Annotated in this window: 181 protein-coding genes, 2 tRNA genes, 3 rRNA genes and 2 riboswitches (1 of these 188 cut by a window edge); of the genes, 71 read left to right on the top strand and 115 right to left on the bottom strand. The window is 44.6% G+C overall.

The features are described 5' to 3' along the window. Window positions 1–59: 59 nt before the first annotated feature. Window positions 60–1,250, bottom strand: coding sequence for a PepSY-associated TM helix domain-containing protein (locus PATL_RS05835; RefSeq protein ID WP_041713423.1), 1,191 nt, complete (start codon window positions 1,248–1,250; stop codon window positions 60–62). An 89-nt stretch (window positions 1,251–1,339) separates the two neighbouring features. Then, window positions 1,340–3,475: a TonB-dependent siderophore receptor gene (locus PATL_RS05830; protein ID WP_011574003.1), complete on the bottom strand. Its 2,136-nt coding sequence runs from the start codon at window positions 3,473–3,475 to the stop codon at window positions 1,340–1,342. A gap of 269 nt (window positions 3,476–3,744) precedes the next feature. Further along, window positions 3,745–3,889: riboswitch (cobalamin riboswitch) on the top strand. A gap of 112 nt (window positions 3,890–4,001) precedes the next feature. Between PATL_RS05830 and PATL_RS05825 the strand changes: the two genes are divergently transcribed. The 12 genes from PATL_RS05825 (at window position 4,002) to cobD (ending at window position 15,835) form a co-directional block, all read left to right on the top strand. Next, window positions 4,002–4,913, top strand: coding sequence for an ABC transporter ATP-binding protein (locus tag PATL_RS05825; protein WP_011574002.1), 912 nt, complete (start codon window positions 4,002–4,004; stop codon window positions 4,911–4,913). Continuing rightward, window positions 4,910–5,932, top strand: coding sequence for a FecCD family ABC transporter permease (locus PATL_RS05820; RefSeq protein ID WP_011574001.1), 1,023 nt, complete (start codon window positions 4,910–4,912; stop codon window positions 5,930–5,932). Before PATL_RS05825 ends, PATL_RS05820 begins: the two co-directional genes overlap by 4 nt. A gap of 121 nt (window positions 5,933–6,053) precedes the next feature. Beyond that, the gene (gene cobT / locus PATL_RS05815) at window positions 6,054–7,304 is read left to right on the top strand and encodes a nicotinate-nucleotide--dimethylbenzimidazole phosphoribosyltransferase (RefSeq protein WP_232283291.1); all 1,251 of its coding nucleotides are present in this window, start codon (window positions 6,054–6,056) and stop codon (window positions 7,302–7,304) included. Window positions 7,305–7,339: 35 nt separating this feature from the next. Next, on the top strand, window positions 7,340–8,149 hold the full coding sequence (locus PATL_RS05810) for an adenosylcobinamide-GDP ribazoletransferase (RefSeq protein ID WP_011573999.1): 810 nt from the start codon (window positions 7,340–7,342) through the stop codon (window positions 8,147–8,149). A gap of 85 nt (window positions 8,150–8,234) precedes the next feature. Then, window positions 8,235–8,789: a bifunctional adenosylcobinamide kinase/adenosylcobinamide-phosphate guanylyltransferase gene (gene cobU, locus PATL_RS05805; RefSeq protein WP_011573998.1), complete on the top strand. Its 555-nt coding sequence runs from the start codon at window positions 8,235–8,237 to the stop codon at window positions 8,787–8,789. Then, window positions 8,786–9,538, top strand: coding sequence for an alpha-ribazole phosphatase family protein (gene cobC / locus PATL_RS05800; protein ID WP_232283290.1), 753 nt, complete (start codon window positions 8,786–8,788; stop codon window positions 9,536–9,538). The genes cobU and cobC overlap by 4 nt, the downstream gene beginning before the upstream one ends. Before the next feature lie 71 nt (window positions 9,539–9,609). Further along, window positions 9,610–11,139 carry a cobyric acid synthase gene (locus PATL_RS05795; protein WP_041714264.1) on the top strand — a complete coding sequence of 510 codons (1,530 nt, stop codon included), beginning with the start codon at window positions 9,610–9,612 and terminating at the stop codon, window positions 11,137–11,139. 4 nt (window positions 11,140–11,143) lie between these two features. Beyond that, complete coding sequence (gene cobO, locus PATL_RS05790; RefSeq protein WP_011573995.1) at window positions 11,144–11,776, top strand: cob(I)yrinic acid a,c-diamide adenosyltransferase; 633 nt, start codon at window positions 11,144–11,146, stop codon at window positions 11,774–11,776. Then, entirely contained in the window at window positions 11,776–12,825 is a 1,050-nt protein-coding gene (locus PATL_RS05785) for a cobalamin-binding protein (protein WP_011573994.1), read from the top strand. The genes cobO and PATL_RS05785 overlap by 1 nt, the downstream gene beginning before the upstream one ends. A 14-nt stretch (window positions 12,826–12,839) precedes the next feature. Continuing rightward, entirely contained in the window at window positions 12,840–13,565 is a 726-nt protein-coding gene (locus PATL_RS05780) for a histidine phosphatase family protein (protein WP_011573993.1), read from the top strand. Next, complete coding sequence (locus PATL_RS05775; RefSeq protein WP_157043396.1) at window positions 13,531–14,643, top strand: cobalamin biosynthesis protein CobD/CbiB; 1,113 nt, start codon at window positions 13,531–13,533, stop codon at window positions 14,641–14,643. Before PATL_RS05780 ends, PATL_RS05775 begins: the two co-directional genes overlap by 35 nt. Window positions 14,644–14,656: 13 nt before the next feature. Continuing rightward, window positions 14,657–15,835, top strand: coding sequence for a threonine-phosphate decarboxylase CobD (gene cobD / locus PATL_RS05770; RefSeq protein WP_081429924.1), 1,179 nt, complete (start codon window positions 14,657–14,659; stop codon window positions 15,833–15,835). Between the two features lie 9 nt (window positions 15,836–15,844). Here cobD and PATL_RS05765 read toward each other — a convergent pair whose 3' ends face one another. Next, window positions 15,845–16,741, bottom strand: coding sequence for a LysR family transcriptional regulator (locus PATL_RS05765; RefSeq protein ID WP_011573990.1), 897 nt, complete (start codon window positions 16,739–16,741; stop codon window positions 15,845–15,847). A 177-nt stretch (window positions 16,742–16,918) separates the two neighbouring features. Between PATL_RS05765 and PATL_RS05760 the strand changes: the two genes are divergently transcribed. From PATL_RS05760 to PATL_RS05730, 7 genes are all read left to right on the top strand, one after another. Beyond that, the gene (locus PATL_RS05760; RefSeq protein ID WP_011573989.1) at window positions 16,919–17,539 is read left to right on the top strand and encodes a glutathione S-transferase family protein; all 621 of its coding nucleotides are present in this window, start codon (window positions 16,919–16,921) and stop codon (window positions 17,537–17,539) included. Between the two features lie 93 nt (window positions 17,540–17,632). Continuing rightward, window positions 17,633–19,768 carry a pyridoxamine 5'-phosphate oxidase family protein gene (locus tag PATL_RS05755; RefSeq protein ID WP_011573988.1) on the top strand — a complete coding sequence of 712 codons (2,136 nt, stop codon included), beginning with the start codon at window positions 17,633–17,635 and terminating at the stop codon, window positions 19,766–19,768. A 108-nt stretch (window positions 19,769–19,876) separates the two neighbouring features. Then, entirely contained in the window at window positions 19,877–20,344 is a 468-nt protein-coding gene (locus PATL_RS05750) for a DUF1348 family protein (RefSeq protein ID WP_011573987.1), read from the top strand. Between the two features lie 361 nt (window positions 20,345–20,705). After that, complete coding sequence (hppD, locus tag PATL_RS05745) at window positions 20,706–21,782, top strand: 4-hydroxyphenylpyruvate dioxygenase (protein WP_011573986.1); 1,077 nt, start codon at window positions 20,706–20,708, stop codon at window positions 21,780–21,782. Window positions 21,783–21,855: 73 nt separating this feature from the next. After that, a complete protein-coding gene (locus PATL_RS05740; RefSeq protein ID WP_011573985.1) occupies window positions 21,856–22,386 on the top strand; it encodes a VOC family protein in 531 nt (176 codons plus the stop codon). Window positions 22,387–22,451: 65 nt separating this feature from the next. Further along, window positions 22,452–23,765 (top strand): fumarylacetoacetase, encoded by a 1,314-nt coding sequence (gene fahA, locus PATL_RS05735; RefSeq protein WP_011573984.1) that lies wholly within the window; start codon window positions 22,452–22,454, stop codon window positions 23,763–23,765. A gap of 332 nt (window positions 23,766–24,097) precedes the next feature. Next, window positions 24,098–24,553: a MarR family winged helix-turn-helix transcriptional regulator gene (locus PATL_RS05730; protein ID WP_011573983.1), complete on the top strand. Its 456-nt coding sequence runs from the start codon at window positions 24,098–24,100 to the stop codon at window positions 24,551–24,553. Window positions 24,554–24,627: 74 nt separating this feature from the next. Here PATL_RS05730 and PATL_RS05725 read toward each other — a convergent pair whose 3' ends face one another. The 6 genes from PATL_RS05725 to PATL_RS05695 form a co-directional block, all read right to left on the bottom strand. Further along, on the bottom strand, window positions 24,628–25,638 hold the full coding sequence (locus PATL_RS05725; protein ID WP_011573982.1) for a LysR family transcriptional regulator: 1,011 nt from the start codon (window positions 25,636–25,638) through the stop codon (window positions 24,628–24,630). Between the two features lie 249 nt (window positions 25,639–25,887). Next, window positions 25,888–26,211: a DUF4387 domain-containing protein gene (locus PATL_RS05720; RefSeq protein ID WP_011573981.1), complete on the bottom strand. Its 324-nt coding sequence runs from the start codon at window positions 26,209–26,211 to the stop codon at window positions 25,888–25,890. A 20-nt stretch (window positions 26,212–26,231) separates the two neighbouring features. After that, on the bottom strand, window positions 26,232–27,590 hold the full coding sequence (locus PATL_RS05715; RefSeq protein WP_011573980.1) for an acyclic terpene utilization AtuA family protein: 1,359 nt from the start codon (window positions 27,588–27,590) through the stop codon (window positions 26,232–26,234). A gap of 16 nt (window positions 27,591–27,606) precedes the next feature. After that, window positions 27,607–28,947 carry a 2-hydroxycarboxylate transporter family protein gene (locus PATL_RS05710; protein ID WP_041713419.1) on the bottom strand — a complete coding sequence of 447 codons (1,341 nt, stop codon included), beginning with the start codon at window positions 28,945–28,947 and terminating at the stop codon, window positions 27,607–27,609. 173 nt (window positions 28,948–29,120) lie between these two features. Next, complete coding sequence (locus PATL_RS05705) at window positions 29,121–31,940, bottom strand: TonB-dependent receptor domain-containing protein (RefSeq protein ID WP_011573978.1); 2,820 nt, start codon at window positions 31,938–31,940, stop codon at window positions 29,121–29,123. Window positions 31,941–32,455: 515 nt separating this feature from the next. After that, on the bottom strand, window positions 32,456–33,910 hold the full coding sequence (locus PATL_RS05695; protein WP_011573977.1) for a S28 family serine protease: 1,455 nt from the start codon (window positions 33,908–33,910) through the stop codon (window positions 32,456–32,458). Between the two features lie 708 nt (window positions 33,911–34,618). Here PATL_RS05695 and mdeB point away from each other — a divergent pair. Continuing rightward, on the top strand, window positions 34,619–37,318 hold the full coding sequence (gene mdeB / locus PATL_RS05690) for an alpha-ketoglutarate dehydrogenase (RefSeq protein WP_011573976.1): 2,700 nt from the start codon (window positions 34,619–34,621) through the stop codon (window positions 37,316–37,318). A 2-nt stretch (window positions 37,319–37,320) separates the two neighbouring features. Continuing rightward, window positions 37,321–38,718 (top strand): dihydrolipoyllysine-residue acetyltransferase, encoded by a 1,398-nt coding sequence (locus tag PATL_RS05685; RefSeq protein ID WP_011573975.1) that lies wholly within the window; start codon window positions 37,321–37,323, stop codon window positions 38,716–38,718. 87 nt (window positions 38,719–38,805) lie between these two features. On the opposite strand, the gene PATL_RS05680 is transcribed toward PATL_RS05685, so the two are convergent. Continuing rightward, window positions 38,806–39,825: an AraC family transcriptional regulator gene (locus PATL_RS05680; protein WP_011573974.1), complete on the bottom strand. Its 1,020-nt coding sequence runs from the start codon at window positions 39,823–39,825 to the stop codon at window positions 38,806–38,808. A 172-nt stretch (window positions 39,826–39,997) separates the two neighbouring features. On the opposite strand from PATL_RS05680, the gene PATL_RS05675 reads away from it, so the two are divergent. The 3 genes from PATL_RS05675 to PATL_RS05665 all read left to right on the top strand — a co-directional run bounded on the left by PATL_RS05675 (window position 39,998) and on the right by PATL_RS05665 (window position 45,367). Further along, the gene (locus PATL_RS05675) at window positions 39,998–41,305 is read left to right on the top strand and encodes a DsbA family protein (protein WP_011573973.1); all 1,308 of its coding nucleotides are present in this window, start codon (window positions 39,998–40,000) and stop codon (window positions 41,303–41,305) included. Between the two features lie 282 nt (window positions 41,306–41,587). Further along, entirely contained in the window at window positions 41,588–42,571 is a 984-nt protein-coding gene (locus PATL_RS05670; RefSeq protein WP_011573972.1) for a hypothetical protein, read from the top strand. Between the two features lie 559 nt (window positions 42,572–43,130). Next, window positions 43,131–43,309, top strand: a riboswitch (cobalamin riboswitch). Between the two features lie 180 nt (window positions 43,310–43,489). After that, window positions 43,490–45,367, top strand: coding sequence for a TonB-dependent receptor plug domain-containing protein (locus tag PATL_RS05665; RefSeq protein ID WP_011573971.1), 1,878 nt, complete (start codon window positions 43,490–43,492; stop codon window positions 45,365–45,367). A 176-nt stretch (window positions 45,368–45,543) separates the two neighbouring features. Here PATL_RS05665 and PATL_RS05660 read toward each other — a convergent pair whose 3' ends face one another. From PATL_RS05660 to PATL_RS05650, 3 genes are all read right to left on the bottom strand, one after another. Beyond that, window positions 45,544–47,007: a carbon starvation CstA family protein gene (locus PATL_RS05660; RefSeq protein WP_011573970.1), complete on the bottom strand. Its 1,464-nt coding sequence runs from the start codon at window positions 47,005–47,007 to the stop codon at window positions 45,544–45,546. Window positions 47,008–47,297: 290 nt separating this feature from the next. Next, a complete protein-coding gene (locus PATL_RS05655; RefSeq protein ID WP_011573969.1) occupies window positions 47,298–47,891 on the bottom strand; it encodes an ankyrin repeat domain-containing protein in 594 nt (197 codons plus the stop codon). Between the two features lie 184 nt (window positions 47,892–48,075). Next, complete coding sequence (locus PATL_RS05650) at window positions 48,076–49,686, bottom strand: catalase (protein ID WP_011573968.1); 1,611 nt, start codon at window positions 49,684–49,686, stop codon at window positions 48,076–48,078. 598 nt (window positions 49,687–50,284) lie between these two features. Here PATL_RS05650 and PATL_RS05645 point away from each other — a divergent pair. From PATL_RS05645 to PATL_RS05630, 4 genes are all read left to right on the top strand, one after another. After that, entirely contained in the window at window positions 50,285–51,559 is a 1,275-nt protein-coding gene (locus tag PATL_RS05645) for an ectonucleotide pyrophosphatase/phosphodiesterase (protein WP_011573967.1), read from the top strand. 114 nt (window positions 51,560–51,673) lie between these two features. After that, window positions 51,674–53,086: a hypothetical protein gene (locus tag PATL_RS05640; protein ID WP_011573966.1), complete on the top strand. Its 1,413-nt coding sequence runs from the start codon at window positions 51,674–51,676 to the stop codon at window positions 53,084–53,086. Window positions 53,087–53,235: 149 nt separating this feature from the next. Beyond that, window positions 53,236–54,603, top strand: coding sequence for an oxygen-independent coproporphyrinogen III oxidase (gene hemN, locus PATL_RS05635; protein WP_011573965.1), 1,368 nt, complete (start codon window positions 53,236–53,238; stop codon window positions 54,601–54,603). 81 nt (window positions 54,604–54,684) lie between these two features. Continuing rightward, complete coding sequence (locus PATL_RS05630; RefSeq protein WP_011573964.1) at window positions 54,685–55,104, top strand: hypothetical protein; 420 nt, start codon at window positions 54,685–54,687, stop codon at window positions 55,102–55,104. Between the two features lie 204 nt (window positions 55,105–55,308). On the opposite strand, the gene PATL_RS05625 is transcribed toward PATL_RS05630, so the two are convergent. The 5 genes from PATL_RS05625 to PATL_RS05605 all read right to left on the bottom strand — a co-directional run bounded on the left by PATL_RS05625 (window position 55,309) and on the right by PATL_RS05605 (window position 63,342). After that, window positions 55,309–57,711: a zinc-dependent metalloprotease gene (locus PATL_RS05625; RefSeq protein ID WP_011573963.1), complete on the bottom strand. Its 2,403-nt coding sequence runs from the start codon at window positions 57,709–57,711 to the stop codon at window positions 55,309–55,311. Between the two features lie 347 nt (window positions 57,712–58,058). Further along, window positions 58,059–59,537 (bottom strand): hypothetical protein, encoded by a 1,479-nt coding sequence (locus PATL_RS05620; protein ID WP_011573962.1) that lies wholly within the window; start codon window positions 59,535–59,537, stop codon window positions 58,059–58,061. Window positions 59,538–59,968: 431 nt separating this feature from the next. Continuing rightward, entirely contained in the window at window positions 59,969–60,793 is an 825-nt protein-coding gene (locus tag PATL_RS05615) for a polysaccharide pyruvyl transferase family protein (protein WP_011573961.1), read from the bottom strand. A 437-nt stretch (window positions 60,794–61,230) separates the two neighbouring features. Next, entirely contained in the window at window positions 61,231–62,145 is a 915-nt protein-coding gene (locus tag PATL_RS05610; protein ID WP_011573960.1) for a sulfotransferase domain-containing protein, read from the bottom strand. A 279-nt stretch (window positions 62,146–62,424) separates the two neighbouring features. Then, window positions 62,425–63,342 carry a hypothetical protein gene (locus tag PATL_RS05605; RefSeq protein ID WP_011573959.1) on the bottom strand — a complete coding sequence of 306 codons (918 nt, stop codon included), beginning with the start codon at window positions 63,340–63,342 and terminating at the stop codon, window positions 62,425–62,427. Between the two features lie 766 nt (window positions 63,343–64,108). Between PATL_RS05605 and PATL_RS05600 the strand changes: the two genes are divergently transcribed. Together PATL_RS05600 and PATL_RS05595 are read left to right on the top strand one after the other, a co-directional pair. Beyond that, complete coding sequence (locus PATL_RS05600; protein WP_041713412.1) at window positions 64,109–64,741, top strand: sulfotransferase family protein; 633 nt, start codon at window positions 64,109–64,111, stop codon at window positions 64,739–64,741. Between the two features lie 99 nt (window positions 64,742–64,840). Beyond that, the gene (locus PATL_RS05595) at window positions 64,841–66,685 is read left to right on the top strand and encodes an acyltransferase family protein (protein ID WP_011573957.1); all 1,845 of its coding nucleotides are present in this window, start codon (window positions 64,841–64,843) and stop codon (window positions 66,683–66,685) included. Between the two features lie 260 nt (window positions 66,686–66,945). Here PATL_RS05595 and PATL_RS22185 read toward each other — a convergent pair whose 3' ends face one another. Then, on the bottom strand, window positions 66,946–68,091 hold the full coding sequence (locus PATL_RS22185; RefSeq protein ID WP_011573956.1) for an acyltransferase family protein: 1,146 nt from the start codon (window positions 68,089–68,091) through the stop codon (window positions 66,946–66,948). A gap of 47 nt (window positions 68,092–68,138) precedes the next feature. Beyond that, window positions 68,139–68,963 (bottom strand): polysaccharide pyruvyl transferase family protein, encoded by an 825-nt coding sequence (locus tag PATL_RS05585; protein WP_011573955.1) that lies wholly within the window; start codon window positions 68,961–68,963, stop codon window positions 68,139–68,141. A 741-nt stretch (window positions 68,964–69,704) separates the two neighbouring features. Here PATL_RS05585 and PATL_RS05580 point away from each other — a divergent pair. Further along, window positions 69,705–70,700, top strand: coding sequence for an acyltransferase family protein (locus tag PATL_RS05580; RefSeq protein ID WP_011573954.1), 996 nt, complete (start codon window positions 69,705–69,707; stop codon window positions 70,698–70,700). Between the two features lie 164 nt (window positions 70,701–70,864). Here PATL_RS05580 and PATL_RS05575 read toward each other — a convergent pair whose 3' ends face one another. From PATL_RS05575 to PATL_RS05550, 6 genes are all read right to left on the bottom strand, one after another. Then, window positions 70,865–71,812: a glycosyltransferase family 2 protein gene (locus PATL_RS05575; RefSeq protein ID WP_011573953.1), complete on the bottom strand. Its 948-nt coding sequence runs from the start codon at window positions 71,810–71,812 to the stop codon at window positions 70,865–70,867. Continuing rightward, window positions 71,809–73,098: an O-antigen ligase family protein gene (locus PATL_RS05570; protein WP_011573952.1), complete on the bottom strand. Its 1,290-nt coding sequence runs from the start codon at window positions 73,096–73,098 to the stop codon at window positions 71,809–71,811. Before PATL_RS05570 ends, PATL_RS05575 begins: the two co-directional genes overlap by 4 nt. A gap of 14 nt (window positions 73,099–73,112) precedes the next feature. After that, complete coding sequence (locus PATL_RS05565; protein ID WP_011573951.1) at window positions 73,113–74,240, bottom strand: glycosyltransferase; 1,128 nt, start codon at window positions 74,238–74,240, stop codon at window positions 73,113–73,115. A gap of 3 nt (window positions 74,241–74,243) precedes the next feature. Then, window positions 74,244–75,335: a glycosyltransferase gene (locus PATL_RS05560; RefSeq protein WP_011573950.1), complete on the bottom strand. Its 1,092-nt coding sequence runs from the start codon at window positions 75,333–75,335 to the stop codon at window positions 74,244–74,246. Window positions 75,336–75,344: 9 nt separating this feature from the next. Continuing rightward, window positions 75,345–76,112: a WecB/TagA/CpsF family glycosyltransferase gene (locus PATL_RS05555; protein WP_041713410.1), complete on the bottom strand. Its 768-nt coding sequence runs from the start codon at window positions 76,110–76,112 to the stop codon at window positions 75,345–75,347. A gap of 306 nt (window positions 76,113–76,418) precedes the next feature. Further along, a complete protein-coding gene (locus PATL_RS05550; protein ID WP_011573948.1) occupies window positions 76,419–77,411 on the bottom strand; it encodes an NAD-dependent epimerase in 993 nt (330 codons plus the stop codon). A 693-nt stretch (window positions 77,412–78,104) separates the two neighbouring features. Here PATL_RS05550 and PATL_RS05545 point away from each other — a divergent pair. Continuing rightward, window positions 78,105–79,076: a hypothetical protein gene (locus PATL_RS05545; RefSeq protein ID WP_011573947.1), complete on the top strand. Its 972-nt coding sequence runs from the start codon at window positions 78,105–78,107 to the stop codon at window positions 79,074–79,076. A 53-nt stretch (window positions 79,077–79,129) separates the two neighbouring features. After that, window positions 79,130–80,200 carry a glycosyltransferase gene (locus PATL_RS05540; RefSeq protein ID WP_011573946.1) on the top strand — a complete coding sequence of 357 codons (1,071 nt, stop codon included), beginning with the start codon at window positions 79,130–79,132 and terminating at the stop codon, window positions 80,198–80,200. Between the two features lie 93 nt (window positions 80,201–80,293). Here PATL_RS05540 and PATL_RS05535 read toward each other — a convergent pair whose 3' ends face one another. Next, a complete protein-coding gene (locus PATL_RS05535) occupies window positions 80,294–82,201 on the bottom strand; it encodes an acyltransferase family protein (protein WP_011573945.1) in 1,908 nt (635 codons plus the stop codon). A gap of 515 nt (window positions 82,202–82,716) precedes the next feature. Here PATL_RS05535 and PATL_RS05530 point away from each other — a divergent pair. After that, the gene (locus tag PATL_RS05530) at window positions 82,717–84,171 is read left to right on the top strand and encodes an oligosaccharide flippase family protein (protein ID WP_011573944.1); all 1,455 of its coding nucleotides are present in this window, start codon (window positions 82,717–82,719) and stop codon (window positions 84,169–84,171) included. 183 nt (window positions 84,172–84,354) lie between these two features. Here PATL_RS05530 and PATL_RS05525 read toward each other — a convergent pair whose 3' ends face one another. Together PATL_RS05525 and PATL_RS05520 are read right to left on the bottom strand one after the other, a co-directional pair. Beyond that, a complete protein-coding gene (locus PATL_RS05525) occupies window positions 84,355–84,990 on the bottom strand; it encodes a hypothetical protein (protein ID WP_011573943.1) in 636 nt (211 codons plus the stop codon). A gap of 170 nt (window positions 84,991–85,160) precedes the next feature. After that, window positions 85,161–87,722: a right-handed parallel beta-helix repeat-containing protein gene (locus PATL_RS05520; RefSeq protein WP_011573942.1), complete on the bottom strand. Its 2,562-nt coding sequence runs from the start codon at window positions 87,720–87,722 to the stop codon at window positions 85,161–85,163. A 470-nt stretch (window positions 87,723–88,192) separates the two neighbouring features. Here PATL_RS05520 and PATL_RS05515 point away from each other — a divergent pair, with 470 nt between their 5' ends. From PATL_RS05515 to PATL_RS05495, 5 genes are all read left to right on the top strand, one after another. Further along, a complete protein-coding gene (locus PATL_RS05515; protein ID WP_011573941.1) occupies window positions 88,193–88,840 on the top strand; it encodes a transglutaminase-like cysteine peptidase in 648 nt (215 codons plus the stop codon). Window positions 88,841–88,861: 21 nt separating this feature from the next. Beyond that, complete coding sequence (locus PATL_RS05510; protein ID WP_011573940.1) at window positions 88,862–90,853, top strand: bifunctional diguanylate cyclase/phosphodiesterase; 1,992 nt, start codon at window positions 88,862–88,864, stop codon at window positions 90,851–90,853. A 239-nt stretch (window positions 90,854–91,092) separates the two neighbouring features. Beyond that, window positions 91,093–91,737 (top strand): hypothetical protein, encoded by a 645-nt coding sequence (locus tag PATL_RS05505; protein ID WP_011573939.1) that lies wholly within the window; start codon window positions 91,093–91,095, stop codon window positions 91,735–91,737. Between the two features lie 112 nt (window positions 91,738–91,849). After that, on the top strand, window positions 91,850–93,253 hold the full coding sequence (locus tag PATL_RS05500) for an O-antigen ligase family protein (protein WP_041713403.1): 1,404 nt from the start codon (window positions 91,850–91,852) through the stop codon (window positions 93,251–93,253). Continuing rightward, on the top strand, window positions 93,250–93,654 hold the full coding sequence (locus PATL_RS05495) for a hypothetical protein (protein ID WP_011573937.1): 405 nt from the start codon (window positions 93,250–93,252) through the stop codon (window positions 93,652–93,654). Before PATL_RS05500 ends, PATL_RS05495 begins: the two co-directional genes overlap by 4 nt. 56 nt (window positions 93,655–93,710) lie before the next feature. Here PATL_RS05495 and PATL_RS05490 read toward each other — a convergent pair whose 3' ends face one another. Genes PATL_RS05490 through PATL_RS05470 form a run of 5 tightly spaced genes read right to left on the bottom strand, consistent with a single transcriptional unit; the run spans window position 93,711 to window position 99,199 of the window. Further along, window positions 93,711–94,454, bottom strand: a complete 744-nt coding sequence (locus tag PATL_RS05490; protein ID WP_011573936.1) for a VpsP family polysaccharide biosynthesis protein — start codon at window positions 94,452–94,454, stop codon at window positions 93,711–93,713. Then, complete coding sequence (locus PATL_RS05485; protein WP_011573935.1) at window positions 94,445–95,173, bottom strand: tyrosine-protein phosphatase; 729 nt, start codon at window positions 95,171–95,173, stop codon at window positions 94,445–94,447. Before PATL_RS05485 ends, PATL_RS05490 begins: the two co-directional genes overlap by 10 nt. After that, the gene (locus tag PATL_RS05480) at window positions 95,170–97,437 is read right to left on the bottom strand and encodes a GumC family protein (protein WP_011573934.1); all 2,268 of its coding nucleotides are present in this window, start codon (window positions 97,435–97,437) and stop codon (window positions 95,170–95,172) included. Before PATL_RS05480 ends, PATL_RS05485 begins: the two co-directional genes overlap by 4 nt. A 17-nt stretch (window positions 97,438–97,454) precedes the next feature. Next, window positions 97,455–97,991 (bottom strand): polysaccharide biosynthesis/export family protein, encoded by a 537-nt coding sequence (locus PATL_RS05475; RefSeq protein WP_011573933.1) that lies wholly within the window; start codon window positions 97,989–97,991, stop codon window positions 97,455–97,457. 23 nt (window positions 97,992–98,014) lie between these two features. Then, window positions 98,015–99,199, bottom strand: a complete 1,185-nt coding sequence (locus PATL_RS05470) for an outer membrane beta-barrel protein (protein WP_041713400.1) — start codon at window positions 99,197–99,199, stop codon at window positions 98,015–98,017. A gap of 880 nt (window positions 99,200–100,079) precedes the next feature. Here PATL_RS05470 and PATL_RS05465 point away from each other — a divergent pair. Then, the gene (locus PATL_RS05465) at window positions 100,080–101,489 is read left to right on the top strand and encodes an undecaprenyl-phosphate glucose phosphotransferase (protein ID WP_011573931.1); all 1,410 of its coding nucleotides are present in this window, start codon (window positions 100,080–100,082) and stop codon (window positions 101,487–101,489) included. A 146-nt stretch (window positions 101,490–101,635) separates the two neighbouring features. Here the strand turns inward: PATL_RS05465 and PATL_RS05460 are convergent, their stop codons facing one another. The 10 genes from PATL_RS05460 to PATL_RS05415 form a co-directional block, all read right to left on the bottom strand. Continuing rightward, the gene (locus tag PATL_RS05460) at window positions 101,636–104,374 is read right to left on the bottom strand and encodes a glycosyl hydrolase family 8 (RefSeq protein WP_011573930.1); all 2,739 of its coding nucleotides are present in this window, start codon (window positions 104,372–104,374) and stop codon (window positions 101,636–101,638) included. After that, window positions 104,371–104,961: a hypothetical protein gene (locus tag PATL_RS05455; protein WP_011573929.1), complete on the bottom strand. Its 591-nt coding sequence runs from the start codon at window positions 104,959–104,961 to the stop codon at window positions 104,371–104,373. The genes PATL_RS05460 and PATL_RS05455 overlap by 4 nt, the downstream gene beginning before the upstream one ends. Before the next feature lie 502 nt (window positions 104,962–105,463). Then, window positions 105,464–107,071: an alkyl hydroperoxide reductase subunit F gene (ahpF, locus tag PATL_RS05450; protein WP_011573928.1), complete on the bottom strand. Its 1,608-nt coding sequence runs from the start codon at window positions 107,069–107,071 to the stop codon at window positions 105,464–105,466. Between the two features lie 119 nt (window positions 107,072–107,190). Further along, window positions 107,191–107,760: an alkyl hydroperoxide reductase subunit C gene (gene ahpC / locus PATL_RS05445; protein WP_011573927.1), complete on the bottom strand. Its 570-nt coding sequence runs from the start codon at window positions 107,758–107,760 to the stop codon at window positions 107,191–107,193. Between the two features lie 304 nt (window positions 107,761–108,064). Next, the gene (locus PATL_RS05440; protein ID WP_011573926.1) at window positions 108,065–109,408 is read right to left on the bottom strand and encodes a tetratricopeptide repeat protein; all 1,344 of its coding nucleotides are present in this window, start codon (window positions 109,406–109,408) and stop codon (window positions 108,065–108,067) included. Between the two features lie 11 nt (window positions 109,409–109,419). Next, window positions 109,420–110,028 (bottom strand): energy transducer TonB, encoded by a 609-nt coding sequence (locus PATL_RS05435; RefSeq protein WP_006991294.1) that lies wholly within the window; start codon window positions 110,026–110,028, stop codon window positions 109,420–109,422. Between the two features lie 3 nt (window positions 110,029–110,031). Beyond that, a complete protein-coding gene (locus PATL_RS05430; RefSeq protein ID WP_006991295.1) occupies window positions 110,032–110,439 on the bottom strand; it encodes an ExbD/TolR family protein in 408 nt (135 codons plus the stop codon). Between the two features lie 30 nt (window positions 110,440–110,469). Then, window positions 110,470–110,991, bottom strand: a complete 522-nt coding sequence (locus PATL_RS05425) for a MotA/TolQ/ExbB proton channel family protein (protein ID WP_006991296.1) — start codon at window positions 110,989–110,991, stop codon at window positions 110,470–110,472. An 11-nt stretch (window positions 110,992–111,002) separates the two neighbouring features. After that, complete coding sequence (locus tag PATL_RS05420; RefSeq protein WP_041713397.1) at window positions 111,003–112,406, bottom strand: MotA/TolQ/ExbB proton channel family protein; 1,404 nt, start codon at window positions 112,404–112,406, stop codon at window positions 111,003–111,005. A gap of 13 nt (window positions 112,407–112,419) precedes the next feature. Continuing rightward, window positions 112,420–113,190 carry a DUF3450 domain-containing protein gene (locus PATL_RS05415; RefSeq protein WP_011573924.1) on the bottom strand — a complete coding sequence of 257 codons (771 nt, stop codon included), beginning with the start codon at window positions 113,188–113,190 and terminating at the stop codon, window positions 112,420–112,422. A gap of 525 nt (window positions 113,191–113,715) precedes the next feature. Between PATL_RS05415 and PATL_RS05410 the strand changes: the two genes are divergently transcribed. Then, window positions 113,716–116,049: a TonB-dependent receptor gene (locus PATL_RS05410; RefSeq protein ID WP_011573923.1), complete on the top strand. Its 2,334-nt coding sequence runs from the start codon at window positions 113,716–113,718 to the stop codon at window positions 116,047–116,049. A 93-nt stretch (window positions 116,050–116,142) separates the two neighbouring features. On the opposite strand, the gene PATL_RS05405 is transcribed toward PATL_RS05410, so the two are convergent. Continuing rightward, window positions 116,143–118,044 carry a cytochrome c/FTR1 family iron permease gene (locus PATL_RS05405; protein WP_049765935.1) on the bottom strand — a complete coding sequence of 634 codons (1,902 nt, stop codon included), beginning with the start codon at window positions 118,042–118,044 and terminating at the stop codon, window positions 116,143–116,145. 320 nt (window positions 118,045–118,364) lie between these two features. Between PATL_RS05405 and PATL_RS05400 the strand changes: the two genes are divergently transcribed. Then, window positions 118,365–119,072 carry an alpha/beta fold hydrolase gene (locus tag PATL_RS05400; RefSeq protein WP_011573921.1) on the top strand — a complete coding sequence of 236 codons (708 nt, stop codon included), beginning with the start codon at window positions 118,365–118,367 and terminating at the stop codon, window positions 119,070–119,072. A 54-nt stretch (window positions 119,073–119,126) separates the two neighbouring features. Here PATL_RS05400 and PATL_RS05395 read toward each other — a convergent pair whose 3' ends face one another. From PATL_RS05395 to phoB, 4 genes are all read right to left on the bottom strand, one after another. Then, window positions 119,127–121,793 (bottom strand): TonB-dependent receptor domain-containing protein, encoded by a 2,667-nt coding sequence (locus PATL_RS05395; protein WP_011573920.1) that lies wholly within the window; start codon window positions 121,791–121,793, stop codon window positions 119,127–119,129. Between the two features lie 67 nt (window positions 121,794–121,860). Next, window positions 121,861–123,462 (bottom strand): hypothetical protein, encoded by a 1,602-nt coding sequence (locus PATL_RS05390; protein ID WP_011573919.1) that lies wholly within the window; start codon window positions 123,460–123,462, stop codon window positions 121,861–121,863. Window positions 123,463–123,698: 236 nt separating this feature from the next. Continuing rightward, the gene (gene phoR / locus PATL_RS05385) at window positions 123,699–125,009 is read right to left on the bottom strand and encodes a phosphate regulon sensor histidine kinase PhoR (RefSeq protein WP_011573918.1); all 1,311 of its coding nucleotides are present in this window, start codon (window positions 125,007–125,009) and stop codon (window positions 123,699–123,701) included. Between the two features lie 61 nt (window positions 125,010–125,070). Continuing rightward, on the bottom strand, window positions 125,071–125,760 hold the full coding sequence (phoB, locus tag PATL_RS05380) for a phosphate regulon transcriptional regulator PhoB (protein ID WP_006991307.1): 690 nt from the start codon (window positions 125,758–125,760) through the stop codon (window positions 125,071–125,073). Window positions 125,761–126,017: 257 nt separating this feature from the next. On the opposite strand from phoB, the gene PATL_RS05375 reads away from it, so the two are divergent. After that, complete coding sequence (locus PATL_RS05375) at window positions 126,018–127,745, top strand: sensor histidine kinase (protein WP_041713394.1); 1,728 nt, start codon at window positions 126,018–126,020, stop codon at window positions 127,743–127,745. Between the two features lie 99 nt (window positions 127,746–127,844). Beyond that, window positions 127,845–128,750: a recombination-associated protein RdgC gene (rdgC, locus tag PATL_RS05370; protein ID WP_006991309.1), complete on the top strand. Its 906-nt coding sequence runs from the start codon at window positions 127,845–127,847 to the stop codon at window positions 128,748–128,750. 75 nt (window positions 128,751–128,825) lie between these two features. Here rdgC and PATL_RS05365 read toward each other — a convergent pair whose 3' ends face one another. After that, window positions 128,826–129,662: an HDOD domain-containing protein gene (locus PATL_RS05365; RefSeq protein ID WP_011573916.1), complete on the bottom strand. Its 837-nt coding sequence runs from the start codon at window positions 129,660–129,662 to the stop codon at window positions 128,826–128,828. Window positions 129,663–129,927: 265 nt separating this feature from the next. On the opposite strand from PATL_RS05365, the gene PATL_RS05360 reads away from it, so the two are divergent. Beyond that, window positions 129,928–131,616 carry a dipeptidyl-peptidase 3 family protein gene (locus tag PATL_RS05360; protein ID WP_011573915.1) on the top strand — a complete coding sequence of 563 codons (1,689 nt, stop codon included), beginning with the start codon at window positions 129,928–129,930 and terminating at the stop codon, window positions 131,614–131,616. Between the two features lie 40 nt (window positions 131,617–131,656). Continuing rightward, window positions 131,657–133,657: a putative bifunctional diguanylate cyclase/phosphodiesterase gene (locus tag PATL_RS05355; protein WP_011573914.1), complete on the top strand. Its 2,001-nt coding sequence runs from the start codon at window positions 131,657–131,659 to the stop codon at window positions 133,655–133,657. 104 nt (window positions 133,658–133,761) lie between these two features. Here the strand turns inward: PATL_RS05355 and PATL_RS05350 are convergent, their stop codons facing one another. From PATL_RS05350 to folB, 4 genes are read right to left on the bottom strand one after another with little or no spacing between them, the layout of a single operon-like run. Next, window positions 133,762–134,127, bottom strand: coding sequence for a histidine triad nucleotide-binding protein (locus PATL_RS05350; protein ID WP_011573913.1), 366 nt, complete (start codon window positions 134,125–134,127; stop codon window positions 133,762–133,764). Between the two features lie 24 nt (window positions 134,128–134,151). Next, complete coding sequence (locus PATL_RS05345; RefSeq protein ID WP_011573912.1) at window positions 134,152–134,952, bottom strand: undecaprenyl-diphosphate phosphatase; 801 nt, start codon at window positions 134,950–134,952, stop codon at window positions 134,152–134,154. Further along, window positions 134,949–135,467 carry a 2-amino-4-hydroxy-6-hydroxymethyldihydropteridine diphosphokinase gene (gene folK / locus PATL_RS05340; RefSeq protein ID WP_011573911.1) on the bottom strand — a complete coding sequence of 173 codons (519 nt, stop codon included), beginning with the start codon at window positions 135,465–135,467 and terminating at the stop codon, window positions 134,949–134,951. Before folK ends, PATL_RS05345 begins: the two co-directional genes overlap by 4 nt. After that, complete coding sequence (gene folB, locus PATL_RS05335) at window positions 135,464–135,823, bottom strand: dihydroneopterin aldolase (protein ID WP_011573910.1); 360 nt, start codon at window positions 135,821–135,823, stop codon at window positions 135,464–135,466. Before folB ends, folK begins: the two co-directional genes overlap by 4 nt. 76 nt (window positions 135,824–135,899) lie before the next feature. Here folB and plsY point away from each other — a divergent pair, with 76 nt between their 5' ends. Next, on the top strand, window positions 135,900–136,502 hold the full coding sequence (plsY, locus tag PATL_RS05330; protein ID WP_011573909.1) for a glycerol-3-phosphate 1-O-acyltransferase PlsY: 603 nt from the start codon (window positions 135,900–135,902) through the stop codon (window positions 136,500–136,502). Window positions 136,503–136,581: 79 nt separating this feature from the next. Here plsY and tsaD read toward each other — a convergent pair whose 3' ends face one another. Continuing rightward, window positions 136,582–137,595 carry a tRNA (adenosine(37)-N6)-threonylcarbamoyltransferase complex transferase subunit TsaD gene (gene tsaD, locus PATL_RS05325; RefSeq protein WP_011573908.1) on the bottom strand — a complete coding sequence of 338 codons (1,014 nt, stop codon included), beginning with the start codon at window positions 137,593–137,595 and terminating at the stop codon, window positions 136,582–136,584. A gap of 218 nt (window positions 137,596–137,813) precedes the next feature. Between tsaD and rpsU the strand changes: the two genes are divergently transcribed. The 4 genes from rpsU to rpoD all read left to right on the top strand — a co-directional run bounded on the left by rpsU (window position 137,814) and on the right by rpoD (window position 142,465). Beyond that, window positions 137,814–138,029: a 30S ribosomal protein S21 gene (gene rpsU, locus PATL_RS05320; protein ID WP_006991319.1), complete on the top strand. Its 216-nt coding sequence runs from the start codon at window positions 137,814–137,816 to the stop codon at window positions 138,027–138,029. 84 nt (window positions 138,030–138,113) lie between these two features. Continuing rightward, window positions 138,114–138,557: a GatB/YqeY domain-containing protein gene (locus tag PATL_RS05315; protein ID WP_011573907.1), complete on the top strand. Its 444-nt coding sequence runs from the start codon at window positions 138,114–138,116 to the stop codon at window positions 138,555–138,557. 154 nt (window positions 138,558–138,711) lie between these two features. After that, window positions 138,712–140,478 carry a DNA primase gene (dnaG, locus tag PATL_RS05310; protein WP_011573906.1) on the top strand — a complete coding sequence of 589 codons (1,767 nt, stop codon included), beginning with the start codon at window positions 138,712–138,714 and terminating at the stop codon, window positions 140,476–140,478. 145 nt (window positions 140,479–140,623) lie between these two features. Continuing rightward, complete coding sequence (gene rpoD, locus PATL_RS05305) at window positions 140,624–142,465, top strand: RNA polymerase sigma factor RpoD (protein ID WP_011573905.1); 1,842 nt, start codon at window positions 140,624–140,626, stop codon at window positions 142,463–142,465. Between the two features lie 279 nt (window positions 142,466–142,744). Here the strand turns inward: rpoD and PATL_RS05300 are convergent, their stop codons facing one another. The 8 genes from PATL_RS05300 to PATL_RS05265 form a co-directional block, all read right to left on the bottom strand. Beyond that, window positions 142,745–145,855 carry an efflux RND transporter permease subunit gene (locus PATL_RS05300; protein ID WP_011573904.1) on the bottom strand — a complete coding sequence of 1,037 codons (3,111 nt, stop codon included), beginning with the start codon at window positions 145,853–145,855 and terminating at the stop codon, window positions 142,745–142,747. A gap of 5 nt (window positions 145,856–145,860) precedes the next feature. Then, window positions 145,861–146,925: an efflux RND transporter periplasmic adaptor subunit gene (locus tag PATL_RS05295; RefSeq protein WP_011573903.1), complete on the bottom strand. Its 1,065-nt coding sequence runs from the start codon at window positions 146,923–146,925 to the stop codon at window positions 145,861–145,863. A gap of 374 nt (window positions 146,926–147,299) precedes the next feature. Then, the gene (locus PATL_RS05290; RefSeq protein WP_011573902.1) at window positions 147,300–151,724 is read right to left on the bottom strand and encodes a S8 family serine peptidase; all 4,425 of its coding nucleotides are present in this window, start codon (window positions 151,722–151,724) and stop codon (window positions 147,300–147,302) included. 421 nt (window positions 151,725–152,145) lie between these two features. Beyond that, entirely contained in the window at window positions 152,146–152,697 is a 552-nt protein-coding gene (locus PATL_RS05285) for a cohesin domain-containing protein (protein ID WP_011573901.1), read from the bottom strand. Between the two features lie 37 nt (window positions 152,698–152,734). Further along, window positions 152,735–157,246, bottom strand: coding sequence for an ExeM/NucH family extracellular endonuclease (locus PATL_RS05280; protein ID WP_011573900.1), 4,512 nt, complete (start codon window positions 157,244–157,246; stop codon window positions 152,735–152,737). A 449-nt stretch (window positions 157,247–157,695) separates the two neighbouring features. Beyond that, window positions 157,696–158,433: a choice-of-anchor H family protein gene (locus PATL_RS05275; protein ID WP_011573899.1), complete on the bottom strand. Its 738-nt coding sequence runs from the start codon at window positions 158,431–158,433 to the stop codon at window positions 157,696–157,698. A 121-nt stretch (window positions 158,434–158,554) separates the two neighbouring features. Continuing rightward, window positions 158,555–158,908 carry a ribonuclease E inhibitor RraB gene (rraB, locus tag PATL_RS05270; RefSeq protein WP_011573898.1) on the bottom strand — a complete coding sequence of 118 codons (354 nt, stop codon included), beginning with the start codon at window positions 158,906–158,908 and terminating at the stop codon, window positions 158,555–158,557. 32 nt (window positions 158,909–158,940) lie between these two features. Then, complete coding sequence (locus PATL_RS05265; protein ID WP_011573897.1) at window positions 158,941–159,660, bottom strand: 1-acylglycerol-3-phosphate O-acyltransferase; 720 nt, start codon at window positions 159,658–159,660, stop codon at window positions 158,941–158,943. 185 nt (window positions 159,661–159,845) lie between these two features. On the opposite strand from PATL_RS05265, the gene PATL_RS05260 reads away from it, so the two are divergent. Continuing rightward, window positions 159,846–160,985 (top strand): HD-GYP domain-containing protein, encoded by a 1,140-nt coding sequence (locus tag PATL_RS05260; protein ID WP_011573896.1) that lies wholly within the window; start codon window positions 159,846–159,848, stop codon window positions 160,983–160,985. 66 nt (window positions 160,986–161,051) lie between these two features. On the opposite strand, the gene glnG is transcribed toward PATL_RS05260, so the two are convergent. The 4 genes from glnG to glnA form a co-directional block, all read right to left on the bottom strand. Further along, complete coding sequence (glnG, locus tag PATL_RS05255; protein WP_011573895.1) at window positions 161,052–162,458, bottom strand: nitrogen regulation protein NR(I); 1,407 nt, start codon at window positions 162,456–162,458, stop codon at window positions 161,052–161,054. Next, on the bottom strand, window positions 162,455–163,534 hold the full coding sequence (glnL, locus tag PATL_RS05250; protein ID WP_011573894.1) for a nitrogen regulation protein NR(II): 1,080 nt from the start codon (window positions 163,532–163,534) through the stop codon (window positions 162,455–162,457). Before glnL ends, glnG begins: the two co-directional genes overlap by 4 nt. An 83-nt stretch (window positions 163,535–163,617) precedes the next feature. After that, window positions 163,618–164,142: a DUF4124 domain-containing protein gene (locus PATL_RS05245; RefSeq protein ID WP_232283289.1), complete on the bottom strand. Its 525-nt coding sequence runs from the start codon at window positions 164,140–164,142 to the stop codon at window positions 163,618–163,620. Window positions 164,143–164,341: 199 nt separating this feature from the next. Continuing rightward, window positions 164,342–165,751, bottom strand: a complete 1,410-nt coding sequence (gene glnA, locus PATL_RS05240; RefSeq protein WP_011573892.1) for a glutamate--ammonia ligase — start codon at window positions 165,749–165,751, stop codon at window positions 164,342–164,344. Between the two features lie 375 nt (window positions 165,752–166,126). On the opposite strand from glnA, the gene typA reads away from it, so the two are divergent. Then, a complete protein-coding gene (gene typA, locus PATL_RS05235) occupies window positions 166,127–167,962 on the top strand; it encodes a translational GTPase TypA (RefSeq protein WP_041713387.1) in 1,836 nt (611 codons plus the stop codon). Window positions 167,963–168,028: 66 nt separating this feature from the next. Here the strand turns inward: typA and PATL_RS05230 are convergent, their stop codons facing one another. From PATL_RS05230 to hutC, 4 genes are all read right to left on the bottom strand, one after another. Beyond that, complete coding sequence (locus PATL_RS05230; RefSeq protein ID WP_011573890.1) at window positions 168,029–168,811, bottom strand: peptidylprolyl isomerase; 783 nt, start codon at window positions 168,809–168,811, stop codon at window positions 168,029–168,031. A 96-nt stretch (window positions 168,812–168,907) separates the two neighbouring features. After that, window positions 168,908–170,437 carry a histidine ammonia-lyase gene (gene hutH, locus PATL_RS05225; RefSeq protein ID WP_011573889.1) on the bottom strand — a complete coding sequence of 510 codons (1,530 nt, stop codon included), beginning with the start codon at window positions 170,435–170,437 and terminating at the stop codon, window positions 168,908–168,910. A 2-nt stretch (window positions 170,438–170,439) separates the two neighbouring features. Next, the gene (hutU, locus tag PATL_RS05220; protein WP_011573888.1) at window positions 170,440–172,140 is read right to left on the bottom strand and encodes a urocanate hydratase; all 1,701 of its coding nucleotides are present in this window, start codon (window positions 172,138–172,140) and stop codon (window positions 170,440–170,442) included. Beyond that, entirely contained in the window at window positions 172,124–172,858 is a 735-nt protein-coding gene (hutC, locus tag PATL_RS05215) for a histidine utilization repressor (protein ID WP_011573887.1), read from the bottom strand. Before hutC ends, hutU begins: the two co-directional genes overlap by 17 nt. 96 nt (window positions 172,859–172,954) lie before the next feature. On the opposite strand from hutC, the gene hutI reads away from it, so the two are divergent. Both hutI and hutG read left to right on the top strand, forming a co-directional pair. Then, on the top strand, window positions 172,955–174,178 hold the full coding sequence (hutI, locus tag PATL_RS05210) for an imidazolonepropionase (RefSeq protein ID WP_011573886.1): 1,224 nt from the start codon (window positions 172,955–172,957) through the stop codon (window positions 174,176–174,178). A gap of 1 nt (window position 174,179) precedes the next feature. Next, a complete protein-coding gene (gene hutG, locus PATL_RS05205) occupies window positions 174,180–175,142 on the top strand; it encodes a formimidoylglutamase (RefSeq protein WP_041713384.1) in 963 nt (320 codons plus the stop codon). 70 nt (window positions 175,143–175,212) lie between these two features. Here hutG and PATL_RS05200 read toward each other — a convergent pair whose 3' ends face one another. The 6 genes from PATL_RS05200 to PATL_RS05175 all read right to left on the bottom strand — a co-directional run bounded on the left by PATL_RS05200 (window position 175,213) and on the right by PATL_RS05175 (window position 181,823). Continuing rightward, window positions 175,213–175,869, bottom strand: a complete 657-nt coding sequence (locus PATL_RS05200) for a nitroreductase family protein (RefSeq protein WP_011573884.1) — start codon at window positions 175,867–175,869, stop codon at window positions 175,213–175,215. A gap of 605 nt (window positions 175,870–176,474) precedes the next feature. Beyond that, window positions 176,475–176,590, bottom strand: a 5S ribosomal RNA gene (rrf, locus tag PATL_RS05195). Between the two features lie 162 nt (window positions 176,591–176,752). Then, window positions 176,753–179,637: ribosomal RNA gene (locus PATL_RS05190) — 23S ribosomal RNA — on the bottom strand. 379 nt (window positions 179,638–180,016) lie between these two features. Then, window positions 180,017–180,093: transfer RNA gene (locus PATL_RS05185), tRNA-Ile, on the bottom strand. 18 nt (window positions 180,094–180,111) lie between these two features. After that, window positions 180,112–180,187 (bottom strand) — tRNA-Ala (locus PATL_RS05180). Between the two features lie 103 nt (window positions 180,188–180,290). Beyond that, window positions 180,291–181,823: ribosomal RNA gene (locus PATL_RS05175) — 16S ribosomal RNA — on the bottom strand. The 16S, 23S and 5S rRNA genes sit together here with 2 tRNA genes alongside, the layout of an rRNA operon. A gap of 553 nt (window positions 181,824–182,376) precedes the next feature. On the opposite strand from PATL_RS05175, the gene PATL_RS05170 reads away from it, so the two are divergent. After that, window positions 182,377–183,150 carry a hypothetical protein gene (locus PATL_RS05170; RefSeq protein ID WP_011573883.1) on the top strand — a complete coding sequence of 258 codons (774 nt, stop codon included), beginning with the start codon at window positions 182,377–182,379 and terminating at the stop codon, window positions 183,148–183,150. 390 nt (window positions 183,151–183,540) lie between these two features. Here the strand turns inward: PATL_RS05170 and rplQ are convergent, their stop codons facing one another. From rplQ to PATL_RS05080, 19 genes are all read right to left on the bottom strand, one after another. Then, complete coding sequence (gene rplQ / locus PATL_RS05165) at window positions 183,541–183,942, bottom strand: 50S ribosomal protein L17 (protein ID WP_006990557.1); 402 nt, start codon at window positions 183,940–183,942, stop codon at window positions 183,541–183,543. Window positions 183,943–183,979: 37 nt separating this feature from the next. Beyond that, a complete protein-coding gene (gene rpoA / locus PATL_RS05160; protein WP_006990558.1) occupies window positions 183,980–184,969 on the bottom strand; it encodes a DNA-directed RNA polymerase subunit alpha in 990 nt (329 codons plus the stop codon). 22 nt (window positions 184,970–184,991) lie between these two features. Then, entirely contained in the window at window positions 184,992–185,612 is a 621-nt protein-coding gene (rpsD, locus tag PATL_RS05155; RefSeq protein ID WP_006990559.1) for a 30S ribosomal protein S4, read from the bottom strand. A 24-nt stretch (window positions 185,613–185,636) separates the two neighbouring features. After that, entirely contained in the window at window positions 185,637–186,029 is a 393-nt protein-coding gene (rpsK, locus tag PATL_RS05150) for a 30S ribosomal protein S11 (protein WP_006990560.1), read from the bottom strand. A 12-nt stretch (window positions 186,030–186,041) separates the two neighbouring features. After that, window positions 186,042–186,398, bottom strand: a complete 357-nt coding sequence (gene rpsM / locus PATL_RS05145) for a 30S ribosomal protein S13 (protein WP_006990561.1) — start codon at window positions 186,396–186,398, stop codon at window positions 186,042–186,044. Window positions 186,399–186,523: 125 nt separating this feature from the next. Next, the gene (rpmJ, locus tag PATL_RS22360) at window positions 186,524–186,640 is read right to left on the bottom strand and encodes a 50S ribosomal protein L36 (RefSeq protein ID WP_007104309.1); all 117 of its coding nucleotides are present in this window, start codon (window positions 186,638–186,640) and stop codon (window positions 186,524–186,526) included. 24 nt (window positions 186,641–186,664) lie between these two features. Further along, entirely contained in the window at window positions 186,665–187,984 is a 1,320-nt protein-coding gene (gene secY / locus PATL_RS05140; RefSeq protein ID WP_006990562.1) for a preprotein translocase subunit SecY, read from the bottom strand. Window positions 187,985–187,989: 5 nt separating this feature from the next. Further along, window positions 187,990–188,424 carry a 50S ribosomal protein L15 gene (gene rplO, locus PATL_RS05135; protein ID WP_006990563.1) on the bottom strand — a complete coding sequence of 145 codons (435 nt, stop codon included), beginning with the start codon at window positions 188,422–188,424 and terminating at the stop codon, window positions 187,990–187,992. A gap of 3 nt (window positions 188,425–188,427) precedes the next feature. After that, the gene (gene rpmD / locus PATL_RS05130; RefSeq protein WP_006990564.1) at window positions 188,428–188,610 is read right to left on the bottom strand and encodes a 50S ribosomal protein L30; all 183 of its coding nucleotides are present in this window, start codon (window positions 188,608–188,610) and stop codon (window positions 188,428–188,430) included. 6 nt (window positions 188,611–188,616) lie between these two features. Next, complete coding sequence (gene rpsE / locus PATL_RS05125; RefSeq protein WP_006990565.1) at window positions 188,617–189,120, bottom strand: 30S ribosomal protein S5; 504 nt, start codon at window positions 189,118–189,120, stop codon at window positions 188,617–188,619. Between the two features lie 9 nt (window positions 189,121–189,129). Beyond that, entirely contained in the window at window positions 189,130–189,483 is a 354-nt protein-coding gene (gene rplR / locus PATL_RS05120) for a 50S ribosomal protein L18 (protein WP_006990566.1), read from the bottom strand. 12 nt (window positions 189,484–189,495) lie between these two features. Beyond that, window positions 189,496–190,029, bottom strand: a complete 534-nt coding sequence (gene rplF, locus PATL_RS05115) for a 50S ribosomal protein L6 (protein WP_006990567.1) — start codon at window positions 190,027–190,029, stop codon at window positions 189,496–189,498. Between the two features lie 10 nt (window positions 190,030–190,039). Then, window positions 190,040–190,432: a 30S ribosomal protein S8 gene (rpsH, locus tag PATL_RS05110; RefSeq protein ID WP_006990568.1), complete on the bottom strand. Its 393-nt coding sequence runs from the start codon at window positions 190,430–190,432 to the stop codon at window positions 190,040–190,042. A 12-nt stretch (window positions 190,433–190,444) separates the two neighbouring features. Further along, a complete protein-coding gene (gene rpsN / locus PATL_RS05105) occupies window positions 190,445–190,750 on the bottom strand; it encodes a 30S ribosomal protein S14 (RefSeq protein WP_006990569.1) in 306 nt (101 codons plus the stop codon). 10 nt (window positions 190,751–190,760) lie between these two features. Further along, window positions 190,761–191,300: a 50S ribosomal protein L5 gene (gene rplE / locus PATL_RS05100; protein ID WP_006990570.1), complete on the bottom strand. Its 540-nt coding sequence runs from the start codon at window positions 191,298–191,300 to the stop codon at window positions 190,761–190,763. 15 nt (window positions 191,301–191,315) lie between these two features. Further along, window positions 191,316–191,630: a 50S ribosomal protein L24 gene (gene rplX, locus PATL_RS05095; protein WP_006990571.1), complete on the bottom strand. Its 315-nt coding sequence runs from the start codon at window positions 191,628–191,630 to the stop codon at window positions 191,316–191,318. Window positions 191,631–191,642: 12 nt separating this feature from the next. Next, a complete protein-coding gene (gene rplN / locus PATL_RS05090) occupies window positions 191,643–192,008 on the bottom strand; it encodes a 50S ribosomal protein L14 (protein ID WP_006990572.1) in 366 nt (121 codons plus the stop codon). 533 nt (window positions 192,009–192,541) lie between these two features. Beyond that, window positions 192,542–194,182, bottom strand: coding sequence for an AMP-binding protein (locus tag PATL_RS05085; RefSeq protein ID WP_011573881.1), 1,641 nt, complete (start codon window positions 194,180–194,182; stop codon window positions 192,542–192,544). Window positions 194,183–194,344: 162 nt separating this feature from the next. Further along, a complete protein-coding gene (locus PATL_RS05080) occupies window positions 194,345–195,238 on the bottom strand; it encodes a LysR substrate-binding domain-containing protein (RefSeq protein ID WP_011573880.1) in 894 nt (297 codons plus the stop codon). Between the two features lie 109 nt (window positions 195,239–195,347). On the opposite strand from PATL_RS05080, the gene PATL_RS05075 reads away from it, so the two are divergent. Continuing rightward, window positions 195,348–195,680, top strand: coding sequence for a hypothetical protein (locus PATL_RS05075; protein WP_041713375.1), 333 nt, complete (start codon window positions 195,348–195,350; stop codon window positions 195,678–195,680). Between the two features lie 181 nt (window positions 195,681–195,861). On the opposite strand, the gene rlmB is transcribed toward PATL_RS05075, so the two are convergent. From rlmB to PATL_RS05055, 4 genes are all read right to left on the bottom strand, one after another. After that, complete coding sequence (rlmB, locus tag PATL_RS05070) at window positions 195,862–196,602, bottom strand: 23S rRNA (guanosine(2251)-2'-O)-methyltransferase RlmB (RefSeq protein ID WP_011573878.1); 741 nt, start codon at window positions 196,600–196,602, stop codon at window positions 195,862–195,864. 2 nt (window positions 196,603–196,604) lie between these two features. Then, on the bottom strand, window positions 196,605–199,037 hold the full coding sequence (rnr, locus tag PATL_RS05065; protein WP_011573877.1) for a ribonuclease R: 2,433 nt from the start codon (window positions 199,035–199,037) through the stop codon (window positions 196,605–196,607). Window positions 199,038–199,176: 139 nt separating this feature from the next. Further along, window positions 199,177–199,830 carry a tetratricopeptide repeat protein gene (locus PATL_RS05060; protein WP_041713372.1) on the bottom strand — a complete coding sequence of 218 codons (654 nt, stop codon included), beginning with the start codon at window positions 199,828–199,830 and terminating at the stop codon, window positions 199,177–199,179. Between the two features lie 115 nt (window positions 199,831–199,945). Then, window positions 199,946–200,179 (bottom strand): TIGR02647 family protein, encoded by a 234-nt coding sequence (locus PATL_RS05055; protein ID WP_011573875.1) that lies wholly within the window; start codon window positions 200,177–200,179, stop codon window positions 199,946–199,948. 512 nt (window positions 200,180–200,691) lie between these two features. On the opposite strand from PATL_RS05055, the gene fre reads away from it, so the two are divergent. After that, the gene (gene fre / locus PATL_RS05050) at window positions 200,692–201,405 is read left to right on the top strand and encodes an NAD(P)H-flavin reductase (RefSeq protein ID WP_011573874.1); all 714 of its coding nucleotides are present in this window, start codon (window positions 200,692–200,694) and stop codon (window positions 201,403–201,405) included. A gap of 91 nt (window positions 201,406–201,496) precedes the next feature. On the opposite strand, the gene trmL is transcribed toward fre, so the two are convergent. From trmL to PATL_RS05030, 4 genes are all read right to left on the bottom strand, one after another. Then, window positions 201,497–201,961, bottom strand: a complete 465-nt coding sequence (gene trmL / locus PATL_RS05045) for a tRNA (uridine(34)/cytosine(34)/5-carboxymethylaminomethyluridine(34)-2'-O)-methyltransferase TrmL (protein WP_011573873.1) — start codon at window positions 201,959–201,961, stop codon at window positions 201,497–201,499. 65 nt (window positions 201,962–202,026) lie between these two features. Continuing rightward, window positions 202,027–203,004 carry an alpha/beta fold hydrolase gene (locus tag PATL_RS05040; RefSeq protein WP_041713369.1) on the bottom strand — a complete coding sequence of 326 codons (978 nt, stop codon included), beginning with the start codon at window positions 203,002–203,004 and terminating at the stop codon, window positions 202,027–202,029. Between the two features lie 132 nt (window positions 203,005–203,136). Beyond that, the gene (locus PATL_RS05035) at window positions 203,137–204,540 is read right to left on the bottom strand and encodes an ATP-binding protein (protein ID WP_011573871.1); all 1,404 of its coding nucleotides are present in this window, start codon (window positions 204,538–204,540) and stop codon (window positions 203,137–203,139) included. Further along, window positions 204,537–205,244, bottom strand: a complete 708-nt coding sequence (locus tag PATL_RS05030) for a response regulator transcription factor (protein ID WP_011573870.1) — start codon at window positions 205,242–205,244, stop codon at window positions 204,537–204,539. Before PATL_RS05030 ends, PATL_RS05035 begins: the two co-directional genes overlap by 4 nt. A gap of 176 nt (window positions 205,245–205,420) precedes the next feature. On the opposite strand from PATL_RS05030, the gene PATL_RS05025 reads away from it, so the two are divergent. After that, window positions 205,421–206,269, top strand: coding sequence for a Spy/CpxP family protein refolding chaperone (locus tag PATL_RS05025; RefSeq protein ID WP_011573869.1), 849 nt, complete (start codon window positions 205,421–205,423; stop codon window positions 206,267–206,269). Between the two features lie 150 nt (window positions 206,270–206,419). Here PATL_RS05025 and PATL_RS05020 read toward each other — a convergent pair whose 3' ends face one another. From PATL_RS05020 to argE, 3 genes are all read right to left on the bottom strand, one after another. Beyond that, complete coding sequence (locus PATL_RS05020; protein ID WP_011573868.1) at window positions 206,420–206,827, bottom strand: methylglyoxal synthase; 408 nt, start codon at window positions 206,825–206,827, stop codon at window positions 206,420–206,422. A gap of 62 nt (window positions 206,828–206,889) precedes the next feature. Then, window positions 206,890–208,053: a Kelch repeat-containing protein gene (locus PATL_RS05015; protein WP_232283288.1), complete on the bottom strand. Its 1,164-nt coding sequence runs from the start codon at window positions 208,051–208,053 to the stop codon at window positions 206,890–206,892. Continuing rightward, the gene (argE, locus tag PATL_RS05010) at window positions 208,053–209,198 is read right to left on the bottom strand and encodes an acetylornithine deacetylase (protein WP_011573866.1); all 1,146 of its coding nucleotides are present in this window, start codon (window positions 209,196–209,198) and stop codon (window positions 208,053–208,055) included. The genes PATL_RS05015 and argE overlap by 1 nt, the downstream gene beginning before the upstream one ends. Window positions 209,199–209,538: 340 nt before the next feature. Between argE and argC the strand changes: the two genes are divergently transcribed. The 8 genes from argC (at window position 209,539) to PATL_RS04970 (ending at window position 217,149) form a co-directional block, all read left to right on the top strand. After that, on the top strand, window positions 209,539–210,567 hold the full coding sequence (gene argC / locus PATL_RS05005; RefSeq protein ID WP_011573865.1) for an N-acetyl-gamma-glutamyl-phosphate reductase: 1,029 nt from the start codon (window positions 209,539–209,541) through the stop codon (window positions 210,565–210,567). Further along, entirely contained in the window at window positions 210,564–211,337 is a 774-nt protein-coding gene (gene argB, locus PATL_RS05000; protein WP_011573864.1) for an acetylglutamate kinase, read from the top strand. Before argC ends, argB begins: the two co-directional genes overlap by 4 nt. Before the next feature lie 9 nt (window positions 211,338–211,346). After that, complete coding sequence (locus PATL_RS04995; protein ID WP_011573863.1) at window positions 211,347–212,264, top strand: ornithine carbamoyltransferase; 918 nt, start codon at window positions 211,347–211,349, stop codon at window positions 212,262–212,264. A gap of 35 nt (window positions 212,265–212,299) precedes the next feature. Next, the gene (locus PATL_RS04990) at window positions 212,300–213,538 is read left to right on the top strand and encodes an argininosuccinate synthase (protein ID WP_011573862.1); all 1,239 of its coding nucleotides are present in this window, start codon (window positions 212,300–212,302) and stop codon (window positions 213,536–213,538) included. Then, the gene (gene argH / locus PATL_RS04985) at window positions 213,538–214,914 is read left to right on the top strand and encodes an argininosuccinate lyase (protein ID WP_011573861.1); all 1,377 of its coding nucleotides are present in this window, start codon (window positions 213,538–213,540) and stop codon (window positions 214,912–214,914) included. Before PATL_RS04990 ends, argH begins: the two co-directional genes overlap by 1 nt. 23 nt (window positions 214,915–214,937) lie before the next feature. Then, entirely contained in the window at window positions 214,938–216,248 is a 1,311-nt protein-coding gene (gene argA / locus PATL_RS04980) for an amino-acid N-acetyltransferase (RefSeq protein WP_011573860.1), read from the top strand. 77 nt (window positions 216,249–216,325) lie between these two features. Continuing rightward, window positions 216,326–216,676: a HopJ type III effector protein gene (locus tag PATL_RS04975; protein WP_011573859.1), complete on the top strand. Its 351-nt coding sequence runs from the start codon at window positions 216,326–216,328 to the stop codon at window positions 216,674–216,676. Between the two features lie 65 nt (window positions 216,677–216,741). After that, window positions 216,742–217,149, top strand: coding sequence for a YkgJ family cysteine cluster protein (locus PATL_RS04970; protein WP_011573858.1), 408 nt, complete (start codon window positions 216,742–216,744; stop codon window positions 217,147–217,149). A gap of 69 nt (window positions 217,150–217,218) precedes the next feature. On the opposite strand, the gene PATL_RS04965 is transcribed toward PATL_RS04970, so the two are convergent. From PATL_RS04965 to zwf, 5 genes are read right to left on the bottom strand one after another with little or no spacing between them, the layout of a single operon-like run. Continuing rightward, entirely contained in the window at window positions 217,219–217,866 is a 648-nt protein-coding gene (locus tag PATL_RS04965) for a bifunctional 4-hydroxy-2-oxoglutarate aldolase/2-dehydro-3-deoxy-phosphogluconate aldolase (RefSeq protein ID WP_006990598.1), read from the bottom strand. A gap of 5 nt (window positions 217,867–217,871) precedes the next feature. After that, entirely contained in the window at window positions 217,872–218,825 is a 954-nt protein-coding gene (locus PATL_RS04960; RefSeq protein WP_011573857.1) for a glucokinase, read from the bottom strand. A 2-nt stretch (window positions 218,826–218,827) separates the two neighbouring features. Next, entirely contained in the window at window positions 218,828–220,651 is a 1,824-nt protein-coding gene (edd, locus tag PATL_RS04955) for a phosphogluconate dehydratase (protein ID WP_011573856.1), read from the bottom strand. Between the two features lie 9 nt (window positions 220,652–220,660). Then, on the bottom strand, window positions 220,661–221,353 hold the full coding sequence (gene pgl, locus PATL_RS04950; RefSeq protein ID WP_011573855.1) for a 6-phosphogluconolactonase: 693 nt from the start codon (window positions 221,351–221,353) through the stop codon (window positions 220,661–220,663). A gap of 1 nt (window position 221,354) precedes the next feature. Continuing rightward, window positions 221,355–222,845: a glucose-6-phosphate dehydrogenase gene (zwf, locus tag PATL_RS04945; protein WP_011573854.1), complete on the bottom strand. Its 1,491-nt coding sequence runs from the start codon at window positions 222,843–222,845 to the stop codon at window positions 221,355–221,357. 275 nt (window positions 222,846–223,120) lie between these two features. Here zwf and PATL_RS04940 point away from each other — a divergent pair, with 275 nt between their 5' ends. Both PATL_RS04940 and pyk read left to right on the top strand, forming a co-directional pair. Next, window positions 223,121–223,975 carry a MurR/RpiR family transcriptional regulator gene (locus PATL_RS04940; RefSeq protein WP_006990603.1) on the top strand — a complete coding sequence of 285 codons (855 nt, stop codon included), beginning with the start codon at window positions 223,121–223,123 and terminating at the stop codon, window positions 223,973–223,975. 339 nt (window positions 223,976–224,314) lie between these two features. Then, entirely contained in the window at window positions 224,315–225,751 is a 1,437-nt protein-coding gene (pyk, locus tag PATL_RS04935) for a pyruvate kinase (RefSeq protein ID WP_041713364.1), read from the top strand. Between the two features lie 77 nt (window positions 225,752–225,828). Here the strand turns inward: pyk and PATL_RS22630 are convergent, their stop codons facing one another. Continuing rightward, window positions 225,829–225,981, bottom strand: a complete 153-nt coding sequence (locus PATL_RS22630; RefSeq protein ID WP_157043394.1) for a hypothetical protein — start codon at window positions 225,979–225,981, stop codon at window positions 225,829–225,831. A 226-nt stretch (window positions 225,982–226,207) separates the two neighbouring features. On the opposite strand from PATL_RS22630, the gene PATL_RS04930 reads away from it, so the two are divergent. Next, window positions 226,208–228,817 carry a TonB-dependent receptor plug domain-containing protein gene (locus PATL_RS04930; RefSeq protein WP_011573852.1) on the top strand — a complete coding sequence of 870 codons (2,610 nt, stop codon included), beginning with the start codon at window positions 226,208–226,210 and terminating at the stop codon, window positions 228,815–228,817. Between the two features lie 225 nt (window positions 228,818–229,042). Continuing rightward, window positions 229,043–230,218, top strand: coding sequence for a saccharopine dehydrogenase family protein (locus tag PATL_RS04925; RefSeq protein ID WP_041713360.1), 1,176 nt, complete (start codon window positions 229,043–229,045; stop codon window positions 230,216–230,218). An 87-nt stretch (window positions 230,219–230,305) separates the two neighbouring features. On the opposite strand, the gene PATL_RS04920 is transcribed toward PATL_RS04925, so the two are convergent. Beyond that, the gene (locus tag PATL_RS04920; protein ID WP_006990608.1) at window positions 230,306–230,554 is read right to left on the bottom strand and encodes an EF-hand domain-containing protein; all 249 of its coding nucleotides are present in this window, start codon (window positions 230,552–230,554) and stop codon (window positions 230,306–230,308) included. 92 nt (window positions 230,555–230,646) lie between these two features. After that, on the bottom strand, window positions 230,647–230,686 hold the 3' portion of the coding sequence (locus PATL_RS04915) for a rhodanese-related sulfurtransferase (protein WP_011573850.1). 971 nt of this gene lie beyond the right edge of the window; 40 of the gene's 1,011 nt are visible here — the last part of the coding sequence; the start codon falls outside the window, past its right edge — the gene reads right to left on this strand; its stop codon occupies window positions 230,647–230,649.

The raw sequence follows: 230,686 nt of genomic DNA, 5'->3' as shown, positions 1-230,686 counted from the left end.
AAACGGAGCGCATTAGATACTCCGTTTTTATGCGTTTAGCCGTTCATCCGCGCTGCAGTTTATAAAAAAGTAAAAGCGCCGTAACCGACACTGGCCATTACGCCTATCGCCGACACCCAGCCCAGCGCTTTCATTTGACTCCCTGCCCGGCGCCAAATACGTCGCCTTGGTTTTGTTTCATGCCGGGAAATACGCGCCACACGCATACCGTACATATAGGTACCCGTAACGGTGAGGCCCGTTAAAAAAATACCGAAAATAAAATACAAAAACTTGCTAAACATACCGCCCCATTGCCCAAAATGCAGTGGGTCAGCAGCTTCTGAAATACGATTGTGCAAGGTTAAGCTAACTCCGTCATGTTGTTGAATGAGTTGCCCGTTTACAGGTTCAAAACTGACAAAGTTCGCTCTTGGGCGAACAAGTATTGCATCTGCTTGGCCTTGTATTTCCAAAGCATCAGCTGATTTTTGCGGGAAGTTAATCCTGGTAATAGACAGCGCTGGAAATTTTTCATGGGCTTGCGCTAACATTAACGCTAGGTGTTCAGTGTCTGGCATGAGCGAATTTGCTATAGACTTTGCGCCGCTGGCGGTTAACCGCTCTGGGCTAGGGGCACCTGCCCCCCAGCGTTCAGCTAAATACCAGCAGCCAGTCACACTAATGATCAGCAAAAACCATAAGCTCCATACACCCACTAAACGGTGTAAATCTACCCAGCGTGTTTGGCGGTGCTGCCAGCGCGGCGCACGAAAAAAGTGCTTCCACCATCCTTTATAGATATACAAACTCGACACTAACATCGCCAGCATCACCACTGCGAATAGGCTCACTACCGTGATGCCTAACGTGAGCGGCAACATCAAGTGGCGATGCAACATGCGAAAGAAACGCTGCCAGTTTTGCCAGCGCCCATCTCCAAGGTATTCCCCCGTGGTAGGATGAAAAAACAAGCGGTGGCGCTGTTCATCTCCATCAAGGTAAATAACTTCGGCGCTATACCAAGGGTGCAAAGGCGCTTGAATTGAGCGTAGTGTGCTAGCGGGGACTTCTTGCTGAGCACGGGCGTACACCGCTTGCCAGTTCATACCCTCAACACTTGACGGTGTAACTCGCATGGCGGGGTTGCTTAGCCAGTCCATTTCGTTTGAGAGCACAGCCAACGTGCCGCTCAACACAATGAAGCACAACATAATGGCCAGTTTCACACCTAGCCAACTGTGAACGCTGAACCAAGTTGCTCTATTCAATTTTCCTACTCAAGTCACTTTGCTCTGGTTGCTTTACGCCATTTTTTACTCTAATGCCCGTGCTAGCTCAGCTCTCGCCCCAATCTAGATTAAAAACTGTATTTCAACTGAGCAATCACTTCTCTAGGTTGCCCTGGGAAATGGCCATTACGTTCGCTGAAACCGCTCACGGCATATTCTTTATCAAACAAATTATTCACGTTTACGCTAAGGAGTATATTGTCCCACTTGGTAGTCCAACTCGCGTCAAATACAGTAAATGCCTTGACCTTTTGGGCGTCAGAGCTGATTTGCTCACTGACGTAATTAACGCCCAATGCAATTGACGAATTGATGCTATGTATAGCGTAACGCCCCCATAAACCAGCTTGCTGTCGCGGCGCATTTACAAAGCGATCCCCTGCCCCAAAGGTGTTGCTTGAACTGCCGTCAACCACTATGGTGTCATTGTATGCATAGTTGGCAGTGATGCTCAGCTCATCCGTAATATCCCCCACAAGCGTAAACTCAGCGCCGTCACTTTCCACGTTGCCAAAGTTTATCAAGGCTGATTCAGTGTCCTCATTCTCGCCTTCAATAAAATTAGGGTTACTGGCGATCAAATTCTCTTTGTTGATGTGATACACCGCCAAGGTGGTCAGAATGCTACCGCCTAACCATTCATTTTTCACACCGACTTCAATTGAGTCCCCAGTAACAGGCTCAAGATCTGTCACACTCGCATCAGCTTGGTCTGTGGCATCTACAGGATTAAAACTTTCAGAGTAATTCGCATAAAATGACATATCTTCAAGTGGTTTAAAGCTAATCCCAGCACGATAAGAAACATCTTGATCGCCATACTCAAAGGCGCTTTGTTTATCACGCTCTTCAAAGTGATCAAACCGCGCCCCTAACATCAGCGTCCACTTGTCGCCCAGTTGCAGCATGTCTTGCACGTACAAGCCTTGGCGATTACGCCTGATGCCATCGCGATTTTGATCCGTCAGGTTGTAGCTATCCGGGTCGGTTTCACCATAATTAAGGTTGAATATATTCAGGTTACCCACGCCATCGGCTTCGTAGCGGGCGCGCAGATACTCGTAATCAGTGTCTATGTAATGCCAATCACCACCAAACAATAATTGGTGCTGCATGCCAGCAACACTAAAATCATAAACAAAATCAGTGGTTAAGCTAATTTCATCATTGGCTCTGTATTGATCCCGATATTCTCGGCGAATGGTTTCATCATCAATGTTTGCTTCACTGTCGCCGTTAACATCAACCCAACTGCGCGATTCGTGATAGGCCTGATCACGCTCATTAGTCATCAAGCGTAAGGTTGAATTCACGCTAAACGCATCACTAAATACGTGCTCAAGTTCAGACTGCACAACCCAAGCTTCAAGATCTTGGTAATCACTTTTTTCATTGGCGTTGTAGGTGCGATCAACCAAAAAATTACCGTTATCGTCCACCGGCACGCCTCGCAGTCTGTGCCCACCAAGATTCTGCACTATGTAATCAAAAGTGGTGGTTAATCGGGTATCGTCACTGAAATCATGTAATAGCCCCCCAGCAAGTTCGATGTTTTCCATATCAGCATTGTTACGAAAGCTATCTTGGGCTTCATAAAAGCCGCCCAAACGATATGCTGTGGTGTCGGTTAATGCTCCCGTCGCTTCCCCTGAAATACCGTGCAAGTCGAAGTTACCTAACGTCAGATTAATTTCTGCGCTTTCATTGAAGGTTGGCTTTTTGGTCACATAGTTGATCATGCCACCGGGCTCGCCACCACCATACAGTGCAGCAGCTGGGCCTTTTAGCACCTCAACCCGATCAACATTAAATAAATCAGGCACGCTGAATCCTGAATAAGGATCACCTCTTACACCATCATAAAAAACATTGCCATCATCGCGAAAACCGCGAAATGTCACCCCTGAATAACTGTATTCACTGACCCCAGCGATAGAGCGATATAAATCGGTGATATCTCGCGCCGCTTGGTCAGAAATCAGCTGAGCGGTAAGCACTTGCGCTGACATGGGTATATCAAGTAAATCGGCATCAGTCTTAGTGCCTAACTTCGTGCGGGTGTCTAAATAAAACTGCTGTGCTCGCCCAGTCACTTCTAAATGCTCAATGTCATCGCTGGGTTGCTGAGCTAAAACACCAGAGCTTAATCCTAAAGCGGTGATACCGGATAAAAAACAACCAAGTGAAGCTGCATTACGAGCCATGAAATAAACATCCTACTAATATAAGGGCCGGAAAGGCGCACACCATACAGTTAATGAGAATGATTTTCAATTACAAGTATGGCCTGGTAATGTAAGATCTTGATCAATTGGCCAAATTCGCGCATTTACTGGCAGTCAATTCTTCAGGATAGGAGTCACCGCATTCACCAGGTAGGTATTTTACCCACTGACATTTACCGCTCGTAGATGGTCAATTTACTTGCTATATTGCGCGCCATATATAGGTTTTATGCTGTGTTTATTTCGGATTTAACGAATATGACGAAGGCGTAAATTAAATGGGAATCTGGTGTGATACCAGAACTGTACCCGCAACTGTAAACAAGCCACGTGTCGAGGATAATCGCTCGAGTGCTTGTAAGTCAGATACCAGCCTTATTCACCCTTTAATTATTTTCACGCGGGAATACGTGAATAACAGATTGTCCTTTTAGTATGTGATACTGAGCGCACTGTGTATTCCCCCTTTAGATCGTATTTTGATCGATATGACAATACAGGTGCCATGCCAAATTCAGCTAACCTACAGGCGAAACAGCTCTCCTACCAGATAGCGCACAAAAGTATTTTGTCTGACATTAATCTCTCCCTTGAGCGCGGCAAAGTGCTGGGTGTGCTCGGCCCTAATGGTGCCGGTAAAACCAGCTTGCTAAAGATGTTATCCGGCCAAACAGCCAGTAAAAACCAAGTGGATTGGTGCGGCAAAGCACTTGAAGAATACAGCCCACTCGAACGCGCTCGGCAAATTGCTGTGGTCAATCAATTAAATGAAAGTGTATTCGCTTTGAGCTTGCAACAAATTGTGCGCATGGGTTGGCTACCCCATAAAACGTTGTTGTCTCGGGAAACCGAGCAAGATCACCAACACCTCGCGGCATCAATCGCCAAGGTAGGCCTTAGCGATAAAACGCATCAAACGTTTAGCTCACTGTCAGGAGGTGAGCAACAACGGGGATTGATCGCCCGGGCATTAGTCCAAAAAGCGGCGCTCATTGTGTTAGATGAGCCCGTCAATCACCTAGATATTTATTATCAACACCAAGTACTTAAGTTACTGCGCACCCTCGCCCATCAGCAACAAATGACCGTAGTGATGAGTTTGCATGATATTAATTTAGCCGCCAGTTACTGCGATCACTTATGTTTACTAAATGACGGCAAGATGATCGCACAAGGGCCAGTTGAGAGTGTGCTAAAAGCGACAACGTTAGAGCACGTTTTTAACATTCCTTGTCGTATTCGCCGCGATGAAGTGACCGAAAATCTACGGGTAGACTTTTACCCTCCCGATGAACAAGAGCGCCCTTCTCTGCCTGAGGTAACACAACAGTCAAAAGTGCATTCAAGCGAAGCGAGTAACAAATCACATAAAGAAGCACACAAAGAAGTAAGCGATAAGAAGGGCAAATTGAAATGACTAACCGCTGGTCGTTGCTATTTGTACTTGCGGTACTCTCGCCCATTATCGGCATATTTTTTGGTGCTGCAGACTTGCCTGCATCTGAACTGTATCACTGCATAGTTGACCAGTGTAGCACTGACGTTAACGCGCTAATATTTTGGGAGATTCGCTTACCTAGAGTGCTCGTGGGCTTTTTAGTTGGCGCAGGCCTTGCTGTTGCCGGGGCCACATTGCAAAACATTACCCGCAACGGATTGGCTGATCCTTACCTATTCGGTGTGGTATCTGGCGCAGGGCTCGGAGCGAGTATCGCAACACTGTTGTTTGACAGTCAAATAGGCGAAACCTTAACGATATTCGGTATGTTGCCTGATGTGCCTTTTTCAATCGCACTGCCGGTCGCCGCCTTTTTAGGCGCAGTATTTGCCGTTACCTTAGTCCAAGCGCTGGCCGCAACATCTTTTGGAGGGCGCGGCGAGCACATGCTGTTAGCCGGTGTGGCGGTGTCATTTATGCTCAGTGCTCTGAGTCACTTTTTACTGTTTTTAGGCGACCCTTTCGCTGCAAACAAAGTTATTTTCTGGTTAATGGGCAGTCTTGCTCGCACTGAAATGTGGTACGCCTGGATCATGCTACCCGTGGTTATGGGCAGCGTGGTACTGCTGTTACTTTTCGGTCGGCGCTTAGATGCCCTCTTGCTAGGCGACGAAAATGCCAAAACCCTAGGCATTAACGTCACCGCTCTTCGCTTAATGGCTTTAGGTATTTGCGCTGCACTAACCGCGTGCATTGTGGCTTACTGCGGCGGCATTGGGTTCGTTGGCTTACTTATCCCCCATATTGTGCGACGCTGGGTTGGGGTGACGAGCCGCGCTTTAATTTTAGGCTGTGTACTCATCGGCGGCAGTTTTATGGTGCTAGTTGATATCGTTGCCCGCTCGGCCCTTTCAGACCAAGAAATCCCTATCGGCATTATCACTTCAGCCATCGGCAGCGTGTTTTTCTTACTCGCTATTCGTCAGCGACAGGCATGAAAACAATGCATAGTCCAAATAGTGCAAATAGAGAAAATCGGGGCAATCAAGAAAATAGAGAAAATGGCGCTCGAGAAATAAATATTAAGAACCCAACCAAATCACGATTGGAACAACACATATGTTAGATCCTGAAGTAACTGCAGCGCCAGCATCTGTAGACTCAGAGAAAGCACCCTCACGCTCAATGCAAGAAGCGATAAAGCCAGTTCACAAGACATCAAGGAAGGCACAAAAAATGTCAGAACAACAACACTCATTATCTTCATCCGTATTCGATCAGTCTCACTGGCAAATATCCCCCGTCGATACCAGTAACCTCAGCGATATAGATGAGCGAATTAACAATAAAACTAAACCCTTAGGGGCCCTAGGCCAGCTTGAAGATCTCGCTCGCCAGCTTGCTCAAATACAACAAAGCCTCTCGCAAACAGGCAGCCGTATTGACACCCGAATCGTCATAAATAAGCCAGTTATGCTGGTATTTGCCGCCGATCACGGCATTGCCGCCAATGGCATCAGTATTGCCCCATCTGACGTCACCCAGCAAATGGTGAGCAATTTTCTCAATGGTGGCGCGGCAATCAACTGCTTTAGCACCACGCTAGGCTGGCAGATGAAAGTCGTCGATGCCGGTATGCTCAGCCCAGTGAGCGGCAATGCCCGTCTGTCAGCAAGCAATATGTTGATTGAACAGCAAATAGGCCAAGGTACGGCGGATTTTTCAAAACAAGCTGCGATGACACCAGCCCAAGCAGAGCAAGCGCTGACGATGGGCGCAAACGTTGCTGCACAGCATATTGCCCAAGGCAGCAATGTGCTGGCATTTGGCGAAATGGGCATTGGCAATACCAGTAGTGCATCAGCCTTGTTATCCCTCATTTGCGGGTTGAGCCCACAGCACACAACAGGCAAAGGCACAGGCATAACGGATGAACAATTAACGAAAAAAATTCAGCTCATCGAAGATGCTTTAGAGCGAGTCAATAAAGCCCACGGCACAAAGGCCTTTACCCCTAAAACCGCACTGATGGAAGTAGGTGGTTTTGAAATCGCACAAATTGTGGGTGCCATACTCGAAACCGCTAAAGCCGGTAAAAGCATCTTAGTGGATGGATTCATTGTCAGTGTAGCAGCGCTGATTGCCGTGCGTATTGCGCCGCGCGCACGGGATTATATGCTATTTGCCCACTGTTCAGCAGAATATGCCCACCAGCAAGTGTTGGCTCAATTAGACGCTCGGCCGCTATTGTCTTTAGGCTTGCGCCTTGGCGAGGGCACTGGTGCAGCGCTGGCTTTACCCTTGCTGCAAGCAGCAGCCAGTTTCTACAATGATATGGCCACATTTGAGAGCGCTGGCGTGACGGTATAAATGACTAGCACCACGTTAGCGAAATAAAGACGAACATGACTCGATTTTTAAACTATCAGTTCAATTTAATACTATTAGCAGTGAGTTTTTTCACCCGCTTACCTGTGCCGACTGCAATTGATTACAGCCCACAAAAATTGCACCAAGCGGGACGATATTTCCCATTAGTTGGCTGGCTGCTGGCTGCTTTATTAAGCGCATTTTACTGCTTCATGCTGCCCTATTTAGGACGAGAACCGACAGTATGCTTGCTTATTATATTTAGTTTAATGCTAACGGGTGCAATACATGAAGATGGCCTAGCAGATACGGCCGACGGTTTTTGGGGGGGTCAGAGTATCACGCGCAAGTTGACCATCATGAAAGACAGCCAAATTGGCACATACGGCACGTGCGCACTGATTTGTGCGCTATTGAGCAAGTTTATACTGCTGAGCTCGCTAGCCGCGGATCAGCACCTACTGCTGGCCCTAGCCATTGCCTACCCTTTGTCTCGCGGGTTGGCTATTTCGCATGTGCAACACCTCGCCTATGCACGCAAAAATAGTGATAACAGTAAAAGTGACTCGTTAGCACAGCCTATGCAACCTCGGGTGTTACTTTGGCTGCTCGCCTCAAGTGTACCTGCGGTACTATGGTTACCACTATCCAGTGCAATACTCGTCATAGTCAGTGCATGTGTGCTGCGCTTTGCCCTTAAACATTGGTTTAAAAAGCACATTGATGGCTATACAGGGGACTGCTTAGGCTTTGCTCAACAAACCCAAGAGTTACTCATCTATCTTCTGTTGATTATCACGTTACCTAAAACAGTGAATGAGCAGACCATAGGCTTTCTTTTATGAACGTCCTATTGATAAAAACAGTCTTAAACTTGCCCCTCAAACGTCGCGTTGAGTCATTACAAATATTTTGTTGGAGAGCTGAACAATGCTGCATTTAATTATTGGCGGTGCTCGCTCTGGCAAATCAAACTTTGCGTTGCAACAAGCCCTCGCTCTAAGCCAACAATCCGGCAAAAATGTCACCTTTGTCGCTACCGCCACCGCGACAGACACAGAAATGAGCAAGCGTATTATGCGCCATCAACAGGAGCGCCCAGCACATTGGGCGTTAGCTGAAGTGCCTCTGAATTTAACTGAGTACATCGAGCTCTATTCAGATAAGGGCGTTACAACTGATAGCGATCAGCCGATACTGCTCATCGACTGTTTAACCCTTTGGCTCAACAACCAGCTTTACCATCAACCACAACAAGATTTCAGCATCCTATTTCAAGGCTTCACCCAAGCCCTTCGCGCCAGTGAATCAAGTATAATTATGGTGGCAAATGAAGTTGGCTTGGGCGTTATCCCCATGGGGGAAGTCACTCGAGAGTTTGTTGATCAAGCGGGTTGGTTGAATCAAGCTGTGGCAAGTATTGCAGATCACGTCACCTTTGTTGCCGCAGGGTTACCCATGGCATTAAAGAGTCCTCAAAAATGAGTAGCAAACCTGTGAAAGATAGCGCAGCGAATGATAACGCGGTGAATCATGTCGCTGTGAATAACAATACTGGCGATAGCCCTGCACTGAGCAGCCGTTCAGTGGGTAGCCATCAACTTGACCATGGCGCAGCAACCACGTTCAATTTGCTGCGCCATGGTCAAGTTGATGGCCCTAGCGCACTTTATGGCAAGACCGACATTCCCCTTAGTGAACAAGGTTTACACGCTATGCAAGCGCAAATGCAAAAAACGTCAAAAGTGGATGTCATCATTTCATCCCCTCGGCTGCGTTGCCTGCATTTTGCCAAGGCATTCGCTGAATTTTTATCCGTACCACTGGTGATTGAAGACGACCTTCAAGAGTGTGATTTTGGTTTGTATGACGGTATCCCCTTTGATGATTTAAGCGAGCAATGGCTTGAGCTAAATGCGTTTTGGCAAGAGCCTATGCATAACACCTTACCAAACGCCGAATCCTTAGAACGTTTTCATCAACGGGTAGTAAATTGTTGGCAGCGTTTAACCACTAAGCACCAAGGGCAAAACTGCTTAGTGGTTAGCCATGGCGGCGTGATACGCCAAATTTTAGCTGATGTGTTATCTGCAAATTGGCAACAGGGTGATTGGTACGCCAAGTTGCAAATTGGCTATGCCAGCCTAACGCGTATCGCTATCGCAGAGTACGAGCAAGCGGTTCCTGTGGTGAACTTTATCGCCAAACCAGCGTTTAACGAGAACGCACTATGACCTCTAAATGCATGACCTATAAAAGCATGATCGTTAAAAGCACAGCCTTTGAAAGCACAGCCGCTAAAAGCATGAGCGCTAAAAGCGCGACCATCATGATCCAAGGCACTACGTCAGATGCAGGTAAAAGCATGCTCGTGGCAGGGTTTTGTCGCTGCCTGAAAAACAGCGGCGTTCGGGTGGCTCCCTTTAAGCCACAAAATATGGCCCTCAATAGCGCTGTTACTAAAGGTGGCGGTGAAATAGGCCGTGCGCAAGCGGTACAAGCACAAGCGGCCGGCGTTGAGCCCAGCGTCCACATGAACCCAGTGTTACTCAAGCCAAGCTCAGATACCGGCGCACAGGTGATCATTCAGGGTAAAGCGGTGTCAGACATGCAAGCCAAGAAATACCATGACTACAAAAAAGTCGCTATGCAAGCCGTCCTCAGTTCCCATCAATGCTTAACGCAAGAGTACGACGTGATTGTGGTAGAAGGCGCAGGCAGCCCAGCGGAGATTAATTTACGCAAAGGCGACATCGCCAATATGGGCTTTGCCGAAGCGGTTGATTGCCCAGTGATCATAGTGGCAGATATCGATCGCGGCGGCGTATTCGCGCAACTTGTTGGTACATTAGATTTACTGTCAGAATCTGAACAAAACCGCGTGGTCGGCTTTGTCATTAACAAGTTTCGTGGTGACATCAAACTACTCGAGTCAGGTTTAACCTGGTTAGAAGACCGAACGAAAAAACCGGTGTTAGGTGTACTGCCCTATATTCACAACTTACAATTGGCCGCTGAAGACGCTATTCAAGCAGAACAGAATTTAGATGAAACAAACATACGAATACACATATGTGTTCCTGTGTTTAAACGCATCAGTAATCACACCGATTTCGATATGCTGCGCGTACACCCCCAAGTAAAACTGACCTTTGTGGCCCAAGGCCGCCCTATTCCAGCCTGTGATTTGATCATATTACCGGGTAGCAAGAATGTGCGTGCCGACCTAGCATTGCTAAAAAAGATGCGATGGGACGCAGGCTTACAACGTCACCTACGCTACTCCGGTAAAGTATTAGGTATTTGCGGTGGCTATCAAATGTTGGGCCAAAGTATTTCGGATCCCAGCGGCGTTGAAGATACGCCAGGCACCAGCGAAGGCTTAGGTTATTTGCCTATCACCACGCAATTACAAGCACAAAAACAACTTACCCAAAGTCACGGAGACTTATTAATCCATGAAAATGGCAGCGCACCTATTCGAGGCTACGAAATTCACATAGGCACTAGCGTGCGAGCTGATAATGCCAAGCCGATGATCTTATTAAACAACGGCGAGTATGAAGGCTGTATCAGTGAAGACAACCAAGTTGCGGGTAGTTATTTACACGGCCTGTTCGATTCACCACAGGCTTTGCAGCATATACTTGCTTGGGCAGGTGCCAATACAGAACTCGCCGAGGATTACGGGGCGCAACAAGAGCGCGAAATAGAGCGCTTAGCTCAGGTGTGCCAAGGGCATCTCAACTGGGATGCCATTCACACCATTATCGAACAACAATTTACCGCGCCGTCTTTTTCCAGCGCGGCCACCCACAGCAAAGAGGGAGCATAAACTTATGTCTGACACCCCATCAAACGACAATAAAGACGAAAAAAAAGACGAAAACCATCGCCATAAAGCACGTATGCAGCAGCAAAAAGCCAAAGTGGACGAGCGTATCGCCAACGCGCAAGTCGAAAAAGGTGTATTGATTGTCATCACAGGTAATGGCAAAGGTAAGTCTACCTCGGGTTTTGGCACAGTCGCCCGAGCAGTCGGTCATGGCTTAAAAGCTTGTGTCGTACAATACGTAAAAGGCACTTGGCCCTGCGGCGAGCGTGATTTATTAGAAAAACTAGGCGTGGAGTTTCACGTTATGGGCACGGGGTTCACTTGGGAAACCCAAGACAAGGAAACCGACAAAGCCGCAGCACAAAAAGCTTGGGAATTTAGCAAAACATGCTTGCAAGACCCAAGCATCGATTTGCTGCTACTCGATGAAATCACCTACATGTTGACCTACAAATACATCGATTTGGATGACGTATTAGCCGCTCTGGAAAATCGCCCTGCCAATCAGCATGTGGTAATAACGGGCCGCGCCTGTCACCGGGCGGTTATCGAATTAGCCGACACCGTCAGCGAAGTACGCCCTATCAAGCATGCATTTGAAGCAGGTATTAAGGCGCAAAAGGGAATTGATTGGTAATGACACCGACAAAGCAAAATAGGCTCGTTTGTCTGTTAACCTGTATTGTCGTGCTAGCGTTCAATGCATCAAGCGTTTCTGCCCAATATGAAACAACTAAAAGTGAACGTGCCGATGCTAATACCGCTGTTGATGATGTGCCTGGCAATGAGGTAAATAATGCGGCCAGCAACCCAAGCAATAGAGCGCAATCTGAAATATCAGAAGCTGACGCTATCTTTGATGAAATAAGTCAGCTTAGCAAAGATAAACGGCAGAAATTGCGCATTATTGCGTTAGCGCCACATATCGTCGAATCGCTTTTTGAAGTAGGTGCGGGCCAGCAAATTATCGCCACAACCGCCCATGCAGATTACCCAGAAGCGGCCAAAGACATTCTACAAATTGGTAACTACGCCCGCCTACAAATCGAAAAGATCGTACAGCTGCAGCCTGACGTAGTGATTGCTTGGAAAACCGGTAATCCGGGAGATGATTTAGCACGGCTGAAGCAGTACAAAATTAAGGTTATATATTCAAACCCTAGGACCTTGTCACAGGTCGGTGACGAACTTCTCATGCTAGGTCAGGTTACGGGGCGCGAAGACGTTGCCGAACAGGCCGCTTCACAATATACGGCGCAGCTCGACAGGCTCAAAGCGCGCTATGCCAAAAAGCCCCCTATGCGCACCTTTTATGAGCTTTGGTCTAGGCCACTGCGCACCGTGGCAAACAATGCATGGCCGCAACAACAATTAGCCCTTTGTGGTGCCAAAAACCCGTTTGCCAACGCCAGCGATGACTATCCGTCTGTCGGTTTAGAGCAAGTGCTAGTGGCGTTGCCACAAGTCATTATTCAACCCACGCAGCACGCCTCCGATACGCCTGACGCTTTGAATTGGGCCCAGTGGCAACACATTCCAGCAGCCAAGAACGGTTTTATCTTTCACCCCAATGCTGACAAAGTACACCGCATGACCAGCCGCATGTTGGATGAAGTGGCACTGATGTGCGAACAAATCGATAAGGCCCGTCAGTTTTACCAGACTGATACGCCGTTACCCCATTAACCGAGTTTGCATACGTGATCTCTATTACCGCTGCTCACCCTGATACGGTCCATTTTTACCTTTGCCGTCATGGGCAGAGTGAATTTAACGCCAAGGGGTTATTACAAGGGCACTTAGACAGCCCGTTAACCGCAAAGGGAATAGCGCAAGCACGAGCCTTGGCGTTGAAAGCCAAGCATTGGAAAATCAACCATATCGTTAGTTCGCATCTTGGCCGCGCTCAGCAAACGGCGGACATTTGCGCCCAAGCACTTAACAATGGCGCACAAGGCTCATTGCGCCTCGAGCCACAAAACTTTGCAGATTTAGCAGAACGCCATTTAGGCGATTGGCAAGGCAAACCCATAAAGCAATTACCGGAATTCCATGCATTTAATCAGCTGTGCTACCAACAAACGCACATCACTCCGCCGAACAGCCTAGAGCCAGATAATAGCCTTGAGCCAGAAAACAGCCTTGAGCGAACGGACAGCCGTGACCTTAATAACAACCTAAAGCAGAGTGAAAGCACAGCCACGGTTCGCGAGCGAATGCAAAAAGCGCTCGTCTGTATCGCGTATTCCAAAGCACTAAACAGCAAGCCATCACAAGCGCAACACAATGTGCTCGTTATCAGCCATGGCGACGCTATTGCCTGCTTAATGAGCTTATTTAGGCCGCCTATGTTGCTCCCAAACACCCAAGGCATATTGCTTAGCTATCAAAATGACACGCTGGAATGGGGCGGCTTGCTTGACTGAGCTCAGCGCTTGGGTGGCGACCATGCTATCTTTTTCAAGCTTGGCTGTAATAGGCGCGCAAATGCTGTTCGCCTTGCTGCTTGATAAAGTATTAGGTGAGCCTAAACGCTTTCATCCCCTTGTGGGGTTTGGGCATTTAGCAAATCGCTTAGAGGCTAAAGCTAACGCTCAACTATTCACTGCACAGCAAACATCCCTAGTAAAAACACGCTTCAAAGGTGCTCTGTGTTGGCTCATACTTGTCCTGCCTCTACCAATGACGTTATGGGTGCTCAACTATGGCGTCATGCAATATGCCATGAGCAACGACGCTGTATTGCTAGCGGGCTGCATGTTCTTATTAAACGCCTCGATATTGTATTTAGCTATTGGCATGCAAAGCCTCAAAGAGCACGCCATGCAGATATACCAGCCATTAGCAGAAGGAGATTTAGCCCAAGCGCGGCATTTCACCAGCTATATGGTTAGCCGAGATACTACCGAGTTAACGCCAAACAACATGAGCCGCGCCGCAGTAGAATCTGTGCTAGAAAATGGTCATGACGGCGTGATAGCCAGCTTGTTTTATTTTGCCATCGGCGGCGCTCCACTGGCGGTTCTTCATCGTCTTAGCAATACCCTTGATGCTATGTGGGGCTATAAATCACCGCGCTTTTTGCACTTTGGTTGGTGGGCCGCCCGAACGGACGACCATCTTGGTTGGTTAAGCGCTTATTGCACCTCCCTACTGTATGTATTGGCCGCTCCGGCACCTATTCGTTTCACACATTTAGCACGCGCATGGCAGCAAGCTAAGGGCTACAAGAGCAAAAACGGCGGTCGCTGTATGGCCACTGGCGCCGGTGCGCTTGGCTTCACAATTGGGGGAGCATCACAATATCAAGGCAACACAGTACATAGCCCAATATTAGGCAGTGGAGAGCGCGTTACCTTGACCGACATACCGCGCAGTATTCGCCTGGTGCAGCGCAGTGCCTGGCTATTTTCAAGTGCCATTTTGCTTTGTGGTTTATTGGGGTTGATAGGGCTAATCGCACTATGCGGCTTTTACGGCCTCAGTACCGGCATCATTTTCTAAAGGATTTATTTTTATGGATAAAAATACAACGGCTGTAACCCGTGCTCCAACACAGGTCAATCAAACAGGTGATGGGGCAACCGATATACTAAAAAGTGCGCCAAGCGATGCGACACACGTTGATGCAGAACAGCCATTAATGCACGGCGGGCAATTAAGCACCATGGCCCAGCGTTACCACATAGAGGAAAAAGACTGGCTTGATTTATCCACCGGCATTGCGCCTATCGCTTATCCTGTTGGCATAATTCCCACCGCCTGCTGGCAACGTTTACCACAAAATAACGAAGGGCTATTACACGCCGCACGTGGCTACTATCAAACCCACCATTTGCTGCCAACACCTGGCAGCCAAAGCATCATTCAAATGCTACCGCAACTTTGCCGCGCCCGAGGCTTTGCTAGCAGCAGGGTATGGCTGCCAAAAGTAGGCTATCAAGAACATCGCAAAGCATGGCAAAAAGACCAGTATCAAACTCTCGATTACACTGACGTTACTGAGTTAGGCCAAATAGGGCACAAGGATATTGTGCTATTGATCAATCCAAATAATCCTACGGGTGAACATTATCCAAAGGCGTACGTCGACCAATTACACAAAGACATTCATGCCAAACAAGGGCTTCTGATCATTGACGAAGCCTTTATGGATGCAACACCGGAAGAATCCATGGTGCAAGCATTTAGGCGACTTAATAGCGCAACTCCGCAGCAGGCAGGCACTAAGCACCAAGACTACAGCGACGCCTTGATTATATTACGCTCAGTGGGCAAGTTTTTCGGGTTAGCAGGTATCCGCTTAGGGTTCGTACTGGCAAATGAAACTTGGCTTAATGCAATGGCCTTATCATTAGGCCCTTGGGCGGTAAGCGGCCCCGCGCTTTTCGTTGGCGAACAGGCACTAGCAGATAAACGCTGGCAAGAAGAACAAAGGGTTGTACTCTGGCGTTTAAGTAGCGCATTACAAAGCACATTGAAACAACTATTCACACAACCTGTGCATGGCACGTTGCTATTCAAAACGGTTCACACACCCAACGCCCCCGCAATTTTTGACGCTTTATGCCAGCAAGGGATTTACGTGCGCTTATGCGACGAAAAAGACGCCCTACGATTTGGTATTGCGAACGAACAGGGCCTGATAAGGTTAAAAGACGCATTACACACATCGCCGATTCAGCGACTCTTGTAAGTGACTTTATCAAAAGCACTGCTGTTGGCTAAACATGCTCGCTAAATGATCAAGCAATGCTCTAATGCGTGCCGGCAGATGCCGGTTTGATGCATACACCGCACTCAACGTCAGTTGGTTCGCTTCGAATTCCTCAAACAATATCTGCAAGCTCCCCTCTTTTACGTAAGGTTCAGTGACATAAATTGGCCCCATGCCTATGCCCAGCCCCTGCGCCGCCATCTGCGTAACAGCCCGAGGAGAGTTTGACGCAAACACCCCATGCACATTCACATTAAACGTCAGGCCATTTTCTTTGAATTTCCAATTTAGCGGATCCACTTGTGACTTTTGCAATAAGCAGTGATGAGTGGCTAAGGCATTCGGATGACTTGGTGCACCTTTTTGCGCTAAATACTCGGGGGAAGCAAATACCACAACGCGCATATTCATCAACTTTTTGGCAATAAGAGTCGAGTCCTGTAGATCGCCAAAGCGAATTGCCACGTCTACCCCTTCATCGATAATGGCCACCCGCTGATCTGACAAACTAAGCTCTACGCTGATATCAGGGTGTTGTTTTAAAAATGGCGCTAGGGCGTCCACCAACTTAGTGCTACCAAACGCGGTGGGTGCCGTTAGTCTTATAGTACCTGAAAGTGCAGATTGACGATGTTGGATCACATCTTCTAATTCATCAAATTGCTCCAACAGGGGCACACATCGCTCGAAATAAGCCCGCCCGGTCTCAGTCAATGTGACACTACGAGTAGTACGATGAAACAACAAGGCATCGTGTTTTTTTTCCAACTGGCCAATATATTTGCTTGCCAATTTTGTGCTAATACCCAGCTGTTTTGCGCCACTTGTAAACGATTTTTGCCGTGCCACTGCAATAAAAGTACGCATACCTTCTAGTGTGTCCATCGACTTCGCCCGTTTGATATCTGAATTTTCGCGATTCAATTGAGAACATATTGTACATAGTAATTCTACAAATCAACATATTGTTCATAGAAAAGAGCGCGTCTATTATTTGTTCAACACGACGACACTGAACAGCTTTAGGTTCAGCGCTTTAATTAATCACCAGAGGACATCTTTATGGACAATCCCATTAAAATTTATTCATTCCCGTTATCAGGCCACGCCCAACGCGTAGAGCTTTTCGCAAATATCGCCGGCATTGCCCACGAAGTGATCAATGTGGACTTAGCCGGTGGCGAGCACAAACAAGCCGCCTTTTTGACACTCAACCCAGCAGGTCAAGTTCCTGTGGTGCAAGATGGCGAAGCCGTTATTAGCGATTCAAATGCGATCTTGGTTTATTTGGCACGCAAGTACGCGCCTGACTACATACCTACCGATGCGGTGCTCGAAGCGCAAGTACAACAGTTTTTGTCATTAGCCGCAGGTGAAATAGCGTTTGGCCCATGTAATGCCCGCTTAATTACCGTGTTTAATGCCCCCCTTGATGCTGATTTTGCTATCGCCACGGCAAACAAAGTACTAGGGAAGCTAGAAGCGCATTTAGAGGGCAGAGAATTTTTGGTCGGTGATAGCCCGAGCATCGCTGACATCGCTATTTACACTTACACAGCGCATGCGCCAGAGGGCAATGTGTCCTTGGCCAATTTCCCAAATGTTCGTCGCTTTTTAGCAAATGTAGAAGCGCTAAATGGGTTTAAACCCATGACAACCACAAAGGCAGGTCTTGTTGCCTAACGTTTAGCGTTTTTTGTTTATCTTTTGGCTGGGTAGTGCATCCAGCCATATCACTTGAATGTAGCAAATTAAATTACCTGTACTGGAGTATTCATGAAACTTACCCACACTCATACCCCATTTCACAACGGTGAGCGTCAGTTACAAGCCAGTGTAGGTGCTCTTGAGCAGATGGACGACATTGGCCGTCGCGCAATCCGTGCATACATGCCAGAGCAGCATAGGCAGTTTTTCCAGCAACTGCCGTTTATGATCCTAGGCAGTACGACAAATGAAGGGCAGCTTTGGGCGTCTATTTTGCCTGGAAAGCCAGGCTTCGTGCAGTCCCCCTTCCCTACAAAACTTACGGTAAATACGCCTATTCTAACAGGAGACCCACTAGCATCCGCCGTCAAGCAAGGGGCTCGCTTGGGTCTACTTGGGTTGGAAATGCCTACGCGGCGACGCAACCGGGTAAATGCCACCGTTACTGGGGTTTCAAATCATCAGCTTGAATTAGACGTTGAGCAATCTTTTGGCAATTGCCCGCAATATATTCAAACCCGAGAAATTCAATTTGTCCGCTCACCAGATGCCCCTATTCAGGCACCTGTTATTGAGGAATTTACTGAACTGAGTGCCTCATTAACAGCTTTTATTGGTCAAGCAGATACGTTTTTTGTCGCCAGTTCGGCAGGGCAAAATCCTCAACACACAGTGAGCAATGGAGAACCTACGCGCAGTACTATGGGGGTTGATGTCTCGCACCGTGGTGGCATGCCTGGCTTTATAAAAGTACAAGGTAATACCTTGACGATCCCAGATTATGCAGGGAATAACTTTTTCAACACCTTAGGCAACTTTGTTATCAACCCCAAAGCAGGCTTACTCTTCGTCGATTTCACGACAGGCGATGTTTTTATGTTGACCGGTGAAGTCACACTGCTTGCTAGTGACTCCCCTTTGATCGAAGGCTTTCAAGGGGCACTACGCGGCTGGCAATTTACGTTAATCCGCGGCATAACCTTAAAAGCGGCCTTACCGTTTCGGGCAGCCTTTGAAAGCTACTCTGCTAACGCAAAAGCAACTGGCACTTGGGCACAAGCAGAAGCGATAATAAAAGCACAAGCACAACGTAACCAGTGGCGCCCATTTATCGTCACTAAAATAGAAGACGAAAGCAGTACAATTCGCTCATTCTACTTATGCCCAAGTGACAATGTACCTGTATTGCCCTCTTCCCCAGGCCAACATCTCACCTTGCGTATAAAACAGCCCAACACTGACAAGTGGCTCGTGCGCAATTACACCGTATCCAGCGCCCCGACAGGCAATTATTATCGCATTTCGGTCAAGCGTGAATGCCATGGCCAGGTATCAAGCGCGCTACATGCCAACGTACGCGTGGGCAGTGAAATATACATAAAAGCGCCGAGCGGACACTTTTTTATCGACAACAAACAACGGCGCTCTGCTGTTTTGATAGGGGCTGGCGTCGGTATAACCCCTATGTTATCTATGGCAAATGATGCCCTTGGTGAAGGGTTACGCAGTCGTTATGTTCGCCCGATGGCCGTAATTCAAGCGGCTAAAGATAGACACCAGCGGGGGTTCTACCAAGAGCTCTCTGATATTGCTAATCGCAGTGCTGGGCGTATTCAGTATTACTCTGTGTTAAGTGATATTGACGCTGGCAAGCCGCCTAAACCAGTGCCATCTATAGACTACACAACTCAAGGGCGGATAAACCACACCTTATTACTCGGCGTACTCAATACAATGGGCACTGCGAATAGCAACGATGCAACATCACTATTCGACAAAGACTTTTATCTTTGTGGCCCCCAAGGCTTTATGCAAAGCATATACGACGTATTAATTGAACTTGGCGTACAAGATAAAGACATTCATGCTGAAGCGTTCGGACCATCATCTTTAGTGCGCCAAACAGTAGATCTCCGTGCTCGCGCGGAGCAAGAAGCTGAATCGGCTTTAATAATATTTGCCCAATCTGGTATTGAACAAAGCTGGAACAGGGGTGACAAGTCCCTACTTGAAGTTGCCGAAAGTAGCGGGCTAACGCCAGAATACAGTTGTCGCAATGGCCAATGCGGATCATGTGCAGCAAAGCTACTAAGTGGTAGCGTAACGTATCGCAATAACCCTAGTGCCCACGTCGACGAGTCAGAAATATTACTTTGTTGTGCTGTCCCCGCTAAAGATAGCCAAACCATCGCGCTGGCCTTGTAAATAAAGCAAAAAATTCAGTTTCAATAAAAACGTTTTTTAGTAAATAACCTGAGTTCTGGTTAAATAGTTCCATCATGCAATATTAATCGACCTAAAGAGGATGTAAACATGAGTACACGCCCACCGTTACCCCCGTTCAATGAGCAAAGCGCCATGGAAAAAGTTCGTTTAGCTGAAGATGGCTGGAACAGCCGAAACCCTGCAAAGGTATCACTGGCGTATACAGTCGATACCAAATGGCGCAATCGCAGCACCTTTGTGAACAACCGCGAAGAAGCTGCCGCTTTTTTAAAAGCAAAATGGGATAAAGAACTAGAATATCGCCTCATTAAAGAATTGTGGGCCTACACAGAAAACCGTATTGCTGTGCGTTATGCCTACGAGTGGCACGACGACAGTGGCAACTGGTTCCGATCGTATGGTAATGAGAACTGGGAGTTTGACGAAAATGGCTTAATGCAAAATCGTTTCGCTTGCATCAACGACTTACCCATCAAAGAATCAGAGCGTAAATTCCACTGGCCGCAAGGTCGCCGCCCTGATGATCACCCAAGCTTATCTGAACTTGGGCTATAATTTAAAAAGTAAACATAGCTAGCGTTAATCTACAATTTAGCGCTACTCAAGAGCTTCTCACTACGCGTACTGCTTCCTTTACAGTGTAAAGGACTACTTACAAATATCAGTTTTGTGGGTTGCCAAATGGGTGATTGTTGCCCATTTGCGTTTTAGCCACACTAGGCTCGTTTTCACTTCCTCATACAAAACATAATAATAACAATAGGTTAACAAAAAATATTTTTTGCCTGTCGCACTATTCCGACCGGGAGGAGGTCCTATTTATCTAATTCCCCCTCGTTTTTGACTTTGTTTATGGAACGGAATAGCCTACATGAAATAGTAACATTTGTTACCAAATTAATGTGAGGACGTGAAGATGACAGATCTGTTTGAAAATCCGATGGGACTTGATGGTTTCGAGTTCGTTGAATTTACCGCACCGGAAAAAGGCATATTAGAGCCTGCGTTTTTAGCTATGGGGTTCACCTTAGTCGCTAAGCATAAGTCTAAAAGTGTCGAACTTTGGAGACAAGGTGACATTAACTTGATCACCAATTATGAAAAGAACAGTCATGCATATCACTATGCAAAAGAACACGGGCCTTCAGCTTGCGGGCTAGCGTTTCGCGTTAAAAACGCTCAATTTGCTTATTCTGAAGCGATTAGAAAAGGGGCTCAAGCGGTAGACATTCCCACTGCACCAATGGAGCTACGTTTACCAGCAATAAAAGGTATTGGCGGCGCCACCCTTTATTTAATTGACCGTTATGCGCAAGGTCAGACGATCTATGACATCGATTTTAACTGGCTTGAGGGCGTAGACCGAAACCCAGAAGGGTGCGGTTTCCACACTCTTGACCACCTTACCCACAATGTTTATCGCGGCAGAATGGATCATTGGGCCCGATACTATCAAGACCTATTTAATTTTCGTGAAATCCGCTATTTCGACATCAAAGGCGAATACACAGGTTTATTATCAAAAGCGATGACCGCACCAGATGGAAAAATTCGTATTCCATTAAATGAGGAAGCTGCCGGAGGCGGAGGTCAAATTGAAGAGTTTTTGATGCAATACAATGGCGAAGGCATACAGCACATCGCATTTTCGTGTGACGATTTATATAGCTGCTGGGATCGGTTAAAAAAATCAGGGGTTAAATTCATGACCGCCCCCCCAGAAACCTACTACGAAATGCTAGCTGAACGCTTACCTGGTCATGGTGAGCCTGTTGATGAATTGCAATCAAGAGGTATTCTGTTAGATGGCACAACTCAAAACGGCGATCCTAGGCTCTTATTGCAGATATTCTCAGAAACTACCCTTGGCCCAGTCTTTTTCGAATTCATTCAACGTAAACAAGATGACGGGTTTGGTGAAGGTAATTTCAAAGCATTATTTGAATCCATAGAGCGCGATCAACTCGAACGCGGCGTGTTGGCAAACAGCTAATCACATCGGTTAAGAAGCAGCTCTGTGTTATGACAAAGCAAGTCAAATGATTTACTAAGAGGAAGGTATACATATGGTAAAGGTAGCAGGAGTTCATCATGTCGCTTATCGATGTATAGACGCAAAAGAGACGGCTCAATGGTACAAAGACATACTGGGCATGAACTTGGTATTGTCCATTGCGGAAAACGAAGTTCCGTCTACGAAAGAGCCCGATCCGTACATGCATATTTTTCTAAATGCCGGTAATGAAAATGTTTTAGCATTCTTCGAGATCCCTAACTCACCTGACATGGGGCGAGACGAAAATACGCCAATTTGGGTCCAGCACCTTGCTCTAAAAGTAGCCAGTGTTGACGAATTGCTCGCAGCCAAAGTGCATATTGAAAGCCAGGGTGTTGAAGTGTTAGGGCCGATAGATCATACAATTTTCAAATCCATTTACTTCTTTGATCCTAACGGTCATCGTATGGAGCTTGCCGCTAATACGGGTACGCCAGAACAATACAAAATGTTAAACAACGTGGCCCAATTAATGGTTGATGAATGGTCAGAAACCAAAGTCGCACCCAATCATGCCGCATGGCTTCATGAAGATAAATAACGTTGGCTAGCAAGTGCGCAAAATACTGATTTAGTCGTTAAACCTGATCTAATGGATATATTCTTATGACCTTATTAAACGAAACCCATGATATTAAATTGACCAGCTGGGTAAGCTCGGCTAACCGAGACGGTGACTTTCCTATTCAGAATTTGCCTTTTGCCACGTTTCGCCGAAAAAATAGCGACGAACGCGTTCGAGGCGGTGTCGCTATTGGTAAATACGTCATTGATATGGCTGCACTCGCTCAAGCAAGCAATTTTACCGGCCTTGCACTAAAAGCAGCTAAAGCCGCCGCCCAAACGAGCTTGAACGAATTAATGGACATGGGTAAAGAAGCGAACTCCGCTTTGCGCCTAGCGCTGTCTCGCGCACTTCGCACCGAGGCCCGTGAACAAGAATGGTTGCGCGACTGCTTAATTTTACAAAGCGATATTGAGTATGCAATGCCTTGCACAATCGGTGATTACACTGATTTTTATACTTCAATTCACCATGCTACTGCTGTTGGTTCGCTTTTTCGCCCAGACAACCCCTTGCTACCAAACTACAAATGGGTACCGATTGGCTATCACGGCAGATCTTCCACCATTGATATTTCAGGGCAAGCGTTTCCGCGTCCTGTTGGCCAAATCAAAGCGCCTGATGCAGAAGCCCCCGTATTAGCGCCCTGTAAACGACTTGATTATGAAGTAGAGATGGGTATTTTCGTCGGCCAAAGCACCACCTTGGGCGAGCGAATCGATATCTCGTGCGCAGAAGATCACGTTTTCGGTTTATGCTTATTCAACGACTGGTCAGCACGCGATATTCAAGCCTGGGAGTACCAACCACTGGGGCCATTTCTCGCCAAAAACTTTGCATCTACCATTTCCCCATGGATTGTCACCATAGAGGCATTAGCCCCCTACCGAACCCAATTTGAACGCCCTGAAAGCGATCCGCAACCACTGCCGTACTTAAGCAGTAGCGAAAACGACATGCGAGGGGGATTAAACATTCATTTAGAGTGCCTGATTCAAACTGAAAAAATGCGTAACAACGATGAAGATCCATACAAGATAAGTGATAGTAATTTTAAGTACTCTTATTGGACGATTGCTCAGCTTGTTGCTCATCACAGTGTAAACGGCTGCACCATGAGAGCAGGAGACCTACTTGGGTCAGGTACACAGTCAGGGCCTGAGCACGAGCAGGCTGGCTCAATGCTAGAGCTATCTAGGGGCGGTAAGGAAGCATTCAAGCTGGGCAATGGGGAAAAGCGTACGTTTTTAGAAGACGGCGACAGCGTAATCATGCGTGGCTATTGCCAGAAAGACGGCGCAGCCCGTATCGGCTTTGGTGAAGTACAAGGCACTGTGCTGCCGGCAAGTCTTTAAGGTTTTGTAGCATCAGTGTGATATTAAAGCTGTCTTGTTAAAAACGAGTACTTGTGCCGTAAAGCAGCCCGAAATAGCAAAAGGTAATGTTATGAACGTAACGTTGCCTTTTCATAACATTTCGCATCACGTTCGTGTAAATAGGTAAATAATAGACTTGTTATAACATGGCGGCTGTTGGCCGAAACGTAGTAATCGTCAGCCCTTGCACCAAAGCAATTTGGTCTATAACCAGCAACCAATTTAGCCATAACGTGCAGATGTTTAGCAGTGGAGATGTGGCATATCAGGTGGTAATGTGAAGTCCCTACATGACTAATCTGTATTTTTAAATGCCCAAAGACGACGACATATTATTAGATTTAAATCAGTTTTTTCCGTATCAGCTGTCGATATTGGCGCAGCAAGTCACTGAATTTATAGCTAAAATATATGAAAAACACGGCTTAACGAGAACCGACTGGCGCGTGCTCGCTGCGGTTGGCTTTCATGGTGAAATATCCGCTCGAGACATATGCAAGTTCACACGATTAGAAAAGATGCCAGTGAGTCGTGCTATTGCAAAACTGATTCGAGCAGGCTTATTGCTACAACATCCGGGCTCCTTGGACCGGCGCACAAATGTGCTTAATCTAACGTCTGAGGGAGCGAAGGTGCATCAACACATTATTCCTTTGGTGAAGGCCCAGGAAGAACGTTTACTCGAGGGATTATCTACACAAGAGCGAGAACAATTGAAAGCGCTAACAGTCAAGCTAGGCCAACAATTAGAAGTGGCCACTAAATAAATATTGTCAAAACAGCTTACGCGTATCGACTAGTCTGCACCAGTCACCCCAAGTCTAGCGCTCAGTGAACTCAACTACACAACATCGTGAACCAATGCAGAACGTAGCACCTCACCTACCAGCTCTTTTACTAATCTAGTCGTATCAGAGACCTCTAAATCATTGGCATAACACAGCACGATATCACGCTCTATACGATAACCCTGTAATGGATGCAGGCGTAAGCTTGGCCGCCGTGTAAACAACTCAGCGAAAGATGATGGCAGCACCACGATACACTGCCCAGATAGCACCAGATCAATCATGATCTCAGTATTGTTGGTGTAGCCATAGTGGGAAATATTGAGGTCGTGTTTCTGTGCTAACCAATCAATGATGCCTGATATGCCATGATCTTCTGAAAACAAACACAGCGGCGCCGTTTCGAGAATTTCAACCGGCAACTCTTGCAAAATAACTTGTTCTTGGCCGCCGGAGGTTGTTGCGCTATCCACATCACTTGGCAAGCAGATTAAGAACCGCTCAACGGCAATTTCTTCCACCAAAGAAGAGCCGAGGCTCAAGTTCTCAGCACGATGCACTACAGTGCGATCGCTTGTACTTAACTCGATAGCTGAACTGGTAATATAAAAATCGAGCTCAGCTGCCACGACAGACTGCTGTAGCGCTGTGCCACCTAAAGCTTGAATGGATGGTATTAGCTTGGGAAATCGATGCTTTAAACTCATCATCAAATTCGCCCCAATGGAGTTGGCAAGGCTATTAGCACAACCTATGGTAAACGAGCCTGACACGTGCTTTGAACTCGATTTGAGTTCTGCCACCGCATGTGAAAAATACTTAAGAATAGATTTTGCATGCACCAAAAACTGTTCACCGGCCTCAGTGACCTGCATTCCTTTTGGTGTTCGGACAAATAAATCAGCCCCCAAAATGTGTTCTAGCTGCTGTAACTGCGTGCTTAACGCAGGTTGCGCCGTATAAAGCAACTTAGCAGCTTTAGTAATACTGCCCGCTTCCGCAACCGCAACTACCGTGCGCAAATGCTTAAATTCTATGCCCGTGCGTGAATATTTTAAGTCCATAACACTCTGTACTAAACGACTTGAGGAAGGTCATTGTATATGGCTAAGTTAACATTACAAACCGTAAAGCATAGCTTTTGGCTACAGCCTACAAAGACAAGCAATGGGGTACTTCGCGCTTTGCAAATACAGTCAGAAAAATTGTATTTCAGCTTTATGAACAAACTAGCGCGAGTCTCTTACAACAGGTGTACGCCTTGCAAAGCAAGGCCACCCTCTATCATTTCCATCAACATACCCAAACTCAAATTAATTCCAAGGGATTTCAATATCGAATAATGGCGCATGTTGCTGTGCACCATACACATCAGAATCTCCTACACTGCCTGAAGAAACAGGCCTGGGAAAAGATACTTTAATCGCCTCAGCGGGATCAAATTCGATGATGGAAATATCCTCCTCATCGATACGGTAAAGCTGCGAAATAAGACGCTTATTGATAAGCCCCGTGCTTTTCGCTTTCAAGTAATCCTCTTTGCCGTAGAAAAAAATATCAAGGGTAAGATAAAACGGACCCGCATTTTTACTTCTGAGAAACTTGGCCAACTGACCAAGTGTTTTAGTTTTTGTCATAGCAAGTGAACTCCTAATCGTTACAGGTCTGAGATAGTTATAGGGAATTGGCTCACACCTTCATCCACGTTGAGGAGATGATATATATTGAACTCATACACTTCCCCCATGTTGAAATTCGATGGTGAATACAGAAACGCTAAGTTACCAGAAATCTGTTTTCGCCCTTCATAGGGGTAATGAAGGAGTATTTTGTGAAAAAAGGAACACACGGCATAGGCAATTTCCTGAGTCGTTGCCACGGCTTCACCTACCAAACCGATTTCGTGACCTACAAAGTCAACATTAGGCTCACGTTCCCTCATGACGGCGTTTTTGCCATAGGTATGGAATATTAATTGGTAGTCTTCATCCATCTTATAAGGGAGCTGTTTAACCATTTCATTTTTGGCTTGCTCGATGATGCTATCCACAGATTTAATGAAAATAGGATCTTTGATGCCCGCAATAAACACCGCTCTGTGGCCTACTTTCTTAGCGCCTTCTAACTTCAACGTATACTGCTTCGCAGGGATAAATTTAGTCTTTGCAATACGCACTGTACGATCTGTTTCTTGCACGAATGTCGTTTCAGATAAATCGATCATGCCGCCAGGAAACACCAACTGTACAGGGTTAGTGTTTTCATAAAAGGTATGTGCAGCAACCGACTTAACCGTCGCTTTTCTGTTTTTATTAAGCGGCTCTATGGTAAATGAATCATCTCTAACGGTCGCTAAAATGGCATCTGCGCCAGCGGCAGGCTCTGCGGCCATGGCCCCACACTCTAAAATTTGCCCCATGTGATATGCTAATCCAGGATCAAATCCCTTATAGATTGGCAGAGCAGCGAAAATGGCTGGATCATAAGCTCGTCCGGCGATAATAACGTCTGCGCCCAATTTCAACGCTTCAATCAAAGGTTCAACTCCCATTTGAGCAACAATGTGCTCAGACTTGTCAATCTCTTGGGCGCTTAGTTCTGTTCTATCTTCAAAGCGTTGAATTTTATCTTCGGTGACACATTTCTTGAGAAAATCCTTTTCGAAATCAGCCTCAATTTTAGCTAATTTAAAGTGGTAGTTATTCTCTTCTGCGATCTCCTCAATAATACGAATTGTCTCATTGAGCACCGAGAGGCACCCCGGTCCACCAGCGGAGCCAATTATTAAAGGAATATCAAGTCTTTGCTGGGCTTCAAGGTAGATTTCTAAATCCTTCCTCTGAGGCCCCCAGCCGAGAATAGTTTGTCCCGTTCCAAGATAATACGGACCGGGATCCGTTGAGCCTGCATCAACGCCAATGGCATCGGGCATTCTCCTCAATCCTTCTTCGAAAGATTCAGTTGGGCATCCAAAACCTAAAGCTGCTGAAGGACACAGTATTTTAATTTCTTTCATTTTAAATCCAATTAAATCAAGTGAATAGTTTAAAAAAGTAGCTGGCAAGAACCAACATGAGAGCTCCGCCGATACGAGAAGATATTTGCGCATAGGGGTATAAACTTAAACGTCGTGCAGCACTTAAGACCTGTAAATCACCTGCTCCACCGGCGTTTGCCATACAAAGTCCCCCGGCAAGGGCCCCCTCGATCGGATAACACTTAACAAAGTGGGCAACGACTCCCGCGCCAATTGCGGCGCCCAAAACGATGGAAACAATGATAAAAAGACTTCCGGGGTCAAAGAGTTGAGCAATCACCTCAAAGTCTGCAGACAACCCAAAGGCTGCCAAAATGGTGACCAAAAAAGCTTTAATGCACCATTGTGATAACAAAAGCAGCGCAGTTTTCATCGAGTCACTGACGACGCCAGTCAGGTTCATCACAACAGCAATCACAGTGACCCAAGCAAATAAGTGCATCAGTCCTACTGTCGCCGAAAGCACGACGCCAACAAGCAACAAACTGACAACCAAGACTGTCGCTGCATGAGTATTTACGTCTGTCGGCTGTGCCGACTTGAGTTCATCATCAACATCTTCTTGTCCCTTTACTAACTGCCCCTTCCCACTTAGAAAAGTTAACTTATTACCCAGCATATTGAGTGATGATGCTGTGATAATCGCGACGATATTACCTAGCGTCAGTACGCCGATTGCATAATTGAAGTAATCTGCGGCGCTGTTCCCTGTCGCTTCGGCATACACTTCAGACATAGGAATAGCACCGGCGCCTGTTCCACCTCCCATAATCGGTAAAAAGTACATTATCAATACGCGCTCTGTAGGCACACCTGCCATCATTCCGGCAAGAACCCCGAATATGGCAGCAAGCGACAACCCACCTAAAATGATAGGGGCGTAAGACATCAAAGCCGCTTTTAATACCTCTGTCTTGACACTGATAATGCTGCTGATAAGTAATGCAGCGAGAACAAAGTACAAAAAACGGTTTTCAATAATGAAAGATTGGACATACTTAATATCTCCCGTATTAATGGCTCCTGAGTTAGCCGTTAGTGCCGCACCGAAATAAGCGACCACTAGCCCGCCACCCAATACCGATTTCAACAGCTTCACCCGTTCTCCCAGTGCATAAAAAAACAAACCTATCGTCCATAACACTGCAAACGCGCCCACCACACCAACCGTTTTCAACTCGTCAAGTTGAAGTATCGCCACTGACGTTATCGCTATCAGTACGAAGAGCCCCATCGGTATACCTTGAAGGTCAAACGATTTACTCGTATCGAAAAGTGTATTCATCACAGTTCTCTTGTTGTTTGACGTTTCCACGTCAGCGCGCTTTGTTTGCATATTCTTCTCTCAAAAAACAGGTTTATAGACCCGTAGTGTAACAGTGAGCTGAATCGAACTTTTTTGAACATCCAACACAAACAGACTTAGCGACAGAGCCGCTTGATGTAGGCTCGCCCCGCACCATAATGCTCAAGGCGCCGGCTAATCCAAGCGCCTGCGGGTCATTGAGATCAAAACTCAACACGCGCCCCAATACGTATAGTTCGTCCAATTGTGTCGTATAAAGCGCCATTGGTAGGTAGATCTAATGGTGACGTACCTTGAAGCGAAACAACCACCGGAGGGTCTCGATCGAATACGTTATCGACTACAGCGAATACCTTTAAGGTGCCCGAGGATAAATCGAATTTCTGGGAGATATTCAAATCGAGATAAGTGCGTGACGGCACGTCGTTGCCCTGCAAGTAATTACTGGCAAAGTCGCTCTCTACTTTAGCTTCACCAATGAAGCGCAATGTGGCGCCAATATTTGTTCCGCCATGTGTTTCATAACCAATGTTGCCAATTCCGCGCCAATCTGGGGCACCTGAATCAGCTCCACCAGCATTGTTGCCAACCTCTCCCTTGCGACTAACAAAGTTGAGCGTTCCTGGTACGCCTATAGAAAGCTTGGTAACGTGGGTAGCGAAAGCGCGCATTTTTAACTCGCCCTCCCCTAGCTCCATGGTGTAAGCGAATTCCATGTCAACGCCGGTCATTTGCTCGGCTTGAAAGTTAAATGGTAGTTTCGATATCTGGGTGACAAGACCGTCACTATTGCGCGCGACATAGGCGCAGTATTCTGTTTGGCCTTCAAAGCAATTGTCGAGAATATTTTGCGATGAAATATCGCCAATCGCATCGTTTATATCTATATCGAAATAATCTACAGACATGCTAAAACCTGGCAACCAATCTGGGGCATATGAACCTCCCACAGTCAAAGTGTCAGCTTCTTCGGGGCGAAGATCTGGGTTACCGCCTGAACGCTCTAAATACTGGGTAGATTCACCGTCTCTGAATGGGTCATTCACTGCTGAGGCTCTAACGAGTCCCCCACTGAATAAATCGTTGATGTTTGGCGCACGAATATCGCTAGAACGTGTTACGCGAAAACGAAGCTCATCAATAGGAGAGTAGATAACCCCTGCCTTCCACGTTCTAACTGAGCCACTATTGCTATAATCGGTCCAGCGAATAGCAGAGTTGATGTCTATTGTTCCATAGTCCATATCATCCAGAACCGGTAAGCCAAGTTCTAAATATCCCTCTTTGACATTTACCTTGCCTGAGAAGGGTTTGAAATTCCCCACAAAAAATTCATTGTTCATAGATTGCTCATCAGCATCCCCTGAGCCGGACTCTTTGCGATAATCAGCGCCAAAAGCCGCAGTCAGCGGCCCAGCCCAAAGATCTGCAACAACACCCGTCATGCTCGCTGACCAAACGTGTTGCTTTAATTTTTGGTTAGACACGGCAGTGCCAGTAAGGTAGGCCTTTACATCATCAGCAACAGGTTGATTGCCAAATACATTGTAAGGTAAACAACCATTGCCTGAATCGCTTAGCGATGATCGGCATACGACGTTACCAGCATCATCGGTAACGGCATCAGCAGCCAAAATAAAACGCGATACGATTGGGTTATTTTGGGCGCGAACATTAATATCGACATCCCCATACTGATAATAAGCGCTCCACGACCAATCACCGCTTAGTTCGCCGTCAACTCCCACAAGGTAACGTTGAATTTCCCTTTCACCAACCGGTTCAGCCACACCAAGGTTCACACCTAATTTGCCGAGTACGAAAGTACTTTCACCGGCATCGCTTAGTCTTTGCGCAGTCACAGCGTCAAGATACGGGTTATCATTCTGCACCACTTGATTTGCAAAGCGGAATAACGGTAACGTTTCTTGACGAACGGTGGATTTACCGTAAGACGCTTCACCATAAATGGTCGTGTTTTCAGTCAGATCGTAAGTGGCGTGCATAAAACCGCTGTATCGCTCTAACGGTGCAATAAGTTGTTGCAACGCAATAGGGTTATAGGCGTCTGGGCTGACTGCGATAAACCCGTTTCCTGTGGGCGCGCCGAAATCGAAGGGAACAGGGTTACCATTGTCGTCAAATTGCGTACCACGCAGAGGAGTGTTGATGATTAAGCCCCCTGGTGTTGCTAGGCCCAATCCACTGTCTACAATAATGCGCTCATGCTCTGCGCCACCTTGGGTGTAATTTGGATTCGGGACAATACTTTTGCTTTTAGCCCAGTCTCGTTCACTCGCAAAAGCGGCCTTGTTTTCAGCGTATTCAATGTTACCTACCACGTGACCTCGACCGTTGGCAAAACTGGTCCCTCCAGCAATTGAGCCGGACTTACTCTCTGCATCACCTTCAGATGAACTGCCGCCTTGAATATGCGCTTTTACACCTGTGTATTTTGTATCAAGTACTAAGTTTACGACGCCAGCTACTGCGTCAGCCCCATATGCTGCAGAAGCCCCACCGGTTACGATATCTACGCGTTTAACCAATGCACTTGGCAACAGACTTAAATCAACGGAGCCCGTAGGTACCCCAGGAACAACGCGGCGACCGTCAAGTAAAACCAGTGTTCGGTTTGTTCCAAGGTTACGTAGATTCAGTAAATTTGCGCCTTGTAAACCTGAGCTAGACGTAAAACCAATAGAACGGGGCGTGCTTGAGTTTTGTAATTGTGGCAAATCATTAATAAAGTCTGCGATATTGGTTTTGCCACCAGCTTCAATTTCATCACTTGAAAGAACTGTGACGGGAGTTGGAGCCATAGACCCATCTTGACGCAATCGTGAACCTGTTATGACAACCTGTTCAATATCAGATGCGTCTGCTTGCTTTTCTTGCTTGGTCAATTCACTTGTTTCTTGCTGGGCATGTGTGAATGACGGAAAACATGACAGAAGCACTATTCCTGGTACTAAACTACTAAACATATTATTTTTAAGGCGGAACTGCTTATGGACGCTCATATTTTTTCCTCTTTAAAGAATATTCCGTGGTTAGTCGAATCCAACATTTCTCTACACATAGTGGAGACTCCGTATATCGGTGATCTGTCACAAGCGATGCATCTCATGACGTTTGTTAGCATTTATTAAATTGAGAAGCATATTGCGTGCTTTAAGATGCTTTTCACTGTACGTCATGCGTTGTTCTTAATTTTAATCTTCGCTCAGCAACGATTGTTACAATGACGTTAAGTGGATGTTAAGGAACTAAAGATGCTATTGCTAATATCAAATATCGATGCGCTATCGATTAAACTTATGGCTCAATTTATACACCTTAAGGTGCGGGTAAATTACCGCTTAAAAAACATTGAAATTTGCTCACAGGGCCTGTTGTATAAGGATTCAACCTTTACTTTCTTTCTAAAAACAGTCTGTAGATACGTGAATTAAATACGCTAAAATGGAAGAAGCTAAGCACGCTCTAACGCACTTAGCTGAGAGTAAAATCAGGGTACATATTGCATATGTGTTTACTATTTTGGAGCGCCTATAAAATCTTTCGCCGTAGGAACCCACACACGATTGTATTTCTTCACACCGCTATAATTATAGAATTGCGTCTCACCGTCTGAGTCTAACCTTTTGCCTAAGGCATTAAGAGAATCAGGTGATGTACTGGGCCACTCCCCTGTTTTAATCCGCTGTTCAACGGTATCAATAGCCGCAGCAACCTCCGCCACGCTATAGGTACAATGCCCCGCTCGATTAACATAAGCGCTGCGAAACAACTCTGAATAACCGTTTTCAGCCACTAAAGATTCATACCCTTTGACCATGCTCGGGTACACTAACAAATCACCATTATCATGCAGACGTAACAAAGGTACTTTTGGCTTTCCTACATGTGTTCGCCCCGGAGCGCTCCACCAACGTATCGCTTCGGGATCGGCCGCGACTCTAGTAGATGAATTCACCTGATTAAGCTCGTCAATTAAATTCAATCCAGCTTTTTCATAAAGCGCTTCAACAGCCTTTTGATAAGATGGATTACCATTTTTGAAGAACGCTCGATAGTCGATACCGGTATTCCAGCGTAACTGCCCCGGTGCCGCGCGTTCAAGCATAGTGTGACCAAAAGTACGCTCAGAAGGCAGCACCAAAGATACGGTTTGATACATACTTTCTTGCAACGCATCCACATCGTTAACCTCGGGTTCCGGCATACTAGCTTGCGCATTTAGACCAAACGTCCCCCCCCAACCAGGCCATTGACCGATAGTGACGGCCAGCGCAATACGTGCGCGACCTTCAGGCGTTTTTTGGGCGTTTTCTATGGCTTCACGCCAAGCTGCACCAATTTCTTTGATCTCATCCCCATGCAATGGAAGGTTCACTATGGGCAACTCTGGAGCGATCAAAGATTTCAAAACAAAGAAGCCATCAAGTGAAGAATTCGTAAACCAAGGACTCGTTGGCGCACCAGCTGAAATGGCGCCATCGATACGATCTGGATGAATTTCAGCCATGCCTGTTGCCACATTACCACCGCCAGAACAACCGTACTGAATTGTCCGTTGTGGTTTACCAAATTTTTCTGCGAAAATGTCCAGTACTGAGACCAAATCATGTATCTCATGAGCAGGATCGTAATGTTCAAGTCGCTCAGGACGACGCAGCGTTCCCGAAAAAGCATAACCTCGCTCAAGTAGCTTCAGATACTTCGGTGATTCGGCCGCGTGATAATAATCAAGATCACTTATCAAAGTGCCGTTCCAATTTTCAGGTACCCGAATACGATACTCTGTCCCTCTGATTGCAATGGTGTCTTTAATGTCTATGTATTTTAATTTTGACGGCGTCATGCTGGTTGACTCTGGAGCTTGTGGAAAATTCCAATAATGTGCAGGCTCTTTTTGTTCTTCGGCTCGAGCCGATACCGTAAGGCTTACTCCAAGAGAAACGACAACAGCCCCGAGCAACTGCAACATTGAGCACCTATGACCCCGACAGCTCACTAGATAACCAGTTATCTTCGAAAGTTGTGAATACAGATAAGTGGTACGCATAGGTATTGATCCGATCATTTTCATTTTAATACTATCCTCGAGAATTCAACGTTTAAACGAGTTGAATATACAACCCCAAATTTGTCATCGTTGCTTTGCCTGATGTGACAGCCCACGTGATTAGTTATATCAGTGCCCTGATCTCATAATCAAAAAGACAAAATAATAATCACAGCCGGGGTCAAAACCCCAACCTCATTTAACAATAAATAAATATTAATTTAACAACCAATAGCAATATTTAATACCGCATTAGAATTTCCTATTTGCTAACTCCCCCTGCAACAAGCATCTTTTGAAACACATTAAACCTCCCCTCTAGGCGAGGCGACACAATGAATTTTGCCTGCTAAATGCAGCCTTCAATACCTTTGCAAAGCCACTACCAACGAGTTTGAGCAACGCTTGGAAGTGATTGAATGTTACAAATATTGAAACAGCCCCATCATGAATAACGCAGGTAGGCTGATTAAAGTGCAAAACCAGTTTTATGGGTATGGCCTACCCCAAGACAACCAGTAAAAGTGAGTCTTAAACAGCCGAAACAACGCGCTACCCCTCAAACCCAGAGGAACTCAGGTACGTTTTAACAATAAAAACTTTGTAGTAATCCCATCGAGAGGAATAAAAATGAATCACTATATCAATACGTATTTACGTGATGCGGTTAATGATGAAGATGCCCAAGAACTAGCTGAGTGGTGCGAGGCACTGCAAGCGCTAGTCGCTCACGCTGGCCCTGAACGCACACGCACAATACTGGATGTGATCACAAAAATTGCTCGCGACCCAGGTATCGGCTGGCAACCCGTACACGGCACTCCCTATGTGAATACCGTCACCGTAGATCAACAGCCTGCCTACCCAGGTGATCTCGCTATCGAAGAAAAACTAGTATCGATTATGCGCTGGAACGCCCTTGCAATGGTGATACGCGCCAACAAGGCTTATGGTGAATTAGGCGGTCACATTTCCAGCTATGCCAGCGCCGCTGATTTATTCGAAGTTGGATTCAATCACTTTTTCCATGCTGATGGCGATGACATCAATGGTGATTTAGTCTTTTACCAGCCGCACTCCGCGCCGGGCGTTTATGCACGCGCATTTTTAGAAGGGCGCCTGAGCGAAAATGATTTACTCCATTATCGCCAAGAAGTCACTGCGTCGAGCGCTGGCGCGCAAGGTCTATGCAGTTACCCGCATCCATGGTTAATGCCAGATTTTTGGCAGTTTCCTACTGGTTCAATGGGGCTAGGGCCTATCAGTTCCATTTATCAAGCCCGCTTTATGCGTTATTTGCAGCACCGCGGTTTGAAGGATAATTCTCAGCGCAAAGTATGGGGGGTGTTCGGCGACGGGGAAATGGATGAGCCAGAGAGCATGTCTGCGCTAACCATGGCGGCGCGTGAAGGATTAGATAACCTCGTATGGGTAGTCAATTGCAACCTACAAAGGTTAGACGGCCCAGTTAGAGGCAATAGCCGTATCATCGATGAGCTAGAAGCACTGTTTAGTGGCGCAGGTTGGAACACAGTCAAACTAGTTTGGGGCTCTGACTGGGATGGACTATTCGCCCGAGATACTCAAGGTGCGTTAGTACGCGCATTTGCTGATACCGTTGATGGCCAATTTCAGACATTTGCCGCCAAAGACGGGCGCTTTAATCGAGACAGCTTTTTTGGCCAAAACGAGGCCCTGAAAAACCTTGTTCAAGGGCTTACAGATGAACAAATCGACCAACTTAAGCGCGGCGGGCACGATCTGGTAAAAATTTACGCTGCTTATCACGCTGCAGCCCAGCACAAAGGTCGCCCCACTGTCATTCTTGCCCAAACCAAAAAAGGCTTCGGTATGGGCGAAGCTGGACAAGGAAAAATGACAACGCACCAACAGAAAAAATTAGACAAAGACGCCCTTCTCGATTTCCGTGACCGTTTTCAACTCCCTCTCGATGATGAGCAAGCTGCATCCCTTTCATTCTATAGGCCTGATGAAGACAGCGAAGAGATGCGTTACTTACGGAAAAAGCGTGAAAATTTAGGGGGGTACATGCCAAAACGTGCTAATCACGCTGACGTGGTTGAGGTACCTGATTTATCTAAATTCGGTGGCTTTGCCCTAAACGCCGACAACAAAGAAATGTCTACCACGATGGCCTTTGTGCGCATGATGACGAATTTGCTTAAAGACAAAAAGTTGGGCCCAAGAGTGGTACCAATAGTCGCTGATGAAGCCCGCACGTTCGGCATGGCGAATCTATTTAAACAGGTCGGTATCTATTCCCGCGTGGGTCAAAGCTACGAGCCTGAAGACATAGGCTCAATCCTCAGTTACCGAGAAGCATTAGACGGTCAGATACTGGAAGAAGGAATCAACGAAGCCGGGGCCATCAGTTCATGGACTGCGGCGGCCACCAGCTACTCAGCCCATGGCGTCAGCATGTTGCCATTTTACATCTACTACTCCATGTTTGGCTTTCAACGAATAGGAGACCTGATTTGGGCAGCCGCCGATCAGCGCGCGCGTGGCTTTCTATTGGGCGCAACCGCCGGTAAAACAACACTAAGTGGTGAGGGATTACAACATCAAGACGGCCACAGCCATCTCATTGCTTCAACCGTTCCCAATTGCCGCGCCTACGATCCCGCATTTGCTTGTGAGCTCGCAGTGATCATCGATCATGGCGCAAGGCGTATGTTAGAAGAGCAACAAGACGAGTTTTACTACATCACTGTAATGAACGAAAACTACGCGCAACCTTCGCTCCCTGAAGGCGTTGAGAGCCATATTATTAAAGGTATGTACCATTACGACACCAGCCATGTGAATAAAGCAGTTGCAAAAGTGCGCCTGCTTGGTTCAGGCACTATTTTGCTCGAGGCTATCGCAGCAGCTGAAGTTTTAGCGAATGACTGGAATATTGAATCTGAAATTTGGAGTGTTACTAGCTATACCGAATTAGCCAGAGATGCTCGAGAAATAGAGCGTCATAACAGATTACATCCCAATTCAGCGCAACGTTCGAGCCACTTAACAAGCTGTTTGGGAGGGAGTGATCCTGTTATTGCCGTTTCCGATTATGTACGTGCCGTACCGCAACTAATCGCATCTTACCTTCAACCTCGCTTTACGGTGCTAGGCACAGATGGTTTTGGCCGCAGCGACACACGAACAGCTTTGCGTGATTTCTTCGAAATCGACCGCTATCACGTGTGTCTAGCGGCGCTGACCTCCTTAGCTGACCAAGGTGCTATCGAACGAGATATTTGTCGCCAAGCGATTGAGCGCTACGGTATAAATTCAGACGCAATAGCGTCATGGGAGTGCTGATAATGAATGCACCAGTAAAACATATTTCGCAAGAAGTTCTAGTACCCGATATTGGCGGCGGCACAGACGTTGAAATCATAGAAATATCAGTCGAAGTGGGTTACAACATTGAGGTAAATGACGCGCTGATAATACTTGAAACCGACAAGGCAACGATGGAGGTTCCCTCGCCGATCGCAGGAATCATCACGCGTATATTTGTTGCCCAAGGAGACAAAGTCAGTGAAGGAAGTGTTATTCTTGAAATTGAGGCTGCTCCAGAAGCCCCCATTCAAACTGATAGCGCAGAAGGCAATACCGAAGCTAGCATCGAGGAAGAATTACGTTCCGAGGAAGTTGGCATTGAAGAAGAAGTAAGTGCTAATAAAGACGATTCCCCAGGGTCAGTTTCACCTCGCAGCAACGAAACCACCAAGGACGTTCATTTTCATACTTCTGCGTCAACTACGAATGCCATGGGGATAAGCGCGGTAGATAAAGATAGCATCGCATACGCCTCCCCTTCAGTGAGGAAACTAGCACATCAATTAGACATCAACCTCAATAACGTCACCGGGAGTGGCCCCAAAGGTCGCATTACTAAAGAAGACACCCACGCCTATGTGAAATCGTTAATGCAAGAGGATCGTAACAGTGGTGATACACAAATTGCCGCTGGAGGTCCGCTGAAAGATATGTTGGCATGGCCCCAAGTCGATTTTGCTAAGTTTGGTCCCATTCAACGCCAACCGATTTCTCGGATCCGCAAAATAAGCGCCGCAAATTTACATCGCAATTGGGTCAGTATTCCTCATGTGACTAATCATGAAGATGCAGATATAACTGACCTTGACGCATTTCGCGTTGAGCTCAATCAGCAACAGGAAAAATCAGGGATAAAGGTCACCATGGTTGCCCTTTTGATAAAGGTTGTCACCGCTGCCTTGAAAAAATTCCCTGAATTTAACGCCAGTCTCGACGGTGATGACATCATATTGAAAGATTATTTTCATATTGGCTTTGCAGCTGATACGCCAAACGGTCTCGTCGTACCGGTACTGCGAGATGCCGATAAGAAAGGGATTTTACAGGTCGCCAAAGAAGTGAGTGAACTGGCGGCAAAAGCCAGAGACAGTAAGCTAAGCGCTAATGATATGAGTGGTGGATGTATCTCTATATCTTCATTAGGAGGAATAGGCGGTACGTATTTCACCCCTATTATTAACGCGCCTGAAGTAGCTATTTTAGGAGTAGCAAAGGCGCGAACTGAACTCAAGTGGAACGGCAAAGAAGCGATACCAAGATTGATCCTTCCCATGAGTCTAAGTTGGGATCATAGAGCCTTAGACGGTGCTCAAGCTGGACGTTTCAATGCCTATATAGCTTCTCTGCTTGCTGACATCAGGCGAATAATGCTCTAACTTGCTAATGCTTATTATGGGTTAGTCAAATTACAAATATGGTTAAGGTAATTGCTGGACGTCAATTACCTTAACAATTTGTCCACACTAAAAAAGGTTATAGCGATTGCGGTATTGGCTGGCAGAAAGGGTTGTCCAGCGTTTAAATGCTCGAGCAAAACTGGGCGCATTTATGTAGCCTAAACGCTGGGAAATCGTTTCAATGGGCAAAGTAGTACTACTCAAATACTCCATAGCAATGCGTCTACGTATTACGTCTAACTCTTTTTGATATGTCGTTCCGAGACTTTGTAGCTCCCTGCGCAACGTACGTGGTGATGTGGCGAGTGCCTTAGCCGCTTCCTCGAGTTTAGGAAACTGATCTGGTTGACGCAAAATAACGTGTGATAATCGTGTAATTAACCCTTCTTGCTGGCTGATTTTTGCAAGCATGTTCTGGCACAGTTGTTTGATCACTATCTGGGTTTTGATATCAACACTGCCCAAAGGTGCACTAAGATGTATCGCATCAAAATGTACACTGTGTTGCGCTTGGTTAAATTTGAATGCTAGGGGGCTTAATTGCGCGTCCCAATCATCCGGTTTTACATAAGTAACCGTGGCGTATTGTACAATGTCATCGCCTGCTAACAGTTTAATAATATTACGAATTGTGACTAAAGCCGCTTCACACATAAACGCGCGGATGGTGTCGTAATTTAAGACTTCAAACACCTCTAAGATTGCCTTTTCGCCACTGACGTTTAACGTTAACTTGAGCAGTGGCCCGCGTAACTTAAAGTAATCCACAATGACCTGCAATGCTTCACGCAAACTTGCACTGCTCGATGCAGCGTAACCAAGTAAACCGAGGTCAGTAAGTTTTAGGTGTTTGCCGAATGCGAGCCCTAAACGAGGGTTTTGCGTAACGTTGATACAGCGGGTAATAAACGCTTTGTGCTGGTTAAACGTGACGTTCACTTCGCCTCGTTCAAATTCTTTCTCAGTGAAAGGTAAGTCTACGAGTAACGCATCTGCTTGATAGCCTTCGCTTAGCAACCAACGGAAAAGTGCACTGGGGAAGTAAGTCGGCACCGCAGGCTCCGTGGCACCAAATGTGTCGCGCATATAGTTAACCTCCAACGAGTGAGAACAAAGCTTACCACAGGTCAGCGCTTTGGCCACATATGCTAAGCAAGTGGCCAATTAGGCTATTCCACTGATCTCTTGTCTCCCTAGAATGGGACAACAATATTTTACCTACTGCACTTACAGTCATTAGACCCATAGAGATATAACAATGCTAAAAAAACACCTTATGCGCTATATGACCAAAGCCATCTCAAGCGATGTACTGCTTAATATTAAGCGCTCTGTCGCAGAAAGTAAGCGAGCAATAACACTTAGAAAACATACACTTGAAATTTTTGTCAGTATAACTGATCCCTACAGCTATTTACTTCTTCAAGTATTACCTGAAATCAAAGTACGCTATGGCGTTCAAATCAGGCTGTTCACCGTACACGATAAACAACAAGAGATGTTTCCCGATTTAGAAAAATGGCAGAGCAATAGTTTACTTGATTGCACTAGGCTCGCTGCTTTATACGAGCTAGAGTTTCCGCCATTAGCATCTTACCGCCCTAAAGCTGAGTTCGAACTCGCCCAGTATTGGGGAGCGATGCTGGAAGCTGAGCATAGCGATACAGCAGTAGAGGATATGCGGGGAATTTTTCAACAATACTGGCAAGACATTCCCTGTCCACTCGTTACTAAAAACCGGAATGAAAATATTTCGATGCCACTAACGCTGTTTAAGACAATTGCAGATAATGAGGGGTATCTTGCCGAACAAGGGCACTATTTACCTGGCACAATCAAATATGCAGGTGAATGGTATTGGGCGATAGATCGGCTTGTTCACCTTGAAAAGCGTCTAAACTCATTGCTCTTTGCACCTAGTTCGCAAGAGATAAAATACGACCGCCAGACGAAAATCTCTTTGACTTCCCCGTTGAAGTTAAAGGCTATTGCAGATCCAGTCATTCTGTATTTTTCAGCTCGTAGTCCCTATTCCTATTTAGGCCTAGAGTTAGCGATAAAATTGTGCCAACAGTATGCTTGCGAACTGATCGTAAAACCTGTGTTACCCATGATGATGCGCGGCATGAACGTACCACAAACCAAGAAGATGTATATTTTTCATGACACGAAACGCGAAGCTAAGAAACAGGGCATCCCTTACGGTTTTGTGGCCGATCCCTTGGGCAAAGCCGTTGAAAACTGCTATTCACTATTTGCTATGGCCAAGGCCCAAGGCAAAGAGATAACCTACCTGCTCGAATTCGCTCGCGCCGTGAACAGCCAAGGCATACTGGCTGACAACGAAAAAGGTATGCGCATCATCGCACAGCGCAGTGGCCTTGAGTGGGAAGAGGCGAAAAAAGAACTTCGTAGCCAGTCGTGGCGTAAAGACGTTGAAGCCAATATGGATGAACTTAACGCATTAGGTTTATGGGGCGTTCCCTGTTTTCGATTTCAGGATACTGTCACTTGGGGTCAGGATCGCCTCTGGGTCATCGATCAAGCGATACAGGCCAATACCTGACCCTAAATGCGGGCCTAAAGTGTGGACTAGAGTATGTAGCCAGCCGAGAAAATTCACGCGATAGCGATTGGCTTAAGCCGCAGACATCACAACCTCATAAGATTTTTATTTTATCATGACACCCATGCTAATTTTACCTAGCTCATATCTTATCGTGACACCCACGTTAATCTGATCTAGCTCAGGTTAAAAACACTATGCTGACATCCATGATAAAACCCTTCACGTTTCAAAAACTGAACTAAAATCATTAAGTATCTTATTCATCATGGTGTACGCATTGTGCCTCAACCTAGAAAAAACCAAATCAGCCTAATTGATACCCCCTATTACCACTGCATTTCGCGATGTGTTCGGCGCTCTTACCTATGTGGTATTGATAAATACTCTGGTCAAAGTTACGAGCACCGTCGAGGTTGGGTTGAGGATCGTTTACTATTTTTGTCGACCGTATTTTCCATCAGCATTTGTGCATACGCAGTAATGAGTAATCACACACATATAGTGCTACACGTAGATGATTCAGCAGCGAATGATTGGAAAATTGACGAGGTATTACGCCGCTATCACAAAATACATAAGGGCACCTTACTCACGCAGAAGTACGTCTGTGGTGATAAACTCACTCCAGGTGAGCTGATTACCTTTGATGAAACTGTTGAGCTATATCGAAAGCGTTTGTACGACATCAGTTGGTTTATGCGTGATATCAATGAATATATTGCCAGAGAGGCGAATAAAGAGGACTGTTGCACTGGTCGATTTTGGGAAGGGCGATTTAAATCTCAAGCATTGTTAGATGAAAGTGCACTGTTAGCATGTATGGCCTATGTTGACTTAAACCCCGTTCGAGCTAAAGTTGAAAAAACGCCTAAAACCTCAAAATACACCAGTATAAAAAAACGACTGCAAGCTTTTAATAATAAGCAACAACAACCAAAAAATTTGATGCCCTTTATAGGCAATCCGAAACAAAACTCCCCTAAGGGCGTCAGCTATTCACTTGAAAACTATTGCGACCTAGTACAAACCACCAGCCGCAGTATTATTGATGACAAAGCCGATCATATCGAAAAATACCAAAGCCCAATTTTACAACAGTTAGGCTTAGATTCAGCGCAATGGTTAATTTTAGTGACTGAGTTCGAAAAGCACTTCTTTTGTGCTGCAGGTGCAGAGCTGATAATGAACACCTTCAAACGGCATACCCATCATCAACGTATTAGAGGTATGGGAAAAGCCAGAGAGTTACTTAAACGAGCGTAACTTTAACCATTAAAATCTGCGAAAATCCTCTCGGTTATACATTTTCGCAAGCGCTTTAAGCCGTAAATTCATGCCATCCTTCATTTTTACTCACAAGACGCAAAAATCAGATAAATAAAAGTAACGTATACCCATTAGTCTCTTTTATAACGAAAGCACTCGCCTACCTTGAGCCTGAGCTACTTTCACCAAATCATATCATCGGTGTGACAGTAACGGTCTTAGGTCTTAGGTCTTAGGTCTTAGGTCTTAGGTCTTAGGTCTTAGGTCTTAGGTCTTAGGTTTTAGGTTTTAGCATGAAGTCAACGAGATAACACCGGTGGTGCGGCGACATCAAAGGCTTGGGTTTGAAGCTGGGCGGCTGTTTACTTAGACAATTTATCATGGGTGTCATGATATTGGTTTTATCGGTTCTCACCGTGCATCATCGTGGGTGTCACAATATTAGTCGTTATCATGGGTGTCATGTTATTGGTTGATGGTGAGACGCGATACTACTGTGTATCAACTGCTGGGGTTGCGGCCTTATTCATTGACTTTGTAGCCCAGTGTTTGTATCGTCTCGCCCGCTATTCTAGGTGCCTGTTGGTTGTGAGCCATTTCAACTGAACAGGGTAAACGGGAAGTATGGTGTCACCAGACAAACATGGCTGTCTAGGTTAACCCATCGCTGCCCCCGCAACGGTAAGCATCCTTTGAGATGTCAGCCCGACACCGGCCTATGAACTAGTTATTTACGAATGAAGCGGAGGGCTTCATTAGAATGCACCTATCAAATTAACTTGTTGGTGGCTTTAGTTTTGACGCTATCTTATCCTTTTTAAACGTCATTTCACTGCATATCGCCGCAAGATTATAATAATTCACGCATTTTACCCCTCCTTCGATCGTTAACTTTTTTCAGATTGAGGAACACACATGCAACACCGCCCATTGGCTATCGCCATCTCTCTCGCGTTGGCTGTAAGCCCAGCTATCGCACAAACTACTGATGCTCAGGCAGCTAATTCAACAGACGTTGCTAGCAAAACCGACCGCCCGCTTGAACGTATGGTTGTAGTGTCAAGCCGGGTAGCTATGCCCATTCGTGAAATCGCTACGTCTGTATCAATTATGACCCGGGATGAAATTGAAACCCGTGGTTATATCAATTTAGCAGATGTGCTACGCACCCAGCCCTCAGTGACTGTGACAGGCAGTGGTAGCGTAGGCTCAGCCACCAGCTTACGTATTCGCGGTGAAGAAGGTTACCGCACGTTGGTACGTATTGATGGCGTTGATGTTTCTGACCCAACCGGCACTCAAGTCGGCCCTAAATTCGGGCAAATACAAAGTAGCAACATCAACCGTGTTGAAATACTCCGTGGTAGCCAAGGCTTGGTGTATGGCGCCGATGCTGGCGGGGTGATTAATATTGAAACCGCTAACGGTGTAGGCGCGCCCTCTGGTCACGTTTCAGCAGAATATGGGCGCTATAACGCGACCAATTTGGCGGCTGATGTAGGAGGTTCAAGAGATAAATTCGACTACTATGTTGCCGCATCTGATTTCTCAACCGATGGTTTTAACTCACTCATTGCTGACAATGAAACCCCAGACGCTGACGGATATGACAACACCACCCTTCATGCCCGGTTAGGTTATCAAGCCAGCGACAGTCTGAAACTTGGTTTTGTCGCTCGTAGTACCGATGCTGATGGCAAGTTTGATAATTGTGGCTTTGGTGAAACGGCCACCAATAACTGTACTAATGATTTCGAACAAACCAATGTTCGCGCCACGGCCAACTATGCACATGGAGCATCGAAGCATGAGTTTGCGCTGTCAAAAATGTTTATTGAGCGCAACAATTACACGCAAGGCGTGTTCAGTTTTGGCGCCAAGGGCTATACAGAAAGAGCGGAGTATTTAGGTAACACGGAACTGAATCAAGACTCTAGCTTAATTTACGGTATTGACTGGGAAAAAGAAGCCATTACCAGTACCGATGACGCGCGAATTCAGCGAGGTTATTATCTTGAATACCAAAGTGAAGTACTGAAAGACTTTTTCATTACCGCAGGTGTGCGCCATGACGACAACGAAGATTTCGGCGAGCACACGAGCTATCGGTTAAGCAGTGCTTATATTTGGACAATCGGTGAGAACGAACTCAAACTGCGCGGGGCCTACGGTACCGGTTTTAGAGCGCCAAGCTTATACGAAATCGGCTATAACGCTGGGCCTTTTGCTAGGGCACCAGCCACTGATACTGCATTAAAAGAAGAGACCACCAAAGGCTATGAGGTTGGCCTAACCTACTCTTTGGCCTCTGGCTCACAGTTTGAAGCCACTTACTTTGATCAAAAGATAGAAGACAGCATTTACTTTGATCTCGCCGCTTTTTCGGGTTACTTACAAGACTTAGGCGAAAGCTCGTCCAAGGGTATCGAGCTCATTGCAGACGTGCTTGTTACCGATACTATTGGTGTCACCGCTAATTATACCTACAACGATACTGAAGATACCGCTGGTGACCAGCGCCGCCGTCGCCCCCGTAACTCAGGTAGCGTCAGCGTGTATTACGACAATAACACGTGGAAGTTAGCCGCTAGCCTGCGCTCATCTCATGATTCGGTCGATGGCGTAGCACTCAAAGGCTATGAAGTGATGGATATCAGCGCACGTTATACGGTTAATCAAAATTTAAGCCTGTCAGCGCGCGTAGAAAATGCCTTTGATGCGAACTACCAAGATATTGCAGCTTATAACACCTCAGGTGCGGCGGGTTACATTGGTGCTCAGTACCAGTTTTAATCGCTGAATATTGAAAAGCATTTACGTTTTATCTAACTCAAAAGGGATGCCGCGGCATCCCTTTTTTAAGGGTTAATCTTGTCCAAATCAGCCTCAGCTTCCCATAAAAAAAGCTAACCGTTTCGGGTTAGCTTTGTTAATCAGTCATTGTTAGTTAAAGCCTATGTACGAGGCAGTTAAGCCGCAACCTGTTTATGTTTATTATGTGCTAGCACTAACAAAATCAAACCAATCACCACCACAACTGCACCGATTGGCCTGCCTAAATCTGGTGATAAGTTAAAGCCGATAGCCGCAGTCATAATATAAGAAATGGTAACGCCAGTGGTGATCACAGCTGGAATACTCGCAATCCAATGGAAGGTGCCTCTGTCAAACAAGTACTTGGTCGCTAACCACAACACGCTGGTTGAAAGCAACATATTGGAAAACGCGAAGTAACGCCAAATCACCGTGAAGTCTAACTTTGTCATAAAATAGGCAATGGTCAAAATAGGCAGTGCTAGCAACAAGCGGTTACGGATACTTTGGGGAATGTTAAACGCGTCAACCACCGTCAAACGAAGCGAGCGAAACGCTGTATCACCAGAAGTGATCGGGAACACCGCGACCGCAACAATAGCCATGATTCCGCCAAATACACCTAAGTAACTATTGGCTACATGATTAACGACCAAACCTGGTCCGCCTGTATCAAGCATAGCTTTGAGACCAGCGTATCCTTCGGGGAAGGCCGCGATACCTGCTAGAGCCCAAACACAGGCCACTATACCTTCACACACCATGGCGCCATAATAAACTGGACGCACGTACTTTTCGTTAGTTAAACAACGGGCAATAATAGGGGCTTGGGTAGAGTGAAAACCGCTGATCGCACCACAGGTGATAGTAACGAATAACAGGGGCCAAGTCGGCAACCCATCAGGATTAGGAGCTAAGAAATCATGGGCATGATCCGCTTCGAAGTATGCCCAGAAATCGCCGGTAACCGGCAGGTGCGGCGCATCAATAAGTAGGGCCACGGCAATCATACTGGTCATTACAATCATCAATAAACCAAAGATTGGGTAAAACTTAGTGATAATTTTATCGATAGGTAACAAGGTCGCTAAAAAGTAGTAACCCAAAATCACTAATACCCAGAAGGTATTGTCCGCCAATATGGTCCCTTGAAACGAGTCTAAGTTACTTAATAGACCCGCCGGACTCATGATAAACACCACCCCCACAAAAAATAAGAGCATAGCGGTAAATATCAACATGAATCCCTTAAAGACCACATTGTAATAGTGCCCAGCAATCTCAGGCAGACTCTTGCCATCTTCTTTGATGCTCATCACACCTGAGAAATAATCATGCACAGCGCCGCCTAACACATTACCAATCACAATCCACACTAATGCGACCGGACCGTATAAAGCACCTAATATCGGCCCGAAGATAGGCCCAACACCGGCGATGTTCAAAAACTGAATCAGAAACGCACGTACCGGGTGAATAGGCACATAATCCACGCCTTCGCTAAAGCGAGTTTGTGGCGTGGCAACCGTGGGGTCGATCCCTGCTTGTTTTTCAACAAAGGGGCTATAAAACTTATAACCGAGGATCAAGATAGTGATACAAATAAAAAAAATGATCATAACAGCGCGTATCTCTGTTCAAAGTGATTCCAATTAGAGCGCGCCCAGCGCACCCCGCTTTTCATTCCATGAAGTTGTTTCATTGATTAACAGAACGTTAATTTGAGCGCGAGATAATAACAAAGTCCGGTAAAACAAAACATGATAAACGAGACTATTTCAGACGTTGATCACAAGAAAATGTAACTAAGTTGCATTTATGCCTAACTATTAAGCACACATATAAACTGGTAAGACCTATATTTACAGCGAGTGAGTATACACAGGGCTTACAGCGCTGTTCGACAGGTTTAGTTTGCTGTTCTTTTTTCCATCAACGCCTCAGCCAATTCATAATTACCTTGGCTTAACGCTATATCCACCAAGCTATTGCCTGAACTGTCTTTGGCCGTTAAATTGGCTCCCGCTTCGGTTAACGCTGAGATAATATCCGTGCGATTGAAAAGCGTAGCAAACATAGCGGCGGTTTGGCCGTTGCTATTGGCTTGATCAATATCGCAATCAGCGCTAATAAGTGCCTTTATCGCTCCGAAATTCCCCTTGAAGATAGCGCCCATCAAAGCGGTGTTTCCTGAGTTGTCTTCTTGACAAGCATTTACATCAGCATGAGCTAACAAATATTCTACCGCATCGGTTTTGCCATGATAGGCCGATAGAATAAGCGCGGTGTAGCCTTTTTGGTCTGCAACATTTGGGCTTAGCCCGGCAGTGTAATACGCACGTAAAGTGGGGATATCACCTTGCCGTGCTGCATCAAAGTAAACCGTTTGTAGGTGTGTGCCATCAACAGGCTGTGCTTGGCCCGCAAAGGCTAATGTTGACGCTAATATCAAAAAGCAGCATGTCATTAAAATTTTTAGTGGTAATTGGATGATGCGATTCATGCCTTAGTCCTCTTATGCTTGCTAAAACATAATGTTAAGAAAAAAATTGGCGTGCCGGGTGTTCTACTCTTAACACGCCATTATTACTGATTTTACCTGAGCCTTGCTTTTACACATCGCATCTTGCTCGAGCGCATATTTGTGATGACATGCAAACAGCGGCTAGATGCTAGATGTGAACTGCTTACAACTCAGCCTTGTATGAAATACGGCTGAAATCATCAGCGACTTTCTTGGCACGCTTTTCAAGTGCAGCTTGGTTGTCCATCAATTGCTTGGCGGTCGCTTTCACTTTGCTTATTGGTGCACTGGCTAATTTAGCCACGCCTGTTCCGTAATGTTTGTCAGCGTTGTACATATATGCACTGATAATCACGCGGATTTCTTCTTCAGGAACACCCGCTAAGGTTGTGCCTAAGTTTTCAATCAAGTGCTGCTGCTCGACTTTGCTAAATGAACGGAATTTCTCACCGGCTTGGGCAAAGTTACGCTGTTTGTAGAACGGCGCTTGTTGAGTCGTTCCCGACAAAGGCGTTTGGGCATATTTGTACTGGTTGTCGTCATCTAATGCTACGCGGCGACTTGGTTGATAATTCACATCACGTGTGCTGTTGGTGGTGCGCAATTTACCGTGTTGCTCGTGGTTATTGATCGCAGCATTACGTGGTGCATTAATCGGAATTCGGTATGCGTTTACGCCGATTCTGTAACGCTGCGTATCAGCATAAGAGAATAAACGACCTTGTAGCATTCTGTCTTCAGATGGCTCAATACCGGGTATCAAGTTACTTGGTGCAAACGCGGCTTGTTCTGTTTCTTCAAAAAAGTTATCAGGCACACGGTTAAGGGTTAACTTGCCGATTTTCTTGGCTGGTATAAGCGATTCAGGCCAGATTTTAGTGGTATCTAACGGATTAAAGTCGAAGTCATCAAGTTGCTGGGGCTCCATCGTTTGTAAGTACAGATCCCAAGAAGCGGTTTCGCCTTTTTCGCCAATACGGGTGTAAATATCCGTCGTCATCGGCTGAAAGTCTTTACCTTGCATTTCTTGCGCTTCTTGGGCCGTAAAGTTCTTCTGACCTTGCTTGGTTTTCCACGTTAGTTTGAAATATTTCACTTGGCCTTTGGCATTCACAAATTTAAAGGCATGAACACTTGAGCCATCCATATTCAGGTAGCTCTTTGGCGTACCCATGTCTGAAAACAAATGCGTTAGCATGTGAGTGGACTCAGGCACATGAGAGAAAAAGTCGAACAAACGTGCTGCGCTTTGTTTGTTCGTCACGGGTGACGGCTTAAGGCTGTGCACCATATCTGGGAATTTGATTGCATCACGAATAAAGAAAATCGGGAAGTTGTTACCGACTAAATCCCAGTTACCTTGCTCGGTGTAAAACTTGACTGCGAATCCACGAGGGTCGCGCAAGGTTTCAGGAGATTGATGACCATGGATAACCGCAGAGAAACGCACAAATACGTCTGTTTTCTTGTTTTCGCTTTGAAACGGTGCTGCAACCGTTATGTCTGACAGGTCAACGTAGTTTTCATAGTAGCCGTGAACGCCGGTGCCACGGGCATGCACTACGCGCTCTGGTGTGCGCTCTCTGTCAAACGCAGCTAATTTTTCAATTAAATGGCTGTCTTGCAATAACACTGGGCCCCATGGTCCAGCTGTTTGTGAATTTTGGTTATCGCCCACTGGCGCACCATTTTGGCGAGTCAGCGTTTCTGCGCTGGACATGGTAGCAACGCTAAAAAGCGTAGCCGCAATAAGAAGTGAAGCTTTTATTTTCATTTTAGTTCTCCGAGGAAATCTTAAGTATCCCAAGCGCCTTTGTGTGTTCGGTACTTAATCAACTTTTATTATTTTTATAACCAGAAGACGACGCCTTAAAGGGCAAGTACTTCTGGTTACGTGAGTTGAAAGCAAGCCGCTATCTGTTGTTGCGAACTACTTTTAACGGCCTATTTCTGGGCTGGACTGAAGTATGCTGAGAAAGGGAAAATCAATAAAATGATTAAACAAGATTGTGGCAATCTAGAAATACGATGAAAGGAAAGTACGGTGGCGTGCTAGCAAGATTACTAATACTGCCCCAGTGCATTTTAGGCGCAGCTAATTTAAGCAGCCGTTAATTTATGCAGCACTTAATTCAAGGTGCAGTTAATTGAAAGTGCCATGCCTTTAAAAATTCGGCGTACTTTTGCTACACCGCGTTCCATTCAAGCGAGCAAGGTATACATTGCCATGAAAAGTTCATACACCTTTGTGTAGTCGTCAGCATTTATTCGCTATAGTGAGCCCTCAAAATGAGGCTATTAAGCGTGTTATTAGTTAGCTTGTGAAAATACCTGTTTTAACAACTTTCAGTTACCACTTTGTAGGAAATTGTATGCCCCTTTCTCGCTGGTTAATCGCTCTGGTTTCACTGACACTGAGTAGTTTTGTCCATGCTCAAGCAGCCAAGCCTTATGTCATCATGGTGGGTGTTGATGGTTTGCGCCCTGCTAGCGTTACCCAAAAAAACATGCCGAACTTATACGCCCTTGGGCAGCAAGGCGTCACTGCAAAAAGCATGACGCCAGCGATGCCAACGAAGACCTTTGTCAATTTTTATTCTATCGCCACCGGGCTGCACCCAAAGCATCATGGGATAGTATCTAACTACCCGTTTGACAGGCCGCTCAATCGTAAATTTTCGCGCAATACGGATGCAACAGACCCTTACTGGTGGGGAGGAGAGCCCATTTGGATCACCGCTGAAAAGCAGGGGATGAAGGCTGCCACGTATTTTTGGGTCGGTTCAGAAGTGGATATTAATGAAATCAGCCCTTCTTATCGAAAGACCTACAATCAAAACAAGGATTACGCTGAGCGAGTTACTGAAGTGTTGCAATGGTTGTCGCTTCCCGAAGCGCAACGACCACATCTTGTTACCTTGTATTTTTCCGCAGTGGACAGCGCGGCTCACGATTTCGGCGTCAATTCTACAGAAGAAATAAGTGCACTTGCACGCATTGACCAACATATTGGAGAGTTGCTCGCTGGGCTGCAGAAACTAAAGGGTTATCAAGACATAAATGTGGTGGTGGTTTCCGATCACGGCATGATTGACTTGAGCTCTGAACGAGTCATCAACCTAGACACTTTGGTAAATTGGTCAGATTTTGTCGTTTCAGACTGGCCTAAAGACACTTCCTCCGTATTTTCCCCCTTTTTGAACTTATATGGTGAACGTTCGCACGTAGACAGTGCATATCAAGCACTAACGATGAACCACATTGCGCATCTACGCGTGATAAAGCGCCCTGCACTCGCACAAAAATATCAGTTCAATCATCCTCAACGCGGCCCTGATCTGATGCTGTTAGCAGACCCTGGCTGGAGTATTTATGCCAGTCAAGATAAAAGCCAACCGAATGCATCGACATTAACACACACCGCAACCCATGGTTATGATAACCAAGCACCAGAAATGGCAGCGACCTTTATTGCCAACGGCCCAGCTTTTGCTAAACAGACGACTTCCAATCGTTTCGATAACATCGAAGTGTATAACTTAATTGCTTGTGCGCTGGGCATAAAACCCGCCCAAAACGACGGCAAGATGTCGAATGTTCGACACATTTTAAGTGCCGAGAAACAATCATGCTTGGCAGAACGCTGAGTTAGCTTAGGCTAAAAACGCTAACACCTTACGCAATAAGGGTTTTATTGCGTATAATGGCAACTAACAAACCAATCACCATGTTGGTACATCCCCTACAATTTTGGAGAGACCATGGACAAACAGACCAGTTCGCGAAATACCAGCGCCAAAGCATTACGCCTAAACCTAGACGAGAAAAAGTACGGCACGATCGTAGAAATTGGCGCAGGCCAAGAAGTCGCGAGGCAGTTTTTCTTAGCGGGTGCGGCGGCGGGTACCATCGCTAAAACCATGTCTGCTTATGATATGAAGTTCTCTGATGCTATTTACGGCGTACAAGAAGACAGACGTTACGTAAGTAAAGCGCGAGTCAAGGCGATGATGGAACAGGAGTTCGAGCTGGTACTTGACCGCGTCGGCGATACCCGTTCTCGCTCGTCTCGTTATTTTGCCTACGCCGCCACTGTTGCGGCAAAGAGTTTCAATCGTGCGAATGAATGCCATGCTTGGTGTGGTGTTCGCGTACAAATGTATCCTGGTGCTGAACCATCTGATATCACGGTTCACGTGCGCATGCTTGACGATAACGCGGAAGCCCAGCAGCAAGCGTTAGGTGTAATCGGTGTAAACCTCATTTATGCTGCTTACTACTATTTTGAGAATCCGAAAAAAATTATCGACTCGTTAACGGATAACATCAAAGCCAATCGAATCGAAATAGACTCAATTGAATTCAAGGGCCCCTACTTTGAAGATGTTGATAACCGCGCGAAAAACATTCATCTGATCAGAAGCTGGAAGACCCGTGCCATCATGTTTAAACCTGATGGTACCGTGGCGGTTCCTGCTGAAATGCTATACAAAAAGAACGTACTGACCATTCGTGGTTCGTTTAGGCCAGTCACCAAACTGAATGTAGACATGATAGAGCAAGGGCAACTGGCTTTTGGCAAGCTACCCGGGGTAGAAAAAGGCAATACGGTTGCTATTGCCGAAATCACCCTGAACGACAGCCGAGGAAATGACGCAAAAGTCCCCTCTAAAGACATTATCGCCAGAGTGCAATTGCTCAACTCTTTGGGTTACAACGTGATGGTTTCGGATTACACCCGTTACTTCTCGCTACGTGCTTATTTCAGGCAATATACCAAGTTACAGATTGGTATAGTGGTGGGTATGATCAACATCAAACAAATTTTCGACGAGGAATCTTACCGCGGGGTTGAAGGCGGAATTCTAGAGGGCTTTGGTAAGTTATTCCCGGATAACACCCGACTATTTGTTTACCCTGAACTGGATAGCGAAGGTGAATTAAACGACTTTACTTCGGTAAAAGTACCTGATCATCTGCGCTTTTTGTATCGCCACTTATTAGAAAATAACTTTATTCAGGGCATCGATTGCAGCGACCCGAACTTGTTCAAGATATTCTCCCGAGACGTACTTAAACAGGTGACCAAAGGTAGAGGTGAGTGGGAAAATGCCCTGCCTGAAGGCGCGGTCGAAGAAATTATGAAAAATAACTTTTTTGGATTTAAAGGCTAAATTCTAACTCCCGCCTATCAATAGACCACAAGGCTGACTCATATTTCAGCCTTGTGGTTTATTGTTCTAGATCAATTTTGATTTCTGTACGTTATTTATACTGCGCTTGTTACCCCTTATTTCACTGAGTTAACTTGCGAGCACACTTCATGCACCCATCTGTTACGTTAGATCCCGCTTTACTTGAAAAATATCCACTTCGTGGACCGCGATATACGTCTTATCCGACAGCGCCAAACTTCACCCCCTTATTCAAGCAAGCCGATTTCTTAAACGCTGCAGAGCAAAGTGATAACAAAAACCTCTCTTTATATGTACACATCCCGTTTTGCCATTATCTTTGCTACTACTGTGGCTGCAATAAAATTGTGACCCAGTTACAGACCAAAGCAAATGTGTACCTTAAGCATCTAATTGAAGAAATAAAGCAGCAAGCCAAGCACTTTGGGGCGAAAGCGGTTACTCACTTACACTTCGGCGGCGGAACACCCAATTTTCTAACTGACGATCAGTTACTGCAACTGATGAACGAGCTCAAAACGCATTTTTATTTCACCACTGACGCACAAATAAGTATCGAGATAGACCCAAGAGATATGACCGTTGGGCGTATTGATGCCATGGCAGACATGGGATTCAACCGTTTGAGTATCGGTTTACAAGATACAGATCCTAAAGTACAAAAAGCGATCAATAGGGTGCAGTCGACGGAACTCATAGCGTCTTTGGTGGCTCGTGCCAAAGAGCGTCACTTTCGTTCAGTCAACTTAGATCTTATTTACGGCCTGCCTTTTCAAACCCCTGAAAGTTTTGCCAATACATTAGAGGCCGTACATGCGATGCAAGTGGAGCGTGTGTCACTGTTTAGCTATGCCCACTTACCAGAGCGTTTTGCTGCACAGCGAAAATTGTCAGTAGACGCCCTACCGGACACAGAGCAAAAGCTCGCGTTAATGCATCTAGCTGTGGATAAACTTACCCAATTTGGATATCAATTCATCGGCATAGATCACTTTGCGTTACCGAATGATGAATTAGCGCTAGCCCAACAAAACAACAGCTTAATGCGTAACTTCCAAGGCTATACCACGGGGCAAAATACCGACCTGCTAGGGTTAGGAGTATCTGCAATTAGCGCCGTGGGCGAGAGCTACAGCCAGAACCAAAAAGGACTTGCTGATTACTACTACGCCATCGAACACCAGAAATCCGCCCTTGAGAAAGGATTGAAACTCAGCAAGGACGACCGTATTCGACGCCGAGTGATTAGCGACATTATGTGTAATTCCATGGTTGATAAAACCGCTATCTCTGTGTGCTTTGATATAGATTTTGATGAGTACTTTGCTAGCGAATTGCGTGGATTAACTATGTTTATTCAAGATGGTTTGATGCTAAATTTACCCCACGCACTTTACGTTCAGCCCAAAGCCCAACTCTTGTTACGCAGCATTTGCATGGCATTTGATGCCTATCTGGGGCTCGATACACAGCAGAAGTTTTCAGCGACGATATAGTAAAATACTACGCTATGTGATCAAGGAAGATCTGTGTTATACCTAAGGTGTATTTTGAGTTAAATCAAAGGAATAGACTCGATGGTCAACAGAAGTTTTCCTATTCATGGAAGTTTGTATATATGCGTAGAACTAGAGTTAATGATTATTCGTGCTCGCGGCCCAGCTAACACTGAAATGGTGTTGCAATACCAGCGCGAAATAAATCAATACAGAGAGCAGTTATGTGACAAACCATGGACCAGTTTGACTGTACTGAGTGGTGAGCCCTTATTGCCACCTGAAGCGGCAGGGATGATGGTTGAATCAATCAAGCAAGCTGAGCATATGAACCTTGTGGCCACAGCAATTGTGTTTGATGATGTACAATACAAATCTATAGCAGAGCAGTTTTGGGAAAGCATATATCAACGTACTTCCTTAAAATACGCATTTTTTGACGATGAAACATCCGCTAAAAAATGGCTGAAAGAAGAATTAAACGCAGCCCAGTCACAGTAGAACGTGCGTTTTTAGCTTTTTAAGTAAATCACCATAATGCATATGTCGTTGACGCTTTAGAAGTCATCGACAACGCAAATCCTTTTCACCTTGCCTTACTTGCAGTGATCAATCTCTCCTTTTTAACTTGAGAACGAATGACTTGAGTACGAATGACTTGAGCATAAGCTATTAAGCGCACTTAATAGCTTATTGCGAGAGGTGTTAAATGGGTGAGCCTGGTGGCAAAGGCTTGGGTTCGAAATGTGTTGGCCATTTTCCAGTTTGCCAAAACTGATTAAGCTGTTCCGCTAACACGCGGTTTTGCCCACGCTTTTTCAAGCTGCCTAACCACTGGGTTAAATCGCGCAGTTGTAATTCAATCGCGCTTGCCACTTCCGGTGCTAATTCAGGCGAAGCTAACAATTTGACTAAACCATCGAGCACCACATAATTGATCCGCTGTGCAAGTTGGTTAGCGCTGTCTTGTTTTAAGCTGCGTGCCAACAAAGTGGAGATAACACTATGAACGCTCGGGGCTTCTTTATTCAGACTATGTTGCTGCGCCAATCGATTTAAACGCTGAGGTTGCAGTAACAAGGACAAGCTGTAATTTGCCGCGGACTCCCCAGCCGATACCGGGTCGAACGTTAGCCCAGTACGACCTTTAAAGCTCTCGCGGTTGCGTGATTCACCATAGGCTTTAGGCGGGATTAATTTTACGATATGTTCAGGCACACTCAAAAAGGCAGGTTGCATGGTATCCAAAATCGCATTCAATGCTGCTTGTTGCGCTTTATCGTCAACCGGCTTCGCGCCTTTAGCATTATTATAATCCCCCTTACTTTCATACTCATATTCCACCCCGCCAATCAGTTTTGCCGCTGCATCTAACTGATAACGATGAAGTAAATATATTGGTACAAAACGCTCTTCTAATGAAGATAACGTATCGCCAGTAGGAATGCTGTTAATACCGAACTGCTGCATTGCAACGCTGCGAACATCGCTAATTCGCTTTAACTCAGCCGCGGCATCTTCACCATTATCCCATAAACTGCCTGATGGGTTAGCCGCGTGTAAAGGCCGAGCATCGGGATCGGATTGATAACGCATGCCACTGGCACGTGCTTGTGTCACCAATTCGTTTAAGCCTGTCGTTTCATCTTGAGTATTGACATAGGTTTGGTAGCCATAGGCAATCACGTAGTCATCCCATTTACCCATGCCTGTCGCGTAAGCACCTTCTAAACTGATTCTGTCGTTTTTTACGGTGATAAGCGGATGCGGATAATCCATTACTGACTCACGGCCATACTCGCTGGCAGCGAAATTATGGGAAATACCTAAGGTGTGCCCCACTTCATGGGCAGACAATTGACGAATACGCGCCAGCGCCATCTCTTGTTGCGCTTGCGTGTCAGTAACGCCTTCCGCTTTAGTGAAGGGGCTGGTTAAGCCAAGAGCGATTAAATAATCTTGGCGAACTCGCAACGAACCAAGCGTTACGTGGCCTTTGATGATTTCCCCCGTGCGAGGGTCAACCACTGAGCTGCCGTAAGACCAACCGCGAGTCGCTCTGTGCACCCATTGGATCACGTTGTAGCGCACATCCATTGGGTCAGCACCTTTTGGTAGCACCTTCACTTGAAACGCATCTTTGTAGCCAATTTTACTAAAGGCTTGGTTCCACCAGCGCGCACCGTCAAGTAATGCACCTAAAACGGGTTCAGGAATACCTGGGTCGAGGTAGTACACGATAGGCTCAACCGCTTCACTGGTTTTAGCCTTGGGGTTTTTCTTACTTAGGCGATGGCGAGGAATAAACTGCGTCGTCATGCTTCGATCAAGCGGCGCTGAATAGTCCTGATAACCCAACGCCCAATACCCTGAAAACGGGACAAACTTGCGTGGTTGGTACTTATTGTCAGGTAAGCGAACAAGCGAGTGGTGCAAATGCACCGAAATACTCTTTGGCGCAGGCGTCACTTGTTTTACATACTCCCCGGGCTGGCTACCAGCAAACGTCACCAGTGATTCAAGCTCGGTATTATCCACAAAGGCTTTGCTGCGCGCTAAATATACACCGCTTCGGGTAGCATCAGGGCTATAGCTGCCCTGCTTGGTCGTATTTAAACGATCGCTAATCTGGTGAATATCAGACAGTAGAAAATCCGTGTAATCCACCAGCACAATCTTTTCGTTAGAGGCGACAACAGGTAATCCTACTAATACAGAGTCAGCGAACGCTTCATCGATACTGGCCTGTTCAGCGGGATTAGCTGATGTCGCTCGATACGCTGTATTTAGTTGTTTGAGCATCACTTTGTTACCAAAGCGTTGAAACTCGACCAAGCGCGTCTTGCCTAACTGACCACGATCAAGGCCGATATCGTTCGAGCCAATACCTTGGGGCATGCTGCTTTGAAATAAGAACGGCTGCGACAGCTTATCGATGCGTAAATAGACTTTGTCGTTCTCGCCGTCGTAATAAAAATCAAAAAAGCCAGCTTTGTGCTCCATCCCATCGGTGAATTCAGCAATACTCTGTGCGTTCGCCGCGCCAGCCATTAAACACATTAGCGCGCTCAATAAAAAAACAACGCCCCTTCCCCTTAATAACAGCATCTGCGCTCCTTTTAGCATGAACATGAATATAATTATTGGTTTGATTTTATAGATATTCTTGGCAATACATTAGCGAGTTTTTACTTTTATCAAAAGCGTCATGAGAGAAATGCGTGCAGATTTATTAAAAGTAAGTCGTAAAGCCTTGCGATGAGTCCACACACTCAACACTCGCTTCTGCATAGAAGATAAGTATCTTGGCTCTAAAAGATGGCTAAATTTTATATCAGAACGCGTACCGCATTTCGCTCTTAGCTAGCAAATCCGTTAGCTACTACCTTAAAAGTGAGATTTTGAACGCGATCCATGGCGCTGATTCAGCACATGGGAGGGCTTAAAAATGGATGCTAGACCAGACCAACCGCCTTTTTGATACGCCAAGGGAGCGGCCATTTGCCGAACCCTAATTCCTGTAAGTAATCCGCCAAGTCATAATTAAATTTAAACTCAAGTAAACTGGGGTTTAGCACCTCAATTGTTTTAGTGATGAGCGCATAAGGTGATTTACGATAACTGACATCAGTCGATAATCCTGCTTCCAAATATGCTCTGCAGTTCATTGGAGACAGTTGATCCATCACCGCCTCAGAAAACGCCATACCACAAGCCGCCCAAACACCTAAACGATGTTCCCAGTAAAACAGGTCCAATATATTTACAGGTAAGTCATCAGGTAAGCTGTCGAGCCAATGCTTACATCCTTTTATCGCAATCGGGTTACTACCGAACCCCGAGCGCTGCGCTAAAAATTCAGGTGTAAGACGATCAGGATGCACGCCATCTTCGTAGTAATAGCAACGTGTCACTTCGGAAATCAAACCAAGAAGATGCGTTTTATCGTTTATTGTATTTTTAACCGCTAGCGTCGCTTGTAACGATGGGTCATAACGCATTCCGCCAACATTGATTTGCAACTGCTTATTTAATTCATCATTCTGCTTTGCCGTTGCGGCAGATTTCACGGAAGATTGCACAAAATGATGTTTAAGTTTGTACTTATTTTTTAGCTTAATCGGTATCGACTGATCGTGTTTAGGTGAATCCGTCCTTTTCACTGTGAAAAACTCGCATTGCTCCCAAATATTCATCGCACTGGCTAAAATAAGCCGAGAATCATACCCTCCGGTTAGATTCAGAACACAGCTGTTTCGTGCCGCTGCAGCTTCGGTAGCCCCCTTTACCAAATGAGCCATTTTCTCCGCAGCCGCCTCTACCGTCAGTGGCTCAAGCTGACCATTCGGCCAATAGCGCTCAGCAGCTAGCTCGTGCAAGTCAAGGTAATGATTGGGTAATAACTGATGTAAATCGCGATACGGCAATGCATAAATTGGCCAGCTGCCAGAGTGGGTAAAAGACTCAAATTCGTTTTGTAATTCAGTATCTTTGACCACGATTTCCAATGAATTCAATAAACTAGGGTGTGTACAAATGAAGCGATCGCCGGTTACAGATGTATGGTAAAAAACCGACTTTTGCCCCGCAGCATCGTGGTAAACACGGCTACACCCATTTATTGTGGCAATCAAAGCCCACCGCCCACTCAAAGAGTTCAAAGCTAGCTCTAAGTCAGCAAAACTATCGCACTCATCAGCGAAACGTTGAATTACGTCTTCGTTACACGCATTTACATGAACGGGATCAAGAAAGTCCCCCATCGCAATGTATTGTTGATGTTCTCTGATAATTTGAGTCACATTCAACTTTGGGTGAGCATAAAAGAAATAGTTCGAACTGAGCGTAGTTTTAATCCAATTGTCGAGAAACGGATTTAAAACCGGTGTAGATGAAAGTAAAAATTGCTTAGAAAATCGCAGCTGGGTAGACATATTTCAATCCTTGAAACGATAACGCGAATCAAGATTGTTAATTAAATGTAAACAAAAAGCAATGTGGATCTTGAAAGATCAAATTGAATCAAAGCACTCGCGTTAAATCGATTAGTCAGTTGAACCGTCGCAGTGAACGTGTAATCGATACAGACCAATGGCGAGTAAAGTAAATCTCGGCTTATACCAAAACGGAAGAGGAGGTCTAAAGAATGGAAGAAGCTGGTGACTCACCAGAGTAACAGCTCATTATCAACTAACGCTTGATTTACATTATTGCGTACCAGGCGGGTTTGCACGTGACTGAAAATAACTAACCGCACGTAGCTCTGCTTCGTTTTAGAGCGCAAACCATTTCGTGGCATTCCTTTGCCTCTAAATACCTAGCGCTCTAAATTATGAACTCTTATTTACGCAAAAAGCACCGTAGTTTACTGCGCCCATAAATCAAACGGGAACGCTTTAACAAGCGCATTTTGACGCTCTTTTAAGCTCGGAATAGGCTGTGAAACAAGAGATTTGGCTTCCTCAATATTGCTTACCTTATGATAAGAGTCTCTGCCTGTACCAAAATAATAGTCGTCATACTTAAATTGAGTTTCGCCGCTCCCTGAATCAAGAAAAATAGCATTTCTACCATACGCTTCAGCTAAAACTACGCCATGCAGACTCGAGCTAATAACAGTCTTTCCTTTGAGAATGGCTTTGATAAATTCGCCTGGATACATTCGAGGTGAAACGAGTATGTCTTCATATCCCTTGTAAAAACCCATATCATCATTTAACTGTGGCACGATCACAAAATCCTGTGAAGGTCCATCTGGGCACATTAGCTGCTCAGGGTAAAAAAGCGGGGACAAAATCGCTGGATCGCCATAAATTTCAGGACACGATATCCCCTTACTTATTAGATAATCTCTTGTTAATGGGCCTCGAATCGCTCTAACGTCTAGAGTATTGAATCGATGAGTACTCTCCGGAACTTTACCGTTTCTACCTGTCCCCCAAATGACATCATTGTCTACTGCAAAATGAAGTACCGAACCAATGGACAGTAGCTTGCTAGAATGAACTAATTTGTCCAATACAAATCGGTTCTTCAAGTGCAACATCTGCTGCACAGTATCTAAAGCTAAATAATCCCCAATGTTTGGCTCTTTTGATTTCGGTTGCCAATAATAAGCAAGAAGTTGCGCTTTTGACTCTACTTCAGCTTGGTAAAACCTTTCACTCTTACGCTTTTTAAAAAACTTCAACTACTTTCCCCCAATATAAAAAGCACTTTGCACACAAATATAGCCCAAGTGAGTATTTAATTTACCATTATAACGTTAAAAGCCACGAACATTATCGAAACAATTAAAGCAATTCCCTCATAACATTTATTATTGATAGTGAAAGCTCGTACTTGCAGCGAGTAAATCGATAACAAATACCAGACTTTCTAAATTTGGCCCAGCGGCCTAGGGTCAAAGAGTATGTTACTACTATTGCATTAAATTACCTTCAAGCGAATAACATCTCCACATACTCTAAAACACTTCGATAGAATTGAAAAATCACTGTTTTGTATCCACACTATACACCTCGGATACGACAAACGTGCTTATCATCATAACGAGTGAGTACTTAACAATTTTAAATTCACGACTCTTCTAATTGAGTAAAACGCTGTGTTAAAGGTTTATTAGCGTTAAATTAGCCAATCACTGGGATCGCGATAAAAGGTTAACGACGTTTCTAAAAACCCCTCCCGCAATGCGTTTAATTGCTCAGGCGTGAGCTTACTTTTCCACTTCTGAGCTGTTAGTTTTGAATTTCTCGCGGTTTGGAAGCCACTACTTAGATCATCTTTGGAATAACAATATTGCTCGATAATTGAATCAAAATTTTCTGGTACGTCAACGCCACAATCAATAAAAATGTTAGAAAACTGCTGCTTAGGGTCATCCACTAAGTCTTCATATTTAATGATCTTTGCATTTGGATAGTGATTCACCACGTCGACAGCTTCTGCCAAGAACGTGCCATATAACTGACCGAAACGCCCCCAGACATCAAGCTCAGACTGTCCATCTAATAATTCACTGTGCCTTTGCAACCACCCTCTTTCCTGAAAACTCAATGCCACCGCAGCAGGGTGGCGCAATAGTAAAAATAAGAAAGGGTGATAATGTTTACAGTAAAAACTGGCTGCTGCTGGGTTTACCTCTTTGAGCAGCAATTTTTGCTTGTTGTTCTTTAAAAAAGGCACGAAATCCCACTTGTTATGAATTACGCCTCTGTGGTATCGAGGTAGGCCAGCGAACGCCTCGTCAGCGAGCTTTTTGTATATATCAAAATCCGGATGGTCTTTTTCAGCGGTAAATACAGCCTGTTCGCCCCCTAACCGTTTTAAATAGGGTTGCGTAATTGGCTCCCTGAGGTACGCGAGCTGCGGTGATGTGGCCAGCACCTCACCGGCCCAGGAGGAGCCGCTTCTGGGGTAAGACAAGAGTAAAATAGAGGGTGAAGCAAAACGCTTAGGTATGATGCTGTTTAATAGTCGCAAACAGTAAAGGCTAGAAACATCCAAAGCTTTACCGCGATATCGATTTAAAATCCCCACAATATTCCTTTAAAAATAACTACATGCACAATAATGCAATGAAAACGGAGTCGTTCACAATAAGTTTGACACATGATTCTACTTTGATTTACATACGTTTGTGCAGGTTAAATGGCATCTACCCCACATGTCTAACGTTTCTTATCGCGGTAAAGGACTTTTTCTCACAGATCAGTTTTTGTGTGAATAAGGCGAGTATCTTATAGCAAAAATGGCTTATGCGGGAATAGCTGCATGGGTAAATCTAACATCTTTCAAAGCGATTACTATTACGGTCGACTATGTCTTCTTCAATCGACCGGCTAGTAGTAATAACCCTATCAATATGGCCCCTAGCTTAGGGGGCTCATTCACAGCCAATGCACTTGATGAAAATTGAAAAAGTGAATCGTTATATTCGTCAAACTGCGGGAAACCATAATCAGCGAATGCAATATTGTCAGAATAAGGACAGCTATAAGGCTCACAAGCTGTAGCACCACCTTGCAGACTCGCCACGCCATCAGTTAACACATCAACACTGTAAACAAGATTAAATTGTTCATTTGGTTCAAATACGCCCAGTGGTAGCTCAAACCATTGAGTGCCCCAGCGATATGAATGCATTTCAACATCAAAAACGCCAAGCACAGCACCATCAGTGACAACGCCTACGCCGTTACTATCTGAGCGTACTTCAGCCATGCTTGACCAAATCAACTCGTCGTTTAAGGTAATTCGCGCATTGTAGCTGGAGACTGTAAAGTCTTCACCAATGCAGGGTAATACGCTATTACTCTCAAAAAACAGATTTTCTGGGTCAGCACAATACGCTTGTAAGTAGCCAGATAAAGGACTAAAACGCAAGGCGAATTGCTGCACGATGGATGAACTATTTTCTAACTGATAACCTATTGTGGCACTTCCACTAGCAACACTCGCCGCATACTTACGCATCGATAATAAAGCAGTTCCTCTTTTATTACCTTCCACATAACTACTAGCATAAACGCTGGTGTCATAGATGTTCGATATTGTATAGGTAGAAGCAAAGTACGACCCTGAATCGAACATGCGCCAACCGTTATCTGGTTTAGGGTAACTGAGGGTATATGCTTCAGCAGTGAGTGCTGTGCTGATAATAGTTGCTGTTGCGCTTTGACAAAAACTGACCGAAATATAAAACAGAACAATACGTTTAAACGTCAGCATGATCATTGGCTTCTTCCTTAAAATCGAGTGTTGAACAAAATGAGATCCGCAGATTTCATTAAAATATATACCCCAATACACATGTTGTCAGCAGGAGATGAAATATACATTGCCTATGGGATCCCACACTAATATGACCATGCAGGTGTCAGTGTTATACCCAGCATAATCTGATGCATGGCACTATGTGTATTGTTTAGTTGTTTGAGGTGCGACATTCGAATAGCGAATACCCCTGTGCACCATTCTATTTTTTACTCCCCCTTCTATTAGCGAAAAATGAGTAATATTCCGCTCAGCATCCAAATAGCAGTCTTTGCTTTATCAATAATAAGTATGTAAAAGAAGACAGTAATCTACGCATTGGTAGTCATGTTGGAACGCCTAAACGACCTATTAGCCTAACCAACAACAAATTTCCACACTATCCCTGCACTATTCCTTCACTATCCCTGCATCGACACCAGAGATGGCCGCAATCGCTGTAATAAACAGTATATTAACATTCTGGTAAGTGGTTCGTCCCTGCTTGGCTTATACCTTGCTTACCTTTTAAGGTGTATATGTTAATAAAACGATAAGACGACATAGTTGAGTCCAGAATGTGCCGTACAAGTAGACATTTCGTAAAGGTCTGTCTCAACATCAACCCAGACTCTCTCATAATACTTTCTGCCGACCCTAGGTAGTGCATTTGTTCACTGGATTGGTGCTTTAGGCGCTGTATTTTAAAAGCAACCTAGAAAGCCGCAACTTTATGGAATTGATGAATATGGATAAAAAGATATTTTGTGTAGGTTTAAACAAAACAGGAACGTCTTCGCTACACCAGGCCTTTACCATGCTCGACATAAAGAGCGTGCATTATAAAGGAGTTGAGAAAACCGACATTAAAGAAATTATTCAGACCAACTATCTTGCGGGCAACAACATACTTAAAGGAATAGAGCATTACGAAGCCTATTCAGATTGGGATTTGGGGCCCTCTACGATCGATATCGTAAAAGAGTTTGATAAACAATATCCTAACAGTAAGTTTATATTAAATATCAGAGACATGGAGGGTTGGCTTGACAGTAGAGAGAAGCATGTAAAAAGGAACCAAGAGAGAAAAAGAAAGGAGCCAGATGCTGATATCAATTGGCTAACGATAGACAGAGAAGCTTGGGCAACTCAGTTTAAACGTCACTATGACGGCGTGACTAGTCACTTCAAAGGTAGAGAAAACCAACTATTAGCCTTTGATGTCACCCAAGGTGATGGTTGGGAGAAATTATGTCCCTTTCTTGAATTACCTATTCCCCGCGCCATATTTCCTAAAGAAAATATGGCGGCGCATAAAAATTCACTTTATTGGAAAGGACGACGAAAATTAAAAAGAATATTAGATCACATTGTCAGATAAAATAGCAGTGAAGCAAGCTAGCCGAGAGTTGTCGACAGAGCTTGGTGGTTTCAGGCCCCTAGATACAAATTTCACCTATTTAGTTAACGTTAAGAGTCTATGAAGTTCAGGGAAGATATAAACGCGTTGCGGGCGATCGCCGTTATAGCCGTAGTCATTTTCCATTTCAACCACGCTTGGTTGCCAGGGGGATTTGCTGGAGTCGACGTATTCTTTGTTATATCAGGCTTTCTGATGACAATGATAATCGTTAAAGGCGTAGAGCGGAAAACGTTTTCAATAATAGGTTTTTATCAAGCGAGAGTAAGGCGGATTATTCCGGCCTTGGCGTTTCTTTGCTTTGTTCTCATGGTCTTAGGCTATTTTTTACTTTCTCCTATCGATTACCTTAATATGGGTAAACACACCACAGCAAGTTTAACGTTCACATCAAATTTCGTTTACTGGAAAGAGTCTAACTACTTTGATGCTTCATCAATTGAAAAGTGGCTGTTACATACGTGGAGTCTGTCTGTAGAGTGGCAGTTTTACTTAATGTATCCGGTGGTTTTGGTAATACTGAGTAAATTTTTAAATTTGAAGCAGCTTAAACTACTGCTGGTTGCCACTACACTCTTAGCGCTGCTTCTCTCTATTTACGTCACATTAAACACTAGCAGTGCAGCCTACTTCTTATTACCGACTAGAGCGTGGCAGATGCTTGCTGGAGGGCTAGTCTTTTTGTACCCCATCGCTTTGGGGCCAACAACCAAACGCCTTGGCTTGAGCACTGGCTTACTATTAATCGTTTCATCATTTTTCCTATTCTCAGCGGAAACACCTTGGCCTGGCTATGCATCTTTGCTGCCTATATTAGGAGCTTGTTTAGTCTTAATTTCTAACAATGGCGGATCGCTTATCGTTGATAACAGACTTTGCCACATGCTAGGTAAATGGTCTTACTCCATTTACTTGTGGCACTGGCCCATCATAGTCGCAGGTTTTTACTTCTCTCTAGGTGAGAATTGGTGGATGGTGGGCTTACCGCTTTCAATCCTTCTAGGCGCTTTAAGCTTTGTCTTTATTGAATCAAAATCATTGGCTGATTATGGTTTACACAAAATGAAGTATCTACTGAAACCATTGCCCGCAGCCTCACTTCTTGCTGTGTTCGGCCTTGTGGTTTTTCTGACAAATGGCTTAATAAATCGACTTGCCGAACCAGAGAGAACTCTCGTTGCATCGGCAATCACGGCGAAAAGTGATTGGAGCTACCCCAAAGCGAATAAAGTTATAGGGCCTCTCAAAATCAGATTCATTCGCGGAAAAACCGATAGGAATATCTTAGTTTTAGGCTCAAGCCATTCTGAACAGTTATACCCGTATGTGGAGGGGCTAAACTCTGATTACAATGTTTATTTCTTAACAAATGGCGGGTGCCTTGCAACGCCCTCGATGAAACACCCCAAATGGAACTGCGACAATTTACAGAACTATCAGCTTCTTTTAGATAAGGTCAAATTCGATAGAATCGTGACTACTTTTTTTAATTTTGACGTGTATTTATCAAACATCGAAACGAAAAGGAAAGAACAGTTAGCGCTTAGAACCAAAGAATACGACGTCTTTCTTGCTCAGCTAAAAGCCGCCGCTAAGGAAGTGTATTTGATTTTAGGAGAGCCAAGGGGAGAAGAGTTTAATCCGCAGGCTGTCATTCGACATGGATTAAAAGCCTTTATGACAGAAGAAGAAACACGAAATACTTACGCAATTCACCACGAAGCCCTAAGCCTTTTCACCGAGCTCGGTGATATTGAAATAATAGACCCCATCGCGCACTTGTGTAATGAAGGTATTTGCAGCACCAGTGATGACTCCCGAGGCTTCTACTATAAAGATAATAATCATATGCGGCCTTGGTATGCCATTGAAAAATTGACGTATTTGGATCACATCTTCCTATAAATTACTGAGTTTCTGTCACTCTCACGTTGTATCGCAATAGAAGAATTTCAGATGTAGATTTAGCGAACATCCTACTACTCGTCACCTATTGAAAAAGCAGCCGTAAATAAGGCAAGAGCAGTAGCACTCAGCACTCAGCACAAAAATTTAGAATGCGCAGCGATTAAAAAAGCAAATAAGGCGACGGCCGAATACATGCCGTCGCGCCGAGTGTATATGCATCGTATCTAGAAAAATCTGATGCTGTCAGTCCAGAACACTCAATTAGTTTTTGAAACAACTTTATCAGCTGAAAGCACACCAAGCCCCTTGCCCACTTTAATGAAATATTTTTCTACGTAAGAGTAGATGAGAAATGAGACTCCAATAGTTATAGGGAATGATAAGCCAATTACTAACGATGCGTACAGCACATGAGAGCTGATAGGCATAACGACCATGAAGAACCAACCCACACAGTAGAGCGATATCATATGGAAACAGTAAATTGAATAAGATATTTTTCCCAAGAATAATATTGGTCGACAATTATTAATACGTTTCACCATATTCAGAAGTACGTTCTTCGTGATAACAGTTTCTGACACAATGGTTATCCACCAAATAAGCGGTGGAATCATAGCCAATTTACTACCAATCTTGATTTGGAATACAATTGTGAGGAGTACTAAAATACTAAATTTAATCAGGTATTCTTTTTTCGAGTATATTCCGTCTCTAAAAGATTTAAAAAATCTAAACGTCAATATCCCCGAAATAAACAGCGATATATTAGCAAAGATAAAGGATCGATGTCCCATTACCCAAGCTAGTTCACGCTGCAAAATAAGCAGTAAAACTGATATCGCGACTACGAAAAACCAATTTTTCTGATTCAAAAAATACATCAATAAAGGTGCTATGAGATAAAACTGCCACTCAAGCGTTAGGCTCCACGCTTGACCCATAATCGCGTAAGCTGACGAGGGTAAAAACTCAGAAGTTACTATCCCATGCAACATGAAAAGATGGAGCAGTGAATGGGTTGTCAGGTTATCCTTGGTATCGTGAAAAAGCTCTAAGCGATTTGCAGTTTTCGGGTGTTCAAATATCAACTGATTCAGAAATTCAATGGACATGTCCAAAATCAGTATGCTGAGTAGTAAACATACCAAATAAGCAGGAAAGAGCCTCAGGGCTCTTCTAGCTATATAAAGGCCGTATTGTTCTTTTTTACTGTCCAGTAAAAAAGCAATTACAAAACCGCTAAGCAGGATAAACACACCTACTGCATAGGTGCCATTAGCAAGTAACATACCCACACCTTCATTCTTGTAGATGGGTAGTGCGGCGATCGTTAAGGTATGGGTGATAACTACCCATACACACATTATTCCTCTTAAGCCTTCTAAGCCAGCTAGTTTCATGACGTTCCTTCACTTCTGTATTAATTAAGTTCTTCGTGTACCAAAAACTATTGTTGCCATAACTCAAATGGAAAGGCGTTAACTAGCGCATTTTGCCTATCTTTCAAATCTGGGATCGGCTGCGAAACCAGTGCTTTAGCCTCTTCAATCGTTTTAACTGAATGGTAAGTTTCGCGACCTGTGCCTTGATAATAATCATCGTATTTAAATTGGGTTTCACCGCTACCTGAATCTAGAAAAATGGCGTTTCTACCATAAGCCTCAGCAAGAATGACACCGTGAAGGCTTGAGCTAATAATAGTTTTACCCTTCAAAATACCGCTAATGAAGTCACCAGGATACATTCGAGGTGAAAGCAACAGCCCTTCGTAACCATTATAAAAATTCATATCGTCGTTAAGCTGAGGGACAATGACAAACTCTTGAGAAGGCCCTTCGGGACACATTATCTGCTCGGGATAAAACAGAGGCGATAAAATCGCTGGATCGCCATACACTTCAGGGCATTGAATTCCTTTTGCTAATAGATAATCTCGAGTTAAAGGCCCGCGTACCGCTCGAACGTCTAAAGTCTTATAATTGTGAACGTCCTCTCTTACCTTACCATTTCTACCTGTACCCCAAACGACATCGTTATCTTTAGCAAAATGCAGTACTGAGCCGATAGACAACAACTTGTTGGTTTGGTCTACCTTATCAAGTACAAAACGATTTCTAAGATGCAGCATTTGTTGCACCACGTCCAAGGCAAGATAATCCCCTATATTGGGTTCTTTTGTTTTTGGCTGCCAGTAATAGGCGAGAGATTGTGCTTTGCTTTCTAACTCGTTTTGATGAAACCTTTCATCTTTTTTCTTTCTAAAAAAATTCAACTACCTTCCCCTGTGACACTCGACAGTGAGCATTTACCCAAACTAAAACCCAGATAGTGTATGACTATCACTAATAACGCAGCTGATACTTTCTTAGATAAGCTAAACCACGAGATTATTATCCCCTTTTTTGTTTAAGGAACAAATCTTTTCTTCTAAAGTACGTAAGCAATTAAAATACCAATCCACCGCGGACGAAAAGTTTCTATTCAGGAATTAAACGGTTTAATTTAAATTGACGGGCTAGTTTTCTGATATTAATACAATAAACTAGGTTATATTTTCTTGTGTGCATCTCTGGTACAACCCATTGAGGGAGAATTAGTTTCTAGTTTGTCACCACTAGTAGAGCACGGTCGCAGAGGACTTGGTAAAGGCAGGACGACTCTGTGACTTATATCAGCCTTGACTTTCTTCTGATTCTCAAAAGGAAATCAAGGAAAAACTAATACCGCTTATTAGGTAAGAAAGTTCGTATCTAGCTTTCCAGTGCCGACCCCAATAAAAGAAACGCAGAGTGAGTTGTACACTCACTAATCAAATCGTAACTAACATATCAGTTTAGATAGTATGTATGGCAAGGGGAACAATTTTTAAAAAGCAATGTAGTGGTATTTAGACGCACATCATAATAGAGGTTAGATTAACGCTTTGTACCATAATTGTACGTCATGAATATCTCTATTTGTTAGTATATGAAACTAACAATATCTGCTAATCCACAATTCAAAGTGAAAAAATATGACGAGTAGTAAAACGAAAGTAAGGGAAAGGCAAGACTGGCTTGACCTAGCAAAAGGCCTAGGGATTTGCTTGGTCGTTATGTACCACACCTGTGAAGGCATTCTGAATAGTTTTGAGTATGATACTGAAACGATACAGGCACTAACGAGTTTCTTCAGAAGCTGGTTGATGCCAATGTTCTTTATGGTGTCAGGGATTTTGATTAGAAACTCGATCAAAAATAAGCCAATACAAACCCACCGCTCAAAACTCCTTGATTGGGTGTATATTTACCTTTTATGGAGCCTAATTATCTATTTGGTCAGGTTACTCTCAAATAGCTTTACTAATACCAATATGGCCGCGAATGAAATATTTTTTATTTTATGGGACCCCGTACCCACCATCTGGTTTATTTATGCTTTGGCACTTTCGCATTTAGTCACTTTGCTCGTAAGGAATATTTCGCCAAACATAGTCATAGGTGTAGCGGTTGCTGCGAATTTGTTAAACAGTTTCTATTTTGGTTGGTTCGAAGGCAGCATTTTTGAACGTTTCGCTTGGATATACCTTTTCTACGCCATTGGCTTTTTTAAAGGGAATGAGATTATTAGGGTCATCAAAAGTGACAAACTAGCACTCTTTGGGCCCTTGTTCTTCGTGGGTTTCGGGATATTTATCGCGCTGTACCGTTCAGAGTTGCACATGGTCACTAAGCCCATTGTTTCCTTGTTGATGGCTGTGGCTTTTTTAATTATTTGCTATCGTACCGAGACCTTATTTAAAAATACGAAGCTGTTTAAATTTAGCGTATACGTAGGGAGCATTAGTTTATTTATATACCTCACCCATTTTGCCTTGCCTGCCGCCACTCGGATGTTATTGAATAAAATTGGGCTTTATTCGTTTTCAGCCAATATACTATTGGCTGTAGGGCTAGCGGTTTGTATCGGTATTATTGCGAGTAAGTTATCCACTACACAACCCATAAAACTATTGTTCAACCGTCCTTAGCAATGGTGTGCGTATGCTATGAGACTTCATTTTAGGCGACAATTCAGCACTCTTAAATGAGGTCTTCATAGATCAGGTGAAAACCCTAAATAGTAAAAATTGACTTTTAAAGACAAAAGGCCTGAATCGTTGAAGGCAACAACCTTTCCTATCAAGTGTATTTTTTATTTTTTTAAGGCCCGCTTTAAAAAAAGCAGCGGTTCAAAGGTATTAAATAATTTTGCATGTAAGGCCAAAAAGCCAAATTTACTAAACCATAAATTAGGCCCTTTATGCTTTAATGTGTCATTAAATATCAACAGGTAAGTATCGGAGTCGTTTGCTTTGAAACTTAAACGGAAAAAGTCGACGACATTGGTCAACCATATGTCTGCAAGCTCTGCCTTTGGCGCGTCAATAAACCCGAGCAGTCTATTTACCAAATCGACGCGATAGTGATAGTTTTTGTCGCCTTTGGACGTTAAATTACCAATTGCATTAAACTTTTTCACAGTCACAATAGGTAGTGTATACACACCACCTACCTTTGCTAATTGAGCCCACAATAGTCTATCTTCACCGAAACGCAAATCATCTACAAACCCGCCGGTTTCAACAATTTTGTCTCTTTTCGCTAACACCGAAGAGGTCGCATTAATAATGTTGCTATAAAGAAATTGTCTTAAAACATCGCCGTCTTTCTGACGCGATTCCGTCTCTTCTCTCTGTCCGTGCCAATCGATAGAAGCATAGCTATCGATTAACACTGCATCGGCATGCTTGTCAGCCAATTCCATTTGTAGGCGCAGTTTATCTTTATGAATCCATAAATCATCAGCATCTAAAAAAGCTAGCCACTTGGCTGTCGCTATAGAAATAGCATGGTTACGGGCTTTAGAAGGGCCTGCATTGCCCTGTTTCACATAGGTAACGCGATCTGCGTACTCACTGCCTTCAATTACTAGTTGCGTATCATCCTTGGAGCCATCGTCAACGATGATGACTTCTTTAGGCAGCGCACTTTGCATGAAAATAGATTCAAGTGCCTTTAGAATACTTTGGCTGCAATTATAAGCAGGAATAACAACACCGACATCGACAATTTTGGTACTAATGCTCTTATTACTTATCATATTTGATCAATTCTTAAATTAGGTTTTTGTTCACGATTGACAGGTGCTTTAGCGGAGATTGACAACATCGCGATAAATGAGATTACACTGTAAATTAGCATATCAGGGCTATTGTGATTGATTACAACGAAACCGATATAATTAACTACACATTGCAATAAAACAATGGCAAGCAAGGCTGCTAACAGTTCACTATTTTTGCTAATAATGTACCCTTGAACCAAATCCTTAATTATTTTAAGGGTCAGAATAATAACTAACACCAATCCGGTATACCCACCGTACAGTAGAACCTCATAATAACCACTATGGGCATTACCGATATAGCTCCAACGAGCCACGAAACTGGCGACGGCGTCGCTGACCCAAAATGCACCGAAGCCATAGCCTAAGGTACTTTCAGCTTGAATATACTCATCGAGCAACCCCCAAATAACAGTGCGGTTTGTCAAGGTTGGGTCTCGCCCAAGTAGCTCTAATAAAAAAGTGTATAGAAAGGAAACCGCGACAGCTGCTGCGGCTAATAATAACGTGATAATCACAACACGGCGTAAGTTAACATTCGGGCTGTTAGTGCGCATAACCTTAAATAGCGTGATTAAGCCCACACCAGCGAATACCATGACGATGGCTGTCGCTGAATTGGCAAACACTAAGCAGATCCCCAAAACCGCTAGCATAATTTTATGGTTACGAGTGCGGTAATTGCCAAGGCCAACAAGTATCAAAATACCGTAAGCGTATAACCGCGCCCCGCCATTTTTGTCGCCCATGATACCGATAAACATATTTGCACGTTCACCTTCGCCATGACCACCTAACGCATTACTCGGTGATATAACCAAATAAATGAGGCCCATGACGGCAGCAACGAATATGGTTTTAGCGATAAAATACATTAACGATTCGGCGTTAAAGTGTGCGGCGACACAAAAACCTGCCACAACCAGTGTAATAAAAGCGATACTGCGGCGCAGGGTAATGCCCGGCTCATAGGACCAATATATGGACGCTAAGAAAAAGGCGATTAGCACCCACCACCATAAACTCTTAATGAGCATGGAAAACAGTAATTTTTTATCGACCTTAAGTAAAAGATAGATGCCCGTTAGCAATAGCAGAATACCGACAATTTGCTTAGCGGCATTACCCGAAGCATTGGCGCTCATTAAATCGTCAGCTCGACCTCCCGCTAATAGACGTGAGGTGAAACTTAAAAAGCCAAAGTAGTAGAAAACCGTGGTGAATAAATAAGCACGTTTTAAGGTATCAAGAGTGATTTTCATGTTTGGTAATTATTTCACTTCTGTTGCAAAGCGCTGTCATTGAGAATAAGCGCTCGGTATTCTTTGGCAGAATTTTCTGCACTAAAACGATTAACGGCTTGAATGATCCTGTTGCGGTTTTCTTGAAGATTTTCACTCGCAAGTTCAGTGAGCATAACCTTTGCTAACTTTGCTACGTTTTTATATTCAACCAAGGGAGCAACTTCACCGCCTTTGAGCGTTTCCATTGGCCCTGATGGGCAATCAAAAGCAACCACCTTACATCCAACTGACATCGCCTCAACCAATACATTCGGGCTACCTTCAAAACGTGAAGACAACACAAATAAGTCGGCTTGTTGTATTTCGGCAATAGGGTTGTCGGTGTAACCAGCGAGGTCAACGTGTGCGGTTAAGTCCAGTCGATCAATTTGCGCTTGTAGCGCAGTTCTTAGTTCACCCTCACCGAAAATGACTAATCGTGCTTTTATCTCTTTTGATACGAGAGAAAATGCATCGATAAGCATATCAAAGCCTTTTTGATCGCTAAGGCGACCCACTGCAACAACAGTTTTGCACTCATGGTTAACTAACCAAGGATGTTTCGCATCTTGTTTAGCCGCTTCTCGCGTGTCTTCTGTGATCACTGGGTTTGATGCAGTACATACATCTTGCTGCCTAGCAATAGAGCAATCGACAAGATCATCAGCCACACCTTTTGATACAGCGATAACAGGGTTGGGAATTAAGCGATAAATGTAGGGCGCAACGCCATAGGTTATACGCATCACTAGGCCATTATTTACTTTGCGATCGAGTGAAAACGTATTTCGTTCACTAACAGATAATCGCTTTGACCAACCTAAACTGGCACAAACGACAGCGGTAATGACATTGACATGGGTGAGAGCGGATAATATGCCATCTGGATTTGACTGCTTTAGGTGTTTACGCAAGGGCGCAAAAGCAGACAAAGTGCGGGCCGAATTCAACTCAACGAGTGTTACCGATTCACTTAAAAATGATTTATTAACCCCACCTGCGGTCAATAGTATCATTTCTACAGTATCACCATTTTGCGCTAACTGATTCGCTAAGCGCACCATCATTTTTTCTGCGCCACCACCACGCAAATCATGCAACACAATACTGATTTTCGCCATTATTTACCTACTGAATTCTTTGATGTAACGACGTGCGACACTTTGGTACTCAAACGCGCTCACGCTATCAGCAATATCTTTACCAATGAGCTGTTTATAACGCCCTATCGCGTCAGCCAACTTTTCAACATTGTTAGTTTCAACCAAGAAGCCATTTACACCGTTTTCGATTAGCTCAGAAGGCCCAGTAGGACAATCAAAAGCGATAACCGGTGTATTTAGATACATCGCCTCTACTAGCGCCGTGGGCATACCTTCATGTCGAGATGACAAAATAAACGCTTGGGCGTTGCGTATAATGTAATATGGGTTTTCAGTAAAGCCGTAGAACTCAACATACTCTTTAATGTTCAGTGACTCTGCTAGTTGAGTTAATTCATCTACTAGTTCACCAATGCCAACGATGAGCAACTTTGGTAGGTTGTTATTCGCCTGACGGGCTTGCGCGTAAGCTTGAATGAGCATATCAAAACCTTTTTGCTCTACAAGCCGCCCTACAGCACAAAAGTAATCGGTTGATTCAAATGCGTCGGTATTGTTCAAAGATTTCGCTATCACTTGTTGGTCGACCACAGCGTTGGGAATAAATTCGACGTGCTTTCTGCCAAGTTTAATGTTGCGAAGTAGTTCCTGCTGAAGTGACCCAGAAACGGTCACTATTGCCCCGCCCGTCAACGAGTAGAAATTATAAAGCAATTTTATCTTCGCGGGTGATAGCTTTTGATCGCTCACATCGAAAGCGCAATGTCTGGTATATACCACCGATAATTTTGGAAATCTTAACGCGCAAAATGCGGCTAAAATATTTGCCGTTTCCGTCGCGGCAATGATGACATCGATATCGTTAGCTTTAATATGAGCAAATAGGTGCTTTAACTTTTTGAAGAAACTATCAGATTGATTCGGATGCGTCGCCTTCTTGGTGTCGATCAGTTTGTCATAACCGGCTTTTTTATCGCCTTTTATATCGTATACGTAGAATTCTGAGGAAATACCCTCATTAGCCAGCGCATTCGATAAGTTTTGGTGAACGCGTTCAACCCCACCAGATAACGAAAACCACTTGTGTAAAAACAGTACATTGTTACGGCTCATGTTTATTCCCTAAACAAAGTAGCGATGTTTAATGACACAATATATGGCATGGGGGTTGGTCGTGATATATCGCCATAACAGCTTCTTAGGTTCGGTCATGGCTCTGTGTAGCCATTCTAACCCTAGCTTTTGAAAGATGGCGGGAGCACGTTTGTAATCGCCCGTGACAAAATTGTAGCAGCCGCCGCACGAGATAATGACGGGAACCGTTAACTTGCTTTTGTTTCTCAAGATAAACAATTGCTCTTTGGGCTTTCCTAACCCGACCCACAGCACTTCGCAACCTGAAGCATTAATTTTGGCGACAATCTCATCTTCGTCTGCTTCGCTAAAATACCCGTGTTGGGTGCCGACAACGTCAAAGTTATTATATTTTTCTGACATAATATTGCCGCATTTTTCAATGGTTGCTTGGTTCGCCCCAAGAAGAAAATGTTTAACGGTTTCTGGTGACATCATAGGGACGTCATGAATGGTATCTGTGGTAGCGCTGCGTTCCGGTATCTCCTTTTCACTAAACCAACGTGAAAAGCTCACCACACTTTGCCCATCGGCATGCAGTATATCGGCTTCATTAAGCATACGGCCCATTTCAGGATCACTATTGGCAATAGAGATACTGTGGCCATTTGATGAAAAAATAACGAGAGGCGATTTGATATCACCCGCCCGTGTATCCAAAACGCGACACACCATCAAATCAACTAACTGTTTGCGGTCAACACATGCGGTAATTAATCCGCCGACATTTGTTTTTACTACTTCTTCTAATTTCATTGATTCATCTCGTTTAACTATTTCAATACGATTCCCTGCTTTGTATAACGAGAGAGCCACCTGATCGCTGACAAATTGATGCTAGGCTCATTATCGCGTGCCCAGCATAACTTGATTAACTCTTTTCCACCCAAGCAATAATAACGCCAACGCTAATAAATTTTAAACTGTCACTCGGGTTAATCTGGAATAGGTCATTTAACGGCCACATTAGCAAAATGATATTCCGCCATTATGACACATGGGCCGTTACATCGTCTTGCAATCCAGTGGCCTTTCCTAACTAAGCGCTCATTATTCAACACGCTACGAATAATACTGCTTAAACCAGCCTACAAAGTTATTGATTCCATCTTGGAGCTCAGTTTGGGGCTTAAAGCCGATTTCGCTTTCTAAATTTGTAATATCAGCAAACGTTCTTACGACATCGCCGTCCTGCATTGGCATGTAATTTTTCACCGCTTTTTTGCTTAGCGCATTCTCTATACAGCCAATAAACGCTTCTAATTCGACAGGCGTGTTGTTACCGATGTTGTATAGCTTGTAGAAAGGCGAAGATTCAGAGCTACTGTTTGACTCTTCGCGCGGTTTCGGTATTACGTTTTGGATACGTAAAATTCCTTCGACGATATCATCAATGTAAGTGAAGTCTCGCTGCATTTTGCCGTCATTAAAAACTTTAATCGCTCTGTCATTTACCACAGCATCAGTAAACAAGAATGGCGCCATGTCTGGTCTGCCCCAGGGGCCATACACAGTGAAGAAGCGCAGACCGGTTGTAGGCAACGAATATAAATGGCTGTAGGTATGCGCCATGAGTTCATTCGACTTCTTGGTCGCTGCATAAAGTGAAACCGGATAATCTACACGGTCACCTTCGGCAAACGGTATTTTTTTATTTGCACCATAAACAGAACTAGAAGATGCATAAACTAAATGCTCGACATTGTTGTGACGACAACCTTCGAGAATGGTAGCCATACCCGTTAGGTTTGAATCTATATACGCCATTGGATTTTCAATCGAATAACGCACCCCAGCTTGCGCTGCTAAATGTATCACGCGGTCAAATTTTTCTTGAGAAAATAATGCTGCAATAGTGTTGCGATCAGAAATATCGGCCTTAACAAACGTAAATGTTTTACAATGCTCGATGCGTTTAAGTCTCGCCAACTTTAGGTTTGGGTCATAGTAATCGTTAAGGTTGTCTAACCCAATAACGTCATGCCCCTCTGCGCAAAGCTTTTCAGCGACATAATTTCCAATGAACCCAGCTGCTCCAGTGACTAAATATTTCATAATCCAATTCTCATCTATGTTACTTACGCTACATTGCTGTACTTAATTTCAACTTTTAACCAAGATTAAAAGTCAGGGGAAATCACTCTTGCTTTACCAGGTCTTAACTTGCCTTTTGAAATCAGTGATATTACTAGGTCGATGATTATAACGACTGTTGTGATTAAACGCAGAATTTTATTCGCATCGATAAGTTTTAAACTCTGTATCATCGCGTAAGAGCGCTACGTTTCTAATGTTGTAGTTTACCCAACGTACAGTTAATGCTAATTGTTGCGCCACAAATATCGGTGGTACAAGTCAAGGGTGTACTTAAATAATGTTCAATAAATCATATAGGTTTACTGCATTTAATCGGTGAAATATGCATGGCACGGCTGTATGATCTGCTTTAGCTTAGCGTTATAACATGGCGCGGGCAGTATAAAAATGTGAACGTTTTATGCTGCAATATATGTGCAGTGCACGTGTATTAGGTAATGAAGCGCTTTAACCAAAGAGCTAAGTGGCCTACTGAGCTGGCCCCGCCAGGTTTAGGCAAATTAAATGAACGGTGTGTACTAGAGCAAAACTTACATTGTTCAACACTCAGCCATCGACCAATATTGGTGTATTTTCCGCGCACTGTCAGGGCTGCATGACTTTACAATGTTGAATTAAACTAGAAATATATAGCTGAGAAAGTATCAAATAATGCAAAATTGTAAAGCTAACAAGAACATCTGTATTTTCCCTAAATTCCAAGGGGACAACGAATATTTGTTGAACTTATCACTCATACTAAAAAGCAAATTTTCTGATGTGGAGTTTGTTGCACTGTCTCCTAAAACCATGTTGCAAAAGTGGCTCAAAGGGAAACGGTCTGACGTTCTTATTTTAAATTGGTTAGAAGATTATCCTTGCTTAAAAAAAGGGTTTTTGGGCGAAGCTAAAGAAACACTGCGCGTCGTTTTGGGCATGGTCATTGCCAACTTATATTATCGGAAAATCGTTTGGGTAAGGCATAATTACAAACCCCATTTGGAACATAGTAAATTGTGTTACCGCATTCTATGTGGGGCGATTAGTTTTTTCAGCGATACTATTGTTACTCACCGAAAGGTAGAAGAATTCCAGTCTAAGGTTATATCTCATCCTCTGTATAAAAAAACCGAAGCTCAATCAGTAGCTCCTTTTGGATATTTAATTTTCGGCAATATTAAGCCTTATAAAAATGTCCCACTCATTCTCAAAAATTGGGACCCTAAACGTGAGCTCAAAATAATCGGCAAGTGCAAGAGTACAGAACTCAATAGTGAAATAACTTCATTGATAGCAGACCGACTTCCTAAAGTGGAGTACGAAAACCGCTTTATGGAAGTTGAAGAGCTGAATGGCCTTCTGTCCTCAGCTACGTTCGTTATTCTAGCGCACGAAGAGGCATCAATGATCGTTAGTGGAACCTTTTACCATGCCATATCTTATGGCGCTAATGTAGTGCTAAAAGACTCGCAGTATGCGCGAAATGTTAAGAGTGAATTTCCTTTGGTGCACTTAGTAGAAGACTTTGGTGATGCTTTAGCGGGTTTGGTGCCTTATCCTCGCGAGGAAATTATAGCGCTGGCAGATCTAACGTATTCAGATAATGTCATAGCAAAACAATGGTCTGACCTTCTTGCTGATTAAATCGAAGGTCACGTTCACTCATTATTACTTAATTAAGTGTTGAATTTATTCATATGAAGAAACTATCGGTACTGTCTTATCATCCTAATCGATGCTCAGGTTTTGGTGGCATTGAAAACCTTGTTAGGTCTATCAAGCTCTCTATTGAGCAAGGTAATATTGCATTTTATGAGCTGTACAATAGAGAGCCTCCTGTTGAAGAAATTGAAATTCCTCGTACTGAATTTGATATTAAGAAGAAGCTTCATTTTGAATCGGGCTTTCTCGCTACGCTTAATAAAGCGTTTGTTTTTTATAAAGAAGCTGTACGGGGTAAGTACGACGTTGTTATCACTTATCACCCGGCAAATTTGCTGTTTTTTTTACTCACCAAACACAAACCTAAAATCATTTTAGTTCAGTCTAATAGCGTCAAAGAGCTTTTTCAGGGACGTATTCTAAAAGCATTAGCCCAAAAAATTCTTAATCGAGTTGACGCGCTAACGTTGTATACCTCATTTGACAAAAAAGCACTGTGCCAGCGATTTGAGGTCGAAGACAGCAAGATGTTTATTATACCCAGAGCATGTAAGTTGCCCACCACAGCGCCGCGGCAAAATAAGAATAACAAGCTGGTTACTATATGCAGGATCGCCGAAAATCAGAAGAACTTTGCAGCTATGGTTGACGTTGTGGCGAAGATGCCAGAGCTGACGCTTGATATATATGGCGCGGGCTCTAGTGAAGAAGTTAATCAGTTAGAGAAGAAAATTTCAAACGTTCCTAACATTAGGTTTCTAGGCAAAACCAATGATGTTGCAAAAACCTTGTCGGAGTACAGCGTATTTGTCATGACTTCATATTATGAAGGTTATGGCCAATCGCTTATAGAGGCAAGAAGCCAAGGTTTACCTATTGTTCTTTTCAATACATTTGATGCTGCTCAATCAGTTGTAGTCGATGGTAAAAACGGCTTTTTAATAGAACCGTTCGAACAAGAGGCATTTAGAGATGCGATACGCAGTATTTTGAAATCTGACTCAGAATATCAGCGAATGTCCCATGAAAGTGTTGTCCTATCAGCGACCACTGACACTACCTCAATTCAAAATAAGTGGTTTTCGCTATTTACATCGTTTCAGTAATCTAAAAAGCAAATTAATATGTAAAGGTCCTAGCAGGTGTAACGCGCCTGCTAGGATACGCGCAATCTTGCACTCATTAGCTCGAATAGTTTCTTATTTCAAACCTAGGCCTAGCGCATTTTTTAATTTAGGTGCCATTGACTGCACAATATATATACTGGCCGCACTAGAAAGATGTGCTCTATCCCTGACCATTATTTCTTTATTACGATATATAAGGCACTTGCCCTTTTCACACAATAAATCTTGTGGGCTAAATACATTTTCATCTGGTAATAACGATTTTATTTGTTCGGAAGCCTTTACACCGTACTCAGGGGCCAAAAGATAATCTTGTGGTGCTTTGGATGAAGTGGACAGGCGCATGCCTAAGAACGCAGGGTTCTTTACGGGGTAAATGGGGACTTGATTAACAACAAACACTTTTTTATCCGCTTCAGTCAGTGCAGTAAATGTTGAGCGCACACTCGATAAATCGATATCAGGGTCTTCGACTTTGAATGCCCAAGCCCAATTTCCAGCCAAAACCAAACCATTGATGTTATGGGTATCAATAAGCTCTTTGACAAATTCATTGTTCGCTCGGCATTGGGGGTTGCGCGGAATATCGGTGTCAAACAATGGGGAGCAACCGGCGCTGGCGTAAAGCGCAATATTCACATTTAGCTCTTGCTGAATCGTTTTGAGTCCGCCGATGAGATGAAACGCATGTGAGTCTCCCCACAGTAAAATGGTTTCTGTTGCACCGGGCATTGTCATAACGCACGAATCGTAGCTCCAATTGTCATTATAAAACTGATCTTCTTTAATAAAGCAGCCTGCAAATCCGCTCTCTTTATGAGCGTCCTTCAAGTTGAGTTGTTCAACAAAGTGAGGGAATCTGGCTTTATAACCGTCTGCTTTCCAAACCAATACACCAAGAACAAATATAACGAAGCTAAATGCAATGGACGTTGAGTAGACTTTTAGCGGGCGCAAAATGTCACCCCGATGGAGCCTGAACGGTGCTTCTAGGTACTTGCAGGATAAATGACTGATGGCGTAGGTCACGATTACCAATAAAAGCGTATCCCACCAAACAAGATCCCTAATAATCCAGTAACCGTAAAACACTACGATGGGCCAGTGCCAAAGGTACATTGAATAGGAAATTTTTCCCGTAAATTGCATAAATCTTAGTTTGAGCAGCTTGCCTATCCATTTATTCTGATCATTCGCCCAAATCAGTAAAGCCGTGCCTAAACAAGAAGGTACTGCCGCCCAGCCTGGGAATAAGCTTTCTTTATTGAGAACAAAAATAGGCGCAACAAGCAAAATCAGGCCTAAGACTCCTAACCAACTTGCTATCTTTGCGTTGGGGACAAGGTTTTCTTTGAATGCAATGGCAACTATGGAACCCGCTAGTAACTCCCAAAATCGAAAGGGAGACAAATAAAACACCGTACTAGCAGAGATGCTTATATACCATATTGAAGCAACGAATGAGCATGTGAATAAAGAGGCTACAGACCAATAAAAAGCCCGTTTACCCAATTTATAGCTTGCCCACACAATGACGGGAAATATCAAATAAAATTGCTCTTCTACCGCAAGCGACCATGTATGCAATAATGGGCTTAATTCCGAAGAGCCCTGAAAATAATCACTACTGAGCCAAAAAAATACATTAGATAGATAAACGATGGCGGCAATGGCGCTTCTGCCAAACTCCCTAAATTCATCGGGCATAAAGATAAAATATGCAGCGATGAAAGAAGCCAGTACGGTTGCAAAAAGGGCTGGAAATAGCCTTCTAATACGTTTTTCATAAAAACCTAGAAAGCTAATAGATTGAGTTTCTGCATCTTTCATTAGAATAGAGGTAATGAGAAAACCAGAGATGACAAAAAATATATCGACGCCAGCATAACCACCCGACATACCCGTTACACCAAAATGGAAAAGTACCACAGCAAGAACTGCTATCGCGCGCAAACCATCAATATCTTGACGATGTTTCATATTATTCCGATTTTATAACTCCATTATGGAGCAAGATAATATGAGTTATAACTCGCCCATGCAATAAGGTTTGTGTCATGGCTCTGGATTGTCTAAAAAAAAAGCAAAACCATTTGATTTGATGTTCAAAATCAAATGTTACCCGCTAATATCTCGTAAAAACGTCATGAAATATTGCTCCGAATCAGCCATCGATATTACAAAAGATAGCCAAACTTAACTTACACTCATTACATGCTGTGTAATGTCATGAATTTGATACAAAATTTGATTACAATAGGCCGAGTCAACATGCTAGTAAAAAGGTAAACTCTTAAGTACCCGCAAAATACTTCAGCTCAACAAAGTGGCTCGATTAGTGCTGTGGCATAATCGCGATTTACATCAACCCCACATAGTTTACTAGCGATTTAAAACGCCAACGAGTTGCAGAAATGAGAAATGAAGACCTTGAGTCATTTACGGGCGTAAAAACACCGAACCTAGAATTATAAGATTATTATGAGAGTTATTGAATGTCGTTAAAAAAGCAGGCCGCGAAAGGTGGATTATGGATTTCGATTACGCGTACCGGGATAAATGTTATTGATTTTGCAGTGTTTGTTTATCTTGCTCGTATCCTCAGTTTGGAAGACTTTGGTTTAGTGGCGTTTTGTATGCTTTTTGTTGAATTTGCGAACATCGCGGTAAATGCCGGGGTCAACCAAAACATCGTACAGCGCAAAAATTGGGATGAGCAGTACGCTTCAAGCACTATGATCTATGTGGTTGGCCTTGCTATGGTCGTTGCAGCTGGCTTAGTATTTATTGGCGCTCCAATTGCGTATTACACCTACTCACACTTAGCAGCCTATGTCTTTATGAGCTTGGCGCCGATAACTATTTTACTGAGTTTACAAGTTGTTTTTAACGGTAAGCTGGTAAGAGATTTCAAAAATAAGCAGATGGGCGTAGTGAAGTTTATCGCTTCAATTCTTTCTGCCATCGTTATTATTACCCTTGCAGAGCTTGGATACGGATTATGGTCATTGGTTATTGGCCGCCTAGTACTCGCCTCGTTAGAGTTGTTCTTCATGTCATATATCGCTGACTTTACCCCCAAGTTTTATTTTAATAATGAGTATAAGAAAGAGCTAAGAGAGTTTTGCTTACCGCTTTTGGGATCAGCAGTTTTATCGACTGTGAACCAAAAAACGGGCTCATTATTTACAGGTCTAGTGTTGGGGCCAGCCAATTTCGCTTTGCTTAATGCAGCAAAAAGAGGCGAAACCATGATAAACCAAATCACAATGGGCTCAATCAACTCTATGGTCGTTCCCAGCTTCTCTCGCGTGAAAGAAGGAGCAAACGTCGGCGATTTGTACATTAAGCTGGTTGCTCTTACTGCAACCATCGTTATGCCAATGTTTATGGGCCTAGCGGCAATAGCAGACCCTTTTGTCACTATTATCTTCGGAGATAAATTTAGTCAAAGTGCTGTTTTTATGAGTATATCCGCCTTCGTTATGTATCCTGCCATTATCGGATGGTTTTTGCCTACTTTGCTCGTGTCTCAAGGCAGAACTAATGACGCATTTAAATTAACTATTATTAGTGTAACCAATAGTTTATTAGTAGCGGGGTGTACCATTTGGTTTGGAATTACAACCATGTTGATTAGCATTGTGATTGCGAACTTTTTAGTACTTCCTATACGTTTCAAAATTGTAGGCCAGCACGTTTCAATTAATATCAAGAAATTGATTTTTTCTGTTTTCCCGCCTTACTTTAGCGCGTTTGCCATGTTTGTAAGCATTATGCTGATTAAACAGTTTTTAACCCCAGTCATTTCGAATCAAGTCTTATTGCTAGTGTTACTGATAATAGCGGGATGTATAAGTTATCCATTATTTAGTTTCTTATTTTTTTATAAACATACAATTGAAGAAGTGAAGCAAATGAAAGGCATGTTTTTTAAAGGCAAGAGGTGAGTCTCATTAGCATTGGTGAATCTAACGTGAAACAGTAAAAGTCAGAGCTATTGAGTCATCATTTAGAAATAATGATTAAAAATTTTTCGGCTCAACGTATGAATTAAGTTATTAAAGGCAATAATAATTGCCTTTAATAATAGTCCGTCTTACCCCATACATCCTCAGAGCCTTTATAAGCGCTTAGCGAATAGCTTTTCGATATTTCGTAGCCAATAGCAGTAAAAGTGAGAGCATGAAAAAACAGATCTGTTTGGGTTCGCTTACGTTTATCGCTCTGACTAGTTGCACACTGTAATAGCCGGATGAAAAGTCTACCGTTAAACGTCTTGAGTCCGGATAGATCCCCGCGGCAGGGTCCCAATCAGTGTAATACGCCCCTGCTGAACGAAAGGCTCCGTCGTTATCCACATCATTGCCAAATATTATGTTTGACATCCCCCCGAACTCGTTGAAACTAACACCGAAAATAGTAATTAAATCCTTATAGTCATCTACCGAGATAAAATCATTCACTCCGCTGTTTTCACCTTGGGCCATCGACCAGTTAACCCCAGAGAGAAAGTGGCTGTACATGCCTATTATTTCATCACTGGAGGCGAGTCGCCAACCGTCCGCGGCATACAAGCCTAAAGCTTGGTTGATTGACACACCCGCGAGGGTGTCCCAACGCGTCCAATTCAGTCCGTTACCGGTAATTATATTGGTGGAGGTATCGAGAGAAAAATCGTTTTTCTTAATGATCGAGGCATTTGTTGAATGACATAGTAATAAAGTAGCGAAAATGCATATATGCTTAACTAACGTTTTAACTTTCATAATTCATCCTTGTCGACATTAACCAAATATAGTTTTTAACGTATTTCTGATTGAAAGAAATGTCAAAATTTGGCGATAGAAACAAGTTAGTTTCAACTATATTCTTAATCCTATCGCACTACAATTTGAAGACTTACGCTAAATTTATTCACTTTTCACAACGTCACATTTTATTTATTCGATATCCCGACTTGAGTTATTGAATTAACAATATTTTGTTGAGTAGCGGTGGGCTCTATAAACTTGACGTTTTTGAATGAGACTTCGGCCAGGGTCCCCGTGGGATTATCATCGTCTAAAACGAAAACGAGTCTATCAATCTCTCCGGTAGACATTTGACCTATGGGCAAAGTGATGGTTTGAAAATCGCCGACATTGGTATATTTGTAAGCATTATTTGACCATTGCTGGGTACCGCTGAATTTGTATAGCCTTGAGCTTGTCAGTTGATTGTCGTTCTCAAACGCAATACCCACGATTTCACCTGCTCCGTTATTTTTCAGCTCGAACGTCAAGGTTGTTTGAGGTGTGATTTCGTATTCCCCCTGCACACTCTTCCATGTATTTCCAAGCAGGGTAAGCGTAGCGCCTGTATCGTTTATAATATAATCCCCAGCTTCGTCCTGGGTATCGAATGATTTTATGGCTGTATCGTTAAAATTGATCGCAGCATTCGACTCGCCAACACCCGAGTTAGTTTGAGCTAATATGCTTTGGCTCGCAGGCGACGTGCTTGAGAAGTTGGAAATGATAAAGCGCTCGTCGACTTCTAAGTCAAAACTTGCACCAGTACTATTGATATTTTCTATTTGTGATAGTTGATAAGACCAAGGATGGTAAAAGTCAGATCCCATATTAGCTTGCACTGCAGGAGCTTGGTAACTGCTATTGTAGATAAGGTTATTGATGAATTCTGAACTAGCATATTGTTCAACATCGTATATGCCCTGCCCCATTTTGGTCCAATATTTATCATGGATTAACACATTGTTTCTTGCATTAACCCAGAAAGTATAATCACTTTCGAACCTAGACGCAGTAATGCCATTGCTGCTGGTTACAATCAAATTTTCGAAAATATTAACCACCCCTGCTGGGGCTGACATTAAACCACCGAGCTTTATGGCCGCCCACGCTTTTTGTCTTTCATCACCTAAATTGTGAATATAATTATTGAAGATATAACTTGGACCCAACATATTGGGGATCGCGCTTATTCCGCAGTAGCCTTGCTCTAGTTCATTGTCGTAAAACAACACGTTGCTTTGCCCACCATCAAGTTCGATGAGGTCGTCATTTGCATAAGCAAGATAGTTATTATGTATCGCCGAATCTCTAAGAAAGCCCCCCCACGAACGCGCATTTGCGCGGCTTTCAATGACGTCGTTAAATCTTTTAGCATCAGTACCATAAAACCGATTATTGCGAATAATGTATTGTCCTCGGTACTCCTCTACCGAGTGACGAGCAGCCAACAATAGTGCGCTAGGGCCATAGGGATGCCCGTACTGCCAATGATTTGCCTTGCCCTTAGGACTGTGTATTTCGCAGTTTTCAATGGTTACTACCCCTGTTTCTTGGAGGAAGATACCGGAGTCGTAATTTATCGCCTTGGTACTTTCAACATTCTCATAAGCCACACCATCGCGCATATCACCTGCAGCTCGTCCAAACTCAGATATGTCGCAGCCGTCTATCCATAAGTGATGTGCTTGTTTGGCACCGATGCCATACAATCTGCCCCCTTTCACGGTTATGTTTTCGAATTTAATGTAACTCTGCCCACCTATATCAATGGCGGCATTGTCACCTTCAGCAGCGACGATCTCAGTACCATCACCAATAATCAGCGCCCACCCTTCTTCGCTGCCTTGAATACCCAAGGTTGTTAAATCGAGTTGTCCGCCTGTATATATATCAGAGAGATAGTAAATCTTATCTGGGTCAATAGGTGGGGAGTTAGGACGAGTTTGAAAGCTGTATTGTTGCTGATCGATAATTTGACCATTTTCTACATATTCCAGCTTTACCTCGTATACGGTTTGAGGTTCCAAACGCACGATTGACCCCGATAGAGCCCCTTGTATCGGCTCCCATTCTAACGCTAAAGCCGGTGTCCACTGGGTTGCTCCAGATGGCTTAAACCACAGTCGTGTATCAGTATCTTCGCTTTGGTTATAAATGGTGATACTCGCGGAATGAATGAGTGGCACAATCCTATGGTCTAAATCACTTGATGTAGTGGCGGGAAACAATCTGGCTGGATCTAGTCCAGCTTTAAGCGCAGCTGATTCTAAAAGCGTACTTTGGATTGTTGAGTCAGCATATAACTGTTCTAGCATTCGATACGCATCAATTGGATATAGACGTAAAGCGAGCGTTACCCATTTACTAGCCATTTTTGAATCACTTTCAATCAATCTGATAACGGCCTGTGTTACATCTTGTGAGGTAGTGATTTCTTTGAGGAGTATTGCCGTATCTTGCTCATTTTGTATTAGAAAGCGATTAGATTTTTTTGAGCTGATGCTAGGATCTTTCAGCATACTGACAATCTCACTACGACTCGTGATTTTTTGCTGATTTATTTGATTGACTAAATAGTCACCAAGTTGACCATTTACCGCATAATGCTTAGGCGCATCAAATTGCGCGCAGCTTGCCAGGCCAAGAAGAATTGTCGCCATTAACAGATGTGCACCAAAGCCCATGATTTTGTTCAGCTTGACCATAATCAGTTATCCTTTTAGTTGCTCATTGAGATATTTAAGAAATGCTGAATAGCATTACTGCGAAACGTTAATAACCGTGCTGATCTTAAAAAGGTGTTGTGTGAATATGTTTACGCCACCTATTTTTACCCAAAAAATAGCAAAAGTACATGTTTCAGGATCGCTTATACCTCAAGTGAGCCCGCTTTATACCTACATTTTAAGACATTTAAATAAGGTCAATATGTTATTTAATACTCAGCACTAAGTGAATAATATTTAAGAATACTTTGCTTAATAGAAATAGGTTGACGTACTATTAATGCTCATTATCTTCGTAACATACTGAAAGCCAAATATATTAAGGTATTATCGGCCAATTATAATGAAACGATGACACGACTGTTGGAACACTTCAGCAATACTCAATAAGTTTGGCTCACCACAATCATGTATTGAGTGAATAGCAGATAAAGGACCACTCTTCTTTTATGCGTTTTTTTTGTTATTTCATTACGATAGTGTTGATTTTATTCATGTTACGCGCGGTAGCGGATAGCAACATTATATTTAACGACGCGTTATTTAATAAAGTACGCAGCGAGTATGACAATGAAGCACTAGAGCGTGTTAGAGCATGGCAGGAACTCCTCAGCAATAACCTCGATATTCCCGTTGATGAAAAACTCTACAGGGTGAACAATTTCTTCAATGAGCTTGAATTTGTCGACGACATCAAGCATTGGGGGAAAGACGATTATTGGGCCACGCCAGTCGAGTTTTTAGCCTCCGATGGCGGAGATTGCGAAGACTTTGTAATAGCTAAATATTTCAGCTTAAAAGAATTGGGCGTTCCCGCCGAAAAATTACGCTTGATGTATGTTACTGCAACCCGCCTGCGCCAAGCCCATATGGTGCTGGCCTATTACGAACAATCAAATTCAGTGCCTTTGGTACTCGATAATATTAATAGACGTATTTTACCCGCTTCACGCCGCCGCGACTTATTACCCGTTTACAGCTTTAACGGTGACGGCCTTTGGTTGGCTAAAGAACAAGGCCGAGGCCAGAAAGTACAGCAAGGGGGTAATAATAATTTATGGAACGATTTAAACCAACGAATGCAATTAGGCGATTAATGATGCTTGAGGAAACCCGTTATGCCACTGTCTAGACAATTGAGCTTAAGCTTGCTCGCTGTGTTGATACTCGTGTTTATAGGCACACTTTGGATCAATACTAACAACACGCGAGATTTTGTTGATCAGCAACTAGCGTCACACGCACAAGACACGGCGACATCGCTTGGTTTATCCATTGCCCCCTACGTGGCAGTGCAGGAAGACTTGCCTGTGGTAGATACCATGATGAATGCTATTTTTGACCGTGGTTTTTACCAAAGCATGGTGCTGCGTGATGCCAACCAAAATATATTGCTCGAAAAACACAACCCAAGTACGGTTGAAGGTGTCCCTAAGTGGTTTCGGGAATTATTGCCCCTTACCCCACCAGAAAGCGTTTCCGATGTGAATGACGGCTGGACGATGGCAGGCACTTTAGCAGTGCAAAGTCACCCTGGGTTTGGGTATCAACAATTGTGGCAAAATGCGGTGCAGTCTTTTTGGATGATATTAGCCGTATTTATCGGTGCTCTAGTCCTGTTATATGTTTTGGTCAAAATGATCACTACGCCTTTATTGGCTTTGGTGAAACAGGCTGACGCCATCAGTAAACAGCAATTTGAACAAATTGCGACGATCCCCCGTACCCCTGAATTGAAACGTATCGTGCTAGCGGTAAATAGAATGTCTGCTCAGCTAGCTAAGCTGTTTACTCAGCTGTCGAGCCAAGCTGAACGTTACCGCGATTTTGCCTATCAGGACACGCTTACAGGTGTTGCTAACCGCCGGGCGTTTGAACTGGCTTTTGAACAATTACTCGCTGATAGCGAGCAACATTCACAGGGTTATTTACTGCTTATCCGTTTGACCAGCTTAAACGAAGTAAATAGTAGTTTGGGTTACCAGGCGGGTGATGAATATGTCACTCTTGTTAGTCAAGAATTGCAAAATGCGCTTGCTCAACAAGACCTCAATGGAACCTTGTTTAGGGTTTCAGGGGCTGATTTTGTGATGCTATTAGAAGATATTGCTCAGCAACCCACTGTTAGCTTTGCGCAAAGTGTTATTAGCCAACTCAATGCCATTGAAAAAAGCGAGTATAGATTAGGCACGGCTCATGTCGGTGTGGGATCATTTAGTTTTGGCGACACTCGCACGGATGTATTAGAACGAGCAGATAATGCCCTTTCTGGTGCGAGTGTTAGCACAGATAGATGGCAGTTAGCACAACAGGAAGACGTACATCACAGCAACTGTGAATGGCGCGCGCAATTAAACACTATTTTGCAGCAGAATCACGCAGACTTTGTCGCTCAGCCAATTCAGACTAAGCAAGGCGAGACGCTCTACGCCGAGTGGTTTGCTCGTTTCAGTTCAGGTACTGCTGCATCTGCGAATAAGGCTGATAGCTCAGAACATAATAAGACTGATAGCGACAATAAAGCTCACGGTTACTTACCCATGGGCCAACTGGTACCCGCGTCGGTCAGGCTCAATTACGCGCAAAAACTAGATGAGTTGTTAATCGCGAGCGCATTGGCGCAGTTGCCTAGTCAGCAGCATGCGATTGGCCTTAATGTATCTCGTTTATCACTAAGCCAAACTAGTTTTCACCAGTGGCTTATCAGCGCTCTCCCCCAAGATAGTGCAGCCTGCGCAAAATTAGTGCTCGAAATACCAGAACGGGCTTTGGTTAATGGCACACAGGACTTAATGCGCTTTATTCAGCAGTTGAAGTCGCGCGGCGTTAGGATCACAGTAGAGCGCTTTGGCGCACAATTAGCTGCAATCACACACCTTCGCAAAATCCGCCCTGATTATTTAAAGCTAGATGGGCGTTACGTGCGCAATATTCACAATGAGCCTGACAACCAATTATTTGTTCAATCTTTGGTCAACATCGCACACGGCCTGAACATCCAAGTCATCGCTGAAATGGTGGAAAGTGAAGCTGAAGCGAAATGTTTGACTGATTTATTCGTTGACCATTTGCAGGGCTATTACATCGGTATGCCGGTCGATACTAAATAAGCAAATGAGTGTAGTACTGTTAAAGGGTTTCAATTGTGCTTAAGTCAATATAAACAAGGCATAAGTTATCAGTTAACCCTCACTCAATGAGTATTTAATTTCTATCAGCAAAATACTGATAAGACTCGTTTTTTTACCTGGTCGACCTTAGTCTAGTATTGCTTTTTCGACCGTCTAAACTTATGATTGCAGCGTTTGTTGTGAGTTTTAAGCTCACTCCTCTATTTTTCGGAGTTTTTATGCGACATTTTTTAACCTATTTATTTTTGTCTAGCGTGATGGTTGTATCACACGCCCATGCTCAACAGACAGAATCCACTCAACAGGTGAGTGCAAATGACGCGGCTCTAACTGAGCAGGAAAACATTCTCTTCGGAGATGAAGATCAACCTGGGCGCACGATTCATAGCGCGATAGTCACTCTGGTTCAAAGCGGAGCGACGTTGGACGAAGCAGTAAGTCAAACCATTGCAAATGTGACCCGAGAAGACGATGCTTTGATAAGTGGCACAGCGAGATTAGTCGTTGGGTTAAACACAAAAATTAGTGCAAACTTCATGCGCAACATGGTTGATTTGAACACGTTAACCGACTCAACCAAAGGTTCAATCGAAGCATTTCCTGGTGACGCTGGTGAGATTATACGATTGGCGGTCACACTTTACCCCAGCTTTGCTCAAGACGTTATTGACTCAGCTATCACGACCGGTGAAATTGAACCTAACGATGCACTATTAGCCGCAATTTCGGCAGGTGCTGACCCAACAACCGTCTCAGCAGCTACCGCAGCAGGTGCTAACGTTGCTGTAACAGCGGCGCCAGCTGGAACAGGTGTCGGCGCAGGTGGTACGGGTGGCGGGGATACCACTGCCTCAACAAATTAAATGATTTAGTATTTTTAAAAGCCAGCGATTTTCGCTGGCTTTTTTGTTTATAATCATTCAGTTGTCACTTTCATTCCGTTTACCACGCATTCAAAATAGCTAAAGGGATCCTTTGAATACCAAACTTCATAGCTACTCGTTTTATATCTTATTAGGTTTGCTTGTGTGGTTACCTATCCCATTAGGCTCAAACCGCCCTTGGGCTTGGGGCTTGATGGAAGTCGTTATTTTCTCATTGTCTCTGGCGTGCGCGTATTTGCGAAGAACAAGACCTTGGATGGGCTTACGTGCTTACAGACTGCCAATAGGTCTCTGGTTGGTTTTCTTGGGATTCGCCATCATTCAGATTATCCCCTTACCCGCCTCTGTTATAAATGCCCTGAGCCCGATGAGTTATGAAGCTCAACTACATTATGGTGTTGAGCAGTTTCATCTATCGTTGGATATTGGTCAAAGCTATATCAATTTGCTTAAAAGCCTTAGCTATTTCTGCTTGCTCATTGTTGTATTAGTGTTAGTGGATACTGAAAAGCGCTTACGATTGATTTTGCTTACCATGTTAGCCAGTGGCGCGATTCAAGCCTTATACGGCACACTAGAGATTCTAGCTGGCAACGAGTACAGCATGATTTTCGGCTTACCTGTCAGTGATGTGGCGACGGGTAGCTTTGTTTACAAAAATCACTTCGCTAATTTCTTAGTGCTGACTTTATCAGCTGGTATAGGCTTAATGGTAGCCAGCCTGCAAGGTAACCAAAGTGGCAGTCCTAGAGATATTATGCGCTCAATATTGTCGACGTTACTGGGCAGTAAGGCACTGATTCGCATTAGTTTGGCCATCATGGTAATTGCGCTGGTTATGTCTCGCTCACGAATGGGGAACGCAGCATTTTTTGCGGCTATGACCCTGATAGGAGTTTTGGCTCTGGTGATAATTAAAAACCGCAGCCGAGGCTTGTCCATTTTAATTGTTAGTATGTTCGTGATTGATGTTTTTATAGTCAGCGCATGGTTTGGACTCGATAAAGTGCAAGAGCGTTTAGAGAGCACCAACCTATCTCAAGAAGGCAGAGGTGATGTTGTTACGGACGCTATGCCTATGCTCTTAGACTTCCCCTTATTCGGTAGTGGTGGTGGTAGTTTTTATAGTACCTTTCCTAGCTACAAGATATCTAATATTCACTCGTTTTACGACCATGCGCATAACGATTATCTGCAAATGGCGATTGAATACGGAGTCCCCGCGACACTATTTTTAGCTTTGCTTGTTTTATGGTGTTTTGCCAAGAGCGTGCGAGCGATGCGCAAACGTCGCCCCTCTATTTTAAAGGGAACCGCATTCGCGTGCTGTATGGCTATCCTAGGAATGTCATTACACATGACGGTTGATTTCCCGCTGCAAGCACCTGCGAATGCATGTTATTTTGTCGTTTTTTTAGCTTTGTCTTTAGCCATCAATCAGCTAAAAATAACAAGGGGTAAAAAGCGACATTCAAATAAGAAGGTAGCGGTATGAGCAAGAAGTTTAGTGGGCCAATAGAGCAAGACCCAGCGATTGTAAACTTGCTAGAACGCATGCCAAAATCCGTTCAAGCATCATTTAGTGAAGAGCAGCTATCTCACCTCAGAAATGCAGTGAGTAGCCGTCAGTGGGGTCACCACCCGATAGATTTACGTGGCACTATTCCTTGGTTTAAATATCGTTACTATTATGTTTTGTTGGCCGGAAAGAACCATCGCAGCATGACGCGCTCACAGTTGCGGGCCAACCGGTTTATTAATGCGTTTCTCCTCGCTGGCTTCATGACGTTTTCTGCACTTATTGGCGTATTACTCATATATCTATTCAAATCAGCCCTGGGAATTGATTTGTTACCAGACTATTCATTCGGCGTATGGGATTGGTTTAAAAGCTAAGCTGAATAGCCAGCTCCACAAATTTTCAGCATTTATATGCGGATTGCTAGCATCTACTAGCGCTTAGCCTTACGAGGGGGGCAATTCGGTACCATGCGCTGCACTGACAAAGGCTCATTTCGTAACCATCGACAAACCCGCTTTCCTGCTTTGTATTGTTTTATCAACCCGAGTACTTTCTTTCTGCTTTGAGAGGCTCGTAAACCAAGAGCGATTCGATGGTAGAACTCTTCTCTAATAGTCAACAACATCGGATGATTACTAGCGTATAACGCCATACCTAATCGTACATATAAAAGATGCACCTCCGGCTTTTGCGGCCCTAATTCACTCGCTCGTTGTAGATACAATAGCATTTCATCGTCGAACTCTTGTAATCGCCACTTGACCATTGCTAGAGACGCCCAAGTCACTGACCACAATGGGCGCAACTGAGTAGCGCGTAGGTAGTGCTGTTTCGCGGCATCAAGAGCGGGTTCGGTCGGCACATAACCAGCAATCGCCCCCCACTCATCTATTTGCGCTAACAAATCTTGGTATAGCGGATGGCTTGGTTGGCTATCAACCGCAGACTCTATGGCCGTTTTGGCGGACTGATACTCTTCGATAGTCAGCGTATTGCCTTGTTCTTGCCAAGACGTCACTATGTTTTGCACTTTGTAAAAGTCGAAACTGGCGCTGATGAAGCGCATTGCGAAAAACAAGCAAACCAGTGCAATAACTGCGAAACTCACTACTGCCATATATTGCTTAATAAAGACGCGTATTTGTGAGATGTTATCAAAAAACGCTATTGCCATGCATTACCTTGAGAGAGTAGCCAAGGAGTTGTTCTAAACAGACGCTCTGCGTATTCATTACCTTTAAGTGCAGTCACTGCAATAAAAGCATCCGCCATATCGTTTGGTCGCCGGTTGATACTATGAGTATCTGAAGCAACATAAGAGATAAAATCGCGTGCTAATAATAGTTCAACAGTATCCTTTACTGGCTTAGAGAAACGACCAGTGAAAGCACCCGCTGTGGCTTGAAATAAACATCCTGTCCGCTTCAACGCGATAACTTTATCTGGGCTAGCAATAATATCTCTATTACGCTCAGGGTGAGCAATGATTGGTTGAATTTGATGTTTAATTAGCCAACGCAGTAAATTGTCAGTACCAGGGGGAATGTGGCTGTGGGGTAACTCTAGTAACATTGCATCTTTGTCTTCCCACTTACCTATAAACGGGATTTGGCCCTGTTTATGCCAGATCATGATATCTGGAGTAATGCGGATTTCAGCACCAAATGAAAGTTTAAGAGGGCAACCTGCTTGTTGTAAATGCGCGACTAACGCTTGGTAGGTTTTAGAAATAGTAGCCATGTCGTTGTCGAAATAGCTCTGATGAATATGTGGGGTACACACCATATGTGTTACCCCAACCGCAACCGATTGCTCTGCCATGGCTAATGAGGCCGCCAAATCAGGGGCCCCATCATCTATTCCTGGTAATATATGACTGTGTAGATCAATCAAGATTGTTTGTTACTGCCAGCCTTGCTTTTAGATTCGTAGTTATAACTGTTATAACCGTATTGGTCATAAAAACCCGTGTATTCACCGTGCTTTTTCGCCTTACGCAAATCGACTTGGTTTAACACGACGCCGTCAACGCGGTGACCAACTTGCAAGAAACGGCTTAAGCCATTGCTTATAAGTTTGTCGCTCGTACTATCCGCCTTGACCACATAGACCACAGAGTCACATACTTTTGATACCACAATTGCATCACTAACCGCCTGAGTTGGTGCACTATCTACAATTATGTGTTCATACCTGCCTTTCAAGTCTTGCATTAGGGCTTTAAAGCTATCAGAAGCCAACAACTCCTGAGGGTTAGGAGGAACAGTACCAGCACATATCAAGTCTATACCTGACATTTCGTCAGTGACGATACACTCTTCAAAGGTATGCGTGCCTGCAATTAAATTGGCCAAGCCCGGTTGAAACCCAGGTAAGCTGAATTGATTAGCAAGCGTAGGGCGTCGTAGATCAGTATCAATCAACAATACTTTGCTTAGCTGCCCCATAGCGAACGCTAAGTTAATAGATACCGTACTTTTACCTTCTCTGGGAACACTAGAGGTTACTAATATAGTTTTTGAGGGTTTATCTATGTTCAGTAACTGTAAGCTAGTTCTGAGAGTACGAACAGCCTCGCTAAAACTATGATGCTTGCCGTCAAAAAAGTGCCTGACAGATAAATTTTTCTTCTTGCTGTGCGCTTCCCATGGGATAAGTCCGAGCATGCGTTGCCCTAGTTTGCGTTCAACATCTTCTACAGAGCGAATACCGCTGTTTAGTGCGTCCATGGCTAAAGCTAAAAACACTCCGAAGCCTAAACTCACAATAAAGGCTGCAGCGATTATTAAACCTTTCTTTGGCTTAGATGGCGCACCAGGTGGAACAGCTAAATCTAACATACGTGCATTGGCCGACTCAAAGCCACCCAACTCAGAGGTTTCATTTAAGCGAGTGAAAAACGAACTGTAAAGTTGCTGATTAATATCCACTTCACGCTGCAATGCCTTATGGCGACTTTCAAGATTGGTCAACTTACGAAAATTTTCTTTGTTGACGCTTACTTCTTCTTTAAGTGCAGCTAATTTTAACTTGGCTGTGTTGAATTCTGTATTAACGCCTGACACTAGCGACCGAATTTGATCATTAAGGCTGTCTTGTATCGAGCGTAACTCAGCTTGAGCTGCAATCATTTTTGGATGCTTAGGGCCGTATACTTTGCTCAACTCAGACACTCGGCTTTGAGCGCCAATTTGTTCGCGTTTTACGTTTTGTACTGCAGGGTGATTAATCACCTCAGGCAAGTCACCTAGCTCTGAAATTGTAGCCCCAGAATTAACCTGATTGTAGAGTGTTTCAGCGCGGTTATAAGCGGTCTGAGCCTCCAGCAACTGCTGGCTCAACTTCTGTAATTCTTCGGCAGCTAGGCCAACAACACCATCAATATTGACTAACTTTTCAGTCTCGTAAAACTCAGATAGTCGTTTCTCGGCAGTACTTAGTTTAGCGCGCAAACCTTGTAAACTTTCGTTTAACCAAGTAGTCGCCTTAGTCGTCATATCGAGCTTTGACTCGAGATAGTTTTCAATATAAACATCGCCAACAGCATTTGCAGCTATAGCTGCAAATTTGCGGTCTTCATGCTCGAAACTAATTTCGACAATCTGCGTGTTGCTGATCGGTGTGATTTTAAGGGACTTCATCACCTGCCAAGTAGCATATCCTTTTCGGGAGTTAAGCTGCTGAGCTTCAGTAAGTTCGGTCTTTTCCTTTTGTGGTAAAAAAGGCAAAGCTGAGATGATTCCAGATTTTAAAGCGGATAACTGCTTACTTACAAAGTTAGCTTGGCTCGCTTCGTAGCCAGGTGCAAAAGTCGGGTTTTCATAAAGCTTGAGCTTTTCAACAACTTTCTCTGCAATCTGACGAGACTTGAGGATTTCATATTGAGTTTGAAAGTACTCTTTCCTAGAAGAATCGAGCCCATATACTTCCTCTATAGAAAGTACCTTGGCCTGTTTAGATTCAATCAATAACTTGGCAGTTGCTGTGTATTGCGGCGTGATTGACATCACAATGAGAGCCACCAATACCGTAATAAAAATAGCTAAGCTAATAATACGCCAAAGATAACGTCGGACTGTCTGCCAATATTGGCCCAAGTCGATCGTTTCTGAGTCCAGTAGTTTCGCCTCTAATTGTCCATTTAATTGCGCTGACATAATATAACTGAATACCTTTAAAAGAAGCTTTGCTGAACGGTAACTATATCACCGGGTAAAACCACATCATTCGAATCTGCATTTAATTGCTCCGATTCTCCTGATTCATTGTCTCGGCGGATGAATATTTTGGTTTTAGACGCCCTTTCAGTGTAACCACCTGCTAACGCAGCGGCTTTATTGACTGACAGTCCGGGTTGATACGGATAACCACCTGGTCGCTTAACTTCACCGTCGATAAAGAAAGGGCGATATTCAATAACGGTTACCGACACAGAAGGCTCAACCAAATAATCACCCTTCAGTCCCGAATATAACTTTGCCTCTAGCTCAGTCCCCGTCAATCCAATCACTCTTAAATCACCTAAAAATGGGTAGTTAATCACTCCGTGATTAGGCAACTTAGTGGTCAACGATAAATCCTGTTGACCGAAAACGGTGATTTTAATCACATCACCAGAGCCGAGCTTATATTGACTTAAACTGGCATCTAAAGACCAGGCAGCAGTGCTAAAAAGCATAAGCCATAGCCAAAAAACGGATTTTGCTTTCATTTTCACTCCAAATAAAACAAAGACTACAAGGTTGCTCTTGCCGTTAAGCGAAAAATATTTTGATCGTAATCGATTATATCTCGATTACTGTCTCGCTCACTATAGGTATATCCCAAATTGAAGGTCAACCAACGTTGAAATTCGTATATGACAGCAAAATTCCAGTCTGTAACGTCATCAGTTCGGCCACTGCCTTCGTAATCATCGGTGCCAACAGACACACCAGCTTGCGTTCGAAGTCTTTGTAGCCACTCATGTCGCCATTGAAGAGACACATCTTTACTGCGAATAAAGTTACCGTCGCCATTGGTTTCACGTGCCGAATTGTCAGTATCCAAAATAAAGGTAGCGCGCTCTAAGGGCTCCCATATAACGCCAGCTTCCCAGGTTGTACCAGAGAAGTTCTCACGGCCTGAAGCATCAAAATCTTTATCTTGGTAACCGATCTTAGCGAAGCCTGAAGTGGATGCCGTAGATTGCCACTGTGCACCAATTAAATAACTCGTTTCAATACTGTCTAAAGAATTTGCGTCTGACGTTGCAAAATCGTATTCAACGTCGGTTATTGACGTTTCAAACAGTAAATCCGTAGCGGCACCAATGTTATAATAGAATGTCCCCGCTACCGTACTTTTGGTTCGGTCGCGGATTAAATACTCTGTTGTACCCAGTTTGTAATCAAGATCTCGGTAGTTAACATTCAAATCCAATCTTGCCTTAGCACTCAGAGCACCATAAGAATAGGTGAAATCCGCCTCACTTTCTCTGAACTCATCTGGTGAATTTAATTCGTTGCCATTTCCTAACGAGAAGGCTTCACCCCGGTCATCGTGGCCATCTTCGAAATTGACTCCGGCTTTGATCCTATTACGGCTATTTAACTCATAATCCAATGATGCAAATAATAAATGGTCAGTGTAATCATCCGCGGAACTGGAGAAGTAATCACCTCGAGAAAGCTGATAACCTAAACGCAAACTATTTAGGCCGAAGTCGTTTACTAGCGTGAACCTTGGGGTGACGGTGCTAAACCAACTGTCTATTCCTTCCTCATTAGAGCGAGTGACGTTGTCGTTAAAACCAACCGTTGTTGTCAGTGTTGGTACTAATTCGAATGCACCAAGGTCAATCCCGACCTCCTCTTGGGCAAATGACGACGAACACACACATGCCATTCCTATGGCGCTTGCTAATTTAGTCTTACTCATTCAATCATCTCTGTCTTAAAGTTAAAAATATGGTCTTGCTTAAACTAAGTGTATCAATTTTCTCATGAAATTAGCGTCTTGTTATCAATATATTTTGACACAAATTAACAGTAAAAAACCATCAACTACGGCTCGTAAAATCAGCGAAGTGAGATGTTAAGCGAATTTTATGCCATCAAGTAAGCATTAGAGCCACACTTCCCCCTTTCACATCGATGATATGTGGGAAATGTTAAACCAGTATAGCACCACCGATATGGCACCAAATAAAGAGTGCAATTATTACGGAAGCCTATGAAGTTTTTCACTTGATAATTGAAAAAGTGAAAATTACTACTTTCACAATAGTGCCCATGAGGCCTTTGTTAATAACAATTCGCGCTGCGCACTGAGCTGTGGAGAACTTAAACCGACACGAAAATTGCTTATTTATCATACACTTTAACGTGAGAAACCCTCAAATGCATGTGCTATGTGGGTTTCCTCTATACGTATCATTGAATTATGGTCTCATACTTGCTTATGCAATTACCAATTAGACGGCAGAACATTACTATTTGGGTGATCTTCTGAAAATAATAAACAGAAAACCACCCGTCACTGTATAAATTACTCGCAATGTCATAAAAAAAACAAAAATATGTCGTAATTATACAACAGATTAGCGTGGTACAATATCTGTAGTCCAGAGCAGACTAACTTCTTTATCAACTCAAGATATTGAAGTTAAATGGAATTATTTAGGTTTATGGGTTTTTAGCTGTTGGAAATTAGCGACATTAAACTGTCGCAATATAAAGACCATGCTCATACTGGGGCAATTTCTTTTAAAACCGCTGTAAATTTAAATGTAGTAAATAACTTTAATGGTAGAGACATCATGCATAACAAAAGCCCCGGGGGCATAATTCAAAGTAACCAGAGTAGTTTTTCTACTCTGTATCGTTTAGTCGATATGGTTATTATTACTTTGGTGTATTTTCTTGTGTTGTTGTATCAAGGGCTAGCCATCAACACTGCTGGCTTATTGTTACTCTTTGTCAGCATCATTTCTTATATGTTGTGTGCAGAGGCTGTAGATCTCTATCGCTCTTGGCGAACGGCTTCCAATACACTAATGATAAAATGGGCCATGGTCGCTTGGGGCGTTTCCTCTCTTGTTACGACCACCTTCGCCTTTATTTTCCCCGATGCTATTGCTGCATCAAACTTCGTTATTGTAAGTTGGTTAGTCTTGTGTGCCCCGACACTGGTGAGCTGGCGCGTGGCGTTTCGCGAAATATTATTTAGGCACCGTAAAAAAGGCCACAATACGCGCAGAGCGATTGTGATTGGTGCGACGCAATCGGGATATAATCTTGCCAACCAAATAATGGAGAATGATCAACTAGGGATCATTTTCAAAGGCATGTACGATGACCGAGCTCCGGCTCGTATCCCCCATGAAATTCAGCACCAAGTGATGGGCAGCATTCAAGATGCCATTAAACTAGCCAAAGAAGGCGAGGTAGATTACATCTATATCGCCATGCCCATGAGCGCCGAGAAGCGTATCATGCAGATTTTAAACATGTGCAGTGACTCTACCGCTACTGTCTATATCATCCCTAACTTCTTTATGTATAACCTGTTGAATGCACGCTGGCAGAGTGTTGGTTCGATTCAAACTTTGAGCGTATTTGATACGCCCTTTCAAGGTGCAGGCGATATCACTAAGCGTTTAGAAGATATTGTTGTGTCGTCATTAATTTTGACGATGATCGCCATCCCCATGCTATTTATTGCCATGGCAGTGAAATTAACCTCTAAAGGCCCTGTGATTTTCAAGCAAAACCGATACGGTTTAGATGGCAAGAAAATCAAAGTGTATAAGTTTCGCTCCATGACGGTGCAAGACAACGGCGATAAAGTGCAGCAAGCGACCAAAAATGATGCACGCATTACGCCCCTTGGTGCCTTTTTACGTAAAACTTCGTTGGATGAATTGCCACAGTTTATCAACGTGTTACAAGGTCGCATGTCAGTTGTTGGGCCGCGCCCTCATGCGGTTGCGCACAATGAAGAATATCGTAAGTTGATTGAAGGCTATATGCTGCGTCATAAAGTACGCCCTGGCATCACTGGCTGGGCGCAAATCAACGGCTTTCGCGGTGAGACTGAAACCATCAACAAGATGATTAAGCGCGTAGAATATGATTTGGATTATATACACCGCTGGTCAGTGTGGATGGATATTCGAATTATACTCGCCACCGTTACCCGTGGGTTTATTAATAAAAATGCTTATTAATAGGTCATTTAGTTAAATAAAAAGCGCCGAGCAATTGCTCGGCGTTTTTGTATCTACTATGCATTAACGTTAGCTAGTTTATTCACTTTCCCATTTAACAGCCGAGTGCACCACACTTTAATTGACTCATCTTATTCAGGCGCATGTTATTCAGGCTCGTTTTCATTTGGCTTATAGATTTTAAACTCGCCTCCTGCGTGCAATAACCCAAACATATGCAGTAGCCCATCGTAATAGCGATACATTCCTGTGGGCGCGTCTTGTTGCCATAAGTAATTCAGCATTTCGGTAGAAAACGGGTTTTCGCTTATTGTGGCTCCTACCCCATTCATTGCAGTGCGACCATGACTACGGTAATCGATACCAGGCTCACGTGTTCCGTCGACCTCATACACAGCAATGAAATCACCGTACTGCTCAACTTCGCCTGCAAAAAAGGTAACTTGCTGCTCGACCAGAGACTGCAGAACAGGTGATTGACTTACCCAGTGATAATCCATGGCCATATTGCCCATCACTCGAAATGAATCGTAGGCACTTTTGTGACTATCAGGGTTAAAGCTAGTCGTCTGGGGCTCACCTTCGTGATTAGCATAGTCACTGAATAGGCCCGTAACTGGATGAGCTGATTTCGCCAAATACTGACGACTGATGGCAGCGGTCTCGTGCCAATAATCGTTGTTTTCATCCGCCCACAACGCCCACATTTCGTAAAAAGCCGGTAGGTGATATGAAGGGTCGGAGAAACTCGCCACATTGGTCGTCGTCACAAATTCAACTTGTTGATAAACGGGATGCATCATAAGCCGCGTGCTGCTGTTATCAGATTTGGTGAAGATCATATCGTGGAGTATGTCATTTGCCTCTCGTTGATAATCAAAGATACCATCAGCACTCCCCCAGCGGTTATTCGCAAAAAATAGTGCCATTGCAAAATACTCTTCGCCGTCTGGTGCAGGGTTGGTATCAATCGCATTATAAGGAGCATTGGCACTGAGTCGCCACGCGAAAAAGTCTTTGCTATTGCCGGACGTATTTTGCATTTTAGCTTTAGTAAATCGCCACAGCTTGTTGAAGGTTTCTTGGTCGTCCATCATCACAGAGATCATCATGCCGTAAGACATGCCCTCAGAGCGAATATCGTTTGAATCAATCGCCTTGATGAACGCCATGTCATCACCCACACCATACAGCACTGTGGTATCAGATAGTTCAGGTGCCGGCTCACTAGGCGCTTGCCCCGCGACGAGGACATTGTCTATTTGGATATCACCGGTCAGTTCGGGCAGTTTACCATTTGCCAAAAACTGCACACCTATGCCCCGCAGTTGGCTAAAATCAAAACTGTCACTGATATAGCCAAATTCAGTGGCAGCGCTAACATCGCTAAAACTGAGGGTGATAAATTCATCTTTAGGGAATCCATCTACCTTGATGTAGCCCAAAAAGGCCGGTTGATAATTGGCATCTTCTAGCACGAGTTGCACGACTAAGTTGCCGTCTACTACGTAATTAGCGGGTATCTTTACGTCGAAACTGATATCGCGCCCGTCCGTGATGTCAACCGCGGCGAACTGTTGGTATTTAACGGTAAATACGTCACTATCACTGAGCCAATTCGGGCTAATTAATAACACATTATTACTTTGGCCATCGCCGCCTATCACATTGCCCACTGTCAGCGCTGGCTCAATAGCACTCCCATTGTTCGCGCCCGCATTCCACTGTGCAATACCATGGTCGAATGAATCTAAGAAACTAGGGCTGTTATCTGTTTCTGAGCCACCAACTGGTTGGTAAACGCTTACTTCTGAAACGGTGATATCCCCACCAATATCGGCACTTTTTCCATTTGCTAAAAACTGAAACCCTAAGGTGCTGATTTGGCTAAAGTCGAACCCTTCAGATAAGTAACCGAAATTCGTATCAGGCCCTAAATCTTTGACTAAAATGGTGCTTTCATCAGGTTGGGTTAATGTACGATACGCAAAAAAGCCTATTCCGCCAGATGAGTCTTGAATAAAGAGCTGCGCCGCCATAGCACCGTCATCAGCGTAGGCTTGATCAACAGCCATTTTGTATTCAACATCAACGCCCTGCGTTGCATCAATGGGCTCAAACGAGCTTGAAAGAACCGCGAGCGCGTCACCGCCGCTTTGCCAATTTGGCGTGATAATTAAAGCTCCCCCGTGTTGAGAAAGTGTCGCCCCAACCTGCGAACCGTTATCCGCATGCCACTGCCAGTTATCAATACTGTCATCAAAACCTGCATGGTAAATTCGTTCTCCTTTACTGGGCTGCGGTAGAGCTTGGTCGGGCACCAATTCGAACAATTGCTGATAGGTGGCATCAATTTTTGCGGTGACTTGTTCTTGGGTTGCTAAGCCACGCTCAACAAAGAAATTTTTATATTCACCCGTGTGATAAGCAGCGTTCGGCGAAAAGTCATCGCTAATGGCATTGCCGCTTTGCTGGTAGTCGATAACCCAACTTAAGTCCTGCTCATTGAATCGTGCTCGGCGGTTTTGGACTAGTACGAACGGCTCTGTTAGCTCAAGCACGCTGTTCGCGGGTATTTCTATAAGACTGACACCAGAAGATTCTATTCGTGAATGAGGGTTACTCGAAGTCACGTCTATTTGTACATCTTGAACGCGCTCGGCGTCATTTTTAACGAACACCGAAAACTCGTACCGGTAATCACTTCGCCCTATCCGCGTTTTGTTTGTTAGCGTTAAGTGATCAATGCTCACTTCAGCATATGACGGCATACTGAAAGATGTTAAGAGCAGAGTTCCTAGTGCTAATGCGACGCTCTTGCTCAAAGAAACCGTTTTCCCGCTGGGGGCACTGCTCACTGTATTGCTGACTGATAAAGTGCTCATGCTGTCACTCCTTCGCCCACGCGATGATGATTTCCACCTAGGTTCCCTGCAAAATGTGATTTACCTTGGCGTCTTATAAAACGGCCCATTACACAAACTAACGCGATGAAGAATAATGCACTCATTGGCGCACTAACGGCTCGCGTTGTGCTTAGTTGATACTCACCTTCGCTTGTTATATCGAAAGAGTTGGCGTCATACGTTTCGAAGCGCTGTGTGGTGCTGATTAACTCTGCGTTATTGGTCCAATCGAACACAACCGATAGCCCGGTTAATGTTTCCCCTGCCTGTAACGGGCTAGCTAATGCTAAGGCATCGACGAATCCGTCTTCTTCTAGGCCAAATATGCTTTGTGCCGGCGCAACAAATACGTCCCAATCAGCAGGGCTAAAAAGCAACCCTATGTTGTCGAACACACCATATTGAAAATATACAGTGAGCCCATCGATGGCATTTTGGCTATCATTAAAAAATTGATAGTCAGCTTGATATTGCTGTTCGCCTAGTTTGGTTACATCAGAATTAATGATGAGTGCATGGGCGTTTAAACAACTAAATAATAAGGTCAGTATCAGTAGTTTCTTCATCGGCTTCCTCTTATGCTCTATATGTGTTTTGTGTCACCGTATTAGGTATCAGTGTGCTGGTGATGCCTAACGGCGTTGTGTACGTATGAGTATTGCGCGTAAAGCGGTGCTGAAAATGCTGGTCTACTTACTCAAGCAAACATTCGCCTCGCCTTATGGTCATAAAGACTACACAAAGAAACTGTTGCTATTAACATAAACTTTACATTTAGAAATATTTCATAAGACGTAAGTAAGACTGCGTAAAAATCGAGCGAGGTAAAGCTGAGGAAAATACCGAACAGAGCACCGAAACGTGCCGAAAAAGTGCTCAAGGAGCGAACTAACGATAGACGTAGAGAAGTACGCAGAGGGAATTTGCTAACGTAAAAAAGCCGAGACATATCTCAGATATGCTCGGCAAAGGGTGTCACACAATGAACTTGGTGCGAGGTAAGGTGCTAGGTGTTAGGTATTAGGTGTTAGCGCTTTGAGTTGTAAACTTACATCTTACGTTCACCGTTCAAGCTGCCTTTTCACCGATGTTACTTTCAACTGACGGGGTATTTTCGTCAGCCGGCGCTCTAAGTAAGTAATCAAACGCACCGAGTGCAGCATTTGCTCCATCACCCATGGCGATGATAATTTGCTTGTAAGGCGAAGTCGTTACATCACCTGCGGCAAATACACCTTCAATCGAGGTTTCACCACGTTGGCCTACTTCTATTTCACCTCGAGCAGTTAAGGCAATATCACCTTTTAACCATTCGGTGTTCGGCACCAAACCAATTTGCACAAAAATGCCAGCCAATTCGACTTGATGACTTTCTTGGCTGGCTCGGTCTTGATAGGCTAGACCGGTAACACGTTTGCCATCGCCTTGCACTTCTGTCGTCATAGCATTTAAGATAATGTCGATATTGTTAGCCGCTTTTGCTTTGCGCTGAAGTACTTCATCAGCACGCAACTTGCTATCAAATTCGAGTACGGTGACATGTTCAACGATATTGGCTAAATCAAGAGCCGCTTCGATACCTGAATTACCGCCACCAATCACCGCGACGCGTTTGCCTTTAAATAGCGGCCCATCACAGTGTGGGCAATAAGCAACGCCTGCCCCGCGGTATTGTTGCTCGCCTGGCACGTTCATTTCACGCCATCTTGCTCCGGTGGCTAACATCACTGTTTTACTGGATAACAATGCGCCATTCTCAAGCTCGATATTGAGCAAGCCGTCTTTTGTTAACTTCACGGCTTTATTATTCGTCATGATGTCCACATCATAATCTTTCACGTGTTGCTCAAGGCCTGACACAAGTTTAGGGCCGTCAGTCGCTTTAACCGAAATAAAGTTTTCGATAGCCATGGTGTCAGTCACTTGCCCACCAAACTTTTCGGCCACAATACCAGTACGAATGCCTTTTCTTGCTGCGTAAATCGCAGCGGCTGCACCCGCTGGACCGCCGCCTACAATGAGCATGTCATAAGGTGCTTTGTCATTGAGTGACTGGGCTTGCTTGGCATCTGCCTGAGGGTCAATTTTGCTTAAAATTTTCTCTATGGTCACTGCCCCTTGGGTAAACAGCTCGCCATTTAAATACACGCTTGGTACTGACATGATATTGCGCTGTGTCACTTCTTCTTGAAACAGTGAACCATCAATCATGGTATTAGTAATATTTGGATTGATAACAGACAACACGTTTAAGGCTTGCACTACCCCTGGGCATGTCTGACAGCTCAACGAAACGTATGTCTCAAATTGGTATGAACCAGAAAGTGACTTTATTTCAGCTACTTGCTGCTCGCTGATTTTCACCGGGTGGCCGCCACTGTTTAATAACGCGAGTATTAATGAAGTGAATTCATGGCCCATAGGTACACCAGCAAAAGTAATTGAGGTGCTATTTGTTATGGAAACCACTTCCATCGACGGTTTTCGAATGTCGCTTTTACTTTGCGCCACAACGCTGACCAACGGCGATAACGCAGCTATTTCATTCGCCAAATCTGTGAGTTCTGCGGATTTCTTAGCTTGATGTTGCTCATCAACAGCAATGCGTAACTCCACGGGTGAAGTTAAATTTTCTAAATAAGTCGCCAATTGGCCTTTTAATTTTGCGTCTAACATAGGTTACTCCAATAGACTGATGATGGGCGGTGTCTTTTTTGCCATCAATTGTTTGCTAATTGATGGTAATTGGCTGGCTTGAACACTCTAGCCAGCCCTTACTTAACGCACGCCTAGTGTTAGATTTTGCCGACTAGGTCAAGTGAAGGCGTCAATGTTTCTTCGCCTGGCTGCCATGCTGCTGGGCACACTTCGCCGTCGTGATTTGCTACATATTGTGCAGCTTGCACTTTACGCAGAAGTTCGCTTGCAGAGCGGCCGATACCTAGATCGTGAATTTCAGCAATTTTGATTTCGCCTTCAGGGTTCACTACGAAAGTGCCGCGAAGTGCTAAGCCATCTTCTTCGATCATGACACCGAAATTACGAGTAATTTTGCCCGTTGGGTCGCCGATCATCGCAAATTCAATTTTGTTGATGGTGTCTGAGCTGCTATGCCATGCTTTGTGCGTAAAATGGGTGTCAGTTGATATAGAGTAAACATCAACACCTAGTTCTTGTAATTTCGCATAATGGTCAGCTAAATCGCCTAGTTCTGTGGGGCAAACAAACGTGAAGTCTGCAGGATAAAACATGAAGATTGCCCATTTGCCTTCAATGTCCTTTTCTGACACTTCAACAAACTCGCCATTTTTGAATGCTGTTGCGTTAAACGGTAAAACTTTGGTATTGATAAGAGATTGTGTCATTGAAATATTCCTCGTTTCATTTGATTGTGGGTGACTTCGAGGAAGATAATATGATGGAGGATGATAAGTTTAAATTAATTAAAATCGATTATTGAAATCTATTTTTCAGATTAGATGTGCGGGTGAGTTTTAACGGCAGTTTTGTCACGGGAGGTTAAACGTAAAAAACCGCTCAACACTGCCTATTAAGACAACGTATGAGCGGTGAGAGGTTCTCTGCTAGCGCGAAAGACACGCTAGAATTATAGATTTTATTATACTGAGCAAAACCTAATGCTTTGTTATTTCAAAGCTTAAAACAACATTACTGAGAAAGTGAAACAGTGAGTCGGTCAGCGCTGGCTTTTTCAGTTTCTACAAACTTTGACCATTGCTGCGCCATACCCTTACTGCTATTAAATTTCTCGGCTTCGGCCAATTCATTCAATGCTTCGTTGTATTGCCCTACGTTAAAAAATGCCATGCCTTTAACTAAATGCACCGTGCCTTCGTTCCGTAAACCGCCTTTTCCTAACGCCGCCTCTGACGCTGAAATAGCTTGTTGCCACTTCTCCATGTTGAGATAAATTTGCCCTAACTGCGCGTCTAGTTCGCCATCATCAGACAAATCAGCGGCAGCCTTCATCACAGGTACCGCCTCTTCGTTTTCTTTAGCGAGCACCCAACATTGTGAAAGGAACTTCAAATTTTTAAGGTTCTTATCAAGCACGCCGCTCTCAAGGCCCTTTTCAATTAAACGAGCGCCTTTAAACGGCATTTGGTGGTAGTAATAAAGCTGCGCGAGGTTAAACATATCAGAGCCGCTTTCGATGTAGCCTTGCTGATACGCGGTTTCAAGAATGGCTAATTGCTTTTGCTCTTCGCCTAGTTCTCCGTACATGCCAGCAAGTTGCACCCAATATTTGGGCTTATCAAAATGCCTGACCAATTTCAGCAGCACGTCTTTCACGTCTTCAGATTGCTTTAGTTCGTAATACACCGCACGTTGCAATACATACCAATTTTCATCTGGAATATCGTCTTGTGCTTCAACAATCTCAATCGCTTTTTCGATATAACTCGCGGCTTTATCGTAAGACTTTTGCTGGTACATAGCCTGCGCTTTTAACACGTAGTTTTTAGCGGGTATTTCAGAGTTTGGATTAACCGAGGCATTTAACGTTTCCCAGCGCTCTAAAAAGGCCACTGTTTTGTCAAAATTGCCGCGCATCATGTGCAGTTGCGCCAAGCTAAATAAGGTGCTTAGTTCAAATGACTCTGGGATTGGCTGTTGCTCTACCACGGTTTCAAACGAGGCAATCGCTTCATCAAAGCGCTCAACGTTGTAGTAAATAAAACCATAGAAGTTATACATCATGGCCAGCTCATAGCTGTTCATTGAACTCGCTTTACCTTTCACGTTATCCAAGGCTTCAAGGGCTTCGTCAGTTTTACCTTCATCTGCCAATTTTTGCGCTCGGGAAAGTTGGTCGTACACTTTCACTCTAAGGGCTGGCGTTCTTCGGGTTTCACGTTGACTGTCTTCTTGTGCCTGAGCATTTTTCATTGCCACCGGCGTGACATTAATGCCCAGACCAATCACTGCACATAATGCCAAACCTAAAACCTGGCGTGAGAGGTTACTGCTTTTTTTATTGTTTAATTTCATCAAGCCCCCAATTAACCATCAATCTGGAAAGAAATACGGTTTTGCACACCAGCCACTTCAGCAGGTTCACCGTTGACTACCCGAGGTTTGTATTTAAATTTAAGTGCTGCATCAATTGCCGCTTGATTAAACAGATCTGCTGGCTGGGCATCTACCACAAACGGATTTTTCACCGAACCCTGCTTCGACACTGTAAATTCAACAATAACGTAGCCTTCGATACCACGAGATAACGCACGTCGAGGATAAACCGGTGCCACTTTCACAATCGGCAGATATTCCCCGTCACCCGATTCAAGTGCTAAGCCGCCATCTAACGATAAACCTTCGTTAACGTCGGCTCCAAAGTCCATTCCATTGCCCTCGGCATTCGGCGTAGGCGAATCCATCTGCGGTTGCTCCATCGCTGGAGGTGGCGCTTCTGGCTTAGGCGGCTTCTTGGGTTTACGATCTTTCTTCTGGGCGGATTCTTCTTTTTTCACCCGCACGAAATCCAGCACACTGCCCTTTGCAGGCTCAGTTAATGCGCTACCACCACTTTTGATCAGTGATTGCATCACGAAAAACAGGCTCAGCGTCACAATGGCTGACAATGCTATCGCTATGAGATATCTAAGCATGATCTAGGGCTCTTGCGCTGCAATCGAAACATCGGTAATACCGGCGGCACGAGAGGCATCCATGACCTTAATTAAGGTTTCGGTAGTCGATTTTTTATCCGCTTGGATCACCACAGTACCTTGTGGGTTTTCCGCATGCAGACGCTCAATATTCGCTTGAACTGCACGCACATCAATTTTACGTTTGTTGATCCATATTTCGCCTTTGTCACTGATGGCTATCAGAATATTGGCGCGGTCTTTCTTGACCGCTGTCGCCGCTTCAGGACGATTCACATCAATACCCGATTCTTTAACAAAAGACGCGGTGACGATAAAGAAAATCAACATGATAAATACCACATCGAGCATCGGTGTCATGTCGATTGCTGCTTCTTCTTCGTCCATCAAATTTTGAAAATGTTGTTTCATAACTGTCTCTTTTAAGGCGCAGTAGGCAGGCTACTTGCGCTCTATTGTCAATGCGTCTTCTAAATGCGTACGTTCTGATTTTGTGGTGCGGGCTAACCAAGTTGAGGCAAACACCCCGGATAACGCACCGACCATACCGGCCATGGTAGGAATGGTCGCTTTTGATACACCAGAGGCCATCGAGCGCGCACTACCTGAACCAGAAATAGCCATAACATCAAACACTTCTATCATGCCGGTTACCGTTCCCATTAAGCCCAATAGAGGGCACAAGGCAACTAGAGCCTGAATAATCGGAATGCCCGCGCCCAAGCGCAGGCTAACGCGAGAAATCATCGCTTGACGTATTTGTTCTGCGTTCCATGAGCGTCTGTCTTTACGTGCTTTCCAGGTGGCAATGGTTTCTTTCTTATAGGCTTTATGCCAGATGAACACGTACAACGCTCGTTCAAGGATCAGCAACCACATGACGAATATTAAAAACCCGATGACCAAGAGAACTTGACCACCTGTTTCCGTAAAATCACGTATTGCTTCGAAAAATTCCAACATAACTAATTACCTTAGGCGCTTGGAGCTGACTTTGTTTCCATGCGCTCAGCACGCTCGGCAATCACACCTGACGCTTGTTCTTGCAGAATAAAGACTACGTCTTTAGAGCGTGTGTTGAGCATCGCGTAGAGCAAGGTCATTGGGATAGCCACAACCAAACCAAGTACGGTCGTCACCAATGCGGTGGAGATACCACCCGCCATCAATTTAGGGTCACCCGTTCCGAACAAGGTAATTGCTTGGAAGGTGTTAATCATACCCGTCACCGTACCAAGTAGACCCATAAGAGGCGCTACCACAGAGATGATTTTGATGATCGTAAGGTTCCGAGACAACTTAGGTATTTCACCCAAGATAGCTTCTGTCAGGTGTAGCTCAAGCGACTCAGTATCCGCTTGTGGATATTTGTCACGCACTTGCATCACGCGACCAAGTGGGTTGTTAGAGGTAAACGTGTCAGATTTGAGCTGCTTGTTTACTTTGGTTTTAATCACAGTCAAAGTGATTAAACGCTCAAGGGCTAACAATAAACCAATTGCGCCAACGATAAGGATGATGTACCCGACTAAACCACCTTGTTCAACACGCTCTTTTAAGCTTGGTGCCTGAACCAATAATTTAAGAATTGACCCGCCAGTTGGGTCTAGACCAAACTCAACTAGCTCGCCATTTGACGCCTGAAGCGCTTCTGCACTTGCGGTATAACGACCAGCAGGCTGACGAATTAACTCGCCAAGTGAGTTAGTTGAACCTTCATAATCAAGATATTTGCCATCAGCAACCAAGGCAAACGTGCCCACGCGCACCACTTCTTTGCTGACTTTAGCGCCGCCGGCTTCAACCACGTCGGCGTTGAAACGCGTGACTTTTCCTGATTCGGTCATTTCACGTTGCATTTCAAACCAAACACGCTCAATTTCTTCTATAGAGGCAAGCTTTGAGCTTGAGCCCATGGACTGTGCCATTTCATCTAGAAACTCTGCACGATTAGGGATTTGAGCGGAGATAACAGAATTAAAGAACTTGCTCTTAGTGTCACCAGCGACTTGTTGAAGTACACCGAACAACTCTTTAAGTGAGCCTAAACGCTTAGTTAACGCATCGTTTAAATCACCTAACTTGAATTCGTTTTCTTCGAATTGCGTTTCTAAGGTTTCAGATGTGCGTAACGCGTTGTCACGGTTTTTGCCTGCATCACGTAGCATCTGATCTTGCTCAGCACGCTTAGCAACAAACTCTTTTTCACGCTGGTTGTTCTGTTGAGTCTGCTGAAACTGACCTTGCTCTAACTGCTTAAGCAGCGCATCTAAATCCAGTGCTGACTCTTTCTTCGGTAACGGATCGGCCGCCATTGCTGAAGTTGCCGTTAATGTAACAAGCAAAGTAAGTGCGATATTTTTAATTAATTGATTCATCTTCATCGTGCTCTTAATCTGTGATCGCAACAGGCAACATCAGTAGGTCTGGTGCCATTTGTTTTTTAGCCATACGCAGGCCTTTAGTAACTTGGGTGCGGTAACTAGACGGTAAGGCATCCCACTGACGAGTTTGCGCATTCCACATACCTTGCATGCTTGCGTCACGCGTTTGATATATTAAAGCGGTACGGCCAACGCGCAGAAAATCAACGTTACGCTCTTGCCCATCAATATTTTGTAAACCGGCGTAAGCTTCTAATGTGCGTCCGTAGTCCATTTCAACTTGGTAGGCTTCCATCACGCGGCGAAATTTCTCAGAGGGCGCCACATCAGCTTTGTCCATCATACTTTTTAAGCCGGCAATACGTGTTGCTCGCTCTTGGGCTAAAAAAGGCACATCAAGAGCAATGAACTGCTCGAGCCCATCAATCATGCGCATCATCAACGGCGTAATTTGACGCTCAATAACACTCACATCATCAATTGCAGCGTTTAAGTCGGCCATTTCCTGTGCTTGGTTCTCAATTTGCTTGCGCAACTGAGTGTTGTATACCTCTAGGCCTTCAGTCTCTTTATTAATGGCTTTGAATTGCTGCAACTTATTATCAATCTGATCATTGAGCTTGTTGATTTTCTGCTGTGAACTCGCTGCTGAGTTGTTGATCTTCGTCGCTTTTTCAACAGCTGGCTTCAGGTATGCATCTTCCTGGGCATTGCCAGATGCAGATAAAAGCAAACTTACACTGAGTAAGCTGGCTGATAACATAGTGGTAGACTTCATTACTCAAACCCTATTTGAAGGAAATGGTGAAACAGTGTGCTCCTCTCGGATCAGTCTATTTCATTCAGAATTTGCGCAAGGATAGGGGCTAGTCGTGGCATTTTTATGACAGCTATATGACGTATAGGTGACAGTAATATTTCAGTATTATGACAGCCTGTTATGGCGCGGTTTATGTGTGCGTGCAAAGCGCTGAATACTCAGCGTACGTGGCTCTTTTTTGCGCTCACTCAGCCTCGAAGCTGTATGTTATCGTTTTGATTGTCAGCCAAATGTGACATTTAAGTGATCCCTTAACTGCTACAATTAACGAGACTTTAAAAGGACATTTAGGCACAATACGCCCCCTTCGCTCAGCCTACTTATTTGTTCTTGTTTTATATCCGGACAACGCTTCATAAATGAACGTGTGATGTTAAAGCAATTAACGAAGCTAATTAGCAACATGGGCGATGGGAGTAACGCGATGACAAAATCGCAGAGTGACATACTGACTATAACCACACATTTACTAGCGGTGACACAATGACCAATTTTCACAAAGCAGCATTAGCCGTCTGTATCCAAGGTGCTCTATTTAGCCATACTCTTCATGCACAGGAAGTACCTGCAGCAAAAGATAAAGGGTTAGAAAAGATCACGGTTACAGCGCAAAAACGTACGCAAAGTATTCAAGAAGTGCCAATCTCAATTGCTACCTTAAACGGAGAGCGATTTGAAAGCATATTTTCAGGTGGTGACGATATTATCGCCCTAGCAGTGCGCGTTCCTGGCTTATACGCCGAATCATCCAATGGCCGTGTAGCGCCGCGTTTTTATATCCGCGGTTTAGGTAACACAGATTTTGACTTAGCAGCCTCTCAGCCAGTTTCCATCGTGATGGATGACGTGGTCAAAGAGAACGTTATTTTGAAAAGCTTCCCATTGTTTGATGTTGAGCAAGTTGAGGTTATTCGTGGCCCACAAGGTACCTTGTTTGGGCGCAACACCACTGCTGGTATAGTCAAGTTTGACTCAGTTAAACCCACAGAAGATTTCGATGCTTACGCCAAGTTAGGTGTGGGTAATTTAGGAACAGTCAATTTTGAAGCAGCTGTTGGCGGCGGACTTGCTGAAGATTTATCAGGACGCTTCTCTGTGTTATCCCAAGACCGGGATGACTGGATAGACAATGGCTTTACTGGCGAGAAAGACGCGATTGGCGGCTTTGACGAAAAAGCATGGCGCGGTCAGCTGTTATTTACCCCAAGCGAAGACTTTTCAGCGTTGTTAAACGTGCACGGCCGTGAGTTAGATGGCACCGCATCGGTCTTTCGCGCTAACGTATTTACTAAAGGCAGTAACGATTTAAATCAGAATTTCGATCGCGACACTGTCTATTACGATGGCGACATCGACGGTAATGGCACAGACAATAACCCGCAAGAATACGAAAACTATGGCGCATCTTTAAAGTTAGAGTTTGGCTTAGATGAAATGTCGTTCACGTCAATTACTGCCTATGAAGAAGCAGAAGGCTCAAGCCTTGGTGATATTGACGGCGGTGTGTATACCAATGATTTATCCACGCCGGTACCTGATGGCCTAACTTCTGCCAATTTCAACTCTGGTTTTGAAGACGTGTTAACGTTTCCTGGCGCCATAGGCTTTAGTGCTGTCACCCAAGATAACTTAGACGACTTAGAGCAATTTACGCAAGAAATTCGCTTGGCCAGCGAAACTGACGATGCCCTTAGCTGGCAAACCGGTGCGTTTTACTATGACTCGTCTTTCAACGTGACGAGCATCGATGGCTACTTTGGCGCGACCACAGTATTCCATGAAAACACCACTTGGGCTGTTTTTGGGCAAACAACTTACGAATTGAACGAGCGTTTGAATGTGACCGGTGGTGTGCGTTATACCCACGACAAAAAATCACTTCGTGTTGGAGAGCAAAACGTCGACGGCTTCGCATTAATCACTGGTGATGCCAGTGTACAAGACTACGACGACATTGATGTGGATGATGGTCAAATCAGCTGGGAGCTAAGCGCTAACTACAAAGTAAGCGATGACACCTCGGTGTTTGCTCGTTTTGCTAATGGCTTTAGAGCTCAGTCGATTCAAGGACGTGATGTGGCTTTTGAAGGTGCACCTTCAGTGGCTGACGCAGAAACCATTAACTCAATCGAGTTTGGTTTTAAGTCTGATTTGTTGGAAAACACCTTGCGCTTAAACGCTGCCACTTTCTATTACCAAATCGACGATATGCAGTTCTCTGCAATCGGTGGTGGTGCAAATAACGTAGCATTGGTAAACGCTGATAAAGGTGTGGGTTACGGTTTTGAAATCGACGCACAATACGTAGCGAACGATTACTTAACCCTTACCGCAGGTTATAGCTACAACAAAACAGAAATTAAAGATGATTCATTAACGTTACTGCCTTGTGGCACAAATGAAGCATTTGGCTCAACAGGTAACTGTACCGTACTTGACCCTCGTCCGAATGGCTTTAACGCTGTTATTGATGGAAACCCTTTCCCGCAAGCGCCAGAGACGATCTTCACGTTCACAGCACGTTATGCGGTACCTTTGGGTAATGATGGTGAATTCTTTGCGTTTACAGATTGGGCGTACCAAGGGGACACGAACCTATTCTTGTACGAATCTGTTGAGTTTCAAACAGACGGCAACGTAGAAGGCGGTTTACGCATCGGTTATGAAAACTTCGAGCATAACTATACCGTAGCCTTATTCGGTCGCAACATTACCGATGAAGAGAACGTAAAAGGTGCGGTGGATTTCAATAACCTAACGGGTATTGTGAATCAGCCGCGCATCTTTGGTATCGAAGCGAAGGTGAGCTTCTACTAAGCAAGCGACAATAAACGGTGGTCTAAATACTTAGGCCCGTTCACAAAAAAGGCAGATAATCATCTGCCTTTTTTATGCGCTCGATATTGGCCCTTATGCTGACGCTGTATCTTTGCGCGTCATCATGACGATGAACAACGCAAGTATGACACCTTGCACTAGTACCCCCTGCCATGTGGCAGAAATACCCAACCAGCTTATCGAAACATCTAGTGGAAATGCATTGATGCCAATGATCGCAGCTTCTTGCAGTGCAGAAATCCCCTTGCCCGCCAAAATAAAGGCCAATATCAACATAAAGTAAGCGCTCATAGAGAAAAAGCGGGCGATAGGTAACTTGACGGTGTACTTAAGCATCAGCCAGGTGATCAGTGCGAGTATGGCAACCGCAGCGACGAGTCCGTACCACACAAAGCTTACTTGGCTGCCATCCCCTACCGATTGAGTTAACAGTGACTGATAAAACAAAATTGTTTCGAAGACCTCTCGATAAACTGAAATAAACGCCAACCCAGTTAAGCCCCATAAGGTGCCGGTGCTTAAATGACGTTCGACGTTGTCATTGATGTATTTCTGCCACACTGATGCTTGGGTTTTGCTATGCATCCAATAACCGACGTAAAACAAAATGCCGGCGGCTAATAAGGCCGCGCCGCCTTCCATGAGTTCTCTTGATGCGCCACTGATCGTGATCAGGTTTTCAGCCGCCCACCAAGTGACGCCACCAGCAATAAGTGCTGATGCCCAGCCAAAATGTACGTAGCGGATGGCGTCTTGGCGCTGGGTTTTTATCAGTACGGTGATGAGCGCTAACACGATAAGCAGTGCTTCTAACCCTTCACGCAACAAAATGATCAACGAAGCCGAAAACATGGCGTTGTTCGATAACGTCGCTGAGTTCAGTGTGTTATCGACTTGTTCAAGCTGCTGCAATATTTGTTGTGATTCAGCGCTTACCTGTTGCTCATTATTGGGTGAGCTCAGCACATTACGGAAATTCAACAACTGCTTTTCTACCGATTTTCGTAAACCACTATCTCTGGCGTCGAGGTTATTTTCGATCAGTTCAAAACCATCTAAATAGGCACTGACGGCGAGTGTTTGTGCTTGCGCAAAATTGCCTTCGTTGTAAGCATCGACAGCGGCGATCAGGTTGTTTTTTGCTGTGGCGATAGGCGTATTGGCTTGTCCAAAAAATATCTCTGGCGAGGCGCGCCACTGCTCAACTTGCACCTGGCTAATCGCATCATTTTGCGCTGCAATTTGTACTGGATTATTGTTTATCCAGCGTTGCAGGGGCAGCGTCGGTTTAACATCTAAATCATTTCCCGCCGCACCTTTAAAGGCCAAACTGCCAGCATAAAACGCTAAAGACCAACGCTGCTGATCGTTGAGCTCGGTAAACGCGCGCATTGCGGTATCGTCCAGCCCTGCGCTGATAGCGTCGTAAAGCCCCAACAAAGAACGATTTTGTGCGCGCTCTTTTTCAGTAAAGTCTGTTGGCTGAGGGCTAAACGACTTCGCTAGTGGACCGTCGCCTTGACCGGCTGGGCCATGGCATGCAGAGCAGTTATCAACAAAGAGTTTATCTATTTCTGCTTGAGGCAACAGTTGCGCTGGCAATTTTAGCGCGGGCGACATGGCTAATAACTCTTGGCGAATTTGTAATGTCAGGCTTTGAATTTTCCCCATTGCTGACTTAGCTAAAATAGCCTGCTGCAGTGCTTGGGCATTGGCGATGACCGACGTTTTCTGTAAATCAAAGTCACTTAGCGCGGCAGTTTGTAATGCCTCCGCCTTTTGCAAAATTAGCTTGGCGAATTGTTGCATTTCAGCAAATTCGTCTTCGCTTGATACTTCACCATCGACCACGGCTTCTGAGTAATCAACACCTATGTATTCCGCCATTTGTAAAATCTGACGACTCTCTTTAACCGCATCTAGTTGAGAAGCTGATTGAGCTAAACTCGGCGCCGATTGAGTAAGGCTCAGCATGATGCAGAAACTGAACGCCAGCTCAGCAAAGAGTTGACGACGACTTTGCATAAGATGAACGAATGAAACCAAAAAGCGTTTAAAACAAATAGCAGAAGAGTACAAAACTAAAACCTTAACGTTTAAGTGTGTGAATGCGTATAGCGACATCTATACGGCATACCCAAAACAAATGAGAATAATTATTATTTTACTTTTAACCGGCCATCGAAGCAACGCTTTCAGCTTATTGCCGCAGTGCTAAAGTACTATGTCTGTTTCAGTGCGCGCGCCCTATATTCATTGCTGTCACTTAGAAAACAACAACTAAAGAGGACATCATGAATATAATAAAAGAATGTTACAGAATACGAATATTGGCGCTGTTAATGTGCTTGGCTCTGCCGTTCAATGCATTTGCCTGTAAAGACGCAGTGGTATTAGTCCATGGCAATACGGCCACACCTGCCAGTTGGGATAACACCTATGATCATCTGCTAGCTAATGGCTACAGTAGTAGCGAAATCTATAAACCGGATTGGGGTTCGAAGAACTGCGCCGCCTGCAACAACCATAGCGGCAGTGAAGAAACGCCCGTGCGCCAAGCAATACAAAGTGCTCTAGCCTCATCCTGTACAGGCAAGATTGATGTGATCGGTCATTCGATGGGAGCAACATTAGCCGCTCAGCAAATTGATAAACTTGCCATTGCCAACCGGGTAGATACCTTTGTGGGGATTGCCGGGGCATTTTTAGGCCTTAAAAGCTGCGGTTATTACCCGTTTAATGTGTGGAGCTCTACTTGTGGCTCAGCGGGATTATCCGTAGGCAGCCCATTTTTAGACAGCATTTATAATGTGCCGCTAGCTTCAAAAGTATATTCGATTAAGAGCTATATTGACCAAATTGTATGCTCAACCGGTGGCTGCACTGTCGGCGGTGTGCATAGTAGTCGTATCGTGAATGAAGACGCTACGTTCAATTACGCATTAGGACATTTTGGTTTGCAAACCGACACCGCCGTAAAACAATACGAGCTAATTCAGTGAAGTCACAGGCAAAAAAATAGCCGCTAATGCGGCTATTTTGAAAACCAAATATGATTAGAAATCGTACTTATAGCTCAACTTAACCGTTGTGCCGATAGAGCGAGTTCTAACTGAAAGGCCACTTTGTGTCACTTCTTGGTCTTCACCCAACAGATTTTTAACCGTTAATTTAACGGTAGTGTTAAAATCTGGGTAGTAAGAATACGTCGCATCTAACGAGTGAAAGGGTTGCTCAAATGAGTCGTCACGACCATTAATACCCGATGCGAGAATACGCTCACCAAAGGCGTTATACACCAAAGAGCCACTGTGGTTGCCGTTCGCAGAGTCATAGCTAAGTTGCATGTTCACAACATATTGAGAATGACCTGTCATACGTTTTTCTGTATTGGTTAAGTTACCTGCTGAAGCAGCATCAATCTGCACTTCTGAATCACTCAAGGTAATATTACCAGAGGTAAAAAAGCCATCTGATACAAAACTCAAATCATATAACCATTCAGCTTCGACACCGTATACTTCCGCGGTCTCACCGTTCGTAAAACTAGCGGTGTAACTTGAATCACCTACGTTCAACACGGTTTCAATTGGGTTAGCAATGTCTTTGTAGAAACCTGAAATAGCTAAGTTATCGCCGTCATCAAAGTACAACTCGTAACGCAAATCGAAGTTTTTCAGCGTGGTTGAGCTCAACGTGGTGCTGCCCGTAGTACGGATATCCGTTAACGGGTCGTTGTAACCTACTGGAACAACCTCTCTTAAATCAGGGCGTACTACCGTTTCTCCGTATCCGAAGCGCAGCTGGTAATCTTCGCCACCCACGTAGGTCAAACTCAAGGCTGGATAAAAATCATCATCGTTAACGGTACCGTTAAGAATATCCTCTTCGCTGTAGTAGTTATCAGAATCTTCTTTGGTAAAAATTAAGCTCGAAGACGATAAAGACACTTGTTTGAATGATTCATAGCGCAAACCACCACTTATGCGCCAAATACCTTTATAGAACACATCGAAAGCCGCATAACCGGCATCAATTTTTTGCGCCGCTAAATAGTCATCCGCTTCTGGTGCGATAGGCTCATTGAAGTTAATCAACATATTGGTGTCGATGAATTCGTCGGTCAAATAGCTGCTTAACGACAAGATATCTGACTCATTGTCATTCACAACGATTGATGAATTGGTGTTATCGAGGAAAAAGCTAGATGTGGTATACAAACGCGCTCTGTCTACGAAGTCCCAACCGCCTTTCAACTCCACTTCGAAATTCTTGAAGGTAAGAGGAAGCGTGACGTTTCCTCCCCAAGATTTCATGTTGTCTTCCATGTCAACGAACTGATAGTTAGCTCGACCTTGGGCACCATCAATGAACGAGCCAGTGTAAGCGCCGTTGTCGTAGGTGTCAGTGAATTCATAGGCCACATTCAATGGGTTGTTTGTTTCAGCGCTTGATTCGGTGTACTGCCAATCAACGCCAACGCCCATGTAATCTAAGAACGTATGCTGACCGCGAAATTGGTCAACATCTAACGTGCGCTCTTCGAAATTAAAACTATGAGTGCGGTCTGCTTCATTATCAGCGGCGATAGTAATGTTTTGACTCGGATTCTGTGAAATAGAGATTTGCGATTCATCTTCATTATCTTCGATGTAAATCTTGGTGTAGGTCAGGCTATGGGTGTCTAATTTGTAACCCACGCTGACTAAGCCGTTCAAACGCTCTTCTTCAGTCGTCATTTCTGATGACGCAACGGTATCAAAACAGGAGTTTTGTACGTCTTCTGCTGTCACCAACTGGCTAGAACAATTATCGATAGGGGTTGCACTTGTCACCGCACTGGTGCGGTCGGAATATGTCCATTTGTTGTCGTATGCAACCGACGCTAGGAATCCAATTTTTCCATCGAAAAAATCTTCATCAAAACTATTGCCAATGAACGCTTGAGCAGAATAGTTAGGGTCTAACGACTCATCTATCAGTGCTAAGTCGCGAGGCAGTGATTTCGCCAACGTTCTATTTAACACTCGAGCTTGATCCGCTGCAGATGTGTCACCTGTGACCAAATTATCTTTGTTGATAATATTCGCTAGGCTAAAGTCACCACGATAATAAGGGATGGCATCTGTGAGTGTTTGCGGGATCCCCTGCTCGTTCCGATCATAGGTATACCCATCGGAGTTATTACTGTTGGCCTCAATACCGACTTGAATGCCCGATACAAATTCTGTCGGGATGGCTTTTGTTCGAATATCAACGTTACCGCCACCGAATGCTGCTGGCATATTGGGCGAATAAGCTTTTTGTACAGATAGACTTTCAATCACGTTGGCAGGAAAGATATCTAGCGGTATGACGTTTCGGGTTAAATCAGGGCTGGGAATGCTGGCACCGTTTAAACGTGCACTTGAATATCGCTGACCAAGACCACGCACATAGATAAATTTGCCATCGACCAGCGTGAGGCCTGTTACCCGGCGCAGTGCCGACGCAGCATCACTGTCGCCAGTACGTGAAATTTGCTCAGAGCCTAATATATCCGCAACGAAGGCTTGATTTTTACGCTCTTCGATAACGGCAGCAGCGGTTCCCTGTAGTCGAGAACCCGTTGCTACAACTTCTTCCATTACCTGGCTTTCTTGCGCGACTGCGCTTACTGCACTCACCAAAAGCCCGAGTCCTACCGAGTAGGCGACTTTTTTAAGTTTGTATTGATTGCTCACCTTAAACTCCTAGCTATAAATCGAAAAATAGGCGCTCCTAGGCGCCTATTTATCTTATGCAAATTGGTTACTCGTCAGCAGCTGCGTTGGTAAACGCATCGTTTGCCCAGTTGTACCAATCAGAAGAAGTGTCAGTGTCAGATACCGCACCTATGTAGTCAGTTGACTCAAAAAATGCATCTAGTGTAGAGGCATCAAATGCTGAAATAGTAATATCTGTGCCAGTCGTTAACGTTGCAAAGCCATTTGCAGCAAGTACGTCAGCATTGCCACCAACGACTTCACTGTCATTCGCTTCGAACCATTCTTGAACCGTAGTTGAATCACTACCAAAGGTAACGGTTTCGTTGCCAGCATTAGCTAATTGAGCACAGGCTGCTACTGAGTTATGGATAGACGCTGAGCCGTTAACAATAACTTCAGCGGCGTCACCACTGTAATTAATACACCAGGTTTGCGTAGCAACTGGCTTAACCAATAATGTGTTGTACCAAGTAGCTGAAATCATATCGTCTAACTTCATGGCGATTGACTCATCGTCATCACGAATAGACAAGCCATCAGTGGTCAATACGGTTACATTAGCAATCACAGGCGCTGACGCAGGCGCTTCAGCTGAAGACGTTCCTTTAACCCCATCAGACTCGAAACCGCCGTTACCCATGTTCACGGTCACGCCATTTGCATTAACCACTGTACCTTGCTTGATAAGAACGTACTGCGCACGCCCCTGCCAACCTGCATCAATGTCTAAGCTGTCATCTTGAGTATCGGTAATAACGATGTGCTTAAGGTCAACGGCACCGCCGAATAATTCAATACCGTCATCGAAGCCTTGGTATATATCGATATAGTCAATTTCAGTCCCTGAACCAACAGCAAACAAGCTGAGCGAGTTCAAATCGTTTCCGGCTTCTTGGCCTGCTGGTAAACCGCCTGCATAATGAATTTTAACGAATTTAAGCGTACCGCTATCGTCAGCGTTGTCGCTACCACCGTAATAACTGGTTACGCCTTCGCTCTCTGCGCTACAGGTATTTGCACCACGCTGAGCATCGGTACATTGGTCAGTAATACCGAAACCGTCGATCATCATGCCGCCCCAATCACCGTACTGAGCACCATTACCGACTGAATCAAGACGTGTAAACGCATTCACTGAAGTAAATGTGATTGGGTCAGCTAGGGTTCCTTCAGCTTCAATATTCGCACCACGATTCACTAATAAGAAAGAAGTAGACTGGTTAAAAGCAACTGTTGCACCTGCTTCTACAGTCAGGGTGGGGCCGTCAGTTTCGATAGTGCACGTTCCGCCGTCGGTATTACAACCTTCACCAACCACCAATGAGCCTAGGAAATAATGCACACCATCATTGCTCAAATCATCAAGCGTCACGTTTGTTGTAAGAGGGTTACTTGCGCTAACGAACGTGGTTGAGTAAGAACAATCTTGGCCGTCATACGTACCTTGAACAGTCTCGCCGCTATCATTCTCGTAAGAGGCACAAACGTTAGTTGTGCTATCGCCACCACCTGTAGTCGGGTTGGTTACGCTATTATCAACGCTATTATCGATGACTGTCGGAGTCACTTTTATATCTCCGCCACAACCAGCAAGTATTAGAGCAGTCGCTACTGCAGACGCGTTGAAAAAATTCTTAAGTTCCATGGTGTTCTCCGATAAACGAGTGATTTTTTAATGTGTTTTAAAATTTGCACGAAGATTACCGAAGCTCGGTGACATTTTTGTTACATATAAAAACTGTCAGAAAAGTTTAATAAAAGTGTCACGAACGAAGTGCTGCGACGAAAGGAATAACGCGGAAATTTATAAAATATGTTTAATTTCAAACATCTAGAGAGAGTCATGGGCAATATACGCTTTTCGCCTAAAAAGCGCAGTGTCTAAGACGTAGACTGTTTCACCGATAACTCGTGAGAAAACGCAAATGAGAACTCACTGCCCTCTCCGACTTTGCTTTTGATACGTAAGCGAGAGTTATGATGATTGAGCACATGTTTAACAATAGATAAACCTAACCCCGAGCCACCTGTTTTACGCGAGCGCGCTTTATCGACTCGATAGAATCGCTCAGTTAGGCGACCTAAGTGTTTGGCCTCAATCCCATAACCGTTGTCAGTGACCAAATACGTTGCTTGGCCATCCACTAACGACCATTGCACGTGAATTTTGCCGCCTTCTTGGGTGTAGTGAATGGCATTAAATAATAAATTGGAAAACGCACTGCGTAATTCAGTTTCGACACCGTAGACTTTCAGACCTTGGTCAACGTCCATTGTGATCGTATGCTGCTTTGCGCCATTGAGGGTATCGGCTTCAATCTTGATCGTATTGAGAATTTGCGGCACATCGACAATGTTTTCCGTAGAGCGCTCACTACTGGCTTCGATTCTAGATAGCACTAATAGCTCCTCGATCAAGCACTGCATGCGCGTGGACTGAGAGCGCATTTCTTCAAACGCTTTTGCCAAAAAGGCCTCTGGGATATTAGTCGCCCCTGGCAGAGTCTCTAAATAACCATTGATCACCGTTAAAGGTGTTCGTAGCTCGTGAGACACATTAGCGACAAAATCTTTGCGCATTTTCTCTATTTGGGTGAGCTTGGTAACGTCCCTAATCAAAAGCAGTAAATGTTCATCGCCGTAAGGCATAATGCGATATTCAAGAATACGCTGATCGTTTACCGGAGACGGCACTTCTATCGGCTTTTCATAATCTTTGTTGTGATAAAACTCGACAAATTGTGGATGGCGCACCAAATTGTAAATTCGACGACCTGCATCGTCAGGCCAGCGTAGCCCTAACTCAATTCTAGCTAATCGGTTACACCAAATAATCGCTGCGTTTGCATCCACCACGACGGCGGCATCAGGCAGCGCTTCGGACCCTTCTCGGAAGCGTTTAACTAATAACCCTAGTTCTTTGCGTTTAGCGCGGTTTCGCCTTTGCAGTGTGTAGATACCGTCGTATATATGCTCCCACACGCCATTGACTCTGGGAGGCGTAATTTTTTTACTCTGCCACAACCAATGGTTTAGTCGATATATATTCCAGTAATGGCTCGCCAAGAGCAGTAACGCACCAATAGCGACTGCTAAGCTTGGCTCTGAGAAATACCAGCCAAGTAAGATAACCACCAAAAAGTAGGCCGCTAAACGGCCTAGGCTTCTAAGCCATGAGAAAGGGTAATACATGGCAGCAACTGTTCTCCTGTGCAGCCGACGAATACGGAAGTTTCAGTATAGACGGGCTAGATTACACTTTTACTGAAAAGCGGTAGCCTGAGCCGCGAACGGTTTGAATCATGCTGTCATGCCCAAAGCGTGATATCGCTTTGCGCAAGCGACGAATGTGTACATCTACAGTACGGTCTTCCACGTATACATTTGTACCCCAAACGTTATCCAGTAATTGCTCACGGCTATAAACCCGCTCGGAGTGCGACATAAAGAAATGCAGTAATTTGAATTCAGTCGGGCCCATATCAAGCGGCTCATCATTGGCGGTCGCACGGTGCGAAACAGGATCGAGTTTTAAACCATTGAATTCAATAAGTTCATCACTAGATGTAGGCGTAACGCGACGAATAACCGCTTTTATTCGGGCAACCAATTCCTTGGGAGAGAATGGTTTTGTCACGTAATCATCAGCACCTGAATCAAGCCCACGCACTTTATCTTCTTCTTCGCCCCGGGCCGTTACCATTATAATGGGAATATCACGGGTAAATTCATGTTGCTTTAAACGCTTCGCGAGTTGTACACCGCTGCCACCTGGCAACATCCAGTCCAACAAAATAAGGTCCGGGTATGGCTCAACGACCTTTTCCAAGGCGACATCAAAATCTTCTGCCTCAATCGTTTCATAGCCAGATTGCTCTAAGACAAATTTTAACATTTCCCTGATCGGCGCTTCATCTTCAACCAGTAATACTCGTTTGGCCATTTTCATTTTCCTGTTCATGACAAAGTCCGCAATTATTCGTTAGGTCTGTGACATTTTTATTAAAGTTACCATAAACAGCGTAATAACCTTGCCTAAAACACTTAAGTAACCCTAAGTTTTTGTCATATTATAGAAATAAAGCAAATATTTTCAGTTACTTGTATTTCATTACAAGGAGATTGCAGTTCGTTACTGTGACTTGTTAATTTAATCCATAGGGCATATTCTTAATTTTCATCTATCTCATGGATTGGCATATGACTAACGAAAAAAGCACATTATCAAAGAAACTTTTGACACGTGTGCTATCGGTGTACTTTATATTGACCCTTATAGTCACCGTGGGACAAATAGTTACCGAGTACGTAAATGCTAAGAGTCATATAGAAGGTGAGCTTCAAACATTAAAAAACACCTTTAGTACCAGTTTGACTAGAGCCATGTGGGAACTAAACATGGCGCAGGCTAAATCGATTGCCACAGGGTTAATGGAATTACCCATAGTAGAAGGTGTACAAATCCGTGACGAAAACGGTCAGTATATTGCTAACTTAGGGCTGACCTCAGAGCAACCCGAATCCCCTATCACTAAAGGTGTGGTAAAAGATCATACGGGCAGCACCTTTGGCTATAGTTTTCCTTTAATTTTTGAGTTTTCAGGACGTACATCATTGGTCGGTGATGTCACCTTGTACTCCAGCGCGCAAATAATTTTTAGCCGTATTGAAGTGGGTATATTCTTTCTTATTGGTAATGCGATTATCAAAACCGCGTTTCTAGTGTTTTTGTTTATGAGCGCTTTTCGCACCATGCTGACGAATCCCTTAAATGAGTTACGCCAGCAAATTTCAGACTTTGATATCAATGACTTAGAGTCTTCAAAATTACATTTAAATGTGCCTGAAAAAAATGAGTTCACGGTTTTAGAGCAAGCCTATAATAGCTTGGTTGACGGCATGGTGGACTTTCAAAAGCGCCTAAATGGGACACAAGCCGAGTTGCGAGAAGCCAACCGAATGCTGGATGACCATAATATATCGCTAGAGCAAGAAGTGGCTAAAAAGACTGCGACATTGAGCAAGATCATGCTCGATTTGGAGCAGCAAAAAGACGAACTGATAGTGAACCAACGAGAGCTTCGCCAAGAAAACGAAAATCGTCAATTTATTGAAGACGAGCTACGCAAAAGAAACAGTGAGTTAGCGTCGTCCATGGATACCCTTCAACTGGCTAAAGATCAGTTAGTCGAATCAGAGCGAATGGCATCACTAGGAGGATTGGTTGCCGGTATAGCCCATGATGTAAATACCCCGTTGGGCGTCGGCGTAACGGCCACCAGCTTCTTGCAAGAGAGATTAAATACGTTGGAGAAAGCCTACCAAGAAAAAACCTTGACTGGCAGCACAATGAACACATTTTTGTCTGATGCTCAACAAACCATTACCTTGCTTACTAACAATTTAAATCGCGCATCAAACTTGATATCGAGCTTTAAACAAGTGGCTGTTGATCAGGCAAGCGAAGCTGAAAGAGAAATCGACTTAAAAGAATATCTCAATGAAATTATTCAATCATTAGCCCCAAGCTTGAAGAAAACCCAACACATCATCAATATAAGTTGCCCTGACGACGTTGTTATTGTTTGTGCTCCGGGTATGTTGGCGCAAATTTTTACCAACATGGTGATGAACTCTGTCATTCATGGCTTTGAAGATATGAGTAAAGGCACTATCGACATTGCAATAACCAAGCAACCTGAAACGCTAACCATTGATTATCGCGACAATGGCAGAGGTTTGCCGAAAGACTCATTAGCTAAGCACTTTGAAGCTTTCTACACTACTCGGCGCGAGAAAGGCGGCAGCGGTTTAGGAACACACATCATGTATAATTTGGTTACCCAAACGTTAAAAGGTGATATTGAAGTATTCAGTGAGCCAGGTGAGGGTTTACGATACGTACTGACTATCCCGCTACATTCTTAACGCTAGATTTGGCAGTTTTGCATAAAGACTGCTAGGCTAGCGACCGTTTTTTATTTATCCCCAATTGTTTTCATTCCCTTATCAACGGACATTACTTTTATGTGGTTCAAAAACCTAAAACTCTATCATTTGACGCAAACTCTCGACTTAACAGAAGAAGACATACAAGACAAACTCGCTGAATTCCCCTTTCGCCCTTGTGGCTCGCAAGAGCTAGCAACTATGGGTTGGACATCGCCAGTTGGCCAAGGCGATATGTTAGTACACAGTGCGGGCGGCAAGTTTTGGTTAACGTTGAAGAAGCAGGAGCGGATCCTGCCAGCGGCAGTCGTGAACGCCGAGTTAGCGGACAAAGTGGCACTAATGGAAGCTGAAACAGGCTCAAATGTAGGTAAAAAAGCGCAGCAGGAAATGAAAGAAGAGATCATTCAGCGCTTACTTCCACAAGCTTTTACTAAAAATAGCTTTAGTCACGGCTTTATCTCTACTCAAGATAACTTAGTCGTAGTTGACGCCAGTGCAGATGGCAAAGCTGAGACTTTCTTGGCCATGTTGCGAAAAGCAATTGGCTCATTGCCGGTTGTGCCCCTAGCAAAACAAAGCGTGCAGGAAGAATTAACGCATTGGTTAACGGACGACTCTGTGCCTAATGATGTGGTGATTTTGGAAGAAGCGGAACTTCGCTCTATGGAAGAAGACGGTGCGATCGTGCGCTGTAAAAACCAAGATCTTGGCAGTGAAGAAATTGCAAATCACTTGAGCGCTGGCAAAACCGTGCAAAAAATTGCTATCGAATGGGATGAAACCTTTAGCGCATTGTTACAAGAAGACATGGCAGTTAAACGCCTTAAATTCACCGATGTCATGACAGAGCAAAATGACGACATTCCTAAAGAAGATAAATTAGCTAAAATGGATGCCGATTTCGCCTTGATGTCTGCTGAAATAGTGCGCTTTTCAAAGCGCTTAGTTGAGATATTTAATCTGCAGCAAGATCAGGAATAAGCCACAGGTTTTAAAAACTAAAAAGCCAGCATGATGCTGGCTTTTCGCTAATACACGTACTTGGGCATTAACGCCTTAAGCGAATACAGCAATGGCGCTATCGTAAAGCTCTTGATACTCATCTGATTGTAAGACTGTCAAGTCTGCCAATATCCCCTTTTGCACCGCTAAATTGAGCAGAGCGTCTTTCTGTGAGTCATATAAGCCTGCCATAACCGCGCCTAAACGAGTGAAATCAAGATAGGAAATCATATCCGTCTGGACTGACATATCGCGCCAGTTTTCAGCAACATTAACAAATTCTTGCTCGAAGCCCCATTCACGCATGATGCTTGCACCAATTCGTCCAGCTAATTTATCGATCGCCACATTTAAAAAGGTAGGATTGGCAAACACTTCCGGGTGACGTTCGGCTTCGGTCAAAATCGGTAGTACACCAATATTGTGGACTAAGGCAGCAAGGGTCATGGTGTCTAAATTAAGGGTGCGATTTTTGGTTTCTTTAACGTGCAGTTGCATAACCGACATCGCGGCCGCAACCACTTTCAGGTTTTGTTGCCACACATTATCCAAGTAGTTTTTCACAATATCGTTTTTAGAGACAAACAGTTGCTCCATGGCTAGCGCAGTCGCAATATTCTTTATCTGACGTAAACCGATACGTGTAACAGCTTGTGAGGTAGACGTTACTTTGACACTTCTACCCATGTAAGAACTGTTGGATATTTTGATCATCCGCGCGGAGAGTGACGGATCTTGGCCAATGACATCAGCCATGGCATTTAGGTTAATATTCGGATCGTCCGCAGCCTTTCTAACTTTCAAAGCAATTGCGGGAAGCGTTGGTAGCACTAATGTATCGTTGTTTATTTTTTCGACCAAGATGGTTAATAACGCATTTTCTGTAGACATTTTCCAACCTATTGTGTGTCACTCATTATTTAGCCAGTTCACTTACTATAGCAACCTAGCACCAATCTGCATCCAAGCGTTTGATATAATTGACTAAGCTAAACATCTTCAGCCAGTATTTTCTCATTCGCAACGTTCAAATAATCCTAACATAGAATATTCATTTAACGATCAGTCTTTAGCAGCATCTCAAAATTGAGCTAATTTACTCGAAGCAGATGGCATGTTAAAAGGTTCTTTTATTTTGCAATTTTAAGGTTTTGTTATGTGGAAAAAGTCCATTGTCAGCGCAGTATGTTTCGCCGTTTTTGCAACCGCTTGTGCACCTTCGTCAAATAAGGCTCCCGTACCGACTCAAGCAGTAAGCGATTCATTATCCGGCCTCACTGTGCTTGCTAATAGTAAAGACCGATTAGACATATATCAATCAGTGCCGTTAACGGCCGACCTCTCCTCCCTATCGGCGAATCAAAAGCAAATGCTAGGCCTGCTTATTGACGCAAGTAAGATAATGGACGATTTATTTTGGCAACAAGCTTATGGCGATAATAAAGAGCAGTTCTTGAGCCGCATTGCCAATGAGAGCGGCCGTCGCTTTGCCGACATTAATTATGGTCCTTGGGATAGATTAAATGGTGACAAGGCGTTTTTAAGCCAGACCAGTGAGAAACCGGTAGGTGCCCAGTTTTATCCTGAAGACATGAGCAAAACTGAGTTTGAAAAAAGTGAATTTGCAGATAAAACAGGGTTGTATTCCATGATTGTTCGTGACCAAGAAGGCTCATTAAAAGCCGTTCCTTACGCCGAATATTTTGCCGAACCATTACAACAAGCAGCGAGTCTGTTAAATGAGGCTGCTGAATTAGCTGACGATCCTGCTTTTGCCAATTACTTACGCTTGCGCGCAGACGCTTTACTTAGTAACGAATATCAGAAATCTGATTTCGCTTGGATGGACATGAAAAGCAATCCAATTGAATTAGTGATTGGCCCCATTGAAACTTACGAAGACCAGTTATTTGGTTATCGAGCAGCGTTTGAAGCCTACGTGCTACTCAAAGATTTAAGTTGGAGCGAACGCCTTAGTAAATACGCGGCTTACTTACCTGAATTACAGACTAATCTGCCCGTAGGCGAAGCCTATAAAAAAGAGATGCCTGGCGCCAATGCTGATCTCAACGCTTACGATGTCATTTATTACGCAGGACACTCAAATGCGGGCAGCAAAACAATTGCTATTAACTTACCGAATGATGAGCAAGTGCAACTAGAAAAAGGCACTCGACGTTTACAGTTAAAAAATGCGATGCGTGCAAAGTTTGAAAATATCTTGTTGCCGATTGCCAATGAGTTAATGGTCCCAGAGCAAAGAAAGCATATTACCTTTGATGCGTTCTTCGCCAATACCATGTTTCATGAAGTGGCTCATGGGTTAGGGGTTAAAAATACAATTAATGGCAACGGAACGGTGCGCCAAGCATTAAAAGAGCACGCCTCAGCGTTAGAGGAAGGTAAGGCGGATATTCTCGGCTTGTACATGGTTAGTCAATTATTGGACAAGGGCGTTATCACTGAGGGAGAAATTGAAGATTACTACACAACCTTTATGGCGGGAATCTTTCGCTCAGTTCGCTTCGGTGCTAGCTCTGCCCACGGCAAAGCAAATATGATCCGCTTTAACTTTTTCCAAGAATATGGCGCTTTTAGTCGAAATGAAGAAGGGTTATACCAGGTCAACATGGCCAAGATGAGTAAAGCCATAGATGCATTATCGCGGTTAATTTTGACCTTACAAGGTGATGGAGATTACGCAGGGGTTAGCCAGTTGGTGGCTGACAAAGGGCTGATTAGGGAAACGTTAGCAACAGATTTAAAACGCCTAACAGATGCAAATATTCCGGTGGATATCACCTTTGAGCAGGGCAAAAATATACTTAAGTTGAAAATGCCATAACTTAATAGCTTGATATTTATACTATAGATCTACTCTTGCTGTGCTAAATTTATCTTTATCCGAGTCGGATGGACGAAACTTTATCACTAGCAATCAATCTCTTTCAAAAAGCACAGAACAAGATGCCGCCGAGCTGCTGTACCAAAACAGCATAGGCGGCATTCTTGTTTCGCTGTTCGCTGCGACCATGCTGGTTTTCGCTTTTGACAATACCAACTTAGTGACATTTAAACACACTTGGTGGTGGGTGATGCTTGCTGTCATTTGTGTTCGATTGCTTGATTCAATTTGGTGGCGTACCAAACAAAAAGGGCAAAAATACGACGGCCACCGCGCAACGCTCAGATTTGTCACCGGCACATTTGCGACAGCTGCAATGTGGTGTATTTATTGTTTAGGCGTCTACGCTACTGCCGACACCGTCGAATTAGCCAGTACCATCATTATTGTGGCCGCCATGGCAGGCGGTGCTGCCAGTGTCTTAGCGGCTCATAAAAAAACGGCAATGGCCTATTCAGTCATATTGCTGGTACCATTTTCAATCGCCCTGCTCCTTTCCGATGATGATTACCGTCAAGTGTTGGGAGTATTGGGATTATCCTTCGGATTGGTGATGAGTATCAGCGCTAAAAAGGCTGCTGACTTTACTACCCAAGCGATTCGATTAAAAAATGAAAATGCCTCATTAGTACAGCACATGGAAACGCAAGTAGAAAAACGTACGCGTAAAATCTACGAGCTTTCTAATCTCGACCCTCTTACTGGTTTATTCAATCGCACTGCTTTTCTCAATCACTTGAAATTAAGCCTTCAGGAGTGTGTAGAACAGCATCAGCCAATGGCACTTCTGTTTATTGATTTAGACGGTTTTAAAAAAATTAATGACACCATAGGCCACGATGCCGGTGATCAGATACTGACTCAAACTGCGTTACGTTTGAAGGAGCATTGCAAAGATCATCAACTATTGTGTCGTTGGGGCGGTGATGAATTTTTAATTGCGTTACCCAACACTCAGCAAGCATCTGCGGTGGCTCAGTCAAAAGCATTGATAGATTATATCTCAGAGGCTTATACCTACGATAATGCGCAACTCTCATTAGGCGCGACCATTGGAATATCCCTCTACCCGCAACATGCAAGCGACGAGTTAAAGCTCATTCAACTTGCTGATATGGCAATGTATTATCAGAAGAAACGCGCTATATCGACCTCTGGGGTATTTTCAAAAGAATTAGGCAGCAAATTAACCCGGGAGCAATTTTTAAAAGATGGTTTGGCGCGCGCCATAGAAAACAAAGAGCTTAGCGTGTCCTTTCAACCCATAATGGCCTCGGATAACAGCGAAATATGTGCGTTTGAAGCATTGCTACGCTGGCAAAAAGAAGATGAGCATATTTCACCCGTTGAGTTTATTCCGATTGCTGAGCAACATGGGTTTATCCGTAAAATAGGCACATGGGTGTTAAATAAAGCCTGCTTTGTCGCCGCATCTTGGCCTAAACCGATTGCCGTAAGTGTTAATGTGTCGGTCAGTCAATTGCAATCTGATGATTTCATCACCATTGTCGAAGAAGCCCTGCTTACTAGTGGCCTTGCGGCTAATTTGCTGCATTTAGAAATAACGGAATCTGTCTTTTCGTTTGACAAAGACATCATGATATCGCGCATTAAGATATTGCAAAGTCGCGGCATTAAGGTCTCAATTGACGACTTTGGCACCGAGTACTCTTCTTTATCAGTCATGCAAGACTTGGCGGTTAATACCGTTAAAATAGACCGTTCATTTGTCAACCGATTAGATTCTAGTGGGCTAGCAATTGTTCAGGCTGTTATCAATATTGCCCATGCATTTGATTATTTGGTTGTTGCTGAGGGTGTGGAAACGAAAGAACAAGCCCTTGCGTTGCAAAAATTAGGCGTGCATTTTTCCCAAGGGTTTTACTTTTCTAAACCCATACCTGAACACAAGGTGCTGCAGTTCATCAAAAAGCCGTGTGCCAAATTAACAGATGACATCGCCATTCTGACAAAGGTATAACGATTTAGGGTATAACAGAGGACGTACCCTGGGTGCATAAAGCAAGCGAAGCATTTCGCTTCGCCTTTAATTATCTTTATGTCACTTTCGTTTTATCGATGCTATTACTCGATTTTTAATTTATCGCTATAAGGCGGCCAGCCAAGAGGCTTACCTGCCAGCACATGTAAATGAATGTGATAGACAGTTTGCCCGCCATATTCATTGCAATTCATCACTGTACGAAAGCCTTGCTCAGCCAAACCGTGCTCTTTCAATATATGAGAAGCAACCCAAGACAAATGCCCGACCACTTCACGATCTTCTTTTTCAATGTCATTGATGGTTGCAATGGCCTTCTTCGGTATCACTAAAAAGTGCATCGGTGCTTGGGGGTTGATATCCCTAAACGCCAAAGACATTTCATCTTCATATAAGATCTCAGCGGGGATTTCTTTATTAATGATTTTAGTAAAAATTGTTTCACTCATACTAATACTCCTTTTTCGTGATGATTACGCGAAAACAAACAACAGCAGAATAACGCCAAGCAACATGCGGTAGATAACAAACGGCAGCATACCAATACGCGAAATCCACGCTAAAAACAGGTAAATACACGCGTAAGCACTGACAAAAGATAAAACCGCTCCCACTATTAAGGCGTTCCAATCTACCGCATCAGGGGCGCTGACTAAGTCTAACGTGGCTAGAAGGCCAGCCCCAAGGATCACCGGTATTGACAGTAAGAACGAAAAACGCGCTGCGCTTTCTCTATCAAGCCCTAGCATTAGGCCAGCGGTCATCGTAATACCGGAGCGTGAAGTACCGGGTATCAAAGCAAGCGCTTGTGCCATACCTACGATGAGGGCACTTTTCCATGTCATGTCATAAATGTGTTTATTCAAGGCCGCTTTTTTATCGGCATACCAAAGCAATAAGCCAAAACCGATTGTGGTACAGGCAATCACCAATGCAGAACGGGCGTACTCTTCAATAAACGCTTTACCTGCAAAACCAAAAATAAGCGCAGGTATCGTAGCAATAATCACCCACCACGCTAGTCTACTGTCATCAGTTTGGTTTTTACTGAAACCAGAGCCAAACCAGGCCACCAACATACGGCCGATATCGCCTCTAAAATAGATCATGACGGCTAATAAACTGCCCACATGAACGGCAACATCAAACGCTAAGCCTTGGTTTTCCCACCCTAACAGCACGGACGGTAAAATAAGATGAGCAGAGCTCGAAATTGGTAAAAACTCGGTAATGCCTTGGATAATAGCAAGGATAATAATTTCGGTGAGAGTCATTGGCGATTAGCGCTCCATGTAAATTTGATAGGCCATAACTGTTGTTGGGATTTATCGTATTGCTGCCATAAGGAAAGGTAGCTTTTATTCGCTAGCGGATGCTCTACTTCAGGTGCAATTTCCGCTAAAGGCTGCAACACAAACGCATTGTAGAGGATCTCAGGGCGTGGAAGTTCCATCGGTGTTTGAATAATGACATCATCGTATGTCAGTAAATCAAGATCTAACGTTCGCGGAGCAAATTTTTTGCTTTCGCGGGTGCGCAGGTTTTCGGTTTCTATTTTCTTTAAGCGCTCTACCACTTCAATGATGGGTAAGTGAGTGTCGGCCTGTACCACTAAGTTGTAAAAGTTATTTCCATCGAATCCAACGGATTTGCTTTCGTAAACCGATGATAAAGTGAGTTCACCAAACGCTGCATACATAGCATCAAGACCAGCACTGATATGCTGCTCTCGATTAATGTTACTGCCAACACTGATGAAAATAGTATGCTGAGGTGCTTGTGCACTCATGTGTCTTTGCGCTCACGAGTAAACTCGACCGCGACATTTTGAGCTGAAGGTAAAATGTCAGGTTTGCTCAATTTCAAGGTCATTTTTTGCACAGGAAATTGGCTGAAGACTTGGTTGATCATGGCTTGAGCTAGCGCTTCAATTAACGCAAATTGACTCTTTGCAGCCACGTCTGTCACAGCTTGTGCTACCTCAGCGTAATTCAGCGTATCGTCAACATCATCGCTATAGGCAGGCTTTTGTAAATCACTAAATAACACTATATCGACCAGCAATCGCTGCGTCGCATCCCGCTCCCAATCGTACACGCCTATTAGAGATTGTACCTCTAAGCCTTCAATGTAAATTTTATCCATGAAAGATCCGCGCTGTTATTGGTTAAATTTTAAGGTAATCTTGGTGAATTGTACCTCGTTTACAGAACATAAGTACATGACGTCACTTAGCATTTTACTCTTTTGTAGCGCTTATTTGTTGGGCTCAATATCCAGCGCAGTCTTGATCTGTCGCGTGTTTATGCTGCCCGATCCGCGTAAAACGGGCTCTAACAACCCAGGAGCGACAAATGTTTTACGCATTGGCGGTCGGCTACCGGCAGCCTTAGTCTTTATTTTCGATGTGCTAAAAGGAACCCTTCCAGTATACGTGGGGTATCTGCTAGGCATGCCTCCAATCACTCTAGGACTAGTCGGCATTGCTGCCTGCTTAGGGCACATCTACCCTTTGTATTTTAATTTCAATGGAGGAAAAGGCGTCGCCACTGCAATTGGCGCGATGCTGCCATTGGGCTGGGAGTTAGTCAGTTTACTATTGGCCTGCTGGCTCGTGATAGTCTTTATCACCGGGTATTCGTCTTTGGCCGCGATTATTTCAGTCAGCGTGGCGCCTTTTATCACATGGTTTGTCAAACCGGCTTACACAGCACCAGTCACCATGTTATGCATACTGATAATTGTGCGCCACAGACAAAACATCATTCGTTTGATGAGTGGCCAGGAAAGTAAGATATGGGATAAAGGGCGAACGAAAGAATAATTCCACAAGGCGAGTGTTATCACCTAACTAAAAATGTACTCAGTAATTCTCAGTCTGTTTAAAGCACCAGCCCTTAACGTTAAATGGCTGGTAATTCATCAAGAGACCAGCGAGGTTGAGCCTTGGTGGCTAAGCCTTCAGTTTCGCCAGCTTTCAATCTTTTGAGCCCTGCATAAGCAATCATAGCGCCGTTGTCGGTGCAAAATTCTAAGCGTGGGTAATACACGGTGCCATGTAGCTTTTTCATCATGGTTTCAAATTCAATGCGCAACTGTTTATTAGCACTTACTCCGCCTGCAATAACCAAACGTTTTAGCCCTGTTTGTTTAAGTGCTCGCTTACACTTAATAGCGAGGGTGTCTACGACTGCTTCTTGAAACGCGTAAGCGATATTGGCTTTGGTCTGCGCTGATTGATCTGAACTACGAATGGTATTGGCTGCGAACGTTTTTAAACCGCTAAAGCTAAAATCCAGTCCTGGACGGTCGGTCATAGGGCGAGGAAACTTGTAATGCCCTGCTTCACCTTGCTCAGCCATTTTAGCTAACAAAGGCCCACCGGGGTAATCTAACCCTAAAAGCTTAGCCGTTTTATCAAACGCCTCACCTGCGGCATCATCCACCGATTCACCTAAAATTTCGTATTGCCCGATACCATCAACGCGAACCATCATCGAGTGACCGCCGGAGACTAACAACGCCACAAACGGAAACTCCGGTGCGGGTTCATCTAACATAGGGGCCAGTAAGTGGCCTTCCATGTGATGCACCCCAACTGCAGGCACATCCCAAGCAAACGCTAAGCTGCGAGCGACAGATGAGCCAACTAACAAGGCGCCTACTAAGCCAGGTCCTTTGGTAAAGGCGATACCGTCAATATCATCCTTTGTGCAATTGGCATCAAGCAATGCTTGCTTTATTAAAGGTACAATTTTGCGCACGTGATCACGAGAAGCCAACTCAGGTACCACACCGCCATAATCGGCATGCAACTTTACTTGGCTATAGAGTTGATGAGATAATAAACCTTGATGTTCATCGTAAACAGCAATGCCTGTTTCATCGCAAGATGTTTCAATACCAATAACGCGCATAGTAGATGTGGTGTTCCGTGTAATGTTAGGCCGCGCATTCTACCTTTCTCATGATGATTTCACCATATTAGAGTGAATAATCCGCGACTAATCTAATATTTCCTATATCGGGTCTTTACATTGTTAGCGTATATGATTAAAATTCCGCACCATTTTTAACCGAGCCGGTTATTTTTTGCGCTGGCAGACAAAGTATTTATTTTTGAGGTGAGATTTTAATGCCAATCGTTAAAGTTAGAGAAAACGAACCATTTGACGTAGCGTTGCGTCGTTTTAAACGTTCATGTGAAAAAGCAGGTGTTCTTTCTGAAGTTCGTCGTCGCGAATTTTTTGAAAAGCCTACTTGGGAACGTAAGCGTAAGAAAGCAGCTGCTAAAAAACGTCTTTTGAAGAAGTTGTCTCGCGAAAACGCACGTCGCATCAGATTGTACTAATTCTCTCCTAGGGTGTTTAACGTATTAAACGCCCTTTGCAGTTTTATCTTAGGTTCATTTTAAGTATTTCTTCGAGTCAATTTCATGTCCTTGTTAGATGATTTAAAAAATGCCCAAAAAGACGCAATGCGTGCCAAAGACAAAGTTCGTCTAGGTACTATTCGTATGGCGTTAGCAGCGGTTAAGCAACGTGAAATCGATGAGCGTATTGAGCTCAACGACAGCGATGTCATTGCTCTGCTTACTAAGATGGTAAAACAGAGAAAAGACGCTGCGAGTCAGTTCGAACAAGCCAATCGTCAAGATTTAGTTGATGTAGAACTTACTGAAATTGATATTTTGCACACTTTTTTGCCTCAGCCTTTGAGCGAAGAAGAAGTCAGCACCTTGATTGACCAAGCAATGGTTGAAACACAGGCAAGCGGAATGCAAGATATGGGTAAAGTAATGGCTTGGTTGAAACCTAAGGTTCAAGGTCGAGCTGACATGGGAAAATTAAGCGGTCAAATAAAAGCCAAGCTAGCTTAGCTAGACCTCTTGAGTTCGCCTTAATCAATATTAAGGCACCCAAATATCTATTGAAATCAAGCCGCATTTATTTGCGGCTTGTTTGTTTATGCAGACCAAGTATAGTGCTTTTTTGCATCCCTCATGCTTTGCCCGAATAAATTGAGAAGTTGACATGAACGGCCGTATACCTCGTGAATTTATTGATGATTTAATCGCTCGCACCGATATTGTTGAGGTGGTAGACAATCGCGTTAAGCTCAAAAAAGCAGGTAGAAACTATCAAGCATGCTGCCCTTTTCATAATGAAAAAAGCCCCTCATTTACAGTAAGTCAAGATAAACAGTTTTATCACTGCTTCGGTTGCGGTGCCCATGGCAATGTTATTTCTTTTTTGATGGAATATGACCGACTTGAATTCCCAGAAGCCATTGAAGAACTAGCGCAATATCACAGTGTTGATGTACCTAGAGAAAAAAGCTCAACCCCCGCTCCTACTGCTGAACAAAAACAGCAAAAGGCAGATGATTATGAGCTTATGGAAACCATATCCCGTTATTTTTCTCAGCAACTTAAAGTGCATAGCGATAAAGACAAGGCTATCGACTATTTAAAAAAGCGCGGCCTAAGTGGTGAAGTCGTTAAGGCCTTTGGTATAGGGTATGCCCCAACCGAGTGGGATGCGGTGCTCAGTACCTTCGGCCGTACGCCAGAGGCCCAACAGCAACTGCTTGATTTAAAGCTGATTACTGAGAATGATAATCGCCGCAGATTTGATTTCTTTCGCGAACGTATCATGTTCCCTATTCGCGATAAGCGTGGCCGCATAGTTGGTTTTGGTGGTCGAGTGTTAGGTGATGGTACGCCTAAATACCTTAACTCTCCTGAGACGCGCATATTCCATAAAGGCAACGAACTTTATGGTTTCTATCAAGCGAAACAAGCACATCGCAACTTGCCGCGAGTCATGATTGTTGAAGGTTATATGGATGTGGTGGCCCTCGCCCAATTTGATATTAAGTACGCGGTCGCATCTTTAGGCACAGCCACTACCCCTGAACACATACAAATGCTATTTCGCACTACCAGCGAGGTAGTTTGTTGCTATGACGGCGATCGAGCTGGGCGAGAAGCAGCTTGGCGTGCATTAGAAAATGCCTTGGCATATCTAAAAGACGGCGTTGAAATGAAATTCCTGTTTTTACCCGATGGGGAAGACCCAGATACTTTGGTGCGCCAAATTGGCAAAGAAGCATTCGAGCAAAAACTGGTGAGCGACTCTGTACCTCTGTCTAAATTTTTCTTTGATAATTTACTACAGCGTCACCATATAGGTAGTGCAGAAGGTAAAGCGGCGTTAAAAGCAGAAGCCATGCCGCTAATCGAGCAAATATTAGGGGATAATCAACGGGCTATTTTAACCTCTGAGCTCAGTACGCACATGGGTGATAGAAATCGCCACCGCCTAGAGCAAGACGTAGCCAAAGCGAATCAGCATAAAGCAGGCGCAAAACTGGACTTTACCGCTTTAAATAAAGCCAAGATTTCCCCTATAAGGATGATGATCCGCTTATTACTTGACCAGCCAGGGATTGCTATCGAGTGTCAACATGCTAATCCCGCAGCACTGGGCGATATGCAAGTGCCAGGCCTGGACTTTTTAAACGAACTGTTTCAGTTCTGTTTAGGTAAACCCTCTGCCAATACCGCCCAAGTATTGGAGCATTTTAGGGATCATCCTCAGAGTAAGAATCTCGCTAAATTGCTCGGCTGGGAATACGCTGAAGAAAACCAAGCATTGGTATTTAAAGATAGTTTTGCCAAGTTACTGGATTGGCATTTTAAAAGTAGGATGGACGAGCTCATGTCAAAAGCGCGCTTAGGAAATCTCAGTGTAGATGAAAAACAAGAGCTGAACCTACTTGTAAAAGAACAAAAATGACCCAACATCTAGCCCAAGGGTAGTCGAGTCTGCTATACTGGCTAATTCGCTACAGCCTCGAGCCCAAGCAAAGTATTTAGCATTTTGAGCCGATCAATTGGTCCTCAGGGTGCAATTTTAACCCAAATCGAGAAGTGTAAGGTATATGGTGCAAAGCAAGCAGTCGCAGATAAAACTCCTCATTGCAAAAGGTAAAGAACAAGGCTACTTGACCTTTGCCGAAGTAAATGATCACCTGCCTCAAGACATAGTTGACTCGGATCAAATCGAAGACATTATCCGCATGATCAACGACATGGGGATCAAAGTGTTTGAAAACGCTCCTGATTCCGATGAACTATTGATGCAAGAAACCACGACAGATGAAGAAGTCGCGGAAGCCGCCGCCCAAGCCCTAGCTACGGTAGAAAGCGAGATTGGTAGAACAACAGACCCTGTGCGTATGTACATGCGTGAGATGGGTACGGTTGAGCTGTTAACTCGTGAAGGCGAAATTGTTATCGCCAAGCGCATCGAAGAAGGTATCAATCAGGTTCAATGTTCTGTTGCAGAATACCCTGAGGCAATCACCTACTTGCTTGATCAGTGGGACATGTTCGAAGCGGAAGAAATTCGCTTAAGTGACATCATTGTTGGTTTCGTTGATCCTAACGAAGCAGACAATATTGCCCCTACCGCTACCCACATTGGTTCTGAGTTATCTGAAGAAGAGTTGGAAGACGAAGATGATGATGGCGACGATAGCGATGATGAAGACGAAGAAGAAGAAGATACAGGCCCAGATCCAGAAGAGGCCCGTGAGAAGTTCTCTGAATTACGTGTTCAATACGAAAAAACGCGCGATGTAATTGCATCTGAAGGCCGTTCTCACGCGAAGTCACGCAAAGAAATTGATGAATTAAGCGAGATTTTCAAAGAGTTCCGCTTAGTGCCCAAGCAGTTTGACCGTATGGTTAAAAACATGCGCAGCATGATGGATCGTATCCGTGTGCAAGAACGCATCGTGATGAAACACTGTGTTGCTGCGGCAAAAATGCCTAAGAAAGACTTCATCAAAGCGTTCTCTGGAAACGAAACCAGTACTGATTGGTTATTCGAAATTCTTGCTTCTGACGCGCCTTATGTTGAAGAGCTTAAAGTACATCAAGAAGAACTAGAGCGTAGCATCGGTAAAATGAATGCCGTTGAAGACGAAACCGGCTTGATCATTGCCGACATAAAAGACATTAACCGTCGTATGTCAATTGGTGAAGCGAAAGCGCGCCGTGCGAAGAAAGAAATGGTGGAAGCTAACTTACGATTGGTTATCTCAATTGCGAAGAAGTACACCAACCGTGGTTTACAATTCTTGGATCTGATTCAAGAAGGTAATATCGGTTTGATGAAAGCTGTTGATAAATTCGAATACCGTCGTGGTTACAAGTTCTCGACTTATGCTACGTGGTGGATCCGCCAAGCAATCACACGTTCGATTGCAGATCAGGCACGGACTATTCGTATTCCTGTGCACATGATTGAAACAATCAATAAATTGAACCGTATTTCTCGTCAAATGTTACAAGAGATGGGCCGCGAACCAACGCCAGAAGAATTGTCAGAGCGCATGTTAATGCCTGAAGACAAAATCCGTAAGGTGTTGAAAATTGCTAAAGAGCCCATTTCAATGGAAACCCCTATTGGCGATGATGAAGATTCACATTTAGGTGATTTCATTGAAGATAGCACCATTGTGCAGCCTCTTGACTCTGCCACTGGCGGTAGCTTGAAGAACGCCACTCAAGAAGTATTAGCAGGCCTAACCGCCCGTGAAGCGAAAGTATTGAGAATGCGTTTTGGTATCGACATGAACACGGACCACACGCTTGAAGAAGTCGGCAAGCAGTTTGACGTTACTCGTGAGCGTATTCGTCAAATCGAAGCGAAGGCACTGCGTAAACTACGTCATCCAAGTCGCTCTGAGCAGCTACGCAGCTTCTTAGACGAATAATGATCACGCATAAGCAATGCGCTTGTGTCTTGTATTAGCAAGTACAAAAAACCGGATTCAATATCCGGTTTTTTTTCGCTTATTTTTTGTCGCCTGCAATATGGTAAGTATCAAGACATACAGCTTTAACGTTCATCAACGACTCCATTACAAATCATAAGTAGGATTGAGCCACATCGCAGGGTACATAGATCGCGCCGGACACAAAAAAGCGGCATAAGTTAAAACACTTAGCCGCTTTAGGTATGCTCAGTTTTTTAGCTGAATTTTAGCAATTCGTTAAAAATCATCACCCTTAACGTAAGGAATTTCATCTTCGAGTTTTTCTAGCTTATGAGTGATAGCCAGCGGCGAGCCAGTGTTACGTGCCAACCAATAGTAGGCAGTGGGAACCACAAACAAGGTCAGTAGCGTTGATACAAGCACCCCAGCGAATATCACCATGCCGATAACGGTTCTGCTTTCGGAGCCTGCACCACTTGCAAACACCAGTGGCAATGAGCTAAAGATAGTAGTGAAACTGGTCATCACGATAGGTCTAAGGCGCAGCATGGCGGCGCGTTTAAGGGCTGATTCAAACTCAGCACCAGCATCACGTAGTTGATTGGCAAATTCTACAATCAGAATGCCGTTTTTGGCCGCAAGTCCAATCAACATCACTAAGCCAATTTGGCTGTATATATTCAGCGTCATTCCCGCAAAATATAGTCCGATAAAGGCCCCTACTAACGCCAATGGCACAGTGAGCATGATAACTAACGGATGCACCCAACTTTCAAACTGAGCCGCAAGGATCAGATACACGATGACCAAAGCCATTAGAAAGATAAAAATAATGGAGTTACCCGACTCCTGATAGAGTTGAGACTCTCCCTTGTAATCTACCGACACACCTTCCGGTAATTCGGTATCAACAATATTATTTAGGTAAGCCAGTGCTTCGCCCACCGTGTAACCGTCAGCCAAGTTTGCACTGATGGTGATACTGCGCATCCGATTGTAGCGATTCAAGCGCGAAGACGTGGCTCGCTCTTCCACTTTCAATAGGTTATCCATTGGGATCAATTCGCCTGTCCTAAATGAGCGCACGTACAAGTTATCAATACTCTGTGGGCTGCGATAGTCCTCACGGCGGCCTTCTAAAATCACATCGTATTCTTGGCCACGATCTAGGAAAGTCGACACACGGCGCTGGCCTAACATTGTTTCCAACGTGGTGCCAATATCGCTCACCGATACCCCTAAATCTGCTGCACGCTCGGTATCGATATTAATCAAGAGTTGCGGCAACGTTTCTTTGTAATCTGAGTCCAACCGCAGCAAGTTAGGGTTTTGGCGGGCAATTGACAGAAGCTTATCCCGCCACTCAACCAGCTCTTCATAAGTATTCCCCTGAAGAACAAATTGTACTGGACGCCCGACGCCTCGCCCGCCCAAACTTGAGCGCATGATTGCGAACGCTCGCACATCAGGGATAACGGATAACTTTTGACTGATTTCATCCATTAAATCAAACGTTGAGCGTTTTTTCTCATCCCCTATTGGGGTGCCTACAATGGCAATGCCTGCACTACTGCCAAAGCCCGGTAATCGAACGAGAACCCGTGTTGCTTCTCCGCTGTCTAAATACGGCAGAATGATCTCTTCTACCTTTTTCATGCTTCTACTGTTTTCTTTAAAGCTTGCGCCCTCTGCCGCTTGGATCTGTATAAAGAAATTGCCTCTGTCTTCTTTTGGTACAAATTCACTAGGTAATATTTCCACCAATCGTAATAAACCAACAACACTCACCAGAATAAGCAACGCCATCAAAATAGGTTGATGAATGGTTTTGCCAAGCACCCTGAAGTAGCTGCCTTCAAACTTGGTGAACGACCTGTTCATCCACGCATTTAACCCTTTAGAACTTTTAGTTTTTGTTAATAGTTTAGAGCTCAACATAGGTATCAGCGTTAATGCAGTGACACTTGAAAATGCCACTGCTGCCGCTATTGCCAAAGCGAACTCGGTAAATAGCCGACCTATATTTCCTTGTAAAAACACTAAGGGTACAAACACCGCGATCAACACTAGTGTTGTTGCTATAACAGCAAACCCGACCTCACGCGCTCCACGATAGGCAGCTAATAACGGCGGCTCACCTAACTCTATACGACGTGAGATATTCTCAAGTACCACAATGGCGTCATCCACCACCAACCCGATAGCTAACACTAATGCGAGAAGCGTTAATAAGTTGATAGAAAAGCCCAAGGCGTACATCACAGTGAACGCGGCGACTAACGACACAGGTACGGTCACCGCAGGGATGATCGTCGCACGGATATTGCCAAGGAAAATATAAATGACTAACACCACCATCAACATCGCAATGGCTAGTGTTTCATATACTTCGTTTATTGAGGCTTCAATAAACACTGAGGAGTCATAACTAGGTACAATAAAAATATTATCCGGCAAGGTCTGCTGAATTTCATCTATCGCTTCTTTTGCCGCTCTTGCTACTTCTAATGTATTGGCTTTCGATTGCTTAGTAATACCTAAGCCAATCATGTTCACGCCATTACCTCGAAACTCTGTTTCGTCGTCTTCTGCGCCTAGCTCAACCGTAGCCACTTCCCCTAAACGGATAAGATATCCGTCAGCGCCAGCTTTAACAGGAAGTTTTGAGAAATCATCCGGGCTTAAATAACTACGCGCAACACGCACATCAAAATCTCGTTGATCTGACTGCACTTCTCCCGCGGGGAGCTCCACATTTTCAGCCTGAATAACCTGCTCTATGTCTGCAACGGTAATACCTCTAGCCGCCATAGCATTACGATTAAGCCAAACTTTCATGGCATAACTGCGACCGCCTCCTAACCGCACATTCGCCACCCCCTCGGCTACAGATAATCGGTCTACCAAGTAGCGGTCGGCGTAATCGGTCAGCTCCATAACACTCATGTTGTCACTGCGCAGGTTATACCAAACGATGACGTCATCATCTGAGGTTGATTTTGATACCTCAGGGGGATCTGCCTGATCAGGCAAGTTATTCAGCGCCCGGCTTACCCGCTCACGCACATCGTTTGAAGCGGCGTCAATGTCTCTGGAAAGGTTAAATTCTACATCGATTGAGGACCGTCCATTTCTGCTGGTCGACTCAATATTTTTAATCCCTTCTATACCACTGATACGGTCTTCTAATAATTGGGTGATCCGGCTTTCGATGATGGCTGCTGATGCGCCGGTATAGGTTGTGTTAATTGATACAATGGGAGGGTCAACATCTGGGTATTCCCGCAATGACAGAAACGTCACAGCAACAATCCCGAATACCACTAAAAGTAAATTGACGACCGAAGCGAATACTGGGCGTTTGATGGAGATATCAGATAACAACATTACATTTACCCTTGAGATGTGTGCATAGATAGCACATTAACATCCGAGCCTTCGCGCAGACGAAGTGCACCTTGAATCACAACTTGCTCGCCTTCCTTCAAACCAGACGTTATCTGTGCAATACCCGGTTTTCGCAAGCCGACTTTCACTTCCTTACGAGTCACTTTGTTGTCTTCAATAACAAACACGAATTGCTTATCTTCAATGGGGACTAGAGCGCCTTCCGGTATTGTCAGCGTCTCGAGAATTTCTTTTTCAAGATGAATTTGCAATAACATGCCTGGGCGAAGTTTTAACTCTTTGTTATCGATAATAGCGCGAATTTGAATAGCGCGAGTGACAGGGTCCACACGGGACGCAATACTGGAGATCTCACCTTCAAATGTTTCTCCTGGGTATGCCACCGATGTAGCCGACACCTGCTGACCTTTACGTACGCTGGGTAAATGCGACTCAGCGATAGTGAAGTCCATTTTGATGACATGTAAATCATCTAATGTTGCAATTAAATCCCCAGGCATCACCAAGGCCCCTAAACTGACTTGACGTACGCCTAGCAATCCGCCAAATGGAGCACGCAACTCTAGTTCTTCTAACTGTGCCTTAGCGACTTCTAATTGTGCTTTGAGGGCTTTTACGTTGGCTTCTTGTTCATCTAATAACTGGGCAGAAGCAACACTTTTTTGTGCTAAGTTGTCGATACGCTTTAACTGGCGTTTCGCTTCTTGTAAATTAATGTCGAGTTCATTTAATCGTGCTCGTTCTTCACGGTCGCTCAACTTAATCAGTAGCTGGCCTTTCTTAACCAAATCCCCATCGTCAAATTCTATACTTTGCACAATGTCTGACTTTTGCGCCGTCAACATAACAGATTCGTTCGCATTCGCGGTACCTAGCGCTTCCACCGTCACAGGAAACTTTTCTTTCACCATAGTATAAGCAGTCACAGGAGTCGCACTCGGCTTCTGCCGTTGCTCCTCTACTTCAGTGGGCAAATACAAATAAATAAGCAAACCACTCGCCAAAATCAGCGCGATTAGAATGGGTGAAAATGAAATTCCTTTGGACATGGAGAAACCTTTTTATACGTTAAATTTTGAGTGTATGCTTTCTACGACTAAAGCCGTAATTTGGCTCGATAGTACGTTAAATTACTGCACTTACTTAGTAACATTTACGCTTTCTTACACTTTTTTACTACGCAAGTTATTGAACTGAAAAGTATGGTATTTCACCGCATTAGAGTTTGTGATAACGCACCAAAAATACGCAAAACATGCCCTTTTATCGAACATTCTGTCTTCTACCACACGAGATAACATGGCTAGCACACTCCGCTAACGCTACACATTTGCGGGCGCAAAAAAAGGCGCTCTTAATGAGCGCCTTTGGTGTGATTTTACAGCTCCATTTTGGAGCCGTTAATTAACGCAATATCTGCTAATTAATTCACTGCACAAGCTGAACGGGTACACATACGTTGGAGTAATCTAACGTCTGTATAAGTGACTTGACCATCGTCATTAAAATCGAAACTCATATCGATATCCTGACGAAGCTGAATCGCTCTTGTTAAAGCACGTATATCCATCATATCCACGTCGCCATCACCATCCCAATCTCCTTTCACTGCAACAACGGCATTCGCATTAATCTCACTATTTTCCGCTTTGGTACCAACATTAGCTGGTAAAGAAGAGGTTGCAAACAGCTCGATTGGACCACCAGCATTATCTTCAGTAACAACTAAGCTAAATGTTAGAAGTTGAGTGTTATCAGGATCTTGTAACGTGAAGCAAAGTTGTGAACCGGACGCAATATCACTTCCAATGTCACCAATAGGCTCACCAGCTCCCACGTAGTGAGTTGTCAAACCTGTCAGCCCATCTACTGATTCAAAACCAATCGATGTTCCTAAGGTATCAGCTGTAGCATGAGACACATTATCATAAGTGAATATGATATTAGGTTGGTCACCCTCAGCTTCATTCATAAAGACAACTTGGAAATCAAGAACATCTGCATCGCCTGAGAAAGGACGCATATCATCCCATTCGACTATAGTGACAGCCGAGCCTGCCGTCGCCACTGTGATCCCCGACCCATTCGCGACATCGAGTATCATGTCACGCCATAGTGGAGCAACCAGACCATTAGCCGGTGTCTCATCAGGCATGAGTTGGTTCACCCATGGAGTTGCACCAGCATCTCCCGTAAACGTGATAAACCCATCATCGGTCACACCAATTGAGTCGTACAATTGACCAAGGAATGACGCTGGCACACTAAAGTTTGCCGTTGTGGTATCACCATCAGCATCCGAGAATCCAAGACCAAATCCGGCTAAATCAATATAACCAGATCCTTGGCCAAAGTTAGGGTTTGCACACAATGGATTGTTTGCATTAGTTGAAGCAGTATAAGACGCCGTTTGTCCTTTAATGGATTCTTGAACCACATTCCATGTTAGGGAACCGTCATCAGCAACGGTGCCATCAAGCAAAGAACCTTCAACTAACTCTACACCTGCTGGCAAGGCTAATGAAATATCGTATAGACGATCGTCGTTTGTAAAGTTAGGTCCTACTTGTATAGCGTAGTCGATAACATCACCAGCCATCAGAACGTCATCTGAGCCCCCTATGACTTGTACGTCATCAGCGATCCTATCTAACTCCACAATAACAAGACCAAAATTACCTGCAGATTCAGCACTAGAACCCACATCAAACGCACCATAGTATTTATCACCTTCGACAGCGTCGATATCCCAGCCAACGCGAATGTCAAACGGAGTAATAGCAGGGATAGAAGAAGGAGCGTCTACAGTTAAGTTGTCACCGACTTCTGCGTCAATTATTGCTGTAGCAATCATAAATTCATCACTCGCATCAGAGGCTGAAGCGCTCCAATTCTGAATGACAACCCAATACATACCTTGCTCTGGTTCAGTGACTTCTACTTTCTCTAAAGCAGTTGCCGTTGCACTTGACCCAATAATCTCACTTGCATCTGGAATGCCGTTCTCATTGAAGTCGCGCACCAAAAACAAATCCAAATCAGGTGATTCAGAAGCCGTTATCTCAGCGACCAAGTATTTAGCGTCTTCGGGAACCATCATAGGAATAATGTGAACACCGTCGTTCAAATCATCTAGAGCACTACTGTTATTGCTATCTTCTGGAATGCTCGCGACGGCATTTGTCGCTTTAGTCAGCCCATAAGAACGCGCCGTAAAGTCATTGATTTCCACCGCTAATATATCTGAAAGGACACGCGTATCTGCGTCTCTGTCAGCTGAAATATTCATGGTGTCTGGAATATTACTCGTCGTAGCAATTACAGCCACAGGCAAATGTAAATCAGGCGAGCTATCAGAGGTAAGATTCACTTGACCAAACAAGAAGTCTTGACCGCTCTGGCTGGCTGAAGCAGTAACCGTAATTTGCTGACTTTGACCGGCTAAGATATCAAACGATTCAGGACTAACTGTGACACTCACACCATCAGATATGCCTACTCCTGATACAGTCCATGAACCGTCTTTCGTAGCGGTAAATGTTCTTGTCCAGCGACATGCTCCAACGCAGTTATCATCCGCCATACTAGGAATGTTAAGGGTGCGTGGATCGCCACCATCATTTGGATTTGCAGCTAGGTAATTAGCCCCAGACTCATCCATGATAAGTCCGGTTTGATTGGCTAAATTAACCTGAATACGACCAGAGCCCATATCAAACCAATCAGCAGGAGTAACGCCATCTTCTTTGCGCATATTGGTGGTTGCAGTCATCATCAATGCTGAACGCACATTATCAGGCGACCAACTAGGATTTGCTTCCATTAACAATGCGGCTGCGCCTGCTACATGCGGGCTTGCCATTGACGTACCACTTAAGAACGCAAAATCGCTAGGATCAGCTACATGTCCATCATGACCAAACTTTTGATCCGCTGAAGCGGCATAAATACTAACACCAGGCGCTGCTACTTGTGGCGTAATGGTGCTAATGGAGGGATTAGGCCCTCTAGAGGAGAAATCAGCAATATCATCCCCTTCACTTAGAATTAACTCACCTGCAGAAGCGGTAATGGTAGCCATGTGACCTTCGCCACTTGCTAGCCAACTACGTAACATGTCCGCTTTTTCAGCATTAATGTGAATGCCAGGAATGACATAAGCGTCATTATCGACTGTGCTGCCACCGCCTAGTACGTTACCTAAAACAAATCCATCTGCACCACCAGCGGCGACATTTTGTGCTTTTGCGACTCGTGCAATTGCACCTCTATCACAAAGCACTATTTCTCCGCTGAAGGTACCATCAGGAAATGGTTGTAAGCACTGGGCTGGATCGCCATCGGGATCGTTAGCATTGCTGTAATCACCAGCATAAACGATGGAAGCTGTGATCCCACCAGAGTTACTGTTACCGGTTAGCGTGCCTAACTCAGTATCACCGCCAGTAAACTCGCCTATCTCTTTGGCATAATCTATTTCACGACCGTGAGTAGAGGCAGCAACGGCAGTATACCAAGGGGCATGCTTTGATGTCGTTTCCGCATCTGGGCCTGAGTTACCAGCAGAGGTAGCCACAAAAATACCCGCGTTTCTGGCTGACAAAAACGCCATATCCACGTCACTGCTCCAAGGGAACCCACCACCACTGATAGAATAGTTAATGATATCGACGCCATCTTCAATTGCATCATCAATACCCGCTAGAATAGCGGCACCAGGGCAATCTCCATAGGTATCTCCTGCATCAGCGCGCCCGGGGTAACAAATTTGATAGGCAATGATGTTAGCGTGGGGCGCAACACCCGATATTTGACCAAATTCAAACTCACCTGGAATACCGTCACTTTCTTCGCCTTCACCAGGCGTAAGAACAGGCACATCTAGCAATATGTTGCCAGCAAATGTACCAGCGGTGTGCGAGCCATGACCGCTATAATCTTCACCATTACGTGGTAAATTCGGTGGGAAAACATTGGTATCCCCATAATCATCCGTGATCCGAGTGTAGCTGCGCACGCCAATCAGTTTGTCATTACACATTTCTGGGAAGTTTTCAGCACAATCGCCAACATATACACCGGCCCCACGAGGGTTGGTATGATCGTATCCGTCATCGCCTACATCGGCAAACGAGCGACTATCGGTATTCACACCGGAATCGACCGTAGCAATAACGATACCTTCACCCAGTGCGCCGACACCGCTATTCGTTACTGTTCCGTCCCACAGGTCCGGTGCTCCGATCTTTACCGGCCCGGTGTCCGTGTCCATTTTGTAGGTTGCTTCACGCTCTACTCGTTCTACACCGGGTAATTTAGATAGTGCCTCTGCTTCGTCAGGCGTAACACGCACGGCAACACCGTTTACGCTGTACTTAAAGGTATCAACGACACGTAAGTCTCTTGTTTCCCTTGAAGCGCGTGTAATAAACGAGGCTTGTGCCTCTTTAAGGTAAGATACATACGCTTTAACTTCCGGAGACTCAACATCGATTTTGGGCGCCTTCTGAGGTGCCTGCGTTCTTGCAGTACTCGATTTTGTCACTTTCGGGTTGGTGGCTTTAAGGTCTTTAATTCCACCATCATAGGTGGCTACGGGTTTGTCAGTTAATCTAACGATATAAACGTAGGGTTTATTTTCTATGCCTTTCTCAAAGACGAATCGTTGGGCAATACTGTTTACGATAGGTTTTTGATTTTTGTTTTTATTGACTGATGCTGGACTTGCACCTTTAAGTTCAGATGGCGAAATATCAAACTTCGATACTCCGTCTGCTAACTCTCCGGCAGAGTGCGCTGACATTGACATCAATGCAGCGGATACAGCAATGGACAGTGTATTTTTCATCTTATCTCCGTTTCCCTGATGGGTTAATTTATAACCTTGTTATTAGATGTTTTACTTCGAAATGACGGATAAATAAAATGCCTTAATATTTTGCATATCTCGGCTACAACAGTAGTTTACCCGAAGGGGGTGTTAGCTTATTTTTAACTTACATATAACGCAATTGCAACCGCGTAATTCGAATATGACTGAATTTAAAACAAGTCAATTGTATTGCCATGTTTGCAGCCCAAGAATATCTCGTTGCCAGTGGTGATAGAATGAGTTCTGGAATGAAGTGTCAGGCTATATTTCTTGAATAGATATCACAACAGTGGGTAATAAAAAAGGCGGTTAGTCTAAGATTAACCGCCTTTCAATATTAATTAATGTACATCAAAACCCTCACTATCAGTGGATGGTTCTAATTTTCAGATAACACTTACGCTTTACGGCGAACACCAAACAAGCCTAGAACCGCTAAGCCCATAAAGGCCATCGCACCAGGTGCCGGTACGGCTATGCTAGTTGCAGATGCACTAACATCCAAAGCCGTTTCATCACCGGGGAACGGAGCGAACAGAGATGAAGCAACTAGAGAGAATGAAGATTGACCTGCACCAATAGCCAGCAAATCGAAGCTTGCTACTAGATAATCGCCAGCGCCATAAACTACCGGAGCGAAGAAGTCTTCGTAAAGGTTAATAGAAACAAGCCCTGGACCCGTAGTGTCAACATCTAGCCCACTTGCTGTAAACGGATCAAAAGGTGGGAAGTCAGAGCTGGCACTACCATCTACATATGCAAAAAGGTTGCTATCATAATTCAGGCCAGTGAAGATGGCCGAAAAATCTTCGGTAACACCAGTCAAGTTGATATTAATAGACACCGTATCCCCCACTGATGGGTTTACATTGTCCAGCTCGATATTGATCATATTGGCGTTAGCGGTGCCAAAAAACATTGTACAAACTAATAAAAGTACTTTTTTCATTTTTATTTTTCCTACTGTTTGTTAACGGTACAACTTATTAAATAGCGCAACGTGTGCGAGTACACATACGTTGCAATAATCTTACATCTGTATAACTTACTTGCCCATCTTCGTTAAAATCGAAGCTGTTGTCTATAGTTTGACGAAGTTGAATTGCTCTAGTCAGTGCTCGAATATCCATCATATCCACATCACCATCGCCGTCGTAGTCACCCTCTACTACTTGTACCTCTGATTCTAGTAGTAGCGAAATCACCACAGGGTCGTGATCTGACATGCGATACGCGTCAGGCGCATAGTAATCAATCAGCTGCTGATCAGACTTAAACTCAACGTTATAATCGAAGACTATGGGTTCATCAGCGTTGATGTGCCATTCAGTGGTATCAACAATTTGGTCAACTAATGTTGCGCTAGCTAGCGCATGGTCTAGGTAACCAAATTCACCACCAAATGAGTAAGAGTATGCTTCATCGCCACCAAATTTATTGGCAAGATCAGTGTAACCCTGCTGCAAAATTTTAAGGATAGGCTCTTCCATCGCATAAGAGTTTAAATCACCAATAATCAACGTAGGGGTGTCAGAGAACTGTTGTGACAAGAACGTCGTTAATGCTTCAGCGGCTCTCGTACGAGTCAGGTTACAGTTACCTTGCCCTGTCGTTGTATCGTCATCGCCAGCGCCACAACTTGATCCTTTGGATTTGAAATGATTTACGCTGACAACCAGCTCTTCATTGTTTGCAACTAAAGCAAACTTTTGATTTAACGCTGGGCGGTTCTTGGTGTCTAAGAATAAAGGACCATCGTCATCAGAAATAGAATTACTGCTGTCTAATATGGCCGGTTGTCCAACGACTGAAACCACCGCGGGTTTGTATATTAACGCAACCGTGATCGCATCAGTGCCGATAGCGCTCCCCGCATCAACTGTTGCATAGGTGTTAGCACCTAATACATCGTTTAAACCAGAAACTAAGTCTCCAACGGCGCTGTTTGCCCCAAATCCGTTATTCTCGACTTCCATCAAGCCTACGATATCTGCGTCCATAGCAAGTAAAGCAGCTAGGGTTTTAGCGCGTTGACGCTCAAGCTCTATTTCGCTATCAGCACCACGACATTCTAGATTAGAAGGGCCACACACGTTCGGGCTAACATCTAACGTGTTGAAGTAATTCAATACGTTCAAGCTTGCCACTTTAAGGTTACCTAATTCAAGATCAGGCGCGTCAGTTCTTGGATTGCTTGCCACAATAGTCGGCTGTTCAACCGGAATAATCCGATAAAGACTGAAGCTAAAATCCATTACGCCTGTTAACGCAGTGACCGTGTCACCGCCACGAAGCGGATTACTGGCAGACAAACCACCAGCAGGATAAACAACAACGTCTGGGTTCTGGCCATTTACACCATCATCTAACGTAATCTGATTGAGCTCATTCTGAGCCGCTAACGCAATCGCTTCAGGACTACCAGCTGTATACAGGTTGGTAGGTATAAACAAACGCCCATTGGACAATAAGACTTCACCGTATCGCCCAAGACTGTATGTGTCAGTCACTGTCAGCTCACCAGAACTGGCTACTAACATGCCCTCTAGCGCTTCCATCGAATCAACAGAATCAAACGGTAATGTCAATGCAGTGGCTGTAACTGAACCAGTTCCGCAGTCAGGGTTAATCTCAGACACAACAAGTTGCGTTTTGTTAAATGCTTCCGCTACGTCACCTAAAACGCGCACCACTTTTCCGGCTTCGGGTAATGCTAACGATGGACTGTAAACAAATACACCTTCTGATGTGGCACTGTCTGCATCTTGGTCGCTATCTTCTTCTTGTACAAAGTAACCACTAAGATTTGGGAAACTCGCGGTAACAATACCTTCAATGATATGAGTTTCGCCAACAGCTGGGGAAATATCCGTAGAACCTTGAATTGCGCTAATTAAGGTTGCTGGGTCTGCACACATACCTAATAGAGGTGTTTCACCACCGCCATTGTCGCCGCCGTCGTTATTTCCGCTGCCAGCAAAGCTGCCAAGGGGGAAAGGGGTTGACACAGTCGCATTATTGCTTGAACCATCAAGTACATTGGTGCCGCTGAATGTCCAGTTAGCCAACACAAAGGTAGTGCCATCTGGGCCTGAATCGGCCACACGGTAAGCCCAACCATCTAAGTAATCCCAAGGCTGGCCAGTGCCGTCGACATTAATATCTCCGAACACGTCAACCACTTCCCCCTCGTGGAACAATTCAATGGCGTCATCACCGTTAATAGCCGCTGCACCTGAGATGAATGTTGGATCAAACCCAAAGTAAGCATTAAAACCTGATGTTTCCGTAGCGACATAGAAATATTCACCGGCAGAGACAGAGCCAGAAAACGCAAATTCTTGACCGTCTGTTCCACCACCGTTATTTGCAGAGCCAAAACCAAATACGCTTAAATCTTGTATGTCGGTTACCGCGTAGAATTCAATCGCTTTGGGCGTTCCGCCCGATAGAGGGCCGTCAAATACACCAGATATTAGAAGGACTTCTTTGCTGGTGTATGAACCGATTGGAAATTGACTAGCCGCAGTGGCATTCGTTGCTTCGCCATCTAGTGCATTAGCCCCACTGAACACCCAATTGCTAAGCGTAAAGGTAGAGCCGTCAGGACCTGTACTAGCAACGCGATATGCCCAACCATCCACATGGTCCCATGGTTCACCGGTGCCGTCTGTATTGATATCACCGAATACGTCAACGACGTCTCCGTCACAGAACAATTCAATCGCATCATCACCGTTTATTCCTGCCGCGCCAGCCGTATCCGTTGGAGAAAATCCAAAATAAGCATCGAAATTACTGCCTTCAGAGGCGATATAAATAAAATCACCTGCAGCTGCAGAGCCAGAGAAAGTATATTCTTGGCCGTCAGAGCCTCCGCCGTTATTAGCAGAGCCAAAACCACATGTGCTTAAATCAGCAATATCATTACGCACAAAGAACTCAATCGCTTTAGGTGTGCCACCAGAAAGAGGTCCATCAATCACACCTGAGATGACGATATCGCCTGCAGAGGCCGAGCCGCCAGTGTCTCCACCCGTGTCGCCATCGTCTTCACCACCAGTATCACCGCCGTCGGTACCACATGCTGGTGTTTGATATAAAATATCAACCCACTCAGGGTGGTCAATAAACGGATTACGGTTACCTTGGTACTCGTAAATCGTGTCGTTACGTGTTTGTTCCGTTGCATCTACCGGATCAGCATTATGCCACTCCACTAAGCGACACAAACGCCCTAACTCTGGAGCACCGGTTGAGGTTAAGCGGTCTACCAAAACAAGATCGGGTGTCGAGTCACCAAAACCTTCGTAACGCGTGTCCATATAGAACATCATGCGCGCAACATCGCCTTTCACGGCATCACGTGGTTCAAACGAATCATCATCAACACGATTGCTGGGGGCTTCAGATAAAGCATTATCGCTGTTATCGAAATCTAAATTGCCACGCGATGAATTAACCGAAATATCGGTAGGCCGTAAATGATGAATATCGGTGTAAGCTTCTTGGGATTCATTTGGAAACCCATGGCTTTTTGCCCAGCTATGTTCACGATTCCAGTTGTCAGGATCACTGCTCTGTGAGCCGCTACCATTACTGCTTTTCGCGATTGATGTACCTTTGTACCAAAGGATCACGTTATCAGGGTTATTTGGATCTTCATCTGTGTGGGTTAATGCGCTCCACACTTCTGAATACGTTAAATTCTTTTGCCCTTGCGTAATAGCGCTGGTAATAGCACTTTTAATCGTTGCAGCAGGCGAGTTTGCGTTTATTTCTGCGCTGACAGCTGCATAATAACTTTCACTATCAAACGTACTTGCATCAGCAATAGGATCTAGCGCTGGGCAGTTAAAACATGGAGCGCTCGGGTCTGTTGCACCACCAGAGCCACCGCCTGTATCGCCACCGTCAATTTCATCAGCGAATGCCTTTAAAGGAAATGGAGCGGCTGCTGTTGCATTGTTGCTTTCCCCGTCAAATGCATTGGGGCCGCTAAATGTCCAGTTACCTAATAGAAAGGAGTTACCATCAGGCCCAGTATCGATATTACGATACGCCCAACCGTCTAGGTACTCCCAAGGTTCACCATTGCCATCGACGTTAATATCACCGAACACATCTACCACGGCACCGTCACAGAACAACTCTATGGCATCATCGCCATTGATGTTGGCGGCACTATTAGTGTAAGTCGGTTCAAAACCGAAAAAAGCAGCGAATTGAGGTGATTCCGACGCTAGGTAAATGTAGGAACCTGCAGTTGCTGCTCTAGCGGGAAAAGTGAATTCTTGATTATCAGTGCCGCCGCCGTTATTAGCCGAACCTACACCGCATGTACTTAAATCGGCAATATCTTGGGTAACAAATAATTCAATGCCTTTTGGAAGTCCACCTGGAAGTGGGCCGTCAAAAACACCAGATATTACAAGCTCCCCTGCTTGCACTGCGGACGCGCTTAATAGCGCCAGCAGAGCTGGGTATTTTAATTTCATAGTTTCTCCTGAGAATATTATCGCCAGTTATCCGGCTTCTTATAATTTTTTAGGGCGGCAATGTTCTTATATTTCTATGACATCTAGATGACGACAAAATACCTAATGTCGTGCAGCACCTGAATCGATATTGTCATAGGGTTGTTCAATATTCCAGCACACCTGACCAAATAGTCAGCAATTATTTTTTAGGAGCCAACTTTCTTTACCGTTCAAGGGGTTAGTTGCATCAAAAATACTATATTTACAAAAGAAATGAGGTTGTAAGATAGGTGAGATCCAAACCAAGAAGATGCATGCTGACGGTAAAGGGCTGCGCAAAGCTGACTAAAAATGGCGTAACTTTAAAACAAAAGAGCACGCCATTTGTGGCGTGCTCTTTTAACGGTGGAATTCAGTGTGGGGTTAATTTGACACTAACAATCTGTAAACCTCAGCGTAAAGACAGCTTAGTGTGACTGCCTAGTTATTCTAAAAAGCGCTATAGGCAACAGCAATGCAATCAACCACCCAGCACTGCCGCCGCTTGCTTCAATAACCACGACATCAGGCTCCACATATATCACTTCTTTGTCTTGGCTTTCGATACTCAGTAAATAGAGGTCTGCATCACTGTATCCATCTGACACCGCGACAAGTTCATTTGTGTAAGCATCGTAAATTTCAATTAGCATTTCATAGTCATCTGGGTAAAAGCCGCTAAGAAGCTCTGTTTCAACGGTGATTTGGTCTTCGGTAATATCACCCTCAATATAGAAGTCTCCAGTGGTGTGATACTCTCGAAATACCTCGTTCACCCCAAGATAAAGCCTTGCGTAGACTTCACTACGGGCGTAAATAGAGTCCACATCAAAACCTACACTGAAGTGATGATAATACCCGTCATAATCGCTGTCAGTGTGCAATGAAACGTATGCATCATATATCCAAAATTCTTGATTAATATCGCTTTGTGCTGGCCTTGAAGCTAGCGTTTTGGCAGCCTGCGATTGAGGAGTTACCTTGGCCGCTGTTTTAAGCGCTTGACCTTGATCGATGTTAGATGAAGAAGAGGTTTTTTTTGCAGCATTCAACACCTTCCCTGCTTGCGACTCACTAGACTTTGCTGACCAATCAACATCATCTGCTTGAGCATAAAAGCAAAAAATGGCACTGAATATGACACTGTGAACAACTGATATTTTCATGACGCACTCCCTATAATTTATGTAAGGAGTGTCGTTTTTTCACCATGAACAAACACTGAAGATAAACTTACTGCCAGTTAAGCGACGTCAAAATAATAGCCGCCATTGGCACTAGGTAACACTATGACTCGATAAAGTAGGTGCCCCAGCCATCAAATTGTACGTTTTGTTTTTGCGCAATAGCTAACAACTTAACGGTATCAGCATTGATTAAGTCTACGTCTAGCAAACGTTCAACAACCGCATCAAAACAAAAAATAGTGCCTCCGTCGTCAAGCATCAACTCTTCTGCATCGCCCACTTCAAAACCCGCTTTGAATGCGTCAACAGCCGCTTTCTCTAGCACATCAAAATCGTCTCCCGCAAAGTGATATTCAATAGTGTGTGGCTTGGTACTATCGCTGCCATCTTCAATTAATGCTTCGACTGTTTCTTGGTTAAATTCAAACCATTCTGCTTGTTCTTCTGTACTCATGAGTTGTCCTGTGTTCAATTTAGGTCGCTAGTTTAGCGGTTGCCAGCGGCAACTTCACTGTCTAATTCTGCTATTTTTTGCGCCATGGCAGTATGAAAATATGCCGTCCATTCTTTAGTAGAGCGGCTACTGTCGAGTTCTTGCGGTTTACCTACATCAATGATTACAGTGCCATTGTCCCATCTGTTTAGTTTAATTTTATTATGCAGATTACTCGCCGCGACTATGACCACTGGCCGTTTAGCGAGCTGGGCAATACGAAACGCACCTGTTTTAAAAGGCAATAGTCCACGGCCATAACTACGTGTACCTTCGGGGAAGAACCACACAGAAAGTTTGCGTTTATGCATCTTTTTCACTGTCCCCTTCAACGTATCCATAGCTCGCCCAGAGTTTTTACGATCAATCATAATATTGCCTGACAACCAATATACTTGGCCAAATAACGGGATCCACTTCAGGCTTTTTTTACCTACTGTCACTGTTCCCTTCAATGCAGCCGCGCAAATAGTAAAAATATCATAACTATTCTGATGATTGGCGATAAGTATAAAAGGGCCACCGTTTAACGCTTCAGGGGCGATTCTAACCTCCAACTTGAGCCCTAATAATTTGCACGTTGAACTATACAACTTGCCCGCTACATGCACATTATCTCGGTGAAAAGGGCGAAGAATACAAATTATCACCAGCAACAAATTGATAAAAAGAAAGTAAAAGAAAATACTGATAATCCGAAGCAAAGCTAGCACGTGTATTCCTATGATCAAAAACGGCCGCTGATTATACCTATATTTTGTGGTTAGGATGTCTGATCAGTGCTTAACTTTAGTGGTATAACGTTGATTTTAGGTTAAAAATCTCATTATTATAATTGAGCGGCCGATACAATTAAAAATCGTATCGTAAACATACCAGGGTTAGGGCGTCAGTATACATGCAACAGTTTACTCATGAAGATTTGGATGAAGACATCCTCACAGACTTACTCGAAGAAATTAATGAGCTTTACGAAGCGAGTGAGCAGACCCTAATTGAACTGGAAATAAAACCCACCGACAAAGAACTTCAGCGCGCTCTGTTTCGCTCTATTCATACGATAAAGGGCGATTTAGGTCTGGTTAACTTCACGCCTATGATCCCTTTACTGCAGCACGTTGAAGATCTATTAGATTTCCTCAGAAAAGGCCAAATTGAATACACCAGCAACATGAGTGACTTGGTGTTACTCAGCATGGACAGAGTCAAAATTTTTGTCGAGAGCTGTATTCAAAACGGCAGTGCCCAATACGATGCTAGCCTATTCAACTTACTGATCCTACAGATCACAAAAATAGAGCCGAGTAACAGTGCCGAGCATGAGAAGATCTTGTCAGAGGCCGTGCTGCTGTTAGATCCCAGTTTGGATGTTCGCGCTTTCATCAAAGGAGAAAATGCAGAAAACCATCGACCTCCTTCATCTAATCTTGCGACGACTGGGATTCCGAAGCACCTAAGCGATCTTAAACGCGGTGATATTTTGTTCTTCCGTGAACTTATGAAACCTATCGAAAAGCGCTCTTCTTATTGGCTTGGTCGTGGCGACCGTATCGCTAAACTAGCAGCATATGTGAATAAAGTAGCCGGCATGCCAATCGATGAGGACCAGTTAGCCGTAGCCTGTTACATGCACGACTTTGGAATGGCGTTTATGCCAATCGAGATATTACACAAAAACGGGCGAATGACGGAGACTGAATTTAACTTAATGCGCTCTCATGTTTATAAAAGTGCACGTCTGTTAGAGCACTTAGATCATTGGAATGAAGCGCGGAAAATCGTAATGCAACACCATGAACGGATGGATGGCAGCGGTTATCCTCTAGGCTTGAAAGAAGTGGATATCTGCGACGGAGCAAAACTTCTAGGCATTTTAGATACCTTCAACGCCATTACCCACTCACGGGCACATACCACGCAAGCTGTTCATCCCAAAAAGCGTGCAGTGATTGAGATGAATCGCGTTAAGGATGGTCAGTTTTGCCCTAAATGGCTAGGTATGTTTAACCGCGCGATGGCCGTTTTGCTGACTAAATAAGCCTTCTATTATCAACCAAGAAAATCGATTCAGTGCCAATATGTATCGGCACTGAGTCTAGGCTCACTACATATTAAGCTCTTTTAGCTTACGCGTTAGCGTGTTACGCCCCCACCCCAGTCGTTTTGCCGCATCTTGTTTATGGCCATGAGTATGGAACAAGGCCCGCTCGAGTAACACCCTTTCAAATACCAGCATCGCTTCATCTAAGATATTATTACGACCTGACTGTAGCTGTTCATCGGCCCAAGTTGCAAGCAAGGTTTGCCAATCACCTGACGCTTCCTGACTGTCTTTGCTTAAGGGGAGCTCATGGATCTCTGGCGGCAAATCATGGGGCAAGACTTCTTGCCCACTTGCCATCACTGTTAACCATCGACATACGTTCTCAAGCTGACGTACGTTTCCTGGCCACGGCAACTGCATCAAGATCTTTTTAGTTTCTTTACTCAGACTTTTGACTTCTACCCCTAGCTCCGCTCCTGCTTTTTGTAAGAAGTGCGCAGCGAGTAAAGGTACATCCTCTCGTCGCTCAGTTAAGCGCGGTATATGAATACGAATAACATTTAAGCGATGAAATAAGTCTTCTCTAAATTTGCCATCCGCTACGCGCTGCTCGAGGTTTTGGTGAGTGGCCGCAATGATCCTTACATCAACGCTGACAGGGTTATGACCGCCCACGCGATAAAATTGCCCATCAGCTAACACACGCAACAATCGAGTTTGCACATCAAGTGGCATGTCACCTATTTCATCGAGAAACAAGGTACCACCATCGGCTTGCTCGAATCGTCCTTGCCGGGCATTCTGTGCTCCAGTAAATGCGCCTTTTTCATGGCCGAACAATTCAGACTCAATTAAATCGGCCGGTATAGCCGCCATATTTAAGGCGATAAATGTTTGCTTTGCTCTAGGACTATGGCGATGCAAGGCTTGTGCAACAAGCTCTTTACCTGTGCCCGATTGACCATTAATCAACACACTGATACTCGAGCGAGATAAGCGCCCTACTGCTCTGAAGACTTCTTGCATAGCAGGAGCTTCACCGATGATTTCGGTCGCGGTCGCTAAAATCGGACGTTGATTACTTTTTGCTTGTTCTCGCACGTGAGTGAGTGCTCTGCGCACTAGGCCTACTGCTTCATCAATATCGAAAGGTTTTGGCAAATATTCAAACGCGCCGCTTTGATAAGCGTTTACCGCGCTGTCTAAATCAGAATGCGCAGTCATAATGATGACGGGAATGTTCGGATATCGCTTGTGCACTTCTTCAAGTAATGCCATACCATCCATTTGCGGCATACGAATATCCGATACAATCACTTCTGGTGGTTGATCCGTCTGCAACTGTAACAATAAATCTTCAGGATTCTCAAAGCTGAAACATGGAATGCTCGCAGCTTGCAGCGCTTTTTGTAACACCCAACGAATAGAACTATCGTCATCAACTATCCAAACTGGTTCTGTGCTCATGAATTAAGTTCCTTCCTGTTAATAGGAATATATAAAGTAAATTCCGTATGGCCTGACCAACTTTCTACGTCAATCTTGCCTTTGTGGTGGTCTATCAAAGTTTGTGCGATCGACAACCCAAGCCCCGTGCCTTCTTTTTTGCCGGTAACCATGGGATAAAACAAAGTGTCTTTTAACTCGCTAGGTATCCCTGGGCCGTTATCAACCAAGCTGATTTTCATCGCCAATGGGTGTCGTTCACCGTGGATTGTGACTTGGCGTTCAATTCGTGTGACCACGTTAATTTTCCCCTCACTTTGCTCACTTTGCATCAAGGCCTGAACGCTATTACGCATAATATTAAGCACGGCCTGCTGCACCATGTCTTGGTCAATAATGCTCTCAGGAATACTTGGGTCGTAGTCACGATCAATCACAATATCGTGACTAAGATCCAGTTGAACCAAAGTGATGACTTTCTCCAATACACGATGGATATTGTGACTTTGAAAATTAGGCCGGGAATTGGGGCCAAGCAAACGATCCACCAAATTACGTAAGCGATCAGATTGCTCAATAATCATGGTAGTGAACTCTTTCAAGTCTGCCGACGGTAGCTCTTTTTCAAGTAATTGCGCAGCACCGCGAATGCCCCCTAGAGGGTTCTTTATCTCGTGGGCGAGCCCACGGATTAACTCACGAGCGGCCTGTTGCTGCGCCCACTGCTGTGTTTCTTGGCTGATCTTCTTTTGCTGCTCAATTAAACGAACTTCTAATAGTAGCGTTACTCCTTCTGCTGTATGTAAACAGGTGACGGTTACATCGGCGTGAGTGTGGCGACCATCGGCAAAGCTGATTTGTACATCACCGTCGGAATAACCTTCCCCGTGTTGCATGTCTTGAGTAAAACGAATGAAATCTAGACTTGAGTCAGCAATAAGTTGCTTAATGGGGCAATCTATCAACAGATTTAAACTGCGCTCAAACATTGCCTGAGCAGCGTGATTTGCTTCTACGATGGCAAGTTTTTCATTCAACAGGATAACCGCAGTCGATAAGTTATCCAGCAAGGTGTCGGTTTTCATTTTGAACGGCATAATCACAACAAGTTGCTACGCACCATTTTGGTGCTTAAAAATAAATTTCAGCGCATCATGTCCGTTTGGTCAAGTGAATGTTCCTAATTAGGGCGATTCAGCACTGAGGCTTGGTGCAAATAAAAGGTCTGCTTAGGAGTGGATGCAAGTATCTTGCCCGACTTGTGGGCAAGCTCTACATGAAATGTATAAGCTCCTCGATTTAAATCATTAAGATTGAATAATCCCTTATTTTGGGAGATTACTTGATCATTTAAGTGCAATGTATACGTCCCTTGCACCTGTGGCTCCAGGGCGGTGCGAATCGTTACCTTTCCGTTATTATCTCTGATAGTTTGCTCTGGCTTAGGAGAAATAACATTGAGATGTATTTCCTTGCTTTGTTTGCGAACGATTGGTGGTGTGGTGATAGATGAGGCAGAAACGCTTTTCAATGTCATGACTGAGCCAGATGACATGGGAACATGCTCACCCTGCTCGGTAGGAGCGTCGGTATAAATAATCCGGCCATCGTCTGTCGTAATTTTATATATCCTATCACTTGGTATAACAGCTAAAGACCAAGTACAAAGTATAAACGCCGCGATAATTGTCTTTATGTGAAACACTGATGACCTACCGTTATTATCTGAAAGCACAGTCTTAAAAACACCATAAAGTTTATACCAATCTCCCTATTGAGCATCATCCATTAGGCATACTTGAGCAACTATACGTATAAAACCCACTCTATAGATACAAAAAAGCCTGCATAAAGCAGGCTTTGAATCATTCACAGTGGCAGCTGCGCTACCTCAATGAAATATATTACACGCTGTAATACATATCGAATTCAACTGGATGAACAGAGGTATTCAATAGTTCAACTTCTTGCAATTTAAGTGCAATGTAAGCGTCAATCATATCATCGCTCATAACGCCGCCAGCGGTTAAGAATTCACGATCACCGTCAAGTGCTGCAAGCGCTTCTTCTAGAGAAGTGGCAACAGTTGGGATTTCAGCAGCTTCTTCTGGAGGTAGATCGTATAAATCTTTATCCATTGCATCGCCAGGATGAATTTTGTTCTTAATCCCGTCAAGGCCAGCCATCAACATGGCAGAGAATGCCAAGTAAGGGTTAGCAGTTGGATCAGGGAAACGAACTTCGATACGACGTGCTTTTTCGCTGTTCACGTGAGGAATACGAATTGAAGCAGAGCGGTTACGTGCAGAGTACGCAAGCATTACAGGTGCTTCAAATCCAGGTACGAGACGCTTATACGAGTTAGTTGATGCGTTAGCGAATGCGTTAATAGCACGAGCATGTTTGATAATACCGCCTATATAGAACAAGGCTTCTTCAGACATACCTGCGTATTTGTCGCCAGCGAAGATGTTTTTACCATCTTTAGAGATAGATTGGTGACAATGCATACCAGAGCCATTATCGCCAACAAGAGGCTTAGGCATAAACGTGGCAGTTTGACCGTAAGCATGGGCAACATTATGCACTACGTACTTATAAATTTGGATCTCATCGGCTTTCTTAACAAGCGTATTGAAAAGACAAGCGATTTCGTTCTGACCAGCAGTAGCAACCTCATGGTGATGTGCTTCTACCGTCAAGCCCATCTCTTCCATAACCATACACATTGCTGCGCGAGTGTCATGCGACGAATCAACAGGAGGAACTGGAAAATAACCGCCTTTCACACCTGGGCGGTGGGCCATGTTGCCGTCTTCAAACTCAGCGCCTGAATTCCACTTAGCTTCTGAAGAATCGATTTTGAAGAAAGAACCCGCCATATCAGTGTGGAAGCGAACATCATCAAACAAAAAGAATTCTGGCTCAGGGCCGAATAATACCGTGTCACCGATACCTGTAGATTTAAGGTACTCTTCTGCGCGATTTGCCACAGAGCGTGGGTCACGGTCGTAGCCTTGCATAGTATTTGGCTCAAGAATGTCACAACGAATGTTCACTTGTGTTTCTTCAGCAAATGGATCAACGACCAATGTATCTGTATCTGGCATCAATACCATGTCAGATTCGTTTATGCCTTTCCAACCCGCAATTGACGAACCATCGAACATTTTACCTTCTTCAAAGAAGTCTTCATTAACTTGATGAGATGGAATAGAGATATGCTGCTCTTTACCTTTAGTGTCCGTAAAGCGCAAATCTACAAATTTAGCTTCGTTTTCTTTAATAAACTGTAAAGCCTTTTCTACTGACATTTCGTCCTCCAGAATAAACGGTAATGTATAAATAACGTTGGTATTGGTTAACTTAGCAATTTTCGAAGCGATAATCATGCCAATCATAATAAAGGCGAAATCGCGGTTATTTGGGCTTTTCAAGTGGACACGGCTTGTTGCGCCCAGCACCAATGCACCAATCGAGAGCAAAAGCGCACCATTACCATGCATAAGAGGATTTATCCCTTCTCTATGCCAAAGTAGGTGACACTTATTAGTGCAAATACAAATCTAAAAAGTTAAATCCGCATAAAAACTAAATGGTGTTCGCAAAATGCACATTATAACTGTACAATCCGCGCCCTATAAATTCCGTTAATGGTGGGTAAATCCACCCATACTAGAGAAAATATCATGAGCGCATCGCAAACCTCGACTGACAACTTGAGGAACATAGCAATTATTGCCCACGTTGACCACGGTAAAACCACCTTAGTCGACAAACTTTTACAACAGTCCGGTACGCTTGAGAGCAGAGGCGCTGCTGAAGAACGGGTTATGGATTCTAACGATATCGAGAAAGAACGCGGTATTACCATACTTGCTAAGAACACTGCGATCCGTTGGAATGACTACCGCATTAACATTGTAGACACCCCTGGACACGCCGATTTCGGTGGTGAGGTAGAGCGTGTTATGTCAATGGCCGACTCCGTATTGTTGTTAGTTGATGCGCAAGAAGGCCCTATGCCACAAACGCGCTTTGTAACACAAAAAGCGTTTGCTCAAGGCTTGAAGCCGATTGTTGTTATTAACAAAATCGATAAGCCTGGCGCGCGTCCTGATTGGGTTATTGATCAAGTTTTTGATTTGTTTGACAATTTAGGTGCCACTGACGATCAGCTTGATTTTCAAGTCGTTTACGCTTCTGCACTTAACGGTTGGGCTTCAAACGATGCCGATAAGCCAAGCGAAGATATGACACCGTTGTTCGAAACTATCGTTAAGCATGTAAATGCACCTGATGCAGACATCGATGGTCCTTTCCAAATGCAAATTTCTCAGCTTGATTACAACTCATATGTTGGTGTAATCGGTGTTGGCCGTGTTACGCGTGGTTCAATTAAAACCAACCAAGCAGTAACGGTTATCGGTGCTGATGGTAAGAAACGTAACGGCAAAATGGGCCAAGTTTTAGGCTACATGGGCTTAGACAGAATGGAAGTCGATGTTGCTAACGCTGGTGACATTATTGCGGTTACCGGTTTAGGTGAGCTTAAAATTTCTGACACTATTTGTGATCAGAACACAGTTGAAGCCTTACCGCCGTTATCAGTTGATGAACCAACAGTAACGATGACATTCCAAGTAAACACCTCACCATTTTGTGGTAAAGAAGGTAAATACGTCACTTCGCGTAACATCCTTGAACGTTTACAAGATGAGCTAATTCACAACGTTGCACTACGTGTAGACGAGACACCTGATCCGGACAAATTCCGTGTATCTGGTCGTGGTGAATTACACTTGGGTATCTTGATTGAAAACATGCGTCGTGAAGGTTACGAGCTTGCTGTATCACGCCCAGAAGTAATTTTGCGTGAGGTTGACGGTAAATTAGAAGAACCGTTTGAAACTGTAACTATCGATGTTCAAGAAGACCATCAAGGTTCAATCATGGAGCAAATTGGCTTACGTAAAGGTGAGCTAACTAACATGTCTCCAGATGGTAAAGGCCGTATTCGTATGGACTTCATCATTCCTAGCCGTGGCTTGATTGGTTTCCAAACTGATTTCATGACCATGACTTCAGGTTCTGGCTTGATGTATCACACGTTTGACCATTATGGTCCGCACAAAGGTGGTAACATTGGTCAGCGTAAAAACGGTGTATTGATTGCTAACGCAACAGGTAAAGCACTAACCAACGCATTGTTTAACCTACAAGAGCGCGGCCGTTTATTTATCGGTCACGGTGTTGAAGTTTACGAAGGCATGGTTATTGGTATCCACAGCCGTGATAACGACCTTACAGTTAACGCCCTTAAAGGCAAGCAGTTAACCAACGTTCGTGCATCTGGTACAGATGAAGCACAATCTTTGGTTCCACCAGTCGTGCTTTCACTTGAGCAAGCGTTGGAATTCATTGATAACGACGAGCTAGTTGAAGTGACACCTAAGAGCATTCGTATCCGTAAGAAGTTATTAACGGAAAACGATCGTAAGCGCGCAGGTCGTTCAAAAGACTAATCAGTCTTACCTATCTAATAAAAGCGGCTCACATGAGCCGTTTTTTTTTGCTTTCACAAAGTGTTATTACGCAGATAACCTGCGCACAAAACGCAGTGCTGCTAGGCCTATCAAACTTAAAAATCCAAGACTGCCGCCAGAGCTACCTGAACTTCCTCCGCCGCTTGTGTCTTGATTGATTAATGTGTTGGCCACAGGACTCAATTCTGAGTGTGTCACACTGGCTGAGTCAGTCACCACTACATCACTGATAATGACCAAGTGTTGGTCTGTTACCTCTGTCCCTGCTGACAAATCTGCTTGAGTATAATCACGCAAAGGCGCTGCGCTTGCCGCGCCCCCTAAATCAAATCGGTTAAGGGTGGCGATAGCATCGATAATCTCCATACCGTCACCTAGGACTTGACCAAAAACGGTGAAACCGCCATTTTGCACATCGAGGTTTGCGCTGTTGTTGTTAAGATTAACAAACCACTGAGATGTTGCACTGTTCGCATTGCCGCTCAATTTGGCCATAGCAATAGTGCCGCGCACGTTCGAAAGCTCAGGCTCATTTGCAACCGAACTCCCCGTTGGTACGCCATCGAGTGGTAGTGCGTTATTGTATTGAAAACCACCCGCTTGAATAACGAACCCGGGCTCTGAACGGTGTACTACGTTATTAGCATAAGCCCCAGAATTTACGTAGCTCAGGAAGTTATCTACTGTTTGCGGGGTTGTGTTATCGAACAGATTGATGTTTACATCACCGAGTACCGTTCGAATTTGCACTTCCGTCGCATGCGTTATATTCACTGCCGAGCAGTATAATCCTGCGACGAGCACAGTGTGTTTTAATTTAGGCTTCATGTATTAAATCATTTAAGTGGTTAAACAAGCCGCTAGATTAAAGCAATTGCACTGAGTGATTCTTAACAAATTGTAATCTTTTTCAGGTACACACTTTCAAAGAAGCTGAATATCTTGCTGCACCAAGTCGCTTAGAGAATGGCGAGTAATTAATAATTTGGCTTGCTCAATGTCCGGAGAAAAGTACCTGTCTTTATCGTAGAAAGTGACCTTGCTGCGCATCAAAGCGTGCACACTTTGCAACTGCGTACTGGTTTTTAAGGGAAATCGAAAATCGATACCTTGAGAAGCCGCCAACCATTCAATAGCCAAAATGCCCGCGACGTTATCAAAAATATCTCGTAGCCTTCTTCCCGCAAACGTCGCCATGGAGACGTGATCTTCCTGATTGGCAGAGGTGGGCAAGGAATCGATCGACGCAGGATGAGCGTAGCTTTTATTCTCGCTGGCTAGCGCGGCGCTTGTTACTTGTGCAATCATAAAACCAGAATTCACCCCGCCATTGTCCACCAAAAAAGGCGGCAAACCGCTTAAGCTAGAGTCAATGAGTAACGCCATGCGTCGCTCTGAAAGCGCGCCAATTTCTGCGAGGGCAATGGCGAGCATATCAGCGGCCATGGCCACGGTTTCAGCATGAAAATTACCGCCAGAAAGAACGTCGTCCGACTCTGAAAAGACGATTGGGTTATCCGACACGCCATTTGCTTCGGTGACAAGAATCTGTTTGGCGAAACGCATTTGCTGCAGGCATGCTCCCATCACTTGTGGCTGGCACCTTAAAGAGTATGGGTCTTGTACCTTCTCACACCCTCCATGTGATTTGCCTATTTCAGATTCCTGTAGCAAAGTTCTAAATCCTGTTGCCACGTCTATTTGTGCTTGATGCCCCCGGACAATATGAATACGCTCGTTGAAAGGCACACGAGAGCCAAGCGCTGCATCAACAGATAACGCGCCAATAGCGATAGAACTCGTTAAGGCATTTTCAGCATAAAACAGCCCTTGCAAGGCAAACGCCGTTGATGCTTGCGTACCATTTAACAGTGCTAAGCCTTCCTTAGGCGCTAATGAAATAGGCTGCAAGCCAGCGATCATCAGCCCTTTCTCGGCGGAAATCTGATTTCCTTGATATATGACCTCACCTTCCCCCAAAAGAACCGCGCTCATATGCGCAAGAGGGGCCAAATCACCAGACGCGCCTACTGAACCTTTTTCGGGTATTGCCGGATACACTTGATGATTGTACAAAGCGATCAATGCTTCTATAACGATTAATCGAATACCTGAGTAGCCTCTTGCTAGTGAATTGATTTTCAATAGCATAAGGAGTCTAACGGTCGATGCAGACATAAGTGTGCCAATACCAGCCGCATGCGACAGCACGATACTTCGCTGCAATAACTCGAGTTCATCCACCTCAATCTTAGTATTCGCCAGAAGCCCAAAACCGGTATTGATACCATATACGGTGCGACCTTGGGTTATGACATCTCGTACGGTTTGTTCTGCGCTATGAATGCGCTCAAAACTATCGGGGGCGAGCGTGATTGGCACATGACGCCTGTGTACTTGACGCATCGTTTCTATGGTTAACTTCCCAGGTTGAAGAAGATACTTCTGCTCCATTATTACACCTCCCCCTGTGGGTTTATGCTAGTCACTCGATCGCTTTGCATGGGTAAATCGAGCTTATGACGTTTAGCGCACTGCTTAGCGATTTCGTAGCCTGCGTCAGCGTGGCGCATAACGCCGGTGGCCGGGTCATTATGTAAAACGCGAGCTATGCGCTTATCAGCTTCTTCGCTACCGTCACAGACAATCACCATGCCCGAGTGCTGGCTGAACCCCATCCCAACACCACCACCGTGATGCAAGCTCACCCATGTCGCGCCCGAAGCCGTATTCAACATGGCGTTTAGTAAAGGCCAATCAGAAACAGCATCAGAACCATCAAGCATACCTTCAGTCTCGCGGTTCGGTGATGCCACTGAGCCTGAATCCAAATGATCTCGCCCAATAACAATAGGAGCGGTCAATTCGCCGGTGCGCACCATTTCATTAAAAGCCAATCCCAATTTTTGCCTTTCCCCCAAGCCAACCCAACAAATACGCGCTGGTAAACCTTGAAATTGAATACGCTGTCTGGCCATATCTAGCCAATGATGCAAATGTTCGTTGTCGGGAATAAGCTCTTTTACCTTAGCATCAGTTTTGTAGATGTCTTGTGGGTCACCTGATAAGGCCACCCAGCGAAATGGCCCTATGCCTTGGCAGAATAAGGGGCGAATGTAAGCAGGCACAAAGCCTGGAAAATCAAAGGCGTTTAGTACTCCTTCATCCAGCGCCATCTGACGAATATTATTACCATAGTCTAGTGTTGCAGCGCCTTTAGCTTGCAAACCAAGCATGGCTTCAACATGTATTGCCATAGACTGTTTCGCTGCTTTTACCACGCTCGCTTCGTTTACGGCGCGCGTTTGGGCTGCTTGAGCCAACGTCCAACCCTTAGGTAAATATCCGTTCAAAGGGTCGTGGGCACTCGTTTGATCCGTAACCACGTCGGGGGTAATGCCCTTGGCGAGTATGTCGGGAAAGACGTCCGCGGCATTACCAACCAAGCCGATAGATATTGGTTTATTAGCGGCTCTTGCCGCATCAATTCGCGCTATCGCTTGGCTTAGCGAAGCTGCTTTTTCATCTAAATAACCTGTTTTAATTCGAAAATCGATCCGACTTTCATCCACCTCTACAGCCAACATTGAGAACCCGGCCATGGTAGCGGCCAGTGGTTGAGCGCCCCCCATTCCCCCGAGTCCAGCGGTTAATATCCATCGTCCCTGTGAGTTGCCCTCAAAGTGTGCTTTGGCCACGCTGACGAAGGTTTCGTATGTGCCTTGTACTATGCCCTGAGAGCCAATATAGATCCAAGAGCCAGCCGTCATTTGCCCATACATCATCAAGCCTTTTTTATCGAGCTCGTTGAAGTGCTCCCAGTTAGCCCAGTGAGGAACGAGATTTGAGTTCGCTATCAGTACCCTAGGCGCATTCTCATGGGTTGTGAAAACGCCCACAGGCTTTCCACTTTGCACTAATAGCGTTTCGTCATTGTTCATACGGGTTAGCACTTCAACGATTTTGTCATAGCAAGACCAATCCCTCGCGGCTCGTCCGATGCCGCCGTACACAACAAGCGCATGAGGATGTTCCGCCACTTCGGCATCAAGGTTATTCATTAACATTCGTAGGGCCGCTTCTGTCTGCCAACTCTTAGCTGTCAAAGTGCTCCCTCTTGCTGCTCGGATGGTGCGATTTCTATCGAGACGTTGCATTCTCACTCCTAATAGAACGGGAGAAATCGAGATGTCCTCCGATGCGGTAACGATTTCCTGGGTGGAATAACAAGGCGTAACTCACGATCCCTTTGGCTGAAAATGTACGACGACTCACTTGCAAACAGGGCTGGTTATTATCGATTGCTAAAACTTGAGCCACACTGTTAGTAGGCAATATCGCTTCAATAGCATGATCCGCTTGAGTCAACGGCGCGACGCTATTTAGATAATGGTTAGCCGTCGTCTGGCTGAAGTCCTGTTCTAGGTATTGCGGAGCCCATTTAGGATTAACTAGGCGATCTTCAAGTTGTACTGGCTGGGCATTCTCTAAGTGTACGACTCGAGTATGAAACAGGTCTGTACCGACCATAATGTCAAACCAAGCGGCTTGCTGATTATTGGCTTTAACGCATTTTTGACTGAGTACCTCATTGCTGTAGTCATGGCCACGACGCATAATTTCATCGTCTATACTTCGAATTTCCAGCAATGCGCTCATGGGGCGATGATCGCTTACAAATGTACCCACCCCTTGGCTGCGCGCCAGTACGCCTTCATCGACCAGTTCAGTTAACGCGCGCCTTGCGGTCATACGGCTGACCTGAAATGTTTCTGCTAACTGATTTTCTGAGCCAACCTTGTCTCCGGGCTTCATTTTCCCAGACTCGATTTTATCTATTATGGCCGACTTAATTAAAACGTATCTTGGTTGCATTAATAGCTCCTGTTAGTTTGGCTAACTTACCCCAATAAACTTGTATATACAAGTATGTACAAGTAAGCTTAATTCTAAAATGGTGCGAGGTAGTAAATGAATCAGAATGCAGATTTCTGTATTAACAATGTCAATATAGCGACGATGCGCTCCACTAAGCAGACAGAAAATGATCCATACGGCATAAGAGAAAACGCCTGTATTTTCATTAAAAACGGCCTTATAGACGCAATTGAGCCGGCGAAAAGACGACTAAGTAGCACAATTAAAACGTTTGACGCACAAAGGAAATGGCTACTACCCGGTTTGATTGATTGTCACACTCATTTAGTGTTTGCAGGCAACCGCGCACTAGAGTTTGAGATGCGCCAGCAGGGCATGAGTTACGCGCAAATAGCGCAACGAGGTGGGGGTATTCGAAGTACAGTTAATGCCACACGTTTAGCCTCCTATGAGGGCTTACTCAATTCTGCCATAGGCCGCGCAGCACGCTTAGTTGAAGAAGGGGTAACCACGATTGAAATCAAGTCTGGTTATGGTCTTGATTTAGCAACAGAGCTTCGTATGTTGCAGGTGGCCAAAGATATCGAATCATATTTACTGGTCAATATTCAGCCGACCTATCTCGGAGCACATAGCGTACCGTTTGAATTTCACGAAGACCCAGATGCTTATGTGGACTTTGTTTGTGAGCACGTCATGCCAGAAGTCATTAAGCAAGGGATAGCGACCAGTGTTGATGTGTTCTGTGAGTCAATCGCGTTTAGCCCAGTGCAATGTGAAAAAGTATTCCGTTCGGCTAAGCATTATGGTTTGAATATAAAAGCCCATGTAGAGCAATTATCTGATCTGAAAGGTGCGAGGTTAGCTGCCAAATTTAACGCATTGTCCGTTGACCATATCGAATACCTGCCACCTGACGATGTACCCGCAATCGCCAAATCTAATACCGTAGCTGTACTGTTACCTGGTGCGTTTTATCACCTACGCGAAACCCAACGCCCCCCTTTAACAGCTCTTCGCCGACATCATGTACCAATAGCCTTGGCGAGCGACCTCAATCCCGGCAGCTCGCCTGTAGCATCATTACTAACGATCATGAATATGGGTTGCATATTATTTGGTATGACACCCGCAGAAGCGTTATCGGGTGTCACACGAAATGCGGCGCAGGCTCTAGGTCTAGCTCAGAAGGGACAAATTTCATCAGGTTTTGATGCAGATATGTGTTTATGGGACATACAACATCCTAATGAACTAAGCTACGGCATTAACCAAATTCGTCCGACTCGTGTTTGGGTTAATGGTAAAGAGCGCTGATATGAACAATACATTTATATGGCAGGGGCGCACTGATGATGAAGATAAGGCGCGTGGGTTAAGGTGGCATCAGGTTGTAAACCAAAAAGCGAGCTCTACAACTAACCCGCACTGTTGTTTAATTGGCCTCGCGTGCGATCTGGGCGTGAAAGAAAACAAAGGTAGAGTTGGTGCAAAAACGGGCCCAAATGCCATTCGTTCCGCCCTAGCCAACTTACCGTATCAGCACAATGTCAGTTTGCTTGATAAAGGCGATGTAGTCGCCAACGAATGCCTAGATTCCTGTCAGCAAAATTATGCAACTGAGGTATCAAAAGCGCTTAAGCAAAACTGTTTTGTTATTGGTTTAGGCGGCGGACATGAGATAGCTTGGGGAAGTTACCTAGGTTTACAGCATGCATTCAACAACTCTGATGTAGCAAAGGATAATTCAAAACGTATCGGCATTATTAACTTCGACGCGCACTTTGATCTACGTTTACCAGCACCGCATGCTAGTTCTGGAACCCCGTTTAGACAAATTCACCAGTACTGTACCGAGCATTCTCTACCATTTGACTACGCGTGTTTAGGAATAGCCAAGACCGCCAACACATTAGCATTATTTGATAGTGCAGCAATGACGGGCACACGATTTCTACTCGACGAAGATTGCTCAGTAGATAAAGCGATATCATTGCTTACTCCGATGTTGAGCGAAATTGACTTGCTGTATGTCACGATATGTCTTGATGCATTCTCAAGCGCTAATGCGCCGGGGGTAAGCGCGCCAAGCACATTGGGTATCGAGATACCCTTTGTATTGCAAATCCTGAGATGGCTCGCCGCAAATCAGAACAAACTTGGTTATCAGTGGGCTTTAACGGATGTAGCAGAAATGAATCCCACTTACGATATCGACCAGCGAACAACTAAACTAGCAGCAAGGCTGTTATTCGAAGTAGTAAATGCGAAATTCCCTTAACAACGTCCAAGAGTAACCAGAGATTAAATCTTGGCTGGTTACTCTTGGACAGAACAGTTAATTAAATGCCCTATACAACCGCAATGATTTCCTCAATGGCTAGGCGAGCTTTAGGCAAGCCATAGTTCCAATCGTCATCGGTATTTTGATAGCCCATAGCCAAGGCTACTTCACAAATGTGACCATCAAGCTCGTCACTGAATTTCTCACCAATCAACTCTTTATCAACTCCTTCCATCGGTGTAGATGCGATACCTAATCGTGCAAGTGTGTGCATAATATTGCCAAGTGCTAGATACACTTGCGCTTTGGTCCAACTGCCATTGTATCCACTCTCGTCCGTATTCATTTCAGCAAAAGCGTATGCCCCCATAAAGGAATCTCGCATGTCCGCGGGCAAGTGACCTGAACTCACCTCTGCATCAACACGTTTAACAAACTTTTCTTTAGTAAAGTGCGGGTCGTATGCCAGTAGAAGAGTATGTGATGCTTCTTTCGCATGGTGCTGGTTAAACTGATGTTTATTTGCAAACGTATCATGTAAGCGTTGCTTCCCTTCATCACTTTCAACTAGGATAAATTTCCAAGGTTGCGAATTAATTGATGAAGCGGATAAGCGGATCGCTTCTTTAATAACGGCGATATCTTCATCCGAAATCCGCTTAGACGTATCGTATTTTTTCACTGTATAACGCGTGCTTAAATCTTTGATAATTTGGTGAGACATTATTAACCGCCTTGTTTGTAAGGATATCTAAAAGTATGGATGCAATTGTATGCGCTTTTGAGGCAACTGATAATTAGGCAAAACATTGAAAGACTTTATTGATTACTTTGACAATCTAAATGAACTGGAAGGCCCTTTTTTAGAAACGCTAAATCCCCCCTTGCCATACACCAACTCCATTAAATAATTAGCCACACAACGAAAATTTAAAGGACTTATACCAATCCGCATTAATACAGGATTTATCATTGCTCGATTATCGTTTGCGCGAGAGCGCTTAGGATGAAGTCACCTTGGTGATGTGTCTCGGTTGCCTTTGGTATTTTCTGTGTCGCAGAAACGAAAAAAGCCACCCGATTAAGGTGGCTTCATTCTAAATGGGAGTCTGGGTAAGGCTGGTATCTTTAGTTGCACAGCAACGTCCAGCCGCACGACACGCCATGGAGGGCGTGGCTGCCACTTTGTCGCGGGGAATGCTTCATCATGGACGTGTCTATACCGTATTTGATACTTCCCTGGAGGTTTATTGCTGATTCGCTTTGCGCGAAACGCATATACGAAAAAGCCCTGACCGTTTTTTGTTCAGGGCTTTTCGTGTAATGGGAGTCTGGCAGTGTGCTACTCTCGCATGGGGAAACCCCATACTACCATCGCCGCTAATGCGTTTCACTTCTGAGTTCGAGATGGGATCAGGTGGGGCCGCATCGCTATGGCCGCCAGACATAAACTGTTATCTATCAAGCCGCAGCTTAATAAATCAATATGTAAAAGCTGATGCCGCGCCTATTAAGGTCTGGCTGTAATCATCGCTAAATCTCTTTAGTCTTACTCTTGATTTCAATACTTGTCATACAAACAACATCCAAAGTCATTTGGGCGTTGTATGGTTAAGCCTCACGGGCAATTAGTACAGGTTAGCTTAACGCCTTGCAACGCTTCCACATCCTGCCTATCAACGTCGTAGTCTTCAACAACCCTTTAGGACAGTTAAACTGCCAGGGATGACTCATCTTGGGGCTCGCTTCCCGCTTAGATGCTTTCAGCGGTTATCGATTCCGAACGTAGCTACCGGGCAATGCTTTTGGCAAAACAACCCGAACACCAGCGGTTCGTCCACTCCGGTCCTCTCGTACTAGGAGCAGCTCCCCTCAATCATCCAACGCCCACACCAGATAGGGACCGAACTGTCTCACGACGTTCTAAACCCAGCTCGCGTACCACTTTAAATGGCGAACAGCCATACCCTTGGGACCGACTTCAGCCCCAGGATGTGATGAGCCGACATCGAGGTGCCAAACACCGCCGTCGATATGAACTCTTGGGCGGTATCAGCCTGTTATCCCCGGAGTACCTTTTATCCGTTGAGCGATGGCCCTTCCATACAGAACCACCGGATCACTATGACCTACTTTCGTACCTGCTCGACGTGTCTGTCTCGCAGTTAAGCTGGCTTATGCCATTGCACTAACCTCCTGATGTCCGACCAGGATTAGCCAACCTTCGTGCTCCTCCGTTACTCTTTGGGAGGAGACCGCCCCAGTCAAACTACCCACCAGGCACTGTCCGCATTCCCGATAAGGGAACAACGTTAGAACATCAAACGTACAAGGGTGGTATTTCAAGGTTGACTCCACGCAAACTGGCGTTCACGCTTCAAAGTCTCCCACCTATCCTACACATGTAGGGTCAATGTTCAGTGCCAAGCTATAGTAAAGGTTCACGGGGTCTTTCCGTCTAGGTGCGGGTACACAGCATCTTCACTGCGATTTCAATTTCACTGAGTCTCGGGTGGAGACAGCGTGGCCATGGTTACACCATTCGTGCAGGTCGGAACTTACCCGACAAGGAATTTCGCTACCTTAGGACCGTTATAGTTACGGCCGCCGTTTACCGGGGCTTCGATCAAGAGCTTCGCTTGCGCTAACCCCATCAATTAACCTTCCGGCACCGGGCAGGTGTCACACCGTATACGTCATCTTTCGATTTAGCACAGTGCTGTGTTTTTAATAAACAGTCCCAGCCACCTTTTCACTGCGGCCCCCATTCGCTCAAAGAGCAAGTCTCATCACAAACAGGGGCGTACCTTCTCCCGAAGTTACGGTACGATTTTGCCGAGTTCCTTCACCCGAGTTCTCTCAAGCGCCTTAGTATTCTCTACCTGACCACCTGTGTCGGTTTGGGGTACGGTTCGATATATCATAAGTTTAGAGGCTTTTCCTGGAAGCAGGGTATTTGCAACTTCAATTCCGTAGAATCTCGTCTCGTGTCTCAGGCATGTAGAATCCCGGATTTACCTAAGATTCAACCCTACACACTTTCACATAGACAACCAACGCTATGCTTGCATAACCTTCTCCGTCCCCCCATCACTGATATACCAAGTACGGAAATATTAATCCGTTTCCCATCGACTACGCATTTCTGCCTCGCCTTAGGGGCCGACTTACCCTGCCCTGATTAGCATGGGACAGGAAACCTTGGTCTTCCGGCGTGCGGGTTTTTCACCCGCATTATCGTTACTCATGTCAGCATTCGCACTTGTGATATGTCCAGCAAACCTCTCAGTTCACCTTCAGCCACTTACACAACGCTCCCCTACCACGCAAAGTAAACTTTGCGTCCGCAGCTTCGGTATATTGCTTAGCCCCGTTACATCTTCCGCGCAGGCCGACTCGACTAGTGAGCTATTACGCTTTCTTTAAAGGGTGGCTGCTTCTAAGCCAACCTCCTAGCTGTCTTAGCCTTCCCACATCGTTTCCCACTTAGCAATAATTTTGGGACCTTAGCTGGCGGTCTGGGTTGTTTCCCTCTTCACGACGGACGTTAGCACCCGCCGTGTGTCTCCCGGATAGTACTCACTGGTATTCGGAGTTTGCAAAGGGTTGGTAAGTCGGGATGACCCCCTAGCCTTAACAGTGCTCTACCCCCAGTGGTATTCGTCCGAGGCGCTACCTAAATAGCTTTCGGGGAGAACCAGCTATCTCCCGGTTTGATTGGCCTTTCACCCCCAGCCACAAGTCATCCGCTAACTTTTCAACGTTAGTCGGTTCGGTCCTCCAGTTGATGTTACTCAACCTTCAACCTGCCCATGGCTAGATCACCGGGTTTCGGGTCTATACCTTGCAACTAAAACGCGCAGTTAACACTCGCTTTCGCTACGGCTCCCCTATTCGGTTAACCTTGCTACAAAATATAAGTCGCTGACCCATTATACAAAAGGTACGCAGTCACAGAACAAGTCTGCTCCCACTGCTTGTACGTATACGGTTTCAGGTTCTATTTCACTCCCCTCACAGGGGTTCTTTTCGCCTTTCCCTCACGGTACTAGTTCACTATCGGTCAGTTAGGAGTATTTAGCCTTGGAGGATGGTCCCCCCATGTTCAGTCAAGATAACACGTGTCCCGACCTACTCGATTTCACTTAAAATTCGCGTTCGTGTACAGGGCTATCACCTTGTATCGCTGTGCTTTCCAACACCTTCCACTCGCTTATCATTAGCTTAAGGGCTAATCCCCGTTCGCTCGCCGCTACTAGGGGAATCTCGGTTGATTTCTTTTCCTAAGGGTACTTAGATGTTTCAGTTCCCCTCGTTTGCCTCATACAGCTATGTATTCACTGTATGATACCGCCGAAGCGGTGGGTTTCCCCATTCGGACATTTGTGGATCAAAGCATTTTGTCGGCTCCCCACAACTTTTCGCAGACTTACACGTCCTTCATCGCCTCTAACTGCCTAGGCATCCACCGTATACGCTTAGTCACTTAACCATACAACCCCAAATAACCTTTAATATTTGACGTATAGACGTTACTCATAACCGAAGTTATCAGCGTATCTACTTTGTATGCGTGACAAGTATTCATTTTCAAATCAGATAGAGTAAGCTCTTAAAGAGTTCTCTTAGTTTTGATTACTTTTATCAGCTTTCCATATTGTTAAAGAACATGTGTTTGCGTTTGCACGCATTCACGTAGGGTTTAAAAAACCCTAATCAATAAATACTGAATCAGTACACATTGATTAAGGCTAATCTTTTCTACTAAAACCGAGTCTCCTATGCCGCTGTAATCTTTTCTAATCAAAGCATGTAGTGAGGACGTTTAGCCTGCTAAACGACGAACTACATAACGCAGAGTAGGAAAGATTTGGTAGGCTTGGGCAGACTTGAACTGCCGACCTCACCCTTATCAGGGGTGCGCTCTAACCAGCTGAGCTACAAGCCTATTATTGCGCAAGCAATTTGGTGGAGCTAAGCAGGATCGAACTGCTGACCTCCTGCGTGCAAGGCAGGCGCTCTCCCAGCTGAGCTATAGCCCCTCTTAAATCGACATCAGTCTTTTTAAAGAGTCTCTCGGTTCTTCTTTACTAACAACAAAACAATCTGTGTGAACACTCAGCCTGATGAGGCCTAACCTAATAGTAAGGAGGTGATCCAACCCCAGGTTCCCCTAGGGTTACCTTGTTACGACTTCACCCCAGTCATGAATCACAAAGTGGTAACCGTCCTCCCGAAGGTTAAACTAGCTACTTCTTTTGCAACCCACTCCCATGGTGTGACGGGCGGTGTGTACAAGGCCCGGGAACGTATTCACCGCAACATTCTGATTTGCGATTACTAGCGATTCCGACTTCATGGAGTCGAGTTGCAGACTCCAATCCGGACTACGACGAGCTTTAAGGGATCCGCTTACTCTCGCAAGTTTGCTTCCCTCTGTACTCGCCATTGTAGCACGTGTGTAGCCCTACTCGTAAGGGCCATGATGACTTGACGTCGTCCCCACCTTCCTCCGGTTTGTCACCGGCAGTCTCCTTAGAGTGCCCAACTTAAGGCTGGCAACTAAGGACAGGGGTTGCGCTCGTTGCGGGACTTAACCCAACATCTCACGACACGAGCTGACGACAGCCATGCAGCACCTGTATCTAGATTCCCGAAGGCACCAATTCATCTCTGAAAAGTTTCTAGTATGTCAAGAGTAGGTAAGGTTCTTCGCGTTGCATCGAATTAAACCACATGCTCCACCGCTTGTGCGGGCCCCCGTCAATTCATTTGAGTTTTAACCTTGCGGCCGTACTCCCCAGGCGGTCTACTTATCGCGTTAGCTTCGCTACTCACGGATTAAATCCACAAACAGCTAGTAGACAGCGTTTACGGTGTGGACTACCAGGGTATCTAATCCTGTTCGCTACCCACACTTTCGCACATGAGCGTCAGTTACTGACCAGGGAGTCGCCTTCGCCACTGATGTTCCTCCAGATATCTACGCATTTCACCGCTACACCTGGAATTCCACTCCCCTCTCCAAAACTCTAGCCTGCCAGTTCTAAATGCAATTCCCAGGTTGAGCCCAGGGCTTTCACATCTAGCTTAACAAACCGCCTGCGTGCGCTTTACGCCCAGTAATTCCGATTAACGCTCGGACCCTCCGTATTACCGCGGCTGCTGGCACGGAGTTAGCCGGTCCTTCTTCTGTTGCTAACGTCACAGCTAACGGGTATTAACCGCCAACCTTTCCTCACAACTGAAAGTGCTTTACAACCCGAAGGCCTTCTTCACACACGCGGCATGGCTGCATCAGGGTTTCCCCCATTGTGCAATATTCCCCACTGCTGCCTCCCGTAGGAGTCTGGACCGTGTCTCAGTTCCAGTGTGGCTGATCTTCCTCTCAGAACAGCTAGAGATCGTCGCCTTGGTGAGCCTTTACCTCACCAACAAGCTAATCTCGCTTAGGCTACTCTTTGCGCGGGAGCCGAAGCCCCCTTTGGTCCGAAGACGTTATGCGGTATTAGCTATCGTTTCCAATAGTTATCCCCCACACAAAGGCATATTCCTAAGTATTACTCACCCGTCCGCCACTCGTCATCTTCTAGCAAGCTAGAAATGTTACCGTTCGACTTGCATGTGTTAGGCCTGCCGCCAGCGTTCAATCTGAGCCATGATCAAACTCTTCAATTAAATATTTATCGAACATGAATTTTTTTTGGTAGACACTCATCAAGTGAGTGCCCACACAGATTGTCTTGTTATTAATTGTTAAAGAACAGTGCTACCGAAGTAGCGTACTTCCTTGGAAGCGGCTTAAGATGCTGTCCGTGGACCCTCTTAAGCGGGAGGCGTATAATACGCTCTCAAGTTTCGATGTCAAGGCGTTATTTTTATTTAATTTCGAATCAATTTTTGACGTGGATCACAAACTGAAAAACTAAACTAAACCGCCTTACATCACGCTGATTAAAGTCTTCATAAAAGCCTTAAATCACCTAGTGAAAACCAGTGTCGGTGCAGCTGTTTTAGCGGCTGTCCCGAAGCGAGAGGCGCATTATAGAGATCCCTTTTTTGATCGCAAGTGTTTATTTCAAAAAATGCTAAATAAAGCCTGTAGAGAATGTTTTTTGAACAAAACTCGCGCTTTACTGTCTATTTAGTAAATTTGTTGTTAAGTTTAGACTCTTAAGTGGCACGGATGTCATAACGTAGAAGTCAGTTTTAGTTATTGGATATCTGAAAAATGAAAAAAATAATAAAAGTAGCGTTCATTGCGAGCTTAATTTCGTCCGTATACAGTGTCGGTGCTCAAGAAGCTGAGGTTTCGAATGATAACCATGCAACTAGTTCATTCGTAAAACGTCAAGTCGCTCAAAATATGTCGATAGGTCGTGCCGTCAAAAGTATTGCTAGTAATTACCCACAAGAAACATCCAGTGTGGTGAGCACGGCATTAGATATGTATCCAGATAGGTATCAAGAAATTATACATGCCGCAATATCCGCTCAGCCTATGTTGACAGAAGATATCGTCAAGATTGCTTTAGAAAAGGAAATCGCTAGTTGTACTGCGATTGTTAAAACCGCAATTAATGCTGAACCAAGCTATGTTGACTTTGTTGTAACAGCTGCAGCTAATTCAACCCCTGATGAACTGAACGAGATTGTGAGAGTCGCAGTCATTACAGAACCTGATTCCGCTGACTTTATTGTTCAGTCGTTAGCGCAACAGCACCCTAACAAAATCGTTGATATACTAACTTCTGCGATTGATGCAGTTCCGCTCGTCGGCGAGTATGTGGTTGAGGCATTGCTTGCTATCTTTCCTAACGATGCCGAAAGTGTCGTTAGTACAGCTGTTCGTGAGTCTGGGCCACAAAGAGATAATGTTAGAAGAATTATTGAGACGGCACAAAATTTCGGACTTGATGAAGACAGCATATATAAGTATGCAAAGGAAGGTGGCGCTACTGATGAAGAAATTACAGCCGCACTAAAAATTGTCACTGAACAATAGCTATCTAATTTTTAAACATTTTAATATTATCAAACCGGATTATTATCCGGTTTTTTTATAACTGTTATCACTTTGCCCTTAGCCTATATCGGCCTTGTTATGTTCCCCTCAGAGTTAACTGTTTTGTCACAGTCTGCAATGTTATTTAAGATGTGATTTCTCATATGCGTAAGGCGACTTATAGAGCATTTGCCTTAGGGTAGTTAGAGGTGAAAGATAAGTAATGAAAACCAATAGGGAGATATAATCGACTGCACACCTTGTTCTCCAGCATAGGCCTTAAAAACGGTACGCTCCTACTCGGTAGCTACAAAGTAATATTTGGTTATTCTATGAATTTCAGACATAAAAAAACCGGATTTTAATCCGGTTTTTTTATTGTAGGAATTTTTATTCCGCAGCTGCGTCTTCAGTCTCTACGACTTCTTCCACTTCTGGGCGGTCTACTAATTCTACATATGCCATTGGAGCATTATCGCCGGTACGGAAACCGCATTTTAAAATGCGAATATATCCACCAGGACGCTCTTCATAGCGAGGGCCAAGTTCATTAAATAACTTACCTACAACTTCTTTATCACCAGTACGTGCAAACGCTAAACGGCGATTTGCAACACTGTCTTGCTTAGCAAGTGTGATAAGAGGTTCAATTACGCGACGTAGTTCTTTCGCTTTAGGAAGAGTTGTTTTAATCAACTCACTCTTCACCAATGAGCCAGCCATATTGCGAAACATCGCTTGACGGTGACTACTATTACGATTCAACTGACGACCACTCTTACGATGGCGCATAGTCCTATCCTTCTTTAAAAATCAGTTTTAAATCTGATTAATCTTTTTCTGCGATGCTTTCTGGTGGCCAGTTCTCTAAGCGCATACCTAGTGAAAGTCCACGAGAAGCTAGTACATCTTTGATCTCAGTAAGAGATTTTTTACCTAAGTTAGGAGTCTTTAACAACTCAACTTCGGTGCGTTGTACTAGGTCACCAATATATTGTATCGCTTCTGCTTTAAGGCAGTTAGCTGAACGTACTGTAAGTTCTAAATCATCAACTGGGCGAAGAAGAATCGGATCAAATTCCGGCTTCTCTTCTTTCTCAACAGGCTCTGACATATCACGAAGTTCAACGAATGCGTCTAATTGCTCAGCTAATATAGTTGCTGAGCGACGAATCGCTTCTTCGGGATCGATAGTGCCATTGGTTTCCATATCGATAATTAACTTGTCTAAATCAGTGCGTTGTTCAACACGCGCAGATTCAACGTTGTACGAAATACGTGATACTGGACTAAATGAAGCATCAACCAATAAACGACCAATTGGGCGATCATCTTCTTCAGAAGAGCGACGAGTTGACGCTGGAACGTACCCACGGCCCATTTCTACTTTAATGCGCATGCTGAGTTCAGCTTCGCCAGTTAAAGTACAAAGAACGTGACTTGGGTTTACGATTTCAACATCACCATCATGCTGGATGTCTCCAGCTAATACTGGGCCCGCACCGGACTTCACTAATGTTAGTGTTGCTTCGGTTTTGCCTTCAAGACGTACCGCCAAACCTTTAAGGTTAAGCAATATTTCGATAACGTCTTCTTGAACGCCTTCTTTGGTGCTGTACTCGTGTAATACACCGTCGATCTCAACTTCAGTCACTGCACAACCTGGCATAGATGACAAAAGAATACGACGTAACGCATTACCCAATGTATGACCAAAACCACGCTCCAAAGGCTCTAAAGTGACCTTTGCACGTGTAGGCGAAACGTTATCAATTTCAACTAACCTTGGTTTTAAGAATTCAGTTACAGAACCCGACATTGTTACCTCTCTTCTTTAAGCTTTACTTAGAGTAAAGTTCGACAATCAACTGTTCGTTTATTTCAGCAGACAAATCAGTTCTTTCAGGAACACGTTTAAATGTGCCTTCCATCTTTTTGCTGTCCACTTCAATCCAAGTTGGTTTCTCACGTTGCTCAGCAAGCTCTAAAGCAGAAACAATACGAGCTTGTTTTTTAGCTTTTTCACGTACAGATACAACATCATCAGCAGAAACATTAAAAGAAGGAACGTTAACAACTTGACCGTTAACCAAAATTGCTTTGTGGCTAACTAGTTGACGCGCTTCAGAACGAGTGCTAGCAAAACCAATGCGGTAAACAACATTGTCTAAACGTTGCTCTAAAAGTTGCAACAAGTTTTCACCTGTATTGCCTTTTAAGCGTGCCGCTTCTTTATAGTAGTTACGGAATTGCTTTTCAAGAACACCGTACATACGACGAACTTTTTGCTTTTCACGTAATTGAACACCGTAGTCAGACAAACGTCCACGACGTGCGCCGTGTTGACCAGGTGCGTTATCAATTTTACATTTTGATTCGATTGCTCGAACGCCACTTTTCAGGAACAAGTCTGTTCCTTCGCGGCGGCTAAGTTTGAGTTTTGGACCCAAATATCTTGCCATTATCTTTCTCCAACAGTCCGTCGATTAAACGCGACGTTTTTTCGGTGGACGACAACCGTTGTGAGGAATAGGCGTCACATCGGTAATATTAGTGATTTTATAACCAGCAGCATTCAAAGCACGGATAGCAGATTCACGACCTGGACCTGGACCTTTAACGAATACTTCTAGATTTTTCAAACCGTAATCCTGAGCGGCTGTACCAGCACGTTCAGCAGCTACCTGAGCAGCAAAAGGGGTAGATTTACGTGAACCACGGAAACCAGAACCACCAGATGTAGCCCAAGACAAAGCGTTGCCTTGACGATCTGTAATTGTCACTATTGTGTTGTTGAAAGAGGCATGGATATGAGCCATACCGTCAGCAACTTGACGTTTTGCGCGCTTACGCGTGCTTTTAGTAGGAGCTTTAGCCATCTTAATCCCCGCTTACTTTTTAATTGCTTTGCGAGGACCTTTACGGGTACGCGCATTAGTTTTAGTGCGCTGACCACGTAGAGGAAGACTACGACGGTGGCGAATACCACGGAAGCAACCTAGGTCCATCAAACGTTTAATACTCATTGATACTTCACGACGAAGGTCACCTTCGACAGTGAATTTCGCAACTTCGTCACGCAATTTATCAATTTGTGCTTCATCAAGATCTTTGATCTTGGTTGTCTCTGCAACACCAGCAGCTTCACAAATGCTTTGTGCACGTGTAGAGCCTACACCGAAGATCGCGGTTAGCGCGATTACAGTGTGCTTGTGCTCAGGGATGTTAATGCCAGCGATACGGGCCATTAACAGTACTCCTCATAGTTTATGTCATCAGCCTAAAAAGCCCGATAGGATACTTACCCGATGACAAAATTGCAAATTAAGGTTTGCGGATACTATCGTATTTAGCAATTCCGCAAACCATACGATTAACCTTGCCTTTGCTTATGCTTAGGGTCAGAACTGCAAATCACACGCACAACACCGTTGCGCTTAATGACTTTACAGTTACGGCAAATCCGCTTGACGGATGCACGAACTTTCATTTCATCACTCCGTAAATCGCTAACTTAACGGCCGTAGCCCTTAAGGTTAGCTTTCTTAAGAACAGACTCATATTGATGAGACATCAAATGGGTCTGCACTTGCGCCATGAAATCCATGATAACCACTACCATAATAAGTAGAGAGGTCCCACCGAAGTAAAACGGTACGTTCCAAGCTATCAACATGAATTCAGGCACCAAACAAATAAAGGTTATATAAAGCGCGCCAGCTAGGGTTAAGCGAGTCATTACCTTATCAACGTATCGTGAGGTCTGCTCACCAGGACGAATCCCAGGAACGAACGCACCAGACTTCTTCAAATTGTCCGCTGTTTCGCGAGGGTTAAAAACCAACGCAGTATAGAAGAAACAAAAGAAGATGATCGCAGCAGCGTAAAACATCACATACAGAGGCTGTCCAGGAGACAACATCAATGCCACTTCTTGTAACCAAGAGAATGACTCATTCTGACCAAACCAATTTGCAATGGTTCCAGGGAACAGAATGATGCTTGACGCGAAAATCGGAGGAATAACACCTGCCATATTTACTTTTAACGGTAAATGCGTGCTTTGTGCTGCAAAGACCTTACGGCCCTGCTGACGCTTTGCATAGTTAACGACGATACGACGTTGGCCACGCTCTACGAACACAACAAAATACGTGATAGCAATTATTATTACGCCAATAAGTAACAAGAACAGTAGGTTCAAATCACCTTGTCGTGCTTGCTCTGCCGTTTGACCTATGGCCGTCGGCAAACCTGACACGATACCCGCGAAAATCAATATAGAAATACCGTTACCGATACCTCTCTCTGTAATTTGCTCACCTAACCACATTAAAAACATGGTACCGGTGACCAAACTCACAACAGCTGTGAAGTAAAAACCGAACCCCGGATTAATCACCAAACCTGAAATCAGATTAGGTAGATTTGTCGCTATCCCAATTGCTTGGAATGTAGCCAACACTAACGTGAAATAACGTGTGTATTGACTAATTTTACGACGTCCTGCTTCGCCTTCTTTTTTAAGTTCCATCATCGGTGGATGCATAACAGTAAGCAACTGAATGATAATGGAAGCTGTAATGTATGGCATTATACCCAGGGCAAGAACCGAGGCACGCTCAAGAGCACCACCAGAGAACATGTTAAACATTTCTACAATGGTACCCTTTTGCTGGTCGAATAATTCAGCCAACACCGCGGCATCGATACCAGGAATAGGCACATATGAGCCAAGCCTAAACACAATTATCGCACCAAGTACGAACAACAATCTTGACTTAAGCTCACTCAAGCCGCCTTTTGCGCTTGAATTTGATCCTGGTTTAGCCATCTAGCTTATTCCTCTACCTTACCGCCGGCCGCTTCGATTGCTTCGCGCGCGCCTTTTGTAACCTTCAAACCATTGATAGTAACAGCTCGTGAAATTTCACCGCTCTTAAGCACTTTAACAAACAGCATTTCTTTCTTAACAAGACCTGCTGCTTTTAAAGTTTCAAGTGAAACCACTTCACCCTCTACCTTTGCAATTTCACTCAACGTCACTTGGTCAGAAACCAAAGATTTACGTGATGTGAAACCGAACTTAGGTAGACGACGCTGAATTGGCATTTGTCCGCCTTCAAAACCAGGCTTTACAGAACCGCCAGAGCGAGACTTTTGACCTTTGTGACCACGGCCACCAGTTTTTCCAAGACCTGAACCCATACCGCGTCCAACGCGCTTACTAGATTTTTTTGCTCCTGGTGCAGGAGCAAGAGTATTTAAATGCATCTGTTACTCCTCCACTACTTCAACCATGTAAAATACACGGTTGATCATGCCACGAACAGAAGGGGTATCTTCGAGTTCACGAACATGACCGATGCGACGTAAACCTAGACCCGTAAGAGTTGCCTTATGCTTTGGAAGGCGACCGATAGCGCTTTTGGTTTGCTTAACTTTTATCATCTTAGCCATGTTCAATTACCCCAAAATCTGCGTTACAGACAATCCACGTTTAGCAGCAACTTGATCAGGCGAAGTCATTTCTGTCAACGCATTGATAGTTGCACGCACAACGTTAATTGGATTGGTAGATCCGTAACATTTTGAAAGTACGTTTTGAACGCCAGCGACTTCAAGTACCGCACGCATTGCACCACCGGCAATAATACCAGTACCTTCTGATGCAGGTTGCATGTAGACTTTTGAGCCTGAATGACGACCTTTAATTGGATGCTGTAGCGTGTTGCCATTTAGATCCACGTCCACAAGATTGCGGCGCGCTTTTTCCATAGCTTTTTGAATTGCAGCAGGCACTTCACGTGCTTTACCGTAACCAAAACCAACACGACCATTCCCGTCACCTACTACTGTCAAAGCAGTAAAGCTAAAGATACGACCACCTTTAACTACTTTAGATACACGGTTTACAGCAATTAGTTTTTCTAACAGGTCACCCTGTTGTTGAACTTCTACTTTAGCCATAATTAACTCCTAGAACTGAAGACCTGCTTCACGAGCAGCATCAGCCAATGCCTTAACTCGACCGTGATACTTAAAACCGCTGCGATCGAAAGCGACAGTCTTAATGCCTTTCTCGATAGCTCGTTCTGCAATCGCTTTACCAACTGCTACAGCAGCTTCTGCATTACCCGTTGACTTAACGGTAGTGCGAAGATCTGCTTCAACAGTAGAAGCCGCCGCCAAAACCTGTGAACCGCAAGGAGCGATTAACTGGGCATATATATGGCGTGGTGTGCGGTTAATAACCAAGCGATGCGCGGCCAGTTCACTAATTTTTTTGCGTGCACGTGTAGCGCGACGCAAGCGAGCTGATTTCTTATCCATCGTATCACCTACCTACTTTTTCTTAGCTTCTTTACGACGCACAACTTCATCAGCGTAACGAACACCTTTACCTTTATAAGGCTCTGGCGGACGGTATCCACGGATGTTAGCTGCAACCTGACCTACCAACTGCTTATCGGCGCCTTTAACGACGATTTCAGTTTGACTAGGAGTTTCAACCGAAATACCTTCGGGCATTTCGTATGCTACAGGGTGTGAGAAACCAAGCGTTAGATTTAGTTTTTTACCCTGCGCTGCCGCACGATAACCAACACCATTCAACTGAAGTTTTTTCTCAAAACCTTGAGATACACCAATTACCATTGCATCTAACAATGAGCGAGCTGTACCAGCTTGAGCCCAACCATTGGCAACACCTTCACGAGGTGAGGCTTTAAGTTGGTTCTCTTCTTGAACAACTTCAACTGCATCGTTGAATACACGGCTTAATGTACCGTTTTTACCTTTTACTGTGACTTCTTGCCCAGCGATAGTAACTTCTACGCCAGATAAAACGTCTACAGGAGCTTTTGCTATACGTGACATTTTTATCCCCTTACGCTACGTAGCCGATGATCTCACCACCCATACCCGCTTTACGCGCGGCACGGTCAGTCATCACACCTTTAGAGGTAGAAACGATAGCAACACCTAAACCACCCAATACTTTTGGCAACTCATCTTTTTTCTTATAGATGCGAAGACCAGGGCGACTTACGCGCTCAATGCTTTCAATTACTTTCTTGCCTTCGAAGTACTTAAGCGTCACTTCTAAAACAGGTTTAACGTCACCAGAAACTGCGAAGTCTGAAACATAACCTTCTTCTTTAAGTACGGCTGCAATTGCAACACGTAGCTTAGATGAAGGCATTGATACAGAAACTTTGCTAGCCATCTGACCGTTACGAACACGTGTAAACATGTCCGCGATAGGATCTTGCATACTCATATTAGCTACTCCTTACCAGCTGGCTTTTTTAAGGCCAGGTACTTCGCCGCGCATAGCTGCTTCACGCAACTTAATACGGCTAAGACCAAACTTGCGTAGGAAACCATGTGGACGGCCAGTAATACGACAACGATTTTGTTGACGCGTACGAGCTGAATCACGTGGAAGTTGTTGTAGCTTAAGAACAGCGTCCCAACGTTCTTCGTCAGAAGAGTTGACGTTGCTGATAGTTGCTTTAAGTTCAGCTCGTTTAGTAGCGAACTTAGCAACTAGCTTGGCGCGTTTAACTTCGCGCGCTTTCATTGATTCTTTTGCCATAACCCTACCCTTACTTTTTAAATGGGAAACTAAACGCACTAAGAAGTGCATGTGCTTCCGCATCGGTTTCAGCGCTAGTCGTGATAGTAATATCCATACCGCGAATTTTATCTACCTTATCGAAATCGATTTCTGGGAAGATAATTTGCTCACGAACACCCATGCTATAGTTTCCACGGCCGTCAAACGACTTAGGATTCAAGCCACGGAAGTCACGGATACGAGGAATTGCTATTGATACTAAACGTTCAAAGAATTCCCACATACGCTCACCACGTAGGGTTACTTTACAGCCAATCGGATAACCTTCACGGATTTTAAAACCCGCTACAGATTTGCGAGCAACAGTTACAACAGGTTTCTGACCAGCAATTGCTTGCATGTCAGCAGTTGCGTTTTCCAACACCTTCTTGTCTGCTACCGCTTCACCTAAACCCATGTTTAGAGTGATTTTCTCAATCCGAGGGACTTGCATGACGCTTTTGTAGTTGAACTGCTTCGCAAGTTCCGCTACTACTGTTTCTTTATAGAAATCATGCAGTTTCGCCATCGTACTCTCCAATTATTAAACCAGTTCACCGTCAGATTTGAAGAAACGAACTTTTTTGTCGTCTTCAAAACGGAAACCTATGCGATCTGCTTTACCCGTTTTAGGGTTAACAATCGCTACATTTGACACGTGAATTGATGCTTCTTTCTCAATAACGCCACCAGTAACACCCAATTGAGGGTTAGGTTTCTGATGCTTCTTCACCAAGTTCACACCTTCAACGATTAAGCGGTCAGCCGCTGGAAGAACTTTAAGCACTTTGCCTAGTTTTCCTTTGTCTTTACCTGCCAAAACGATGATTTCATCATCACGACGAATTTTTCTAGCCATTATCGTGACTCCTTATAGTACCTCAGGGGCCAGTGAGACGATTTTCATGTTATTAACACGAAGCTCACGAGTGACCGGGCCAAAGATACGCGTACCAATTGGTTGCTTGTTTGCGTTAAGCAAAACAGCTGCGTTGTTATCGAAACGGATCGAAGATCCATCAGAACGACGAACGCCTTTTCTAGTACGCACCACCACTGCAGTTAGCACATCACCTTTTTTTACTTTACCGCGAGGAATTGCTTCTTTAACGGTAACTTTAATGATGTCGCCAATATGTGCATAACGGCGATGCGAGCCACCAAGAACCTTAATACACTGAACCCTGCGAGCACCCGAGTTATCGGCTACATCCAGGTTAGTTTGCATTTGGATCATGTTAGTGCTCCGCTGTTAATTAAGACTCTCACGAGTCGTTTTGTTTCCTAAAAAACCAGCGTTATTGCTGACTTTTTATACATACCCCTATTAAAAGGGCGCGAAATACTAACAGAAAATAACCAGTGGCGATAGTCGAATTTGCAAAAAAAAGCGACTAATCAATAGATAATTTGCTCTCATCAGCGAAGAACTCATAAAACATATTTAAAACAGTGGCTTAGATAATTTTAATACACACAAAAAAGTTGTTAGCCACTAACGTATATATACCTCTTACAAAACTCTCTCGAGTCTATTGATGTTATCAACGCAGCTTAACTAAATGGCCATTCTACTTCGCTAATGTACAGCCTGGAATTAGTCGACCGCTACACTTCATCCGATGAAAAGCCAGAGGTTTCGTATAATTGGAATTGCTCTGTTAACAGATTAGTATGGTGGTGATAAGGTATTTAGGAGAGCCCCTCTACGTGTTACTCACATTCTATAGATGACTTTACACATAAAGGGGCGGTTAAAGCGGGCGTGATCTATTTTTGATAAATTAACTTTTCTCTCTCGGGAGCGTTAATTAGTCCATCGTATTTTTCTTCCAGTAAATGGCGCTTTATCTTTAGCGTAGGGGTTAGTAGTCCGTTCTCTACAGTCCAATCATCTTTCATGATCACTAAACGGTCGAGTACTGCGTGACTTTCTAAACCAGCGTTAACCGATTCCAAGGTTGCTAACAGGCTCTTTTCTACTTTGTCTTTGTCTTGTTTGGTGGCATCTTCTGATAATACGACTAACGCAATAGGCTGTTTTAATTGCGAGCCGGTGACACAGACTTGCTCTACAGAAGAGTTGCCCATAATGAGAGCTTCAATCGGTACTGGCGCGATATACTTACCCTTGGCTGTTTTAAATATCTCTTTTAAGCGCCCGGTAATTTTAATATAGCCATCGCTATCGATTGCGCCCTTATCACCTGTGCGCAAGTATCCGTCTTCGGTAAAGGTTTCAGCGGTTTTTTCAGGCTCCAGATAATATTCCTGCATATTACAAGGCCCTTTAACTTGTATCTCGCCCTCTTCGCCAATTCTAATATCGACACCTTCATAAGCGCGGCCAATACTACCAATTTTGTCCTCTCTAAATGGAACACAACAGGTACCGTAAGCACTGTTTTCTGTCATTCCCCATCCTTCAGATATTTTAACGCCTACTTTCAAAAACCATTTAAGGGTGGCTGGCGAAATAGGAGCGGATCCACTGGCGCACATACGAGCCTTATCTAAGCCAAGTTTAGTTCTAATCTTACTCGCGACTATATTGCCGACAAACGGTATTTTCAGCAGAAAATCGAGTTTCTTTTGGGGCATGTTTGCTAAAACCCCCATTTGAAAACGAGTCCAAAGACGCGGAACAGAAATAAATAACGTAGGCCTTAGGTGGCAAATATCGCGATTGAATGTATCAAGCGACTCTATAAAACCAATTTGAGTGTTTGCGTAGAAACTAGCCATTTCCACCAAAACGCGCTCGGTGATATGCGCCAATGGCAAGTAACTCAATATACGGTCTTCATCGCCAACGCTTAATTCATTTCTTGAATTGCTCGCAGCCCAACTAATCGAATTATAGGTATGCACTACACCTTTAGGGTTACCCGTGCTGCCCGACGTATAGATAATCGTCATAGTGCTGCTCATATCGGGTACTGGGCGCTCTAAATAGGGCTCATTTGCCATCAATGAATCCCAATCCTTATCGGCTTCAATACCAGGATAAGAAAATGCTAGCTTAGTAACGCCCTCAGGGATCGCTGCTACTTGCTCAGCAGTATCATCTAACTTGCCCACAAAAATAACAGGACATGCTGCGTGATTTAATACATATTGAATCGTTTTCTCGCCGGCTGTTGAATAAATTGGTACGGATATATGACCGGCCAACATAATAGCTAAGTCAGCAATGAACCATTCAGCACAGTTCTTAGATAATACGGCAATGTGGCTACCCGCTGGTAAGTTCAGCGCAATTAATCCAGCTGCCGCGCGGCGTACTTTGTCTGCCGTCTGTACCCATGTATAACTAATAACAGCACCGTTAATCGGTTGCTTCAAATATACCTTCTGCGGCGTTGTATCTTCCCAGTGGTACATCATTTCTAAGGGCGTCTTTAACGACATGTTGTCTCCAGTACATAAATCTACATTTTGATAACAACGTTATAACGATTGAAACCCCACAGGTCAAACAACTATAAGACTTAAGCATTTATTTTGCGTATTCACTTCGATAAACAGAATCAATTCAGCTTATCTTTTCAGCAAAAAGGTGTTTTTTTAGCCTCATTGTGGGATTTCGCTAAACATTCCCTCCAGCCAATTCGAAAAACACTGAATCTTTTCGCGCTTAAAATGCGCTTCAGGCGCCACCAAATAATATGCGTAATGACACTTGAAACTAAAATTGAACAGTTTCACCAATTGCCCTTTTTCTAACTGTTCGAATATCAGGCTATTACGCACCATTGCTATGCCCTGCCCCGCTAGCGCCGCTTCAATAATAGTGACACTGGAATCATCTACATGTAGAGCATTGCGCCCCACGTCTGGGTTTATCCGATGCAGTTGATAGAAAGATTTCCAGGCGGGCAAAATATCGCTGCTTTTCTCGGTTAAAGTGGGATGACGGGAAACAGACTGAGCAGTGTCAATCTGTTTAGCTAACCCAGGATGACAAACTAGGTGAATAGTATCCTGAGCCAACTTTCTGCTTTTTAACTGAGGGTAATCGCCGATGCCAAATCGTATCGCCAAATCTAATTCATTTTGGTCAAAATTTAATAAACGGTTTGTTGGCTGGATCCTTACATTTATGTGGGGATATTCTTGCTGGAACAAATACAAACGCGGTACAAGCCAACGAGAAGATAACGACTCAATCACGGTTAAGTTTAAAATATTGGGTCTTGGATCCATCACCAAGTTGCCTACGCCTTTATCTAGAAAGCTGAAGCCTGTGGCAATATCAGGTAATAGTCTTTCCCCCGCCTTTGTTAAAGACACATGCCGGTGACCTCTTACAAACAGCTGACAACCGAAGAAGACTTCTAGCGTTTTAATGTGCTGGCTGATAGCAGCTTGAGTAACAAACATTTGTTCCGCTGCTGCTTTAAAACTCAATGTTTCTGCAGCCGCTAAAAAATAACGAAGCGCATTGAGGGGCGGGAGTTTATTCATATAAAATGTAATTTAGTTAAGTTTTTCTTAACTGTAGTTTAGTTTTAATCGTTTGTCAGTCGAAGAGTATCTGCCTATCGTTAAACCTCCAAACCATGAGGAATTAACGATGAAAAACACCATAAAATCTTGCCTAGCGTTTAGCATTACCCTGCTATTTCTCAGCGTGAGCTCGGCCGTTTTTGCAGGTCAAGGATTAGAAAAACTATACACTAAAACGGGTTATCCATTTGAACCTTTGGTCAAGCGTTCGCAATTGGTTCGTATTTTGTATCAACGACAAGATGAAACGGTGACTTGCCGAACGGAAATAACTCAAGGCTCGATTGTGTGGGAAGGGCAAGAAAAAAAGGCCCGGCATGATGATTTCATTACCGAGCCATTGCGATCTTGTTTAGAGCGCTCAGAAGCGAAAAGGTTATTGAAGAATACCTACCAATAACCGGTAGTATCACGCCTGTTACTTTAGCTACTGCCATATCTGCTTGTGGCAGTAGTTATAGCTGCGTTTAATGTATAAGGCTGACCCTAGGGTATGAACAGCGCCCCATACTCCTATATAGAAACTACAAAGCATAAAAAGGTGTGACAAAACCCAAAATTATCAGTGCCAAACGTTACGACTAGCTAGTGCGCTGACGTACAATTTCATACAAGCAAATACCGGTCGCCACCGATACATTCAAGCTAGAAACCGAACCTGCCATGGGCAGCTTTATTAGCTCGTCGCAATGTTCTCGGGTCAGCCTGCGCATTCCTTTGCCTTCGGCGCCCATCACCAGCGCTATCGGTCCTTGCATCTTACAATCGTATATACTCTGGGTTGCTTCACCTGCAGTACCCACCACCCATACGCCTGCATCTTTAATCTCTCGTAAAGTACGTGCCAGGTTAGTCACCTGTATAAGGGGGATCAAATCAGCTGCACCGCAAGCGACTTTCCTCACCACTGGCGTTAATGCTACCGAGTTGTCTTTGGGCACCACAATAGCGTCAATACCTGCTGCATCGGCGGTACGCAAACACGCACCTAAATTATGAGGATCAGTTACACCATCGAGTATTAACAAAAAAGGCGTGGCGCTTTTTTTAATGATTTCGTCTAAATCATTTTCGTTAAACTGTTTACCGGGCTTCGCTTTCGCTACAACACCTTGGTGCTGTTCACCATTGACTTTATCGTCTAAGGTTTTGCGCTGGCAAAATTGCACCGCAATACCAAACTTACGCGCATGATTGATGATTGAATTAATCGGTTTGTCGTCACGACCTTTAAGGACAAACAACTCAATCAAACGCTCTGGCTCACGCTCTATCACTGCTTCTAATGCATGAATACCATACAACCACTCATGTTGAGCCATATCTATTTGTTCCTTTTACTGGACGAAGAGCGACGTGACTTAGCCGCTGGTTTATCGGCTGCCCCTCCTTTACCACTCGAACGACGAGTGCGTGGTTTCTTTTTAGCGCCACCAGCTTTGTCGTTCTCATTTGCCGCTTTGGCCCCGGCTTTGGATACAGGGCTTTCTTTGCCTGAGGTGTTTTTTGCTGAACCTTTTTTAGTGGAAGAGGATTTCTTTGTTCCGCGTTTTCCACCTCTTGGTTTTGGTGGCGCTTTGGCTAATACAAAGTCTATTTTTCGTTCATCCAAATTCACCCCAGCCACCTTCACTTCAAGCGGATCGCCAAGTCGGTAAACTATGCCCGAATTTTCTCCGACTAAGTGCTGCTTCGTTTCATCAAACTGATAAAAGTCATTATCTAATGCAGAAATATGCACTAGCCCATCAATATGGAACTCGGATAAACGCACGAAAAAGCCAAAACTGGTTACCGATGCAATAACGCCATCAAATGTATCTCCAACATGGTCGAGCATAAATTCACATTTGAGCCAATCGGATACATCGCGTGTTGCATCGTCGGCGCGTCGCTCTGTCATAGAACACTGCTCGCCTAATGCATCCACCTCTTCTGCTGTATACGCTTTACCGCCAGTCTTACTTTTGCGCTGTTGCTTTTTATCTATCGTGGCTTTTAAAGCACGATGCACAACTAAATCGGGGTAGCGACGAATGGGTGATGTGAAATGCGCGTAAGCTTCTAATGCTAAACCAAAGTGGCCAATGTTTTCATGGCTGTACACTGCTTGCTTCATAGAACGCAGCAACATGGTTTGAATTAGCTCTTGATCGGCCCTGCCCTGAATTTTGCTGATCACCTCAGTAAATTCTTGTGGCGAAGCATCTTTGCTAATGTGATGGGTAATTCCGACCTCTGCCAAATAAGACAAAAACGCACTTAATCGATCCGAGTCCGGCTCATCATGTATACGGTACAAGGCTTCAGCTTTTTGCTTGCTTAAGGTTTTGGCCGCAGCTACGTTGGCCAAAATCATACACTCTTCTATCAGTTTGTGAGCATCATTACGCGTGACAGGCACAACGGTGTCTATTTTACGCTGCGCATTGAACACGAACTTACTTTCTTGAGTTTCAAATTCAATAGCCCCCCGCTGACTACGTCTGCGTTTCAACGTGCGGTACATGTCGTGTAAATTTTTAAGATGTGGGACCTGCTCTGCGTAGCGATTTTTCAGTTCAGGATGAGCCTGGCCGTCATCTTTCAATATATCCCATACTTTTGTGTAAGTAAGGCGCGCTTTTGAGTTCATAACAGCTTCATAGAATTGGTGTTCTGCGAGCTCTCCGTTTGCGCTGATGGTCATTTCACAGACCATACATAATCGGTCTACTTGGTGGTTCAATGAACACAATCCGTTAGAGAGTACTTCAGGCAGCATGGGAATAACCTGCTCTGGGAAATAAACCGAGTTACCACGGTTTTGCGCTTCGCTATCAAGCGCCGTACCTGGTCTGACATAATAACTTACATCAGCAATCGCCACCCACAACTGCCAACCACCGTCATCTAGCGGTTCACAAAATACAGCGTCATCGAAATCACGTGCGTCTTCACCATCTATCGTGACTAATGGTAATTGACGTAAATCGATTCTATTTTCTTTCGCTTCTTCAGGTACTTGCTCGCTGAGGTCGGCAATTTGCTTGGTAACACCTTTGGGCCAAGCGTGAGGAATATCGAAAGTGCGCAGTGCCATGTCGATTTCCATGCCCGGTGCCATATGCTCACCTAGCACTTCTAATACTTTACCAATCGCGTTCACGCGACGTCTTGGGCGTTGAACAATCTCTACAACAACGATGAAGCCTTGACGGGCACCGTTAACATACTCAGCAGGAATACTGATTTCATGATTGATACGGCTGTCATCGGGAATAACGATACCGGCACCATTTTCAAAAAAGTAACGACCAACAATGGGTTCGCTGCGCGGCTCGATAATTTTAGCTATGCGTGCTTCTCGGCGGCCTCGATTATCGGTGCCGCTTTCTTTGACCAGCACTATGTCGCCGTGCAGTACCGTCGCCATTTGTGCGTTGTGAATAAACAGATCTTTTTCGCCGTCATCACGCTTTAAAAATCCAAAACCGTCACGGTGGCCAATCACACGCCCTTGAATTAGCTCTTCTAACTTAAGCTTGGCGTATTTTTTATCACGATTGAATTCGATTTGCCCTTCGCGCTCCATTGCACGCAAGCGACGTTGAATACCAATTCGGCTATCTTCATCTTCTGCATTTAATAGGTGACAAAATTCAAGAAAGGACAACGGTTTTTTGGCTTTGGTGAGTAATTCAAGTAAATACTCACGGCTCGCTACTGGATTTTCGTATTTTTCTTTCTCGCGCTGGTAAAAGGGATCGTCGCTCATAGAGGTGATGGCGTTTCCAAGTTAGGTAAATGTTGCGCCTAGTATAACGAAGCTGGCGCAATTAAAAACGCTTAATTGACAACGACAAGGCGCAAGTTGTTCTACATAGATAAAACGACCGATTTAATCGGGAAATAAGTTATGAATCCAAAGGACGTTTCGCTTTACGTACCGCTTTAGGATGCATCAGTTTTTCTAGATCAGACAAACAAGACGCAATTTTTTGATGGGTTTTCTTATCGTTCGTCACTGCGTTATACAACCAATGGTAAGCATCTTCATAATCGTAAGGGCTGCCATAACCATCTATGAACAATTCCACTAACTCTATTTGCGCTTTTTGGTTACCCAACATTGATGCTTCGCGTAAAAACACCACCGCGCGCTCTTTATCTTGCTGCACTAACTTGCCTTGAGCATAATAACGGCCCAGCTGCTCTAGCCCTTCTGGTAAACCTTGGTCGGCAGCTTGACGCATAAAGCTAATACCACGCTCAGGCTCAGCAGTTACGCATACCCCCCAAGCAAGCATGTCACCCCATAAAAACTGATAGGCAGGTATTTTTAAGGTTTGCGCTCTGGCCTCAATGTCTTGCACTAATTGACAATCATCTAACACAACTTGGCTTAAATGCTCATTACGGTGAATGAGCCGAAGCAACTCATCTTGGGAATAGAGTTGCACCGCTTTGATTTCGTCTGCAGCGCGGCTAGTAGACATACCAGAGGTAGTTAAAATAAGCAGTCCAGCCAGTAGGCCAGCATGAGACAATTTAGGGAGTGACACTTTCATATGGAATCTATCTGCTGTGGCGTATAACATTTTTATCGGCAGCATCTGGATTTTGTAAACCCCTAACTGCCGAATCTGATCCGTAATTACTCAGACTAGAACAGATAAATATGAATTAACTCGCTAAAGCTGACTGAACGACCTGGGCGTGTTCAATTAAATCATGACCAAGGTCTGTCAAGTAACCACCATCTGGCAAGGTCACTATTCCTTTTTCAAACAAGCGCTTGGCGGCATCGATCACAGCTGGCTCTGCGTCATGGTGTATTTTTAAGCCCTGCATCAGGCTTGTGGTAGGGAATTTTAATAACAAATTAAACTCGCTAACCATTTCGTTTGTAAGTGACATAGGCATTCCTCGATGATTATTGTGTAGTAAAGACAATACATTCAGGTTTGCTCAGCTTACTTTCACCAACGACGTTTGCGCACAGAGTTTGAAGATAAAGACCCACTCAATGCGCGACAAAAAGTATGTCGAGCTAACCCGTTAAATTTGCACATCATGCAAGCTCAATAAACCACTAGACGTTAATAAAATCAAGCCAAAAACAACAAAGAGTTTTCATTATCTGGAAATTGGTAAAAGAGAAATAGCTAAAAATAACAAGGTCTAACGATCCATCTCGTAACTTAGCACTGAGCAGTTTATACTCTGACAAAATAGGTATTACTTTTAATGCTCTTCACTTATATTGAGACATTAATCGAAGTACACCTAAGCAGTTTGAACCACTCGTTATTCTGCACATTTTCGGAAGGACGCATAGGCGCCAATATGTCGCTGTTAAAGCACCTTCTCTCACATTTTAATTATTTGCGCCAACAGCAGCGCAATTTGATATAGCGCAGAACATTATTATGCATCACACCCCTTGTAAGGTTGATTCCATTGTTGCTCTCAACCCAGTCGTCAGTTTAGTCACCCTGATCCCACAGCAGTCTTTTACACATCGAGCTGGTCAGTATTTGAAAGTCGTCATGGATGAAGGCGATCAGCGTCCATTCAGTATCGCTACAGCACCGCGAGAAGACGGTAAAATTCAATTGCATATTGGCGCGGAGCCAGGCAATAGTTATGCAGGTGAAGTTCTTGAAAAAATGCGAACTGAGGGTGAAATTACCGTTAATGGCGGTTTAGGAAATGCCTACGTTCAACTGGAAGATAGCATGCCGACCATTTTACTCGCAGGGGGAACAGGGTTTTCCTATACCCAAGCTATCTTGCAAAAAATGCTCGAATCTTCTAGCCAGGTCAAAGGCCACAAAGATCCAATTTTCCTATATTGGGGAACGCGCTCAACCGCTGATATGTACGCATACGATGAACTTGTCGCTCTGGATAAAAAACACGAGCACTTTACCTTTGTTCCCGTGGTGGAACATCCGGGTCATCAATGGTCAGGCAAAACCGGTTGGGTGCATAAAGCAGTACTCGAAGATTTTGTCAGCCTAGAGCCTTATCGGGTTTACGTAGCTGGTCGCTTTGAAATGGCTGGCGTGGCAAGAGAAGACTTTCATCAGCAAGGGTTAATCTTAAAGAACTTGTACGGCGACGCATTCGAATTTATTTAACACCTGAGCACGGTGCATTGTAAAAAGCCTATTGGGTAAACGAAACGCTTACCCAATAGGCGAAATATTTATACGTTTTGCTAGCTCGCAGCTAAACCGCGCCGCTGAAATCCAATTGGCGCCACGCTTCATAAACAAAAACAGATACCGCATTCGATAAATTCATGCTGCGACTGTCAGGTAACATAGGAATGCGTACTCGTTGTTCAGGCGGCAAGCTTTGAATAACGTCATCAGGTAATCCTCGCGTTTCGGGCCCAAACAACAAGGCATCACCCAATTGATATTCAGCTTTGGCAAAAAAAGTAGTGCCTTTAGTGGTGCAAGCAAAAATGCGCTTAGGTTGGCGTGATTCCATATAGGCCTGTAGTGACGCATGCCTTACCACATTGGCAAATTCATGGTAATCAAGGCCTGCGCGACGAACGCGTTTATCGTCCCATTCAAACCCTAAAGGCTCAATTAAATGTAGGGCAAATCCAGTGTTTGCGCATAAACGAATAATGTTGCCAGTATTCGGTGGAATTTCAGGTTGATATAAAACAATGTCTAGCATTTAGGTGATCACGATAAAGTCAGATTAAGCGCAATTCTAACAAATTGCGCTTACTGCAGTAAGGTTTATCTGTCATTTGCCAATCGCAGAAACGCTAGAATAGCCGCTAAACAGGGGCGACGATATTGGTCTTCTTCAAGCAGCATTTCGTGCCGAGCACCAAAAATTTGTTGTACTTCGCAATGGGGCAATTTGGCTAATACACGACTTTGCCTTTTGTTGTCCACCACTGTATCCGCCTCTGCTTGAATGGCCCAAACGGGGATCGATATTTGACTCGCTTGAGCTTCAATGGCATCCATCGCTTTTAGGGCTGCTCGCAACCAATGCCCGGTCACACCTCCTAATTGCACTTCTGGTTGCAAATTATACTCGTCTCTGAAGAGGCGATAACGTATTTCGCTGTGGGTGAGCTCATTAAGCGCGAACTCGGTTTCCTGATAATTTTTTTGGCCAAGAAAATAACTAGCGTCATGACCTAAACCGCGACTAATAAGCAAGTTTGCGCCTATTAAAATACTCGCCAGCCAATTAGGTAACGCGGGGCGAATGCCAAACATAGGGGCACACACAATTAGTTGAGCGAAATCTTGCGGATGCGCTAAAACATACAAAGCCCCAATTGCACACCCCATAGAGTGGCACAATAACTGAGGCCTATGCTGCGTGTTAGGCTCAATGATTTTCTGGTAAAACAGCTTAAAGTCAGCAACGTAATCGGTAAAATCGTCCACAAAACCCATATGGGGGTTGCGGGTCATGCGCCCTGATAAGCCTTGACCACGGTGATCATGAATGAACACCGAATATCCATTTTGATATAAGTCGAACATGACTTCTTGATATTTAACCCAAGACTCAATTCGCCCTGTAGAGATAGCCACGGCACCAATCGCGTGCGGATGACACAAATAGGCATAACTAATGTTTACACCTGAATGCCCCATAAAATCGCCTTTGGTCAGAGAACGCATTAAGGGTTTTATTTTTTCTTGATACGTCCGTTCCAGTTGCTTTTCTGAACTTATTTGGTATTCACTCAACGGCTATTACTCTATTTATCACTCTATGGTATTAGCTTACCAGAGGTTAATAGTGCAGAACACAAAGGTAGACCGTGCAAAAAAATAATGGGGCTCAGCAAATTCGAGCTGAAAAAGTAATTGGTCAAGGCGCTAAGCCATTATCGGCAATCGAATATGCACGCTCAAGCCACCCTTAACTCGGTTGCGGGCTTCAATTGTGCCCTCATGTGCAGCAATGGCGCGACTGGCAATTGCCAAGCCTAACCCTATTCCACCACTGTCTCGCTCTCTTGCGCTTGAAACACGGTAAAAGGGCTGAAAGATATGCTCTAAATCTGAATCCGGTATGCCTTTGCCGTCATCACAAATAACTAAGTTAACGTCAGGGCCGTCAATTTTCAGGGTGAAAGACACCTGCTGATTTGCGTATTTCACGGCGTTGCGCAGAACATTTTCAATACCGCTTGTTAATAAATCTTCGTCAGCATTTATTTTCGCATCAGAATCAATATCTACCGTTAACGTTTTGCCTTGTGATTGGGCTTCGAACTCGCAGTCGGCTAATAGCTCTGTTAAAAGTGTATCAAAACTCACCGGCTGCTTTTTCGAATCCCGAGCGTTATTATCTAATCGCGACAACATCAACACTTGAGCGACCATATGCTCCATCTGATGCGCTTCTTTTTCAATTCTAGCTAATGCTTGCTCGTTACTTTTTGTGTTGCTCGACGGCTCTTGTTGCTGAGCGATACCAATGGCGAGTTGCATCCGCGTTAATGGAGAGCGTAATTCGTGAGATATGTCTGCCAATAGACGCTTTTGCCCATTAAGCAAAGTCTCCACCTGCTCTGCCATATAATTAAAATCTCGCCCTAAGCGCCCTATTTCATCGCCTCTATAGCTGGCAGATCCAACTCGACTGCTAAGTGCACCGCTAGCCATGCGCTTAGTGGCCACTTGCAATTGTTTTAATGGTTTTACAAGTGACCAAGCAATTAATGAGCACAATACCGCACTTATTAACAATACCAGGCAGATAAGCAATAAGGGTGGGCGGTGGCGCATATCGCTAGCGAAACCCATGGGCCGTATTCGTCCTACAAATAACAAATATTCGGTGCCAGCAATATCGGTCGCCATTGGGCCAAACATATCGCCGATAGGTGTTGCAATGCGCAATGGATTTGCAGAGCCAATTAAATCGAGAAAGGGCTTTTCATTGGGTAAGCGTGGTAACGGCCCCTTGAGTGTGAACGACTTGGTTTTTGGATTGAGCAAAATCATCATCAACTTACCGCGCTGACTGGTGCGTTCAAGAATATTCTCTAACGGCTCACCATCTGGGCTACGGGAAACTTGCCGCTGCAAAGCTCTAACCGAGTTTTCCAGCATGAAATGCTGCTTATCATCCATGGGTAAATATTCAACTGGTGGAGCAATATTTTGCATAATCCAGTAAGCACCGACGATCATGACGATAGTTGTGCCCCAGAACCACAAAAAAATACGACCATACAAACTTCGAAATGGGTTTAAATATAGAAGACGCCTCATATTTCACCCAAATAGACGTATCCTACCCCTCGATGGGTTTTGATTTTGTCATGGTCACTAAAATGACTTAATTTCTTACGTAAATTGCTCACGTGCATATCAATACTGCGATCAAAAGCGGCTAGCTTTCGACCTAATACCTGCTCACTTATTGCCTGTTTAGGCACGAGATCCGGGCTACAGCTCATCAACAGTTTCAGCACCGCAAATTCGGTGCCGGTCAACTCCACTTGCTGGGCGTTACATGCGACAGTTTGCGCTGCAATATTTAACTCCACATCACCAATTTCGATTGTGTTTTGTTTTTGCTTGTCGCTTTGCAAGCCGGCTTGAATATCTACACGGCGCACAATAGCTTTCACTCTGGCCGATAACTCTCTGTGGTTGAAAGGTTTTGCCAAATAGTCGTCGGCACCGAGTTCCAAGCCTAATATTCGATCAAAATCATCGCCTTTGGCAGTTAACATCAACACAGGGGTAACATGTGTACTACGTAAACGTTTTAATACTTCGAACCCGTCTACTTTAGGAAGCATTACATCCAAAATGATTAAATCATAGTGCTGCCCTGATTTCGCAGCTAACAGGCCGGCCTCCCCATCACTTGCCACATGAATCGTGTATCCTTGCGCGCTTAGGTATTCCTGTAACAACTCGGTGAGTGCTTGATCGTCATCGATCAGCAACAAAGACTTTTCTAGCATGAACACTTTCCTTCAAACTCTAGCGGCCTAACAATAGACGCGCGAAAACCCATAAAATAATACCGAAATTGTCGCTACTCGATTGTCTATTTACTTAATCTTTACACTGGCTTTGCGTTTCTTTGCGCTGGTGGTGCTAACCTTTTTTTGTATTTCACTATAGTAAGGCATATTCAGTGCGAACGTTAAAATCATTATTTACCCCCATCGCCGTTGCTTTGGCATTCCTGTTGACTCAGCATGTCGCTATTGCAAAACCTTCGCCGCATAATGGCCAAATACCCTTACGCCCAATTTTAAAAAAGTTAGATTTAACCGGCGCACAACGTCAAGACGTTCGATTACTGTTAAAACAAAACCGTGCGACAAAAGATACCTATCAGCCAGACCAAAGATCTATGCGTGAGAGCTTACGCAATTTAATACAAAGTGATGTATGGGTTCAAAGTGAAATAAGCAGCGCTATTCATGCTGAACAACACTTACAAAATCAGCTAATGTGGCTGGATATTAAAACTCAGCAGCAAATTTGGCAGATTTTAGACGATGGCCAGAAAGAAGCGTTCTTGGTCGAATTAAATGCTAAGCAGCAAGAAAAAGGACATGCCGCCAAGTTACAGCAGAGCAAAACACGGGGTAACAGCATACCCATCATGTCTGAGGCACAACGCCAAGCAGCGCACTTCGAAACACTTAACCTAACCGAGGAGCAACAAGCTCTATTTAAAGCACAACGCGCTGCTGAAGAAGCGGATAAAGAAGCAAACAAATTTGCTAGGGAGACATTTGAGGCACAAGTTATTGCGATAGTGACCAGTGAAAGTCTGAGCGAAACTAGTTGGACAGCCTTACAAGCCGAAACCGAAGTACGGCGCTATGAACATGCTCTTACTAGGGCTAAAAATCAGCACACGTTTTGGAATGCACTGACCAGCGAACAACAGATAACACTCCATAGAATGATGGAAAGTCGGCATAAACGAGAGAGTAAAAAGCGTAATTCATTTGGAAAAGCCGATAGCTAACGTTCAACTTTTTGTAATAAGTGTGCTTGCTAGGTTTTTTTCCGCTTATGCACCGCATCTTATAAAACGACTTTAACGCGACTTTTATCCTTGCGATTAAAAACTGTGACAAAGCGACTCTCCCTGAGTCACTCTATTTTTTGTTATACCTTAAAACTCCGGCACTGCCCGCTCGTATAATCCCTCGATAAATAGCGGCGAGGTGATCAACATATCCGCTGTAGAAGTGTTACACGCTACCGGCAAATTCCATACTGAGCACAAACGCAACAGCGCTTTTACGTCTGGGTCATGGGGGGCTGGGTTCAAGGGATCCCAAAAGAAAATCAAAGCGTCTAACTTACCTTCGGCGATCAATGCCCCTATTTGTTGGTCGCCGCCTAGTGGGCCGCTCTTATATCGCGTAACGGGCAAGTTTAACGCTTCTTGTAGTAAGCCCCCTGTCGTGCCTGTCGCCACTAAGTTATGTTTTTCTAGCTCTGCTTTATGCTCTAGTGACCAGCGGATAAGCTCTGGCTTTTTATGATCATGCGCGACCAGCGCTAACGTCTTTTGCATACCTTCCTCAATAAATCTTTTTTAAAAATCGTTTTGTGAAATCACAGTAGCGCTGTAGCGCCCTATAAATCGATGCGATGTACAGCGTTTGATACTTTTTGCTGCTCTATCATTCCACCTAGCGTGACAAAATGCTTATTTTCCCCTATGCCCACGGCCAATAAGCCCCGGTGATCCATAGTAGGCGAGTCCGTGTGGGAGACATTCCAACTCGACTGAGTAAAGTCGTAGCGCCACACCTCATTGCTCGGACTTGATGGCTCACCATCGTAACCCGTGCCGTTATAATTGTATGGGTTATCTGAACCGCCCACGAAGATGGCTGAATTACTGGCAACATTACCGGTTGCAGCCATACGATAACGTGCACTCGATGTAGGGTGCGCTACTGTGCGCCAATCAATTTTTTTGATATCACTCTTGTCAATCGTTCCGTGGTAGCAAGCTGGTTCTGCGGAAAACGTACGCCGTTTATCTGGTTGAGCATCCACCTTAACGCCATCACAAAGCATAATATTTTCCCCCACAATCGCACCTGCATGACCGAAAACGGGATTACCTAAAAAAGGCGAACCTTGATGCCATGAATCTGTTTTCACATCGTAAATTTGGACTAAATTGACGTTACCGTCATTATGCCAACCGCTAATCAGATATACGTAACGTTGCTGAAAAACGAGTGCGACTGCATCGTCCACGGGCACTGGCGTCTGAGCTATGGGGTAGTAGGTATCCGTAACAACGTCATAGCGAAAGTTGTCTGGGCTTGACACTTCATTATGCGCAGCATCAACGGTGTAACCACCAAACAAAAGTGCCATATCGCCTACACCAACGGCAATACTGGCTAAGCGACCAGACTGGGGTAAACTCGACGGCACCGGTGATTTTTGTTGCCAAGCTTTGCTTGGCGTAAATGACTCACCTGCAAGTTCAAGGGCCCACACTTTGTTGTGAACATCGTCATGCGTTTTACCAGCTCCTAGCCCCATGAAAGATAACAAAAAATGACCATTTTCAGTATCGACTTTGACCACCGCATTGTTGGTAACTGGTTCAGGCATTGCTGGGTAGCGTCCCTTTATCTTTGATTCAGCGTTAGCATTTTGTCCCCCAATTGCACTTGCCGATAAAATCATTACCGCCGCCCCCAGTGATTTTATGAAAAGGCTTACTGACGTTGCTGAATTAACTCGTTGTGCCATGTCCTGAATCAACTCGGCCATTAAAAGCAGACCTGCTTGATGAAGTTACGCAGTAATGTGACGGTTGGGTCAACATAATGCAACGAGATGAACTCATCTGGTTGATGGGCCTGATCAATACTGCCAGGGCCTAATACAATGGTGTCGCAGCCTAATTGATTGATAAATGGCGCTTCGGTGGCGTAATTAGCACTGACAGGATCAAAGCCCGTTAGTTTTTTGGCCAATTCAAGAATACCCTGCTCATTTCGACAACCAAAAGCTGGCGCTGTTTCGTACATCGCCTCACGAGTAATGCGCTGTGGGTATTTTTGCATCAGCGGGGCAAGTGCTTCGTCAATCATGGCAATGGCTTCTTCGTCACTTAGTGAGGGAATAGCGCGCAAATCAAAATTTAATTGGCAGTGTCCGCAAATACGGTTTTCCCCATCGCCCCCGTGAATATGCCCGAGATTCATAGTCACCTCTGGCACGCTGAAGGCATCATCTCTATGATTTTCAGACAACTGTTGTTTTAAAGCGATAAGTTTCCCTATGGCTTGGTACATGATCTCAATCGCATTGACCCCTTTTGCTGGATCGCTTGAATGCCCTGCTTTACCTTGAATATTCAGGCTATGCCCCATATGCCCTTTGTGCTTAAAGATCGGCTTAAGTTCTGTGGGCTCACCGATGATCGCCATGTCTGGCTTAATCAATTGTTGCTCCACAAAAAACCGCGCTCCCGCCATGGACGTTTCTTCATCTGCAGTAGCCAAAATATACAAAGGCTTCTTTAAGTCTTTTAGAGGAATGTCTTGAATCGCTTCTAAGATGAATGCAAAAAAACCTTTCATGTCACAGGTGCCTAAACCGTATAACTTGCCATCGTTTTCTTGTGCTTTAAAAGGGTCAAATTGCCATTTATTGTCGTCAAAGGGCACAGTATCCGAATGGCCGGATAGTAGTAGCCCCCCCTCACCACTGCCAATTTTAGCTAGCATGTTGTACTTATTTCGCGCATTGGGCACTTGTTGAATACTTATGTGGAAATTGTAGTCTTTAAACCAGCCCGCTAGCAGATCGATAATGGCGCGGTTTGATTGGTCTAAATCTGCACTAAAGGCGCTAATAGAGGGAGTATTGATGATATGTGCATAACGTTCTAAAAAAGACAAAGACGGCATAAGCCTCCCTTTAAATAATTATTCATTTTATTTGCATAAATATATAACACATGGCATGCTTATCGCCAACATGATTTAGCCACTTTGCAAATACATATTTGGTCTAGATTATTTAGACATAATATCTTAATTCGGTTTAATTTCGCATATGATTTCAATAACGTCACAATTCGATTCCCTGCCTAGCTTCGCCAGCATGTTGTATCGACGATAAGTCGAGGTCTGTAGCGTTTAGCTCACCCAGACCTTTAGTATTTGCTAAAGGTCTTGGGTGATTTTTTATTTTTGTCACCTTCATTTAGTAACATTAAGTCACACGACTATTAGAGATATACGTTTTATGATCAAAACTTGTATTGTCGGCGCCAGTGGATATACCGGTGCCGAATTAGCCTCTTTAATTCATCGCCACCCACGCTTTGAATTAAACGCCTTATATGTATCAGCCAAAAGCCAAGATGCTGATAAAAAGCTCGGAGACGTACACGGTTATCTATTCGGGCAAATCAATTTGCCACTGATCCCGTTAACCGACGACGTTTTGCATTCGCTTTCAAACGAAATGGACGTGATTTTTCTAGCGACCCCCCATGAGGCAAGTCATGATTGGATGCCAGTACTATCATCGGGCAAAGCCAAAGTGTTTGACTTATCAGGGGCGTTTAGACTCAAAGACCAACAGGTTTTTGCGGACTACTATGGTTTTGCTCATGAGCAAGCGGCCAGCTTAAAGCAAGCCGTCTACGGTCTCGCGGATTGGTTTGCAGAGGATATTAAAAGCGCTGATATTATTGCCGTTCCAGGTTGCTACCCAACAGCGTCGCTGAGTGCATTAAAGCCCTTACACGAAGCGGGCTTAATCGCTGATGGTCATTTACCTATTATTAATGCTGTGTCTGGTGTGTCTGGTGCTGGTCGTAAAGCAGCCATGGGCAGTAGTTTCTGCGAAGTTAGCCTGCAAGCTTATGGTGTACTAGGTCATCGTCATCAACCTGAGATCAGCGCCTACTTAGGTCGTGAAGTCATATTCACTCCTCATCTGGGTAATTTCAAACGGGGAATTTTGGCAACCATTACCGTCAAAGTAAACGCTGATGTAGACGCAGGTGCCGTTGCAAACGCATTCAGTCATGCCTATCAGAACCACCCCATCGTGCGTATTCGCGATACTTGGCCCAAGTTGGATGATGTTGTAGGCACACCCCACTGCGATTTATTCTGGAAGCTTGATACCCAAAAAGGTTACTTGGTTGTGACCAGTGCCATCGATAACCTACTGAAAGGCGCGGCCTCTCAAGCGGTACAATGTGCCAACCTTCGCTTTGGGTTCGCATCACAACTTGGCTTAGTGCACGAGGTGTCAGCATGAACCCGTTAGTCATAAAGGTCGGTGGCGCTTTCATGCAAGCCACCGCCGAAGCGTTACAATTGCTGACGGTTATTAAGCAACTTCAGCAAAGTCGCCCAGTCGTACTCGTGCATGGCGGCGGCCCTATGGTTGAGCAGTTGTTGCAAGCTCTGCAATTTACCAGTACTAAAGTGAATGGTTTACGCGTCACGCCGCCTGAGCATATGCCTTATATTACGGGCGCTTTGGCGGGGACTGCCAATAAGCAACTTTGTGCTTTTGCCATTCGCGCTAACACCACACCAGTCGGGTTATGCTTGGCTGATGGCGCTATGACAAGCTGCTCTGTGCTCGATCCTGCCCTTGGTGCAGTGGGCGTAGCGAAAGCAAATTCACCGACTATGTTGAATTTATTGCTCGAGGCGAATATCCTGCCGATTATCAGCTCCATAGGTGCCGATGAAAAAGGCAATTTACTCAATGTAAATGCCGATCAAGCGGCAACGGTTATTGCTCAGCTGTTAAATGCTGACTTGTTGTTGCTATCGAATGTGCCTGGTGTGCTCGATCACAATAAAAACCTGATAAACCAACTTACGGCTAAAGGCATTGCCGAATTAGTCGAATCAGGCGTGATCATAGATGGGATGCAAGTAAAAGTGGATGCCGCACTCGATGCAGCAACAAGCTTGCAGCGCCCCATCACGATTGCCAGTTGGCAAACACCAGAGCAACTCTTAGGATTGCTGGCGGGTGAACCCGTTGGCACTACCATAATCCCAAATATTTAAGGTACCTCCATGAAAAAGGATCTACTGTCGTTCACTGATTGGTCTGCTAAAGACCTCAATGCACTCTTGCAACTGGCCGTCACCATTAAGAATAATCCAGCTGACTACCGCCAAGCCTTGGCAGGTAAATCAATTGTTGCCTTATTTGAGAAACCGTCACTGCGCACCCGAGTGAGCTTTGATATAGGTATCAACAAACTAGGCGGGCACCTTGTTTATTTAGACAGCCAGTCAAATAAATTAGCAGGCCGTGAAGACGTGAAAGACATGGGTAACAACCTTGCCTGTTGGGCTGACGCTATTGTTGCACGGGTTTTTGCGCACTCAACCTTAGAAGAATTAGCCAGTTCAGCCAAAGTACCTGTTATCAACGCACTGTGTGATATGTACCACCCGTGCCAAGCCATGGCCGACTACTTAACCTTAACCGAACGTCTTGGCGATTTGAGCAAAGTTAAACTAGCGTATATCGGTGATGGTAATAACGTCACTCACTCTTTGATGATTGTGGGCGTGACGTTAGGTTGCGAGGTGGTTGTCATTACCCCTCCTGGCCATGAAGTAGACCCTGCTATTGTCACGCTTGCTCAGCAAAAAGCCGAGCAAAATGGTGGCAAATTAGTTATCAGTCACGACGTTGAAGCGGCTAACGGTGCTCATGCACTTTATACTGACACATGGATTTCGATGGGCGATGACACCCCACTTGAGACCATCAAACAAGCGTTTGGCAAATACAAAATCGATGAAGCGATGATGCAGTCAACTGGTGCTCAATACGTTATGCACTGCCAACCTGCCCATCGCGACTTAGAAATTAGCGGCACCTTAATTGATTCAGAGCAATCTATTTTGATGCAGCAAGCAGAAAACAGAATGCACGCCCAGAATGCCATTTTAGTGCACCTTCTTGGCGGCGCAGCTTAACCCCATTTAACACTTTTAATTTTTAGGTACAGACAATGAGCAAGAAAAACATCAAAAAAGTAGTATTAGCCTATTCAGGTGGTTTGGATACATCAGCCATCATTCCTTGGTTGAAGGAGAACTATGACTGTGAAGTTATCGCGTTCGCAGCTGATGTAGGTCAAGGGGACGAGGAACTAGAAGGTCTACGTGAAAAAGCCATCAAAACCGGCGCCAGCGAATGCTATATCGTGGACTTAAAAGACGAATTTGTATCTGACTACATCTACCCCACTATTACTACAGGCGCAGTATATGAAGGTCAGTACTTACTTGGTACATCAATGGCGCGCCCTATTATCGCCAAAGCACAAGTTGAAATCGCCCGTAAAGTAGGCGCAGATGCACTTTGCCACGGTTGTACAGGTAAAGGTAATGACCAAGTACGTTTCGAAGGCACCTTTGCTGCACTCGCACCTGAGCTAACCGTTATTGCTCCTTGGCGTGAGTGGGACATGGTATCACGTGAAGATTTATTGGCTTATTTGGCCGAGCGTGACATTAAAACCACAGCGTCAGCCACCAAAATCTACAGCCGTGATGCAAACGCATGGCATATCTCACACGAAGGCGGTGAGCTTGAAGATCCTTGGTGCGAGCCAACCAAAGAAGTATGGACCATGACCGTTTCTCCTGAAGATGCGCCGAATACACCTGAGCGTGTTGAAGTCAGCTTCGAACATGGCCGCATGGTAAAAGTAAACGGTGAAGCCCTTAGCCCTTACCAATGCTTGGTTAAATTGAACGAGCTTGCTGGTGCACACGGCGTGGGTCGTATCGATATCGTAGAAAACCGTTTAGTGGGCATGAAGTCACGTGGTTGTTATGAAACCCCAGGCGGAACAGTTATGCTTGCGGCTTACAAAGCCCTTGAAAGCCTAGTGTTAGACAAAGCTGCGCTTAAATACCGTGAGCAAATCGGTTTAGAGTTCTCACATGTTATGTATGACGGCCGTTGGTTCACCCCCCTAAACGATGCACTGCTCGCCGGTGCAGCAAGCTTTGCTGACAAAGTAACGGGCGACATAGTCGTTAAACTGTATAAAGGCCAAGCAACGGTAACCCAGCGCCGTTCACCAAACAGCTTGTACTCTGAAGATTTCGCTACCTTTGGTGCGGATGACGTATACGACCAAAGCCATGCAGAAGGCTTTATCCGTCTTTATAGCTTGTCTAGCCGCATCAGCGCGCTAAACAAAGAAGGCATTCCGTTCAAAAACACAGGTATCGAATAATGAGCTTGTGGGGCGGACGTTTTCAAGATGGCAGCAGTGCGATGTTTCGCACTGTTAACGATTCACTGCCATTCGACAGAGTATTGGCGAGCCAAGATATTCGCGGCTCAATAGCATGGGCACGTGCCATTGCAAAAGCGGGGGTACTGAACCAAGACGAGCACCAACAGCTTGAAGAAGCCCTTAAAGCCTTGTTGGTCAAAGCGGATGCCGGTGAGCTCGATTTTGACGCCAGCAGTGAAGAAGATATTCACAGCTTTGTAGAAGCAACCTTAATCGAGCAACTCGGCGATGTGGCGCGCAAATTACACACTGGCCGCAGCCGTAACGACCAAGTTGCCACGGATTTTCGTTTATGGACCCGTGAACACGTTGATTTACTGGTTGAGGATGTTGAAGCGGTTATTGCGTCATTAGTGGGTAACGCTGATGTCAATCAAGACGTTATTTTACCTGGCTACACCCACTTGCAGCGTGCTCAACCGGTGCGCTACCCGCACTGGTGCTTGGCCTATGTTGAAATGCTAAAACGCGATTTGAGTCGTCTGCATGACTTAAAAGCCCGTTTGAATCAGTGTCCTTTAGGTAGCGGTGCACTTGCTGGCACAACCTACCCTATCGACCGTCAAGCGATTGCCGAAGAGCTTGGTTTTGACAGCCCGTGCATCAACAGCCTTGATGCGGTATCTGATCGTGATTACGTGCTAGAGCTTCTTTTTGTCGCCAGTACCAGCATGATGCACTTGTCGCGTATGGCGGAAGATTTAATCTTCTACAACTCAGGCGAGGCAGGTTTTATACAGTTAGGTGACGCGGTTACTTCTGGTTCATCCTTGATGCCTCAGAAGAAAAACCCTGATGCATTAGAGCTGATGCGCGGTAAATGTGGGCGAGTGTTCGGTAGCTTACAAGCCTTGCTTGTGACCATGAAAGGTCTGCCCCTTGCGTATAACAAAGATATGCAAGAAGACAAAGAAGGCTTGTTCGACGCGACGAATCAATGGCATATCTGTTTACGCATCGCTTGTGAAGTGGTTGATAGCATCAAACTTGATAGCGAGCGCTGCGCGAAAGCCGCCCGTGAGGGTTATGCTAATGCGACTGAGCTCGCTGATTACCTTGTCGATAAGGGGATTCCGTTTAGAACCGCCCACGATATTTCTGGCCGAGTCGTGCTGGACGCCCTCGAAAAGAAAAAGGCCATTGAAGAGCTCACTATCGCTGAGCTTAAAGTGTATTCAGACGTTATAGAAGAGGATGTCTACCCTGTTCTACAACTTGAATATTTGGTCAACAAGCGCGACATCTTGGGTGGAACGGGCATTAAGCCTGTACTCGAAGCGCTGGCTAATGCTAAAGCATCGTTCAAAAAATAGCGATGTAAGTGTAAGGAAAACACGTGGTACTTTCACACAACGACAGCGTAAAGCTATTTCGCAATTCGGCGCCTTACATCAATGCGCACAGGGGTAAAACCTTCGTATTGATGTTTGGTGGTGAAGCAGTTGAAGATGCAAACTTTGCCAACATTATTCAGGATATCGCCTTGCTTAACAGCTTAGGTGTACGCTTGATACTGGTACACGGCGCGCGACCGCAAATTGATCAACGTGCCGTCTGGCGTAAAGTAGAACCGCGTTTTTCAGAAGACGTGCGGATCACAGATAAGCAAACCCTTGAGTGCGTGAAAGATGCTGCGGGCTCTGTGCGCTCACAAATTGAAGCCTTGCTCACCATGGGCTTGGCTAATTCACCTATGCACGGCGCGCAAATTCGAGTGTGCTCCGGTAATTTAGTGGTGGCTATGCCTATCGGCGTGCGTAACGGCGTGGACTTCGAGCATACTGGTTTGGTACGTCGGGTTGATGTTACTGGCATAAATGACCATCTTGACGATGGCTCAATTGTATTACTGCCACCTATGGGCTACTCCCCCACTGGTGAAGTATTTAACTTAAGCCACGAAGATGTAGCGACTAACGCAGTTAAAGCGTTGAATGCTGACAAGCTGATTATCTTTACGGAAAAAGATGGCCTTGTAGATGAAACAGGCCGTTTGCTGCGCAATATTCAGCTCAACTCTTTGTACCCTATGCTAGAGCAAGCACATTTACAGCAAGAAAAGCACAGCATTCAAACGATTATCGACAGTCTGGAGTCAGGCGTCAGCCGTTGCCATTGTGTTAGTTACGGCCAAGACGGCGCGCTATTGCAAGAGCTTTTCACTCGAGATGGCGCAGGCTCGCTTATTTCGCAAAGCTATTACGAGCAGATACGTACGGCGACCATTGAAGATGTGGGCGGTATTCTAAACCTCATCAACCCGCTGGAAGAGAAAGGTATTTTGGTGAAGCGCTCCCGTGAAATATTAGAGCGTGAAATCGAACAATTCACCATCATTGAACGTGACGGCATGACCATAGCCTGTGCGGCGCTGTACCCTTATTTAGAGGAGCAATGCGGCGAGCTAGCGTGCGTAGCAACGCATACTGATTACCGTGGTGGAAATCGTGGTGAACGCCTTTTAAGCGCCATCTGTGAACAAGCAAAGTTACAGGGGTTAACCTCGATATTTTGCTTGACTACAGTGACCTCTCACTGGTTTCAGGAACAAGGCTTCGTACGAGCCACACTCGATGATTTACCCGCTAAAAAGAAACAACTATACAATTTTCAGCGTAACTCAAAAGTCTTTGTGTTAACGCTGTAATCTACGCAAAACATGTATCTACACAAGCAGCTTCCTTCGAAGCTGCTTTTCTATTTCTCATTTTATTTAGGACTAATATGACCATTCAAAATCTGATCACCCAAGTGCGTACCCAACCACAAAGTGTTGAGTTCAGCCAAGTGATTAATACGATACAACAACACTACCGATACACAGCAACCGCATTCACCAATGGTGACGTGGTCAATGAAAAAGGCAGCAATGAAGGTTCATGCAAGATTTTTTACTTTGCGCAACTCAATCAATTAACGGAAACTGAAACATTGCACTTATTTGGTACCTTTTACCGCAACGATGTATTGCAGCACCCTGACGCCAACGATCACGGTAATATCAGAAATTTTATGAATACAGGTTGGCAGGGAATTAAATTCGAGTCCGCTGCACTGTCTCCATTAACAGCATAAGTCTCATAAAGCTTGCTAAGATTGTTTGTTTCCCCCATCCATCATCAAATAGCGGTTAAGCGAGCATGAAAGAGTGTACCCAGTGCGGAAAGTGTTGCACCCAATACGGTGATGGCGGCTTGTCTGTCACCGACAGCGAAATCGATATGTGGGAGCTGTTTCGACCGGATATCGCTCAGTACGTTAAAAAAGGCTTGATTTGGGCCAGCCCAGACACGGGCAAGTTGCTGAACCATTGCCCCTTCTTACGCGTCGTGCCAGCAGACAAAACCATTGAGAACAGCAAAGATATTTATACTTGCGATATCTATTTCGATCGCCCTGATGACTGTCGGTATTACCCGGTCACCGTAAAACAAATGATCAACGACGAATGTGAAATGCTGGAAGATAACGACTTGGATGATCCAGTAAAGGCTCAGCGAGAGCTCGATATATTGATGAAAGACAGCCGCCCAGCATTTGATAAATAATCCTCAGGGCAAATCGGCAGACACAAAAAAGGCCACTTTCGTGGCCTTCTTAATCATCTAAACGATGAATTAAATACCGGCTGCGCCAGCAACGGCTTGTTTAGCCAGCTCAGTAATACGATCCCAATCACCCGCTTCAACAGCATCGTCAGGTGCTAACCAAGAGCCTCCTGCACAACGCACGTTAGGCAATGATAAATACTCAAGGTAATTAGTTGGGCTTATGCCACCTGTTGGGCAAAACGCGATGTCAGGGAATGGTCCACCGATCGCTTTAATGGCTTTAACGCCACCGGAGGCTTCAGCTGGGAAGAATTTAAAGTGGGTATAACCGAAGTCAATTCCGCGCATTAATTCAGAAATAGAAGAGATACCAGGAATGAGCGCGATACCGCCTTTATTACCTGCATCCAATAAGTCAGATGTCATACCAGGGCTTATTGCGAACATAGCACCCGCCGCTTCAACTTCAGCTAATTGCTTAGCATTCGTTACCGTACCTGCACCTATGATGGCATCTGGCACTTCAGTCGCGATAGCTTTGATTACGTCCAGTGCTGCTTCTGTGCGCAATGTCACTTCCAATACACGAATACCGCCAGCAATTAATGCTTTAGCAAGAGGGACCGCATGCTTTACATCTTTGATCACCAATACAGGAACCACTGGTCCTTGACTGAATACATCTTGAGACGAAACTTTCCAATTTTTTGTCATTGTAGTTAACCTTTATAATGCTGTTGTAGGTATGCCATGGCACCAATCAAACCGTGATCGGGCTCGGTAATAATGTATGTAGGTATGCCAGCTACGTAATGACGAAACCGGCCTTTTGCTTCAAAGCGTGCGCGAAATTCACTTTGTTGAATAAACTCAACAAATCGAGAGGCGATCCCGCCACCGATATAAACACCACCGCGTGTACATAAGTTAAGGGCTAAGTTGCCAGCGAAACTTCCCATAATGCGACAGAACTGTTCTAGTGTTTCACGGCACAATGAGCAACTGTTATCAATTGCTCTAGAGGTTATATCTGCTGCGTCGCTATACTCTGACGGCACATTTCTGGCCGCAGCCAACCCCTCATAAATATGAACAATCCCTCGTCCTGACATCACTTCTTCTGCTGAGGCGTGGCCTAGCTTTTTGGTCAAAAAGCGCAGAATCGCAATGTCATTTTCATCGACAGCTGAAAAATCAACGTGTCCACCTTCCCCATCAAGCGCTTTCCATTTGCCATCGGTACAAGTTAGATGTTCCACACCTAGGCCAGTACCAGGTCCAAAAACGGCTATATTGGCACCGGGTATCGCTGCCCCTTGCCCAATTTGCACTTTTTGGTCCTCGCCTAGCAAAGGCAGAGAATGAGCCACTGAGGTGAAATCATTGATCACGCCCAACCAACTTAAACCCAAATCACCCTGTACTTCTTTAATAGAAAAAGCCCAGTAGTGATTGGTCATTTTGACGTGGTCACCTTCTACAGGACAGGCAATGGCCAAACAACCAGCAGCGAATTGGGTTGCGGGAAACTCTGAAAAATACTGTTTTATTGCGTCATTCAAAGTGGCAAAATCAGCACACAAGTATTTGCGAATGTCAGCGATTTGTCCGTTAACGACCTGCGCCAAACGAATATTAGTGCCACCAATATCCGCAACAAAATTAGTTGTCACGATTAATCATCCTGTCCGACGAAAAGAGAACAAGCACCTTGCTCGGCACCCGTTAACGTTGAGCGCATACCGGCAAACATTTCGCGGCCCATACCCACCTGATGAGAGGCAACGTCAGTCACTTTCGCTTCTCGAGCGGACAATTCAGCTTCATCTACGTGCAGTGTCATGTGGCCAGTTTCTGTATCCAATTCGATGATATCACCGCTGTTTACCTTAGCGATTAAGCCACCTTTTACCGCTTCAGGTGTTAAGTGAATCGCGGCTGGCACTTTGCCTGAAGCACCTGACATACGTCCGTCAGTCACTAAAGCAACTTTATAACCTTTGTCTTGCAGTACACCAAGAGGAGGCGTAAGACTGTGAAGCTCTGGCATACCAATAGCTGACGGCCCTTGGAAGCGCACAACCACGATGCAATCTTTGTCTAAATCACCGGCTTTGAACGCCGCTGCTAGTTCGAATTGATCTTCAAATACAACTGCAGGGGCTTTGATTTTGCAATGAGGCTCACGCAGAGCTGACGTTTTCATTACCGCACGACCTAGGTTACCGGTTAATACCGATAAACCGCCGTCTGGCTTAAATGGCTTTTCAACACTGGCAACCACTTCTTTATCGAATGACTCAGTTGGGCCATCTCGCCAAACCAGTTCACCATTTTCAAGCATTGGCTCTTGGGTATAACGCTCAAGGCCATCGCCACAAATAGTTTTCACGTCGTTGTGTAGCAAGCCTGCATTCAATAATTCTCTGAACAATAACGCCATACCGCCAGCAGCAGTGAAGTGGTTAATATCAGCAGAGCCATTGGGATAAATGCGGGTAAGCAAAGGAACAGCATCTGAAATATCAGAGAAGTCATCCCAGTTAATGGTATAGCCAGCAGCTTTAGCAACGGCAACCAAGTGCATAGTGTGGTTAGTTGAGCCGCCAGTGGCTAGTAAAGCAACTAAACCATTGACGATAGCTTTCGCATCAACAATGTGACCGATTGGGCGGTAATCTTCACCTAGATCAGTGATGCGCGTCACTTGACGTGCAGCTGCATCGGTTAAGGCTTCACGCAATGGCGTGCCTGGGTTAACGAACGATGAACCCGGTAAATGCAAGCCCATGGTCTCAACCACCAATTGATTACTGTTAGCGGTACCGTAAAAAGTACAAGTGCCCGCAGAGTGATAAGACTGAGACTCAGCCTCAAGCAATTCTTCACGGCCCACTTTGCCCTCAGCGTACATTTGACGCACTCGGGCTTTCTCTTTATTTGGAATACCTGATGGCATAGGGCCAGCAGGGACAAAAATGGTCGGTAGATGACCGAAGCTTAATCCACCGATCAATAATCCGGGCACGATTTTGTCACATATGCCGAGCATCAATGTGCCGTCAAACATGTTATGCGACAATGCCACCGCCGTTGACATGGCAATCACGTCTCGGCTCATTAGGCTTAAATCCATACCAGCGTTACCTTGGGTAACGCCATCACACATTGCAGGTACGCCACCGGCAAATTGCGCCACGCTGCCCACTTGCTGAATGGCCTTCTTAAGAATTTCTGGATAATCGTGGTAAGGCTGATGTGCAGATAACATGTCGTTGTACGATGAAATAATCGCAATGTTCGACTTTGTCATGCTACGCAAGTCGGCCTTATCTTCAGCACCACATGCTGCAAAACCGTGCGCCAAGTTACCACACGACAACGTGCCACGATGTGGCCCCTGTAAACGGGCTTTTTCAATTTTGTCTAAATACGCCTTGCGCGAGCCTTGGCTGCGCTCAATGATGCGTTGGGTGACTTCTTGAATAATAGAATTCATATTTTTCTCCTAGGGAGCCCACATTAATTCGACATCGGCGTTATTTATCACCGCGCGAATGGGCATTTCGTGCTCATCGCCACCTTTTATCGCTTTGTCCAGTACCTGTTTTTTACTGTCCCCTGTTAAATGCAAAAATACATTTTTACTGTTTAACAGTGCGGGTAAGGTCAACGACATGCGTTGGTTCGGTGCGGTCGTAGGTTGTACAGCAATGTACGTACGACGCGCGCCCTGGTCTAAACCTTGGTGGATCTGATCTGAACATGGGAACAAAGAAGCAGTATGCCCGTCTTCCCCCATGCCCAGGATCAATACATCGAAAGGAGTATGTAATTTGGCAAGATTTGCGGTGCAGGTTTCAACCGCATCTTTAGCATCTTCGTGCTCGGTTTTAAGGCCAACAAAATTGGCAGCTGCTGCGTTGTTTTGCAGTAACTCTCGACGCACCATTTTTTCATTGCTGGCGTCATCGTCTGTTTCTACCCAGCGCTCATCGGCTAAGCTGATGTCTACTTGGTTCCAGTCGAGTTCCACTTTTGATAACGAGTTGAACAACGCTTTAGGTGTTCGTCCACCAGAAACAACCAAGCTCGCTCGGCCATTCTCATTGATGCCATCTTTCAAAATATCGACGATACGCTGTGCGAATGTAGAATTAAGTTCATCAGTTGATTGAAAGTTATTTTCAGTTAGTGACATATTATTTCTTTCCTATTCTGCTTTCGTACCATGCTCGGTTTTCACGGGCGAGTAGAGCGATTGAGGCCACTGGTCCCCACGTGCCGGCTTGATAAGGCTCAGGCGGCTCATTGGTGTGTTTCCAAGCATCGATAATGCCGTCAACCCACTTCCAAGCAAATTCCACTTCATCACGGCTAACGAACAAGGCTTGATTACCCAGCATCACTTCAAGCAGTAATTTTTCGTATGCATCAGCGATACGATCATCTTGGAACGCCTCAGAGAAACTCAAGTTCAAACGTGATTTCTGCAAATCCATACCGCTAGTCCCTGTCAAACCAGGAACTTTGTTCATGACTGTGACTTCAACGCCTTCATCCGGCTGCAAGCGAATGGTGAGCTTGTTCGGTGGCAATTGTGCGAAACTGTCTTCAAATAAGTTATGAGGCTGGCGTTTAAAATAAATAACCACTTCACTGGTTTTGTTCGGCAGGCGTTTACCCGTGCGTAAATAGAACGGCACACCGGCCCAACGCCAGTTATCAATGTCCACATTTAGCGCTACAAAAGTTTCTGTTTCACTACGTGGGTTTGCATCCGGTTCGTCCAGATAACCAGGCACTTCTTTGCCCTTCACAAAACCACCAATATATTGTCCACGAACACTTTTCTGATTGATATTGGTTGAGTTGATGGGGCGTAACGCTTTTAAGACTTTTAATTTTTCACCGCGAATACTGTCAGCATCCAAAGTTGTTGGCGGTTCCATGGCAATCAATGTCAAAATTTGCAACAAGTGGTTTTGGACCATGTCGCGCATTTGTCCAGCGGTGTCAAAATATCCCCAACGCCCTTCAATCCCCACCGATTCAGCCACGCTGATCTGTACATGATCGATACTGTTGTGATCCCAATTGGTCGCGAAAATAGAGTTCGCAAAACGCAGCGCAATCAGGTTCAAAACCGTTTCTTTACCTAGGTAGTGATCGATACGATAAATTTGTGACTCATCGAAGAACTCAGCGACCTGATCGTTAATCACCTTAGAGGACGCTAAATCGTGGCCAATCGGCTTTTCAAGAACGACGCGCATGCTTTTATCGATAACGTTTGCCGCTTTAAGGCCACGGCAAATATCACCGAAGATAGAAGGAGGCGTAGCGAAGTAGCAGACCATGGTGCGTGAGGCATCAACATGCTCACCGAAGACGCTGTAACTTTCTGCGTTTTTCATATCGACGCACACATAATCTAATTTAGCGGAGAAACGCTCCCATGTTTCATCACAAAGGGTCTCGCCACTAAACTGTTCAATATTTTCTTTTACAAGTGCTACGTAGTCTTGCAAGCTGATGTCGTCTCGGGCTACCCCTAAAATCGATGTTTCAGCGTGCATGAGTTCTGCTTTCTCTAACTGGTAAAGCGACGGAAGTAATTTGCGGCGAGCTAAGTCACCTTTAGTACCAAATAGAACAAAGTCGCACGGGGCGGATGAATTATCTAACGTCATTGTGTTTAACCTGCTAATTAATAAAACTGCGTGATTGGAATTGGGCTAATAATAACACTTCAATCATGACTTATCTTTGCCCACAGTTAACAACAAATGTTGTAATTTTACAACGTTTGTTAAGAAAAGGCGACGCTTTCTGTGCCTCCTCTGCCTTAAAAACCGAGTATTTCACCGATTTTTGTCAAAAAGTTACAAGAAGGTTACCAAGTTTGCTGTCGACAATGCTATTCTTGTGCCTACTTCATGATTTTAGTTAAAAATTCTGTGGGCATATGAATATTCTTGAAAAAATAACTCAGCATAAATTAGCGTTCAGCAAGTCAGAACGTAAGGTCGCCGAAGTCATTTTGGCCAACCCTCAAGTCGCTATCCATAGCAGCATCGCCACCTTGGCTAAGATGTCTGATGTCAGCGAGCCCACTGTTAATCGTTTTTGCAGACGCTTGGATACCAAGGGGTATCCTGATTTTAAATTACACCTGGCCCAAAGCCTCGCGAATGGCACCCCTTACGTTAATCGACACGTTGAAGAAGATGATGGCCCAGAGGAATACACCAAAAAGATTTTCGAATCGACCATGGCCTCACTCGAGGTTGCCCGCCAATCGGTTGATATCAATACGATCAACAGAGTGGTAGATTTGTTGACACAGGCGCAAAAAATTTCCTTCTTTGGCCTTGGCGCCTCAGCGTCGGTCGCTCATGATGCCCTCAACAAGTTCTTTCGTTTCAATGTTCCGGTTGTCTATTTTGAAGATATTTTAATGCAGCGTATGAGCTGTATGAACTCATCTGAAGACGATGTTGTTGTGCTTATATCTCACACTGGTCGCACAAAAAGCTTAGTGGAAGTCGCACAAATTGCCCGCAGTAATGATGCTACCGTGGTAGGCATTACCTCGCAAAATAGTCCCTTGGCGAAAGAGTGTAATTTAGTTTTGTCATTAGAAGTGCCTGAAGATACAGACATGTATATGCCTATGGCATCACGTATTGCTCAGCTAACGTTAATCGATATATTAGCGACAGGCTTTACTTTACGAAGAGGTACTAAATTCCGCGAAAACTTGAAACGAGTTAAAGATACCTTGCGAGGCTCTCGTTACGATAAGCGGAATGAACAGTAGGTAAATTTTACAAAAAAAGCGCCTTAATAACCCTGATTGGTCTGACCTCAGCCGATTTAACGCGCTTTAATAGCTTTTTTTGTTAAAAAATTTCACAATAATGACTTATTAATCTAATATTTTCGTAATTAAATTACGAAACAGTAATTAATCTGTCAGATTCACTTGCTATAATCACACACTGATAGCCGTAAGTTTAATGTCAAATTCGATGATGTGCGACTGAGTATATTATCTGGTCTATCGTTAATCTGCTGACACAAAATTGTTATACCCGTACACAATCTTTATTACCTGCATTCCTGAAACAGTATGCGCCACAACCAGAGCAAATTACCTATGTTAAGACGAACCAAAATTTTAGCTACATTGGGCCCAGCAACAGACACAGTTGAACAAATTGAGGGCATAGTTCAAGCCGGAGCAAACGTTGTTCGCATGAACTTCTCTCATGGCACGGCACAAGACCACATTGACCGTGCGGATAAAGTGCGTCAGGTAGCAAAGAAACTTGGCAAATACATCGCTATTTTGGGTGATTTGCAAGGTCCTAAAATCCGTGTGGCTAAATTTAAAGAAGGTTCGATCATTCTTGCTTTAGGTGACAAGTTCATTCTTGATGCTGATATGGGTCGTGATGAAGGCGACCAAGCTGCTGTTGGTATTGATTACAAGGCACTGCCTAAAGACGTGAACACTGGCGACATTCTTTTGTTAGATGACGGCCGTATTCAGCTTAAAGTAATGGAAGTACAAGGTAATAAAGTTCATACGCAAGTCACGGTTGCAGGTAAGTTGTCGAACAACAAAGGGATCAACCGCCTAGGTGGCGGCCTTTCAGCGGAAGCGTTAACTGAGAAAGACAAAGAAGACATTAAGACAGCCGCAATTATCGGCGTTGATTACTTAGCTGTATCTTTCCCGCGCTCAGGCGATGATTTACGTTATGCACGCCAGCTAGCGGAAAAAGCGGGTTGTCACGCAATGATTTGCGCCAAAGTGGAACGTGCTGAAGCGGTTGCCACTGACGAAGCCATTGACGACATTATTGAAGCATCAGATGCGGTCATGGTTGCTCGTGGCGACTTAGGTGTAGAAATTGGTGATGCTGAGCTAGTGGGTGTGCAGAAGAAATTGATTGCCCGTTCTCGTCAGCTAAACAAAGTGGTTATTACAGCCACTCAAATGATGGAATCAATGATCACCAGCCCAATGCCTACACGTGCTGAAGTCATGGATGTGGCTAACGCAGTATTAGATGGTACAGATGCCGTGATGTTATCGGCTGAAACCGCTGCCGGGGATTTTCCAGTAGAGACAGTGGCAGCAATGGCCCGTGTTTGTGTGGGTGCAGAAACCCACCCAAGTGTTAAGATTTCTAAGCATCGCATGGACGAAAGCTTTGGCTCTGTGAGCGAAACATTAGCACTGAGTGCCGTTTACGCCGCAAACCATTTAAGCACAGTGAAAGCCATTGTTGCTTTAACAGAGAGTGGTAGCACACCGCGTTTGATGTCTCGTATCACGACTTCATTGCCGATTTACGCTTTGTCACGTCATGAGTCAACGTTAAATATTATGGCGCTTTACCGTGGCGTTAAGCCGGTATTCTTTGACTCTCGTGGCAGTAGCCCGGGCGAGTTAACCAAAGACGTGGTTGCTATCATGAAAGAAAAAGGCATGCTTGAAACAGGCGATCTCTTTATCATGACTTATGGCGATACCATGGAAACCGTAGGCGGCACCAATGCGTGTAAGATTGTAGCGGTTAGCTAAGCGGCTCTAGCAGCTATATCAGCAAACTAAATTTGAAGCCGGGACGAATAATATTTGTCCCGGCTTTTTTATGCTCTTTAATTTAGCCAAATATCACCAATCCCCTGCATCAACACATTGCCCACATAAAGCGCTATCCCAGGCATGAATTTCTTCTCCATAAGTAACCTTTTAGACCCATAGTTTATTGATAAGCTGACGTGTAAGAACGCCTGCTGAACCTGCAACATTTCAAATCTCCTTAGCGAGTTGATTAACACCAGTGCCGTCCATTATGAATCACACCCACCTTGTATGAGGTGGTTTTTTTTACCTAAAATTGTTGCAAAATCAATATCATGTCGCTTAGGATAGGAATTGTCACTAGGGTAATTAATGCCACATACCCGCCAAGAAAGAAGTGTTCTTACTTCTTATTTAAAACACTAAAAAAATATAATTAATCCAGGAACATACATGAAATTTAATCACTTAAAACTCACGGTGGTAGCCGTTGCTGTCGCATCCAGTTTGCAGGTTCATGCTCAAAGCAATTCCGATACCAGCATTGAAAGAGTAGAAGTAACAGGCTCGCACATTCGCCGAGGCGACTTAGAAGGCCCCTCTCCTGTCACGTCCTTGTCCGCTGAGGAAATTGCCAACACAGGGGTCACTGATTTAATTGGCTTGTTTACTAAGTTACCCATTGCTGGGCAAGGCACGTTTTCAACCCAAGGCAACAGTAGTGACGGCACAGGTAATGGCGGCTCTAGTGTTTCTCTGCGTGGACTCGGAGCCGATTCAACCCTGATATTGGTTAACGGTCGACGAGTCTCTGTATCGCCTTTTGCCAACTCGATCGATACCGCCTTCGTGGATATCAATAACATTCCCTTATCAGCCATCAAGCGAGTAGACATTTTAAAAGACGGAGCCTCAGCTACCTATGGCTCTGACGCCATCGCTGGCGTTATCAATATCATCATGAAAGACGATTTCGACGGTTTAGAATTGTCGGGAAAATATGGTGATACCGCTGATGGAGGAGGTGCAGAATCAAACGCAAGTTTGCTGTTTGGTACTAGCTCTGACAAATCTAGCCACACCTTTGTATTAGATTATTTCGATAGAGAAGAAATACTCTATGCGGATCGTGATTACGCAAGCTCATCTAATCAGTCCGCTCTTAGGCCAAATGATCCCTACGCGACTGATTTCAGAAGCTCAGCTGGCTACCCTGGGACCATTGCCCTTGCCTCGGATTCCACAGTGCGCTTACCTGACACTTTTGGAAATGATGTATGTCCAGCTGACCAAATAGTGGGGGATTTATGTCGTTATGATTATGCACCGTTTAGTTCGTCGATACCGGCATCAGAGCGCGTTAGCTTTATGTACATGGGTAAGTTTGAGATCAATGACGATGTACGCGCATTTATCGACTTAAACGGACAAAACTCAAAAACCACGATCCGTGGTGCTGGTAGCCCAAGCTTCAATGAATTGTTTATGTCAGGGGACAATATTAATCACCCCTTTGCTGACGACCCTACACATCCTTTCTATCAACAAGATTTAACTATGCGCCGACGCACAGTTGAAATAGGCAACCGAGAAAAACGAGTGGATTCTGATTATTATCGCACGGTAATGGGTCTTGAAGGTGGGTTCGGTGACTGGGATTGGGAAGTCGCTTACAGTTATATTAAAAGTGATTCAATTGAGAGAGGTGTTAATGGCTTTCCTAACTCTCGACGCACCCAAGAAGCCATAGACAGTGGTTTATGGAACCCCTTTGAGCCTTCAAGCAATTCCCAAGAAGCACTCGATTACATTGAAACTCAAACGACTCGCTATGGTAAGTCCACCAGTAAATCGTTTGATGCTCAAGTGTCAGGTCCGATCATGAATATGTCAGCCGGCGAATTGATGTTGGCAGTTGGCGCTGAGTATCGAGAGCAAGAGATCAGTGATAATCCAGATGATCAGTTCATACGAGGCGAAGTGTTTGGCACTGAAGCAACCCAGGCCAACGGCGAACGGGACAACACGGCTGTATTCGCTGAACTTGCGATCCCTGTCACAGAAACCTTCAATGTTCAGTTAGCCGTGCGCCACGAAGATTATAGCGATTTTGGCACAACGACTGATCCCAAAGTGGCTTTTATCTGGACACCGATGGATGAATTGTCTATCCGAGGCTCTTATGGCACCGCCTTCCGTGCGCCGTCTTTACATCAAATTGGGCTGGGCAGCACGGATGAGTCACCTAACTTAGTCGATAATGTTCGTTGTGATGCAGTGGGCAATGTTAATAAGGCCTGTGAGCCACAAGAGTACACTGCGGTGTTAACTGGCAACCCCGACCTTGGCCCTGAGGAGTCAGAAAGCTATAACTTTGGTGTTATTTATGAAATCACCCAAAGCATTGATTTTTCGTTAGATTATTACAATTATGACATTGAAAATGTGATCAATAAAGACACCCAATTTAAGTTTACCACCCAAGGGAGTAATCCAGAGGTGGTGGAACGATTGCCATCTAATATTCCAGGCGACCCAGGGGAAGTAGTACGTATCTTCGACCAGTTCGAAAATTTAGGGAACATCAAAACCTCAGGTCTTGACCTTGATTTAGGCTATAAAACTGAAACTTCGTTAGGTGACTTTAAGATTAACTACATTTTAAATTATGTATTGAACTATGAAGATATTCGCACTGGTGGTCGCATTGATACCCAAGAAGGACAGTTCGAACAACCCGAAGTGCGCTGGACAACTGCAGGGTCTTGGGTAAAAGACGACTGGAGCGCGAATGTTGCGGTTAACTACATCGGCGAATTTGAACAAGATGCCTCGGTGCGAGTGCAATCCGACGGCACAATATTGCCTGATATTGATTCTATGATCACAGTAGACACAACCGTTAATTTCAGCGGCATAGACAATACAATATTAACCCTTGGGGCAACTAACCTGTTCAATGAAGAGCCTCCCTTTAGCTACCACGATTATATGGGGCATGTAGTGGGCACCCATAACTCGCAAGGTCGCTTCGTGTACGTGCAAGCAACTTATAAGTTCTAAATTAGCAAGTGTATCCACTCGCTATCAGCGTGTTTGTTGATAGCGAGTTATTCTCAAAGCCCTCTTGTGCTCTTGTACACTCTCCCTTCACACCCTTGCCAACCCATGGTCCTCACTTTTTAGGTGAATTCGTCTTCGCTATAGTTAGGCATCAATCAAATAAAGTGAAGCCACCAGCATCTGGTTTTACTATTAGCCCATCTACACTGAAAAGAGATGAATAAAATGAGCACAAACAAAGAATTCGATATCGTCGTTTATGGCGCTTCAGGCTTCACCGGCCGACTTGTAGCAGAATACTTGGCTAAGCAATATAAAGATGACAATAGCTTTAAATGGGCGATGGCGGGTCGTAGCGCTGATAAGCTCGCTCAAGTACGAGATGAAATAGGCGCACCAAAAGATATCCCTTTGGTAGTGGCGGACGCAGAAGATGCATCCTCTATGCAAGCGATGCTTGATAACACACGCTTAATATTGACCACCGTTGGTCCTTATCAGCTTTATGGCTCTGAGCTAGTCGCCATGTGTGCCCAATCGGGTGTTGATTACGTTGATTTGTGCGGTGAACCAGTATGGATGCGCCACATGATTGATGCGAACGAAGCTGCAGCCAAAGAAAGCGGTGCACGCATCGTCTTCTCATGTGGCTTTGATTCCATCCCGTTCGATTTGGGCGTGTATCACTTGCAGCAATTAGCCAAAGAAAAGTTCGGCCATACATTTAACCGAGTCAAAGGTCGCGTAAAGAAGATGCAGGGGACTTTCTCTGGTGGTACGGCAGCAAGTTTGAAAGCAACGCTAGCGGCTGCCAAGCAAGATCCTAAACAATTCCAGTTATTGCTAAATCCCTTTTCTTTGACTCCAGGGTTTGCAGGTACCGAACAACCAGCAGGAGATAAACCTTATTTTGAAGAGTCACTCAACACCTGGGTCACTCCTTTTATCATGGCTGCAATCAACACCCGTAACGTGCATCGCAGCAACATGTTGCTTAGCCACCAATACGGCAGCGATTTTGTTTATGACGAAATGTTGATGACAGGTCCAGGTGAGAAAGGCGAAAGCATTGCTAAAGCCGTTGCGAGCGATAAAGGCATGATGAAAGACGGCGGCCCTAAACCCGGCGAAGGCCCAAGCAAAGAAGAGCGCGAAAATGGCTTTTATGAAGTTTTGTTTGTGGGTAATGATCAAGATGGTCAAAACCTAACGGTCAGTGTTGGCGCAACCCTTGACCCTGGTTACGGCTCTACGTCACGCATGATTACCGAAGCTGCACTTTGTCTTATTAAAGATGCCGGTGATACCCCAGGGGGCATTTTAACACCCGCCTCAGCCATGGGTGACAAGCTCATTACGCGGTTAGTGGATAATGCTGGTCTGACGTTTAAGCAACTGTAGAAATCGACAGTTAGAAAATCAAAAGCCCAAGCAATGCTTGGGCTTTTTGGTAATTGGATTGTTCGTTAATCTGACAAAAAAGTGGGTTTAGTATTCCCACCAAGATTGCTGCCACCACTCCAAAAACTCTTCGAAGTCGATTGAGCCATCATTGTTCTTGTCAATCAAACCAAAACCTTCTTCGACATGACTCGCCTTGGTTTTTGGCGATATGATAGTTAACAATTCAATGAATTCAGTTAGGCCTATTTCGCCATTTTTATCTGTATCAAAATAATCAAATTCTTTACGAATTTCAGCGACCTTTTCTGGCGCTAATGTCTCTTGATCTGCCATGTTTAAACCACATTAATTAAGTTAGGGTGAGTGTACCCTTTCATATAACCCAATGTCTACGCCGACAAGTAAAAGCGCATGAAGCAAGGTGCCTAACCGTTGCTTTTTCCAGCAGCGGTGCGTTGAGCTCGC

The sequence above is a fragment of the Paraglaciecola sp. T6c genome (genome assembly GCF_000014225.1).
Lineage (GTDB): Bacteria > Pseudomonadota > Gammaproteobacteria > Enterobacterales > Alteromonadaceae > Paraglaciecola > Paraglaciecola atlantica_A.
Note: the sequence above shows the minus strand (reverse complement) of the source record. Positions and strands in the feature narration are given on the sequence as shown.

Excerpts from the sequence above, each read along its gene's own strand:
- PATL_RS05580 (WP_011573954.1), top strand. The coding sequence starts at position 69,705 with ATGACGAGTAGTAAAACGAAAGTAAGGGAAAGGCAAGACTGGCTTGAC.
- PATL_RS05495 (WP_011573937.1), top strand. The coding sequence starts at position 93,250 with ATGAGCAAGAAGTTTAGTGGGCCAATAGAGCAAGACCCAGCGATTGTA.
- phoB (WP_006991307.1), bottom strand. The coding sequence starts at position 125,760 with ATGGCCAAACGAGTATTACTGGTTGAAGATGAAGCGCCGATCAGGGAA.
- PATL_RS05455 (WP_011573929.1), bottom strand. The coding sequence starts at position 104,961 with ATGAAGAAACTACTGATACTGACCTTATTATTTAGTTGTTTAAACGCC.
- typA (WP_041713387.1), top strand. The coding sequence starts at position 166,127 with ATGAGCGCATCGCAAACCTCGACTGACAACTTGAGGAACATAGCAATT.
- PATL_RS05410 (WP_011573923.1), top strand. The coding sequence starts at position 113,716 with ATGACCAATTTTCACAAAGCAGCATTAGCCGTCTGTATCCAAGGTGCT.
- PATL_RS05170 (WP_011573883.1), top strand. The coding sequence starts at position 182,377 with ATGAAAAAAATAATAAAAGTAGCGTTCATTGCGAGCTTAATTTCGTCC.
- rpmJ (WP_007104309.1), bottom strand. The coding sequence starts at position 186,640 with ATGAAAGTTCGTGCATCCGTCAAGCGGATTTGCCGTAACTGTAAAGTC.
- PATL_RS04965 (WP_006990598.1), bottom strand. The coding sequence starts at position 217,866 with ATGACAAAAAATTGGAAAGTTTCGTCTCAAGATGTATTCAGTCAAGGA.
- PATL_RS05405 (WP_049765935.1), bottom strand. The coding sequence starts at position 118,044 with ATGCTGAGCCTTACTCAATCGGCGCCGAGTTTAGCTCAATCAGCTTCT.
- PATL_RS05755 (WP_011573988.1), top strand. The coding sequence starts at position 17,633 with ATGAAACTTACCCACACTCATACCCCATTTCACAACGGTGAGCGTCAG.
- PATL_RS05535 (WP_011573945.1), bottom strand. The coding sequence starts at position 82,201 with ATGAAACATCGTCAAGATATTGATGGTTTGCGCGCGATAGCAGTTCTT.
- ahpC (WP_011573927.1), bottom strand. The coding sequence starts at position 107,760 with ATGACACAATCTCTTATCAATACCAAAGTTTTACCGTTTAACGCAACA.
- PATL_RS04940 (WP_006990603.1), top strand. The coding sequence starts at position 223,121 with ATGAATATTCTTGAAAAAATAACTCAGCATAAATTAGCGTTCAGCAAG.
- PATL_RS05795 (WP_041714264.1), top strand. The coding sequence starts at position 9,610 with ATGAGCGCTAAAAGCGCGACCATCATGATCCAAGGCACTACGTCAGAT.
- rplX (WP_006990571.1), bottom strand. The coding sequence starts at position 191,630 with ATGGCTAGAAAAATTCGTCGTGATGATGAAATCATCGTTTTGGCAGGT.
- hutH (WP_011573889.1), bottom strand. The coding sequence starts at position 170,437 with ATGGAGCAGAAGTATCTTCTTCAACCTGGGAAGTTAACCATAGAAACG.
- PATL_RS05630 (WP_011573964.1), top strand. The coding sequence starts at position 54,685 with ATGGTCAACAGAAGTTTTCCTATTCATGGAAGTTTGTATATATGCGTA.
- PATL_RS05360 (WP_011573915.1), top strand. The coding sequence starts at position 129,928 with ATGTGGAAAAAGTCCATTGTCAGCGCAGTATGTTTCGCCGTTTTTGCA.
- edd (WP_011573856.1), bottom strand. The coding sequence starts at position 220,651 with ATGAATTCTATTATTCAAGAAGTCACCCAACGCATCATTGAGCGCAGC.
- PATL_RS05600 (WP_041713412.1), top strand. The coding sequence starts at position 64,109 with ATGGATAAAAAGATATTTTGTGTAGGTTTAAACAAAACAGGAACGTCT.
- hutG (WP_041713384.1), top strand. The coding sequence starts at position 174,180 with ATGAACAATACATTTATATGGCAGGGGCGCACTGATGATGAAGATAAG.
- rpoA (WP_006990558.1), bottom strand. The coding sequence starts at position 184,969 with ATGTCGGGTTCTGTAACTGAATTCTTAAAACCAAGGTTAGTTGAAATT.
- PATL_RS05655 (WP_011573969.1), bottom strand. The coding sequence starts at position 47,891 with ATGAATCGCATCATCCAATTACCACTAAAAATTTTAATGACATGCTGC.
- PATL_RS05760 (WP_011573989.1), top strand. The coding sequence starts at position 16,919 with ATGGACAATCCCATTAAAATTTATTCATTCCCGTTATCAGGCCACGCC.
- PATL_RS05260 (WP_011573896.1), top strand. The coding sequence starts at position 159,846 with ATGCAACAGTTTACTCATGAAGATTTGGATGAAGACATCCTCACAGAC.
- PATL_RS22630 (WP_157043394.1), bottom strand. The coding sequence starts at position 225,981 with ATGTTGCAGGTTCAGCAGGCGTTCTTACACGTCAGCTTATCAATAAAC.
- PATL_RS04930 (WP_011573852.1), top strand. The coding sequence starts at position 226,208 with ATGAAATTTAATCACTTAAAACTCACGGTGGTAGCCGTTGCTGTCGCA.
- PATL_RS04995 (WP_011573863.1), top strand. The coding sequence starts at position 211,347 with ATGAAAAAGGATCTACTGTCGTTCACTGATTGGTCTGCTAAAGACCTC.
- PATL_RS05575 (WP_011573953.1), bottom strand. The coding sequence starts at position 71,812 with ATGATAAGTAATAAGAGCATTAGTACCAAAATTGTCGATGTCGGTGTT.
- glnL (WP_011573894.1), bottom strand. The coding sequence starts at position 163,534 with ATGCCGTTCAAAATGAAAACCGACACCTTGCTGGATAACTTATCGACT.
- PATL_RS04990 (WP_011573862.1), top strand. The coding sequence starts at position 212,300 with ATGAGCAAGAAAAACATCAAAAAAGTAGTATTAGCCTATTCAGGTGGT.
- argE (WP_011573866.1), bottom strand. The coding sequence starts at position 209,198 with ATGCCGTCTTTGTCTTTTTTAGAACGTTATGCACATATCATCAATACT.
- PATL_RS05035 (WP_011573871.1), bottom strand. The coding sequence starts at position 204,540 with ATGAGGCGTCTTCTATATTTAAACCCATTTCGAAGTTTGTATGGTCGT.
- cobC (WP_232283290.1), top strand. The coding sequence starts at position 8,786 with ATGAGTAGCAAACCTGTGAAAGATAGCGCAGCGAATGATAACGCGGTG.
- PATL_RS05685 (WP_011573975.1), top strand. The coding sequence starts at position 37,321 with ATGAATGCACCAGTAAAACATATTTCGCAAGAAGTTCTAGTACCCGAT.
- PATL_RS05720 (WP_011573981.1), bottom strand. The coding sequence starts at position 26,211 with ATGACAAAAACTAAAACACTTGGTCAGTTGGCCAAGTTTCTCAGAAGT.
- rpsH (WP_006990568.1), bottom strand. The coding sequence starts at position 190,432 with ATGAGTATGCAAGATCCTATCGCGGACATGTTTACACGTGTTCGTAAC.
- PATL_RS05350 (WP_011573913.1), bottom strand. The coding sequence starts at position 134,127 with ATGAGTGAAACAATTTTTACTAAAATCATTAATAAAGAAATCCCCGCT.
- PATL_RS05060 (WP_041713372.1), bottom strand. The coding sequence starts at position 199,830 with ATGAAAGTGTCACTCCCTAAATTGTCTCATGCTGGCCTACTGGCTGGA.
- PATL_RS05705 (WP_011573978.1), bottom strand. The coding sequence starts at position 31,940 with ATGAGCGTCCATAAGCAGTTCCGCCTTAAAAATAATATGTTTAGTAGT.
- dnaG (WP_011573906.1), top strand. The coding sequence starts at position 138,712 with ATGAACGGCCGTATACCTCGTGAATTTATTGATGATTTAATCGCTCGC.
- PATL_RS05570 (WP_011573952.1), bottom strand. The coding sequence starts at position 73,098 with ATGAAAATCACTCTTGATACCTTAAAACGTGCTTATTTATTCACCACG.
- PATL_RS05345 (WP_011573912.1), bottom strand. The coding sequence starts at position 134,952 with ATGACTCTCACCGAAATTATTATCCTTGCTATTATCCAAGGCATTACC.
- PATL_RS05280 (WP_011573900.1), bottom strand. The coding sequence starts at position 157,246 with ATGAAATTAAAATACCCAGCTCTGCTGGCGCTATTAAGCGCGTCCGCA.
- rpmD (WP_006990564.1), bottom strand. The coding sequence starts at position 188,610 with ATGGCTAAGATGATAAAAGTTAAGCAAACCAAAAGCGCTATCGGTCGC.
- PATL_RS05295 (WP_011573903.1), bottom strand. The coding sequence starts at position 146,925 with ATGTCCAAAGGAATTTCATTTTCACCCATTCTAATCGCGCTGATTTTG.
- rplN (WP_006990572.1), bottom strand. The coding sequence starts at position 192,008 with ATGATCCAAATGCAAACTAACCTGGATGTAGCCGATAACTCGGGTGCT.
- rlmB (WP_011573878.1), bottom strand. The coding sequence starts at position 196,602 with ATGGCTCAACATGAGTGGTTGTATGGTATTCATGCATTAGAAGCAGTG.
- PATL_RS05565 (WP_011573951.1), bottom strand. The coding sequence starts at position 74,240 with ATGGCGAAAATCAGTATTGTGTTGCATGATTTGCGTGGTGGTGGCGCA.
- hppD (WP_011573986.1), top strand. The coding sequence starts at position 20,706 with ATGACAGATCTGTTTGAAAATCCGATGGGACTTGATGGTTTCGAGTTC.
- PATL_RS04975 (WP_011573859.1), top strand. The coding sequence starts at position 216,326 with ATGACCATTCAAAATCTGATCACCCAAGTGCGTACCCAACCACAAAGT.
- PATL_RS05560 (WP_011573950.1), bottom strand. The coding sequence starts at position 75,335 with ATGAGCCGTAACAATGTACTGTTTTTACACAAGTGGTTTTCGTTATCT.
- PATL_RS05055 (WP_011573875.1), bottom strand. The coding sequence starts at position 200,179 with ATGTCACTTACAAACGAAATGGTTAGCGAGTTTAATTTGTTATTAAAA.
- rdgC (WP_006991309.1), top strand. The coding sequence starts at position 127,845 with ATGTGGTTCAAAAACCTAAAACTCTATCATTTGACGCAAACTCTCGAC.
- rpsD (WP_006990559.1), bottom strand. The coding sequence starts at position 185,612 with ATGGCAAGATATTTGGGTCCAAAACTCAAACTTAGCCGCCGCGAAGGA.
- PATL_RS05015 (WP_232283288.1), bottom strand. The coding sequence starts at position 208,053 with ATGGCCGAGTTGATTCAGGACATGGCACAACGAGTTAATTCAGCAACG.
- PATL_RS05460 (WP_011573930.1), bottom strand. The coding sequence starts at position 104,374 with ATGAGCACTTTATCAGTCAGCAATACAGTGAGCAGTGCCCCCAGCGGG.
- PATL_RS05300 (WP_011573904.1), bottom strand. The coding sequence starts at position 145,855 with ATGTTGTTATCTGATATCTCCATCAAACGCCCAGTATTCGCTTCGGTC.
- PATL_RS05665 (WP_011573971.1), top strand. The coding sequence starts at position 43,490 with ATGCAACACCGCCCATTGGCTATCGCCATCTCTCTCGCGTTGGCTGTA.
- secY (WP_006990562.1), bottom strand. The coding sequence starts at position 187,984 with ATGGCTAAACCAGGATCAAATTCAAGCGCAAAAGGCGGCTTGAGTGAG.
- PATL_RS05715 (WP_011573980.1), bottom strand. The coding sequence starts at position 27,590 with ATGAAAGAAATTAAAATACTGTGTCCTTCAGCAGCTTTAGGTTTTGGA.
- rplQ (WP_006990557.1), bottom strand. The coding sequence starts at position 183,942 with ATGCGCCATCGTAAGAGTGGTCGTCAGTTGAATCGTAATAGTAGTCAC.
- mdeB (WP_011573976.1), top strand. The coding sequence starts at position 34,619 with ATGAATCACTATATCAATACGTATTTACGTGATGCGGTTAATGATGAA.
- PATL_RS05545 (WP_011573947.1), top strand. The coding sequence starts at position 78,105 with ATGCAAAATTGTAAAGCTAACAAGAACATCTGTATTTTCCCTAAATTC.
- PATL_RS05775 (WP_157043396.1), top strand. The coding sequence starts at position 13,531 with ATGACACGCTGGAATGGGGCGGCTTGCTTGACTGAGCTCAGCGCTTGG.
- rplO (WP_006990563.1), bottom strand. The coding sequence starts at position 188,424 with ATGCATTTAAATACTCTTGCTCCTGCACCAGGAGCAAAAAAATCTAGT.
- PATL_RS05510 (WP_011573940.1), top strand. The coding sequence starts at position 88,862 with ATGCCACTGTCTAGACAATTGAGCTTAAGCTTGCTCGCTGTGTTGATA.
- PATL_RS05230 (WP_011573890.1), bottom strand. The coding sequence starts at position 168,811 with ATGAAGCCTAAATTAAAACACACTGTGCTCGTCGCAGGATTATACTGC.
- PATL_RS04920 (WP_006990608.1), bottom strand. The coding sequence starts at position 230,554 with ATGGCAGATCAAGAGACATTAGCGCCAGAAAAGGTCGCTGAAATTCGT.
- rplR (WP_006990566.1), bottom strand. The coding sequence starts at position 189,483 with ATGGATAAGAAATCAGCTCGCTTGCGTCGCGCTACACGTGCACGCAAA.
- hutU (WP_011573888.1), bottom strand. The coding sequence starts at position 172,140 with ATGCAACGTCTCGATAGAAATCGCACCATCCGAGCAGCAAGAGGGAGC.
- folB (WP_011573910.1), bottom strand. The coding sequence starts at position 135,823 with ATGGATAAAATTTACATTGAAGGCTTAGAGGTACAATCTCTAATAGGC.
- cobU (WP_011573998.1), top strand. The coding sequence starts at position 8,235 with ATGCTGCATTTAATTATTGGCGGTGCTCGCTCTGGCAAATCAAACTTT.
- PATL_RS05540 (WP_011573946.1), top strand. The coding sequence starts at position 79,130 with ATGAAGAAACTATCGGTACTGTCTTATCATCCTAATCGATGCTCAGGT.
- hutC (WP_011573887.1), bottom strand. The coding sequence starts at position 172,858 with ATGCAACCAAGATACGTTTTAATTAAGTCGGCCATAATAGATAAAATC.
- rraB (WP_011573898.1), bottom strand. The coding sequence starts at position 158,908 with ATGAGTACAGAAGAACAAGCAGAATGGTTTGAATTTAACCAAGAAACA.
- PATL_RS05650 (WP_011573968.1), bottom strand. The coding sequence starts at position 49,686 with ATGAAAATAAAAGCTTCACTTCTTATTGCGGCTACGCTTTTTAGCGTT.
- PATL_RS05530 (WP_011573944.1), top strand. The coding sequence starts at position 82,717 with ATGTCGTTAAAAAAGCAGGCCGCGAAAGGTGGATTATGGATTTCGATT.
- PATL_RS04970 (WP_011573858.1), top strand. The coding sequence starts at position 216,742 with ATGAAAGAGTGTACCCAGTGCGGAAAGTGTTGCACCCAATACGGTGAT.
- PATL_RS05680 (WP_011573974.1), bottom strand. The coding sequence starts at position 39,825 with ATGCGCGACACATTTGGTGCCACGGAGCCTGCGGTGCCGACTTACTTC.
- PATL_RS05810 (WP_011573999.1), top strand. The coding sequence starts at position 7,340 with ATGACTCGATTTTTAAACTATCAGTTCAATTTAATACTATTAGCAGTG.
- PATL_RS05470 (WP_041713400.1), bottom strand. The coding sequence starts at position 99,199 with ATGAGTAAGACTAAATTAGCAAGCGCCATAGGAATGGCATGTGTGTGT.
- PATL_RS05525 (WP_011573943.1), bottom strand. The coding sequence starts at position 84,990 with ATGAAAGTTAAAACGTTAGTTAAGCATATATGCATTTTCGCTACTTTA.
- pyk (WP_041713364.1), top strand. The coding sequence starts at position 224,315 with ATGTTAAGACGAACCAAAATTTTAGCTACATTGGGCCCAGCAACAGAC.
- PATL_RS05785 (WP_011573994.1), top strand. The coding sequence starts at position 11,776 with ATGACACCGACAAAGCAAAATAGGCTCGTTTGTCTGTTAACCTGTATT.
- PATL_RS05200 (WP_011573884.1), bottom strand. The coding sequence starts at position 175,869 with ATGTCTCACCAAATTATCAAAGATTTAAGCACGCGTTATACAGTGAAA.
- PATL_RS05425 (WP_006991296.1), bottom strand. The coding sequence starts at position 110,991 with ATGTTGGAATTTTTCGAAGCAATACGTGATTTTACGGAAACAGGTGGT.
- PATL_RS05400 (WP_011573921.1), top strand. The coding sequence starts at position 118,365 with ATGAATATAATAAAAGAATGTTACAGAATACGAATATTGGCGCTGTTA.
- PATL_RS05725 (WP_011573982.1), bottom strand. The coding sequence starts at position 25,638 with ATGGACTTAAAATATTCACGCACGGGCATAGAATTTAAGCATTTGCGC.
- ahpF (WP_011573928.1), bottom strand. The coding sequence starts at position 107,071 with ATGTTAGACGCAAAATTAAAAGGCCAATTGGCGACTTATTTAGAAAAT.
- PATL_RS05730 (WP_011573983.1), top strand. The coding sequence starts at position 24,098 with ATGCCCAAAGACGACGACATATTATTAGATTTAAATCAGTTTTTTCCG.
- PATL_RS05415 (WP_011573924.1), bottom strand. The coding sequence starts at position 113,190 with ATGAAGTCTACCACTATGTTATCAGCCAGCTTACTCAGTGTAAGTTTG.
- PATL_RS05515 (WP_011573941.1), top strand. The coding sequence starts at position 88,193 with ATGCGTTTTTTTTGTTATTTCATTACGATAGTGTTGATTTTATTCATG.
- PATL_RS05765 (WP_011573990.1), bottom strand. The coding sequence starts at position 16,741 with ATGGACACACTAGAAGGTATGCGTACTTTTATTGCAGTGGCACGGCAA.
- PATL_RS05420 (WP_041713397.1), bottom strand. The coding sequence starts at position 112,406 with ATGAATCAATTAATTAAAAATATCGCACTTACTTTGCTTGTTACATTA.
- PATL_RS05555 (WP_041713410.1), bottom strand. The coding sequence starts at position 76,112 with ATGAAATTAGAAGAAGTAGTAAAAACAAATGTCGGCGGATTAATTACC.
- PATL_RS05830 (WP_011574003.1), bottom strand. The coding sequence starts at position 3,475 with ATGGCTCGTAATGCAGCTTCACTTGGTTGTTTTTTATCCGGTATCACC.
- rplE (WP_006990570.1), bottom strand. The coding sequence starts at position 191,300 with ATGGCGAAACTGCATGATTTCTATAAAGAAACAGTAGTAGCGGAACTT.
- PATL_RS05465 (WP_011573931.1), top strand. The coding sequence starts at position 100,080 with ATGCATAACAAAAGCCCCGGGGGCATAATTCAAAGTAACCAGAGTAGT.
- PATL_RS05020 (WP_011573868.1), bottom strand. The coding sequence starts at position 206,827 with ATGCAAAAGACGTTAGCGCTGGTCGCGCATGATCATAAAAAGCCAGAG.
- PATL_RS22185 (WP_011573956.1), bottom strand. The coding sequence starts at position 68,091 with ATGAAACTAGCTGGCTTAGAAGGCTTAAGAGGAATAATGTGTGTATGG.
- PATL_RS05480 (WP_011573934.1), bottom strand. The coding sequence starts at position 97,437 with ATGTCAGCGCAATTAAATGGACAATTAGAGGCGAAACTACTGGACTCA.
- PATL_RS05390 (WP_011573919.1), bottom strand. The coding sequence starts at position 123,462 with ATGGAACTTAAGAATTTTTTCAACGCGTCTGCAGTAGCGACTGCTCTA.
- PATL_RS05375 (WP_041713394.1), top strand. The coding sequence starts at position 126,018 with ATGACTAACGAAAAAAGCACATTATCAAAGAAACTTTTGACACGTGTG.
- phoR (WP_011573918.1), bottom strand. The coding sequence starts at position 125,009 with ATGTATTACCCTTTCTCATGGCTTAGAAGCCTAGGCCGTTTAGCGGCC.
- rplF (WP_006990567.1), bottom strand. The coding sequence starts at position 190,029 with ATGTCACGTATAGCAAAAGCTCCTGTAGACGTTTTATCTGGCGTAGAA.
- trmL (WP_011573873.1), bottom strand. The coding sequence starts at position 201,961 with ATGCTAGACATTGTTTTATATCAACCTGAAATTCCACCGAATACTGGC.
- cobD (WP_081429924.1), top strand. The coding sequence starts at position 14,657 with ATGGATAAAAATACAACGGCTGTAACCCGTGCTCCAACACAGGTCAAT.
- PATL_RS05605 (WP_011573959.1), bottom strand. The coding sequence starts at position 63,342 with ATGATCATGCTGACGTTTAAACGTATTGTTCTGTTTTATATTTCGGTC.
- PATL_RS05430 (WP_006991295.1), bottom strand. The coding sequence starts at position 110,439 with ATGAAACAACATTTTCAAAATTTGATGGACGAAGAAGAAGCAGCAATC.
- fre (WP_011573874.1), top strand. The coding sequence starts at position 200,692 with ATGCATCACACCCCTTGTAAGGTTGATTCCATTGTTGCTCTCAACCCA.
- pgl (WP_011573855.1), bottom strand. The coding sequence starts at position 221,353 with ATGTCACTAACTGAAAATAACTTTCAATCAACTGATGAACTTAATTCT.
- PATL_RS05435 (WP_006991294.1), bottom strand. The coding sequence starts at position 110,028 with ATGCTTAGATATCTCATAGCGATAGCATTGTCAGCCATTGTGACGCTG.
- rpsN (WP_006990569.1), bottom strand. The coding sequence starts at position 190,750 with ATGGCAAAAGAATCAATGAAAGCGCGCGAAGTTAAACGCGCCAAGCTA.
- rnr (WP_011573877.1), bottom strand. The coding sequence starts at position 199,037 with ATGAGCGACGATCCCTTTTACCAGCGCGAGAAAGAAAAATACGAAAAT.
- PATL_RS05440 (WP_011573926.1), bottom strand. The coding sequence starts at position 109,408 with ATGAAATTAAACAATAAAAAAAGCAGTAACCTCTCACGCCAGGTTTTA.
- PATL_RS05825 (WP_011574002.1), top strand. The coding sequence starts at position 4,002 with ATGCCAAATTCAGCTAACCTACAGGCGAAACAGCTCTCCTACCAGATA.
- folK (WP_011573911.1), bottom strand. The coding sequence starts at position 135,467 with ATGAGTGCACAAGCACCTCAGCATACTATTTTCATCAGTGTTGGCAGT.
- PATL_RS05595 (WP_011573957.1), top strand. The coding sequence starts at position 64,841 with ATGAAGTTCAGGGAAGATATAAACGCGTTGCGGGCGATCGCCGTTATA.
- glnG (WP_011573895.1), bottom strand. The coding sequence starts at position 162,458 with ATGAGCACAGAACCAGTTTGGATAGTTGATGACGATAGTTCTATTCGT.
- PATL_RS05315 (WP_011573907.1), top strand. The coding sequence starts at position 138,114 with ATGTCCTTGTTAGATGATTTAAAAAATGCCCAAAAAGACGCAATGCGT.
- PATL_RS05365 (WP_011573916.1), bottom strand. The coding sequence starts at position 129,662 with ATGTCTACAGAAAATGCGTTATTAACCATCTTGGTCGAAAAAATAAAC.
- PATL_RS05740 (WP_011573985.1), top strand. The coding sequence starts at position 21,856 with ATGGTAAAGGTAGCAGGAGTTCATCATGTCGCTTATCGATGTATAGAC.
- glnA (WP_011573892.1), bottom strand. The coding sequence starts at position 165,751 with ATGTCAGTAGAAAAGGCTTTACAGTTTATTAAAGAAAACGAAGCTAAA.
- PATL_RS05645 (WP_011573967.1), top strand. The coding sequence starts at position 50,285 with ATGCCCCTTTCTCGCTGGTTAATCGCTCTGGTTTCACTGACACTGAGT.
- argC (WP_011573865.1), top strand. The coding sequence starts at position 209,539 with ATGATCAAAACTTGTATTGTCGGCGCCAGTGGATATACCGGTGCCGAA.
- PATL_RS05030 (WP_011573870.1), bottom strand. The coding sequence starts at position 205,244 with ATGCTAGAAAAGTCTTTGTTGCTGATCGATGACGATCAAGCACTCACC.
- PATL_RS05620 (WP_011573962.1), bottom strand. The coding sequence starts at position 59,537 with ATGTCTACCCAGCTGCGATTTTCTAAGCAATTTTTACTTTCATCTACA.
- PATL_RS04925 (WP_041713360.1), top strand. The coding sequence starts at position 229,043 with ATGAGCACAAACAAAGAATTCGATATCGTCGTTTATGGCGCTTCAGGC.
- PATL_RS05085 (WP_011573881.1), bottom strand. The coding sequence starts at position 194,182 with ATGTCGTTAAAGACGCCCTTAGAAATGATGTACCACTGGGAAGATACA.
- PATL_RS05285 (WP_011573901.1), bottom strand. The coding sequence starts at position 152,697 with ATGAAAAAAGTACTTTTATTAGTTTGTACAATGTTTTTTGGCACCGCT.
- PATL_RS05075 (WP_041713375.1), top strand. The coding sequence starts at position 195,348 with ATGAAAAACACCATAAAATCTTGCCTAGCGTTTAGCATTACCCTGCTA.
- PATL_RS05640 (WP_011573966.1), top strand. The coding sequence starts at position 51,674 with ATGGACAAACAGACCAGTTCGCGAAATACCAGCGCCAAAGCATTACGC.
- argH (WP_011573861.1), top strand. The coding sequence starts at position 213,538 with ATGAGCTTGTGGGGCGGACGTTTTCAAGATGGCAGCAGTGCGATGTTT.
- PATL_RS05820 (WP_011574001.1), top strand. The coding sequence starts at position 4,910 with ATGACTAACCGCTGGTCGTTGCTATTTGTACTTGCGGTACTCTCGCCC.
- PATL_RS05675 (WP_011573973.1), top strand. The coding sequence starts at position 39,998 with ATGCTAAAAAAACACCTTATGCGCTATATGACCAAAGCCATCTCAAGC.
- rpsM (WP_006990561.1), bottom strand. The coding sequence starts at position 186,398 with ATGGCCCGTATCGCTGGCATTAACATCCCTGAGCACAAGCACACTGTA.
- PATL_RS05290 (WP_011573902.1), bottom strand. The coding sequence starts at position 151,724 with ATGAAAAATACACTGTCCATTGCTGTATCCGCTGCATTGATGTCAATG.
- PATL_RS05550 (WP_011573948.1), bottom strand. The coding sequence starts at position 77,411 with ATGAAATATTTAGTCACTGGAGCAGCTGGGTTCATTGGAAATTATGTC.
- PATL_RS05660 (WP_011573970.1), bottom strand. The coding sequence starts at position 47,007 with ATGATCATTTTTTTTATTTGTATCACTATCTTGATCCTCGGTTATAAG.
- PATL_RS05625 (WP_011573963.1), bottom strand. The coding sequence starts at position 57,711 with ATGCTGTTATTAAGGGGAAGGGGCGTTGTTTTTTTATTGAGCGCGCTA.
- PATL_RS05710 (WP_041713419.1), bottom strand. The coding sequence starts at position 28,947 with ATGCAAACAAAGCGCGCTGACGTGGAAACGTCAAACAACAAGAGAACT.
- rpsE (WP_006990565.1), bottom strand. The coding sequence starts at position 189,120 with ATGGCTAAAGTAGAAGTTCAACAACAGGGTGACCTGTTAGAAAAACTA.
- PATL_RS05475 (WP_011573933.1), bottom strand. The coding sequence starts at position 97,991 with ATGAAAGCAAAATCCGTTTTTTGGCTATGGCTTATGCTTTTTAGCACT.
- PATL_RS05080 (WP_011573880.1), bottom strand. The coding sequence starts at position 195,238 with ATGAATAAACTCCCGCCCCTCAATGCGCTTCGTTATTTTTTAGCGGCT.
- argB (WP_011573864.1), top strand. The coding sequence starts at position 210,564 with ATGAACCCGTTAGTCATAAAGGTCGGTGGCGCTTTCATGCAAGCCACC.
- PATL_RS05695 (WP_011573977.1), bottom strand. The coding sequence starts at position 33,910 with ATGTTGCAGTTGCTCGGGGCTGTTGTCGTTTCTCTTGGAGTAAGCCTT.
- zwf (WP_011573854.1), bottom strand. The coding sequence starts at position 222,845 with ATGACGTTAGATAATTCATCCGCCCCGTGCGACTTTGTTCTATTTGGT.
- hemN (WP_011573965.1), top strand. The coding sequence starts at position 53,236 with ATGCACCCATCTGTTACGTTAGATCCCGCTTTACTTGAAAAATATCCA.
- tsaD (WP_011573908.1), bottom strand. The coding sequence starts at position 137,595 with ATGCGCGTTATTGGTATTGAAACATCTTGCGATGAAACAGGCATTGCT.
- PATL_RS05275 (WP_011573899.1), bottom strand. The coding sequence starts at position 158,433 with ATGAAAATATCAGTTGTTCACAGTGTCATATTCAGTGCCATTTTTTGC.
- rpsU (WP_006991319.1), top strand. The coding sequence starts at position 137,814 with ATGCCAATCGTTAAAGTTAGAGAAAACGAACCATTTGACGTAGCGTTG.
- PATL_RS05520 (WP_011573942.1), bottom strand. The coding sequence starts at position 87,722 with ATGGTCAAGCTGAACAAAATCATGGGCTTTGGTGCACATCTGTTAATG.
- cobO (WP_011573995.1), top strand. The coding sequence starts at position 11,144 with ATGTCTGACACCCCATCAAACGACAATAAAGACGAAAAAAAAGACGAA.
- cobT (WP_232283291.1), top strand. The coding sequence starts at position 6,054 with ATGTTAGATCCTGAAGTAACTGCAGCGCCAGCATCTGTAGACTCAGAG.
- hutI (WP_011573886.1), top strand. The coding sequence starts at position 172,955 with ATGAATCAGAATGCAGATTTCTGTATTAACAATGTCAATATAGCGACG.
- plsY (WP_011573909.1), top strand. The coding sequence starts at position 135,900 with ATGACGTCACTTAGCATTTTACTCTTTTGTAGCGCTTATTTGTTGGGC.
- PATL_RS05490 (WP_011573936.1), bottom strand. The coding sequence starts at position 94,454 with ATGGCAATAGCGTTTTTTGATAACATCTCACAAATACGCGTCTTTATT.
- rpsK (WP_006990560.1), bottom strand. The coding sequence starts at position 186,029 with ATGGCTAAAGCTCCTACTAAAAGCACGCGTAAGCGCGCAAAACGTCAA.
- rpoD (WP_011573905.1), top strand. The coding sequence starts at position 140,624 with ATGGTGCAAAGCAAGCAGTCGCAGATAAAACTCCTCATTGCAAAAGGT.
- PATL_RS05505 (WP_011573939.1), top strand. The coding sequence starts at position 91,093 with ATGCGACATTTTTTAACCTATTTATTTTTGTCTAGCGTGATGGTTGTA.
- PATL_RS05750 (WP_011573987.1), top strand. The coding sequence starts at position 19,877 with ATGAGTACACGCCCACCGTTACCCCCGTTCAATGAGCAAAGCGCCATG.
- fahA (WP_011573984.1), top strand. The coding sequence starts at position 22,452 with ATGACCTTATTAAACGAAACCCATGATATTAAATTGACCAGCTGGGTA.